The organism is Aeromonas media (assembly GCF_020423125.1).
Lineage (GTDB): Bacteria > Pseudomonadota > Gammaproteobacteria > Enterobacterales > Aeromonadaceae > Aeromonas > Aeromonas media.
This window is the reverse complement of sequence record NZ_CP075564.1, coordinates 3,734,844-3,962,102: the sequence shown is the minus strand read 5'-3', so window position 1 is coordinate 3,962,102 and position 227,259 is coordinate 3,734,844. Positions and strand designations below refer to the sequence as shown.

Below are 227,259 nucleotides of genomic sequence, written 5' to 3'. Positions count from 1 at the left end.
GGTCTCGGCCGCAGAGTTGGTGTGCAGAGTTGACAGTACCAGGTGTCCGGTCTGGGCCGCCTTGATGGCAATCTCGGCGGTTTCCAGATCCCGGATCTCCCCCACCATGACGATGTCGGGATCCTGGCGCAGGAAGGAGCGCAGGGCGCTGGCGAAGGTGAGCCCCGCCTTGGGATTGATCTGCACCTGGTTGACGCCGGGCAGGTTGATCTCCACCGGATCCTCTGCGGTGGAGATGTTGACCTCGCTGGTATTGAGGATGTTGAGACCGGTATAGAGTGACACCGTCTTGCCCGATCCCGTGGGGCCCGTGACCAGTATCATGCCCTGTGGTTTGGAGAGCGCATGCAGGTATTGCGCCTTCTGGCGTTCGTCGAAGCCGAGTTGATCGAGGTTGAGGCGAGATACTGACGAGTCCAGCAGGCGAATGACGACCTTTTCTCCCCACATGGTGGGCAGGGTGTTGACCCGCATATCCATGGACCGGTTGCGGGAGATCTTCAGCTTGATCCGCCCATCCTGGGGCAGGCGCCGCTCGGCGATATCGAGCCGCGCCATTACCTTTAAGCGAGCCGCGAAACGGTTCGCCAGATTGACCGGCGGGGTGGCGATTTCGTGCAGTATGCCGTCGATCCGGAAGCGGATCCGGTACTTGATCTCATAGGGTTCGAAATGCAGGTCGGATGCGCCACGCTTGATGGCGTCCATCATGATCTTGTGAATGTATTTGACGATGGGGGCATCGTCGTCGGCAGTGTTGACGCTGTCGTCGAGCCGCGAGCTCTCATCGGAGACCTCGAGTTCCGAGATTTCGGCCTCGTCGATGTGATCCATGCCCAGGGTGTCCTGCTCGCTTTCCATCAGCTTGCCGATGGCGGCGGTCAGCTTGCCCTCTTCGACCAGCAAGGCTTCGGTATGCAGGCCGAAGCTGAATCCGAAATCCTCCAGGGCCGACACATTGGTCGGGTCCGACATGGCGATATAGAGGGTGTGGCCCTGGGTATAGATGGGCAGCACATGGTGTTTCTCGATAAGCTTCTGATTGAGGTACTTCTGCGGGATCTCGGAGAGATCGAAGGCGGCAAGATCCAGCAGAGGTACCCCATACTCCAGCTCGCAGAAATCCGCGAGGGCCTTGCTGTCGAGGATGTCATTTTCGATCAGGAAGGTGACAAAGGGCTTGCGCTGCGCCCTGGCCTGGCTCAGATAGCGCTGTGAGTCCGGCTCACTGAGGAGGGAGGAAGCGGCCAGGCTGGTGGCCAGGCCGCTATTGAGGCTAGAGGTCATGCGTTAGCAGATGCCAGAAGTCAAACATAAGCTGCCACTGGCTGCGTTTGTCCAAACAACTTGGCCATTAGTAAACACGCCACCCAAAATGTAAGTATTTTCAGTAGTCTCGAAGGGGGGGGTTGTGCCTGTGGCTGTTATCTCAACGGCGCCACTGGCCGCACCTGCTGCAATGTCTACTGAGGAAACAAAGCTACCACTAGAACCACTAACGGCTTGCGGGATACCATTGCTGCCTGCGGTTGTACAGTTGGTCATATCACCATCTCTCTGAGCGCAAACTTCAACAGCTGTTTTAAATGCGCCAGTGGCAGAGACAACTTCTGAAAACTTCGCTTTCTTGGTATAGGTTTGATACGCCGGCAAGGCGATGGCGGCCAGGATGGCGACGATCGCAACCACTATCATCAATTCGATTAGCGTAAACCCTGACTGTTTTTTCATGTTGCTTTTCATGTCAAATTTCCTTTTTTCCATGGTTCCTGAACAGTGCCGGTGGAATTCTATCCACACTCCAGCATCTTATCCGAGCGCTTCGGGTTGGCAACAGAGGCAGTACCCTTGTTAGCCACTTTTCTGTCATTTAGTGAAAAACATAGTAAAATCAAAGATTAAATGATTTCCAATGAGGCTGTTCAAGATTGGGGAGGGCCCATCTTCACACTCCTTATGTCGTGGGATCCTGCATAAAGAAAAGGCGCCTATGGCGCCTTTTGCAAGTTTCGAGCCCCGCAATATTTTTGGGCCAGACGGACTCGTTCTACTCGCTCAGCTTTCGATAAAGCGCATCGAGAGGTCCAGCGCCCGTACGTGCTTGGTCAGGGCTCCCACCGAGATAAAGTCGACGCCGGTGGCCGCATAGTCGGCCAGCGTCTCCAATGTGACGTTGCCGGAGACCTCCAGTCTGGCGCGGCCCTGATTGAGGCGAACGGCCTCTTGCATCATGGGCACGTTGAAGTTGTCCAGCATCACGATGTCAGCCCGGGCGGTCAGTGCTTGCTCCAGCTCGGCCAGGGACTCCACCTCCACTTCCACCGGTTTGCCCGGATTGAGACGGCGCGCCTCGTCAATCGCTTCGGCAATGCCGCCACAGGCAAGGATATGGTTCTCTTTGATGAGATAGGCGTCATAGAGGCCGATGCGGTGATTCTTGCCGCCACCGCAGGTGACGGCGTATTTCTGGGCGCTGCGAAGGCCGGGCAGGGTCTTGCGGGTATCGAGCAGTCGACACTCAGTCCCTTCCAGCTCGGCCACGTAACGGGCGGTCAGGGTGGCGACCCCGGAGAGGGTCTGCACGAAGTTCAGGGCATTGCGCTCGCCGGTCAGCAGCACCCGGGCCGGGCCATGGAGGCGGAACAGCTCCTGATTGGGGGAGAGGTGCTCGCCATCCTGCACCTTCCACTCCACCTTGACCTCGCCACCGAGCTGGGCAAACACCTCATCGACCCAGGGTTGACCGCAGAATACGCCGGCCTCGCGGGTGATGACCCGGGCCGTCGAGATGCGATCGACCGGGATCAACTGGGCGGTGATATCGGCGCTGGCATCCGGTTGATCCAGGGCGGTGAGGGCATCGCCCAAGTCTTCGAGTAGTGCGGCGCGCACGGCGCGGCTGATGTCCTGTTGTAACATGCCTTATTCCTGCAAGGGTCTGAGAAGCAACTGCCGCTCTTTTTGAACCAGCTCCAGCCGACCGAGGGCGTTCATGCCAACCAGCACTTCGTCACCGTCTGCCGCCGGGTTAATAAAGATGGCCAGATCGTACAAGGTCAATGGCCCCATCGCCAGCGTTTCGATAGTACCGTTGCCGACCCGGATCTGACCCGCAGCGGTATTGACCTGGCTGCTGCCATGGGCGATCAGACCAAGCCGATCGGCAACCTGTTGCGGGATGGTGACGCGGGTGGCCCCCGTGTCCAGCAGCAGTTGCACCGGCTGGTCGTTGATGGCACCCTCCAGACGATAATGACCGCTGGCATCGGCCTTGAGCAGCAGCTCGCCGCTGGCGGTCACGCTGGGTTTGGCGCTGGAGTAGAAGTAGAGGGTCAGCAGACCCAGCAGTGAAAGCCAGGCCAGCAGCCAGAGACGGCGTGCCATCGGGTGCATATGGGATCCAGTGCCTTGCAAGTGATGGCTCAGCCTAACACAGCTTTACCCATGGATTCAGAGGCTTGGTTCCGGTTTTTTGCGGTGGCAGGCACTGTCCATGGCGTCCCTCTCCCCATTGTGAGTCGAGTAGATGATGACTGAACCCACAACCATTTTTTCCATCGATCGCGCAGGGTGGTGTGAGCAGGCCCGCAAGGTGCCTTCTCCCCATCACAATGAGAGGAGCAGTCCGGACGACATCTCTCTGCTGGTGATACATGGCATCAGTCTGCCACCTGGCGAGTTTGGCGGCCCCTGGATCGACGATCTGTTTCTCGGTCGCCTCGATCCCGACGCCCATCCTTACTTTGCCGGCATTCATCAACTGCGGGTCTCTGCCCACTGCCTGATCCGCCGCGATGGTGAACTGGTGCAGTATGTGCCGTTCACTGCGCGAGCCTGGCATGCGGGGGTATCGAGCTGGGAGGGGCGGGAGGCGTGCAACGACTTCTCCATCGGCATCGAGCTGGAAGGAACCGACGAGCTGCCGTACAGCGATGTACAGTATGAGGTGCTGGCAGGCCTCAGTCGGGCCATTTCCAGCCAGTATCCCGAGGTGACGGCAGCACGCATCGTCGGCCATTGCGACATAGCGCCGGGTCGCAAGACGGATCCCGGTACCAGTTTCGAATGGCAGCGTTATCGCGGAATGCTCAACTTTGAGTAAAAAATCCAAACATTAGTTTGTATATTTAGAATCAATGGCTTGCCTTTTTTGGCTGGCCGTTTTTCATGCTGTTGGCCAAATGTTATCTGTGAACAAGCTCAATAATATTGGTCAGACCATTTTCTATGAGCTATATCATGATTCCGCTCTTTTACCCCTAAAGTGGCAAGCTTCCTTCTTGATGCAGATCATATTTTGGGTGGACTTTTTCCAAGCCCTCTGCTAATTTTCGCCCCAACCATAGAATTGGTAATACCAATTTAACAAAGTAGCCTCATGCCCTATATCAAGATAACTCAGCCCAAGCTGGCCGACGCCATCGTCGCCGAGCTGGAAAGCATGATTCTGGAAGGCAGCTTGCAGCCGGGGCAGAAGCTGCCCCCCGAGCGGGAACTCGCCATCCAGTTTCAGGTGTCGCGGCCGTCTCTGCGCGAAGCCATCCAGCGCCTGGAAGCGAGGGGACTCTTGTATCGCCGTCAGGGCGGCGGCACCTATGTGCAGAATGCCTTGAGCAAGGGGATCGCCGATCCCCTGTTCGAACTGCTCAGTACCCACCCGGAAGCCCAGTATGATCTGCTGGAGTTTCGTCACGCGCTGGAAGGCATCTGTGCCTACTATGCCGCGCTGCGGGGGACTGAGGCTGACTTCGAGCGGATCCGCCTGGCGCAGTCCGCCATCGAAGAGGCGGGTCAGCAGGGGTCGCTGGTGGTCGAGTCGACCGCCGTCACCCAGTTCTATCTGGCGGTGGCGGAGGCGTCCCACAACGTGGTGCTGCTGCACCTGCTGCGGGCCATGGGCCCCATGCTTGAACAGAACATTTTACGAAATAACGAGATTTTGAATCGCCGTCCGGGAGTGGTAGCCAAGATCCGTCGCCATCGTGCGAGCCTGATCGAGGCTATCCTGTCGGGGGCTCCGGAGCGGGCCAGGGCTGCTTGTCATGAGCACCTGGCCTTTATCGAGGACACCTTGTTGGATATGCAGAGGGAAGACAGCCGGATCCAGCGATCCATGCGTCGGATCCGTCAGCAGGAAAACTAATCCCACAAGGCTTTATTGTCGAATTCTTGCGCATCTTAACCGCCGTGCAATAACAATAGGAACCAGCCATGTCTGATATCCTGAAGAACGATGTGGACCCGATAGAAACGCTGGAGTGGCTTGCCTCTCTGGAATCCCTGCTGCGTGAAGAGGGTCCGCAACGCGCTCAGTTCATCCTTGAACAACTGGCCGAGAAAGCCCGCATCAGCGGTGTGGACGTGGCTGAAAAGGCGAATCGCGACTACATCAATACCATTCCTGCCAGCGACGAACCGGCTTACCCGGGCGACCTGGAGATGGAACGTCGCATCCGCGCCATCATCCGCTGGAATGCCATGATGATAGTGCTGCGCGCCTCCAAGAAAGACCTGGACCTCGGCGGTCACATGTCTTCCTTCGCCTCTTCCGCGACCATCTATGAAGTCTGCTACAACCACTTCTTCCGCGCTCGCAGCGAGAAGGACGGTGGCGATCTGGTCTACTTCCAGGGTCACATCTCCCCGGGCATCTACGCCCGTGCCTTCGCCGAAGGTCGTCTGACCGAAGAGCAGCTGGACAACTTCCGTCAGGAAGTGGACGGCAAGGGCATTCCTTCCTACCCGCACCCGAAACTGATGCCGGACTTCTGGCAGTTCCCGACCGTTTCCATGGGTCTGGGCCCCATCGCCGCCATCTATCAGGCTCGCTTCCTGAAGTACCTGACCGACCGTGGCATCAAGGATTGTTCCGAGCAGACCGTTTACGCCTTCCTGGGTGACGGCGAGATGGACGAGCCGGAAGCCAAGGGTGCCCTGACCGTTGCCGTGCGTGAAAAGCTCGACAACCTGGTGTTCGTGGTCAACTGCAACCTGCAGCGTCTGGACGGCCCTGTTGTCGGCAACGGCAAGGTCATCAACGAGCTGGAAGGTCTGTTTGCAGGCGCCGGCTGGGATGTCACCAAGGTCATCTGGGGTCGCAAGTGGGATGAGCTGCTGAAGAAAGACACTTCCGGCAAGCTGATCCAGCTGATGAACGAAACCGTGGATGGTGACTATCAGACCATGAAGTCCCGTGACGGCGGCTACGTGCGTGAGCACTTCTTCAACCGTTACCCGGAAACCGCCGCCCTGGTCAAAGACATGACCGACGAGGAGATCTTCGCCCTGAACCGCGGTGGTCACGATCCTCGCAAACTGTTCGCCGCCTTCTCCAAGGCTGCAGCGACCAAGGGCAAGCCGACCGTCATCCTGGCCAAGACCATCAAGGGTTATGGCATGGGCGAAGCGGCCGAAGGCAAGAACATCGCTCACCAGGTCAAGAAGATGGATCTGGGCTCGGTGCGTCACCTGCGCGATCGTTTCAGCCTGCCGGTCACCGACGAGCAGCTGGAAAACCTGCCGTACCTGAAGATCGAAGAGGGTACCGAAGAGCACAAGTACCTGCACGCCCGTCGTGCCGCGCTGAAGGGCTATGTACCGACCCGTCTGCGCGAGAGCACTACCAAGCTGGAAATCCCGGCGCTGGATGCCTTCGGCCCGCTGCTGGGTGAGCAGGCGCGCGAGATCTCCACCACCATGGCGTTCGTGCGTTCCCTGAACGTGCTGCTGAAAGACAAGTCCATCGGCAAGCGCATCGTGCCGATCCTGGCCGACGAAGCCCGTACCTTCGGTATGGAAGGTCTGTTCCGTCAGATCGGCATCTACAGCCCGCACGGTCAGCAGTACACCCCGCAAGACCGTGACATCGTCTCCTACTACAAGGAAGACAAGCAGGGTCAGGTTCTGCAAGACGGCATCAACGAGCTGGGCGCCATGTCCTCTTGGCTGGCTGCTGCGACCTCTTACAGCACCAACGACTGCCCGATGATCCCGTTCTACATCTACTACTCCATGTTCGGCTTCCAGCGGATCGGCGACATGGCGTGGGCAGCCGGTGACCAGCAAGCCCGTGGCTTCCTGCTGGGCGCGACCTCCGGTCGTACCACCCTCAACGGTGAAGGTCTGCAGCACGAAGATGGTCACAGCCACATCCTGGCTGGCACCATCCCGAACTGCATCTCCTATGACCCATCCTACGCCTATGAAGTGGCGGTGATCGTACAGGACGGCCTGCGCCGCATGTACGGTGAGAAGCCGGAGAACGTCTTCTACTACATCACCACCCTCAACGAGAACTATGCCATGCCGGCCATGCCGGAAGGCGCCGAGGAAGGCATCCGCAAGGGTATCTACAAGCTGGAATCCGTGGCCGGCAACAAGGCCAAGGTACAGCTGCTGGGTTGTGGCTCCATCCTGGGTCACGTCCGTACCGCCGCCCAGATCCTGGCGAGCGAATACGGCGTGGGTTCCGACGTGTTCAGCGTCACCTCCTTCAACGAGCTGGCTCGTGATGGTCAGGACGCCGATCGCTGGAACATGCTGCACCCGACTGCGGCCGCCCGTGTGCCCTACATCACCTCCGTACTGGGTTCCGAAGCCACTATCGCCGCGACCGACTACATGAAGTCCTTCGCCGAGCAGGTGCGTGCCTTCGTGCCGACCGAGAACTACCGTGTACTGGGTACCGACGGTTATGGCCGTTCCGACAGCCGTGCCAACCTGCGTCGTCACTTCGAAGTGAACGAGTTCTACGTCGTCGTTGCTGCCCTGACCGAACTGGCCAAGCGCGGCGAGATCGACAAGCAGGTTGTGGCCGATGCCATCGCCAAGTACGGCATCGATGCCGACAAGGTTAACCCGCTGTACGCGTAAGAGGATTGAGCGCCCTGTCCGGACTTGCGTGCCGGACAGGGCCTTGCCCAGGTGAATGCGACATAAGAGTAAGAGGACACACAGGGTCCGGACGGCAACAACGAGCCGGAACCTGCTCTTGCCAAGGTTAACGCGATAAACGTACGCGTAAGAGGATAAAGCACAATGTCCAAACAGATTATGGTGCCGGATATCGGTGCCGATGAAGTGGAAGTGACCGAGATCATGGTCGCTGTGGGTGACAAGGTCGAACTGGACCAGTCCCTGATCGCCGTGGAAGGTGACAAGGCCTCCATGGAAGTCCCGGCTCCGGCCGCGGGTATCGTCAAAGAGATCCTGATCAAGGTGGGTGACAAGGTTGCCACCGGTTCCCAGATCATGATCTTCGAAGCGGAAGGCGCTGCCGCCGCTCCGGCTCAGGCTGCCGCTCCGGCTCAGGCTGCCGCTCCGGTTGCCGCCGCACCGGCTGCCCCTGTTGCTGCCGCTGCCAAAGACGTGCACGTACCTGACATCGGTGACGACGAAGTCGAAGTGACCGAGATCATGGTTGCCGTGGGCGACATGGTTGAAGCCGACCAGTCCATCATTGCCGTGGAAGGTGACAAGGCCTCCATGGAAGTCCCGGCGCCGTTCGCGGGCCGCGTGGTCGAGATCAAGGTTGCCGCTGGTGCCAAGGTATCCACCGGTTCCCTGGTGATGGTATTCGAAGTGGCTGGCGCCGCGCCTGCTGCCGTTGCCGCGCCGGTTCAGGCTGCCGCTCCCGTGGCCGCTGCCCCGGTTGCCGCCGCTGCCAAAGAGGTCAACGTACCTGACATCGGCGGCGATGAAGTGGAAGTCACCGAGATCATGGTGGCCGTGGGTGACAAGGTCGAAGCCGACCAGTCCCTGATCGCCGTGGAAGGTGACAAGGCCTCCATGGAAGTGCCTGCGCCGTTCGCCGGTGTGGTCAGAGAGATCAAGGTGAAGGCGGGTGACAAGGTCTCCACCGGTTCCCTGATCATGGTATTCGAAGTGGCTGGTGCTGCTCCGGCCGCCGCAGCTGCCCCGGTTGCTCAGGCTGCCGCCCCGGTCGCTGCAGCCCCCGTGGCCGCCGCTCCTGCCGCCGCCCCGGTTGCTCAGGCTGCTGCTGCTTCCGATTTCGTGGCCAACGATGCCTATGTTCACGCCTCCCCGGCGGTTCGCCGTCTGGCTCGTGAATTCGGCGTCAACCTGGCCAAGGTGAAGGCTTCCGGTCGCAAGGGCCGCATTGTCAAAGAAGACGTGCAGGCCTACGTGAAGGATGCGGTCAAGCGTGCCGAGTCCGCCCCGGCTGCGGGTCAAGGCACTGGCAACGGCATGAGTGTCGTGGCCTGGCCCAAGGTTGATTTCAGCAAGTTCGGCCCGGTCGAAGAGCTGGAACTGACCCGGATCCAGAAGATCTCCGGTCCTGCCCTGCACCGCAACTGGGCCATGATCCCTCATGTCACCCAGTTCGACGAAGCGGATACCACGGATCTGGAAGCGTTCCGCAAAGAGCAGAACATCCTGGCCGAGAAGCAGAAGCTGGACGTGAAGATCACCCCGCTGGTGTTCATCCTGAAGGCGGCCGCCAAGGCCCTGGAAGCGCACCCGCGCTTCTGCAGCGCCCTGTCCGAAGACGGCAGCAAGCTGATCATGAAGAAGTACATCCACATCGGTGTGGCGGTAGACACCCCGGGTGGCCTGGTTGTGCCGGTCGTTCGCGACGTCAACAAGAAGGGCATCCATGAGCTGTCCCGCGACCTGGCCGAGATCTCCAAGAAGGCTCGTGCCGGCAAGCTGACCGCTGCCGACATGCAGGGCGGTTGCTTCACCATCTCCAGCCTGGGTGGCATCGGCGGTACCAGCTTTACCCCGATCGTCAACGCGCCGGAAGTGGCCATCCTGGGCGTCTCCAAGTCCGAGATGAAGCCGAAGTGGAACGGCAAGGAGTTCGTGCCTCGCCTGATGCTGCCGCTGGCCCTGAGCTATGACCACCGCGTCATCGACGGCGCCGACGGGGCTCGCTTCATCACCACCCTGAGTGGCGTGCTGTCCGACATTCGTCGACTGGTTCTGTAAATGTAAATGAGAGGGCGAGCACAGAGCTCGCCCTTTTCACTTCTCATTTCATTAACAAAATTATAAACTTGCCCCGTTTTTTTCACGGCTGCAGCCGCCTTCTTTGGCATAAGACTGTGCTGTCCGGGGATATAGAACGACAAAGAGGTCATGATGAGTAAAGAGATCAAAACCCAGGTCGTAGTACTGGGTGCTGGCCCTGCCGGTTATTCCGCTGCTTTCCGCGCTGCCGATTTGGGTCTGGATACCGTTATCGTCGAGCGTTACTCCACCCTGGGTGGCGTCTGCCTGAACGTGGGCTGCATCCCCTCCAAGGCGCTGCTGCACGTTGCCAAAGTGATCGAAGAAGCCAAGGCGCTGGCCGAGCACGGCATCGTCTTCGGTGCCCCGCAGACCGACATCGACAAGGTGCGTCTGTGGAAAGAGAAGGTCATCAACCAGCTGACCGGCGGTCTGGCAGGCATGGCCAAGATGCGTAAAGTCCAGGTTGTGAACGGCTTCGGCAAGTTCACCGGCCCGAACACCCTCGAAGTGGAAGGTGCTGACGGCAAGACCACAGTGACCTTCGACAACGCCATCATCGCGGCCGGTTCCCGTCCGGTGAAGCTGCCCTTCATCCCCCACGATGACCCCCGCGTATGGGATTCAACCGATGCGCTGGAACTGACCACAGTACCGGGCAAGCTGCTGGTTATCGGTGGCGGCATCATAGGTCTGGAGATGGGTACCGTTTACTCCTCCCTGGGCTCCGAGATCGACGTGGTGGAATTTGCCGATCAGCTGGTACCTGCTGCCGACAAAGACATCGTCAAGATCTACACCAAGCGCGTTGCCAAGAAATTCAACATCATGCTGGAGACCAAGGTCACCGCAGTTGAAGCCCGTGAAGACGGCCTGTACGTCTCTTACGAAGGCAAGCACGCCCCGGCCGAGCCGGTTCGCTACGACAACGTGCTGGTCGCGGTCGGTCGTGTGCCGAACGGCAAGCTGATGGACGCCGAGAAAGCCGGTGTTGCCGTCAACGAGCGCGGTTTCATCGAAGTGGACAAGCAGCTGCGTACCAACGTTCCGCACATCCACGCCATCGGTGACATCGTCGGTCAGCCGATGCTGGCTCACAAGGGTGTGCACGAAGGCCACGTGGCGGCCGAAGTCATCGCCGGCAAGAAGCACTACTTCGACCCGAAAGTGATCCCGTCCATCGCCTACACAGAGCCAGAGATGGCCTGGGTCGGTCTGACCGAGAAGGAAGCCAAGCAACAGGGCCTGAACTTCGAAGTTGCTACCTTCCCCTGGGCTGCTTCCGGCCGTGCAATCGCCTCCGATTGCGCCGACGGCATGACCAAGCTGATCTTCGACAAGGACAGCAACCGCGTTATCGGTGGTGCCATCGTCGGTACCAACGGTGGTGAGCTGCTGGGCGAGATCGGTCTGGCCATCGAAATGGGTGCCGACGCCGAAGACCTGGCGCTGACCATCCACGCTCACCCGACTCTGCACGAGTCCGTGGGTCTGGCTGCCGAAGTGTTCGAAGGCTCCATCACCGACCTGCCGAACGCCAAGGCCAAGAAGAAGAAGTAAGTCTCTTCTCCCCGCCAAGATGAAAAAGCCGTTCTCAGGAGCGGCTTTTTTGTTGCCCGACGATGGATGAGATTTGCTCGAGGCCATTTGCTATGCTGAGGCTTCTGTCATCAACCGCCGGCTCTTCCCATGCAAGCACCTGCCATACCCGAACACGAACGACAGCGACTCGATGGCCTGCGCCGTCTCGCCATTCTGGATAGCACGGCGGAGGAGCGTTTCGATCGCATTACCCGGATGGCGCGCAACATGTTCGAGGTGCCCATCTCGCTCATCTCCCTGGTGGATGAGGAGCGGCAGTGGTTCAAGTCCCGCTGCGGTCTGGATGCGCAGGAGACTCCACGCGACGTCTCCTTCTGTGGCCATGCCATCCTCGGCGAAGAGATCTTCGTGGTGGAGGATGCGATCCGGGATCCACGCTTCGCCGACAATCCCCTGGTGCTGGGGGACCCCCACATCCGTTTCTATGCCGGAACGCCTTTGCATATCGCCGGTGGCTACAAGGTGGGCACCCTCTGCCTTATCGATCGCAGGCCGCGTCAGCTGGATGAGCGTCAGCGGGCCTTGTTGATGGATCTGGCGGGCATGGTGGAGCATGAGCTGGCCGCCATTCAACTGGCTATCCTGGACGAGCTGACCGGCATCACCAACCGTCGTGGCTTCATCATGCTGGGGCAGAAGTGCCTGCAGCTCTCCCATCGGCAGGGGCGGGAGGCGAGTCTGCTGTTCCTCGACCTCGACCGTTTCAAGGAGATTAACGACACCCTGGGACACGAGGTGGGGGATGATGCCCTGCGCCAGGTGGCATTGCTGCTCTCCCGGGTGTTTCGCAATGCAGATATCTTCGCCCGGCTTGGCGGGGACGAGTTCGTGGTGCTGCTGCCGGGCATAGGATCGGAGCTGGCGTCCCGGGTGCTGGCCCGTTTCGAGAAGGCGCTGGCGACCTTCAACCGGGAGCAGGGCAAGCCCTACCAACTGTTTTGCTCCACCGGCATCGCCCACTATGATCCGCTGCTGCCGCCCGATCTGGAACTGCTGTTGCAACAGGCGGACAAGCAGATGTACGACCGCAAAAAAAGGTACTAACAGCGCCCTTTTTTCGCCTGCCCTGGCGGGCAGAAGGTGCGATAGCCGCCCTGGCGATGGTGGTGATCATCATAGCGGTAGTAATAGCGACCAGGGTAGCGGTCATCGTAATAGCGGCGGTAATAGCCATCGTGGTGGTGATGGTCATCGTAATAGCGATAGTAATGGCCCCCATGATAGCGGTAGTAGCCGTCAGTGACCCGGATATGGGCATCGTCCACGCTGAAATCTGCGCCGTGTACCCGTACCGGGCCACTGGTGCAGGCGGTGAGCAAGGCGCCAAGCAGTACCATCAGAATCCGCTTGTCCATAACAACCTCCTAGGGTTTCCCCTGATTATGCTGCCGTTCCCCCTGGGCATCGGGGGAAGTTGGTGGCGCTGCGTCATGACTTGCCGCTGGCATAACCGGGAACATGCGGTGTTCCCTCAAGTATGGGGTAGAACGCGTGCTGCGAGGACCGTCCTCTGCAGCGATGTGCCCTTGCTGGCGCTGTCGTTTCATTGCCGCGCCACACGTTGGCATCACCGCATGATGAAATGGCTTATATGCCGGGCCTGAGCGGGCCTGGCATCAAAGGCGCAGTCCATGGCGGTGCTCAAGGCACAGGAGGAGAGGCGTATTCTGGCTGAGGTGGTGGTCGATACCGGCATGGGAGCCTGCGTGACTCGGGCTGTCCCTCGCAGTAGACCCGGTTGCGGCGGGCAGATGGCGACCATAAAAAAAGGCGCTAGCAGCGCCCTTTCTTGGCCTGTCCCGGGGGACAGAAACGACCCCGCTGGCCGCCATGATAGTCATCATCGTAATAGCCATCATGATGGCCATCGTAGACCCGGATCCGGGTGTCATCCACACTGACATCGGCGCCGTGCACTCGCACCGGACCGCTGCTGCAGGCCGACAACAGCACCCCCAGTACCATTACCATCATCAGTTTGCCCATTTCCGTTCTCCTTGGTTCTCCTCTGATTATGCGGCATTTCGGCCGAGATCCTGAGTCGAGTTGGCGCCGCTGCGTCATGGCTTGCCGTTGTCGAAGAACAGGGAGCGCGGCTGCGCTCCCTGAGTGAGGGGGAGGGCTAAAAGGCTCAGAGCCGGAAGTTGCCGACCAGCTTGTCGAGCTCGCCGGAGAGCTGCTGCAGACTGCGGCTGGACTCGGTCAGCTGGTGGGCGATGTCGGCGGTCTCCATGGTGAGCTGGTTGATGTCCTCTACGTTGCGGTTGATCTCCCCCACCACGCTGGACTGCTCCTCGGTGGCGGTGGCGACCTGGATATTCATGTCGCTGATCTGGGTGATGTGGGCGGTGATCTGGCCGAGCGCCCCGTTGGCGGCGTCCGCCTGGGTGACTACCTCCAGACTCTGGTTGCGCCCCTGGGCCATGGCACTGACGGCGCGGGTGCTCTGCTCCTGGAGCCGGTTGATCATGCCCTGGATCTCGGCGGTGGAGGCGGCGGAGCGGCTGGCGAGGTTGCGCACCTCGTCGGCCACCACGGCGAAGCCACGGCCCTGTTCACCGGCGCGGGCGGCCTCGATGGCGGCGTTGAGGGCCAGCAGGTTGGTCTGCTCCGAGATACTGCGGATGGTGTCGAGTATGCTGCCGATGGAGTCGGTCTGGCTGGCCAGGGATTCGATGACCCCGGCCACCTGCTCGATCTCCCCGGAGAGGCCGACGATGCCGTGGCGGGCCTGAGCCACCACGACCGCACCCGCATCGGCCTGATCGTTGGCCTGCCTGGCCACGTCGGCGGCGAGAGACGCATTGCCGGCGATCTCGCTGACGGTGGCGCCCATCTCGTGGATGGCGGTGGCGACCTGGACGGTGCGATCCCGCTGTGCGGTACAGTTGTGCTGGGTCAGCTGGGCCTTGGCGGCCACCTCGTTGGCGGTGGCGGCGAGCTGGCGGGAGTTGCTCGCCACCTGCTCAATGGAGCCGTGGATCTTGGCGACGAAGTTGTTGAAGCCGGTGGCGACCTGGCTCAGTTCGTCCCGTCCTTCCACCTTGAGGCGCCGGGTCAGATCCCCGTCACCACTGCCCAGTTCCCGGAACAGGCGGGCCAGTTCGTTGAGGGGGCGACTGACGGAGCCGGCCAGCAGGACGCCGAGCAGCCCCATGCCGACGGCGATGAGCAGGCTCACCAGCACTATGTGCAGTCGCGCCTTGTCCAGCTCGGCATAGATCTCGGCTTCCGGCACCTGGGCCACCAGATACCAGTCGAGCAGGGGGATATAACTGGTGGCGAGCACCACGGGCTGGCCATCGATTTCGGCGTGGGTGACGGCGAACGCTTGCTTGGTCATCAGCGCGCCTGCGCCCGGGCCAGCCAACTGACCCAGGCTGTCTCTGTCGATGCGAGCGGCGTCCGGGTGTAGCTTCACTTTGCCGCTGCCATCGGTCATGAAGACGAAGCCGCTGTCGCCGATGCGAAAGTTGGCGAGCATGCTGACCATGCTGTCGAGGGACTTGGCGAGGCCGGCCAGGCCGCGCCCGTCGAGCTGCTGGAAGTTGACGAACAGCTTCACCTCGCCATTGCTCTCGCGAAAGATGCTGAGCATCAGATCCTGGCCGCTCTTGGTGTAGTCGTAGAACCAGTTGTCCTGTTCATGGTTCAGGATGCGCAGGAAGCCGTCCTGGTTGTAGTAGGCGGCACTCTGGCGATCGGCGAAGGAGGCGGTGACCAGGCCATACTGGCTGGTCATGTCCTTGAGCTGATCGATGAGGATGGATTCCTGTTCCTTGGGCATGCCGCGGGCCACCCAGTCCAGCACGAAGCGGTCATTGGCCAGTTGCCTGGCGGCGCTTGCGACCGAGGTGAGATCCTTCTCGATCTCCTTGCCGATGCGCTGGGTGAGGTTGGGTAGCTCCTGTTCGAACATGCGGGTCTCGATCAGCTGTTGGGCCGAGCGCTGGCTGAAATAGCCCACCAGCAGACAGGAGAGAGCCACGGCGAGGATGACGGTGGCCAGAATTTTCTGTTTGAGTGTCAGGCTTGCGAACATAAGGGTGACTCGGGAGTGTGGGCCTAAGGTTGAGTACATATTAACGGCTGACCGAGCGGGCTCTTGAGGTGGTGGTGGCGTTTATTGCAGATTAACGTTTGCGCTCACATCAGGCCGGGACTGGATTGACACTATTTATCCCTGGCTCTGCAGTGCAACCACGGGACGATGACATCTCGCCAGCGCGGCCGGTTGCAGTTAAAGTTCTTCAACTCATAGTTGGCGGCACTCACGTCGGCGGACAGCTCACTCGACTCGCACGGATCAATGGACACTCATATGCGCATCTTTCATTGGGGATGGACCCAACTGCTAATGCTTCTGATGGCGACCCTGCCATGGACGGGGGCGGCCCAGGCCAGCGATGCCGCTCAGGTGCAAGGCGGTGGCACCAAGGCGGATCGGCCCAGGATAGCCCTGGTGTTGAGCGGCGGCGGCGCCAAGGGGGCGGCCCACATCGGGGTGCTCAAGGTGCTGGAAGAGAAGCGCATCCCGGTCGACATCGTGGTGGGCACCAGCATGGGTTCCTACGTGGCGGGCATGTACGCCATGGGGCTCAGTGCCGAGGAGGTGGAGCGGATGACCCTCGCCATCGACTGGAACAAGGGTTATCAGGACAAGGTCGGTCGTGACGAGCTCTCCCTGCGCAAGAAGCAGCAGAGCGAGAAGTACCAGCTGCGCACCGACATCGGGGTCAACGGTGACCAGACCCAGCTGCCGGACGGCTTCTTCCAGGGCCAATCCATGGCCAGCCTGTTGCGCCATGCCACCTCCAACCTGCCGGCGCAGAAGAGCTTCGACGATCTGCCCATTCCCTACCGCGCCATGGCCACCGACATGGAGACGGTGACCCCCTTCGTGCTCGACCATGGCAGCCTGGCCAAGGCGATGCAGGCCTCCATGTCCATCCCCGGCGCCCTCAAGCCCGTGGAGTGGGAGGGGCACATCCTGGCCGACGGCGGCACCGTCAACAACATGCCGGTGGACGTGGCCAAGGCCATGGGGGCCGATGTGGTGATCGTGGTGGACATCGGCGCCAAGCTGCGCACCCGGGAGTCGCTCAAATCCGGGCTGGCCATGATCGACCAGCTCACCACCTACATGACCCAGGTCGGCACCGAGAAGCAGAAGGCGCTGCTGGGGCCCAAGGATGTGCTGCTCAGCCCTGAGTTCGGAGACATGGGGATCGCCGATTTTGCCCGGATGCCGGAGGGGATCAAGCAGGGGGAGGCGGTGGCCAATCGCGCCGCTGCCCAGCTCGATGCCCTGTCACTCTCCCCCGACGCTTACGCGAATTACCGCAACAAGAAGCTGAGTCGCCGCGCCGAGCGTAGCGGTCAACCGGCCTACTACATCGACAAGGTGGAGATCCTCAACAAGTCGCGCCTCTCCGACGAGACGGTGCGGGCCATGCTCAAGGTGCGCCCGGACAAGGTGCAGACCTATGAGAGCCTGGAGGCCGGCATTCGCCGCCTCTACGCCCTGGAGTCGTTCGACCGCATCACCTACGAGGTGGTGGAGCGGGACGGCGAGAACGTGCTGGTGGTGGATGCCAGCGAGAAGAACTGGGGACCTGGCTATCTCAACTTCCAGCTCGGCTTCTCCGATGACTTCGAGAGCAGCTCCAACTACAACGTCGGCATGTCCTATACCCTGACCAACGTCAACGACTGGGGCGCCGAGTGGCTGACCGAGGCGTCGCTCGGCACGGCCAAGCACCTCAAGACCGACTTCTATACGCCACTCGAGCCCTCCCAGACCTTCTATGGCGAGGCGAGCCTGGCTTATGACAAGACCGAGCGCCGGGTCTTCTTCCCGGAGGAAGATGTGCAGCTGTCCGGAGTCCGTTACCTGGACTCGGAGTACAGCTTCACCAGCGTGGATCTCGCCGTCGGTTGGAATCGGCAGCCCTGGAGCAGGGTGTCCCTGGGGCTGGAAGGCCAGGTGGGCAGCGTCGATGTCCAGAACCTGTCCGACGCGAGTGCGGATGCCACCGCCTGGGGGCCCTACATTCGCTTCGAGCACGACACCCTCGACAGCCGCTACTTCCCCTACGAGGGAATCTACTGGGACATCAAGGGGGGCTACTCCCACATCAAGATTGAGCCGACCGGCGAGCCGACGGAGAACACCGAGGGGCTCAACTACCACCTGGCGATGATCAAGCCCTGGTCATGGGGACGGCACAGCCTCAACCTGATGCTGGAAGGGGGCGGCTCCTCCTCGGAGGAAGAGGTGCCGCTGTTCGTGCAGGATCTCGGCGGCCTGTTCCGGCTATCCGGCTTCCAGCACTACCAGTTGAGCGGCCGCTACAGTCTGTTCAGCGGTCTGCGCTACATCTACCGGGTGGCGGACAACGACTTCGGGGCCATCAAGGCACCCCTGTTCCTCGGGGGATCTCTCGAGCAGGGCGGAGTCTGGGACAAGGGAGCCGACATCAGCCTGGAGTCCTCCTACACCGCCGGCTCCGTCTATGTGGGGGTGGAGAGCTTCCTCGGCCCCATCTTCCTCGGCTATGGCATGGCGGAGGGGGGGCATGACATGTTCTATCTGCAATTGGGCACTACGTTCCAATAAGGGTGAAATGCTGACTTTTTGTTAACTCGTCTGTGTTGTGTGTCTTGTCAGTTTAAAAAAATCTAACTGGCTTATATGGTTATGCTGGTTTGATGAATAACTGCACAGGGTTTGGATTTTAATTAGTCGTTAAAACTTATATAGTGGGGGGCACCCTACGGGTGTCCCGCAAGGACGATCGCCGCGAGCTTGGGCGAACCCCAAAAAAAGACCAAAGAGGAATTAGTCGTGCTTGAAACATACCGTAAACACGTCGCAGAACGTGCCGCCGAGGGCGTGGTTGCCAAACCTCTGGATGCAGAGCAGGTCGCCGCCCTGGTTGAACTGCTCAAGAACCCCCCCGCCGGTGAACATGATTTTCTGAAAGAACTGTTGTCCTCCCGCGTTCCCCCGGGTGTTGATGAAGCGGCCTATGTCAAAGCCGGCTTCCTCACCGCCGTCGCCAAGGGCGAGGCTCACTCTCCTATCCTGACTGCGGCCGAAGCGGTCGAGCTGCTCGGCACCATGCAGGGTGGTTACAACATCCAGCCGCTGATCGATCTGCTGGATGACGCCGAACTGGCTCCTCTTGCTGCCAAGGGCCTCTCCCACACCCTGCTGATGTTTGACTCCTTCCACGACGTGGAAGAGAAGGCGAAGGCGGGCAATGCCCACGCCCAGCAGGTGCTGCAATCCTGGGCCGATGCCGAGTGGTTCCTGAACCGCCCCGCCCTGGCCGAGAAGATCACCGTCACCGTGTTCAAGGTGACCGGCGAGACCAACACCGATGATCTGTCCCCTGCACCGGATGCCTGGTCCCGTCCCGATATCCCGCTCCATGCCCTGGCGATGTTGAAGAACGCCCGTCCCGGCATCACCCCGGACAAGGACGGCGTCATCGGCCCCGTCAAGGCCATCGAAGAGCTCAAGCAGACCGGTTTCCCGCTGGCGTACGTCGGTGACGTGGTCGGTACAGGCTCTTCACGCAAATCTGCCACCAACTCGGTGCTCTGGTTCATGGGCGACGACATTCCGTTCGTGCCGAACAAGCGCGCCGGCGGCGTCTGCCTCGGCGGCAAGATTGCCCCCATCTTCTTCAACACCATGGAAGATGCTGGCGCCCTGCCCATCGAAGTGGACGTCTCCAAACTGGAGATGGGCGATGTCATCGACATCTTCCCCTATGAGGGCAAGATCACCCGTCACGGCACCGACGAGGTGCTGGCCCGCTTTGAACTGAAAACCGAGGTGCTGATCGACGAAGTGCGCGCCGGTGGCCGTATTCCGCTGATCATCGGCCGCGGCCTGACCGACAAGGCCCGCGAGGCCCTGGGCCTGCCGTTCTCTACCGTGTTCCGTCGCCCGCAACCGGTGGCCGACACCGGCAAGGGTTACACCCTGGCCCAGAAGATGGTGGGCAAGGCGTGCGGCGTGCAGGGCATTCGCCCCGGCACCTACTGCGAGCCCCGCATGACCACGGTCGGCTCCCAGGACACCACTGGCCCCATGACCCGCGACGAGCTCAAAGATCTGGCTTGCCTCGGTTTCTCCGCCGATCTGACCATGCAGTCCTTCTGCCACACCGCGGCCTATCCCAAGCCCATCGACGTGCAGACCCACCACACCCTGCCGGACTTCATCATGAACCGCGGCGGTGTGAGCCTGCGTCCGGGTGACGGCGTCATCCACTCCTGGCTGAACCGCATGCTGTTGCCGGATACCGTGGGTACCGGTGGTGACTCCCACACCCGCTTCCCCATCGGGATCTCCTTCCCGGCGGGCTCCGGTCTGGTGGCCTTCGCCGCCGCCACCGGCGTGATGCCGCTGGACATGCCGGAATCCGTGCTGGTGCGCTTCAAGGGCGAGCTGCAGCCGGGCATCACCCTGCGTGACCTGGTCCATGCCATCCCCTACGCTGCCATCCAGAAGGGGCTGCTGACCGTCGAGAAGGCAGGCAAGAAGAACATCTTCTCCGGCCGCATCCTCGAGATCGAAGGTCTGCCGACCCTGAAGGTTGAGCAGGCGTTCGAGTTGGCTGATGCCAGCGCCGAGCGCTCCGCCGCCGGTTGCACCATCAAGCTGGATCAGGCGCCGATCATCGAGTACCTGAAGTCCAACATCGTGATGCTGAAATGGATGCTGTCCGAAGGCTACGGCGACGTGCGCACCATCACCCGTCGTATCAAGGGGATGGAAGAGTGGCTGGCCAACCCGGTGCTGATGGAAGCGGACAAGGATGCCGAGTACGCCGAAATCATCGAGATCGATCTGGCCACCATCAAGGAGCCCATCCTCTGTGCGCCGAACGATCCTGACGATGCCCGCCTGCTGAGCGACGTGGCTGGCAGCCAGATCGATGAGGTATTCATCGGTTCTTGCATGACCAACATCGGCCACTTCCGCGCCGCCGGCAAGCTGCTCGAGAAGTATCAGGGTGAGCTGCCGACCCGTATGTGGATCGCCCCGCCCACCAAGATGGACAAGGATCAGCTGACCGAAGAGGGCTACTACGGCATCTTCGGCCGGGTCGGTGCCCGCATCGAGATCCCGGGCTGCTCCCTGTGCATGGGCAACCAGGCGCGCGTGGCGGAAGGGGCCTCCGTGGTCTCCACCTCCACCCGCAACTTCCCGAACCGTCTGGGCAAGGGCGCCAACGTCTATCTGGCCTCTGCCGAGCTGGCTGCGGTTGCCGCCATCATCGGCAAGATCCCGACTGTGGCGGAGTACCTGCAGTACGCCAAGACCCTGGATGCCACGGCGGCAGATACTTACCGCTACCTCAACTTCAACGAGATCGCGTCTTACACCAAGAAGGCCGATGCGGTGATTTTGCAACAGGCGGTCTAAGGACTGACTGGTTGGACTCTCCACCCGATATAAACAATGCCGCGTCTCTACGCGGCATTTTCCATTTATGGCGGTTGCGCAATAATGGGCAGCCAATCTCTCGCCACTGCGTCGTCGATGGATTTACCAGTGCGCTGCGTTAGGTTGTCTGGCCTGGATGGTCCCATTGTCTTCTGTGTGAAGTGGGCGTTATTTCACTGTGGCGCTTGCCGGGGCAAGCCTGCGAATTGCGGCGTGGTTTCTATGTTTCTGTTCCGGATTGATCTGGCCCGTACGAGATGGCGTCTTGGCTGCACCCTGCTGGTATTGACTCTGCCATTGCTGGCGGGAGGCTGGATGGTACACGGCAGCTACGAGCAGGAGTTGAAGGCGGACGCCAGCGCCTCTGCCCACAAGGCCAAAACCTTGTTGGAGCGCATGTTGGATCAGGCCGAACAGGCCAATCTGGAGGCATTGTCGCTGGTGAACCGCTCCTGCGTCGACAATCTGCTGTTGCTGCGCAAGAGAGTGGCCCTCGAGCCTTTCCTGCGCTCAGTCAACCTGGCGCGCGGCGGCGTGATCCGTTGTTCTTCATTGTTTGGCCCCGTCCATGAAGTGGATGACGGCACTATCTACACCGGAAACAAGCTGCTGCTGATGAACGGCAACAAGGTGCGCCTGGATCATCCGCTGCTGGTGGTGCGCCATGAGCGCGGGCACGATGTGGCGCTGAGCGCCATCGACAGCACCCAGCTCAGCTTCATGCTCGCCATGAGCAGTGATACCAGCGAGCTGTTCCTGCAGGTGGGGTCGGACTGGATCGATGAATCCGGTCATCACCAGAACCAGCCCCCCAGGCTGTACAGCAAGATCAGCCTTGAACTCTCCTCCCACCGCTACCCCTTCGCCATCCATGCGGGCTATGCCATGCCGCTCTATTGGCACACCCTGTGGGAGGCTCGTCATCTGGCCCTGCTGTGGCTGGCAGGGACCTCGGTGTTGCTCGCACTGCTGGTATGGTGGGTGCTGGGTCGTCCGGGTTCCCAGACGGATGAGCTGAGGCGCGGGCTGCTGGCGGGGGAGTTTGTCCCCTACCTGCAACCCTTGATGGCCAGTGACGACGGCAGGATGGTCGGGGCGGAGGTGCTGATGCGCTGGCGTCACCCGAGATCTGGCTTGATCCGCCCCGATCTCTTCATCCCCCAGGCGGAAGAGTCTGGACTGATCGTGCCCATGACCACTCATCTCATGAAGGTCGTGGCCCAGCGTCTGAAGCAGGTGCAAACCCGGCTGCCCGGCGCTTTTCACATCAGCTTCAACATCAGCGCCGCCCACTGCCGGGATCTTTCCCTGCTGGCGGAGTGTCGCGCCTTCCTCGCGCACTTTGTGCCGGGGCGGGTGGTGCTGGTGCTGGAACTCACCGAGCGGGAGCTGCTGGTGACCAACCCGCAGACGCTCTCCTTGTTCCGCCAGCTCGACGAGATGGGCGTGCGGCTCTCCATCGATGACTTCGGCACCGGTCACTCCAGCCTTCACTACCTGCAACAGTTCCACGTGGACTATCTCAAGATCGATCGCTCCTTCATCGGTCGCATCGGGACCGAGTCGCTGTCCGAGCATATCGTCGACAACGTCATCGACCTCGGTCGGCGGCTGGGCCTCTCCCTGGTAGCCGAAGGAGTGGAGACGGAGCAACAGGCCGCCTACCTCAGGGGCAAGGGGGTTCAGTATCTGCAGGGGTTCCTGTTCGCCCGTCCCATGCCACTGCGCCAGTTCTGCCGGAAACTGACGACGGCGGAGAGATACACTCCCGCCGTCGAGCGCGCCACCCAGGCTTGATGCGGCTCAGCGCACCAGACCGTGCAACCAGTTCGCCAGGGTCTCGTGGGCGCTGCCGGGTTCGGGCGGCGCGGGGGCGAGCAGATGGTAGCCGGTACCGTCCTGAATGAAGCCGAGCGGGGCCGTCAGCAGGCCGTCCTCGAGGTCATCACACACCTGCCGGTAGGGGCCGATGGCGACGCCAAGGCCCGCCACGGCGGCCTGCAGGCTGAAGTAGAAGTGCTCGAAGGTCTGGGTCGGCGCCTCGTCGCTCGCACCCTGTCCGGCCTGCGCCTGCCAGCTTTGCCAGGCGGCGGGACGGGTCTTGGTGTGCAGGCGGGGGGCCGAGGCGCGCAGAGCCGGCAGCTCTCCTCCTAGCTCGAAAAACTGCGCCACCTTGCCCGGCTGGCAGACAGGCCCGGTCAGCTCCTCGAACAGCAGCTGGCTGTGCAGATCCTCGGGCCAGTCGAAGTCGTTGCGGCGGATGGCGAGATCGATGCCGCTGCCAAAGCTGAGGGCGCCGCCCCCCGCCATCAGATGGACGTCCAGCTCGGGGTGCAGGGCCTGAAATGCGGGCCAGCGCGGGATCAGCCAGCGCATCAGCAGGGTGGGCTCGCAGGAGAGCACCAGCGACTGAGGGCGGCTCTGCTGGCGCAGCGCCTGGGCCGTTTCCCGGATCTGGCCTAGCCCCTCTCTGACCGCCTGATAGAGCCGCTCACCCGCCTCGGTCAGGAAGACCCGGCGCTGGCGCCGATCGAACAGCCTGACGCCCAGGTCTTCCTCCAGCAGGCGCACCGCCCGGCTGATGGCGCCATGGGTGAGGTGCAGCTCGTCGGCGGCGCGGCCGAAGTGCTCGGTGCGGGCCGCCACCTCGAAGCAGCGCAGGGCCGTCAGGGAGGGAAGCGAGAGGGTTTTCTGTGAATTTTTATCACCATTCATGTGAGAAATCATCGTTCGTCATGGGGGTTATTGCCAAATAAAATAGCCGATATCCCATGTGATCAGGACTATTTTCATGACCGAACTGTTAGCCGTAGTAGCCATTACCTTCTTTGCCGTCATCAGCCCGGGCCCGGATTTTGCCATGGTGTCGCGCAACAGCCTGCTGCTCTCCCGTCGCACCGGCGTGCTGACGGCGCTCGGCATCGCGGCCGGGGTCTGTGTCCACGTGAGCTACACCCTGCTGGGGGTCGGCCTGCTGATCCAACAGTCCCTCTGGCTGTTCAACCTCATCAAGCTGGTGGGGGCGGCCTATCTCGTCTTCCTCGGCATCAAGATGCTGCGGGCCCAGCCCGAGACCGGGGAGGAGCTGGCCAGTCAGCCAGCCCTCTCCAGCCTGGGGGCGCTGCGCACCGGTTTTCTGACCAATGTGCTCAACCCCAAGACCACCATCTTCATCGTCAGCCTGTTCATGCAGGTGGTGCAGCCGCAGACGCCACTGGCGGTCCAGCTCGGCTACGGCGCCTTCATCGTGCTGGCCCACGCCCTCTGGTTCAGCGCGGTGGCGCTCTTCTTCTCCAGCGCGTCGGTACGGGCTCGTCTGCTGGCGGTGCGCCACTGGATCGATCGGATCTTTGGCGGTCTGCTGGTGGGTTTCGGCATGCTGCTGGCACTGACCCAGCCCTCGCGCTGAGGGGGAGGGGGTTGGCTCCCTTATCCACCCTCGACTGTAGGGGCTTGTTTTTCATGCCTTGGCGCTCGCTTTTCGGTAGAATTGCCGCTCATTTTGAAGTCAGATGAGGCGCGGTATGACGGTCAGGTTCCAGGCATTTCACAGCATCAAGGCGATTGGCAATCGGGAGGTGCTGTTCAACTGGTCCAGGACCAATCCCCTCGGCGCCCTGGATCAGGTGTGGCGCCCGAAGAGCCGTGACGAGCTGCAGCAACTGCTGCGGGAGTACCCGGATCGCAAGCTGCGGCTCATCGGCTCCGGTCTCTCCTTCGAACCCATCCACAGCGTCTATGCCGAGGGCAGCCAGGCGCTGCTGGTGGATTTGCATCATCTGCGCGGCCAGTTGGACAAAACCGCCGATACGGTGACCTATCAGGCGGGTACGCCCCTCGATACCATCTATGGGGATCTCATCGCCATGGATCGCATGCTGCCCGCGTCCCCCGGCGTCATCGGCATCCAGACCATGGGGGGCGCGCTCAGCACCGGTACCCACGGCCAGGGGCTGCACCAGTCCTCCCTGTGCGATGCGGTGGAGGCGATGACGGTGATGCTGGCCAACGGGGAGATCATTGGCGTGGATCGCACGGATCCGCGTTTCGGTGCCTTCGTGATGGGCATGGGCATGCTCGGCGTGTTGCTCGACGTCACCCTGCGCACAGTGCCGAACCGCATCATGCGCTGCACCAAGTTCACCACAGACTATCCCTTCCTGCTGGCACACAACGAGCGGCTGAACCGCGAGCACGGCTTCGTGAAGAGCTGGTGGTTCGCCTGGACCGGCGAGAGCCACATCTGGCTGGTGGATCCCGCCTCCGAGGAGGAGGTGGCCCGTTATCGGGCGGGTGGCAGCGAGCCGCTGCTGCTGGAGGGAGACGTTGACAGCGCCATGAGCGCCGCACTCAATGACACCATAGACGCCACCCTGCAGAAGATGGCGCGGGACACCAAGGACGAGGCGCGGGCGGGCGAGCACTTCGAGACGGTGCGCCGCTTCAAGGATGCCTCTGACTTGGTGGGCAACGTCTACCAGATCCTCTGCAAGGGGATACCGGCGCCCCAGATCAACTGCGAGGTGGCCGTGCCCCTCGAGCGCATGCAGGAGGCGCTGGCGATACTGCAGCACTGGCAGGAGTGTAACCCGGGGGCGCTGCACTATCCCTTTATCCTGCGCTGCACCGGCCCCTCCGAGGCCTGGCTCAGCGCCGCCCATGGCAAGTCGGTGTGCTGGATAGGGTTCCTGGTCTATCTGGCGGCGGACGGCACCTTCGTGGGGGGCTCCATGGAGCAGATGCGCGAGCTGCAACAACTGCTGGTGCCGCTCGGCGGTACGCCGCATTTTGGCAAGCACCTGGCGATGGATCTCTATGACTTCCCGGCCCTGCTGCCGCGCTGGCACGACTTCCTGGCCCTCAAGGCCGAGCTCGACCCCCTCGGCCGCTTCGAGAATCGCTGGCTCGGCGAGCTGTTTGCCAACCGGTAAGGATTGAACATGACCGACATGCAAGACACCCGCGTACTCATCACCCTGCCGCTCAGAAGGGAGTCATCGAGATGACAGATATGCAAGACACCCGAATCCCCGTGACCCTGCTGACCGGCTTTCTCGGCAGCGGCAAGACCACCTTGCTCAATTACTGGGTCAAGCAGCCGGAGCTCGGCGAGTGCGCGGTGCTGATCAACGAGTTCGGCTCGGTGGGGCTGGATCATCACCTGGTACAACAGGTGGATGAGCAGGTGGTGTTGCTCGATTCCGGCTGCATCTGCTGCTCGGTGCAGGGCTCCCTGGTGGAGGCGCTGCAGGGGCTGTTTATGAAGGCTATCCAACGGAAAATTAAGCCTTTCAAACGACTCATCATAGAGACCACCGGTCTGGCGGATCCGGCCCCCGTGCTCTTTACCCTGCGCGAAGAGGGCTTTATCGCCCAGCGCTACCGCTTCGATGGCACCGTCACAGTGGTGGATGCCGGTCATATCGAGCAGCAGCTCGGCCAGCAATACGAGGCGGTGAAGCAGGTGGCGCTGGCGGATCTGCTGGTGGTGAGCAAGGGGGATCTGGTGGACGGCGAGCAGCTGGCTCGGGTCGAAAGCCAGCTGGCGGCCCTCAACCCGGCGGCCCCCATCCAGCAGGTCACCAATGGCGAGCTGTCGCCAGCGGTGCTGGATAAGCTTGGCGCCTACAACGAGGCGGCGGGGCGTGACATGCGCCAGCTGCTGGCCTGGCTGCGCACAGAAGCCCCCAAGCAGGGGCTGGCCTCGCCGATGCAGCCAAAGATGAAGCCGTTCGCTGCCAAGGTGGGTACCGCTGCGCCGACCCATTTCGAGCATGGCAACATCGAGAGCTTCTCCCTGCGCATCGGCGAGCCGCTCAAGCCGTCCCACCTGCTGGCTGCCATCGACGCGGTGCAGGGGCGGTATGGCGACGCCCTGCTGCGGCTCAAGGGGATTTTGCAGCTGGAGGGAGAGAGCCAGCCGGTGGTGATCCACGGCGTCCACGGCCAGCTCTATCCGTTGCAGGCGCTGGGGGAGTGGCCGGAGGGCAAAGCCCAGTCCAGGCTGGTGTTCATCGTGAAGAGTCAGGACAAGGCGGGCATAGAGCGACTCTTCATGGAAACGCTCAAGGCCCCGGAGCCCAGCCTGGAAGAGCAACTCAGGGCCATGCTCGGCCAGCCGGATGCCTGATATGCTGATCTGACCCGCCCAGTCTGCAAACCTGAGTGCGGGTCTTTTTCTATCTGAAGAAGAGGTGACAGCTCATGCCTGAAAGCGCACAGATGGTGACCCCTGCCCAACGCAAATGGCTGCCCTGGTTGACTGCGGTCGGTTTCTTCATGCAGACGCTGGATGGCACCATCCTCAACACCGCCTTGCCCAACATGGCCGAGACCCTGGGGGAGAGCCCGCTGCAGATGCAGTCGGTGGTGATCGCCTACATGCTGACAGTGGCCCTGCTCATTCCCGCTTCCGGCTGGCTGGCGGACCGATTCGGCACTCGCCGCATCTATCTGGCCGCCATCCTGCTGTTTACCCTGGGGTCGCTCGCCTGTGCAGCCGCCAACACCCTGCCGATGCTGGTGGCTGCCCGGGTGCTGCAAGGGGTGGGCGGCGCCCTGCTGATGCCCATAGGACGCCTTGCCGTGCTGCGGGTCTACAGCAAGCACGAACTGCTGCGGGTGATGTCCTTCGTCACCATTCCCGGCCTGGTGGGGCCGCTGATCGGCCCGGCCCTGGGGGGCTGGCTGGTGGAAGTGGCGAGCTGGCACTGGGTGTTTCTCATCAATCTGCCGGTGGGAATACTCGGCTTTATCGCGAGCTGGTACTTCATGCCGGACTTGCGGCAAGGCACGGCCACGTTCGACTGGCAGGGATTTGTGATGTTCAGCGCCGGCATGGTGCTGGTGTCGGTGGGTTTGCAGGGGCTGGGGGAGCACAGCATCTCCACCGGCTGGGCGCTGTTTGCCCTGCTGTTTGGTCTGGCCGCCATGGCCAGCTACTGGCTCTATGCCGCCAATGCCGAGGAGCCGCTGTTCAGTCTGGCGCTGTTCAAGACCAGCACCTTCGCCATCGGCATCTGGGGCAACCTGTTTGCCCGCCTCGGCAGCGGTGCCATGCCTTTCCTCACCCCGCTGTTTCTGCAACTGGGGCTCGGCTTCTCGCCGAGCAAGGCGGGGATGACCATGATCCCCACCGTGTTGGGGGCCATGCTGACCAAGACGCTGGTGAACAGGTTGATCCCGCGCATCGGCTATCGCCGCATCCTGATCGGCAATACCCTGGCACTCGGGGCCATGATCGCCAGCTTCTCCCTCATCGACAACCAGGTGCCCTACGGGGTGTTGCTGGGTTGGCTGGCGGTGTTCGGCGCCATCAACTCGCTGCAGTTCTCCGCCATGAACACGCTCACACTGCAAGACTTGAGCGCCGAGCACGCCAGCAGTGGCAACGGCTTGCTGTCGGTTGTAATGCAGCTCTCCATGAGTCTTGGGGTGGCCATCGCCGCCAGCCTGCTCGGGCTCTTTTCCGCCGGACTGCCGGCCCAGGATAGCGAGCGCTGGCTCGGCGGCTTCCACCTCACTTATCTGTGCATCGGTCTGATGTCCATGCTGGCGGCGCTGATCTTTGCCCAACTGGCGAGGAAGGAGAGCAGGGAGTAAAAGCCAGGGGTAGATGTCAGGCCTGGGCGGGCAGGTAGCTGACCTGGCAGGGCAGACGCGCCAGCAGGCTGGCAAGATGTTCGGTAGCCAGCAGCAAGGTCAGCTCGGGGTGGCCCGGGGTCCAGGTGAAAGCGTGATGGGCCAACAGGGCCGGATCCACCAGCAGCGGGATATCGGCGTGGGGCAGGAAGGGGCAGACGGCCCCCGGCAGGCAGCCGATCTGCGCCTGCATCTCCTCGGCGCTGCAGATGGAGGGCTTGGCACCGAGGATAGCCTTGACCGCCTTGCTGTCGAGCCGCCCCTCCCTGTGGGTCAGCAACAGGGCGAAGCGGCCATCCTTGAACTTGAGAAACAGGGTCTTGCTGAACTCCGCCTGCCAGCCGAGGCGGGCCTTGACCCGCTCGTCGGTGGCGTAATCGAGGATGGGTTCGTGCTCATAGCGCTGGTGGGGCAGCTCGGCCAGCAGCCGGCAATTGAAGTCATGGATAGTGTCGAGTGGCATGGGGGTCTCCTGTGTCAGGGTCATGCTGCCAGCCGCACCGGCCCGGGCCCAATCATCCTTTCTGATGGCGGATAAGCGACAAGGGCACCGAGGTGCCCTTGTCGATCAGTGCGGCTGCAGGTCGACCGCATCCCAGTGGAAGGGAATGGGGCTGAGCCGCTGGGAGGCCTTGTCGTAGATATTCCACAGCTCGCCCAGGGGGCGGCCATCGACGGGATGGCGCAGGGCGGGGGCCAGCTCCGCCAGCGGCCAGAGCACGAAGGCGTTGGTGAGGATCTCGCCGCGGGGCAGTACCAGGGGCGCCTCACAGACCAGATCGCCATAGAGCAGCAGATCGAGATCCAGGGTGCGGGGGGCGAACTTCTTGGCATCCGGCTCGCGGCCGTGGGCGAACTCCATGGCACGCAGACGCTGGCACAGGGTCGCCAGCGGCAGGTCAGTGTCGGCGCCGACCACCAGGTTATAGAAGGGGCGGCCATTGAAGCCCACCGCCTCGCTCTCGAATACCCTGGAGACAGCAAGCTGCCCAAACTCAGCCTGCAGGGCGTCGAGTCCGGCTCGGATGTGGTGCTCCCGTTCTATGTTCGACCCCAGGCTGATATAGATGCGGGTCATCAGCTGGCGCTCGCGACCGGGGTGCGGTGACGCAGGATCTCGACCCCAACCCCGGCGGCATTGGGTACGGCGCCCGGCTTGGTCAGGGTGACCTTGACCCACTGCACCCGCTCGTCGGCCAGCACCAGGGCGGCCACTTGCTCGGCCATGGTTTCGACCAGCTCCACTACCTTGCTCTGGGCGTGATCACAGATCTTGCGGGAGAGGGTGGCGTAATCCAGCGCCAGATTGATATCGTCGGTTGCGGCGGCGGGTCGGTTGTCGAACCCCATCTCGAGATCGAAACAGAGCTTCTGGCGAATGCCCTTCTCCCACTCATATACCCCTATGGTGGTCAAAACCTCGAGTCCGCGAATAAACACCTTGTCCATGACAGTACTTCTTCTTTACTCTTGATGGGCTGTGAAAACAGCGCAGGGATGCAGGCCTGGCAAGCCGATTGCCGCTGGCGGCCGGTTTGGGCGACACGCTTTCGGGCAAGCCCAGACCAGAGAATGTGGCCCGCATCATACCCCATTCATATCGTGGTAAAAACGACCAAGATGACGGCCCTGACGATTTTGATGATTATTCTGGCCTATCTGGGCGGCTCGATGTCCAGTGCCGTGCTGGTTTCCCGCCTCACGGGTCTGCCGGATCCCCGCGACCATGGCTCCCACAACCCGGGGGCGACCAATGTGCTGCGCCTCGGTGGGCGCATGGCGGCACTCATCGTCCTGTTGCTCGACGTGCTCAAGGGCATGGCTCCCGTCTATCTCGCCTGGTATCTGCAGATCAAGCCCGTCTATCTCGGTTTCATCGGTGTCGCCGCCTGTCTGGGTCACATGTATCCCATCTTCTTCCACTTTCGGGGCGGCAAGGGGGTCGCCACGGCGCTCGGCACCATGCTGCCCATCGGCTTTGCCATGGGGGGCGCCGCGATCGCCACCTGGTTGCTGGTGCTGCTGGTGAGCGGCTACTCTTCACTGGCCTCCATCGTTACCGTGCTGCTGACGCCACTCTTTACCTACCTGCTCAAACCGGAATATACCCTGCCGGTCTCCCTGCTCTCCTGCCTCATTCTGGTTCGCCATCACGAGAACATCACCCGCCTGCTCAGGGGCGAGGAATCCCGGCTCTGGGGCCGCCGGGGAGCGGCTTCCCCCACAGAAGTGATAAAAATGAGTGATGCTGCGCAAAAAAGAGACGAACGAGACGAAAAGTGAAATTTCCCGTTGACCACCTGCCCTAAAATCCGTTTAATAGCGCCCACGCCCAGATAGCTCAGTCGGTAGAGCAGGGGATTGAAAATCCCCGTGTCGGCGGTTCGATTCCGTCTCTGGGCACCAATATTTTGGTGCCATGAAAGAAAATTTTGTTCATGCACAACGATTTAAGTGTGCCGGCTTAGCTCAGTAGGTAGAGCAACTGACTTGTAATCAGTAGGTCACCAGTTCGATTCCGGTAGCCGGCACCATTTGCCCAGATAGCTCAGTCGGTAGAGCAGGGGATTGAAAATCCCCGTGTCGGCGGTTCGATTCCGTCTCTGGGCACCACCATCAAGGCGATGAGATAGCGATATCTGGTCTCCGATAGTTAATTCCTCCTTAGTTCAGTCGGTAGAACGGCGGACTGTTAATCCGTATGTCACTGGTTCAAGTCCAGTAGGAGGAGCCAATTAAAAAGATCCCTGTCGCAAGACAGGGGTCTTTTTTTATGGTCTCGCATGCGTATATCCGCCGTCGGGATGCGCTCGCCAGGATGTTGGCCACAATGGCTTAACGGAAAGCTGAAAGTGCATTAAAAACAGGCAGTAAATGCATCATAAATGGTCTCGCTGCTTAAGCTCCTGTACAAGAACTGGTCGTTACAATGGTGCTCATATAGAACAAGGGCTGCAAGCCCGCAACTAGCATCGACGAGGCTGTGATGAACTTAAGACTGACACCTGTATGGATTGCATTGGCATTGGCTGGCACGGTTGCTCACGCAAGTGACGACATCTACTTCGGTGCCGGTGTCGGTGCCGCTCACTTCAATGGCCTGAACAAGGTAGAAGGCGTTGAGAGTGGAACCGAAGACGCCTTCACCGGCAACCTCTTCATGGGTTACAACTTCAACGAAACGTTCGGTGCCGAACTGGGTTACCAGTACGCTGGCCGGGGCAATACCAACGGTGGCATCAACAACAACGCCTACGAAAATCAGGGTGCTACCCTGTCCGGTATCGCCCGTCTGCCGCTGGGAGAGGATTTTTCCCTGTTTGGTGAAGCGGGTGCCTACTGGTCGCACACCCACGGCTTTGGCGTGACGGATTCCCGCGTGTCGCCGCTGGCTGGCGTCGGTCTGACCTACAAGTTGAACGATGCCCTGGATCTGCAGGCGCGCTATCGCTACATGTGGGACGTGGCTGATTTGACCACTTACACCGGTGAGCAGTACAAGTCCAACCAGAGCGTGGCGACGCTGGAAGCGGTATATCACCCGTTCCGCACCTCCTACGTTGAGCCTGTTGCTGCTCCGGTCGTTACAGAAGCGGCTCCCGTGGTTGTCGAGAAGAACTTTGCCCTGAACTCCGACGTGCTGTTTGCCTTTGGCAAAGCCGAGCTGAAGGCTGAAGGTGTCGAGGCTCTGGATAGTCTGTACAAGCAAATCGTTGAATTCCAGCCCAAAGACGGCAGCGCCATCGTCATTGGTTACAGCGATCGCATCGGTTCCGAGGCTTATAACCAGAAGCTGTCCGAAGCCCGTGCCCGCACCGTGGCCGACTTCCTGGTCAGCAAGGGTCTGGCCACCAGCAAGATCGCCATCGAAGGCCGTGGTGAAGCTGACCCGGTCACCGGCACCCAGTGTGACGGCGTCAAGGGCAAGAATGAGCTAATCACCTGCCTGGCACCGGACCGCCGTGTCGAAGTCCGCGTCTCTGGCGTGCAGGAAGTGCAGCAATAAGCCGACGCCGCTAGGTGGATGTGAAGAGGGGATGCCATGGCATCCCCTCTTGTTTGTCGGGCTTGCGCTTCGCAGACGGGTAAAACCATCTGTCACGACGTCTGGTGCCCGATCCTTCTGCAATCGCTCGAAAATGTGTCGAACCCTTCCTCTTATACCTTCCCTGTCAGTGAGTTACAGCCATCATCTTGCCTAGTATGATGGCGTGACGAGCCTGTGTCCCGTCATCCCGGTCCGGGCGTGCGGGCTTCTGATCCCCTCCCTCGACATCCCGAAGCGGGACAAATCCATGACAGAGGTAATCTATGAATGCGACAGAGCTGTGGCAGCTTTCTCCCGAGCAGTTCAACGAGTGGCGGCGGGAGAATGACTATCCATTGATTTGGACATTGCTGGTGGCCTCGCTACCTCATTTCGGCGACTGGATGACAGAGCAGAAAATAGAGAAAAGCGTCATCTTCCAGATCGGCATCGCCCGTTTCATCAGCTCGCGATCCGTGCTCAGCCTCTGCGTCTACATGAGCGATGACAAGATAAGGCTGTATGAGACTGCCTCGAGTGCTCTGGAGTCCCTGCGCAAGAGCGGCCTCATCCGCTCCGAATCCCGCTTCGAGCCTTACTGCATGTGGCTGGCCGGCAAGTACGGCAAGGATGAGGTGAAACGGGTGCAGAGCCTGCTCTCCGTTTCCGAGAACAACAAGGGGGAGGCCCAGGTGCTGGGCAAGCATCGCCTGCTCAACATCGGCGGCGTCGAGCTCAAGAGCCCCATCATCTCCGGCCGGCTGCTCGACTTCACCTGCCTGGACGAGCTCTCGCTGGACGGCGCCGTCAACAACTCCAAGGTCTATCTGTGGCACTGCTCGGCCAAGGGGGTGAGGGTCAACGGCGGGGTGATCGGGCTCGATCTGTTCGATTCCTTGCTGTGGGACCACAGGGCCTGGGCCAAGAAGCGGGAGCTGGCGCTGGAGGACGGGGTGTTTCAGGACTTCACCATAGAGTGCGAGGAGATCCGCTTTCACTCCTCCCGGGCCGTGCTGAAAAACTTCAACGTCAGTGCCAAGAACTTCGATGCCACCATGGAGCACACCAATCTGGACAAGGTGCAGGTGGTCTACAACGAGAATGGCCGGATCGATCACAACGAAGCCAGCAAACTTTACCGCAATGCCAAGCGACTCTTCTCCAGCGTGGGGGACACCGTGGATGCCGGTGAATGCTACTACAAGGAGAAGCTGCACGAGATGAAATCCCTGGCGCGTCCAAGGGAGCTGTTCAGGGAGCGCTGGTTGCGCAGCGGCTTGATGAAGAAGGGGTGGCTCTCTCTGCTGTGCTACCTCAAGTGTGCCGGCAAGTTTGTCAGCTTCATCACCTGGGGATTTGGCGAGCGGCCCATCAGAAGTCTGCTGATGTCGATGGGGGTCATCCTGTTGGCAACCCTGACCTACTTCCTGGCGCCGGAGTCCGTGACCCATGGCCATCTGGGGCGCTCCCTCTACTTCAGCATAGTAACCTTCGTGACCCTGGGTTACGGTGATATCTCCCAGACCTCCTCTCCCCTCCAGCTGTTGTCGGCCATAGAGGCGTTCTGCGGCATGTTTCTGACCGGTCTCTTCCTCGCCGGCTTTGCCTCGAAAACCAAGCAGTACTGACGACCAGGCTGGCGGTGGGGGGCAGCCAGCCCCGCCGCCAGAGGCTGAACGTCCATCGATCCCCCTTCTTCCTTGACGCAGCGGTAGTGGAGCGACTTTATTTAGAGTCATCGATCGCGATCGCGATGGATGGCGCGGCAAGCGTTGTACGAGAGAAACACACAGGGGAGCGAGAGCGGTATCGAACAGTCCACAATCGAAGCATAGAAGGAATAACGCTATGATATTGAATCACTTATGGGGATTGTATGCGCATCCTCACACCGAATGGCATACCATAGACGAGCGGCATGACAGTTTCCGAAACAGTCTGACCCATATCCTGATCGTGGCCCTTATCCCCCCCATCTGCGCCTATTATTCCGCCGTACACATCGGCTGGAGCATTGGTGTCGGGGATCCCATCACCCTGACCGCGAACAGCGCTCTCATGCTGTCGATAGCCATGTACGTGACGCTCATCATCGGCGTCCTCGCGCTCTCCTATCTGGTGCACTGGATGGGTCACACCTTTGGCTCGGATCCCAGCTACACGACGTCGCTCGAACTCGCGGCCTACACCTCCACACCGCTGTTCATGGTCGGCTTCTCCGCGTTCTTCCCGCACCTCTGGTTCGTGATGATCATCGGACTCATCGGACTCAGCTACTCGGTTTACCTGCTCTATGTGGGGGTGCCTATCCTGATGCACATTCCCAAGGAGCAGGGGTTCATCTATGCCAGCTCCGTGGTCACGGTCGGCCTGGTGTTGCTGGTCTGCGTGCTGGCAGCCACGGCCATTCTGTGGGGATCCGGTTTTGGTCCCGTGTTTACCCAGTAGTCAGCAAGCCGGCAGAAACGACAAGGGCGCCATCATGGCGCCCTTGTCGTAGTACTGGCTCACGCATCTCTGGTTGAGGCAATCCGACGGGGCTGCCTCAACCAGTATCAGCGCGGGTTGCCGCTGCCGATGCCGAACGGGATGCGGTAGTCACTGCTCTGATCCCCGAGGCTCAGGGTCAGCCTGCCCTGGGTGCGGCTCGGGATCTGCACCTGCTGGGTGCCCATCAGGTTGGCGTGGACGGAAGCCACCACATCACCAGACTCGTCGCGTACCTCCAGCATGGGGTTGGCATTGCCAGCGATAGCCGCACTGGTATGCCAGTTCACGAACAATACACCAGGAGCGGCATTGAAGTCGGCGGGGACGGCAGCCTGGGCAACACCGGCACTCATCAGGCCTGCGACGGCCAGCATCTTGATTACATTTTTCATGTTCATTCACTCTCTTGATTTTTATGTCATTGGCAAGGCCGGAGAGGCCCGCATCAACGCATCCTTGCAAGAGGTTATTCAAATAATATGCAGTTCTTTTTCTGACATCAGATACCCACTTTAGGGGGCACAGTCCGGAACGACCTGTTATTTGGCGGCTTGGCTATCCTGCCTAAGCGATGTATGAATGGTAATCAGGATATTGAGCGGTTGTTAGCGAGATAAACTGGCCTAGATGTTCAAAAAAAATGAACAAAATATAAGCGAGTGACCGCCCCAGACTCCAGGGGGTGAGCCGATACGGCCATAGAAAGCGGCGATTGACACCGGATTGTCATCTGAAGCGCTTAAGGTGCAACCTTATTTTCAATATGGTTCAAGGATGACTATGTTCCGTCTCTCTTCCCTCACCCTCGCGCTCTCTGCCGGTCTGGCCATGACACTGCTGACCGGTTGCAACTCGGATAACGACTCCTCTTCGGCCACCGGGTCCGACTACCAGTACAGTACCAAGGCTGTCTATGTCGCTCGCCAGGATGCGGACAGTTATGAAGTGGCGCCAGCCGGCTTCACCCCCGTCTTCACCGAACTGGTTGCCCGACATGGCTCCCGTTCCCTGTCCAGCCCCAAGTATGACGTGCTGACCAAGCAAATCTGGGATGCGGCTTCCCGGCAGGGGGCCCTGACCGATCTGGGTCAGAAGCTCGGCGCCAAGGTGGACGCGGTCACCGCAGCCAACCGGCAATTGGGCTATGGCCTGCTCTCTGCGGTCGGCAAGGAGGAACATGCCCTGCTGGCGACCCGCCTGGCCGAGCGGCTGCCGGCCCTGCTCGGCAAGGGAGGTGTGCCCGGCTGTATCCGGGTCGAGACCTCGGGCAAGGACAGAGCCAACGAGAGCGCCTACTACTTCATGGAGAGCCTGGCCAAACGGGTCGATTTCATCACTGACAGCAAGGCTTGTTACGTGAGCCAGCAGAACCCCTCCGAGATCGACAAGGGGCTGCGCAACAAGTTCGAGCTCTACTTCCACAAGACGGAGCCGGAAGGGGATTACCTCCAGTACCTGCCCGCCTTCCAGGCCTATATGGCGTTCGTCGGGGATGAGGAGGAAGGCGTGTCCCCGGCGCCCGAGCTGAGCGAGGCGCTCGGTGGCCTCAAGACCCTGCCCCAGACCCGGGTGATGGCGCGCGAGATGCTTGAACGCCTCTACAGCACGGCGTTCGTCGACGAGCTGGCTGCCGGTGTCGAATATGTGGCGGTGAACCCGGAAGATGGTGACAAGACCTATGTGCGTGACGAGGTGGATGCCGCCCTCATGCTCTACAACCTCTTCATCATTGGCCCGGGGATGATCCGCGAGGCGCAGGCGCAAGGGGCGCCCTGGGAGCTGGAGCAGTTCATCACCCCGGAGGAGTCGGCCTGGTTCTCCTACCTCTCCGATGCCGAGGACTTCTACGAGAAGGGGCCGAGCCTTGCCAGCCAGCGCGCTACCTACGCCGTGGCACAGCCCCTGCTCGACGGCCTGTTCGACGAGGTGCAGACCCAGGTGGTCGAAGGGGCTGGCGAGCACGTCGCCAAGCTGCGCTTTGCCCATGCCGAGACCGTGATCCCGCTGGCGGCACTGATGCAGCTGGAAGGCAGCCGTCAGAGCGCCCAGCCTGGCGTGCTGATGAGTCAGGCCAACAACGAATGGCGCGGCGGCTGGGTCTCTCCTTATGCGGCCAACATCCAGTGGGACGTTTATCGCAACGACGCAGGCCGGGTGCTGGTGAAGATGCTCTACAACGAGAAGGAGCTTGCCTTCAAGGCCGGTTGCTCTCCCATCGCGGTTGGCAGCTTCTTCTATGACTTTGGCGAACTCAAGCGTTGCTACGGTTATCCGTCCTGACACCCGCCCCTTGCCTTTGATAGAGCGGGCCTGTCATCACAGGCCCGCTCTGTTTGGTGGCGTCACACTGGGTCGACGCCTCGTCGTCCCCCATGCCAGGTGGTGCCCATGGATGCGGCTATGATGGCGGCTATCCCGAGCCACTGGGTCGGAGGCAGTTGCTCCCCCAGCCACAACAATCCCATCAGGGCGCCCATGGCGGGCTCGCCGCTGGTCAGAATGCCGTAACTCTTGAGCGGCAACCGACGCAGGGCAAACATCTCGAGGGAGTAGGGAATGGCACTGGAGAGCAGCCCCACCCCGGCGATGGTCAGCACCACGGGGAGGGTGAAAGTGACCTCGCTCGCACCACCGAGGCCGAAGGGCAGCACCAGCAGGGTGCCCACCCACATGCCCAGCGCCGGCGCCTGCGCCCCCAGCAGGGCTCCTGCCCGCTTGCCGGTCAGCATGTAGAGCCCCCAGAACACCCCGGCCCCGAGCGCCAACGCCGCCCCCAGGGGATCGAGGGTCTGTTCGGCCGCCCGCAGCGGCAGCAACAACAGCAGGCCGACGATGGCCAGCGCCAGCCAGAGGAAGTCTACCCGATGGCGGGAGCCGAGCAGCGCCACCGTCAAGGGGCCGATGAACTCGATGGCCAGCGCCACGCCGAGGGGGATCCGCTCGATCGCCAGATAGAAGAGCAGGTTCATGGCCCCGAGCGACAGCCCATAGGGGATGGCTCCCAGCAGGGTGCGCCGATCGAGGGGCATTCGCCAGAGATGAAACACCAGCGAGAGGAGCAGTGCGGCGCATCCCAGTCGGAACAAGGTGGTACCGGCAGCCCCGATCAGGGGGAACAAGGACTTGGCCAGCGAGGCGCCGAGGGTGATCGACAGCATGGCGAGGATGACCGCCAACAGGGAGGAGAGGGTGGTGTCGTTTGGCGGCATCTCGTTCAAACCTGAGCAGGAAAAGGGAAGTAAAATATATCTGGCGATAGCCGTAATCTCGGTCTAAAACTGGACCTATTCGATAATTTTTATCTCTCTATCCCCATGACCGATAAATTTGACCTGCTCATCCTCGCCGAGCTGCAACAGGATGCCCGTCTGCCCACGCCGGAGCTGGCCCACAGGGTCGGTCTTTCCGCCCCTGCCTGCTATCGCCGCGTTCGCGCCTTGCGGGAGTCGGGTCTCATCGAGCGGGAGGTGGCGTTGGTGGCCCCGGCCACCATGGGCTGGCCCATCACCATGCTGGTGCTTGTCACCCTGGAGCGGGATCACGGCCGTATCGTCGATGAGATGATTGGTGTTCTGAAAGGGGAGCCTGAGGTGATGGACCTCTGGTATGTGACGGGGGAGCAGGACTTCGTGCTGCAGGTCGCCGCCAGGGACATGGCGAGCTACGAGCAGTTCACCCGGCGGGTGCTGCATGCCAGGGAGCAGGTGCGCAGCTTCAAGACCCTGGTGGTCATGGGGCAGCACAAGCGTTACGGCGCCTTGCTGCCAGGGTGAGGAAAGAGGAGGGTGCAGCCACCTTTCCCGGAATCAAAGGAGCGCGAAGGGGCCGTCAGAAAAACTAAAAGGGACAGGTACTACCTGCCCCTCTGTGTCAGTCGGGCTCCCCAGCAGCCAGCTCCTCTGCCGTCATGGGCCGCAGCACCCGGCAGGGGTTGCCGGCCGCGACCACCCCCGCCGGTACATCCTTGGTCACCACGGATCCCGCCCCGATGACGCTGTTGTCCCCTATGGTGACGCCGGGGCAGATGACGACGCTGCCCCCAATCCAGACGTTGTGGCCGATGCGCACCGGCTTGCCAAACTCCACACCCTTGATGCGTGGCGCCACCGCCACCGGGTGGGTTGCGGTGTAGATCTGCACCCCGGGGGCCAGCAGCACGTTGTCGCCGATGTGCACCTCGCAGACGTCGAGGATGGTGCAGTTAACGTTGGCGTAGAAGTTCTCTCCCACGAAGATGTTGGCGCCATAGTCGCAGAAGAACGGCGGATTGATGGCGCACGCTTTGCCACGGCCGCCCAGCAGTTCATGGAGCAGGGCATCGCGCGCCGGCTTCTCCTGCCAGCTGGTGTTGAAGCTGTGATAGAGCCTGCGGCAGCGCTCCCGCGCCGCCCTGAGTTCGGGGTCACCCGCATCATAGGGCTCCCCCGCCACCATCTTCTGCCACTCGGGGCAACGCTCGGCTGCCTGCTGCGCTGTGATTGTCTCAGCCATCATTGATCCATCAACCAGATCAGGGATTCGTAAGGGCGCAGCTCGCAGGATTGCGGGTGGGCAGGACTGTCGGGGTAATTGCCAAGCAGCAAGCGGCCTTCACCGGTTTGTAGCTCGGCGGGTAGCGTAAACTCCACCGGCTCGCCGTAGAAGTTGCTCACCACCAGCAGTGTCTGGCCGTTGGCACTGCGGGTATAGGCCCAGATTTGCTCATTTCCCGCCAGCAGCTCCTGATAATCCCCCTGCGTGAAGATGGGGTGCGCCTTGCGAAGGGCGATGAGATCCCGGTAGTGCCAGAACACCGAGTCCGGGTCGGCCAGCGCCGCCTCGGCGTTGATCTCGGGGTAGTTGGCGGCGGGTTTGAGCCAGGGCGAACCTTGGGTGAAGCCTGCGTTGGGGGCCGCGCTCCACTGCATGGGCGTGCGGGAGTTGTCTCTGGACTTGGCCGCCAGAATGGCGAGGATCTCGGCCTCGCTCATCCCCTCCGCCTGCTTGATGGCGAAGATGTTGCGGCTCTCCACATCCTGATAGTCGTCGATGCACTGATAGCCGGGGTTGGTCATGCCGATCTCCTCCCCCTGATAGATGTAGGGGGTGCCCTGCAGCCCGTGCAAGGTGCTAGCCAGCATCTTGGCGGCCACCACCCGATGTTCACCCTCATCACCGAAGCGAGAGACGATGCGCGGCTGATCGTGGTTGCACCAGAACAGCGCCGACCAGCCCTTGCCGTGCATACCGCTCTGCCAGTGGTTGAAGATGCGCTTGAGCTCGAGGAAATCGAACGGCGCCTTGGTCCACTTGTCGCCGTTGGGGTAATCCACCTTCAGATGGTGGAAGTTGAACACCATGGAGAGCTCGGAGCCGTCCAGCGCGCCGTAGCGCTGGCAGTGCTCCAGCGACGTGGAGGACATCTCCCCTACCGTCATGGCGCCCACGGGGGCGAAGACGTCGCGGCTTATGTCCTGCAGGAATTCGTGGATGCGCGGCCCGTCGGTGTAGAAGCGGCGGCCATCCCCCACCTCGTCGTTCGGGAACGCCTGATCCTTGGAGATGAGGTTGATGACGTCGAGACGGAAACCGTCGACCCCCTTCTTGGCCCAGAAGTGGATGATGTTTTTGACCTCGGCGCGCACGGCCGGGTTTTCCCAGTTGAGATCCGCCTGCTCGCGGGCAAAGAGGTGCAGGTAGTACTGACCGGTGGCCGGGTCCAGCTCCCAGGCGCTGCCGCCAAACTTGGATTGCCAGTTGTTCGGTACGCCGCCTTCTACCGGGTCTTTCCAGATGTAGTAGTCGCGATAGGGGCTGTTCTTGTCACCCAGCGCCGACTTGAACCAGGTGTGCTCGGTGGAGGTGTGGTTGACCACTATATCCATCACGATGCGGATGCCGCGCCCGTGGGCGGCGGCCAGCAGCGCCTCGAAATCTTCCATGGTGCCGTAGGCCGGGTCTATGGCCAGGTAGTCGGCGATGTCGTAGCCGTTGTCCACTTGGGGGGAGATGTAGACAGGGGTCAGCCAGAGGGCGTCGATGCCGAGGGTCTTGAGGTAGTCGAGGCGGGCCATGATCCCCTTGAGATCGCCGGTGCCACGGGCGCCGGAGTCCTGAAAGCTCTTGGGGTAGATCTGGTAAATCACGGCGCTTTGCCACCAGGGTGTCTGTGTCATGGTTGGTTCGCTCATTGGTTGAAACTGATTGGAACAGGGCAAAGAAAAAGGGCGGAGCCAGGGCTCCGCCGATGTTGTGTGGATCAGGCCGTGGCCAGATCCAGCTTGCCGGCAGCCTGCTGGCGCTTGTAGACCAGCAGGGTCAGCACCACGGGCACCACTATGGCCACCAGCATGGCGACGGCGTAGATGCCCCAGTATTGCGGCTGGATGGAGAGGATGCCCGGCAGGCCCCCTACCCCGATGCCGTTGGCCATCACCCCGGCGAAACCGCAGATGAGGGCCGCAAGGCTGGAGCCCACCATGGCGCACAGCATGGGGAACTTGTACTTGAGATTGATGCCGTACATGGCCGGCTCTGTCACCCCGAGGTAGGCAGAGATGGCGGCCGGGACCGAGATCTCCCGTTCGTTCTCCTTGCGGCTGATCAGGATGATGCCGACGACCGCCGAGGCCTGAGCTATGTTGGAGAGCGCGATCAGTGGCCAGATGGGGGTGCCTCCCATGCTCTGCATCAGCTGCAAGTCCACCGCGTTGGTGGTGTGGTGGATGCCGGTGATGACCAGGGGCGCATAGAGGAAGCCGAATAGGGCCGCGCCGATGGGGGCGAAGGAACCTGTCATGGCGGCCTTGGCAGCGAAACCGACACCCTCACCAATCCAGCGACCGAACGGGCCGATAAAGGCGTGGGCCACGATCACCGCCAGCAGCAGGGAGATGAAGGGCACTATTACCAGGTAGAGGTAAGCCGGAATGATGCGCTTGAGGTTGGTTTCCACCCAGGCGAGGAAGACACCCGCCAGCAGGGCCGGAATAACCTGGGCCTGATAGCCCACCTTCTGGATGACGAAGAGGCCGAAGTCCCACACTTCCGGGGTCTGCTGACCGATACCGTAGGCGTTCATCAGCTGCGGCGAGACCAGGGTGATGCCCAGCACTATGCCGAGAATCTCGGAGCCCCCCATCTTCTTCACCGCAGACCAGCAGACACCCACCGGCAGGAAGTGGAAGATGGCCTCACCCAGCAACCAGAGGAAGGCGTGGACCTGGGCCCAGAACTGGCTGATCTCCACCAGAGTATGGGTCCCGTCATCGAACATCTTGATGTCGCCGATGACGTTGCGAAAGCCCAGGATCAGGCCGCCAGTGATGATGGCGGGCAGCAGGGGCACGAAGATCTCCGCCAGGTGGGAGATGCCGCGCTCCAGCGGATTCATGTTGTGGCGGGCCGCCTGCTTGGCGGCGTCCTTGCTGGCGCCGCTCACCCCTATTTCCTGGGTCAGCGCCTTGTACCACTGATCCACCTCGTTGCCGATCACCACCTGGAACTGGCCGCCCTGGGTGAAGCTCCCCTTCACCGAGGGTATGGTCTCGATGGCCTTGGGGTCGGCCTTGGCTGGGTCGGCCAGCACGAACCTGAGTCGGGTCAGGCAGTGGCTGACGGTGGTGATGTTGTCCTTGCCGCCGATCCGTTCGATCAGCTGTGCCAGATGTTGTGTGTTGACTTTTGACATGAGCCTTCCCTCTGTGACTCCATGAATAATGGTCGTGTCTTTGCCGGCTGGCCAATGACCGCCCGCTTATTGGTATCGTTCCCAATCAGCATGAGGCCAGTGGTCGACATCAGCAATGGGAACGTTCCCAATTCGTGGCGCTGGTCACAAAAAGCGCAAAACACCGAGAATGGAGGTAAAGATAGACTACAGGGGCTGACAGGGAGCTATGGTGGCTCTGGGGGGCTGCCCCTCTTCAATCTGATCGAGCAGCTGTCTGGCGGCCAGGATACCGGCGTCCTTGTAGCCGAAATCCAGGCTGAGGGTGTTGGCAAACAGGAAGGTGAGCATGGGATTGCTGCCGAGGCCGCTCACCAGGATGTCGGTGCGACCCTGCTCCTGCAGGTATTTGGCGGCGCCTATGGCCAGGGTATCGCTGGCGCAGACCATGGCCTGGATGGTGGGGGTGACCAGCTCGGCCGCCAGCCGATAGCCGCTTTGCAGACCGAGATCCCCGAGGGCGCTGCGGGGCGTGCGCCCCTGCTCCCGACAGTAGTCGAGATAGGCCTGGTGCCGGCGCAGCCCCGTGGTGAGATCGTTGCGTTCGACCCCCAGATAGGCCACCTCGTCGATGCCTCGTCCCCTGAGATGATCGAGCACGGCCCGCACCGCCCCCTCGTCATCGTAACAAACGGACGAAAACCCGGGGTGCTCGCGCACCATCAACACCAGCTTCTCCTTGAGCGCCGCCATGGCGGCGTAGTCCAAATCGTTGAAGGCAAACAGGATGATGCCGTCCACCCCGCGCCGCTCCAGCACCGCCAAGTGCTCGCTCACCTTGGTGGGGGAGAACTTGCTCTCCATCAGCACGGCGTCGTAGCCGCGGGCGTAGAGGGTCTCCAGCATGCCGCGCACCGCCTGGTTCTCCGAGCTGGAGTCGAGGCGTGACACCACTATGCCGACCACCTGCTGGCTCTGGCTGCGCATGGCCCGGGCCGACTTGCTCGGCACGAAGTCGTGCTCTGCGATCACCGCCTCGACCCTGGCTCTGGTCTGGGCGTTGACCCTGGGATCCTGATTGAGCACCCGGGAGACGGTCGACTTGCCGACCCCGCTGAGGCGAGCGATATCGAGGATGGTCAGTTTCTTTTCCATGGGGGATCCGTGACAGGGGAGGGCGACAACCGGGATGCAGACATTGTTGTGATTAAGTCCTGTGAATACAAGCCCATGGCGTTAGAATGCCATTTTTGCCCAGGCGACTCCCCTCGCCATTGCACAGGACGCGCATCATGGATCTGTTGGCAAGTCTGCACTTCTCCCTCTCCATCACGGGCCCCATCTGTCTGGTGCTGGTGCTCGGCATCTGGCTCAAGCGGCTGGGCCTCTTGCCTGACAGCTTCGTCGAGTCCGCTTCCCGCCTGGTGTTTCAGGTCACCCTGCCCGCCCTCTTGTTTCTCAGCATGGTGCGCACCGACTTTTCCACCATGCCTAGCCCCTGGCTGATCCTCTACGGCCTGCTCGGCACCCTGGCCGGTTTTCTGGTACTGGAGCTGCTGGCGGCCCGCTTCATCAGCGAGCAGAAATTGCGGGGCATCTTCGTGCAGGGCAGCTTTCGCGGCAACATGGGGATCATGGGGCTGGCCTACGTGCAAAACGCCTACGGCCCGGAGGGGATAGGCGCCGCCGCCCTGCTGGTGGGCTCCATCACAGTGCTCTACAACATCCTCGCGGTGATCACCCTGACCCGCAGCCTGGGGGGCGGAAAAGGGATCAGACCCATCCTCAAGGGGATTGTCAGAAATCCCCTCATCATCGCCATACTGGCGGCGCTGCCGTTCGGCCTGCTCGGCATAGAGTTGCCCCAGCTGGTGATCACCACGGGCAACTACTTCGCCAACATGACACTACCGTTGGCGCTGCTCTGCACCGGTGCCAGCCTCAACCTCAAGGCCCTGCGCGGCGGCGCCATGCTGACCGGCTGGGCCACCGCCAACCGTCTGTTCTGCATTCCCGTGCTGCTGGTGCTGGGAGCCTGGGCGCTCGGTTTCAACACCCAGGCCCTCGGCATCCTGTTTCTCATCAGCTCCACCCCCACCGCAGCCGCCAGCTATGTGATGACCCGTGCCATGGGGGGCGACAGCGCCCTGGCGGCGAACATCATCGCCACCACCACGCTCGGTTCGCTGGTGACCACCAGCCTGGGGGCGGCGCTGATGAACTATCTGGGGCTGATGGGATAGCCCTTCAGCCCAGCCGCTCGCGTTCCTGCTCCAGCACCATCTTCTCGTGGGCCAGGAAGAAGGGGCGGTAGAGCACATAGCTGTTGAGGATGCAGACCAGGCTCATCAGGCCATTGCTCCAACTGCCGTTGGCCGCCCAGGCGGCGCCCAGCGGGGAGGGCATGGACCAGGGCAGCAGGGCGATGAACTTGTCGAGGAAACCCCACTGGGTCAGCTGCCAGGCGATCACCGCATTGATCAGGGGAACGCCGATAAAGGGCAGGAAAAACAACGGATTCATGATGATGGGAAAACCGAACAGCAGCGGCTCGTTGATGTTGAACATGGAGGGGATGAACCCCAGCTTGCCCACCGACTGGATGGAGTGGCTGCGGCTGCGCATGGCCATGAACACCAGAGGCAAGGTAGTCCCAATCCCCCCGATCAGCAGGTAATAGTCCCAGAACCCTTGCAGGAAGATGTGGGGCAGGGGCTCACCCGCCATCAGCGCGGCCTGGTTGGCGCTCACCCCGGCCATCCAGAAGGGTGACAGCAAACCGGTCACTATAAGGGCGCCGTGGATCCCCATAAACCAGAGCAGATGGGCAATCAGCAGGGTGATCAGCAGGGCTGGCAGGGTGTCGGCACCCACGATCAGGGGTCGGAACAGGGCGGCCATGAAGTCCGGCAGGCTGATCCCGAACTGCTGCTGCAACCAGAGCCGCAGCAGGCTCAGCGAAAGCATGATGAACAGCAGCGGCACGATCAGCTGAAAGCCTCGCCGCGTCATCACCGGCACCTCATCCGGCATCTGGATGTACCAGCCTCGGCGATAGAAGAACCGGGTCACCTCCACCGAGTAGAACGCCATCAGCAGGGCCGTGAAGATTCCGGCGCCCCCCAGATAACCAAAGACACCGGGCTGCAGCGAGCGAAAGTCGATCAGCATCAGGAACGCCATGCAGCCCCCTAGACCGCACAGACGCTCGGGCATCTCGTATGCCTTGGCGAGGCTGGACGCCGCGCCGAAGGCGATGATCAGTGCCACCAGCCCCAGGGTGTGGGAGTAGACGGGAAACAGGAAGGGATGCAGCTCCCGCGCCAGCCAGTGCAACCACTGCCCGAAGGCGTGCGGCGTGTCGGGGGCGATGGGAGGATAGAGAATGGGGACCAGCAGGCTGCCGACGATGACGAAGGGCATGGCCAGCTGAAAACCATCGCGCAACGAGAGCACATGGCGACTGCGGGTCAGCCAGTTGGCAAACGGTACCATGCGCTGCTCTATCATGCCGACCAGCATTGCCATCCATTGCAGATTCATCACGTTATTCGGTTCCTTGTCATCCTGATACCCCTTGTCATTACGGGGCTTGGACGCCATTTTGACGGCTTTGCGGTTTTGTTTCCGTAATATCCGCGACCATTTTGCCATTTCATTACCTCGCTCACACTTCCCGACCCTTTGAATCGGAAAATGCCGATCCCGCTCACACATCAATGGATTTAATTTGGAAACCGGTTTCCAAATTAAATCCATCCGATCCAGAATGCGCCATCCGTTACGAACGTCTGGAGAATCGGGAAATGAAAAAAATCATGTTGTGCTGCTCTTCCGGCATGTCCACCAGCCTGCTGGTCAAGAAGATGAAAGAGGAGGCGGACAAGCGGGGATTGGACGCCGAGATACAGGCCTTCGGGGCGGCAGAGTTCGATCTGCAGATGCCTAACTACCAGGTCGTGCTGCTCGGGCCCCAGGTCAAATACATGCAGGCCGAGCTGCAACAGCGGGCCGCGGCCCACGGCGTACCGGTCGACACCATCAACATGATGGATTACGGCATGCAACGGGGTGACAAGGTCCTCGACCACGCCCTCACCCTGATCGGCTGATGCGCAGACCCCAACCAGTGAAAGTCACAAGGAAACCTTCATGAACACCCTTTACGAGCGTTTTGTCAGTACCATAGAGAACCGGGTCAGCCCCCTGGCCGGGCGGATTGGCCAGCAAAAATATGTGCAGGCAATCCGTGATGGCTTCATCGCCGCCTTGCCCTTCATGATCGTCGGCAGCTTCATGCTGGTGTTCATCTTCCCCCCCTTCTCACCCGAGACCCAGTGGGGCTTCGCCCGCGCCTGGCTCGACTTTTCAGCTACCTATCAACCGCAGCTGCTGCTGCCGTTCCAGCTGAGCATGGGGCTGATGACCCTGTTCATCTCGGTGGGGATAGGGGCCAGCCTGGCCCGCCAGAACGGGCTGGATCCGGTCACCACGGGTCTGCTCTGCCTGATGTCCTTCATGCTGGTGGCCGCGCCGGTCAAGGATGGCGCCATCTCCATGCAGTACTTCTCCGGCCAGGGGATCTTCACGGCCCTGATCACCGCCATCTATGCGGCCGAGGTCTATGCCTTCCTCAAGCGCAACAACATCACCATCAAGCTGCCGCCCCAGGTGCCGACCGGCGTCGCCCGCTCCTTCGAGGTGTTGATCCCGGTGCTGGTGATCATCCTGACCCTGCATCCCCTCAACCTGCTGCTGGAAAACAGCACCGGCATGATCCTGCCGGAAGCCATCATGTCGCTGGTCAAGCCGCTGGTGGCCGCCTCCGACTCCCTGCCTGCCATGCTGCTGGCGGTGCTGGTGTGTCAGATCCTCTGGTTCGTCGGGATCCACGGTGCCCTCATCGTCACCGGCATCATGAACCCGTTCTGGATGGCCAACCTGGCCAGCAACCAGGCCGCCATGGCGGCGGGTGAGGCGCTGCCCCACATCTTCCTGCAGGGCTTCTGGGATCACTATCTGCTGATCGGCGGCGTCGGCTCCACTCTGCCGCTGGCCTTCCTGCTACTGCGCAGCAAGGCGGCGCATCTGAGATCCATCGGTAAGATGGGCGTGGTGCCGGGCCTGTTCAACATCAACGAGCCTATCCTGTTCGGTGCCCCCATCGTCATGAACCCTGTCTTCTTCCTGCCCTTCATCCTGGTGCCGATGATCAACGCCACCCTGGCCTGGTTTGCCCTGGATCTTGGTCTGGTGGAGCGGGTGGTGTCGCTCACCCCCTGGACCACCCCTGGCCCCATCGGTGCCTCCTGGGCCGCCAACTGGGCCATCAGTCCCATGGTGCTGAGCCTGCTGTGCATGTGCTCCGCCGCGGCCATGTATTACCCCTTCCTGAAGGCCTATGAGCGCACTTTGCTCAAGCAGGAAGAACGGACTGACTCGAAAGAACCGACACTGGCGGCCGTTGCCAGCCGTTGATTGCCTGCGGGGCCGCCAGGCGGCCTCTTTTTTCAAGCTTGGAGTAACACGAGATGCAATACCGTTTTCCTGAACAGTTCTGGTGGGGCAGCGCCTCGTCTGCCGCCCAGGCGGAAGGTGCCAGCCAGCAAGGGGGCAAGGCGCCCACCATCTGGGATCACTGGTTCGAGCAGTCCCCCCATCGCTTCCATCAGCAGATTGGGCCGGCGCAGACCTCCGGTTTTTATGAGCATTTTCGCGATGATATCCGCCTGCTGAAGCAGCTGGGTCACAACAGTTTCCGCACCTCCATCGCCTGGTCGCGGTTGATCCCGGCGGGACGGGGAGAACCCAACCCACAGGCCGTCGCCTTCTACGACGCCATGCTCGACGAGCTCAAAGCCGAGGGGATAGAGCCCTTCATCTGCCTGTTCCACTTCGACATGCCGATGAGCATGCAGGCGCTGGGTGGCTGGGAGAGTCGGGAGGTGGTCGCCGCCTACGCCGAGTTTGCCGACACCTGCTTCAGGCTGTTCGGTCACAAGGTCAAGCACTGGTTCACCTTCAACGAGCCGATCGTGCCGGTGGAGGGGGGCTACCTCTACGACTTCCACTATCCGAACGTGGTGGATTTTCGCCGCGCCGCCACTGTGGCCTATCACACCATGCTGGCTCATGCCACGGCGGTGCAGCGTTACCGGGCCCTCGGTCAGGATGGCCAGATCGGCATCATCCTGAACCTGACCCCCTCCTATCCGCGCTCACAACACCCGGCAGATCTGAAGGCGGCCAACATCGCCGACCTGATGTTCAACCGCAGCTTCCTGGATCCGGCGGTCAAGGGGGAATACCCCGCCGAACTGGTCGAACTGCTGCGCGAATACGATCAGCTGCCGGTCTGCGAGCAGGGGGACAAGGCCCTGCTGGCGGCGGGCAAGATCGACCTGCTGGGGGTCAACTACTACCAGCCGCGCCGGATCAAGGCGCGCAGCCACGCGGTCAACCCTGCCAGCCCCTTCATGCCGGAGTGGTTCTTCGATTACTACGAGATGCCGGGCCGCAAGATGAACCCGCACCGGGGCTGGGAGATCTACGAGCAGGGGATCTACGACATCCTGGTCAACCTGCGCGACCACTACGGCAACATCCCGAGCTACATCTCGGAGAACGGCATGGGGGTCGAGGGGGAGGCCAAGTTCAAGGGCGAGGATGGCCAGATCCAGGATGACTACCGCATCGGCTTCATCCGGGATCACCTCATCTGGCTGCACAAGGCGCTGGAAGAAGGCTGCCAATGCCGGGGTTATCACCTCTGGACCTTCATCGACAACTGGTCCTGGAGCAACGCCTACAAGAACCGCTACGGCTTCATCGAGCTGGAGCTGGAGAGCCAGACCCGGCGCATCAAGAAGAGCGGCCAGTGGTTTGCCACCGCCGCCCGCGAGCATGGCTTCGACTGATTATTCCGCCAGCCGACCCGTATAAAGAAAGCGCGCCAGCCCAAGGGCCGGCGCCCATCACCAAGGAGTGTGTATGTTCGATCTGGAAGAGACAGTCATGGGTCTCATCATCAACGCCGGCATGAGCCGCAGCCTCTGCTTCGAGGCGCTGCGCCAGGCCAGGGCCGGCCAGTTTGCCGAAGCAGATGATCTGTTGCGCCAGGCCGCCGAGGCCGCCAACGCCGCCCACGCGGTGCAGACCCGGCTGATCGAGGCGGATGAGGGGGAGGGCAAGATCCCGGTCACGCTGATCCTGGTGCATGCCCAGGATCACCTGATGACCGCCATGCTGGCCCGGGAGCTGGTCACCGAGCTCATCGAGCTGCACCGCAAGCTGGCCGCCTGAGGAAGACGATCATGTTGCGACTCGGACTCGACATCGGCGGCACCAAGATCGAGGCTCAACTGCTCGATGGCCTGGGCGTCAGCCTGCTGTGCAAGCGTATCGCGACCCCGACCACGGGGTATGGCGATTTCCTGGTGGCCATCACCGACCTGGTGAACGAGATACGCCAGGAACTGGATGGCCCCTTCACCATAGGCATAGGGCTGCCCGGGGCCATCGACCCGCAGACGGGGCGGATCAAGAATGCCAACTGCCTGTTTCTCAACGGACAAGACCTTAAAGGAGACTTGACCAAGGCGCTGGGCCAGCCGGTGTGGCTCGTCAATGATGCCGACTGTTTCGCCCTCTCGGAGGCCGTCGACGGGGCGGGAGAGGCGGGCAGGGTAGTATTCGGCATCATCCTCGGCACCGGCTGTGGTGGCGGGCTGGTGGTCAATCGCCAACTCATCGTCGGCCCCAACGCCATCACCGGAGAGTGGGGGCACAATCCGCTGCCGGGTTACGATCCGGCCCGTGACGGTCCGGCTCAGCCCTGCTACTGCGGGCGCGACAACTGCATCGAGCGGTTCGTCTCCGGCACTGGGTTTGCCGGCCGGTTCGTGGAGCGCCACGGCCGAGGACTGTCGCCGATCGGTATCATCACGGCCGCCGCCGAGGGGGATGTGGAGGCCGAGGCCCACTATGACCACTTCATCCAGGCTCTGGCCCGCAGCGTCGCCAGCCTGATCAACGTGCTGGACCCGGATGTCATCGTGCTGGGAGGAGGTCTTTCCAACATAGATCGCCTCTATCTGGATTTGCCCCAGGCACTGACGCCCTACCTGTTTTCGGATCGCTGCATCACCCCCATGGTGCCTGCCCGTTACGGGGACAGCAGCGGAGTTCGCGGCGCCGCCTGGCTGCCGAGCTGCGTCGAAGGAGCCACCACATGGGCCATCTGAACCATGGCCGCAGGGAGAGCGCCGACTCGCCTCCCCCGGCAGGCGACGCCTGTCAGGGGCTGAGACACTGCCTCGGGCCCTAGCCCCACCCGATTTGATCCATGCCCTTTGCCCCACATTGCGTCGCGATGGGGGAAAGGCATGCCCGAATTTGTCCTCCTCTCGGGGAGGCAGATAAATAAGTGCTTGTATATCAAAAACATAAAACTCAAGGAATGATAATAATGAAACTGACAAACCTGTCCGCCCGGCTCTTTGCCATCCTGGCCCTGAGCACCCCTTTCATGGCCAGCGCCGTGGTGGAAACCAACACGGACTTCGGGCGCCTGAGCCTGGGGGGCGATGCGGAGATCAACCTGAACGCGTCCAATACCACCCGTGGCAACGTGCTGGGGCAGACCAGCGAGACTCGCACCGATCGCTGGGACGAGGACGGTCGCCTGCTGCTGAACTTCCTCGGAGTGCGAGAATTGGAAGACGGTCGCTACGGCCAGATCCAGATCCAGCCCACCATAGGCACCAACGGTGGAGCCGGTGCCGATGACGCCTATCTGGGATTCGGCCAGCGCAGCAACTGGGGGATGAAGGTCGGCCGTTTCGAGGCCTATGACATGTTCCCGCTGGGTCAGGACATCTTCGTCGAGCACTCCGGTGACAGCGCCAACGACCTCTACTCCGATGGCAATGGTTATGTCTACATGCTGAAGGAGGGTCGTGGCCGGGCAGGAAAGGGCGGCCAGCTGCTGCTGAACAAGGAGACAGGCAACTGGTACCTGGAGCTCTCCAGCCTGATCGGGGACCGCACCAATCTGTTTGCCGGCCAGCAGTACCACGGCTATGCGCTGACCAAGGCCAAGGACTCCATCATCGTGCGTCCCGTCATCGCCTGGAAGGGGGAGAACCTCAAGGTCGCTCTGGGGGCCGAGGGCAACGTGATCAGCGACGCCATCGTCACCAGCGATGACGTCTCGGTGTCCGATCGCATGGGTTACGGCCTCACCACCAGCTGGACCCAGGACGCCCTGATCATCAACGCCAACGCGGCCCGCATGGACGCCGAGGATGAAACCGATACCACCCTGGGCGCCAACCTGCTCTGGCACAATGCCGGCCTGGGTTACATCTATGCCATCAACGACATCAGCAGCGCCAATCTGAACAACCCCAACGCCGACTTCGGCAAGATGGTGGGCAAGCACACCATCAACACCGTCTATGCCTCCTACAAGATCCCGAGCGTGCTGGATCTGGATAACTTCGACATCTATCTGGGGGCCTACTGGTCCCAGCTGAATGTTGACAGCGCCGAGGTGGACAACATCGACCGTTATGGTGGCCGCGTGCGCTTCAAATACTTCTTCTGACCGCCGGGGTCAGAGCTGGCAGGGGGTGGCGATGGCCACCCTTTTCCATTTGTCTCAGCAGGCAAACCTTACCGGCGGGTGCTGGCCTATGTTAGGATGAACTTCTGTTAACCGGTTACCGTTGATGAAGCCATGGCCAATATTACCGATGTATCGCGCCTTGCGAATGTATCCAAAGCCACCGTCTCCCGCGTCCTGAGTGGCTCGCGCGGCGTGCGTGAAGAGAGCCGGTTGGCCGTGCTGCAAGCCGCCGAGCAGCTGAATTTCCGACCCAATGCCACGGCCCGCTCCCTGGCGACCCAGGCGACGGATTGCGTGGGCATCATCCTCTCCCCCCAGCTTGGCAATCGTCTGGCCAGCATGCTGCCGCTGCTGGAAGGGGCCTTGGCCAGGGCGGGAAAGAACATGCTGGTGCGCTTCGCCGATGGGGCGCAGCAACAGCAGCAGGCGGTCGATGAACTGCTGGGAGGGCGTTGTGACGGCGTGCTGGTACTCGGTACCAAACAGCCTCTGAACCCGGACTCGCGCCTCATTCAGCTGGATGGGGTGAGTGAGAGCGACAACCTCAATCTCTGCTACGACCTGACCTTCGCCACCGAGAGCGCCTGTCGCTTCCTGCTCGGCAAGGGCCATCGCCAGCTGGTGCTGATGCTGGATGACAAGAGCTCCCCTGCGGGAAAGAGCGCCATTCAAGGCTATCAACAGGCCCTGCAGCAGCAATCTCTGCCCTATAACAGCCAGTTGGTGATCGATGGCACCGACAACCAGCAGGCGCTGCTCGGCCTGCTCAACCGCTACCTGCCCTTTACCGCACTGGTGGTGCAGCAAGATGCCCAGGCTGCCGACGCCATGCGGCTGTTGCGCGAGTTCAACCTCCATATCCCCCAGGATGTCTCCGTCATCAGCCTGGAAGGCTCCGCCCTGGCGAGCCAGTTGACCCCACCGCTGACCTGCATCGAGTATCCGAGTGAACGGTTGGCCCAGGAGAGCGTGCGGGTGTTGCAAGCGCAACTGGCACAGAGTCTGCGACCGGCCGATGAACAGCAGAAATTCCAGGGGCGTCTGGTGGTGCGTGAATCCGTGGTGGCCCGCTAGGGCTTGACCTTGCCGCGAGCGCCAGCTTTAGGCTGAGGGCACATCAACAGAGGAGATATCCCATGACCATAGAACTCACCATTTCCGGCATGTCCTGCGGTGGCTGTGCCGCCAGCCTGCAAAAAGCCCTGCTGGCCCAGAGTGCCGTCAGCCAGGCTCAGGTGGATTTTGCCAGCAGCAAGGCCATCATCGAGAGCGAGCTGAGCAGAGCCGAGTTGATCGCGCTGATCGAAGCCAAGGGCTTCAGTGCAAAGTGATTTATCCCTATATGGGTAAAAATCAGACCAATATTCTGCTTACTTCTTTTTATTGGTGAGAGTGATCACTTAAATTTGGTTTAAAAAGGATAAAAATGCTGCAGTTTCCCCATTCAAAAGGACTGCAGCATGACCCTCCCTATCCGCAAGACCCTGATCGCCACCGTACTCGGCCTGACCCTCTCTCCCCTGGCCATGGCCCTGCCCAGCGTCCATATCCTGGCCACTGGCGGCACCATCGCCGGTGCGGGACAGTCCGCCACCCAATCCAACTATGAAGCAGGCAAGGTGGCCATCGAAACCCTGATCGCCGCCGTGCCCGAGATGAAGAACGTGGCCGAGGTGCAGGGTGAGCAGGTGGTCAAGATAGGCTCCCAGGACATGAACGACGAGGTGTGGCTCACGCTCGCCAAGCGGGTCAACGAGCTGCTGGCCAAGGACGACGTGGACGGCATCGTCATCACCCACGGCACCGACACCATGGAAGAGACCGCCTACTTCCTCAACCTGACCGTCAAGAGCGACAAGCCGGTGGTGCTGGTCGGCGCCATGCGTCCCTCCACCGCCATGAGTGCCGATGGCCCGCTCAATCTGTATAACGCCGTGGTCACCGCCTCCGACCCCGGCTCCAAGGGCCGTGGCGTCATGGTCGCCATGAACGATACCGTGCTGGATGCTCGCGATGTCACCAAGACCAACACCACAGGGGTGCAGACCTTCGCCGCCCCCAACTTCGGCCCGCTCGGCTACATCCACAACGGCAAGATCGACTACCAGCGCAGCCCTGCCCGTCTGCACACCAGCAAGACCCCGTTTGACGTGAGCAAGCTCGACAAGCTGCCGCAAGTGGGCATCGTCTACAGCTACGCCAACGCCACCGACCTGCCGGCCAAGGCCATGGTGGATGCCAAGTTCGACGGCATCGTCAGCGCCGGGGTGGGCAACGGCAACCTCTACCACAGCCTGTTCGACACCCTGGCCAAGGCGAGCAAGGATGGCATCCGGGTGGTGCGCTCCGCCCGCGTGCCGACCGGTGCCACCACCCTGGATGCCGAGATCGATGATGCCAAGTACGGCTTCGTGGCCGCCGGCACCCTGAACCCGCAGAAGGCACGTATTCTGCTGATGCTCTCCCTGACTCAGAGCAAGGATCCTGCCCAGATCCAGCGCTGGTTCCAGCAGTTCTGATCCCGGGGCTTAACCCACTAACATACACCCATGAAAAAAGGGCAGGATCGGATCCTGCCCTTGCTCATGGCGTCATCTTCACATAGAGCGCGCCGTCAGCTCACCATCAGCCAGCCGCAGAACCCCAGGTACACCAGCCCCACGCAGGCCAGCCTGCCCGCCGTCATCCGCCCACGACTGAAGCCCCACCACAGCAGTGCCACCGCCAGTAGAGTCACCAGCGAGGAGACCATCATGGTGCTGTCGAGCAACCAGGGGGTGAACAGCAGGCAGAACGCCTTGGGAATGGTGCCCTGGATCATCATGGCCCCCGAGATATTGGCCAGCGCCAGCCGGTGTTTGCCCTGCCGCACCCAGATCAGCACGTTCATCAGCTCCGGCATCTCGGTTGCCACCGGGCTCAGCAGCAGGGCCGCCAGCACGGGAGAGAGGCCGAACAGCTCGCCCATACTCTCCAGCTGATGAACGAACAGCTGGGCCGCCAGCGCCACCACCACCAGCGCTACCAGGGTCTGCAACAGCACCTTGCGAAGGGCCGGGATCTTGGCCTCGGGATCCAGCTTGAGAGGCTCTGGCAACTCGACCTCGTGGCTGTCGGTCTGTTTCAGCTCGCGCCGCACATAGACCAGATAAACCAGCACGAACAGCGGGGCCAGCCAGGTTTTGCCGGTGAAGGCCACCATACCGAGGGCCACCGCCATCAGGAAGATGCCGGCGAACCAGGCCTGATCCCGGCCAATCTCGCGCTGTACCTCGCCATCTATGACCCTGTGTTCACGGCTCATGCACAGCAGCAGGGTCACGCCGACGGCGGCATAGCCTATGGTGGAGAGCACCAGGGGGCCACCGAGGGCGGCGCCTATCCCAATCTGCTGCTGGGCGGGGGCATCCCCCATCAACAGCGCGGTCAGGGTGACGATGCATTCGGGCAAGGCAGTGCCGAGGGCCGCCAGCAGGGAGCCGGTGGCGCTTTGGGATAACTTGAAGTGATGGCCGGTCCATTCGATACCGTTGACGAAATATTCGCAGGCCAGGTAGATGGTGACTGCAGAGAACAGGAATAACAGCAGGGTGATCAACATAATAGGCAACCGCCAGGCGAGCAGAACAACCGATGGACCCGATACGGCTCGCCCGGCTGGCTTGCGTATCGAGGCCAAAGGTCTTGCAGAGCGATAGATGTTATCGCCGCTCATGCCATGGACCGGCAGATCCAAGAATGTTGACATGAGCCCTGCCCGGATCTCGGGCGGGTTGCTACTCCCCAATGACAGTGCGGGATTTTTACCAAGAGATGGGGCGCCCCACAAGGAAAATGGCGGCTCATCCCCCCGGCAAGTTGTAAGGGGATGTAACCAGCCCACCCAGCAAATCCCTCGGATCTGCCCATAGAGATCCTGAACCCGTCCCAAAACCCTCGCCTTGGCACAGGCCTTGCTATGAGTTGACTACTGTCCACATTGACTTGGGAAGGGTGAACGATGAAACGGTGGATCCAACATTTTTACCAGCTGAATCGCCTCAACTGGCTAATGGTCTGGCTGCTGCTCTGCTGCAGCATCATACTGCTGTTCCCGGCCGGGCTGATGAAAGGCGCCGTGAGCCAGTGGGCCACGGTCCACGCCGCCTGGCTGGGGGTCGGCATGCTGATCGCCATCTCCTATTTCTGCAGCCAGGGTTTCCTGATTGCCTGGGAATGGGCCTGCGAAGAGTGGCAATCCCGCCGTCAGCAGGATCAGCTGGCCCAGATGATAGGTTTCCTCGACTTCAACGAGAAGGCTGTGTTGCGGGAGTTCGTGCTGCAACGGAAAAGCGTCATAAACCTGCCGATCACCGAGCCCGCCGTCAAAAACCTGATGGATGCCGGGGTGCTGACCTATGCCTATGGCAAGCCGGTGCGAGAGAAGGAGGACGAAAACCAGATCCGCGCCCTGATGATTGCACTGCCGGCACGGCCGCTGCTGACCTACAAGGTGCTGGGGTTGTCGCGCGGCAAGATGAGCGACGAGCAGGTGGAGCAGATCATGAACGCCAGACCCAAGTTCGCCCAGAAGAGCTTCCAGCGCTGAGCAATCACCATCCTTCATACAAAAGAGCCGGACACTGTCCGGCTCTTTGCTATCTGGCTGGGGCTACTCGGTTCTTGCCTTGAGATAACCGGCGTAGTCGGGCACCTGTACGCTGAATGCCTGCTGCATGTGCGGGCTGTCCATGATGAAGTCCGCCGTCGCTTCGTTGGTGGCGACCGGGATGTTCCAGACCGCCGCGAGACGCAGCAGCGCCTTCACGTCCGGATCGTGTGCCGCGGCATTGAGAGGATCCCAGAAGAAGATCATCACGTCGATCCTGCCCTCGGCGATCAGGGCGCCGAGCTGCTGATCGCCGCCCATGGGGCCGGAGAAGAGGCAGGTGATGGGGAGTTGTGCCTGCTTGCCGAGCAGGGTGCCCGTGGTGCCGGTCGCATAGAGGTGGTGGAGCTTGAGCTCCTCCTTGCGGCGTAGCACCCAGTTCAGCAATGGGGCTTTCATGTTGTCGTGAGCCACCAGGGCCACCCGCTTGTGGTGGGCCATCTCACGTGCAATCAATTCCATGGAGATCATCCGTAGCAAAGTGATGGAAATAGGGCCGTATCTTAATCGAAAGCGGCGCGTGCTGCTTTGCCCTGGATCGTAACTGTGATCACTGCAATGGTTCAATCCGGCTTGGGGCAGCGCCTCGTTCGCCGGATCCGGCGGTGCGTCCCGTTCCGTGAAGGGGGTTGGCTGACTTGGGGAAACAACCCGGTTGGCCACCTGCCTGGCAGGCAGTAACGTCCGTATATTTCAAATTCATGCATGCGCTTGAAGCTGGCGGCCCAGAAAAAACCCGCCTTGGCGGGTTGGAGGCAGATCATGATGACATCCGCACTCAGGATGATTCTGAATGAAGCTGGGATTGCTGGTAATTTTCCAGACCGATACGGGCGATCAGGTCGAGCTGGGTTTCCAGCCAGTCAACATGCTCCTCCTCGTCTTCCAGGATATCCTGGAACAGATCGCGGCTGACGTAATCCTGCACGGACTCGGCATAGGTGATGGCCACTTTCAGGTCGGGAATGGCATCCATTTCCAGTGACAGATCACAACGCAACATCTCCTCGACGGTCTCACCGATGCGCAGCTTGCCCAGATCCTGCAAGTTGGGCAGCCCTTCCAGAAACAGCACTCGCTTGACCAACTCGTCGGCATGTTTCATCTCATCGATGGACTCATGATATTCCTTGTGCCCGAGCCCCTTGAGGCCCCAGTCATCGTAGATGCGGGCATGCAGAAAATATTGGTTGATGGCAACCAGCTCATTGGCCAGCACCTTGTTGAGGTGGGCAATGATTTTGGGATCTCCTTTCATCGACATTACTCCTCATGTTCGAGCCTAGGGCACCGATCACTAGAGCTTAGTCGAGAAAAATGCCCATAAAAAGATAGCGAATAGGCCCCCCAGAAAGGGAGAGCCTTCGCTTGATGAGGTGAGGTGTCTGGAAGAGACGCTTCAGGCCACTTCGTAATAAAGGGGCGCCTGCTCCGACTCCATCTTGTCGACTTCGGCGGCAATGATCTCCATCGCCATGCGCACGCACTTGCCACATTGGGTACCGACTTCCAGCGACTGTTTCAACTGTTTGAACTCGGTCTTGCCTGCCTGTACCGCCTTGCGGATCTGGTTATCTGTGATGCCGCGGCACAAACACACGTACATATTAATGGACCTCATGCTGGAATGAGATGAAATCTAAATGAGAATGGTTCGTAATGCAAAGAACGAATGGTAATAAGATCCCCTGCTTGCCAGTGATTCCCCCCTTGAGGAGAATACAACCATCAGAGAGGAGACCAAGATGCTCAAGAAACTATTCAATGCCCTGTTCAAAGAGCAACCTGCCCAGATAGTCGATGTCACGCCCACCGAATACGCCGGTTATCTCATTTATCCCGAACCCATGGCGGAAGGGGGGCAGTTCCGGCTTGCAGGACGCATCACCAAGGATGTGGATGGCGCCCTGCAAACTCACCGCTTCATCCGCTCCGATCTGTTCACCAACCCAGCCGACGCCGAGCGTTTCATGGTGCAAAAAGCCCATACCTTCATCGATCAGATGGGAGAGCGCATGTTTGAGCCACGGGTGAAGCCGGGCGACAGATCAGCCTCATGATCCCAGCCGAGGTGGATCTGTTGCGCCAGCGTCTCGCTCACGCCGGTGAGCGTCGACTGATCTGGCTGGAAGGGATCGAAGCCGATTGCATCACCCGCGCCGAACCTTTGCTGGGGGAGATGGTCTTCTGGCTGGGAGATGGCCCCGAGCACCATGGACCATTGCCCGCTGCCAAGGCGCTACAACGGCTCGGTCAGGAGTGCGATACCCTGGTGTTCAACGCCTTCAGCGGCTTTCATCCCGATGCCTTCGGCGCCTTGGCGGGCACGCTGCGCGCCGGTGGCCTGCTGCTGCTGCTGACGCCTCCCAGAGCGGCGTGGCCAGCCTATCCGGATCCCGACAGGTTGCGGCTGGTCGCCCAGCCCGAGGATGCCAAGCGGGCGGGTCATGGTTTTATCGCCCGCCTGGTGCGGCTGCTGACAGGGGACCCGGCCCTCTCCTTGAGCCCTCCCGTCGGCGTCGAGCCCTGGCGTCCTCTTGACGCAAGCCGGCCACTCAGTGCCGATCAAGCCCGTGCGCTGCCGGCCATCCACAAAGTATTGCATGGTCATCGCCGTCGTCCGCTGGTGCTGAGCGCTGATCGTGGCCGTGGCAAGAGTGCGCTGCTGGGTCTGGCCAGCGCCGATCTGCTGCGCCAGGATCCCGGCCTGCAGATAGTGGTGACGGCTCCCGCCCAAGCGACGGTCGCCACGCTCTTTGCCCATGCCTCGGCGGCGCTGGCAGACACGCCTGAGCGGCTGGCGGGGCTGACCTATGTGTCGCCAGACCGAGTCGCTCAAGGGGATGTGCAAGCGGATCTGCTGCTGGTAGATGAGGCCGCCGCCATTCCAACTCCACTGCTGGAGGCCATCCTGGCCCATCACAGCCGCATAGTGTTCGCTACCACCGAGCACGGCTATGAGGGGACGGGGCGTGGCTTTCATCTGCGTTTCAAGCGGGTGCTCGATAGGCAGACCCCGGATTGGCAGGAGCTGCATCTGGCTGAACCCATCCGCTGGAGCCAACATGATCCGCTGGAGCCGCTGATCTTCCGGTTGCTTGGCCTCAATGCCGACATGGTGGCACCTCAACCTCCGAAGACACCGAGCTGGCGACGGCTGGCGCAGGAGGCGCTGGCCGGGGATGAGGCCCTGCTCAATCGGGTGTTCGGCCTGCTCGTCCTGGCCCATTATCAGACCAGTCCCAGCGATCTGCGGTATTTGCTGGAGAGCCCGGACCTAGACATTCACCTGCTGGAGCAGGAGAGGGAGTTGCTCGGTGTTGCCCTGGTGGCTCGGGAAGGCAACATAGCGCCAGCGCTGGCTCATGATATCTGGGCTGGGCGACGACGTCCCCGCGGCCATCTGCTGCCCCAGTCGCTGCTGGCACACGCCGGTTTCATCACGGCAGGGGAGCGCACCTATGCCAGGGTGATGCGCATTGCCATCCATCCCTCCTTGCATCGTCTGGGACTGGGTTCTTTGTTGCTGGCTCAGCTGGAAACACACTACCGCACGCAGGGATACGACTATCTGGGGTCAGCCTTCTCTGCCAGTCCTGATTTGCTGCCATTCTGGCTCAATGCGGGGTTGACGGCATTGCGCATCGGCCTGCAGCGAGATGCGGCCAGTGGCAGCCATGCGGCCTTGTTGCTCAAACCACTTAAAGCGGAACTCGATTCGGAACTGGCCCAATGGCGACGGCGCTTCGTGAGCCAGTTGCCCACCCTGCTGGCAGGAGAACTCAAGAAGCTGGATCCCGAGCTGGTCTGGTTATGTCTGAGAGGGGGCGTGGTAGCAAAGGGGCCCGCTCTGGATGAGTTCGAGTATCAGGAGCTCGATTGCTTTGCCCATCATCACAAGCCGTTCGAGCTGTGCCAAGCCAGCCTGCAACGCTGGCTGGCCAGTCGGTTGACTGTGCTGGATGAACTGCTTCCCGACGAGCGTCGGCTGCTGATTGCCCCCATCTGGCAGTATGTGGACTGGAATGAGTTGGCAAAGACGTTGGGGGTTGCCGGCAAACCTGCACTTATCAAGATGCTGCGCAGCCTGCTGGCCCGGCTATTGGACAAACCGGCACCCATGACCTGACGACGGACGACATGGCCGCGGCGGTGCGAGATGACACCTGCGGTCGCTATTAGAACAAGGGGCCTGTGTGGCCTCTTCTCTTTTGTCGAGCGGCCCTGGCCGCTCGCTACCGGACATGTCCTGTGATTGCGCCGTTCAGGACGATGCCATGGGGCAATGGCCGCCGCCAGCATCCCCTCCTTCTACCCTGGATAGGGCGCCAACTGCTCTGACGAGTCCCTCATCGGCTGGCATAACTTTGGTTTTTTCAGAATATGGACTAATACTTGAGTGTGACTGAACGTTTAATAAATGCATTATTTTCAGATGGTTAGCTTTTAAGTTGTCAATGCCTGCCATCTTTTCTAACGTGCACAGGGAGTGCAATGTGGGAAAAAATGCAATCAACCATGGCGCATGGATGGTGTGGCTCGCCAGCAGCAGTGTTTCCGCCAACGACATCACATTCAACATGACACGCGGGGCGACCGCCATCAGCCAGCAGGTGTATGACCTGCATATGACGATCTTCTATATCTGCTGTGCCATTGGACTTATCGTCTTCGGGGCCATGCTCTGGTCCATCGTCCACCACAGAAAGTCTCGCGGCGCCAAGGCCGCCCAATTCCACGAGAGCACCCGCATCGAGCTGCTATGGACGGCCATCCCGGTGCTGATCCTGGTCGCGATGGCGGCACCGGCGACCTCGACACTGCTGAAAATGGAGGATACCTCCAAAGCCGATCTCACCGTGATTATCACGGGTTCGCAATGGAAATGGCATTACAAATACCTCGAGCATCCGGTGGCGTTTTACTCCTTGTTGGCGACCAGCAAGAAGCAGATCTCGGGCGACGAACCCAAGAGCGGCACCTATCTGCTGGAAGTGGATCAGCCTCTGGTGTTGCCCGTTGGCAAGAAGATCCGATTCCTGATGACCTCGGACGATGTAATTCATTCCTGGTGGGTGCCCGCCTTCGCGGTGAAGAAAGATGCCAATCCCGGTTACATCAACGAATCCTGGACCCGCATCGACAAGGCTGGCACCTACCGGGGGCAGTGTGCCGAGCTGTGCGGCAAAGACCACGGCTTCATGCCCATAGTGGTGGTGGCCAAGCCGGCCGGGGAGTTCGATGGGTGGATCGCAAAGACAGCGGCAGACCAGGCAGCTGCCAAGGCCCGGCAGCAAGACCTGGCCAGCCAGACCATGACGCTGTCGCAGGCCATGGAGCTGGGTGAGAAGGTGTTCCTGGGGCATTGCGCCGCCTGCCATCAGCCCGCGGGTACGGGCTTGCCCGGCATCTTCCCGGCCCTCAAGGGCAGCAAGGTGGCGACGCTGCCAGAACACAGGGCCCAGCACCTGGACATAGTCCTGCATGGCAAGAGCGGGACGGCGATGCAGCCCTTCGGCAAGCAGCTGACGGCGCAGGAGCTCGCCGCCGTCGTGACATACGAGCGCAATGCCTGGGACAACAAGACCGGTGATGTCATTCAGGCTGCAGAGGTGCAGTCCCTTCTGAACCCAGTCGAACCAAACAAGGACAAGTGAGGCGCCAGCATGAGTGATGGAATCACGGATACCCTGCACAGCGAGCACGCCCACCAACCTGCATCGGGCCTGAAACGCTGGTTATACACCACGAATCACAAAGATATCGGCACTCTCTATCTGTTATTCGCCCTGACCATGTTCTTCACCGGTGGCGCCATGGCCATGGTCATTCGGGCCGAGCTGTTCCAGCCCGGTCTGCAACTGGTCGAGCCCCTGTTCTTCAACCAGATGACCACGGTACATGGCCTCATCATGGTCTTTGGCGCCGTGATGCCCGCCTTCACCGGTCTCGCCAACTGGCTGATCCCCATCATGATCGGGGCCCCGGACATGGCATTGCCCCGGATGAACAACTGGAGCTTCTGGATCCTGCCGTTTGCGTTTCTGATCCTGCTGTCGAGCCTGTTCATGGAGGGTGGTGGCCCCAGCTCGGGCTGGACCTTCTATGCCCCCCTGTCCACCAAATACAGCGGCAACAGCACGGCGCTGTTCGTCTTCGCCATCCACATCATGGGTATCTCCTCCATCATGGGAGCCATCAACGTCATCGTTACCATCTTCAACCTGCGGGCGCCGGGCATGGGCTGGATGAAGATGCCGCTGTTTGTCTGGACCTGGCTAATCACGGCTTTCCTGCTCATTGCTGTCATGCCGGTTCTGGCTGCGGCGGTGACCATGGTGCTGACGGACAAGTATTTCGGGACCAGCTTCTTCGACGCGGCCGGGGGAGGGGATCCTGTGATGTTCCAACACATCTTCTGGTTCTTTGGCCACCCTGAGGTGTACATCATGATACTGCCGGCCTTTGGCATCGTTTCCAGCATCATTCCCACCTTCTCTCGCAAGAAACTGTTTGGTTATCGCTCCATGGTCTATGCCACCAGCAGCATCGCCTTGCTCTCCTTCATGGTCTGGGCTCACCACATGTTTACCACTGGGCTGCCCGTGGTCGCCGAGCTGTTCTTCATGTACGCCACCATGCTGATAGCGGTGCCGACCGGGGTGAAGGTATTCAACTGGGTTGCCACCATGTGGCGGGGATCACTGACGTTCGAGACCCCCATGCTGTTTGCCATTGCCTTCATCACCCTGTTCACCATAGGCGGCTTCTCGGGGTTGATGCTGGCAATGATCCCGGCCGATTTCCAATATCACGATACCTATTTTGTCGTGGCCCATTTCCATTATGTGCTGGTCACCGGCGCCGTCTTCTCGATCCTGGCCGCCGCTTATTACTGGTTGCCCAAATGGACGGGACACATGTATGACGAGCGACTCGGGCAGTGGCATTTCTGGTGCTCGCTCATTTCGGTCAATGTGCTCTTCTTCCCCATGCATTTCGTCGGTCTGGCAGGCATGCCCCGCCGCATTCCGGATTACGCACTGCAGTTTGCCGACTTCAATATGCTGATCAGTCTCGGCGGTTTCGCCTTCGGGCTGTCGCAGTTGCTGTTCGTCTGGGGGGTGATCAAGTGCATCAGAGGAGGCAGGCAGGCTAGCAATCAGGTGTGGGAAGGGGCGGAGGGGTTGGAGTGGACGCTCTCATCCCCCCCTCCCTACCACAGCTTCAAGACCCCGCCAGAGGTGCGGTAAGGAGGCCATATGGCTCAGGTCAATCACGGTCCCCTGCTCAGAAAGCTGGCCCTGGTGGTGCTTGTCATGTTTGGGTTCGCTTTTGCACTGGTGCCGCTGTATGACGTCTTCTGCAGGATCACCGGCCTCAACGGCAAGACTGCAGTACAGCCTGCCACGGCTGAGCGGGCGGTGATCGACAGCAAACGGACCATCCAGATCGAGTTTCTTGCCCATGCTGACACCCAGATGCCGTGGCAGTTCAGCGGCGAAACGGCGCGGTTGTCGGTGCGGCCGGGTGAGATGAAGCTGGTCAATTATCGGGTGTTCAATCCCACCGATCGCACCATGATTGGTCAGGCGGTGCCGTCGGTCTCGCCCGGTCCCGCCGCCGCCTATTTGAAGAAAGTGGAGTGTTTTTGCTTCAACCGTCAGGAGTTGCAGGCGGGGGAGAGCAAGCTGATGCCGCTCAAGTTTTATGTCGACCCCGATTTGCCCGACAACATAAACACCATCACGCTCTCCTATTCACTCTATGACATCACTCAGTCCACCCCAGCCCCGACGCTGGCGCAGAGGAAATAATCATGGCCAAAGTGAACCAGACGTATTATGTCCCGGACCAGAGCCGCTGGCCCATCATAGGGGCGGTGGCCTTGTTTTTCCTGGCTTTCGGAGCAGGGCATCTGGTCAATGAAGTGGCGAGCAAGCAGGATGGGGTCGGCCGGTATTTGATGATGGCTGGCGTTGCCTTGCTGGTTTTCATGCTGTTTGGCTGGTTTCGTCACATCATCCAGGAGTCCATGACCGGGCTCTACAGCGCCCAGATGGATCGCTCCTTCCGGCAGGGTATGGTCTGGTTCATCTTCTCCGAAGTGATGTTCTTCCTGGCCTTCTTCGGGGTGCTGTTTTATGCCCGCCAGCTTGCGATGCCCTGGTTGGACGGCGCGGGCAACAAGGCGATGACGGCACAGTTGCTGTGGCCGGATTTCTCGGCGCACTGGCCCATGGTCAAGACTCCGGGAGGGACCACGACCCAGGCCATGCCCTGGCACGGTATCCCCCTCATCAATACCCTGATCCTGCTCGGATCCTCCGTCACCCTGCTGTTTGCACATACCGGCCTGGAAAATGGCAAACGCAGTCGTCTCAAGGGAATGCTGCTTGTGACCGTACTGCTCGGGTTGGCGTTCCTCTGGCTGCAAGGCTATGAATACCTGCATGCGTACCGGGATCTGGGGCTGCGACTGGACTCCGGCATTTACGGCAATACCTTCTTCATCCTGACCGGATTCCATGGCTTGCATGTCACCCTGGGGACTGTATTCCTGCTGATCATATGGCTGCGGATAGTGCTGAAGGATCACTTCACCGCCGAGCGCCACTTCGCCTTCCAGGCCGCGGCCTGGTACTGGCACTTCGTCGATGTGGTCTGGCTCTGCCTCTTCGTGTTCGTCTACCTCCTCTGAGGCCGGGATCAGTAAGGGCGCGGGTTGGGCTCCAGCCAGCCCATCATCAGGGAGAGCAGCAGGATGACGACCACCAGCAGGGAAAAGAACACCCGGCGCCCCAGCGGGGCCGACATCTTCTGGGGGTGACCCGTGGTCATCATCAACCAGAGGGCATGAAACAGTTGTCCTATGATGAGCAGCAGCATCAGTACCAGCACTATCTTGATCAACATGTTGGAGCCCTCCGTTATATGCATGACATGGCAACATGGGATAAGCAGCGACCATGGCATCACAGGCGCTGGATCGTACTGATGTTCACTCTGGTTGTGACGGCCGGTTTGTGCAAGCTGTCGCTCTGGCAGTGGCAGCGTGGGATGGAGAAAGAGGCCTGGCTGGGGCGGATGGCGGTGGCACAGCAGGTGGCGCCACTGACGCTTGCCCGGATCGACTGGCGCAATCTTCAATCACTGGATGGCTTGTCACTGGGAGGGGCGGTCGAATGGGTGTCCCCTCATGTCTGGCTGCTGGACAACCAGGCGGTGGCGGGCGAGATCGGCTATGACATCATCATACCGGTACGCGCCGGTGATGCCCGTCCCTTGTTGCTGGTCAATCTGGGCTGGGTGCCTGCACCCGCCAGCAGGCAGCAACTGCCAAGGCCCGTCATCCCGGCAACTCTGGAGCTCGATGGTCTGCTGCGCACGACCCCCGGTGGCGTCTTGCTGGGTCAGAACATCGAATCCGGCCCCTATCCTAACCGGCTGCAGTCCATCAGGGTGGATGCCCTGAGCGAGATCCTCGGTTCACCCCTCGCCGATGCCGTGTTTTATCAAAGGCACACACCCTTCCTCTATCACTACCAGCCGAATGTCATGCCGCCCGAGAAGCACAGGGCATATGCAGTGCAATGGCTTGGGCTGGCCCTGGTGATGCTGGTGGGGGGCCTGGTGCTGACAAGGAGGTTGTCCTCATGAGCTCATGGCCAAGATGTAAGGTACCTGTCCTCTTTGCGCTGGTGATACTGCTGCCTGTGGTGCTGGCTGCGCTGACCCTGAGGCAGGGCTGGTATGAACCCGGCACCCGCAACAAGGGGGCCTGGCTGGATCAGGAGGTCTATCTGTTGCAACCACTCCCGCCCCATCAGAGCAAATGGCGGCTGGTCTATCTGGCCGCCCGGCGCTGTGAGGCGCAATGTCAGCAGGTGCCCGAGTTGATGTCGCGGATCCAAAGCGCCCTAGGCCGCAACCTGGACAAGCTGGATCTGGTGCAACTGACCGATACGCCACCGCGCGGGGTGAACGGAGCTGTGCGGGCGGGCGATATGATGCTGGTGGACTCGCAAGGGCTGGCCATCCTGCGCTACGAGGTCCCGGCCAGCACGGCGGCGTGGCCGCAGCTTGGCAAGGCAGTGCTGTCGGATCTGCAGCAACTGCTCAAGTATCAGCGAGGCGTGCAATGAAAGCGCACCTGAGGACTGTATTGTGTGTCATGTCGCCATCATCCGGATGCAGGCGTCAGCGAGGTGCCGTATGAAGATACAGAAGCGGCTGGCATCGATCGCTATCGCACTGGCGGTACTGGTCATCGTGCTTGGGGCCTATACCCGACTGACGGATGCCGGGCTGGCCTGCCCCGATTGGCCCGGCTGTTACGGCTCCCTGGCCGTCCCCCAATCCGTGCATATGGAGCGGGCGGCCCAGCTCTACCCGGACACGCCGCTGGAGCCCCACAAGGCGCGCAGCGAGATGGTGCACCGCTACTTCGCCGGTGTGCTGGGTGGCGTGATTGCGCTGCTGTTCGTGCTGAGCTGGCGTGCTGGCGGTCGTCTGCGTCGGCTCTCTGGGGCCTTGCTGGTGCTGGTGGTTGGGCAGGCTGCGCTGGGCATGTGGACGGTGACGCTGGCGCTGCACCCTCTGGTGGTGACCAGCCACCTGCTGGGTGGGTTCGCCATCCTGACTCTGCTCTGGCTCTACCGGGCCGAGCTTGCGCGCTTCCCCGCGAACGCGCCCGTCTGCCGCGGTCAGGGCTTGCCCTGGCTCGGCAATGCGGCCTGCGGCGTGCTGCTGCTGCAGATAGCGCTGGGTGGCTGGACGTCGGCGAACTATGCGGCCATGGCCTGTGTCGAGTTGCCTCTCTGCCAGGGGAGCTGGCAGGCGCAATTGAACTGGGAGGAGGCCTTTCATCTGCCGCTCGGCCACGCCAGCTATGAGTTCGGGGTGCTGAGCAAGGAGGCGCGCCAGACCATCCATATCGCCCATCGTCTGGGAGCCCTTGCCACCGCCCTGCTGGTGGGGGGCTTTGCCCTCGATCTGATCCGCCAGGGAGCCCCGTTGCGCTTCCTGGGGGGGCTTTTGCTGGTCCTGTTGCTCGTGCAAATTGCCTTGGGGCTGGCGAACGTCCACCTGGCCCTGCCGCTGGCAAACGCCCTCACGCACAACCTGGTGGCGGCGCACCTGCTGGTGTGTTGTGTGCTGGCCCGTGGGCGGCTCTCTCGTCCCCGGCTTTCCCCCTTGCTGTCGCCCGAGGCGATCAGGAGTCAGACATGAACAGCAAGCCCTTGACACGCCTCATCGACCTCCGGCTGCTGCGGGATTATTACCAGCTGACCAAACCCAAGGTGGTGGCCTTGCTGTTGCTGACCGCCTGGGTCGGCATGCTGCTGGCCGAGCCGACCCAGGCCTCCCTGGACGAGATGGTGCTGGGGCTGGCGGGGATTGGGCTGCTGGCGGCCGGGGCGGCGGCCATGAACCACTCTCTGGATCACGGCATCGATGCCCAGATGCGCAGAACGCGCTGGCGACCGGTCGCCATGGGGCGGATCGGGCCCAAGTCTGCGATGGCGTTTGCACTCTGGCTGGCGTTGATGGGCTTCGTCCTGCTCTATTGGGGCGTGAATCCCCTGACCGCCTGGCTGACCCTGGCCAGCCTGTTTGGCTATGCGGTCGTCTATACCCTGCTGCTTAAACGGGCCACGCCACAGAACATCGTGATCGGCGGGCTGGCGGGCGCCATGCCACCGTTGCTGGGCTGGACCAGCATCACAGGAGGACTCTCGGCCGAACCCTGGCTGCTGGTGATGATCATATTTACCTGGACACCGCCCCACTTCTGGTCCCTGGCCATTCACAGACGTGATGAGTATGCCGGTGCGAACATTCCCATGCTGCCCGTCACCCACGGCATAGCATTCACCAAGACGGCCATACTGCTCTATCTGCTGATCCTGACCCTGGTCTGCCTGCTGCCCTACCTGATCGGCATGTCCGGGCTGCTTTATCTGATCGGCAGTCTGGCGCTGAACCTCGGGTTCTGCTGGCATGGCTGGTTGCTGAAGTATTCGGATCGCCCCGGTCAGGCGATGCGCACCTTCCGCTTCTCCATCTATCACCTGATGTTGCTGTTCGGTCTGCTTATTCTGGATCACCACTGGCTGTGGCGGCTGTCGTAGGGGGAGGTATTTGGCAGGGGATTTGGGTCGTTGTTTACGCATTCAGGCTGGCCCCGGGGCCAGCCTGAATCATTTCTAGAGCTTGACCATGATGTGGCGCGGTACAGTGTAATCCTCCAGCGCGTAGAGGGAGAGATCCTTGCCGTAACCGGACATCTTCATGCCGCCGTGGGGCATCTCCGAGGTGAGCATGAAGTGGGTGTTGATCCAGGTGCAGCCATATTGCAGGTGGCTGGCCACTTTGCTCGCCAGACTCAGATCCCGGGTCCAGACCGAGGAGGCGAGGCCGTAGTCCGAATCGTTGGCCCACTGCACCACCTGTTCGGCGTCGCCAAAGCGGGTCACCGACACCACGGGGCCGAATACCTCCCGGCGCACGATTTCATCCTCCTGACGGGCATGGGCTATTAGGGTCGGCTCGAAGAAGAAGCCGTTGCCGGGGCGGATCTTGCCGCCAGTGGTCACCTCCACGTGGCCGCTGCTCTGGGCCCGCTCCACGAAGCTGGCGACCCGGTTGCGCTGGCGGTCGGAGATGAGCGGCCCCATCTCCACCCCCTCTTCACGCTGGCTCCCCACCTTGATGGAGGCCACGGCCTCCGTCATGGCGGCGACGAACTTGTCGTAGATCTTGCCCTGGGCATAGATGCGGCAGGCGGCGGTGCAGTCTTGCCCGGCGTTGTAGAAGCCGAAGGTGCGAATGCCCGCCACCACGGCTTCCAGATCCGCATCGTCGAAGATGATGACGGGCGCCTTGCCACCCAGCTCAAGGTGGGTGCGCTTCATGGTGCGGGCGGCGCTCTGCAGTATCTTCTGGCCGGTGGCGATGTCACCGGTGAGCGACACCATGCGCACCAGCGGATGTTCCACCAGCGGCGCCCCCACGCTCTCGCCCCGGCCGCAGACGATGTTGATGACGCCGCGCGGGAAGAGCTCGCTGGCGAGCTCGGCGAGGCGCAGGGCGGTGAGCGGGGTCTGCTCTGAGGGTTTGAGCACCACCGTATTGCCGGCCGCCAGCACGGGGGCTATCTTCCAGGCCGCCATCATCAGCGGGTAGTTCCAGGGGGCTATACTGCCCACCACCCCGATGGGATCGCGGCGGATCATGCTGGTGTGCCCCTCGATATACTCCCCCGCCAGCGGTCCCTGCAGGCAGCGGGCCGCTCCGGCGAAGAAGCGGAAACAGTCCACCACCGCAGGCAGCTCGTCATTGAGCACCGCCAGATAGGGCTTGCCGCAGTTGAGGGACTCGAGCGCCGCGAACTCCTCGGCATGGCGCTCTATGGCATCGGCCAGGCGCAGCAGCAGGGTGCTGCGCTGGGCCGGGGTGGTGCGGCTCCACTGGGTGAAGGCGCGCTGGGCACCGTTGACCGCCCGGTTCACCTGCTCGAACGAGGCTTCTGGAACCGAGGCGAGAAGCTCCCCGGTGGCCGGGTTGAGAATGGGCTCGGCCTGGCCGTCACCAGTCACGAACTGGCCGTCGATCAAGAGTTGGGTAGAGAATTTCATGGTTGCATCCTTGCGCAGGCGTTGAGTCGTTATTTGCCACTGCCGGCGACGTCCTGGCCGTCGCGGGTGAGGTAGTAGGCAAGCAGAATGGGAATGGTGGTCACGGCCACTATGATGAGGGCCACCACGTTGGTGACGGGCCTATCCCGTGGACGGATCAGCTCCTGATACATCCAGATGGGCAGCGTGGTCTGCTGGCCCGCGGTGAAGGTGGTGACTATCACCTCGTCAAAGCTCAGGGCAAAGGCCAGCATGCCCCCCGCCAGCAGCGCCGTGGCGAGGTTGGGCAGGATCACGTAGCGCAGGGTCTGGAAGCCGTCGGCCCCGAGATCCATCGACGCCTCGATCAACGACTGGTTGGTGCGGCGAAAACGGGCCAGGGCGTTGTTGTAGACCACCACCACACAAAAGGTGGCGTGGCCGATAACGATGGTCCAGAAGCTGAACGGGATCTCCATCAGGCCGTAGGCAGAGCGCAGCGCTATACCGGTGACTATGCCGGGCAGTGCGATGGGCAGCACCAGCAAGAGCGACACCACCTCCTGACCGAAGAAGCGGCTGCGGGCAATGGCCCCTGCCGCCAGAGTGCCGAGGATCATGGCCGCCAGGGTGGCGAGCCCGGCTACCTCCAGCGACAGCTGGATGGCGCGCCACACGTCGGGGCGGTTCAGGGTCACCTCGAACCACCTGAGGGTTAGCCCGGGGGGCGGGAACTGGTAGCTCTTACTCTCGCTGGTGAAGGCGTAGAGGAAGATGAAGAGGATCGGGAAGTGCAGGAACAAGAGGCCGCCGATGGCCGCGTACCTGAGCAGGCCGGAGGGCTGGCTGCCATGATCCTGTTTTATTGAGGTATTAGAGAGCATCGAAGGCTCCCAAGCGTTTCGCAATGGTCAGGTAGATGGCGATGATGAGGATGGGCACCAGCGAATAGGCGGCGGCGAAGGGCAGGTTGCCCGCCGTGCCCTGCTGCATGTAGACCACCTGGCCTATATACATGGTCGAGTTGCCTATGATGCCGGGGATGATGTAGTCCCCGAGCGTCAGGGAGAAGGTAAAGATGGATCCCGCCACCACGCCGGGCAGCGCCAGCGGCAGTATCAGGGTGCGAAAGGTCTGGGCGGGTGTCGCCCCCAGATCGCTGCTCGCCTCCAAGAGGGATCGCGGAATACGCTCCACCGCCGCCTGAATGGGCAGGATCATGAAGGGCAGCCAGACGTAGACGAAGACGATGAAGGTGCCGAGCCGCGAAAACGACAGCGAAGGGCCGCCAATCACCGGCAGGGAGAGGATGGCGTCCAGCAGCCAATCCAGCCCCAGGGTGTCTGCCAGCCAGCTGATGACCCCCTCCTTGGCCAGGATCAGCTTCCAGGCGTAGACCCGCACCAGATAGCTGGACCAGAGTGGCAGCATGATGCCGACGTAGAACAGAGCTCGGGTCTTGCCGCTGGTGTAGCGCGCCATGTAGTAGGCGATCGGAAAGCCGAGCAGGGCGCAGGCCAGGGTTACCAGCAGCGACATGCCGACGGTGCGCAGGATCACGTCCAGGTTCTCTGCCCGCAGCAGGGCGACGAAGTTCTGCAGTCCCAGTTCGTGGCGGATCTGGCCGCTGAATTCGTCCAGCCCGAAGAAGGCGTTGGAGAGCAGCATCAGCAGGGAGCCGACATAGATGATGCCGAGCCAGAGCAGGGGTGGCCCGAGCAGGATGGCCAGCAACAGACCCGGCCGCCCGTAGAGCAGGGTGGAGAGGCGCCGCAGCGGCCGATAGGAGAGGGGGGCAGTGGGTTGGCTCATGGCAAGGCTCGCACTGTGGGGGGCGCTCATGGTTGAGCTCCCTGAGGGGCGGTGTGCAGGCGATGGATCGCCTGCTCCGGCCAGCTGAGGCTGACCCGGGCGCCACGGGGCAGGCGGGCCTGGCCCTCGTTGGGGTGGTTGACGATGAGCTCGAGCTGCTCGCCGAGATCGACCCGGTAGCGCACGAAGGGGCCGAGGTACTCCACCTCGCGCACCTCACCAGACCAGCCCGGTGTGCCGGCCTCGGCAAGCCGGATCCGCTCCGGGCGCACCATCATCTGCCGCGCATCGCCGCACAGACGGCGGGCCTGCTCCCCCTCGAACAGGTTGACGGTGCCGACGAAGCGGGCGACGAAAGGGGTGGCGGGGGCGTCGTAGATGGTATCCGGCGCGGCTATCTGCTCGATCTTGCCCTGATTGAAGATGCAGATGCGGTCGCTCATGGAGAGCGCCTCCTGCTGGTCGTGGGTGACGAAGATGAAGGTGATGCCGAGCTGGCGCTGCAAGGCTTTCAGTTCGAGCTGCATCTGCTCGCGCAGCTTGAGGTCGAGCGCCCCGAGCGGTTCGTCCAGCAGCAGGATGCGCGGCTGGTTGATCAGTGCCCGGGCGATGGCGATGCGCTGGCGCTGGCCGCCGGAGAGCTGGCCGGGCTTGCGGTTGCCGACGCCGGGCAGGCGCACCAGCTCCAGCATCTCGTCCACCTTGCGGTAACGCTCCGCCTTGGCGACGCCCTTGAGCATCAGGCCATAGCCGATGTTGTCGCGCACATCCATGTTGGGGAAGAGTGCATAGTCCTGAAACACGGTATTGAGGTTGCGATCGTAGGGGGGCACGGTGGAGCAGGGCTCGCCGAACAGCCGGATCTCTCCCTCGCTTGGGTATTCGAAGCCTGCGATCATCCGCAGGCAGGTGGTCTTGCCGGAACCGCTCGGCCCCAGCAGGGTGAAAAACTCGCCGGCCGGGATCTGGAAGGAGATGTCATCGACCGCCTTCACCTCGCCATAGTGGCGGCTGACCCGGTCAAATTGTACGGCGTTCATGGGACGTCCTTGTCTGTGTGGGAAAAGGCCGGACTCCTGTCCGGCCCGCCGGGTAGTGCGTTGTCAGCTCAGGCTCAGCGACCACCCAGGATGGCGATATAGTCCGAGACCCAGCGATAGTAGGGCACACAGATTCCCTGGCTCTTGCACTGGGAGACGGGGGTACGCCAGAAGTGAACCCGATCGAAGTTGTCGATGCCGTTGGTCTTGCAGCCCTCTTTCCCGAGCAGGGCGTTGCCCTCGCAGGCGGCGGGCACCACGGGCACGGAGCCGAACCAGGAGGCGAGATCCCCCTGCAACTTGTTGTTCAGGGAGTGCTCCAGCCACTTATAGGCACAGGTGAGGTTCTTGGCCTCGTTGTGCACCATGCTGGTGTCGGCCCAGCCGGTGACGCCCTCTTTGGGCACAGTCGTGGCGATGGGCTGCTTGTCGGCGATCAGGGTATTGGCCTGGAACGGCCAGGAGCCGGAGGCCACCACCCCCTCGTTCTTGAAATCATCTATCTGGACAAAGGCGTCGTGCCAGTAGCGCCCCACCAGCTGGCGCTGCTTGCGCAGCAGATCGAGGGAGGCCTTGTATTGCTCCTCGTTCAGTTCGTAAGGATCCTTGATGCCGAGCGCGGGCTGATGGGTCATCAGATAGAGGGCTGCATCGGCAATGTGGATGGGGCCATCGAATGCTTGTACCCGCCCCTTGTTGGATTTGCCGTCCGGCAGGGTCTGCTCCTCGAACACCACACTCCAGGAGTCGGGCGCCTTGGGGAACACCTTGGTGTTGTACATCAATATGTTGCCGCCCCACTGGTAGGGCACGCCATAGTGCTTGCCATCTACCGTGTGCCAGGGAGCATTCTGCAGGCGGGGGTCTATCTTGCTGTAGCTCGGGATGAGCGCCAGGTTGAGTGCCTGCACCTTGCCCCCCGCGATGAGGCGCAGGCTGGCGTCGCCGGAGGCAGTCACCAGATCGAAGCCCCCTTCGTTCATCAGGGCCACCATTTCGTCCGAGGTGGCGGCCGTCTTGACGCTGACCTTGCAGCCGGTCTCCTTCTCGAAGCCGGTTACCCAGTCATAGTTCTTGTCGGTCTCGCCGCGCTCCACGTAGCCGGCCCAGGCCACGATATTGAGCTGGCCTTCACCCTTGCCGAGTTCGGTCGGGGCGGCCTGGATCTGGCCTGCCAGCAGGGCAGGGATCAGGGCCAGGGTCAGGGGGGTCAGTTTCATCTTGCTCTCCTTGCATGAACTGGAGCCATGCGATACCGCAATGGCACTTAACATCCTGTTAACCAGTCATGAGCGTAGGAGAAGGCAGTGGGAATGAGAATTTCAATTTTTGACGCCAGAGGTATCTGCCAAATCTATATCGAGTGCAGATGAATCTTTTTTTGATGGCGGCGCGGTGATCACCCTGAGGGCGCTGGCTAGCGGGAGACCGGCTGGCGGGCCCGCAGCCGGCTCTGATCCCGCGCTATGTCGATGAACTCGCGGGCGGTCCAGTCGAGCCGCGAGCCGCGCCGCCACACCAGGCCGATGTCGATGGCGGGGATGGGCTCCTTGATGGCGCGGGCCTCGACCCGCTCCTGCTCCAGCGACCAGGGGCGGTAGGCAAAGTCCGGCAGCAGGGCGAGCCCGAGTTGGCTCGCCACCAGGCTGCGCACCGCTTCCACCGAAGCGGTACGCAGCACGATGCGCGGTGCTATGCCATAGCGACGCAGGCCGCCGCCGATGATCTGATCCAGCTGATCGGCGGTCAGCGAGATCATGGGCTCGTCACCCAATGCTTTGAGGGAGAGGGTCGATTCGGCGCAGAGGGGGTGGTTGGCGGCGAGCCAGAGCCGCAGTGGCGAGCGGGTCAGTAGCTCGGTATCGAACGCCTCCTGGCGTATGGTGCGGTTGGTCATCAGGATCCCCACGTCCACCTCGCCGTTGACGATCTGATGCTCCAGAAACGGCTGCTCGTCTTCCTTCACCTCGATGCGCACCGCCGGAAAGGCGCGGCGAAAGCGGCCTATGGCCTCCGACAGGTAGTAACCGGCCACCAGCGTCGTCACCCCTATGGTGAGCTGCCCCTGATCCTGCTGGGCCACCGCCTTGAGGGACTGGCCGGCTTCGGTCATGGCGCCGAGAATGCGCCTGGCATGGAGCAGAAACTGGTGGCCCTGGGCCGTCAGGGTGACGCCACGCGGGTTGCGCTCGAACAGGGCCGCGCCGAGTTCGGTCTCCAGCTCGCGGATGGCGCTGGTGACTGCCGACTGGGATATGTGCAGCTCGGCGGCGGCGCGGCTGACCGAGAAGCTGTCGGCCACGGCCACGAAGTAACGGATCTGGCGAAAGGTAAAATTCATCTGGGCATCCTGCCACGGGCGACGAGGTTGGTTGCCAGCTTAACCCCGAACTTCCCCCAAGCAAAAGGCGCCGTGATGGCGCCTTTGTCATTATTTTTCCTGCTGTTAGCGGGAGCTGGCCGCCTCTATCACCGGCACCCGGTTCACCGCCTTGCCCAGATAGGCGAGGGTGATGGTCACTATGATGCAGGTGAAACTGAGCCACATGTAGGGCAGGTAGTCGAGGGTGGCCACCCCCAGCACCGCGGCCATGAAGATGCCGTTGTCGCTCCAGGGCACCATGCCGCAGGTGAGGGTGCCGCCGAACTCGGCGTTGCGGGAGAGGTTCTTGCGTGCCAGTCCCAGCCGGTCGTAGTTCTTGGCCATGATCTTGGGGGTCAGGATCAGGGACACATACATGGCAGAGCCGAACACGTTGGCCAGGAAGGCGGTGCCTATGGTGTGGCTGGTCAGGCTGCCGACGCTGTTGATGCGCTTTTCGAAGGCACTGGCGATCACCGCCAGTATGCCGACCTTCTCCAGCAGGCCGCCAAAGCCCAAGCCGAAGATGATGACGGCCACCGAGCCCAGCATGGACTCCATGCCGCCGCGACCCAGGATGTTGTCGATGAAGTCGACGCCTGAGGTGATGGCGAACGGGCTGTAGGCGGAGTGCATCGCCTTGACCGGGTCCATGTCCTGGAAGGCGATGGCCCAGACAAGGCCGAGCAGGGCGCCGAAGCTGATCACCGGGAAGGCGGGTTTGCGGTTCGCCAGCAGGCCCAGCACCAGCACCACCGGCACAATGGCCAGCGGGGTGATGTTGAACTGCTTGTCGAGCGCCTCCATCACCAGGTTGACCTGCTCTAGGCTGACGTTGCCGGAGTACTGCATGCCGACCACGGTGAACAGGGCGGCGGTGATGACGTAGGAGAACAGACTGATGGGCAGCATCCCCTTGATGTGTTCCACCACATCGACGTTGGACATGGTCGAGGCCAGTACTACGGAGTCGGAGAGCGGGGAGAGCTTGTCACCGAAGTAGACGCCGGAGAGCACGGCACCGGCCACCAGGGGCGCGGGCACCCCAAGACTGTGGCCGATCCCCATCATGGCGATCCCCGCCGTGGCGGCAGAGCCCCAGGAAGTGCCGGTAGCCAGCGAGGTGAGGGAGCAGATGATCAGGGTCGCCAGCAGGAAGATGGAGGGGTGTATCACCTTGAGGCCGAAGTAGATGATGCTGGGGACTATGCCGCCGGCGATCCAGGTGCCCACCAGGGCACCGACGGAGACCAGTATCAATATGGCCCCCATCCCCTTGGCGACGCCGTCGACGGCCGCCTGCTCCAGAGACTTGTAATCATGGCCTAGCCGGATGCCGAGCCCCATGATGACGAACCAGGCGATGAACAGTGCCAGCTGGATCGGCAGATCGAGCACGCTGGTGAACGAAAAGGCCAGGGCCAGGAAAATGGCCAGGCAGGCAAACACCTGCACCATGCCAGGCAATCGGATGTGGTTTTGTTGGTTTTGCATAGATACTTCCTAAACTCTTGCTCGCCAAGGTCGGTCCCTCTCGTCCTGTGGATACACGTATCCCGAGGGGCCGGCCCAAAAAGAGGCCGCAATCTACCACAAACCCGGGGCGCAAAATCCCAACTTATTTAGCAAAAATGCATTAATGTTTGATAAATCTACTCATTAGTTGATCTCATCGGCGCTTTTTTTGAATATCAGGCCGATGCAGGGCAAATAGCCAAAACCCATAGAGAAGTCCGATTGCACTCCCCATAATCACAAACGATAATCGTTATCGTTTAATTCTGTGGGTAGTATCATCATGATCTGGATAGTGCGGTGTCTCTTGCTGGCAGCCTTGCTGGCGGTGTTGGGCTGGGGTCAGGACAAGGCATACGGCCTGTGGAGTCTGGGCTTCTTGCTGGCCGCCTGGGTCATGCTGGAACCCAGGCTGAGGCCGGCGCTGATCCTGCTGCCGGTCGCGGGCATGACGGGGGTCGTCACCCTGCTCTGGCAGCAAAGCTGGCTATAGGAGCCGTTCAGCGGGAAGGGACGGCCTGGATCTTGTCGTAGGCCTGGCGGAGGGAGGCGATGACCTTCTGCTCCATCTCGGTGCGTTCGGCATCCGGGGTGAAGTAGATCATGTCGACGTTGTGGCGTATGTAGTGAGAGGGGAGTTGATTGAGGGTCAGGCAACAGAGATCGGCCAGTTGGTAGGGGGTCAGTGTCTGGTTAAGTCCCTGTTTTTCTATCTCTTTGAGCACCAGATGCTCATAGAAGTTGTGAATGTCGGTATCCAGGATCATGGGAAAACCCCTGTGGTGGCATGGCATCTTCAACAGCATAGCCATGGCAGGGACAAAAACAAAAGGCCCGTCACTTTCGTGATGGGCCTTTTTGCATGATGAATGGTGCGAAGAGAGGGACTCGAACCCTCACATCCGTGGGACACTAACACCTGAAGCTAGCGCGTCTACCAATTCCGCCACCTTCGCACACTGATTTTCTCCAGCTGGTTTTTAAATGCGGTTGGAGCGCATTGCTCTGTGTTTACATGTCAGAATCATGGTGCGAAGAGAGGGACTCGAACCCTCACACCCGGGGGGCACTAACACCTGAAGCTAGCGCGTCTACCAATTCCGCCACCTTCGCACATTCGGGTTATCAGTCTGGATTTACATGCTGTCTGACAAAGCATGGTGCGAAGAGAGGGACTCGAACCCTCACACCCGGGGGGCACTAACACCTGAAGCTAGCGCGTCTACCAATTCCGCCACCTTCGCACATTCGGGTTATCAGTCTGGATTTACATGCTGTCTGATAAAAGCATGGTGCGAAGAGAGGGACTCGAACCCTCACATCCGTGGGACACTAACACCTGAAGCTAGCGCGTCTACCAATTCCGCCACCTTCGCACATTGTCATCAATCTTGTTTTACATGCCATCGATGAAGCATGTTGCAGTATGGTGCGAAGAGAGGGACTCGAACCCTCACATCCGTGGGACACTAACACCTGAAGCTAGCGCGTCTACCAATTCCGCCACCTTCGCATCACTGCGGTGGGGGATTCTATAGAGTTTTGGGGGGGCGTCAACAGCCAAAGGGGACTTTTTTCGCTGTTGACGGATAAAGCCGTGTCAAGGGCACAAAACTTCAGCAATCTGGGTCACGCCGGGGCCAGTGCGTCCTGATACATCTGTTCGTACAGAGGGACGGAGTCGGCCCAGTCGAAGCGGGTGTGCATGGCATTTTGCTGCACGCGGGCAAACCGTTCGGGTTCTTGCAGGTAGTGGAGCAGGCTGCGGCGCATGGCATCGAGCAGGGTGCTGGCGGTGGGATCGTTGAAGCAGAAACCGGTCGCCCTGGCGGGATCGGCATCCCAGTCCACCACGGTATCTTTCAGTCCGCCGACGGCCCGTACCAACGGCAGGGTGCCATAGGCCAGGCTGTACATCTGGTTGAGGCCGCAGGGCTCGAACAGCGAAGGCATCAGGAAGAAATCGGCGCCCGCTTCCACCAGGTGGGCCAAACGGTCGTCATAGGCATTGATGAAGGCGAACCGGTCGGGATGTTGCTGGGCTATGGTCTGCAACTGGGCGGCGAGGGAAGGGTCGCCCGAGCCCACGATCACCACCTGGACCTGGTGTTGCAGGAACTTGTCCAGCGCCGGGATAAGCAAATGCACCCCTTTCTGCTCGGTCAGACGACACACCATGCCATAGATGGGCAAGTTGCCGACGGGCAGCCCCGTCTCCTGCTGCAGTGCCCGTTTGCAGGTGTGTTTGCCGGCCAGGTGGTCGGCGTCATAGGTGGCGGGCAGCAGGGGATCGAAGGCAGGATCCCAATCTTGATAGTCACAACCGTTGAGGATGCCGCGCAAGTCGCTCGCCCGCTGCTGGAACACGCTGGCCATGCCGTGAGCGCCCAGGTGCGTCAGCAGCTCGCTGGCATAGTTGGGACTGACCGCATTGATCTTGTCTGCGTAGAGCACACCGCACTTGAGCAGGTTGATGTGACCGTAGTCGTAGTTGATGCGCTGCTCGTAGTCCTGGATCTCCGGCACTGCCCAGAACTGCTGGCGATCGAACACCCCCTGGAAGGCCGCATTGTGGATGCTGATGACAGACCGGGTGCGCTGGAAGAAGGGATTGTGAGCGTGGCGCGTCTTGAGCAGCAGCGGCAGCAGGCCGGTGTGCCAGTCGTTGCAGTGGACTATGTCAGGGGCGAAGTTCAGCTGCTCGCAGGCGTGCAGGGCTGCCGCCGCGAGGAAGGCGAAACGCTCGCCGTTGTCGGGATAGGCCTGATTGTTCTCGGCATAGAGCTGGGGCCGCTCGAAATAGGCTGGGCAATCGAGCAGATAGACGCAGATCCCGTCCAGTTCCAGCTGGTAGATTCGATAGCTGATGTCGTCCCGCCCCTGGGGGGTGGGCAACCAGCGCGAGGCGAGCAGTCTGGCTTCATCCCGGCGCTTTAGCGTCTGGTAGAAGGGCAGGATGATGCGAACGTCGTGACCCTCCCGGGCGAGATGCTGCGGCAGGGCCTTGGCCACATCTGCCAGGCCCCCGGTCTTCACAAGCCCCTCAACCTCCGAGGCGACAAACAGGACTTTCAGTGGGTTAATAGCCAACTCTTGCTCCCTTAGGTACCACGACGATACCGCCTTCGGATACGGTAAACCGCTCTCTGTCATGGTCCAGATTCTCACCGATCACGGTGCCGGGTGCAATTTCAACGTTTTTGTCGATGATGGCGCGTCGAATTGAGCAGCCTTCACCTATCTTCACATCCCCGAGCAGCACGGACTCGCTGATGTGGCTGCAGGGGCCTATGTTGCAGCGAAAACCCAGGATGGAGCGCTGGATCTGGCTGCCCTGAATGAAGCAACCGCCGGAGATCAGCGAGTTGGCAATCTTGACCTTGCAGTCATCGGTGTCGATGAAGGTGGCGGGGGGCAGCGGCGGGTAGTGGGTGTGCAGCGGCCACTTGCGATTGTAGAGGGAGAAGGGGGCGTCGTCGGCCACCAGGTCCATGTGGGCCTGCCAATAGGAGTCGAGAGTCCCCACATCACGCCAGTAGACGTTGGGCTTCTCACCCGGGATCACGTTGGTGCTGTAGTCATAGACATAGACGGGAGCGCGCGGGAACAGGCTGGGGATGATGTCCTTGCCGAAATCGTGGCTGGAATTCTCCTCGGCGGCATCGCGCTTGAGCTCACGGTAGAGCGCCTCGGTCTCGAAGATGTAGTTGCCCATGGAGACCAGAGCCTGAGTGGGATCTCCAGGGATGGGCTTCGGATGCCTGGGTTTCTCTTCAAACCCTATCATGCGGCCTTCCTGATCCACCTCGATCACCCCGAAGGCACTCGCCTCCTCGATGGGCATGCGCAGGGCTGCCACGGTGAGGGCCGCGGCCTTCTGCTTGTGGAAGCTAACCATCTGGCTCACATCCATCTTGTAGATGTGGTCGGAACCGAAGATGCAGACGTGCTCGGGGTCGGAGATCTCGATGAAGCGCAGGTTCTGATAGATGGCGTCGGCCGTGCCGTCATACCAGCGTTTACCCATCCGCATCTGAGCCGGAATGGGATCGATGAAACGATCCGTGATGCCGACTATGTTCCAGCCTTTCTTCATGTGCAGGTAGAGGGACTGGGACTTGAACTGGGTGAGCACGTAGATGCGCAGGAAGTCGGCGTTGACGAAGTTGTTGAGGACGAAGTCGATCAAGCGGTAGCTGCCACCGAATGGGACAGAGGGCTTGCTGCGGGTGGTGGTCAGTGGCTGCAGTCGGGTTCCTTCGCCGCCAGCCAGTATCATGGTGAGTATGCCTGCCATCGTATTTCTCTCCCTGAGTTCATACCTTGAAAAGGTTTTCATATTGCTGCGAAAAAACACCCCTAAAGGGGTGGTAAACGTTTTCTTGGTACCTTAACAGATCCCTTCTGGCACTCTCTACTTGTTTTATTACAACCGTTGCACTTATTTAGGCTTTGCTCAGATACACCTTGAATTTGCCATCGCCGGCGATCACCTCGGTCCGTTTGAAGTGCGTCTCCAGTATAGGTTGGTAACGCAGGAAGGCATTGGCGACTATGGTCAGGGCGCCATCGGCGGTGAGAAATTCGGGTGCCCTTGCCAGGAAGGTTTCGGTCGCTGCATAGAAGGTCTTGAGCCCGGCATGGAAGGGGGGATTCGAGACGATATGTTGGAATATTTCGGCAATATCGGAGTAGACATCAGAGGCATAGACTCGCCCCTGCAGACCGTTGACCGCCAGGGTGCGGCGGCTGGATTCGAGCGCAAGGGCGCTGATATCCACCATGTTCACCGTCAGTGCCGGGTTGCGTTTGGCCAATATCGAGCCGATGACGCCGGCGCCACAGCCAAAGTCGAGCAGCTTGCCCTGCATGGGTGGGAGGCTCGCCAACAGCATCTGGCTGCCGAGATCCAGCCCGTCGGCGCTGAAGACTCCTGGCAGTGCCATGACGGTCAGCTTGGTATCGCCGGCCTTGCACTCATAACGGCTGAACCAGGCATCCAGCTCGAACGGGGCGACGGGCTTGCCGAGCTCGCCATGATAGAGGGAGCAGCGGCGGGCCGAGTCGCGTTTGACCGGTTTCTCACCATAGGGAGCCAGCAGCTTGTCGGCCCCGTTGATGCCGCCGCGGTTCTCGCCAGCGAGGAACAGCTCGGCGCCAGGCTCCAGCAGCGGGGCCATCATGGCCAGCAGATATTGCGCCTCGGCCTTGGCCTTGGGCATCAGCAGCAGCAGGGCATCGAAGCGAGGGCTCCCGCCGAGCTGGTGATCGAACAGGATGCGCTCACCCAGGGCCGCCTGCTGGCTGCGGTAATAGCAGTAATCCGTGGTGAAGACCGTCAGGGAGTCGGTCAGCTCGGCCAGTTGACGAGGGTAATCATCCTCCAGGGCACCACACACCAATAGCCGTTTGCCGACAAAGAGGGCTTGATTACGTTCCAGCATCTGGCTGACGGCACTGACAGGACGGCTCATTGGGACTCTCCACACTTTTTTGGGCGGCCATTATACATGGCCGCTTTCGCCTTGACATTTATGCCGTGTTCCCGAAATATGCCCAGACACCTTATTTATCCAGAGATGATGCAATGCGGTCATGCGTATCGAAACGAAAGCATAAACACAGCCTGACATTCGGGCCTGCTGGCGTGCGCGCGTAACCTCTCATCCCTGAGACGATTCAAGCCCCGGTAGCGACCCACGTACCGGGGCTTTTTATTGACCAATCCATCTGTTTAGGAGAAGGAAATCCCATGTTTCAAGGTTCGATAGTTGCCCTGATTACCCCATTTCGACAGGGCCAGCTGGACGAGGCCGCGCTGGCTCGTCTGGTGGAGTGGCACATAGAGCAGGGGACCCATGGCATAGTGCCGGTCGGCACCACGGGTGAGAGTCCGACCCTGACCCACGACGAGCACTGCCGGGTGGTGGAGCTGGTGGTCAAGCAGGTGGCGGGACGGATCCCTGTCATCGCCGGCGCGGGGTCCAACAATCCGGTCGAAGCCATCGAATACACCCGTTTCGCCGAGCAGATGGGGGCGGATGCCACCCTGCATGTGGCCGGTTATTACAACCGCCCGAATCAGGAAGGCTTGTTCCACCACTTCAAGGCGGTCCATGACGCCACCACAAAACCCATCATCGTCTACAACATTCCGCCCCGCGCCATCGTCGATGTGCAGCCGGCGACCCTGGCCCGCCTCGCCGAGTTGCCGCGCATCGCCGGCGTGAAGGATGCCACCGGCGATCTGGCCCGCCCCTGGGTTGAACGTCAGCTGATCAAGAAGCCCTTTGCCTGGCTCTCCGGGGAAGATGCCACCGCCGTTGCCTACAACATCGGCGGTGGCCAGGGCTGCATCTCGGTGACGGCCAACGTGGCCCCCAAGCTGGTGGCCGAGGTCCAGAACCTGACCCTGGCAGGCGAGTGGCAGGCCGCCCGCGAGCTGCAGGACAAGCTGATCCCGCTGCATCAGGCCATGTTCGCCGAGCCGAGCCCGGCGGGCGCCAAGTATGCAGTCTCCCTGCTTGGTCTGTGCAGTGAGGAGTGCCGTCTGCCGGTGATGCCGCTGTCTGACGCTACCCGCGAGCGGATCCGCCAAGCCATGCAGGCCTTGAATCTGTTGTAAAAACTGGGCTCTGGATCTCGCTTTTGATTGCCAGGTCAATTAATGGCCAGGCTTTGCCGATATACTCGCTTGGATACAACCAAGGATGATTTGGCATGCAAGAATGGGATCTGGAGCACTTCACCAGTTTTGAACATCTCTGTGAAGTGACGTTGGCGGCGGTCAGAGAAAAGACCGAGGCCGAGCAGATCTATCTGTGGCTGCGGGCGCCAACGCCCCAGCTCTACCACTACAGGCCTGAGCAGGGCTTGCTCTGTCTGAGCGCCGACATGCTCACCTCCCTCGACCTGCCTCTCCTCTTCATTGAACGTTCCCTCGATCTCGGCCAGTTGCTGGTGGAGCCGATCGCGCCGACCCGTGCCATCTGGGAGAGCGTCGAGCCGGAGAGCCCACGCCTGCGTGCAAGCTTCCCGCTCAAGCGCCACAAGGGGTTGGAGGCCGTGGTCTATCTGGAAACCCGGCGCCGCCTCGATCGCTTGCCAAGGCGTCAGCAACAGAGCATCCAGTTGCTGATGCACTACCTCGCCGCCGAGCTGGAGAGCCGGCGGCTCGCCGGTCAGGTCGATCTGGAGCGGGATCAACGGATCAATACCCAGGCCGATCTCGTCCGCAGCCAGGCCCTGCAGGACTCCTTCCTCAGCATGCTGCAGGCATTGCACCAGGTAGGAGTCAAGCTGTCGCGCTGTGACGGTGAGGATCGCCTGCTGCACGATGCGGTGGTGCTGGCGCGTCAGGAGTTGCAGTTCGATCGCATCGCCATCTTCCTGACGGACAGTCAACTCAAGACCATGCACGGTACCTGGGGTACCAACGAGGCGGGTGAGCTCATCGACGAGCGCCATTTCATCAGTCCCATTCCTGATCATCCCACGGTGCAGGAGGCGCTGCGACGCAAGGATTATGTGCTGGTGCTGGAAGATACCCCGCTCTATTACGAGAAGCAGGTGGTGGGGCGCGGCTGGAATGCCATGGTGTCGCTCTGGGACGGGGGTACCCCCATCGGCTGGATCGCCGCCGACAACCTGCTCTGGCGTCGTCCGCTCAAGGCGTATCAGAGCGAGATCTTCAAGCAATATGCCGCCGTGCTCTCCCAGTTGCTGATCCGCCAGCGCACCCAGGCGGCGCTCGAGCGTTTCAACCGTGACCTGGAGCTGCGGGTGCAGGAGCGGACCCGGCAGCTGGCCGACACCAACCGGGCGCTGGAGGAGGCCAACCGGCGTCTCTCCCTGCTGTCGCTGGAGGATCCCCTGACCGGGATCGCCAACCGCCGTCAGTGGGACATCACCATGGAGCGGGAGTGGGAGCGGGCGCGCCGTCATCAGGGGGTATTGGCAGTACTGATGATAGACGTGGACGAGTTCAAGTCCTACAACGATCACTTCGGCCACGGCAAGGGGGATCAGTGTCTGCAACGGGTCGCGGCCCTGCTGCAGGACACCGAGCGGCGGCGTACCAATCTGGTGGCCCGTTATGGCGGTGAGGAGTTCGTGATCCTGCTGTGCGCCCCGCAACCCGGGGAGGCAGAGCGACTGGCGGAGCAGATCCACTACGGGCTGGAAGCCCTGCAGATCCCCCATCCGGCCTCCCGTGTGGCGGCGATGCTCACCGTCAGCATCGGCTTCAGTTACCTCATCCCCTCCTCGGACAAAGGGTGGCAGACCCTGACCGAGCAGGCGGATCAGGCGCTTTATCACGCCAAGTCACAGGGCCGGGCCTGTACCCTGGCCTATCGCTGACGTCGGACTCACCCTCTCTCCTTCCTCACCGCGCCAGGGGGCCAACGCTCTGGTGCATCTCTTTTCCTCGGCATAAATGTGGTGGCAAGCGTTTCTCGCCCTCTGACGCATGGCGATGGGGCCGGGGTCTGGCTAGAATGGGGGCCCATTTTTCACAGACAGATCCTGCACCATGACCCTATCCGGATTTCAAGGCCTGGTTTTCGACCTCGACGGCACCCTGGTGGACTCCATGCCTTTGCACCTGGCCGCCTGGGAACATACCGCCCGCGAGTTTGGCTTTCAGTTCGATGCCGACTGGTTTTATGAACTGGGTGGCATGCCCAGCCGCAAGATAGCCTTGCTGGTGGCCGAGGTGCAGCAGATCGCGCTGGACCCGCTGGTGGTGACGCGCTGCAAGACGGAGCACTATGTGGCCAACCTGGACAAGGCGACCCCCTTCCCGGCCATGCTGGATCTGGTCAGGCGCTATCACGGTCTCATTCCCATGGGGATAGGCACGGGCTCACCCCGCATCAATGCCGAAGCCGTGCTGCGCAATACCGGACTGGATAGCTACTTCCCCGTGGTGGTGACCGCCGACGATGTCGAACTGCACAAACCCCACCCGGATACTTTCCTGCTGGTGGCACAGCGACTCGGGGTTGCGCCTGACGGCTGTCTGGTGTTCGAGGACACGGGCATAGGGGCGCAGGCCGGTGAGGCCGCGGGCATGCAGGTGTGCATGGTCAAGGAAGGGAAGCCGGTCGGATTGACCTACTGAGCAAACGGGCTGGCCGTCGAGGCCGCCTGGGGGGAGAAGACCCACTCTCATACGGGACAGGCATGACATGAGAGTGGGGATGCGCGTCGTCACTAATTGACGCAGCGGCAAGCTCAGAGTCAGGAGGAGGCGAGCATCACTGCTCGCTGCTACCGCCCTGGTTGTCGTCATAACGGCTAGGGCCGCCGTGGGGACGCGGAGCCATGGAGACCCGTGGCTTGCGGGCGCGCTGGATGCTGACCTGGGGGCGGCCGGAGTGCATGGCGATAGTGGAGATCTTGGCCTTGTAGACCAGCTGCTGATTGCCATGGGCATCGGTCAACAGCACGCTGTACTGGTCGAAGCCGCTGATGGTCCCCTCCAGCTTGATGCCGCTCACCAGGAAGATGGCGACCTGACTGCGGTTCTTGCGCAACCAGTTGAGGGCAGAATCCTGCCCGTTCCCAAGGGAGAATGCCTGCTCGATGGTGGAGTAGCTTGGGGATTCAGTTGTCATAAATTATTGTCCCGCGGAAAAAAAGTGGCGTTTGATTGTGCTAAATGGTCACAGGCTTGTCAAAGTCATTCTCACCCTGCCGCCAAAGCATCGATGAACAGGGGCTGATGTGCGGGAGCTTGCGCAAATTTGCAGATAAATATGCCCCTTATCCCTGGGGCCAGGGTCGAGCTATGCCAAAAAACCCCTTTCCAGGCCGCGCCCCATGCCCATGTATCTCCCGTCTCTTAAGGCCCTGTACATGAACAGGGCTGGTGGTTAGCGGCAGTGGCTGCAATAATTGGCGCCTCTGGCCGTTCGCGGCCTCATGCTGGGGTCCTATCTTGCATCCGGTTTCACACCAACACCCGATTACCTATACCCATGACGCGACCGCGTGCGAAGAGTGTGACTTGCTGGTGCCGGCCACCGCGCTGGCCGTGGGGGAGACGAGCAGTTGTCCCCGTTGCGGTCACACCCTGAGTGCGCACCTGCCGCAGCAGGAGCGCAGGCCCATCGCCTACGGCTTTGCGGCGCTCATCATGTTCGTGCTCTCCAACGCCTTCACCTTCATGTCGTTCTCGGCCAAGGGGGTGGGGCAGGAGATGACCTTCCTGCAGTGCATCACCACCCTGGTGGATCAGGGCTATCTGTTTCTGGGCGCCGTGCTGAGCCTGACCCTGATCGGTCTGCCACTGGTCTATATCGGCTCCATCATGCTGGTGCTGTGGCGGCTCGACAAGGATCTGCACAGCAACGCCCTGCGCTCCCTCGGCCGATTGCTGTGCCGGATCAAGCCCTGGCTGATGGTGGATGTCTTCCTCATCGGGGTGCTCATCTCTCTGGTCAAGCTGATGGGCATGGCCGACATCAAAATGGGGCTGTCGTTCTGGGCCTTCGTGGGCTACACGGTGCTGCTGATCAAGATGATCTCGTCCCTGGACCGGATGTGGCTGTGGCAACGTTTGTTCGGCCCGACCGAGGCGAGAGAGCTGGATCCCGAGGCCAGCGCCCTGGAGTACGGGCTGGTGGGCTGCCACATCTGCGGCGCGCTCAATGACGGCGATGCCCACAGCTGCTCCCGCTGCGGCGATCGCCTGCACCAGCGCAAGCCGGGCGGCCTGAACCGTACCTGGGCACTGCTCATCACCTCGGTGATCCTCTATATTCCTGCCAACCTCTATCCCATCATGGACACCGTTTTTCTGGGGGACGACAGCCCCTCGACCATCATGGGGGGGGTGGTGTTGCTCTGGGCCATGGGCTCCTACCCCATCGCCGCCGTCATCTTCTTTGCCAGCGTGGTGGTGCCCCTGGTGAAGATCCTGGCGCTGCTGTGGCTCTGCTACATGGTGCAGCGTGGCCGGGTCGGCTCTCCCCTTGGCAAGCTCAAGCTCTATCGCATGACCGAATTTGTGGGACGCTGGTCGATGATCGACGTCTTCGTGGTGGCCATCTTGGCCGGCCTCATCCGTCTCGATAATCTGATGACCATCTACCCGGGCCCCGCGGCCGTTGCTTTTGCCGGGGTCGTTTTGATCACCATGGTGGCCGCCATGAGTTTCGATTCCCGCCTGATCTGGGATTTACAACAAGGAGAGCGCGAACGTGAGTGAGCGTAAGACAAGGTGGAAACCGGGCTCTGACTTTATGAGCTCGGCCGCCGCTATCTGGATGGTGCCGCTGCTGGCGCTGTTCATCGGAGCCTGGATGCTGTTTCAGCACTGGTATTCACAAGGCCCCAGTTTCACCCTGACGGTTGCCACCGCGGAGGGCATAGTGGCGGGCAAGACGGTGATCCGCTCCCGTGAGGTGGAAGTGGGTCGCATCGAGGCGGTGGAGCTCAGCGATGACTACAGCCATGCGGTGCTCAAGGCCCGTCTGACCAATGCCGCCGCCGGCATGCTCAAGAAGGACAGCCAGTTCTGGGTAGTCAAACCCAGGGTCGGGCGGGAAGGGGTGTCGGGTCTGGGCACCCTGCTCTCCGGTGCCTACATCGAACTCGCCCCTGGCAAGAAGGGCAAGGCGCGCGACGAATACGCCATGCTGGACAAGCCGCCGCTCGCTTCGGTGGACGCCAAGGGGCTGCGGCTCTCCCTCAGCAGCCGCGATGCGCGTGCCCTGGGGATCGGCTCCCCCATCAGCTATCAGGGCTTCACCATAGGCCAGATAGAGGAGGCCAAGTTCCTGCCCGAGAAGAGCGAGATGCAGTACCAGCTCTTCATCAATGCCCCCTACGACATCCTGGTGAGCAGCAACTCCCGCTTCTGGCTGACGCCGGGCTTCGAGGTCTCCATGAGCAGCGAGGGGATGAAGGTGAAAATGGATTCGCTCGAGAGCCTGCTGGATGGCGGCATCACCATGGGGCTGCCACCGGGCTGGACACCTGGTGAGCCGGTCAAGCAGATGGACAGCTTCACCCTGTTCCAGGACGAGGCGAGCGTGCTGGCCGGTAGCCTGGATCAGTTCATCGACTACGTCTTCCTGTTCGAGGACAACGTGGGTGGCCTGCACCCCGGGGCGGCGGTGCAGTATCGCGGCATCCGAGTCGGCACCGTCATCTCTGCCCCCTACCTCATCGACGACAAGGGGGTGCAGATCTTCAAGAGCCGGCAGATCCCCGTGCTGGCCCGCATCGAGGTACAGCGCCTCTCCCATCGCTACGCCAATGCGGAGCGGGAGCAGTGGCGGGCCCTGTTCAGCAAGCAGTTCAAGGAGGGATTGAGGGCCAGCCTCAAGACGTCCAGTCTGCTGACCGGCGGCAAGGTGGTGGATCTCAACTTCTATCCGGATGCCCCCGCCTATGAGCCCATCAAGCTGGCAGGCTATCAGGTGTTCCCGACCGTGCAGGCCGGGCTGGATCAGATAGAGCGTAAGGTGAACCTCATCCTCGACAAGTTCGTCGATATGGACATGGCCACCACGCTGACGCAGGTCAATAGCACCCTGGCGACCCTGGACAAGACGCTCAAGCACATCAAGGCCGTGAGTGCCAATCTGGAACAGTTCACCGGTCAGCGCTCGACCCAGCAGTTGCCCGAGTCCCTCAATCAGAGTCTCAAGCAGTTGCAGGAGACGTTGCAGGCTTATGATGCTGGTTCCCAGACCAACCAGGAGTTGCGCCAGTCGGTGCAGTCTCTCAATCAGCTGATGGGGGAGCTGCAACCCTTGGTCCATTCACTGAACGAGCAGCCCAGTTCGCTGATCTTCGACCGCTCCCGTCCCCAGGATCCTGAGCCCAAGCGAGGAAAATGATGAAAAAACGGATGATGACCCTGGCCTTGCTGGGTTTGCTGACGGGGTGCAGTTCCGCCCCGACGGCACTGCACTACTACTCGCTGGATGCGGAGATCCCGCAGTCGAACAGCGTTACGACACAGCCCCGGCATCAGCTGGTGCTGCGTCCCGTCGCCCTGTCTGGCCAGCTGGATCGGATGAGCCTGGTCTATCAGCTGGAAGGCAAGGAACTGCACTTTGCCGAGTATCATCGCTGGGCGGGCTCGCTGGATGCGCAGTTGAACCAGCTCACCCTGAATGGCCTCTCCAGCAGGTTGCCGGGTTGGGTGGTGCGCCAGGACGGGGCCCGCAAGGGGCCAGTGCTGACCATCTCGGTCGAGCGCTTCCAGGGACGGCACGATGGCCGCGCCCTGCTCAGCGGCCGCTGGCGCTTGCTGACGGAGGAAGGGGTGGTGCTGCGGGACGTGCCTTTCCAGCAGGAGCGGGTCTTGCCGGCCGATGGCTATGGCGCCCTGGTGGACGAGCTGGGGCAGGGGTGGCAGCTACTGCTCGATCAGATTGCGGCGGATGTGCGCACGCGCAGCTGAACGGAACAATGAAAAACGGGAGGCCAATGCCTCCCGTTTTGTTATCTGACGCAGGGATTATTGCTGAACTTCCGAGACCCCCTGCACCTTGACCTCTACCCGGCGATCCGGGGCCAGGCAGACGATCAGCTCGCGCTTGGACTTGCTGGTGCAGCTGTCGCCGGTGACGGGAGAATTCTTGCCCTGACCCTCCACGTTTACCTTGCCGGCAGGCAAGCCCTTGCCGATCAGGTAGTCGGCCACGGTCTGGGCCCGCTGCTCGGAGAGCTTCTGGTTATAGGCGTCGGAGCCGATGCGATCGGTGTAGCCGATGACGGTGGCCGAGCCATCCTTGGGTCTGGCTTCTTCAATCTGGCTATAGAGGGTATCCAGTGCCTGGCCGGCTTCCGGCTTGAGGGTGGCCTTGTTGAAGTCAAACAGCACATCCGAGCTCAGAGTGAACTGCTTGTCGACCATCACTGGCTCGGGGGCCGGTGCCGGGGCGGCGACCGGCATGGCCGGTGGAACCTGGCCGAAGCGATAGACGGCGGCCAGGGAGAGCAGGCCGTTGTCCATGCGCAAACCCGTGTCTTCACGGCTGCCGTACGGGGTGCTGTACTGGTACTCGAGGCGGGCGGCCCAATCCAGATTGAAGGCGTACTCGGCCCCCAACGCACCGACGAAGACGGCGCGGCTGTCGCTGTCCAGCTCATCGCTGCTGGTCCAGCCGTAGCCGCCACCGAGGCGACCGTAGAGATCCAGATTGTCCGCTACCGGGAAGCCGAGCTTCAGGGTCAGCTGGGCCAGTTGGGCTTCGACAGAGTCATTGAAGGCAGCGGCATTGCGGGTGCCGTTGTACTTGAGCTTGCCAAGGTAGTCGTAACCGAGCTCGATCCCCAGATTCTGGTTGATCTGGTAACCGGCGAAGGCTCCGGCTCCGACCTCGTCGTCATCTTTGTCCGTGGTAGTGATGGCGTTGCTTTCGTCGACGCCATAGAAGTTGGACCAACCCAGTTTGGCACCGCCATACCAGGTGTTGTCTTGTCCGGCTGCCTGAGCGTTGGCTGCAAGCAAGCCTGAAACCAGCAAGGTAATCAGTGTTTTGTTCATAGAAGCCTCTGCAATCTTGTGTGTGGGGAGCGCGAATCCATGTCGCCTCACCTCATGGGTTGGGCCTGCATTCAGCCACAACATGTTTAAACGTAGCCCGTTTTTTTTGAACCACAAGCAACTGATATAAAACATATTGTGATAACAATGCCCATCATAGGGGAGTTATCCGAGCGAGAGGCCAGTATGACTCCAATTTGTGACGGGGGTCATATGAGTTGGCTGTTTACTGTCCAGCCAGGCAAGCACAAAAAAGGCCGACATAGTGTCGGCCTCTGCATCCTCACTGAGGTATGAACTCGTACTCCCGTTCGATGAAGGTGGCGGCGCGTTCGCTCAGAGCGGCGTGTACGGCCGTGGTCGGGTGGACCTGATCCCAGAACATCTTGCCTTCACAGTCGAGCTCGCTGGCGCCGCGGCTAGCCAGCGGGCTGGCAACGGCCTGGGCCAGCAAGGGGTTGCCTGCGATGGCGAGGCGTTCCTGCGCATTGAAGGAGGCAAACTGATTGTCGGCGGTGGCGCTGCGGGAGGAGAAGGGCTTCCACACATAGCCCCCGCCGTAGCAGGCGTTCTCTGTATCGCTCAGGCCGAAGTTCTGCGGCTCCCGCAGCATCTCGGCGAACTGCTTGTCGATCTCGAACAGTTTCACCATGCCGGTGGGGGCCAGCTCGCGGGCCAGGTTCAGCAACAGCTCATTGTGATAGCGGGAGACATGGCTTGCCGCCTCCACCACCTTCTGGCTGCGGGCCGACGGGTTCTGGCCCAGATCCGGCAGGTTGAACAGCAGGATCTGTTTTGCCCCATGGAGCACCATGCGGTTGGCAGAGTCACTGATGACGTCGCGCACCCGTTTGGCGTCCAGCTCGGTATTCCAGCCATAGGCCAGATAGTCGTTGGCACCGACCCAGAGGATCACCAGATCGTCCGCCTTGAAGCCGTCCTTCTCAAGGAACTGGGTGATCTCGTAGTCCAGGTTGTTGATGACCTGGTACTTGGGGTTCCAGGAGATCTTGTTGTAGGCCACCGCGGTGGCGCCCCCTTCCGCTTCGTTGACTATTTTCAGCCCCGGGAACGGTTGGGTTAGCTGTTCCAGCCAGACGGGGCCGTTGGAGAAGCGGCCCTGGTAGTAGGGCGGGCTGGAGGGGAGATAACCGCGCATCTTGTCGTACATTTTGCCGGTGTCGGAGAGGCTGTCGCCAAACATCACGATGCGGGAGAAGGCGGGACGACTCTCGGCTGCCTGAACGGTCAGCGTCAAGAGTCCCAGTAAACACGGAAGCCATTTGTTCATCTTGCTGTTCTCATGGAGTGGATGCAGGCGCTGCCTGCGGGCTGTTCCTCGAAGGCAAGGGGCTGGGGACCCGGCTTGCCAGGCCGCACGGTATCCATTCGAATACAATCTTGCAGCAAGCCATGGGCATTAAATCGATTGCGGTCACACTGCTCTCCCCTGGATGGGGGAGGCTTCACGTTTGTTTCACGCCTGCCCGGGCAAGATGCCTGCATACCCAATGACAGGAGCGTGAAATGAACAAAGCAAAGGTAATCGGCCTGGTGGCCATGATGTCCGTCTCTTCTTTCGCCATGGCGGCCTACACCGGCCCCCAGGAGCAGAACAAGGTCTCGGTCGCGCAGTTGAAAGATGTGGCAGATGATCAGTGGGTGACCCTGGAAGGCAAGCTGGTCAAGCACCTTGGCGGCGAGAACTACAGTTTCCGCGATGACAGCGGCGAAGTGGAAGTGGAAGTGGACGGGGACGTGTGGCGTGGTGTCGAAGTGGGCCCGAACGATCTGATCCGCATCCGCGGCGAGGTTGACCACAGCTGGAACAAGACAGAGGTAGAGGTTGAGCATCTGGAGAAGGTCGGTGCCGCTCCCCAGAGCAAGGGCGGCTTCATCGCCAAGTAAGTTCGCAGAGCATGCTAACAGGAAGGGCGCTACATAAGCGCCCTTCCTGTTTTTGTGGGTGCCGTCAGCCGGCCCGTACGGCGACGGTGCGCTTGAACCCTTTCTCGGCCTGATTGACCTTGTAGAGGTAGCGACGGGCCTCCGCCTTGGGGTGCTGCTCGGTCAGCACCTGATAAACCGCCTCGGGGGAGAGCCGATTGATCATGTCAGGGGCCGCCTTGCGGTTGCTGGAGAAGGTGTTGAGCACCCCGCCCGCACCACCGTTGTAGGCGGAGATCACCGCATAGCGACGGGATTGGGGATCCTGGATATCCGCCAGGTAGACGGTCTGCAGCAGGTGCAGATAGGCCGTTCCCACGTCTATGTTGTAGGCCGGATTGAACAGATCCTCCCGGGTTGGCTGTCCGCTCTTGCCCTTGACCCGTACATAGACATCCCGTCCGGCTGTGGCCGGGATCACCTGCATCAGGCCATAGGCGTTGGCATGGCTGACCGCATAGGGGTTGAAGCTGCTCTCGGTCTTGATGACCGCATAGATCAGGCTCTCGGCGACGCCGTACTTGCGGGAGGCATCGCGGATGATGCTGGCGTACTTGTAGCCGCGCTTGTCCTCGTGGTTGGCCACCATGGGGATGTCGACGAAGAAGATGGTGCGAATGCCGAGGGTACGCTTCTTCATCGCGCTGCCGAGCAGGTAGTCGGCATAGCGCTCTGCGCGCCAGCTGGAGCGGATGGCCTGCCCCTGGTTGTCCAGCACCTGGCCGTAGAGGAAGGGCTCGCCACCGGGCATGATCTCCCTGTCCGAATAGAGATCCACTTCCGCCGGATCGTCCGGAGTCAGAAGCGTCTCTATGATGGCACGGCGCAGGTGGGCACGGGGATCGAGCCCGGAGACCGTCTCCACCATGATGTGGCCGCTGGAGAAGTCGATGTGGGCCCGGCTCTTGTATTGATCCGTGTATTTGACGTAGTCAAACTTGCCCGCAAACAGTGCCTCGCGCCCCCATATCTCGTTCACGTTATGGGAGAGTGCACTGATCATGTGTTCGAAGCCGCGTATGTCCTTGCCGTTGACCAGATCTTCGTCTTCTGCCCCGGGTTTGGGAGAAGAGGAGCAGGCAGAGAGAAACAGCAGGGCGCACAGCAGCCAAAAAATTCGACCCATAAGATCCTCAAACTGGGCGGTGGGGTCGCCCGTCACGCACGTGCCGTGAACCAGAAGAGTGCCGGCCGTTGATGGGCACTCTAGCTGGATCACGGTGACAACTCATTGGCACCGGGCCGGGAGAAGCATGGCCGCAGATAGCCGGGTTCCGGCGCTCTGTGCTCCCTGCTCATCGGCTCGACTCACTGGCTGGGAGGGGTATAGCCGTCGATGGCCACTTCACCGGCTTCAAACAGGTAGTTCACCATCTCTTTTTCCAGCAACTGGCGGTGCTCGAGATTCATCATGTTCAGCTTCTTCTCGTTGATCAACATCACCTGCTTCTTCTGCCATTCGGTCCAGGCTTCCTTGCTGATGTTGTCGAAGATCCGCTTGCCGAGTTCACCGGGGTAGAGTTGGAAATCGAGACCCGGCGCCTCTTTTTTCAGACGCTGGCAAAATACGGTACGGCTCATGTTGACCTCTGTGGTTGTAAGTCCGGGTAGGCGAGCAGGCGGGCCGTGGCGGCCGCCAATCCCACCTCGGCAGGATGGCGTAAGTTATACCAGAGTCGGGAATCTGCTTCCATGAGCAAGGGCGGCGGCGGGGCAGCCATTTCGATCAGCAAGGGGCGAATATCGAGGTGGAAGTGACTGAAAGTGTGGCGAAATCCAGCGAGCTCCCGGTAGTCGGTCTCATCGAGTCCCAGCCCCTGCAAGCGGCCCGTCACCTCCGTGAGCGACTCCACCTGCGGGAAGCAGTATAGCCCGCCCCAGATCCCCTGGGGCGGGCGCTTCTCCAGCAACAGCTGGTCGCCGTGACGGATGATCAGCATGATGCCGTTGCGGGCAGGAATGCTTTTCTTCGGTTTGCTGTTGGGGTAGGTGGTGGGGTTGCCCTGCGACAGCCCCTGGCAATCGACCTGTACCGGGCAGCGCGCGCAGGCGGGCTTGCTGCGGGTGCAGACGGTGGCGCCCATGTCCATCATGGCCTGGTTGTACTGGGCCACGCCGAGCCTTGGGGTGAGGCGGGTCGCCAGCTCCCAGAGATCGTTCTCCACCTGCTTCTGGCCTGGCCAGCCCGGCAGCGCCAACCAGCGGGTGAGCACCCGCTTCACGTTGCCGTCCAGGATGGCATGGGGCTGACCGAGAGAGAGGGAGAGCACGGCACCGGCGGTGGAGCGCCCTATCCCGGGCAGGGCCATCACCTCGTCCAGTCGCTCCGGAAACAGGCCGCCGTGCAGATCTCGGATCTGCTGCGCGGCCTTGTGCAGGTTGCGGGCACGGGCGTAGTAACCGAGCCCGGTCCAGTGGTGCAGCACCTCGTCGATGGGGGCGTCGGCCAGCGCCAGCACATCGGGGAAGCGGGCCATGAAGCGCTGATAGTAGGGGATGACGGTGGCTACCTGGGTCTGCTGCAGCATGATCTCGGAGATCCAGACCCGGTAGGGGGTCTTGTCCTCCTGCCAGGGCAGGGTCTTGCGGCCGTGGATCTGGTACCAGTCCAGGATCCGGGTGGCGAAAGTGCTGTTATCTGAATTGCTCACGGGGTTCTCATGTTTTGATTAAAAAGGGGAGCTCTCGGGCTCCCTCTTGAGATGGCAGCCGGGCCAGCAGGTCCGGCTTGTGACTGTGGCCCGGTCAGCCGCGCCAGTCCTGCAACGCCTTGAGGCTGACATGCTGACCGCCGACCTGCAGGATGATGTAGTCCTGGGCGATGGCAACCAGCAGCACGCCGGGGGCGACCTCGCTGCCCTCGCGCAGCTCCCGCCCGTTGATCACCACGGCCCGTTTGGCCGGGTCGGAGGAGAAGTTGTGGGCACCATAGGTCAGGGGAGGAACCTGTTGTTTCAGCGCGGGATCCAGAGAGCTGAGAGGCATGGCTCCGGACTGGGGCTGGGTTTGCGCTGCCCCCTCTTCCACCAGCGGGGTGTTGTTGAGGGCCATCATGATGCGCTCGGCCAGGCTCTGGGGGGCATTGCCGGCGGTCGCCGCTGCGGGAGCGGCGGCAACGGGTCTGGGTTGTACCACGGGCTCCGGCAGGGGCGGGGGCAGCGGGCGGGTGACCATGGATCTGGGTTCGACTCGCACGAAGGGCGGCGTCACCACCTCCTTCACCTCGATCTGCTGTTCGAGTGGCTTGAGGTGGTAGAGGTGCCAGCCGTAGTTGGCGGCGGCCCCCATGAGCAGGGCCAGGGGAGCCAGGAGCCACCAGATCCAGCGGCGGCCTGGCTCTTCTTCCTGGCTCACGGGCAGGCCCATGAGCGGCATGTGGGGAGTGAACTGGGATTGGTCGGCGCGGCGCAGGGCCTTGAGCAGGGTAGACATCAGGAGGCATCCTCCATCAGGGGATCCATGGTGTCATCCGCCACGGCATCCAGATCGACAGGCGTGCTGGCACGCAGGGATTCATCTTCCAGCCTCGGCATGGGTTCACCGGCCACGGCATTCAAGCGCAACAGGGTATTGCTGCCGGCGATGCCGTCCGGGGTCAACCCCTGCTCACGCTGGAACTGTTGCAGCTTGCTCTTGAGGGCTGCATCAAAGCGGCTCACCTTGCGGTCTGGCTGCTGCATGGCGCGGTTCAGTGCATTGTCCAGCCACTGGGCCTGGGCCGCACTGGCGTTACTGCCTATCAGGGGCACGCCGCCCTTGGGCATACGCCATAGCAGGGTATAACTGCCCCCCCAGGCGTCGGACAGCCACTGCCTGTCCACCTGCCAGCTCTGATTGCCGATGAGCAAGGACGCCTTGTCCGGCCCCAGGCTTACCAGGGTGGCGTAATAGAGTCCTCCTGTTTCATCGGTCAGGCTGATGAGGGCGGGATATTGCAGCGCCTGCAGCTCGGCCAGCGAGGCTTCCCCTTCCTGGCAACGCAGGCCGGCACGGGGGGCGTCATTGCAGGTCGCCTCCTCCAGCTCGGTCTGATAGCCCCATACCCTGAAGAGATTCTGCATGGCGACGTCCGGCTCCAGCGCCTGATTGATGGCGCGGGTCAGCTGTTCCAACTGTTCCGGTGTCTCATCCACCTTGACCGGCACTTCTACCTTGACCAGGGGGCGGGCAGGGAAGACGCCGAAGAACTGCCAGCCCCACCAGCCAGCGGCGACCAGCAGGGCGCCTGCCAGGGTCACGGTGAGGCCGGACTGCCAGCTTCCCTCGTCACGAATGCCGCTCACTTCATAGGCCGCCAGGCTGATGTCGCCGTGGGCTATCTTGTGGCTGCCGCGGGCGAAGGCGGCGATCAGGGCGCGGTCGCAGATGAGGTTGATGAGGCGCGGGATGCCACCGGAGAGGCGGTGCAAGGTCTGGATTGCCTTGGGGGTGAAGATGGGCTGGACACAGCCAGCCACCTGCAGCCGGAAGCGCACATAGGCGTCTACATCCTGACAGGAGAGCGGCAGCAGATGGTAGCGGGCCGTGATGCGCTGGGCCAGCTGGCGCAGCAGGGGCTGACGCAGCATCTGCTGCAGCTCGGGCTGGCCGATGAGCACTACCTGCAGCAGCTTCTTCTCGTCGGTCTCCAGGTTGGTGAGCAGTCGCAACTGCTCCAGCACGCCGGGCAGCAGATGCTGGGCTTCATCCACCAGCACCACGCTGCGCTTGCCCGCCGCCAGATTGGCCAGCAGGTGATCGCGAATGAGATCGAACAACTGCTTGAGGCTGGCTTCCTGGGCGTAGGGCAACTGGAACTCGTCACAGATGGCCGCCAGCAGATCCCGTTCGGTCAGGGAAGGATTGAGGATGTAGGCGATCTCGGTCTCGGCGGGCAACTGCTGGAGTAGGCAACGGGAGACAGTGGTCTTGCCCGTGCCCACTTCCCCCGTCAGCAGCACGAAGCCGCCGCCGTCCTGCAACCCGTAGTTGAGGTGGGCGAGGGCCTCCCCGTGGCGTTCGCTCATGTAGAGATATTTGGGGTTGGGCGAGATGGAGAACGGGGGCTCCGACAGACCGAAGAACTGTGTGTACATAAGGATCCATTCCATTGTTATGGCGGCAGGTTAAAGCCTCCCCAGAGGGATGTCAAAGACCCGGATACCATAAGAGGGGCATCCCGGTCACCGGCTCAAACGGCAATGAGGCGCGGGGTCGAATGATCAGAGGGTAGTCGCACTTCCCGAGCCGGGATCCGTCGTGTCTGTCGGCCAAAAGCGGTATCATCGAGGCAGGTTTATCGAGGGAGAGTGCGCGTGCAGATTTATCTGGTTGGGGGAGCGGTCCGTGATCGCCTGTTGGGATTGCCGCAGGGGGACAGAGACCACCTGGTGGTCGGTGCTACCGTGCAACAGATGCTGAGCCTCGGGTTCACCCAGGTTGGTCGCGACTTTCCGGTGTTTCTCCACCCCAGCACCCAGCAGGAGTATGCCCTGGCCCGCACCGAGCGCAAACAGGGCCTGGGTTATACAGGCTTCGTCTGTCATGCCTCTCCCGAGGTGACGCTGGAGCAGGATCTGCTGCGCCGGGATCTCACCATCAACGCCATCGCCGAAGATGAGGGCGGGCAACTGCACGATCCCTATGGCGGTCTCAGGGATCTGGAGGCGCGGCTGTTGCGCCACGTCTCTCCGGCGTTTGCCGAAGATCCCCTGCGCATCCTGCGGGTGGCGCGCTTCGCCGCCCGTTTCCATGAGCAGGGCTTCGTGGTGGCCCCCGAGACGCTGGCGCTGATGCGGGAGATGACCGACGCCGGCGAGCTTGCCCACCTGACCCCGGAGCGGGTCTGGAAGGAGTTGGAGAAGGTACTGCTGGGGCAGACTCCCCGGGTCTTCTTCGAGGTATTGCGCGAATGTGGTGCCCTCAACGCGCTCTTCCCCGAGCTGGACGCCCTGTTCGGGGTGCCGGCACCCGCCAAGTGGCACCCGGAGATCGATACTGGCATCCACACCATGATGGTGCTGGATCAGGCCTGTCAGCGCTCTTCGGATCTGCCGGTTCGCTTCGCCGCCCTCTGCCACGATTTTGGCAAGGGTGTGACACCCCCTGCGTTTTGGCCCAGCCATCACGGTCATGGTCAGAAAGGGCTGCCGCTCATCCGGGATTTCTGCGAGCGGTTCAGAGTGCCGAACGACTGCCGTGATCTGGCGCTGCTGGTGAGCGACCTGCACACCCATATCCACATCGCCTTCGATCTCAAGCCACCGACCCTGCTGAAGGTATTCGACAAGGCGGACGCCTGGCGCAGGCCGGATCGCTTCGCCCAGTTGCTGGATGCCTGCCGCGCCGACTTCCACGGCCGTACCGGTTTCGAAGAGAAGGTCTATAGCCAGCCGGATTATGTGGCCCAGGCCCTGGCTGCGGCCCAGGCGGTACCGGTCAAGGAGATAGTGGCGGCGGGTTTCAAGGGGGAGGGGATCCGCGAGCAACTCGCCAAGCGGCGGCTCGATGCCATCAGCCGGGTGCGAGACGAGTGGACCTTTATCGAGGAGTGATGTCGGCCCTGAATGCCAACCATGAAAAAGCCCGAGTCACTGACTCGGGCTTTTTGCTGTGAGGTGCTTAAGAGAAGCAGGCCTGCAGCACGTAGAAGATGGCGATGGCCAGGATGGCACCGGCGGGCAGTGTGATGACCCAGGAGACCACTATGTTGCGCAGCACGCCCAGGTTCAGGGCGGCTATGCCACGGGCCAGGCCCACCCCCATCACGGCACCCACCAGGGTCTGGGTGGTAGAGATGGGCAGGCCGGTACCCGAGGCGATCACCACGGTGGCGGCGGTTGCCAGCTGGGCGGCGAAGCCACGGCTCGGGGTCAGGTGGGTGATGCCGGTGCCGACGGTGGCCATCACCTTCTCACCCATGGTGGCCAGACCGATGACGATACCTATGCCGCCAAGGGGCAGTATCCACCAGGCGATGTGAGAATTGCCGGTGATCTGGCCGGCACTCTCGACGGTGGATACCACGGCGGAGAGCGGGCCTATGGCGTTTGCCACGTCGTTTGAGCCGTGGGCGAAAGCCATGGCACAGGCGGTGATCACCATCAGGATGCCGAACACCTTCTCCACGTTGGCGAAGTGCATCTTGTTGTCATCCTGCGGGTTGTACTGCTGACCGCGAATGTAGAACCAGCCACCGATGGAGAGGGTCACCGAGATGGCGATGGAGAGCAAGATACCCTCGCCGTCGCTCAGGTGCAGACCGACGTGGGTCAGCCCCTTCTTGATGGTCACCAGGCAGATGACCAGCGCGGTCAGGAACATGTAGAACGGGACATAGCGCTTGGCGTTGGCCAGCGGGTTGTCCGTGTTGAAGATAAGCTTCTGCACGCTGATGAACATGAAGTAGGCGATGATGCCGGAGATGGCCGGTGTGACCACCCAGGAGCCGACGATGCCGCCAAACTTGCTCCATTGCACCGCTTCCGGGCCGACGCTCACCACGGCGAAGCCGACGATGGCCCCGATGATGGAGTGCGTGGTCGAGACCGGCCAGCCGAAGTAGGAGGCCAGGATCAGCCAGAGGCCCGCGGCCAGCAGAGAGGCTATCATGCCGAGCACCAGCACATCCGGGGTATCGGTGAAGGCATTGGTATCTATGATGCCGTTGCGGATGGTCGCCGTGACTTCGCCGCCGGCCAGATAGGCACCGGCGAACTCGAAGATCATGGCGATGATGATCGCCTGACGGATGGTCAGAGACTTGGTGCCGACCGATGTGCCCATGGCGTTGGCGACGTCGTTCGCCCCTATGCCCCAGGCCATCAAAAAGCCGAACAAGGCCGCCACGAGCACCAGGGTGGTGCCGTAATTTGCGATAATGTCCATTAGTAGTGTTTACCCAGTCAGTCGATTACGAACGAGCCAGCATCAGTTCCAGACGGGCGCCAACGCGCTCGGCCTGATCAGCCAGGTCACCTACCCATTCGAGGATCTTGTAGAGGAACATAACGTCGATCGGATTGTATTTGTGCTCAACGGCTTGCAGCTGTTGGCGCAGCCCGATCTGCATGGTGTCAGTATCGTCCTCGATGAGATCCAGCTGGTGGATCATCTCGGCAACCATTTCAACTTCACGTCCTTTAAAGCCGGTTTCGAGCAGCTCATCGAGTTCTCCGATGGCTTTTTCGGCTTGGGCGGTCGCATCGATACAACGTTTGAGATAGGCCATGAAATCGGCACGCATCTCGGTGGGGAATTCCATCTTGCGGCCAAGCATGCGGCCGGAAATATCCTTGGCACGATTGGCGATCTTGTCCTGCTGGGTCAGCAGTTCCAGCAGATCGGTACGAGCGACCGGCAGAAACAGGCCGCGAGGCAGTTTAAGGCGAATTTCGCGTTTGAGAATATCCGCTTCTTTTTCCAGCTGGGCTATCTGTTGCCGGATTTTTTCGGCATCTTCCCAACGGTCTTCGGCAACGGCATCAAAGAAGGGAACCAGCTGCTGGGAGCACTGGTGAACCTTGACGATATGCTTCTGCAGCGGCTTGATGGGGGACTTGGCAAAAAGACCCAAAATAGTATTTACTGGCATGGCCAAACCTGTGTCGGTGAAAAAACACTCGATACGATTTTATGAGGGGCGCAGGATAACCGAACTGTGCCATCAATAAAACCGTGAATTAATCCTTATCTATCGCTGGCATTATATCCTCGCGACCCGGATCATGCCCCCCAAAGTTGCCTGCCTGCCCGGAATGACTATGCAAACTGAGATCGAGATAAAGTTTTTCGTCACCAGCAACATTCAAGACTTTATCTCCAACTTTCTGAATTCACTTGAAATTATCTCTTCTGAGCAGGTCCGCCTCGGCAATGTCTATTTCGATACGCCCGCTCTGGATTTACGCCGGCTCGACATGGGATTGCGCATCCGTCGCAGCGACCATTTTTCCGAGCAGACCATCAAATGCCGTGGCCAGGTGGTCGGGGGGCTGCACGCCAGACCCGAATACAACGCCCCGGTGAGCGGCGATCTGCCGACCCTGTCCGCGTTCCCTGACCACATCTGGCCAAGTCTGGCCGTGCGCGACGAGATCCAGTCCCGCCTGGTGGCCCAGTTCAGCACCGACTTCCTGCGACGTCACTGGCTGATCGCCTTCGACGGTGCACAGATTGAACTGGCTTGGGATCGGGGGGAGATTGTCGGTGTCCTGGGCCGTGCCGAGATCGACGAGCTGGAGCTGGAGCTCAAGTCAGGTGAGGCGAGCGCCCTGTTCGGGTTGGCCGCGCACCTAGCGGATCTGGGAGGGGTCAGGCTGGGATCCCAATCCAAGGCGCAGCGGGGCTATCGGCTGGCGGGGCTCGGCAAGCCGCTGGCGGTGCAACCCCTGCCGGATATCGGCGGGCTCGATGGCAAGGCCTGCATCACGCTCGGCCTGCAGCTCTGGCAGCATCACGAGCAGCTCTGGCTGGAGTGCGGGAAGGAAGAGCGGCAGCAGGCGCTGCAAGGGATGCTGCAGGGTTGCGACCTGGTGGCCGAGGCCGCCGATAACCTGGCGCAGGCCCCTGCCTGGTTGCCCGCTCTTCGGGTGCAGCAGCGTTTGCTGGCGGAGGCGGGGGAAGAGCAGCTGTCGGCCCTGCTGCACGGCGCCGATCTCGTGGGCCTGCAACTGGCCATTGCGGCCTGGCTGCACCTGGATTCTTGAGGGTTCAGGTTTTCACTGAATGCAAAAAAGGTGAGCCATGGCTCACCTTTTTTGCTTGTGGAAGATGGTCTGAGGGGGAGCTCAGTTCACCACGGCCACGTTGATGGTGCCGTTGCCCTGGGTCATGCGGACTCGGGCGCCGGGCACGAAGGTGGGGTTGGCTTTTTGCACCACCACGATGGATTCGCCGTTCTCTTTCTTGATCTCGAGCTCGACGCCATCCACCTGATTGAGCTTGTCACCGGCGGCCTTGCCAGCAGCTGCGCCCGCGATGGCACCGCCCGCGGCGGCGATGTCGCTGCCGCGCCCCCCCCCTATGGTGCTGCCGAGCAGGCCACCGACCACGGCACCGCCTATGGTGCCGATCAGGGAGTTTTCATCGGCCTGGATCTTCACCGGGCGAGTCGAGAGGATGGTGCCGTAGCTGACGGTCTGAACCTGCTTGGCGCGATCCTTGGTATAGACATCGCCGGAGTAGACATCGCTGTTGGCACAGCCCGTGATGGCGGTAGTGGCGGCCAGCAGGGTGATGAGAGCGATACGTTTCAACATGATGGGCCTCCTGGGCGATCATCGGATTAATCGGCTTGATGTATTCCACTCTACGCCAACCGGGTTGCGCATTAAACCCGCAAAGTGTAACCAATTATGTGGCGTGAACGGTGGCCCGGCCCCAACGCGGGTCAGGTCAGGGCCTTCTCCAGCAGCAGGCGATCCTCCCCCGGGCCGAAATAGCCGGGCTCTTCGGCCAACAGTGCATAACCTAGGCGGAAATAGAGGCGCTGGGCCGGATTGGCCGGATCCACGGTCAGCCTGACTCGCGCCACCTGCACTTCTGCCAGTGCCTGTTCCACCCGCAGCATCATGCGCTCAGCCAGGCCAAAGCCGCGGGCTTCGGGCCGTACCGCCAGAGAGAGCAGCCAGCCCTGCGACCGATCCTGACCCAGGCCTCCCAGGGCATAACCCAGCAGCCTGTCCTCCAGCTCCGCCACGACCAGCAAGGCGGGCCACAGATCCATGGCCTGACGGAAGAAGAAGGCGGGGTAGACATCCTCCCCGAAGACGTCGGCGTCTATCTGCCAGATGGCGTGCATGTCGGCGTGGGTGGCAAGGCGTAATAGGGGGGATGGCTGCATCCGGGCTCCTGTGGTACTTGCTGCCGGGGGGGCAGTCAAAAAGAGCGCACAGGGTAGTGGGCTCACCAGGCTGATGCAAGCGGGTCTGGTTCTGAGGCCAGACAGGGGAGGCAGAGCCGGGGGAATCGATCTCAGCTCAGGTGGTGCTCAAGGGGTAAAGAAACAGGGCCCGCAGGCCCTGTTTCACCGGACAACTTCGATTGCTGCGATCAGATGAGGCGGGTCGCCTGCTCCAGCCAGGCGAGATCCTCGCCCTCCAGCAGCGGGCTCAGACGGCGGTAAACCTCGGCGTGGTAGTCGTTGATCCAGCGGAATTCGGCCTGGCTCAGCAGGCTGCGATCGATGAGGCGGGTATCGAACGGCACATAGGTCAGCCGTTCGAAGCCCAGCATCGGCAGTTCGCCGATCTGCTCCAGTTCGGTGACCACCACCAGGTTCTCGCAGCGGATGCCAAAGGCATCTTCCCGGTAGTAACCCGGTTCGTTGGAGAGCACCATACCCGGCTGCAGGGCCACCAGGCTGCCCTTGGGGGCGATGCGCTGCGGGCCTTCGTGCACGCTGAGGAAGTGGCCGACCCCGTGACCGGTGCCATGGTCGTAGTTGTAACCGGCTTGCCACAGGGGCATGCGGGCCAGCACGTCGAGCTGGATGCCGGCGGTGCCGCGGGGGAAGCGTGCCTGATCCAGTGCGATATGGCCCTGCAGCACCCGGGTGAACATCGCCTTGTGCTCGTCGGTCACCTCACCCACCTTGACGGTACGGGTGATGTCGGTGGTGCCATCCAGATACTGGGCGCCGGAATCCACCAGATAGATGCTGTCCTGACCGAAGGGGCGAGGCACACCGTTGGTGTGGCGGTAGTGGCACATGGCGGCGTTGGGGCCCAGTGCCGAGATGGTGTCAAAGCTCGGCTCGACGTAGTGATCCTGCTCGTGACGGAAGGCTTCCAGGCGATCGGCCAGGGTGCCCTCATCCATATCCTGATAGTCGCCGGAGGCGATCAGCCGATCCAGCCAGGCGAGGAAGCGGGTGACTGCGACGCCGTCGCGCAGATGGGCGCGCTGCATGCCGGCCAGCTCAACGGCGTTCTTGCAGGCCTTGGGCAGCATGGTGGGATCCTGCCCCGCCACCAGGATGGCGCCTGCCTCCTCCATGGTGAGCTGGGTCCAGGCGTTGGCGGTGTTGGGGTCGGCCAGCACTTTTTGCTGATCCTCGCCGATGCGCTGCAGCACGTCACCCAGCTTGTCGATGGGATAGACGGAGACATCCTGCCCCACGTGGCGGCTGAAGGCGATGCAGTCGATCTTGTCGGTGTCGACGAAGAAATCCATGCTGGTGTTGGCGTAAAGCACCGCGAAGCCCAGCACCACCGGCAGTCGCTCCACGTCGCGGCCACGCAGGTTGAGCAGCCAGTTGATGGGCTCGGCCTGGGTCAGCAGCACCGCATCCAGGCCGCGCTTGCGCAGATCCGCCGCCAGCAGCTCGCGCTTGGCCTGGCTGGACTGGCCCGCCAGCTCCTCGCTGTAGAGGATGACAGGGGTCTTGGTCGGGGCGGGGCGATCGCTCCAGTGCAGATCGATGGGGTTCTCATTGACCCGTACCAGCGTTATACCGCGCTCGGCCAAGATCGGCCTGGCACTCTGATACCAGGCCAGGCTGTGCAGGCGGGCGTCGAAGCCGACCCGGGCGCCGGACGGCAGTTGATCTGCCAGCCACTGGACGTGGGGATCTTCGTTCAGGTGAAGAAACTCAAACAGCTCGGCCGGTGCCTGCATGCGGGCCTGCACCGTATAACGACCGTCGACGAACAGGGCCGCCCGCTGCGCCATGATGATGGCGAGGCCGGCGGAGCCGTTGAAACCCGTGATCCAGTCCAGCCGTTCGGCATAGGCAGGAATGTACTCCCCCAGGTGCTCGTCGTCGTGGGGAACGATGAAGGCGTCCAGTTCCAACGTGGCCAGAGTGGCCCTGACCTGGGCGACGCGGGTTTCAATAATTTCGAAATGATTCATGTCGTTATTGCCAGATTGTGATGATGTGAGTGTTCACTGATTGTGGCCGCTTGCCAGGATCTGTCGGATCGACTGGCCTGCCGCCTCGATATGTTGCTTGAGCAGGACCACTGCCTCGTGCTTGCGGCGGGCGCGACACAGCTCCAGCAGGCGGGCGTGTTCGCGCTCGGCCTTGTCCACGCCACCCTGGGCGAACAGCAGTTCGAAGCGCACGTAGCGATCGCAGCTCAGATTGATCTGGGCGATGAGATCCAGTGCCTGGGGACGATTGGCGGCCTGATAGAGGGTGGCGTGAAAACTGTGGTTCAACTCGGCCCAGTGTTCGATCTGGGTGCCGGACTCCAGCGCCAGATCAAACTGGGCCAGGATGGCTTGCGCCTTGGCGAAGGTCTCCTCCGTCATCAGGTCGACGGCGTGGAACAGGGTATCGGCTTCCAGCAGCGCCCGCAAATAAAAGAGCTCCTCGATGGCCGAGGCGTCCAGCATGGTGACCACGGCGCCGCGATGGGCCTCGAACTTCACCAGCCCCTGGGCCTCCAGCTGCATCAGCGCTTCGCGCACTGGAATGCGGCTCACCGCCAGCTCCTTGGCGATGGCGTCCTGGCGCAGGGGGGCGCCGGCGGGAAACTCCCCACGCAATATCCGGCCGCGGAGGTTCTCCATCACCATCTGGGTTCGGGTCTTGTAGGGTGGGGTCATGCTTGAGTCACGGGCAGGTTGCAAAATTGTATATTGTATAAAGTTTGGCTGAATCTAACGCGCAACCGCGTGCAAGGCAAGGCTTGGCGGGAGCCATATGCTGTGCATCGACCAAAAAAATACCGGCCAGCTAGGCTGACCGGTATGGGATTGTCACCTTGACGGGACGCAGCTTATAGCTGCGGGCCCGCAGCAACCAGGCGTTTGCCTTCGTCGTTGTCGGTGAAGCGCTCGAAGTTCTTGATGAAGCGCTGGGCCAGATCCTGTGCCTTGGCATCCCACTCGGCCTGGTCGGCATAAGTGTCGCGCGGGTCGAGGATAGCCGGGTTCACGCCCGGCAGTTCGGTCGGCACTTCCAGGTTGAAGATCGGCAGCACCTTGGTCGGCGCCTGCTCGATGGAACCATCCAGGATGGCATCGATGATGGCGCGGGTGTCCTTGATGGAGATGCGCTTGCCGGTGCCGTTCCAACCGGTGTTGACCAGATAGGCTTCCGCCCCTGCGGCTTCCATCCGTTTCACCAGCTCCTGACCGTACTTGGTCGGGTGCAGGCTGAGGAAGGCGGCGCCAAAGCAGGAGGAGAAGGTCGGAGTCGGCTCCGTGATGCCACGCTCGGTACCGGCCAGCTTGGCGGTGAAGCCCGACAGGAAGTGGTACTTGGTTTGCTCCTTGGTCAGCTTGGCGACCGGGGGCAGCACGCCGAAAGCATCGGCGGTCAGGAAGATCACCTTGTTGGCATGACCCGCCTTGGAGACCGGCTTGACGATGTTCTCGATGTGATAGATGGGGTAGGAGACCCGGGTGTTCTCGGTCTTGGAGCCATCATCGAAGTCGATGGTGCCATCGGCCGCGACCGTCACGTTCTCCAGCAGCGCATCGCGGCGGATGGCGTTGTAGATATCCGGCTCGGCTTCCTTGGAGAGCTTGATGGTCTTGGCGTAGCAGCCCCCTTCGAAGTTGAACACGCCGTGGTCGTCCCAGCCGTGCTCGTCGTCACCGATGAGCTGACGCTTGGGATCGGTGGAGAGGGTAGTCTTGCCGGTACCGGAGAGGCCGAAGAAGATGGCCACGTCCCCATCCTTGCCCACATTGGCGGAGCAGTGCATGGAGGCGATGCCGCGCAGGGGCAGGAAGTAGTTCATCATGGAGAACATGCCCTTCTTCATCTCGCCACCGTACCAGGTGCCACCGATGAGCTGCATCTTCTCCGTCATGTTGAAGGCGACGAAGTTCTCGGAGTTGAGACCCTGCTCCTTCCAGTTCGGGTTGGTGCACTTGGCGCCGTTCATCACCACGAAGTCGGGCTTGAAGGTTTTCAGCTCTTCATCGCTCGGGCGGATGAACATGTTCTTGACGAAGTGTGCCTGCCAGGCCACCTCGGTGATGATGCGCACCGCCAGGCGGGTATCCGGGTTGGCACCGCAGAAACCATCGACCACAAACAGGCGCTTGCCGGAGAGCTGTTTGGTCACCAGAGATTTCAGATGTGACCACACTTCGGGGGTGATGGCCTTGTTATCGTTCTTGCCCTGGTCAGACCACCATACGGTATCCTGAGTAGTGGCGTCTTTGACGATATATTTATCTTTTGGGGAACGGCCGGTGAAGATGCCGGTATTGACGTTGACGGCGCCGAGTTCGGTGACGACGCCACGTTCGAATCCTTCCAGGTCTGGGCGGGTCTCTTCTGCGAAAAGCTGCTCATAGGAAGGGTTGCGAACGATTTCCTGGCTGTTTTTGATACCGTATTGGTCCAGTTTCAGTTGTTGTGCCAGGGCGGGTTCTACCACGATAGTCATTATGTTCTCCTGGGTTCAGAGGTGTGTAGGGTTCTATCTGGCGTCCATACTACTACCTAGGTGGTAGTTTTTAGCGATCGCCATCAAACTTTATAAAATAGGGTATTTTTTTGTTATTTAAGTTAAAGGCGGGTTTTGCCCGCCTTTATTTAGTGTAACTTGTTTGCATCATTACCGGGAGCCCCGCTGAACAGGGTTTCGATGTCTATCCCATCAAATTGGTAGTGGGTGCCGCAGTAATCGCAGTGCATGTCGATCTTGCCGAGCTCCTGCACCATGGCCACCGCTTCCTCCTTTTCTATCTGCAGCAGCGCCCCTTCGCAGCGAGCGCGGGAGCAGGTGCAGCGGAACTCGATCGCCTGGGGATCGAACACTCGCACCTTGTCCTGATGGTAGAGGCGGTAGAGGATCTCTTCGGCCTCCAGGCCGAACAGCTCTTCATCCTTGATGGTGCTGGTGAGCTGGATCAGGTGATCGAAGTCGGCGCCGTGATCCTCGCTCCGGGCCGGCAACTCCTGCAACAGGATGCCGGCGGCGCGGGGAGTGCCCTCGTGGTGGCCGGTACGGATCCAGAGCCGGGTAGCGAGTTGCTCGGACTGGGCGAAGTACTGCTCGAGGCAGGCCGCCAGGGTATCGGCCTCAAGGGCGATGATGCCTTGATAGCGTTCGCCCTCTTCAGGGGTGATGGTGATCACCAGCTGGCCATTGCCAATCAGGCTCTGCAGCTTGTCGTCAGTCGGCAGATCGCCTTCATGGCGGGCGACACCGCGCAATTGCTGGTTGTGATCGCCGTTGATCACCGCCAGACGCACGGGCCCGTCCCCTTGCAGTTGCACCGTGATGGAGCCTTCAAACTTGAGGGTGGCGGTCAGCAGGCTGGTGGCGACCAGCAGTTCACCCAGCAGTTTCTGCACCTGTACCGGGTAGTTCTGGGCATCGACGATGTGGCGATAGGTACTATCCAGCTGGACCAGCTCCCCCCGCACTTCGTACTCTTCGAACAGATAGCGATACAGGAGATCTTGGTTACTCATCATGCTTTCCTAGGATTTTCTGGGAGAAAAGATAAATACATTGTTAAACAGTTGGTTAGGAACTAATTCCTGTGCCTGTCGTCATAAAAGAGCCACGGAGGCGAGTCAGTATTGCTTGACCTTGATCAACTGGCGCCGCTCCTGCTTGTCGGGGCGGCGCTCGGGACTCGGGGCAAACTGGCTGTTGAAGCGTCTCGCCTCGCTGTTCTGGGCCCGTTTTTTCAGGCTCTCTTCGGTCTCTTCATAGAGCAACTGGGCCAGGGGCGCGGCCTTGCGCTGCTCGCTGACCTGCAGCACCCGCACTTCCCGTTCATCCTGGCCCTGCCAGAAGCGGACGAGAGCGCCGACCTCGACGGTTTTGCCCGGTTTGCTACGCTGGCCGTTATAATGCACCTTGCCACCGTCGATCTGATCCCTCGCCAGACTGCGGGTCTTGTAGAAGCGTGCCGCCCACAGCCACTTGTCGAGGCGGACCAGGGGGCTGATTTGTGCTGGATTCGACATGGATCGGCTCCGGGATGGCTGAAAGGGGAGCCTGATTATACCAGAGGCAGGCCCCGGGATAGAAACAGGGGGAACCGGGGTGTGACGGAATCTGAATTTTCACAGCATCATCCCATCCGGTCGGTTGTCTCTGGGTCCATTGCCGTACACAATAGCTAACCGATTTGGATGCCAGAATATTTTGATAAACATGACGCTACCGTTCAGGGATGACTTGTTGGGCTCCCTTCTGGCTCGCTGCAAGACAGTGCCACTCTCCCGTTTCAGCCAGCCTCTGTTCTGGCTGCTGTTGCTGTTGCTGGCCCAGCAGTGCGCCGTGCTCACCTGGCGTCTGTTCGAGCTGGCCCAGCCTTCCCGCGCCGTGCCTTGGCAGCCAGCTGTCACCTCGGGCCAGGGCGCGGGACCGTCCCGCCTCGATCTCGGCAACGTCAGCCGTCTCTCCCTGTTTGGCAAGGCGCAGCAACTGCAAGCCGACAAGGCTGCCCAAGCGGCACTGATCGATGCCCCCAAGACCCAGCTCAACGCCCAGCTCAACGGGGTGCTGGCCAGTTCCGATCCGGCAAAATCCATCGCCATCATCGCCCACAACGGGCTGCAGAACTCCTATGGTATAGGGGATTACATCGACGGCACTCAGGCTAGGATCCGTCAGGTGTTTGCCGACAGGGTCATCATTGCCCGCGATGGTCGTGACGAGACCCTGATGCTGGATGGGGAAGAGTATGGCAAGCCGTTGCCCAAGGCGACTCGACAGGGGGCAGCGCTCTCTTCCGTTCGCAGCGAGTTGATGAGCAATCCTGGCAAGATCACCGATTATCTCAATATTTCTCCGGTCCGGGTGGATGGTCGCATGGTCGGCTATCGTCTCAACCCGGGCAGCAATCCCGAAATGTTCAATCAACTCGGGCTGGTCGCCAACGATCTGGCGGTCAGCATCAATGGCCTGGATCTGCGTGACAACGCACAGGCCATGCAGGCGATGCAGCAAGTGGCGGGCGCCACGGAAATGACCGTCACCGTCGAGCGGCAAGGACAGCTCTACGACGTTTATGTCGGCTTGTCAGAATAATGAATTGGAGTAGCACCAAGAATGACAAATAAAGGGAAGGGCTGGCGTCTGGCCACGGTGGCAGCTGCCTTGATGATGACGGGTTCTGCCTGGGCCACCGAGTATGCCGCCAGTTTCAAGAATGCCGACATTGAAGAGTTCATCAACACGGTCGGCAAGAACCTGAACAAGACCATCATCATCGAGCCCTCGGTGCGCGGCAAGATCAACGTCCGCAGCTACGACCTGCTCAATGAGGATCAGTACTACCAATTCTTCCTGAGCGTGCTCGACGTCTACGGCTTCGCCGTGGTGCCCATGAACAATGGCGTACTCAAGGTGGTGCGCTCCAAGGATGCCAAGACTTCGGCCATTCCCGTGGTGGACGATACTAACCCCGGTGTGGGGGACGAGATGGTGACCCGGGTGGTACCGGTGCGCAACGTCTCGGTACGGGAGCTTGCGCCCCTGCTGCGCCAGCTCAACGACAACGCTGGCGGTGGCAACGTGGTGCATTACGAGCCGTCCAACGTGCTGCTCATCACCGGCCGGGCGGCCGTGGTCAACCGTCTGGTGGAAGTGGTACGCCGGGTCGACAAGGCGGGCGACCAGGATATGGACGTCATCAAGCTGAAATATGCCTCGGCGGGCGAGATGGTGCGGCTGGTGACCAACCTCAACAAGGATGGCAACAACCAGGGTGCCAATGCCTCCCTGCTGCTCTCCCCCAAGGTGGTCGCCGACGAGCGCACCAACTCCGTGGTGATCAGCGGTGAGCCCAAGGCGCGGGCCCGCATCATCCAGATGGTGCGCCAGCTCGACCGGGATCTGCAGAGTCAGGGCAACACCCGGGTCTTCTACCTGAAATATGGCAAGGCCAAGGATCTGGTGGATGTGCTCAAGGGCGTCAGCTCCAGCATCGAGGCGGACAAGAAGGGGGGGGCGGCCACCGGTGGTGGTGCCAGCATCGGCGGCGGTCAGCTCGCCATCTCCGCCGACGAGACCACCAATGCCCTGGTGATCACCGCTCAGCCTGATGTCATGGCCGAGCTGGAGCAGGTCATCGCCAAGCTCGACATCCGCCGCGCCCAGGTGCTGGTGGAGGCGATCATCGTCGAGATCCAGGACGGTGACGGCCTCAACCTTGGGGTGCAGTGGGCCAACGCCAATGGCGGCGGCACCCAGTTCACCAATACCGGTCTGCCCATCGGACCCGCCATCATCGCGGGCAAGGATTACGACGACAACGGCAACACCGACGGGCTCGAAAACCTGCTCGGTGATTTCAGCGGCATGGCGGCCGGCTTCTACAAGGGGGACTGGGCCATGCTGGTGACGGCGCTCTCCACCAACACCAAGAACGACATCCTCTCGACCCCGAGCATCGTCACCATGGACAACAAGGAAGCCTCCTTCAACGTCGGCCAGGAAGTGCCGGTACAGAGCGGCTCTCAGAGTTCCACCACCAGCGATCAGGTATTCAACACCATAGAGCGCAAGACGGTGGGTACCAAGCTGGTGGTGACGCCCCAGATCAACGAAGGGGACTCGGTGCTGCTCAACATCGAGCAGGAGGTCTCCAGTGTGGCTCAGACCCAGGCGACCGGCACCGCCAACCTCGGTCCCACCTTCGATACCCGTACCGTCAAGAATGCGGTGCTGGTGAAGAGTGGCGAAACCGTGGTGCTGGGCGGCCTGATGGACGAGCAGACCAAGGAGCAGATCTCCAAGGTGCCGCTGCTGGGGGACATCCCTGTGCTGGGCTACCTGTTCCGCTCGACCTCCAATACCACCTCCAAACGCAATCTGATGGTGTTTATCCGGCCGACCATCTTGCGCGACGCCAACGTCTATTCCGGGGTTTCCAGCAACAAATACACCCTGTTCCGTGCCGAACAGTTGAACCTGGCGGCCGAGGAGGGGTACGCCACTTCGCCAGCCCGTCAGGTGCTGCCCGCCTATGGTCAGGATGTGATGATGTCCCCCGAGGTGCAGCAGCAGATCGAGCGGATGAAGGCCCAGCAGCAGTCCACTGCCACCGGGGCCAAAACCCAGGTGCAGGGACAGCCCTTCGTGCAGAGCAAGCCCTGATGGCCGCCTACCAGCTCGATGGCAGCGAGCTGCCTGCCCCCTTGCCGGAACTGCCGTTTGCCTTCGCCCGTAACTTCGGAGTGATCCTGACCGAGCGCCAGGGTGCCCCGGTGCTGCTCTGTCGCCAGGGGGTGACGCCGCAGACCCTGCTGGAGGTGCGTCGGGTGGTGGGGTGCACCTTCGTGGTGGAGCAGCTTGGCCATGATGAGTTTGAGACGCTGCTGACGGCCCATTACCAGCGCGACTCCTCCGAGGCGCGCCAGCTGATGGAGGATCTCGGCAACGAGATGGACTTCTTCGCCCTGGCCGAAGAGTTGCCCCAGAGCGAAGATCTGCTGGACGCCGATGACGATGCCCCCATCATCCGTCTCATCAACGCCATGCTGAGCGAGGCGATCAAGGAGGAGGCGTCCGACATCCATATCGAGACCTTCGAACGGGCCCTGGTCATTCGCTTCCGCATTGATGGGGTGCTGCGGGAGATACTGCGCCCCCATCGCAAGCTCGCCTCGCTGCTGGTGTCGCGCATCAAGGTCATGTCCCGCATGGACATTGCCGAGAAGCGGGTACCCCAGGATGGTCGCATTTCATTGCGCATCGGCGGCCGCGCCGTGGACGTGCGGGTCTCCACCATGCCGTCCAGTTACGGTGAGCGGGTGGTGCTGCGACTGCTCGACAAGAACAACGTGCGGCTCGAGCTCAAGCAGCTCGGCATGACGCTGGCCAACCGCAACATCATCAGCGAGCTCATCCGCAAGCCCCACGGCATCATCCTGGTGACGGGCCCGACCGGCTCGGGCAAGTCCACCACCCTCTATGCAGCGCTCTCCGAGATCAACTCGCGGGATCGCAACATCCTGACCGTCGAAGACCCCATCGAATATGACCTGGAAGGGGTGGGTCAGACCCAGGTCAACACCAAGGTGGACATGACCTTCGCCCGGGGGCTGCGCGCCATCCTGCGTCAGGATCCTGATGTGGTGATGGTGGGGGAAATTCGCGACCTCGAAACCGCCCAGATCGCGGTGCAGGCGTCGCTGACCGGTCACCTGGTGATGTCGACCCTGCATACCAACACCGCCATCGGTGCCATCACCCGGATGCGGGACATGGGGATCGAGTCCTTCCTGCTCTCATCCTCCTTGCTGGCGGTGCTGGCCCAACGACTGGTGCGCACCCTCTGCCCGGATTGCCGCGCCCCGCACCCCATCACCGAGCAGGAGCGGATCGCCATGGGCATCGAACTGGCGCCGGATCAGCAGATGTGGCGCTCGGTGGGCTGTGAGCAGTGCAACCACACTGGCTACCGTGGCCGGACCGGCATCCACGAGCTGGTGGTGATCGACGAGGCGGTGCGCGAGGCGATCCACAGTGCCAGCGGCGAACTCGCCATCGAGCGCCTGATCCGGGGCCATACCCCCAGCATCCGTCGTGACGGCATCGACAAGGTGCTCCAGGGGCAGACCAGCCTCGAAGAGGTGCTGCGTGTGACCCGGGAAGACTAAGATGGCTGCGTTCGAATACAAGGCGCTCGACGGCAAGGGGCGCAACAAGAGCGGCGTGCTGGAGGGGGATTCTGCCCGTCAGGTGCGTCAGCTGCTGCGCGAGCAGGGGTTGACCCCCCTCGAGGTGAACGAGACCACCGAGAAGGCGAAGCGCGAGGCCAATCGCTTCGTGCTGTTTCGCCGTGGCGCTTCCACCTCGGAACTGGCCCTTATCACCCGCCAGCTGGCGACCCTGGTGGGCGCTGGGTTGACTATCGAAGAGGCTCTCAAGGCGGTGGCCGAACAGTGCGAGAAGGCCCACCTGCGCAGCCTGGTGGCCACGGTCCGCAGCAAGGTGGTGGAGGGCTATTCCCTCGCCGATTCACTCGGCGCCTTCCCCCATGTGTTTGATCAGCTGTTTCGCTCCATGGTGGCGGCCGGTGAGAAGTCCGGTCACCTGGAGAAGGTGCTCAACCGCCTCGCCGATTACACCGAGCAGCGCCAGCACATGCGTACCAAGCTGCTGCAGGCGATGATCTATCCCATCGTCCTCACCCTGGTGGCCGTGGGCGTAATTTCGATACTGCTCACCGCCGTGGTGCCCAAGGTGGTGGCCCAGTTCGAGCACATGGGCCAGCAACTGCCGGCCACTACCCGTTTCCTCATCGGCACCAGTGAACTGATGCAGCACTATGGCCTCTGGTTCCTGCTGTTGTTGTTCATTGGCGGCTTTGTCTGGCGCTGGTGGCTGACGGACGCCGGGCGTCGACGTCACTGGCATCAGGTGGTGCTGCGCCTGCCGGTCATCGGCCGGGTCAGCCGGGGACTCAACACTGCCCGCTTCGCCCGTACCCTCAGCATCCTCAACGCCAGCGCCGTGCCGCTGCTGGAGGGGATGAAGATCTCGGGGGAGGTACTCTCCAACGACTTTGCCCGCCACCGCATCGGCGAGGCGACCGAGCGGGTGCGCGAGGGGACCAGCCTGCGCAAGGCGCTGGATGAGACCAAAATTTTTCCGCCCATGATGCTGCACATGATCGCCTCCGGCGAGCAGAGCGGCGAGCTCGACAGCATGCTGGAGCGGGCGGCGGACAACCAGGACAGGGAGTTTGAAACCCAGGTGAACATCGCCCTCGGGGTGTTCGAGCCCATGCTGGTGGTTTCCATGGCAGGGGTGGTGCTCTTTATCGTGATGTCGATCCTGCAGCCGATCCTGGAGCTCAACAACATGGTCAATCTATGATGCAGGCATCCAGCCGCCCTGATCCGATCGATCCTGCGGTCCACTCACTCAAACTCAATCACATGGTGAATTTGTGAGATCAGGCGTTCGAATAGGCTTCGTTATTTGATCCCACAAATCCAATCGAACTCGTGGGTTCTATTGGCCGACAGGCATAATCGAACGGTCGTGGTTCAACAATATGATCATTTTCTGATGACACACGTCATCTCATTCGTTAGGGAGTCATAGCAATGCACAAGCGTCGTCAAGCCGGTTTTACTCTGCTGGAAGTCATGGTGGTCATCGTGATCCTGGGGATCCTGGCCAGCCTGGTGGTGCCCAATCTGATGGGCAACAAGGAGAAGGCAGATCAGCAGAAAGCGGTCTCCGACATAGTGGCGCTGGAAAATGCCCTCGACATGTACAAGCTGGACAACAACCGCTATCCGACCACGGAGCAGGGGCTGGATGCCCTGGTCAACAAGCCGACCGCGTCCCCCGAGCCACGCAGCTACCGGGAAGGGGGCTACATCAAGCGCCTGCCGCAGGATCCCTGGGGCAACCCGTACCAGCTGCTCAGCCCGGGCCAGTTCGGCAAGCTCGACATCTTCAGCATGGGGCTGGACGGGGAAGCCGGGACCGATGACGACATTGGCAACTGGAACCTGAAGGATTTCCAATAAGTGATGGGTTGCGCCGCCATGCTGATGGGGCTGGTCTTGTGAAACCTTATCGTCAGGCGGGTTTCACCCTGCTGGAGGTGTTGCTGGTCGCCATGTTGATGGGGCTGGTGGCTACCGCCGTCACCCTCAGCATGGGGGGCGCCCGGGGGGATCGGGAGCTGGACAAGCAGGCGCGCCGCTTCATGGCAACCCTGCAGCAGGCGCAGGAGTATTCGGTGATGGATGGCCGGCTGCTGGGCCTGCGAGTCGAGGAGAGCGGCTGGCAGTTTATGTCCCGCAACCCCAAGGATCGCAAGTGGCAGGCGCTGACCGGCGACAAGATCCTGGGGCAGGTGCAGCTGCCGGAGGAGATGACCCTGACCGTCGAACTGGAGGGCTTCAGCTGGCGTACCGACTCGGACGAGAAGAACGAACAGGGCCGTGACGAGAAGGAGCGCACGCCCCAGATCTTCGTCTTCCCGGGGGGGGAACTCACCCCCTTCATGCTGACCCTGAGTCAGCAGGTGGATGACGAGAAGTACCTGCGCACCGTCAAGGGGGATGAGTTTGGTCGCCTCTCCCTGCTAGAAGACGAAGAGGAAGAAGAGTGAGAGCCCCCTCTATCAAGGCGCGCGGCATGACGCTGCTGGAGGTCATGGTGGCGCTGGCGGTGTTTGCCATCGCCGGCCTGGCCGTGATGAAGACCGCCAGCGAACACCTCTCCGGCCTCAACTACCTGGAAGAGAAGACGCTGGCGACCTGGGTGGTGGAAAACCAGCTGGTGCAGCAGAAGCTCGAGGCCAAGTGGCCGGGTGACAGCTGGGTGGAAGGGAACGAGGAGCTGGCCGGCCAGACCTGGTACTGGCGCTATCGCGGCGTCGCCACCAGCGACAACAACTTCAAGGCTCTGGACATGGAAGTGCGTACCGCGCCCAAGGCCGAGAGCCCGGTGGCCATGATCCGGACCTATATCAGCCGATGAACAAGCGCCGTGTTATCCCCATGATCCGGAGCCGGTGCCAGCGGATGAGTGCCTGCCCGATGCCGCAGCGCCGTCAGAGCGGCTTTACCCTGCTGGAGATGCTGGTGGCCATTGCCATCTTCGCCAGCCTCAGCATGGGGGCCTATCAGGTGCTGCAGGGGGTGCTTACCAGCGACGAGGTGGCCAAGCGCAAGGAGGTCCGTCTCTCCGAACTGCAGCTCGCCTTCAGCCTGCTGGAGCGAGACGTCACCCAGATGGTGCCGCGCAGCGGCCGCATCGATGGTGAGAACAACAAGGTGCTGCTGGCGGCCTCCCGCTTCGGCCAGCAGAGTGATGACTGGGGCATGGCCTTCATCCGCGGTGGCTGGCTAAATCCGGACGGCATGCTGCCGCGCTCCGGCTTGCAGCGGGTGGGTTGGCGACTCAAGGAGCAGACTCTGGAACGGCTCAGCTACCTCTATCCGGATCCCGCGATCGGCACCGAGCCGCGCATTCAGCCGGTGTTGACCGGGGTGACGGCCCTGCGACTCTATTTCTACGACAAGGGGATGTGGAAGGAGGAGTGGACCCAGCGCGACCTGTTGCCTCATGGGCTGGCGGTGGAGCTGGATCTGGAGGATTACGGCACCATACGTCGTCAGTTCCTCATCGGGGCCGGCGGCCAGAGGGCTGAAAATGGTAATTGATCGTCATTTTTCCCCGACCGTCATGGAGGATTACGGCACCCTTCGTCGTCGTCAGTTCCTCATCGGGGCTGGCGGCCAGAGGGCTGAAAATGGTAATTGATCGTCGTTTTTTCCCGACCGTTATGGAGGATTACGGCACCTTTCATCGTCGTCAGTTCCTCATCGGGGCCGGCGGCCAGCGAGCGGACAATGGCAGTTAAGCGCAGCCGGGGCCCATCCCGTACCACACCGGGCCGGCAAGGGGGCATGGCCCTGCTGGTGGTACTGCTCATCCTGTCGGTGATGGTGATCATCGCCAGCAACATGAGCGGCCGGTTGCAACTGGAGTTGCGCCGGACCAGCAACCTCACCGCCGGCAAGCAGGCCTGGTGGTATGCCATGTCGGCGGAGGCGCTGGTGATCAAGGTGCTCAACCAGGATTTCAAGGATGACCCCGATGTGGTCAATCTGGGTCAGAACTGGGCGCGCCAGGATGCTGTCTTCCCGGTGGATGACGGTACTCTGTCCGGACGGGTGCGGGATCTGCAATCCTGTTTCAACCTCAACAGCCTGAGCCTGGCCCTGAAAGAGGGGGAGAGTGGCGATGATCTCGAGGCGCAGCCCTATCAGTTCAAGGCGTTCCGGGCCTTGCTCGAGGCGCTGGAGGTGGATGAGTACGAGGCGGTGCAGCTCACCGACGCGATCCGCGACTGGACCGACAAGGATACTCAGCTGGTGTCGAGCAACGGGGCCGAGGATGCCTATTACGAGGGGCTCAATCCCCCCTATCTGGTGGCGAACCAGTGGCTGCTGGGAACGGACGAATTGCGGGCCGTGCGCGGGGTGAGCAGCGAGCTCTACGCCCGGCTCGCCCCCTATGTGTGCACCCTGCCCAGCGACAAGCTGGTGGTGAACATCAACACCATTAAGCCGGAGCAGGCGGCCCTGCTGGTGGGGCTCTACCAGGGCAAGATCGGGCTGGACGACGCCAAGCAGGTGCTGACCAGTCGCCCCAAGAAGGGGTGGAAGGAGAAGAAGGAGATGACGGACGAGCTGCCGGTGCAGCCGGGCTCCATCACGGGGCTGGATGCTGCACTGGACATCAAGAGCAACTTCTTCGAGGCCCGTCTGCTGGCCGAGGTGGGTGATGTGCGGGCCCGGCTGGAGACTGTTTTCCAGCGTGGCAAGGACAACAAGCTGGTGATGCTGCGTCGTCTGAACGATGGCGCAGAATAACAGGGAGATGGCTGGCCTCTGGCCTGTCTGTCCCGTCCCTTATCTGGACTGCAGCCGATGGCTGCGGCTCGCCCATCGACAAGGATGCTGGCGGGCATGGCAGGAGAATCATTTGTGAGCGAGAGTCTGGTCATCCGTCTGGGGACCAATGCGCAGCAGCCGGTGCATTGGCTGGTGTGGTCGACGCAGGAGCAGGAGATCATCGCCTCCGGAATCCTGGCCTCGGCCAATGCCCTGGGTGAGCTGCAGGAGCGTGCCGGCGGCCGCCCCGTGGTGACCCTGGTGCCTGGCAGCGATCTCATCTTCCGGCGGGTCAGCCTGCCGGGCAAGTACAGTCGTCAGGCCGCGGCGGCGCTGCCCTATCTGCTCGAGGAGCAGATCGCTTCCGATGTGGATGAACTGCATCTAGTGGTGCTGGCTCATCAGGGGAACGACGTGGATCTGATGGCGGTGGACAAGGCGAAGATGCAGGCGTGGCTGGCGTGGCTGCAGCAGGCGGGTCTCAAGACCCTGCAACTGCTGCCGGATGTGCTGGCCCTGCCACCCGCCACCGAGGGATGGTCTGCCCTGCAGCTTGGCGCAGAGTGGTTGATCCGTCAGGGCCCCGTTCAGGGGATAGTCGCCGACGAGCCGCTGCTGGCCATGTTGCTGGCGGCCCAGCCCGAGCCGGTGACCCTGTATAGCCACACCCCCATTCCAGCCATGGCGGCCGGCAACTGGCGGGGGGCTGATCCCGAGTTGCCCATGCTGCTGCTGGCGAAAGGGGCGCTCGCTTGCCAGGCCAACCTGTTGCAGGGGCCCTATCGACCGCAGACCGAATACGGCCGTTATTGGCTGCAGTGGCGCAAGGTGGCGGTGGTAGCGGGGATCCTGCTGCTGGTGGCGCTGACCCAGCGCGGGGTGCATCTTCATCAGCTGGCGGAGCAGGACAAGGCCCTCAAGGCGGAGATCCGGCAGGTCTATACCCGGATCTTTCCGGGGGAGACCCGGATCGTCAACGTCCGCAGCCAGATGGCCCAGCACCTCAAGTCCCTGGGGCAGACCCCGCAGGATGGGGTCCTGCTGCTGCTGACCGAGTTGGCGCCGGTGTTTGCCGAGGTACCCGGCCTCAAACCCGAGGTGCTGCGTTTCGATGCGGGCAGGGGTGAGCTCAGGTTGCAGGTCACGGCCCCGGGTTTCACCGAGATCGAGCGCTTCCGTGAGCTGGCGGGCAAGCGCTTTGAGGTGCAGCAGGGTGAGGTGCGAAGCACCGAGGGCAAGGTGGAAGGCGCGCTGGTGCTGAAGGGGAAATCATCATGATGGACAAACTGCAAATCTGGTGGCATGGCATCAGCCCCCGCGAACAGCGGCTGGTGGCGGTGGGCGGCGGCATACTGCTGCTCGGGCTTTGCTACTGGGTCATCTGGCAACCTGTCGCCAATCGTATCGACGAGCGGGAGAGGCAGGTGGCCAATCAGCAGCAGACGCTTGCCTGGTTGAAAGAGAAAGGGCAGGAGGTGTTGGCGATGCAGGGTGGCCAAGGCCGGCAAATCGACACCAGCGGCACCCTGGACGGGGTGGTGAACCGTACCGCCTTCAACCAGAAGATCAAGATTGCCCGGCTGCAACCCCAGGGGCAGGAGCTGCAAGTGTGGATAGACACGGTACCGTTCGATGATCTGCTGCTCTGGCTCGCGACCCTCTCCGATCAATACGGGGTCCAGGTGCAGATCATCGAGGTGGCCCGTGAGGGGTTGGCACCTGGCCTGGTCAAGGTCAGACGTTTGCAGTTGAGCCGCCCCCAATGACACCAAGCGTTCAATTCGCCGTCCGGTTTCCGGCATCGCATTCCGTTATGGCATCGGGCCTCGCCTGGGCCGGATCCTTGCAGTCGAGTCGTGTTCTATGAAGCAAAAAGTACTGATTGCCGTCCTGTTTCTGACGGTCTATCTGATGTTCCTGCTGGCCAGGTTGCCCGCCACTCTGGTGGTGCGCCATCTGCCTCTGCCCCCCAACCTGGTGCAGCTGGAAGGGGTGAGCGGTACTCTCTGGAGCGGCCAGATTGCCCGGCTGCAATATGCCAGCGAGTCCCTGACCCAACTGCGCTGGGAGCTCGATGGCTGGTCGCTGTTGCGCCTGGCTCCCGAGGTGTCGCTGCGTTTCGGCGAGCGCGCCGGCCTCAATGGCCAGGGGGTGATCGGCTGGAATGGCGCGGCCTTCGGCCGTGACATCATCCTCAACGCACCTGCCCCCTGGGTGTTGGCACGGGTGCCCATGGGCCTCCCCTTCCCCCTGACGGCGGCGGGTCAGCTGCAACTCAAGGTCGATCAGTTCGCCCAGGGCAATCCCTGGTGTGAGGAGCTCTACGGCAATCTCAACTGGTATGACGCACAGGCCGACACCCCGGCGGGCAAGCTGCCACTGGGGGATCCCGAGGTCAAGCTGACCTGCCTCGACTCCCGCCTGGTGGCCGAGATCAAGCAGGGTTCGGAGGCGGTGCAAGTACTCGGCAAGCTGGAGTTGCAGGCCAATCGCCAGTACCTGTTCCAGGGCACCCTCAAGCCGGGCCCGGCACTGCCGGAACAGATGAAGCAGGGGTTGCCCTTCCTCGGTCAACCCGATGGTCAGGGGCGCTTCCCGCTGCGCTATCAGGGCCGCATCTGACGACATGGCCCTTGACAGACAACACCCCGCTCCGGCGGGGTGTTGTCGTTATGGGGCGGGCTCCTCTGGTGGGAGGGGGCTCAAGGGCGTGGTGATGAGGTGGTTGAGAAAGAGGTTGAACAGCTCGGCGCGCGAGCCGAGCCGCAGCTTGCCGTAGAGGTGCTTGCGGTGATTCTTCACAGTGCCGCTGCCGATGCCGAGTTCGGCGGCGATTGCCTCCGTGTCCAGCCCCTGCAGCAACAGGCCCGCCACCTGCCGCTCCCGGCGGGTTAGCCTGTCTCCGCCCACGCTGGCGATGGCCTGCTCCACCGTCGCCTTCAGATCTGCACCATCTGGCCGGGCCGGGTTCTGGGCCAGCAGTGGTACCGCCTCCCGCCACTGCTGACGGCACAGGGAATGCACCAGCGGAAACAGCGCCTCTAGCCTGGCCCGTTCGTCCGGGCGCAGGGCCTGGCGCTTGTCGAGACGACCCAGAAACAGCATTAGCGTGAACCCGTCACGCACCGGCAGGATCAGCCCCACCTCCTCCTGCCAGCCGGTGGCCTGATAGAAGTGGTGGCGATATTCGGGATCGAGCCGCCCCTTAGACACCTGCGCCAGGGTCCAGACCCCGGCGGGGAGGCCGTCCTGAAGCGCCTGCATAAAGGGATCCTGGCTGAAGTGGCTGGTGAGATAGCGATCAAACAGCAGGGCCCGCTGGTGGCTCAGGTTGTCATGGAGGTAGACCGGGCGCTGCCCCACTCCGAGCAGCAGGGCGCAGTCGAACGCCACCTGCTGCTGGATGAGGCGCACCAGGGCCGCCGCAAAGGCCGGGCTGTGCAGGGCATCGACGACGGCGGTCAGGCTCTGGGTCAGCGAGTCTGTGGCGGGGGGCTGGCTCATGGCGACGGGCTCCGGATGGCGGGGACAGGCTCCCCGATATGGGCGGGATGCTAGCACGAGAGTGGTAAAACTGTCCCCTGGGGGACATATCCGCCCCGAGCCATAGGGGCGAGTATGGCGACTTTCCCCTGCTGTTGGAGACCCCATGATCGACCCCCATTTGCTCACCGATCTTACCGAGCGCGGCCTGGTGGCCCAGATGTCCGACCCGGCGGCTCTGGCCGCCCACCTCGCCCAGGCGCGCACCCTCTACTGTGGCTTCGATCCCACCGCCAGCAGCCTGCATATCGGTCATCTGGTGCCGCTCTTGATGCTGCGCCGCTTCCAGCTGGCGGGTCACACCCCAGTGGCCCTGGTGGGGGGCGCCACCGGTCTCATCGGCGATCCCAGCTTCAAGGCGACCGAGCGCAGCCTCAACAGCGCGGACAGGGTGCAGGGCTGGGTGGTCAGCCTGTCCGCCCAGATCCGGGCGCTGCTGCCCGCGAGCGAGGGGCTGGCGGCCCCTGTGCTGGTCAACAACGCCGACTGGATGGGGCAGATGTCCGCCCTCGATTTTCTGCGGGACATCGGCAAGCACTTCTCGGTCAACGCCATGCTGGCGCGGGAATCGGTGCGCCAGCGGCTGGCTCGACCGGATCAGGGGATCTCCTTTACCGAGTTCTCCTACGCCCTGCTGCAATCCCAGGATTTCGCCGTGCTCAACCAGCGTCTCGGCTGCACCCTGCAGATCGGCGGCAACGATCAATGGGGCAACATCACCAGCGGCATGGATCTCACCCGCCGGCTGCATCAGGCCCAGGTTTATGGCATGACGCTGCCCCTCATCACCAAGGCGGATGGCACCAAGTTCGGCAAGACGGAAGGGGGCGCCATCTGGCTGGATCCGGCACTCACCTCGCCCTACGCCTTCCATCAGTTCTGGCTCGGCACGGCGGACGAGGATGTCTACCGCTTCCTGCGCTACTACAGCTTTATGTCGCTGGCGGCCATCAGGGAGCTGGAAGTCGAAGATGCAGGTCGGCAGGGGCGCAAGCAGGCCCAGCAGGTGCTGGCGGACGAGCTGACCGAGCTGGTACACGGCAAGGGGGCGCTGGCGGCGGCGCGGCGCATCGGCGAGCTGCTGTTTAGCGGCGATGTGGCCCACCTCGGCGAAAGCGATCTCGCCCAGCTGGCGCAGGATGGCATGCCGAGCTGCCGTATCGAGGGGGAAACGGATCTGGTGACCCTGCTGGTGGAGAGCGGTCTGGCGAGTTCGAAGCGGGTTGCCCGGGAGTTGCTGGCGGCGGGCGCCATCAGCCTCAACGGCGCCATAAGACAGGATGAACGGCTAAGTGCAGTGGATCGGCTGTTTGGCCGCTACCTGCTGCTGCGCCGGGGCAAGAAGCAGTACCGGCTGGTGGAGTGGGCGGGCTAGCGCGCCCGACACCAATGAGAAAGGACTGCCCGGGTAGTCCTTTTGTCTATCCGCTTGCTCATGGGGTCTGTGGCTTCCCCATTGATGCGTAAAATGCCGATTTACACGGCCAGCGGCAATAACTCGGCGTAGTCGCGGATCGCCGGGAAGGCGGTAATGTGTTGCTCGGGCTGGCGACTGTCCGGGTTCTGGATGGCGAGCTGATAACCGATGCCGTAGTCGGCGGCGGCGCGCAGGATCCGCTCGCTGTCATCGACGAACAGGGTGCGGGCCGGATCGAATGCCAGCCGTTCTGCCAGCGCCTGCCAGCAGTGCTGGCTCTCCTTCGACCAGCCGAGCTCATGGGTGCTCACCATGAGATCCAGGTGGCTGGCGAGACCGAGGCGAGCATCCTTGACCGACAGGCTGGCGGGGTGGGCATTGGTGAAGAGCACCAGCTGCTTGCCCGCCGCCCGCAGGGCGGCCAGGAAGGGGATGACGTGGGGCCGCCACTGGATCTTGTCCAGTATCTCCTGCTTGAGGGCGCGGATGTCGAGCCCGAGGGTCCGGCTCCAGTAATCGACGCAGTACCAGTCGAGGGTGCCGCTGACGGCCTGATAGTGGGCATCGATCTGCGCCTTGGCGTCGGCCAGCGGCAGGCCGAGGCGCGCGGCGTAGCGTTCGGGCACCAGCTGCTGCCAGAGGTGGCTGTCAAAATGAAGGTCGATCAGGGTGCCATCCATGTCGAGCAGAACTGTGTCTATCTGGTGCCAGGGCAGTGGGGTGGGCATGGGGCCTCTTTGTGTCGGACGGGGTGGGGAAAACGGGGCGCATTATAACGGATTTTTCAGGCACCTTTCCGGCCCTTGCCCCGTGGTGTTCCCTCGGGGAGTCGTTTACTCTTGAAGCACTCTTTTTTAACGAGCAGTCAGCCCAGATGAGTGACCCCCACAAGTGCAAACCCGAACACGTCCGCGTCGAGGCCATGGCCCATGACAAGCGCAAGCCGGAGATCATCAAGGCCGAGCTGGTGGCCGAGAGTCGGCTGTTCAAGGTGGAATCCCTGCACCTGAAATTCAGCAACGGGGAAGAGCGGGTCTACGAGCGGATGCGCGGTGGCAACCGGGGGGCCGTCATGGTGGTGCCCCTGTTCGATGCCCACACCCTGCTGCTGGTGCGCGAATACGCGGCGGGCACTCACTCCTACGAGCTGGGCTTCCCCAAGGGGCTGATCGATCCGGGCGAAGATGCCTTCGAGGCGGGCAACCGGGAGTTGATGGAGGAGGCGGGCTTCGGGGCCCGTGACCTGATCCCCCTCAAGCAGGTCTCCCTGGCCCCCGGCTATTTTTCCAGCCGGATGGACATACTGCTGGCGCGGGATCTCTACCCCGAGCAGCGGGTGGGCGACGAGCCCGAGCCCCTCGAGGTGATCCCCTGGCCCCTCAATCGCATCGACGAATTGCTGGTGCGACCGGACTTCACCGAGTCGCGCAGCATCAGTGCCCTGCTGCTGGCCAGCAAATGGCTGGCGGAGCAGGAAAGCTAGCCCAAGCGTGGGTAAAGGTAATAAAAACAGAGGATAACAAGATGCAGGAGTTGTTGGCCTGGATACCTGGGGTCAAGGAGATAGCCCGCGAAGCGGGACGTATCCTTCACGAAATCTATCACGGCGGTCAGTTCGAGCGTCAGCTGAAGGAGGATGCGACCCCGGTCACCAGTGCCGATCTTGCTGCCGATGCCTACCTCAAGCAGGCGCTGTCGGCGCTCACCCCCCATGTGCCCGTGCTGACCGAAGAGGCGGCTGATGTGCCCTTCAGCCAGCGTGCCAACTGGCGGCAATACTGGCTGGTGGACCCCCTCGACGGCACCGGCGAGTTCATCGCCGGCAGCGGTGATTTCGCCACCCTGATCGCCCTGGTGCGGGACAATGTCCCCGTGCTCGGGGTCATCTATGCCCCCGAGGCCGATGTGCTCTATTGGGCGGTACGCGGCCACGGCGCCTTCAAGGAGGTAAATGGCGAGGTGCATCCCATCAGTGCCATGCACCACGAGCACGACCAGCCGGACTCCCTGGTGGTGGCCATCAGCCGCCGCCAGAAGCTGGAGAACCTGACCCGCCGCCTCAACCCGGCCATCAACTACGAGCTGATCCCGCTTGGCTCCAGCTCCCTCAAGTCCTGCCTGGTGGCGGAAGGGGCGGCAGACTGCTATGTGCGGCTCGGCCCCACCGGCGAGTGGGACACCGCCGCCGCCCAGTGCATCGTCGAGGCGGCGGGGGGGCGCATCCTCAGCCTGGCGTTGCAGCCGCTCAGCTACAACGAAACCGAGTCGCTGGAGAACCCTGACTTCATCGTGATGGGGGACCCGGATCTCGCCTGGGGCAAGATCCTGACTCACTGAGTCGGTTGAAATGTAGCCAGTTCATCCAATCAGGCGGCCTAGTGGCCGCCTGATTGTTTGGTGTGATCCGCTGGCTTGGCGCGGCATATTCAGGTGTATTCGCTACTTAAATGGATTGCTGTAGTGGATCATAACAATCAAATCCAAAGTGTTGGCATCTATTTTCAGGTAATTCTGAAAACTGCGCATTGGTCGAAATAAAAAATCGACCAGTGGTTATATTTTGGTTTTATATTTCGCCTAATTCGCTGTTTAAAGGTTTAACCGAACAGGGCGGACTGGAAATTCCGCCCAATCTCACTGGCTGAACCTGGCTTTGCCAGTGAGATCTGCCAATGCCGTTTTTTGAGAATTAAATGCTAAAGGAGCACAATATTTTTAGATTTTAATACTATATATAAGTGGTTTATCAATGAGTTCATCTGCAGAGGTCACCCGGGAGCTATCTGGTTCCCCATCCATCACCCGCACTGGCTGGCGCCGCCATGACACCCACTGGGTGATCAGCCTGTTTGGCACCGCCGTTGGCGCCGGCATCCTGTTCCTGCCCATCAACCTGGGTCTGGGGGGCATCTGGCCCCTCGTCATCGTCGCCGTGCTGGCCGGCCCCATGACCTTCCTGGCCCATCGCGGGCTGGCGCGCTTCGTGCTCTCCTCTTCGCGCCCCCACGCCGACTTCACCGAGGTGGCCGAGGAACACTTCGGCAAGATGGCCGGTCGCCTCATCTCGGCGCTCTACTTCCTCTCCATCTTCCCGATCCTGCTCATCTACGGCGTCGGGCTCACCAACACGGTGGAGAGCTTCATGATCAACCAGCTCGGCATGGATGCCCCGAACCGGGTAATGCTCTCCGGCCTGCTGGTGTTCGCCATGATCGCCGTGATGATGGCGGGGGAGAAGGCGATGCTGCGGGCCTTCGCCTTCATGGTCTACCCGTTGGCGGCCATTCTGGCAGCGCTCTCCTGCTACCTCATTCCCCAGTGGCACTGGCCGGAAGTGACCGCGTTCGAGGGGGCCAGCTTCCTCAACACCGTCTGGCTGGCGCTGCCGGTCACAGTGTTTGCCTTCAGCCACGCCGCCGCCATCTCGGGCTTTGCCAACGTGCAGCGCCGGGAATACGGTGAGCAGGCCGAAGCCAAGAGCGGCCTGGTCCTGCGCAACACCACCGTCATGCTGGTGGGCTTCGTGCTCTTCTTCGTCTTCTCCTGCGTGTTGAGCCTCTCTCCGGCCCAGTTGGCCGAGGCCAAGGCCCAGAACGTCTCCGTGCTCTCCTACCTCGCCAACATCACAGACAACCCTGTGATCGTGACCCTGGGGCCGCTCATCGCCTTCATCGCCATCAGCTCCTCCTTCCTCGGCCACTTCCTCGGCGCCCGGGAGAGCCTGAAAAGCCTGATTGCCAAGCCCACAGGGCTATCGCTGGCCAAAGCGGACCGGCTCGGCATCACCTTGATGTTCTTCGCCATCTGGGGGGCGGCTGTCATCAACCCCGGCATCCTCGGCCTGATGGAGACCCTCTCCGGCCCCGTCATCGCCATGATCCTCTTCATCATGCCGGTGGTGGCCATCTACAAGGTGGAAGCGCTGGCCCGCTTCCGTCACGGCTGGACCAACGGCTTCATCCTGCTGACCGGTTCGCTCTCGGTGTCGGCCCTGCTCTTCAGCCTGCTGAAGTAACAGCGGCGCGTTGGCTAAAAATAGAGAAGAGGCGACCCCAGGGTCGCCTCTTCTCATTCATGGGGCACAGTGTCTCAGCCCAGCTTGGCGCCGTTCTCCACCGCCTGCTCCGGGATGGCCATCACCACGGCGCCATCGGCCCGGTAGAAGCCGGTCAGCAGAAACTCCGACTGGATGGGACCTATCTGCTTGGCCGGGAAGTTCACCACGGCGACTATCTGGCGCCCCACCAGATCCTCCGGCTGATAGAGATCCGTTATCTGGGCGCTGCTCTTGCGCACCCCGAGCTCGGGGCCGAAATCCGCCCACACCTTGTAGGCGGGCTTGCGCGCCTCTGGGAAGGGCTCGACCCGCACCAGGGTGCCCACTCTCAGCTCCACCATCTCGAACTGCTGCCAGCTTATGGTCTGCATCTTGGCTCCTCCTTTCACACACCTTGCATTGGCCCCAGCATGCCTCGAAATGGCAGCCCCTGTCTTCGGCAAGGGGCCGGACTGTTATGGCTGCGGGCCGTTTTGCTGGCGCCAGCGGGAGGGGGTGAGGCCCGTCTCGGCCAGGAAACGCTCGGCGAAGGCACCCTGATCCTGATAGCCGCAGCGGCTGGCCACCTCGCCTATAGGCAGGGCGGTCTGGGCGAGCAGGGTGCGTGCCAGCGCCATGCGCCGCCCGCGGATGTAGTGGGAGGCGCTTATGCCGAACTGCTGGCGAAAGGCGTGCTTGAACTGGCTCTGGCCGAGGCAGGCGATGGCGGCCAGCTGCTGATTGGTCAGTGCAGCCGCAAGGTTGGCCTCGATGTGGCGCTGCACTCTTGTCATGCGGGGGGCCAGGGTGGGGCTCATGCCCTGACCCTGGGCCAGGAGGCCCAGCCAGACCTGCTCCATGCCGGCCACATGACGACCCTGGCGCACCATCTGATGCAGGAAGGCGAGGTAGTGGCGCTGGGGCTCGTCCAGGGGGATGAAGGGGCGCTCGCCAAGGGCCTCGGGCAGCCAGTGGCTCTCCTGCACCAGGAAGGAGAGCGCCGGATCGGCGGCGTAGTCGTGGCGAAGGCCGGGGGCGATGACGCAGGCAAAGCCAGGCGCGAGGCGGCGACCCTGACCCTGCACCTCGATCTCGAGGGGGCCGTCCAGGGGGATCACCAGCTGGGCGAAGTCGTGGCTGTGGCTGCTGGTGTCGCTCTGGTAGCGGCGCAGGCTGAACGGGCAGGGGGCGGATAAGGATGACGCGGCACCGGGCCGCGTCATCGAAGAGGGGGGATTATGTGCCATGGGCCACCGGATTACTCGGCGTCGAAATCTTCGATCTCTTTGCCGAGCGCCTCCATGATGGCGCGGGCCTCGGCGGGGACGCTGTCCGGATGGTCCTTGCGCAGATCGTCGTCACAGGGCAGCGGCTGACCGGTGAATGCGTGCAGGAAGGCCTCACAGAGCAGCTCGCTGTTGGTCGCATGACGCAGGTTGTTCACCTGGCGACGGGTGCGCTCATCGGTCAACACCTTCAGCACCTTGAGCGGGATCGAGACAGTAATCTTCTTGACCTGTTCGCTCTTCTTGCCGTGCTCCGCATAGGGGCTGACGTAGTCGCCGTTCCACTCTGTACCCATGTTCCACCTGTTCTCGTTTGGCCGTGAGCGCGGATTTTAACCCTTAAGGAATTCAATGGCAATCCAACAGCAAAGCCATTTAGACGTCTAGAAGTGTTGACGGCTTTTTTAAGGTGGCGTAGTGTGATGCACCATGGGCCGGCACTCCGGCCAGCGCAAATGAGAGCGGGGCAGGACGACCCACGAGGCGGACCGGCTCCGGCAACACATCAAGGAGAGTGACATGACCCACAAGGCCACCCTGGCGGTACGCACCGGGATTGAGACAGACACACAGCACGGTGCCGTGGTGCCCCCCATCTATCTCTCCAGCAACTACACCTTTGCCGACTTTGGCGAGCCCCGTCAATACGATTATGCCCGCTCAGGCAACCCGACCCGCACCAATCTGGCGGACGCCTTGGCGGCCCTGGAAGGGGGCGCTGGCGCCGTGGTGACCGGTACCGGCATGGGAGCCGTGCACCTGGTGACCACGGCCCTGCTCAAGGCGGGGGATCTGCTGATCGCCCCCCACGACTGCTACGGCGGCACCTGGCGCCTGTTCGAGTATCTGGCGGCCAAGGGCCATTACAGGGTGCAGTTCGTCGATCAGGGGGACGAGTCGGCGCTCGCCGATGCCCTGGCGCAGCAGCCGGCCCTGGTGTGGGTAGAGACCCCCTCCAACCCGCTGCTGCGGGTGGTGGACGTGGCCGCCATCGCCGCCGCCTCCCATGAGGTGGGTGCCAGGGTGGTGGTGGACAACACCTTCCTCTCCCCGCTGCTGCAACAGCCGCTCTCGCTGGGGGCCGACGTGGTGGTGCATTCGACCACCAAGTACATCAACGGCCACTCCGACGTGGTGGGCGGGGTGGCGATCGCCAAGGAGGCCGAGCTGGCCGACTCCCTGGTGTGGTGGGCCAACTGTCTGGGGCTCACCTCGGGGGCCTTCGACTCCTACCTCACCCTGCGTGGGTTGCGCACCCTGGCGCCGCGCCTGCGTGCCCATCAGGAGAACACGGACAGAATCCTGGCCTTCCTGCAGCAGCAGCCGCTGGTCAAAAAAATCTATCACCCCAGCTTGCCGAGCCATCCGGGCCACGAGATTGCGCGCCGTCAACAGTCCGGTTTCGGCGCCATGCTAAGTTTTGAACTCGATTGCAACGAGACGGGGCTGCGCGCCTTCCTCGCGGCGCTGCGTCTCTTCTCTGTGGCGGAATCCCTCGGCGGGGTGGAGAGTCTGGTGGCCCATCCGGCCAGCATGACCCACAGGGCCATGACCCCGGCGGCGCAGCAGGCGGCGGGCATCAGCGCACAGTTGCTGCGTCTCTCGGTGGGCATAGAGCATGGTGAAGACCTGGTGGCCGATCTGGCTCAAGGCTTTGAACAGGCGCAGTTGGCACAACAGGCAGAACAGGTGAAGTAATGGAACAGCAACAACAAGGAGAGAGTGCGGTGGCGGCAGAGAGAGCCTTGAAGCGGCGTCATGTGCACAAGTTTGGCGGCAGCAGCCTGGCGGATCCTGTCTGCTATCGCCGGGTCGCCAGCATTCTCGAACAACAGGCCGAGCAGCAGGGCGGGGGCAGGGAACTGGTGGTGGTCTCCGCCGCCGGCAAGACCACCAACCGGTTGATCCAGCTGGTGGAGCTGGCCGAGGCGGGTGATGAGGCCGCGGGGGAAGCCATCACGGCCCTGCACGCCTATCAGCAGAGCCTGATCGACGGTCTGCTGGGGGGAGAGTTGCAGCTCGACTTGAGCCAGCAGCTGACCGACGACATGCAACTGATCGCCAAGACCCTGGAGGGGCAGTTCGATCGCTTCGCGCGCAACGGTCTGCTGGCCTTTGGCGAGGTGTGGTCGGCGCGCCTGCTGGCCGCCCTGCTCACCAGTCGCGGCGACAAGGCCATCTGGCTCGACGCCCGCAGCTTCCTGCGCGCCGAGGATGGCGCTCTGGTCAAGGTCAACACCGCCATCTCCAGCGAGTTGCTCAAGGCCCGCCTGGTCGAGCACCCCGGCCGCATCGTCGTGACCGGCTTCATCGCCGCCGACATGGAGGGGCGCTCATTGCTGCTCGGTCGCAACGGCTCCGACTACAGCGCCAGCCTGCTTGCCGCCCTGGCGGACGGGGAGTCCACCACCATCTGGAGCGACGTAGCCGGGGTCTACAGCGCCGACCCGCGTCGGGTCAAAGAAGCCCGTCTGCTGGAGCGCCTGAGTCTGGCGGAAGCCAACGAGCTGGCCCGTCTCGGCTCCTCCGTGCTCCATTCCCGTACCCTGCAACCGGTGGCCGACAGCCGCCAGCGCCTCACCCTGCGCTGCAGCTACAACCCGGACGAGGGCTGCACCCATATTCTGCGCCGCGCCCCCCGCTCCGGCGGCGCCCGCATCGTCTCCTCGGTGGATCAGATTGCCCTCATCGAGCTCAAGGTGCTGCCCCAGACCGGCTATGAGCAGACGGTGGCCGCCATCGAGGCCCATCTGGCCCGCCATCGCCTCCACCCGCTCACCCTGCAGCGCCAGCCGGATAGGCGGATCCTGCGTCTGGCCTATACCCTGGAGGTGGCACAAGGGGCCTTCGAGGTGCTGCGGGACTTCCAGCTGCAGGGAAGCTTCACAGGCCTGATCCAGAAGGAAGGGTTCAGCCTGGTGGCCCTGGTGGGCGCAGGGGTGACCGACAACGCCGAGCAGTGTCACCGCTTCTATCAACTGCTGGCGGATCAGCCGCTGGAGTTCGTCCAGGTGGCCAGAGACGGCCTGAGCCTGGTGGCCGTGCTGCGCCAGGTAGTGCTGGAGCCGCTGCTTATCGCCCTGCACAGCGCCCTGTTCAGCCGTCCGACCCGGGTCGGTCTGGTGGTGTTCGGCAAGGGCAACATAGGGGGTCAGTGGCTCAGCCTCTACGCCCGGGAGAAGGCGCGGCTCGAGCACGAGCTCAATCTGGCGCTCACCCTCTACGGTGTGTTCGACTCCAAGGGGGGCGTGTTGGATGAGGAAGGGCTGGATCCCCTCAAGGTGCGTGACAACTTCAATCCCAAGCCGCTGATCTGGCCGGAGCTGCTCTCCCAGCTGGAGCAGCACGGTTTTGACTCCCTGATCGCGCTCGACATGACCGCCAGCGAGACGGTGAGCCGCTACTACCCGGACTTCGCCCAGCTCGGCTGCCACATCATCGCGGCCAACAAGTTTGCTGGCGCCGCCGACAGCGAGTTCTACCAGCGCATCAAGCAGACCTGCCGCGATCATCAGGTGCAGTGGCGCTACAACGCCACCGTGGGTGCCGGGTTGCCCATCCAGTCCAGCATCCAGATGCTGCGCCAGAGCGGGGATCGCATCCAGGGAGTTTCCGGCATCTTCTCCGGCACCCTCTCCTGGCTGTTCCAGCAGTATGACGGCAGCCGCCCCTTCTCCGAGCTGGTGGACGAGGCCTGGCAGCACGGCCTGACCGAGCCGGATCCCCGGGAGGATCTCTCCGGTCAGGACGTGCGCCGCAAGCTGCTCATCCTGGCGCGGGAGGCGGGCTTCGAGCTCGACTCCGCCGACATCGAGCTGGAGAACCTGGTGCCCGTCTCCCTGCGCAAGGTGAGCACGGATCAGTTCATGGACAGGCTCAAGGAGCTGGATGATCCCATCCAGACCGCGTTCGAGGGGGCACGCCGGGTCGGCAAGGTGCTGCGCTACGTCGCCCGCTTCGAGCACGACGGCAAGGCGCGGGTCGGGCTGGAGACCCTGGAGCCCCACCATCCGTTCGCCAACCTCCTGCCCTGCGACAACGTGTTTGCCATCGAGAGCGACAGCTATCGCACCAATCCGCTGGTCATTCAGGGGCCTGGGGCGGGGCGCGAGGTGACGGCCGCCGCCATTCAGTACGATCTGTGGCAGATCTGCGCCAGCCTGTAAGGGACTGGTGGATGATACAAAGAAGAGGCGCCCAAGGGCGCCTCTTCTCGTTGGGGGTCGCAATGCCTTACCAGAACAACTTGCCCAGCAGGGGGGCTAGCAGCACAGTTGCCATGCCGGCTATCATCATCACCATGCTGGAGACCACCCCCTCCTCGTTGCCCATCTGGTACGCCCTGGCGGTACCCGCGCCGTGGGCGGAGGCGCCGAAACCCGCCCCCTTGCCGAGGCGGCTGCGGATGGCGAGCACCGTCAGCACGCTCTCACCCACCGCCATGCCGATCACCCCGGTCAGCACCACGAACAGGGCGGTGAGATCGGCATTGCCACCCACCGATCGGGTCGCCTCCACCGCGAAGGGGGTGGTGATGGATCGCATGGCCATGCTGCGCTGCAGCAGCTCGGAGAGGTTCAGCCAGCGTGCCAGCAGCACTGTGCTGCCCACCGCCATCACCACAGAGGCGATCACCCCCATCGACAGGGAGAGCCAGTGGCGGCGCATCAGCTCGCGGTTCTCGTAGACGGGCACCGCGAAGGCGACGGTGGCCGGGCCCAGCAGCCAGAGCAGCCAGTGGGATTCGGCCATGTAATCCTGATAGGGGATGTGGAACAGCACCACCACGGCCACCAGCAGGGCGGGGGCCAGCAGCAGCGGCATCAGGGGCAGGATGCGCTTCTTGCCATAGAGCCACTTGCTGGCGTAGTAGAACAGCAGGGTGAGGGCGAAGCAGAGCAGGCCGAGCAGGGTGTCAGACATGGCGGCGACTCCGGCGGGCCAGCTTCAGCTCCAGGCGATAGACCCTGTCCACCACCAGGGCCGTGGTGCCGAGCACCAGCACAGTGCTTGTCACCAGCACCACCATGATGCGCCACCCCTCCTGCAGCAGCAGATCCTGATAGTTGACCACGGCTACCACGGCGGGGACGAAGAACAGCAGCATCTCTGCCAACAGCCAGCGGGCCCCTGCGCTGAACCACTGGGCCTTGACCACCCCGAGCAGGATGCAGACCAGCAGCAACAGCATGCCGGTGAGGTTGGCGGGCAGGGGCAGGTGGAAGGTGCGTACCGCGGTGTCGGCCAGCAGCCAGATGGCCGCCAGCAGGGCGATTTGGAAGGGGGTTTGCAACCAGCGAAGGCAGAAGGCTTTCATGATGGGCGTCTTTCTGTGAACCTGGTCACAGTATAAGTGGGGGCCAAACCTGCAAAAAATGAATTTAAATTATGAAAAATATGCCAAATTGGCATTATTTGGCAATCACCCCAGACGAGCGTCCCATGGATATCCGAGCCCTGCGTTACTTTGTCGAACTGGTGCGGGAGAAGAGCTTCACCCGCGCCTCCGAGAAGCTGTTCGTCACCCAGCCCACCATCAGCAAGATGATCCGCAACATGGAGGAGGAGCTGGGCCAGCCCCTGCTCAATCGGGAGGGACACAGCTTCACCCTGACCGACAGCGGCCAGGTGCTGTTTGCCCGTGGCCAGCTGATCCTGGCCCAGATGCAGCAGCTGGAGGCGGAGCTTGCGGATCTGCAGAGCCTGCAGCACGGGCGCCTGGCGCTCGGCATACCCCCCATGGTGGGCCACGTCTATGCGGATCTCATCCGCGCCTACCGCAGCCGCTACCCCAGGGTGGAGCTCTCCATCGTCGAGTACGGCGGGCGCCGCATCGAGCAGGCGGTGCTGGAGGGGGAGCTGGATCTCGCCATCACCATGTTGCCGACCAGGGAAGAGGGGGTGCTGAGCGCCCTGGATCTGGACTGCTATCCCATTCAGGTGGTGCTGCCGGACCTGCCCCGCTGGCGCGGGGACAGCGAGATCCGGCTGGCGGATCTGCAGGAGGAGCCCTTCCTGCTCTACACCCAGGCCTTCACCCTGAGCGAGCGACTGGAGCAGGCCTGTCAGCAGGCGGGCTTCGTGCCCCAGGTGGCGGCGCGAAGCAGCCAGTGGGATTTTCTCACCGCCATGGTGCGCAGCGGCATGGGGGTCGCCTTTTTGCCCGAGCCCATCTGTCGGCGACTGACGCCGGACGGCCTGGTGTTGCGTCCCCTGTTGCCGGAGCTGAGTTGGCGACTCGGGGTGATCTGGCCCGCGAAACGCTACCTCTCCCGCACTGCCGAGGCCTGGCTCGCCCTGTGTCGAGAGCAGGGGGCGCGGGGCTAGGCGCTACTTGCCGACCTTGCCTGTCTTGTCGTGGGGGGGAATACCGAACGCATCCCGGGCCGGATCATAGAGATAGGATCGGTAGTCGCTCCCCTCGGCGGGCAACTGGGGGTTGCTCAGCCTGAACACCTGGCGCGAAGCCAGCTGGGTGAACGCCAGGGAGGGTTGGAAGTGCTGGCGCCATAGCCGTTTGAGAGAACCGTCCTGCCAGGCCAGCCGCAGGCCGAGCTGGATGCGCTCGCGCTCCTTGTGGTAGGTGACATGGCTGTAGAAGGCGTGGATCAAGGGATAGAAGAGGATCACATGGCGATCGACGGTGAGTGTCGGCAGCCTGGGGTGGTGGGCCTCCCACTCCGCCAGTATCTCGTTGGCACCGCGACAGAAGAGATCGACCCTGCCCCGGGCCACCATGCGAAACAGAGACTCGTAGTTGTCCACCTCCTGCACCTGGAAGCCGTTGTGGCGCAAGATATCGGCATCCTGCCACCCCTTGCCACTTCCCTGACTGAACGCCTGCAGTTGTGCCAGGGTGCGGACCCCGGCCAGCGCCTTGGCGCGGTCGGCGCCGACGAAGCAGACCCGGTAACCGAGAATGCCGAGATCGATGGGGAAGGGGATCCGGCTGACCTCGGGGTGAGGCGTCTTCTGGGGCCAGTTGTCGATGATGAAGAGGGCATTTCTGCCCGGCTTTTGCACCTCGAGCCGCATCCGCGCCTTGTTCATCTTGAGGGAGTCGTGCAGCTCGTAGTCGCCATATTGCTGGCGGGTCTTCTCCAGCACCAGTCGCATCGCCTCCCGGTAGTAGTCCATGCGGGCATCCTGTTCATTCTCCGGGCTGAGCAGGGTAAATCGCGTGGCCGCCATCGGGGAGGAGGAGAGGGAGAGCATGAGGAGCAGGAGTCGATGCATCTTGGCCGGGTTCTACAACGGGAGTGTGCCCATTATAGTTCGGGGCCCCCCTGCCGACACAGCGCTATTGGCCCCCGGCTCCTCTGACCTCTGGGCCTGGCTTCAGACGGTTTTTACCTGCGAACCCGACTGGGGACACAGTGCGATTGTGGGGCCCGGACGCCTCTGACTTCTGGGCCTGGCCTCAGACGGCATTTATCTGCGACCTCAACAGGCAGCAGAGTGTGATGATGGGACCCGGGCTCTTCTGGCCTAACCTCAGACCGATTCCATCAGGGCGCCCAGCTGGCGGCACAGCTGGCGCAGGGTCTGGTTGTCGAGGCAGCCGAAGCCGAGCAACCAGCCCTCCCGGGTGGGCGGGGCGAGGTGATACTGACGCAGGGGGCGCAGCCCCAACCCCCGGGCGTTGGCCGCCTCAGTCCAGCGGGCCTCTCCCCCGACGGGCAGCAGCACGGCGCACTGCAACCCGGCGCCGCTGTGGACGGGGGTGAGCCTTGGGCAGTGCTCGGCCAGCTCGGCCAGCAGCAGATCCCGTCGACTCTGGTAAACGAGACGGCTCTGGCGCAGGTGAGTGGCGAAGTGGCCGGCGCGGATGAAGTCCGCGGTGACCGCCTGCTGCAACTGGTTGCTGTGGCCGTCGACGGCGGCGCGAGCCCGGCTGAAGGCCTCCATCAGGGGGCGCGGCAAGACCAGGTAGGCGAGGCGCAAGGAACCAAACAGCACCTTGCTGAAGGTGCCCACATAGAGGACGCGCCCCTGGCCATCCAGCCCCTGCAGGGCGGGGAGCGGCCGCTGATCGTACTGGTACTCCCCGTCGTAGTCGTCCTCCAGGATCCAGGCGCCGCGCCGCTCGGCCTCCGCCAGCAGTGCCATGCGGCGGCTCAGGCTCATGGGGACCCCGAGGGGGTACTGGTGGGCCGGGGTGCAGTAGATGAGCCTGGGGCTGGGGTGTTCTCCGGCGGGGTTGAGCCCCTCCTCGTCCACCGGCACCGGGTGGATGCGGGCGCCGGCGCTCTCCATGGCGGTGCGGGCACCGGGATAACCGGGATCCTCCACCCAGACGGTGTCACCGGCATCGATGAGCAGCTGGGTCGCCAGCAATATGCCCTGCTGGGAGCTGGTGAGGATCAGGATCTGCTCCGGCTCGCACACCACGCCCCGCGACTGTACCAGGTAGCTGCTGATGGCGGCGCGCAGCGTGGCCAGCCCTTGCGGATCCCCGTAATTCATCCAGTCGCTGGCCCCCTGGCGCCACTGCTGCTGCATCAGGCGACCCCAGAGTGCCTGGGGAAAGAGGCGGGGATCCGGCTGGCTGGAGGCAAAGGAGTTGCCAACCTCGGGCACCTCGTGGCAGGCCCCCCCTTGCGCCATCTCCTGACCACGGCGTGAGAGCCCCGCCGCCGACTGGGGCGGGCGCGGAGCGGGGCGCACCGCCGCCAGGGCGACGAAGCTGCCGGCCCCCACCTTGCGCACCAGATACCCTTCCGCCTCCAGCCGGCCATAGGCCAGCTCCACCGTGCTGCGGGAGATGCCGAGATCCCGGGCCAGCATGCGGCTGGCCGGCAGCCTGCCATGCAGCGGCAGATGACCCGCCAATATTGCCTCCCGCAGGGTGCGCACCAGCTGTTCGTGCAGGGGAAGATCGTTTTGCTGCTGGTCGGCAAAGAGGGTTGGCAGGACTGTCATGATTGGCCTCCGCGGGGGTGGGGCAGATGGCCCCTCCATCCGGATATCGCCTCCCGCAGGGTGCGCACCAGCTGTTCGTGCAGAGGAAGATCGTTTTGCTGCTGATTGGCAAAGAGGGTTGGCGGGACTGTCATGATTGGCCTCCGCGGGGGCGGGGCAGATGGCCCCCCCATCCGGATATAGCTTCCCGCAGGGTGCGCACCAACTGTTCGTGCAGGGGAAGATCGTTTTGCTGCTGGTCGGCAAAGAGGGTTGGCAGGACTGTCATGACACTTCCCGTTGCGGATAAATTGGTCTGCCCATATTGGCAAAATTGGTCGGCGTGGCAAGGCCATTTTGTCGCTACATTGGTGGGCAAGGAAGTGAAGCAATCCCATTGGCTACAGAAGGAGTCTGCATGTCGGAATACAGCGCCACCATCAGTTGGCAGCGAGGGGCCAGCGAGCCCTTTGTCGATCAGCGTTACAGCCGTGCCCATGAGTGGGCGTTTGATGGCGGAGTCAGGGTGCCTGCCTCCTCCTCCCCCCATGTGGTGCCCTTGCCTTACTCGGTGGCCGAGCACGTGGATCCCGAAGAGGCCTTCGTCGCATCCCTCTCCAGCTGTCACATGCTGACCTTCCTCTGGCTGGTCGCCAGGGCGGGTTATCTGGTGGAGAGCTATCTGGATGAGGCCGTCGGCGTCATGGAGCAGAACGAGCAAGGTCGCCACTCCATCACCCGGGTCACCCTGCGCCCCAGGGTGCGGTTTGGCGGCGAACGCCGGCCCGATCTCGCCGCGCTGGAGCGGTTGCACCACCAGGCCCACGAGGAGTGCTTTATCGCCAACTCGGTCAACACGGTCGTCACCACAGAGATAGCGCTCTAATCACAAGGAGGTTCAGCATGAGTCATGTATTGAGTACCGGGGTCGCGAGCCCGCTGGAGGCCAGCGCCTTCTTCGAGGCCCAATTGAAGTTTCGCACCGATCCGGCGGATCTCGCCGCCGATCTGCTGGCCGGGGAGGCGGACGAGGGGGGCAGCATAGTGGTCATCGACACCCGCTCCCCCGCGCACTACGCCGAGGGCCATATCCCGGGGGCCGTCTCCTTACCCCATCGCACCATGAGCCCGGCGACCACTCAGGAGCTGTCGCGGGACAAGGTCTATGTCTGCTACTGCGATGGCATCGGTTGCAACGGCTCGACCCAGGGGGCGTACAAGCTGGCGGCGCTGGGCTTTCGGGTCAAGGAGCTGATCGGCGGTCTGCACTGGTGGCGCCAGGACGGCTTCGCCGTCGCCACCGGCAGCGAGGCCGGCGTCTTGCTGGAAGGGGGGATCGCCTGTGCCTGCTGAACCCCTCTTCAACGGCCATGGCCAACCCCTGGGCGAGTCTCTGCCCGACTGGCGGGGCGCCGAGTTTCCTCCTCACCGCGTGCTGAGCGGCTGGGGCTGTCGCCTGGAACCGCTCGATCCCGAGCGCCACGGCGGCAGCCTGTGGCAAGCCTTCAGTGCCGACAGCGGGGCCATGTGGACCTATCTCACCAGCGGCCCCTTCGAGGATGAGGCGGCCATGCTGGCCTGGCTGCGAGGAGTCGCCGCCAAAGTCGATCCCCAGTTCTATGCCATTGTCGATGAGAGGAGCGGCCGGGCGCTGGGGCTCGCCAGCTACCTGCGCATCGACCCCGCCGCGGGTAGCGTGGAGGTGGGCTGGCTGCACTTCTCGCCGGCCCTGCAGCAGTCGCGGCTGGCGACGGCGGCCATGGCGCTGATGATGGCCAATGCCTTCGCCCTGGGGTATCGCCGCTACGAGTGGAAGTGCAATGCCCTGAACCGACCCTCCTGGCAGGCGGCGCTGCGGCTCGGTTTTTGCTATGAGGGGACCTTCCGCCAGGCGCGGGTGGACAAGGGGCACAGCCGGGATACCGCCTGGTTCTCGGTGATAGACGGCGAGTGGCCCGCTTTGAAGGGCTGTTTCGAGCCCTGGCTGGCGGATGCCAACTTCGACGAGCAGGGGCGCCAGCGGCTGCGCCTCTCCGAGCTCACCGCCGCCTGCCGGGTGACGCCATAAGCCTGTGGTCCCTTGGGCCTGAAGGGCAAAACGCAAGAGGCCCCGATTGCGGGGCCTCTCTCATGCTGGATGTTGCTTGATGAGTGAACTCATTCATGGTGCTCGCCGATGGGGGCGGCTATCCACTTCATCAGGCGCACCATGTCCTCGGGCGCCACCCCGACCGAGAGGCCGCGCTTGCCGCCACTCACCAGGATCTCGTCAAACGCCATGGCGGAGTCGTCCAGCACGGTCGGCAACAACTTCTTCTGGGCCAGCGGGCTGATGCCGCCCACCTTGTAGCCGGTCAGCTTCTCGGCATCGGCCGGCTTCATCATCTCCACCTTCTTGAGGCCGGTGGCCTTGGCGAGCTGTTTGAGGCTGCACATGCCGGAGGAGGGGACTATGGCGACCACCGCCTGCTTGTCGTGGTGAGCCAGCAAGGTCTTGAACACCTGAGCCTGGGGCAGGCCGAGCTGGGTCGCGGCATGCTTGCCGAAATCGTCGTGGGCTTCGCACTCGTAGGGATAGAGCTTGTGGGGGATTTTCAGCTTCTTCAGCAGGTTGATGGCGGGTGTCATGGGGTCTCCTCGGGCCGGAACAAGGCCAGACAGTCTGCGCCCGAGGGCCAGATGTGGCAAGTGTCAGCCTTCACCCCCCATGGGGGCCTCTGTTCGCGCAACCGGATCCCGGATCCTATGATCTGAGCTCTTGTTCCCGCATTCCACCGCGATGCGATGGCGATCGAAAGGAATCGTAGCCATGAATACCCCAGCAATCCGCTCTCGCGATATCGACACGTTCGATCGTTATGAGGCCCTGGCCCGGCTGACCGCCCTCGACCGGACCTACGGCATGGTCGAGTTCGATCTGGATGGCCGCATGGTGTCGGTCAACCTGCTGTTCTGCCGCATGTTCGGCTATGCCCCCGATGCGCTGGTCGGCCAGTCCCATCTGCTGCTGTTGCCGCCGGAGCTGCACGCCGAGTACGGACGCTTCTGGCAGGGCGTGTTGAAGGGCGAGATCCACTCGGGGGAGTTTCGCCGCGTCATGCACGATGGCGGTACCCTCTGGATCCATGCCACCTACATGCCCATCACCGACGAAGCGGGGGCCCTGATCGGGGTGATCAAGCTGGCCCACGACATCACCTCCGAGGTGCTGGCCAAGCAACGGGTCGAGCAGCAGAGCCAGCTGTTCGACATCGTCGTGGCCGCCCATCAGAGCTTTCTGCTCGACCGCAACCTGGCATCCGCCTGCGACACCGTGTTCGAGCGGCTGCTGAGCGTCAGCCAGAGCACCTATGGCTTCATCGGCATCGTCCAGTACGAGGAGGGGCTGCCCAGCCTCTACATCCCCTCCATCTCGAACGTCTCCTGGGATGAGGCGACCCACGCCTGGTACGAGCAGCAACGCCAGAACCGGGGCGGCCTCATCTTCAGCAAGCTCGACAACCTGTTCGGCCACGTGGTGACCCACAACACCCTGGTGTGCTGCAACGATCTGCCGAGTCATCCGGCGAGTCGCGGCGTCTCCCCCCGGGGGCACCCCCGTCTGGACAGTTTTCTCGGCATCCCCATCCGCCACAAGGGGGAGGCCATCGGGATGATCGCCCTGGCGAACCGTCCCTGTGGCTTCGACGAAACCCTGGTGACTCAGCTCGAACCGCTCACCACGGCGCTTGGCACCCTGATCCACGCTCGCAATCTGGAGGATGAGCGCAGCCGGATGGAGCGGGTGCTGCGCTTCAACGCCGAGCACGACTTTCTCACCAAGCTGCCCAACCGCAGCAGCTTCTTCACCCAGGCGAATGTCCTGCTCGATCATATCCAGCGCCATCCGGCCGAGGGAGAAGCCTGCTGCCTGGTCCTCATCGATATCGACTTTTTCAAGCAGATCAACGATGAGCATGGTCACCTTGCCGGGGATGCTGTGCTCGAGGAGCTGGCGCGTCTGCTGATGCAGGCGGTGCGCAGCCAGGATCTGGTGGCGAGGTTTGGCGGGGAGGAGTTCATCATGCTGCTGCGCGGCACCACCCTGGAGGAGGCTCGCGCCATCATGGAGCGCATCCGGCAACTGGTCGAGCAGCACAGCTTCCTGTATCAACACCAGACGATCACCGTCACCATCAGCCTGGGCCTCACCCCCTATCAGATGAGCTACCGCTGCATGGATGACTGGTTGTTGTGCGTGGATCAGCGCCTCTACGAGGCCAAGCGCCTCGGACGCAACCGGATTGCCTAGGCTGGCTGGACAGCAGAAACAGAAAGGGCGCCATATAGGCGCCCTTTTATATCAGGAAGAGGTGCTTGATGGCCTGGCCATCAACCCGTGTTGCGCATGCCGGCGGCGATACCGGCGATGGTGACCATCAGCGCCTGATCCAGCTCGGGGTGCAGAGTTTCAGGGTTTTTGCGCGAGCGACCCAGCAGCTCGACCTGCAGCACGTTGAGCGGGTCGGTGTAGGGGTTGCGCAGCTTGATGGACTCCTTGATCCAGGGCTGGTCGTCCAGCAGGTCTCCCTGCGGGCGCAGCTCCAGCACCACCTGGATGGAGTCGGAGAGCTCCTGACGCAGTTGCTTGCCGAGGGCCCACAGCTCTTTGGGCACCAGACGGGTGTCGTAGTACTCCGCCAGCCAGAGGTCGGCCTTGAGGAACACCATCTCCAGCATCTCGAGGCGGGTGCGGAAGAAGGGCCACTGGCGGCTCATCTCGTCCAGCACGCTCTTCTGACCGTCATCTATGGCCTGCTGCAGACCCTTGTGGGCACCGAGCCAGGCCGGCAGCATCAGCCGGTTCTGGGTCCAGGCGAAGATCCAGGGGATGGCGCGCAGGCTCTCGACGCCGCCGTTGGGCTTGCGCTTGGCGGGACGGGAACCGAGCGGCAGCTTGCCGAGCTCCATCTCCGGGGTGGCGGCGCGGAAGTAGGGCACAAAGTCCGGGTGGCCACGCACTATGCTGCGGTAGTGATCGCAGGAGACGGTGGCCAGCTGCTCCATCACGGCGCGCCAGCACTCCTTGGGCTTGGGTGGCGGCAGCAGGTTCCCCTCCAGCACGGCGCTGGTGTAGAGGTTCAGGCTGTGGATGGCGACCTTGGGCAGGCCGAACTTGAAGCGGATCATCTCGCCCTGTTCGGTGACCCGCAGACCACCGCGCAGGGATCCCGGCGGTTGGGACAGGATCGCCTGATGGGCGGGGGCGCCGCCGCGACCGACGGTACCGCCACGGCCATGGAACAGGGTCAGGCGGATGTTGTTGGCTTCAGCCAGCCCCACCAGGGATTCCATGGCGGCGTACTGGGCCCAGCCGGCGGCCATCATGCCCGCGTCCTTGGCGGAATCCGAGTAACCGATCATCACGTACTGACGACCCTGGATGTAGCCGCGATACCAGTCCACCGACAGCAGGCGATCCATCACGGCGGTACCTGCCATCAGATCTTCCTGGGTCTCGAACAGCGGGGCGACCGGCATGCGGAACTTGCAACCCGCCTCCTTCAGCAGCAGCTGCACCGCCAGGACGTCGGACGGTGCACCGGCCATGGAGATGATGTAGATGCCGAACGCATCGGGGTCGTGACCGGCGATCACCCGGCAGGTGTCTATGGTCTCGCGGGTCTCGTCGCTCGGTGCCCAGTCGGTGGGGATCAGCGGGCGGCGGGAGTTCAGTTCGTTGAGCAGGAAGGCCTGCTTGTCGTCCTCGCTCCACTCGGCGTAGTCACCCATGCCGAGGTAGCGGGTCAGCTCGGAGAAGACCTGACCATGACGCTCACCGTCCTGGCGGATGTCCAGCTTGACCAGATGGATGCCGAAGCAGGCCAGCTTGCGCAGCACGTCCAGCAGCATGCCGTCGGCGATGTTGCCCATGCCGCAGGCGTGCAGGGAGTGATAGCAGAGCTCCAGCGGCTCGCGCAGCTGGGCCGTGGTCTTGATGAGATCGCGGCTCTCGCTCGCCTGACCCTGCACCTTGGCGGTGAGGAACTCCTGGGTCTCGCGCAGCTGCTCGCGTAGCTCGCGCACCAGGGCGCGGTAGGGCTCGGGGTTGTCACCGACCCGGGCGCGCACGGCCTCGGTACAGTCGGCCATGGAGAGCTCGGAGGTGAGCTCCTTGATGTCGCGGTAGAAGAGGTTGACCGCCATCCAGCGACCCAGCTCCAGCACCTCGGCGGTCACCTTGGCGGTGACGAAGGGGTTGCCGTCGCGGTCACCGCCCATCCAGGAGGTGAACTTGACCGGCGCGGCATCCAGCGGCAGGCGCACACCCAGGTGGTGTTGCAGGCGCTCGTCCAGATTGCGCATGAATTCGGGAATGGCCGGCCACAGGCTGTTTTCCACCACGGCGAAGCCCCACTTAGCCTCGTCCACCGGGGTCGGGCGCTGCTCGCGGATCTCGTTGGTGTGCCAGGCCTGATTGACCAGCTGTTCGATGCGATTGAGGATCTTGTCCCGCTCGCGGGGCAGCAGATCGGAGAGCTCCAGCGCTTCCAAGCAGTCGTTGAGCTGCACGTGCTTGTGGATCAGGGTGCGACGGGTCACCTCGGTGGGGTGGGCGGTCAGCACCAGGTCGATGTCCAGCTCGCGTACCGCCTGAATGATGGCCTCCTGGGAGAGGTTGGAGGCTTTCAGCTTGGCAAACATCTGCTCAAGCGGGTCCGGCGTGCACTCCTGCTCTTCGCAGCGGCGGGAGATGGTGTGGAACTGCTCCGCCACGTTGGCCAGATTGAGGAACTGGCTGAAGGCGCGGGCCACGGGCAGCAGCTCGTCATCGGAGAGAGTACGCAGGGTCTCTAGCAGGCGTTCCCGGTCTGACTCGTTGCCCTTGCGGGAGGACTTGGCCAGTTGACGAATGGTCTCAATCTTGTCGAGGAAGGCTTGACCCTGATGATCCTTGATGGATTTCCCCAGCAGTTGGCCCAACATGCCTACGTTGGCCCGTAGGGCGGCGTACTTTTCGTTCATTCCACATCCTTATTTGGTTGGTGCCCCTTGACCTTCCGAGGGGAGAGGCAGCCTCACTTATTGTTGTGCGATTACAACATATGCTCCGTCATCTTAGGGGGACAATCTACCCAGATTGTCTGCGCAAGGTCAAATAACAGGCCGATTCAGAACATGTATTTCCCTCACCTGTCCCGAGGCGGCATGTCATGTAACTTACTTACATTCCCCTCGACCTAGGCGCAGAAACGCCGGATCAGGTGCTGCAGCACCGCCGTGGTCGGTTTGACGAACGAGAGATCCAGGTATTCATCGGGCTGATGGGCCTGAGTGATATGGCCCGGGCCCATCACTATGGTCTGGCATCCCAACTGCTGGATAAAGGGGGCCTCGGTACAATAGTTCACGGATTCGGCGGCCCGACCGCTCGCCCGCTCGGCCTCGCGTACCAGATCGGAGCCGTCCTCGCAGGCATAGGCCGGAATGGGTTCGTGCAGGTGTTGCAGGTGCAGGCAGCCCGGCTGGTGAACTTCGATGGGGGAGAGCGCCTCTTTGAGCAGGCCCATCAGTTCATCCGGCCCCACCTGAGGGGTGGGCCTCATGTCGATGTGCAGCTCGCAGCAGCCGCAGATGCGGTTCGGGCTGTCGCCCCCCTGGATGTAGCCCAGATTCAACGTGGGCTGGGGCACCGCGAATCTGTGGTCGGCGTACTTCTCTTTCAGGCTGTGTTGCAGCTTGAGCACTTGCCCCATGGCCTGGTGCATGATCTCCAGAGCGTTGACCCCGTTGGCGGGATCCGAGCTGTGACCGCTTCGGCCTGTGATGCGAATGGCCTCCGACATGTGACCCTTGTGAGCCACTACTGGCACCAGGCCGGTCGGTTCACCGATCACCGCATAGTCGGGTTTGATCTCGGCCGCCGCGGCGATGGCGCGGGCCCCCGCCATGGTGGTCTCCTCGTCGGCGGTGGCCAGAATGCGCAGTGGCTTGCTGAGGGTGGTCAGATCGATATCTTTCAGCGCCTCCACGATGAAGGCGAAGAAGCCCTTCATGTCGATGGTGCCGAGCCCGTACAGGCGGTTGCCCTCCTCGGTTACCTTGAAGGGATCCTTGCTCCAGCCTCCCTCGTCGAACGGCACAGTATCGGTGTGACCTGCCAGCAGCAGCCCCCCTTCCCCCTGGCCATAGGTCGCCACCAGGTTGAATTTGCCCGGCAGGTCGGGCAATGCCGTCACCTCGCACTGGAAGCCGAGCTGGCCGAACCAGTCGGCCAGCAGCCGGATCACCGCCTCGTTGCTCTGATCCCAGCGAGGATCCGTGCTGCTGATAGAAGGAATCGCAATAATATTCTTATAAAGTGAAAAAAAATCCAGATTGGCCATCAGCTCCTCCTTGCGTCCCCGGAGTGTTTCTGTTAGAAAATACAAATGCAAAGTGAGTGCATGAATATTCTTTTCAAGTGCTCATCAACAAGGCTTCTAGTTGTAAGGGAAAGTTAATGTTCTGTCACCTGATCTGTAACCGACGACGCATATCCGCCTGAATTGCCCCTCCGCACTCGTTGCATCCAGGGGGCGATAGCCGACCCCTTGCACCGCAGCACCACGCTGTGAATTTCGAACCCAGACTTGGAATACTCAAACATGCTCAATACCGTTATCGTCGGTGCCAGTGGCTACGCGGGGGCCGAACTGGCCGCACTGGTCCAGAACCATCCAGAACTCAAGCTGTTCGGCCTCTATGTCTCCGCCGGCAGCCAGGACGCCCACAAGCGTTTCTCTTCCCTGCATCCCCAGTGGGTCGGTGAGCTGGATCAGCCGCTGCTGCCGCTGGACGAGGACGGCATGACCCGGATCCTGACCCAGGCCGATCTGGTGCTGCTGGCCACCGCCCACGAGGTGAGCGCCGAGCTTGCCCCCAAGTTCCTGGCCAAGGGGCTGCCGGTGTTCGATCTCTCCGGCGCCTTCCGGGTCAAGGATCAGGGGTTCTACGCCTCCTTCTACGGCTTCACCCACGACAGCGAGCAGTGGCTGGAACAGGCCGTCTACGGTCTGGCGGAGTGGAATGCCGATGCCATTGCCGCTGCCCAGCTGATTGCGGTGCCCGGTTGCTATCCGACCGCCTCCCTCTGCGCCCTCAAGCCGCTGCAGCAGGCCGGTCTGATTGCCGAGGTATGGCAGCCCATCATCAACGCGGTTTCCGGTGTCTCCGGAGCCGGTCGCAAGGCTGCCATCAACACCAGCTTCTGCGAGGTGAGCTTGAGCCCCTACGGCACCTTCAATCACAGACACCAGCCGGAGATCAGTCACCACCTCGGCAAGGGGGTGCTGTTCCAGCCCCACCTTGGCAACTATGTGCGGGGCATACTGGCCACCATCTATGTGCAACTGGCGGATGGGGTGACGCAGACCCAGGTGGATCAAGCCTATCTCAAGGCCTATGAGGGCAAGCCCCTGGTGCGCCTCACCGGCCAGATGCCCTCCATCCGTGGCGTGGCCAATACCCCTTACTGCGACCTCGCCTGGCAGCAGCAGGGCAACATGCTGGTGGTGGTCTGTGCCATCGACAACCTGCTCAAGGGCGCCGCCTCCCAGGCGATGCAGTGCATAAATATCAAGTTTGGTTTTGAACCGGCCACCGGCCTGATTTAACGCTTTAAGGAAGGATCGAGAAGATGGACAAGCAGACGCTGGTAATCAAGTTGGGCGGCGCCCTGATCGAGAACGACGAGGCCCTGACCGCCCTGTTCGCCACCCTGAAAACCTTCCTGGACGATCAGCACCGTCCCCTGGTGCTGGTGCACGGTGGTGGCTGCCTGGTGGATGACCTGCTCAAGGGGCTGGGGATGACCTCCACCAAGAAGAACGGCCTGCGGGTCACCCCGTTCGAGCAGATCCCCTTCATCGCCGGGGCCCTGGCGGGCACCGCGAACAAGATGATGATGGCCAAGGCCATCGCCACCGGTATCCCTGCCGTGGGGCTCTGCCTCGCCGACGGCGGCCTCTGCCAGGTGACCCAGCTCGACCCGGATCTCGGCGCCGTGGGTGACTGCCAGCCGGGCAACCCGGCGCTGGTGGCCGGCATCCTGGGGCAGGGCTTCCTGCCGGTGGTGAGCTCCATCGGCATCACCGCCGACGGCCAGCTGATGAACGTCAATGCGGATCAGGCGGCCACGGCGATTGCCGAGGCGCTGGGTGCCGATCTGGTGATGCTGTCGGATGTGAGCGGCATCCTGGATGGCAAGGGCAAGCTGGTGCCGCAACTGGACAAACAGAGCGCGCTGGACCTGATGGAGAAGGGCGTTATTCGCGATGGCATGGCGGTCAAGGTGAAGGCCGCGCTGCATGCCGCAGAGACGCTTGGCAAACCTGTCTGTGTCGCCAGCTGGCGCTACCCGGACCAACTGCTCAAGCTGCTGGCGGGCGGCGCCGTCGGCACCCAAGTCACCCTCTAACCCTGACCGGAAAAAGGAACATCCGATGCAACATCTTCTGAAAGACAGTGACTTGAGCAAGGCCCAGATAGAGGCGCTGATTGCCCTGGGCAAATCGGTCAAGGCGGACCCCAAGAAGTACAGTCAGGCGCTGGCGGGCAAGAGCGTGGTCACCCTGTTCGAGAAGCCCTCCCTGCGCACCCGGGTCACCTTCGACATCGGCATCGCCCGGCTCGGCGGTCACAGCGTCTACCTGGATCAGCAGAACGGCGCGCTCGGCAAGCGGGAATCGGTGAAGGATTTCGCCGCCAACCTGTCGCGCTGGTGTGACGCCATCGTCGCGCGGGTGTTCGATCACCAGACCCTGGTCGAGCTGGCGGAGCATGGTTCTGTGCCGGTGGTGAACAGCCTGTGCAACCTCTACCACCCCTGCCAGGGGCTGGCGGACTTCATGACCATCAGCGAGCACTACAGCGATCTCTCCAAGGTGAAGCTGGCGTATCTGGGCGATGGCAACAACGTCAGCCACTCCCTGCTGCTGTTGGGGGCGACACTCGGCACCGATGTGACTCTGGTCTGCCCGAAAGGCCACGGCCCGGATACCCAGATCTTCCTGCAGGCCCAGGCGCTGGCGGCACAATCTGGCGCGCACATCAACATCAGCGATGACGTGGGTGCCATCGAAGGCTTCGACGTGGTTTATACCGACACCTGGGTTTCCATGGGTGACAACACACCAATGGAGCAGGTAAAAGATATCTTCATGCCTTATCAGATCAACCAGGCTCTGCTCGATCGCACCGGCATCCAGCATGTGCTGCATTGCCAGCCGGCGCACCGGGAGCTGGAGATCACCTCGGAGGTCATGGACGGACCAGTCTCCCTCATCATGGATGAGGCAGAAAACCGGATGCATATCCAGAATGCCGTGCTACTGACGCTTTTGGGTCATAAATAAGCCGGCGACCGACCCTGAATCACAACCTTATCGAATCATCACGGAGAGAAGTAAATGAGCGGAATCAACAAGATCGTACTGGCTTACTCGGGCGGACTGGATACCTCGGCCATCATTCCCTGGCTCAAAGAGAACTACGATGCGGAGATCATCGCCTTCGTCGCCGACGTCGGTCAGGAGCGTGACGATCTGGAAGGGATCGAGCAAAAAGCCATCGCCTCCGGCGCCACCAAGTGCATCGTCAAGGATCTGCGCGAAGAGTTCGTCAAGGAGTACGTCTATCCGACTCTGAAGACCGGCGCCGTCTACGAAGGCACCTACCTGCTGGGCACCTCCATGGCCCGTCCCATCATCGCCAAGGCGATGGTGGAAGCGGCCCTGGCGGAAGGGGCCGACGCCATCTCCCACGGCTGTACCGGCAAGGGCAACGATCAGGTGCGTTTCGAAGGTGCCGTGGCCGCCCTGGCTCCCCAGTTGAAGGTCATCGCCCCCTGGCGTCTGTGGGACATGCGTTCCCGGGAAGATCTGCTGGCCTATCTGGAAGCCCGCAACATCCCCTGCAAGGCGACCCTGAAGAAGATCTACAGCCGCGATGCGAACGCCTGGCACATCTCCACCGAGGGTGGCGAGCTGGAGAGCACCTGGAACGAGCCGTCCGAAGCGGTCTGGCAGTGGACTGTCTCTGCCGAGCAGGCACCGAACGAGCCGGAATACGTCAAGCTGACCGTGGCTCAGGGCGAAGTGGTGGCTGTTGACGATCAACCGCTGACTCCGCTCCAGATCCTGATGACCCTGAACGAGCGTGCCGGCAAGCACGGCGTGGGCCGTATCGACATCACCGAAAACCGCATGGTGGGCATGAAGTCCCGTGGCTGCTACGAGACCCCGGGTGGTACCGTCATGGTCGCCGCACTGCGCGCCGTGGAAGAGCTGGTCTTGGATCGCCCGACCCGTGCCTGGCGGGAGAAGCTGGGTGCCGAGTTCTCCCACCTGGTCTATGACGGCCGCTGGTTCACTCCGCTGTGCAAGGCCATTGTCGCCTCTGCCAACGCCATCGCCGAGGATCTCGACGGTGAAGTAGTGCTGAAGATGTACAAGGGTCAGGTCACCGCGGTACAGAAGAAGTCGCCGAACAGCCTCTACTCCGAAGACTTCGCCACCTTCGGTGCCGACGAAGTGTATGACCAGAGCCACGCCGAAGGCTTCATCCGTCTCTACACCCTGGCCAGCCGGATCCGCGCCATGAAGGAGCAGCATCAGGCCATCGGCGGCGATCATACCCACGGCTAAGCCGCAGGATTAAATCCGCTGGTACCGGAGAGGGGGCATTGCCCCCTCTTGTATCAGTGGGGTGTGAGCAGAGCGGCAGCGTCCTGGCCGCTTCTGTGAGATAACAGGCTCGCAGAACAACAGGGCACGATTTCAAGTTCGACGGCGCAAGGCGCCGCCGACAACGCATTCAAGGAGAGCAGTATGGCACTTTGGGGTGGACGCTTCAGTCAGGGAGCCGATAGCCGGTTCAAGCAGTTCAACGATTCGCTGCGGTTCGATTACCGCCTGGCGGAGCAGGATATCCAGGGCTCCATGGCCTGGGCCCGTGCGCTGGTCAAGGTGGGTGTATTGACCGCCGATGAGCAGGGCAAACTGCAACAGGCGATGGAGGTGCTGCTCGCCTCGGTGCAGCAGGATCCCCAGCAGATCCTGAGTTCCGATGCCGAAGACATTCACTCCTGGGTCGAGGGCAAGCTCATCGATGCCGTCGGCACCCTGGGCAAGAAGCTGCACACCGGCCGCTCGCGCAACGATCAGGTCGCCACCGACCTCAAACTCTGGTGCAAGGCACAGGGCGAGCTGCTGCTCGGCTCCATCACTGCGTTGCAACAGGGGCTGGTCGCCTCGGCGCGCGCCAACCAGGCTGCCGTGCTGCCCGGTTACACCCATTTGCAGCGGGCCCAGCCGGTCACCTTCGCCCACTGGGCGCTTGCCTATGTGGAGATGCTGGAGCGGGACTATTCCCGTCTGCAGGATGCCCTGAAACGGCTCGACACCAGTCCGCTCGGCTGCGGCGCCCTGGCGGGCACCGCCTATGCCATCGACCGTGAGGCGCTGGCGCTGGACATGGGCTTTAGCGGTGCGACCCGCAACAGCCTGGACTCGGTCTCCGACAGGGATCACGTGGTGGAGCTGATGCACGTGGCGTCCCTCTCCATGGCGCACCTGTCGCGCTTCGCCGAGGATCTTATCTTCTACAACACCGGCGAGGCAGGTTTCGTGGAGCTCTCCGATGCGGTGACCTCGGGCTCCTCCCTGATGCCCCAGAAGAAGAACCCGGACGCGCTGGAGCTTATTCGTGGCAAGACCGGCCGGGTGGTCGGCGCCCAGATGGGCATGCTGATGAGCCTGAAGGCGCTGCCGCTGGCCTACAACAAGGACATGCAGGAAGACAAAGAAGGGCTGTTCGATGCCCTCGACACCTGGCACGACTGCCTCGACATGGCGGCCCTGGTGCTGATCGACTTGAAGGTCAATGGCGAGCGCACCAAGGCGGCAGCCCAGGGCGGCTACGCCAACGCCACCGAGCTGGCAGACTATCTGGTGGCCAAGGGGATTCCGTTCCGTGAAGCGCACCATATCGTCGGCGAAACTGTGGTCTACGCGATCCAGGTGAAGAAGCCGCTGGAAGAGCTCTCTTTGGCGGAGTTCCAGCGCTTCAGCCCGGTGGTGGGGGAGGATGTCTACCCGAACCTGGAGCTGGAAGCCACCCTGGCCAAGCGGGTCGCCAAGGGTGGCGTTGCCCGCGAGCTGGTGGATGCGGCCCTCACCGCCGCCGAAGCCTGGCTGGCCAAGCGCGGCTGATCGCCGAACCGGATGAAACGAAGAGGGCTCAGGCCCTCTTTTTTTATGTCTGTGCCATCGCCTGCCGACCCCGATTGCGCAAGAATGGGCCTCTGCATGGAAGCCAAGTTATCGCCCAAGGAGCCGTTATGTATCTGCCACCCCACTTCGCCACCCCCGATCCCGCTGCGCTGCACCAGCTGATCCTGGCCCATCCCCTGGGGGCCCTGGTCACCTGTGGCGAGCAGGGGCTGGATGCCAACCACCTGCCGTTCGAGTTCGATGCCGATGAGGGGGATCATGGGATCTTGCGGGCCCATGTGGCGCGTAACAACCCGCTCTGGCAGGAGGTGAAGGAAGGGCAGGAAGTGCTGGTGATCTTCAGGGCCGCCGAGGGCTATATCTCCCCCAACTGGTATCCGAGCAAGCAGGCGCACCACCAGCAGGTGCCTACCTGGAACTATGCCGTAGTACACGCCCATGGCCGCATCCGGGTGCGGGACGATGCCCGCTTCGTGCGCCGCCTGCTGGCGAGCCTGACTCGAACCCATGAGGCTGCGGAGCCCGCGCCCTGGAAGATGGCGGATGCACCGCGCGACTATCTCGAGGCCAGGGTGCAGGCCGTGGTGGGCATAGAGATCGAGATCGATCAGCTGGTCGGCAAGTTCAAGCTGAGCCAGAGCAAGGAGGCTGCGGATCGGCAGGGAACCATCGATGCCTTGCAGGCCAAGGGCCAGACTGCGCTGGCGGAGGCGATGCTGAGTCCACCGCCGTCACTCCCCTAGCGTGACATCATGGGGTCCGGCCCGACAAAAACGGCAACCCTGAGGTTGCCGTTTTTTATTGGTCGAAGCCCTTCACGCGCTGGCATTGAGCAGTTTGCCAACCCCTTCACCCTTGCGATTGGGCAGGGTCTGCTTGAAGGCGCCGAGCAGCTGATCCAGGTTCAGTTCGCTGCTGCCAAGGGAGCCCTTGAGGGTGTCGAGCTCGCTCTGCAGGGAGTCGAGGCGGGTGCTCTGGGTGCCGTTGGCGAGCTGGCTGCGGGCCGCGTCTATGGCCTCGGGCAGGGACTGGCCATTGTTCTCCTGACCCAGGGTCTGCAGCAATTCGCTCATGAAGTGGTTGATGGCGGGACGGTTCTGCTCGCTATTGGCGTCATTGACGCCCAGCCGCTGGAACAGGCTCTGGACTGTGGGGGCCAGGCGCTCTTCCTGCGCCGGCTGCTGCGCCTGTTGGGTTTTGGTACTGCCGCTCAGCAGCTGGCTGCCCAGTTTGAGAGCGATCGAGGCGATGGGAAGCAGGGTGCTGATCATGATGTCACTCTCCGGTACGGCTGATGACAGTGACAGAGCAGGGATTGGGCCAGTTTGGTGAAGAATGCGGCCGTGGTGGACAGGCCACTGATCCTGTTGTGAATTTAGTGTTGAAGACCGTAGGGGGGAGGGGCAAGTGTGGAGGAAAGCGGCAATCCCTTGCAGCTCTGGCGCTGGTCGGTTTGCCGCCGTCGCTGCCGGTTCACAGATGTTTGAACGGGCGGCGCTTCTCCTCTTCGATGACGATGGCCTCCAGATTGGCGACCCGCTCCTGCAACTCTCTGATGATGAGATCCTGCTTGCCGAGGCGATCCGTGATGCGGGCGTCCCCCAGCTGATAGCGGGCGCGTTTGCCGAGATAGCCGAACAGCACGCTGATGAAGACGATCAGGACTATGCCTGTCCACATGGTCATAACTGACTCCTTGTCGATGTAGAAACGAGACGATCCGCCCCAAGGATCTTGTTGTCTCACAACGATCCATTGGCGGCAATGCCTGCACGGGCATTGCCTGGGGCTTGCCAGTTCAGCCCCCCTGCCAGAGCGGCCGGCCGACCCAAAGTCCCCACAGGGTGAGGTGCAGCAGCACGATAAACCAGAACACCCGCCGGTAGCTCCCCTTCTGGGTCTTGTGGCGTAGCCAGTGGCGAGCCACCAGGGCGCCGGGCCAGCCGCCGAGCAACTCCAGCAGGTGCAGGCGGGATTCCGGAATGCGCCAGCCGCCGCGTATGGCCTGGCGCTTGTCGTGGGCATAGGCGAGCACGGTGAGCAGGCTCATGGTGGTGATCAGAGCCAGCGGCCACCAGTTGGCCTCCTGAATGCCAAGCCAGGCGGTCCAGATGAGGGGCAGCAGTGCCAGGGCCATCATGACAGCAGCGCCGGATCCCGGGGCTCGTCCGGGCAGAGGGTGCGAATGACCCTGGCCGGGTTGCCTACCGCCACCGAGTCTGCCGGTATGTCCCGGGTCACCACGGCGCCGGCACCTATGATCGCGCGCGGCCCTATGGTGACGCCGGGGCAGATGATGGCGCCGCCGCCAATCCAGCAGTCATCGCCGATGCGCACCGGCTTGTTGTAGGCGGTCCAGCTGCGCCGCTCCAGATAATCCATGCTGTGGGTGGCGGTGTAGATCTGCACGTTGGGGGCCAGCAGCACATGGCTGCCGATGTGCACCTCGCCCACGTCGAGAATGGTGATGTTGAAATTGAAGAAGGTCTTCTCGCCGATGTGGATGTTGCGGCCGAATTCGCAGGTGAAGGGGGTGCTGATCCAGCAGGAGTCCGGGCAGTGGCCGAACAGCTCGGCGCACAGACGCTGACGCGCCTCGTGATCCCCCGCCGGTGTGGCGTTGAGTTGCGCCAGCAGGGCCTGGCCGCGGATCCGGTCGTTCGCTATCTCCTCGCTCTGGCTGTTCAGAGCGCCCCCCGCCAGTACCTTGTCCCAGTCGCTTGCCATGCTCACCTCCTCTCATGTGCCAAGAGGCGCCAGTATACGCCAGCGACGCCGGCGGCGTCAGGCGCGTCCTGGTGGTCGGGTCAGTTGCTTGGCCAGATGAGGGGCAGGATCAGCAGGATGGAGAGGAGGTAGGGCAGCATGACCCTCAGCCCCAGACGGCGGCCGCCGATCACCAGCGCCAGCAGTCCCTTCACCAGGGAGTTGACCAGGCCGGCGAGCAGAATGGCCCGGGCCGCCACTTCCAGGGCCAACTCCTTGTGGGAGAGCTGGGAGAGGGAAAGGGTGATGGCGTCCACGTCTGTGATGCCGGAGACCAGCGCCAGCAGATAGACCCCGGAGTTGCCCACCTTGCTCTGCAGCAGGGTGGCCATGAAGCCGATGAGCGCCAGCAGCAGGCCGAACTTGATGGCGGTGGCGAGATCCAGCGGGTTGCGGGTTTCGGGTTGCACCGGGTTGTCGCTCATCTCCTCGCGCTGGCGCCAGAACCAGAAGGCGAAACCGTAGACGGTGGCCGCCAGCAGCAGCAGGGGGGGGGCCAGGCGCATGGCCAGCTCGTTGTGAATGAGCAGCACCAGCACCAGCAGTCGCAGCCACATTGTGGCCCCCGCCAGCAGGATGCCGGTGGCCAACAGCCGTTCCAGCCCGGGCTGCTCCTTGTTGAGGCGGGCAAATTGCAGGGTGAGGGCGGTGGAGGAGGCGAGCCCCGCCAGCATGCTGGTGAGCACCAGACCTGCGCGGGTGCCGAGCAGGCGCACCGCGAAGTGGCCCGAGAACGAGATGCCGGCGATCACCACCACCATCAGCCAGATCTTGAAGGGGTTGAAGGCGTTGAGGGGGCCCATCTCGACGTCGGGCAGCACCGGCAGCAGCACCAGGGAGATGAGCAGGAAGCGCAGGGTGGCGTGAAATTCCGTCTCGCTCAAGAACAGCATGCCCTGCTGGATCTTGCCCTTGAGCCCCATCAAGAGCGCCGCCAGCACGGCACAGGCCACCGCCTCGCTCGGGCTCTGCAACACGGACATCAGCCCCAGCAGATAGGTGAGCACCATGGCCACCGAGCTGGTGAGGCCAAACTCCCCCTGCCAGCGCTGGGCCAGCCAGACCGAGAGACCGCAGCCTGCCACCACCGCCAGCAGGCCGAGCAGGGCCAGCCAGGCGCCCAAGGTGGGCAGCAGCAGGGCGCAGACCCCGCCGAGCAGACCGATGAGACCATAGGTGCGCATCCCGGCGATGCGCTGGTTGTCTCCCAGCTGGCGCACCTGCCAGCCCCGTTCCAGTCCGATGATGAGCCCGATGGCCAGTGACACCAGGGCGCCATAGACGGGCTCCGCCTCGATCCACATGCTGCTCTCCTCTCATTGTTCTCCATGTCAGGATGGCACAGACCGCTCACGGGCAGGGGGAGCTGGCTCACAGAGCAGGCGCAGGCTTTGGTTGGTGAGGGCGGACCCGTTGGGGGGTTGGGCCGTCCGGCACTCTTTGCTAACCTGCCCGCTTCACCGAAATTGCAGGGAGCCGCATTGATGCGAGCCATTGTCAGCCTGCTGGCCCTGTCACTGCTGTGTGCGTGCAGCGGCCAGTCAACCGAAGAGGATGCCATGTCAGGGAAAACGCGCCTTCACTACCCCGTTACCCGCCAGGGGGATCAGGTGGATCACTACTTCGGCCAGGCCGTGGCCGACCCCTATCGCTGGCTGGAGGATGACCGCAGCCCCGAGACCGAGGCCTGGGTCAAGGCCCAGAACCGGGTAACTCAGGATTACCTTTCGCAGATCCCGTATCGCGCCGCCATCAAGGAGAGACTCGCCTCGTCCTGGAACTACGCCAAGGAGGGGGCGCCGTTTCGCGAGGGGCGCTACCACTACTTCTTCAAGAACGACGGCCTGCAGAACCAGAACGTGCTGTGGCGCCAGCTGCCGGGCAAGTCGGCCGAGGTGTTCCTCGATCCCAATACCCTCAGCTCCGACGGCACCACGGCGCTGGATCAGCTGAGCTTCTCCCGCGATGGCCGCATCCTGGCCTACTCCTTGTCGCTGGCCGGCAGTGACTGGCGCGAGATCCACCTGATGGACGTGGAGAGCAAGCAGCCGCTGGAGGCGCCCCTCAAGGACGTGAAGTTCAGCGACATCAGCTGGCTCGGCAACGAGGGCTTTTTCTACTCGAGCTACGACAAGCCCGACGGCAGCGAGCTGTCGGCCAAGACAGATCAGCACAAGGTCTATTTCCACCGGCTCGGCACGGCGCAGGAGGATGACCGGCTGGTGTTTGGCGCCATCCCGGCCCAGCACCACCGCTATGTGGGGGCGACCGTCACCGAGGATGACCGCTTCCTGCTCATCTCGGCGGCGAACTCCACCTCCGGCAACCGCCTCTATGTGAAGGATCTGAGCCAGGAGAACGCGCCGCTGCTGACGGTGCAGGGGGATCTGGAGGCGGACGTGAGCCTAGTGGACAACAAGGGCAGCACCCTCTACCTGCAGACCAACCGGGACGCCCCCAATGGCCGGCTGGTGACGGTGGACGCCGCCAACCCGGGCCCCGAACAGTGGCGCGATCTCATCCCCGAGCGCCAACAGGTGCTGACGGTGCACAGCGGCAGCGGCTACCTGTTCGCCGAGTACATGGTGGATGCCACCGCCCGGGTCGAGCAGTTCGACTATGAGGGCAAGCGGGTGCGCGAGGTGGCGCTGCCCGGTCTTGGCAGTGTCAGCGGCTTCAACGGCAAGCACGATGATCCCGGCCTCTACTTCGGCTTCGAGAACTACGCCCAGCCGCCCACCCTCTACCGGTTCGAGCCCAAGAGCGGCGCCATCAGCCTCTATCGCGCCTCGGCGGCCCCCTTCAAGCCCGAGGAGTACGTCTCCGAGCAGCGTTTCTACCAGAGCAAGGACGGCACCCGGGTGCCGCTCATCATCAGCTACCGCAAGGGGCTGAAACTCGATGGCAGCAACCCGACCATCCTCTACGGCTATGGCGGCTTCGACGTGAGCCTGACCCCGAGCTTCAGCGTGTCGGTGGCCAACTGGCTGGATCTGGGGGGCGTCTATGCGGTGGCCAACCTGCGCGGGGGCGGCGAGTACGGCCAGGCCTGGCACCTGGCGGGCACCAGGATGAACAAGCAGAACGTGTTCGACGACTTCATCGCGGCGGCCGAGTATCTCAAGGCCGAGGGCTACACCCGCACCGATCGGCTGGCGATCCGCGGTGGCTCCAACGGCGGTCTGCTGGTGGGGGCTGTCATGACCCAGCTGCCGGATCTGATGCGGGTCGCGCTGCCGGCGGTGGGGGTGCTCGACATGTTGCGCTATCACACCTTCACCGCCGGGGCGGGCTGGGCCTATGACTACGGCACCAGCGCCGACGATGAGGCGATGTTCGCGTACCTGAAGGGCTACTCGCCGCTGCACCAGGTGCGGTCCGGGGTCAGCTACCCCTCGACCCTGGTGACCACGGCGGATCACGACGACCGGGTGGTGCCAGCTCACTCCTTCAAGTTCGCCGCCACCTTGCAGGCGGACGACGCTGGCCCCCATCCCCAGCTCATCCGCATCGAGACCAATGCCGGGCACGGGGCGGGCACGCCGGTGGCGAAGCTTATCGAGCAGAGCGCGGACATCTATGCCTTCACCCTCTACGAGATGGGCTACCGGCAACTGCCGACCATCCAGTGAGACCAGGGCCCTGCGGGGCCCTTTTTTGTGCTGGGACAGGCGGGAGCGACCATCCCTGTCTCGCCATTTGCCCGTTTTGGGGTCGGTACAGCCTGCGCCGCGCCCCCGGTGGTATAGTCAGCCACAGGATCTGCATTGAGGAGTTCGTCGTGAAGAAGATCATCTACATCCTGCTGGGGTTGGCGCTGGCCGCCGTGGTGGCCATCGCCGCCCTGGTGTCCCTGATTGACCCCAATCAATTCAAGCCCCAACTGGCGGAGCAGGTGCGCAAGAGCACGGGCCGCGAGCTGGTGATGGAAGGGGATATCGGCTGGCGCTTCTGGCCAAGCCTTGGTCTCTCTCTCGAGAAGGTGCAGCTTCGCAACCCCGCCGGGTTTGCCGAGCCTGACCTGCTCCGCTTCGCGCAGGGTGACGCCTCTGTCGCCCTGCTGCCGCTGCTCTCCCACCGGCTGGAGATCGGCAAGGTGACGCTCAGTGGCGCTCATCTCTTTATCCAGACTCGGGCCGATGGCAGTTCCAACCTGAATGGCCTGGTCAAGGCCTCTGCTGCCGACAAACAACCCTCAGCCGGCGAGAGCCAGCCTGCCGCTGCTGTCGCCAGCGACGAGAAGCCCTGGCAGATCAGCCTGCAAGGGGTGGCATTGGTGGAGGCCAGCGCCCTGGTGCGGGACGATCGCAGCGGCGCCGTCTCCCGTCTCGACCGGCTCGACCTCGATCTGGGTCAGCTGACCCCGGGGGAGTGGGTACCGGTGACCCTGGCCGCCAAGGGCGCGTGCGGGGAGCTGAACTTTGATCTCAAGGGGCAGACCCAGCTCAAGCTGGCCCGGGAGGCCAAGGCCAGCGAGCTGAAGGATCTCAGCCTCAGCGGCAGCCTGAGCCAGCCATCGCAGCGGCTCGATGCCTTCTCCCTCAAGGCCGATCGGCTGGCGCTGGGGCAGTGGAGCAGCCTGACCCTTAACCTGAGCGGCGCCCAGGGGGCGGCGGACAAGCCGACCCTGGCAGGTACCCTGGAGGGCACCCTCAAGGCGCGGCTCGATCAGGGGCTGCAACTGGTGGAGATGTCGGATGCGGTGCTGGCCGCCAAGCTCAGTGGCGATGGCCTGCCACGCCCGCAGATGCAACTGAAGCTGGCAGGCTTTGCCCGCGCGGAGCTCGACAAGCAGAGCGTCACCCTGAGCAACCTGGTGCTGGGGGCGGACGAGGCCCTGCTCAGCGGCAACGGCACCGTGCGGCTGGGGAGCGTGCCCAGAGGGGAGTTCGATCTCAAGGGGGAAAAACTCGATCTCGATGCCTGGCTCGGTCAGCCAGCCAAGGCGGCGCCCGCTGCGGCCACCTCGGGGGCTGCTGCTCCGGCAGGGGCGAAGGCGCAGGCTGCCGCTGCCAAGGCGCTCTCCACCATGGAGCCCGATCTCTCCACTCTCAAGACGGTGGATCTGGCCGGTCGGCTGCAACTGGGTAGCCTGCGGCTGAAGGGGCTGGATCTCAACGCCGTGGATCTGCAGCTCGCCCTGGCCGGTGGCCAGCTCAACCTCAAGCAGTTCGGCGCCGGGGTGGCCGGTGGTCGGGTGACGGCGAATGGCATGCTCGATGCCCGCCAGCAACCCGCCCGCTATCAGGTACACAAGCGGATACAGGGGGTGGATATTCGCCCGCTGCTGCAGACCCTGGCCCAGAACGATCGACTGGAAGGCAAGGGGGATCTCGAGGTGCAGGTGCAGGGCATCGGTCTCTCCGAGCAGGCGCTGCGCAGCCAGATGCAGGGCAAGGTGAGCCTCAGGCTGAGCGACGGTGCCCTGCACGGCATCAACCTGGCGGAGATGATCCGCGAGGCGCGGGCCACCCTGACCGGCAAGGGGGCGGATCAGGTGAAGGAGGTGCGCAAGACCGACTTCAGCGCCCTGACCGCCAGCTTCCAGATCGCCAATGGCGTGGCGCGCAGCGACGACATCCAGCTGCTCGCCCCCGCCCTGCGGGTGAAGGGCCAGGGCCAGACCGCCCTGGTTCCCGAGACCCTCGACTTCCTGTTCCTCACCTCAGTGGTGGAGAGCAGCAAGGGCCAGGGGGGCAAGAGCGTGGATGAGCTCAAGGACGTCACCATTCCGGTGCGTATCGGCGGCCACTGGCAGGCACCGAGCTACCGGCTCGACGTGAAGGAACTGCTCAGCAACAACAAGGTGCTGGAGGAGAAGGCCCGCAAGGAGGCCGAGCGCGGCCTCAAGAAATTGCTGGGCGACAAGGCCGACGACGAAGGGGTGAAGGGGGTAGCCGACCAGCTGCTCAAGGGCCTGTTCAAATAGCCCACCTCCCGCTGATGCCATCCAGAGCCCGCCCCGTGCGGGCTCTTTGTTGTGACGCAGGTCGCCATGGGGTGAGGCCTGATCAGGAACATGGGGTAATATCCGTGGCAGTCATCAAAACCGGGAACCAGGAGGGTTCATGAACAAACGGGTGCTGATCACCGGCGGCGGCAGAGGCATAGGGGCCGCGACGGCCCGTTATCTGGCGGGGCAGGGGTATCACCTCTGCCTCAACTATCGCCATGACAGGGCCAGTGCCGAGGCGCTGTTGGCCGAGATCCGGGCGCAGCACCCGGTCTCCTGCATAGCGGTGCAGGCGGATGTCAGCGTGGAGGCCGAGGTGGTGCGCCTGTTCGAGGAGATGGACGCGCGGCTCGGCACCATCACTCATCTGGTCAATAATGCTGGCATCTTGCTGCCCCAGATGAGAGTGCTGGAGATGAGCGCAGAGCGGATCAACAAGACCCTGACCACCAATGTCACCAGCTGTTTTCTCTGTTGCCGCGAGGCGGTGCGCCGCATGGCACCGGGCGGCGCCATCGTCAATGTCTCCTCCGCCGCCGCGCGCCTGGGCTCCCCCGGGGAGTATGTGGACTATGCCGCCGCCAAGGGGGCCATAGACGTGCTGACTAGAGGGCTGTCTCTGGAGGTGGCAGCCCAGGGGATCCGGGTCAACGGCGTGCGTCCGGGTTTCATCTACACCGACATGCATGCGGACGGCGGCGAGCCCGGCCGGGTAGACAGGGTCAAGAGCCATATTCCGCTGCAACGGGGCGGCGAACCCCGCGAGGTGGCCGCCGCCATCGCCTGGCTGCTGTCGGACGAGGCCTCCTACGCCACAGGTACCTTTATCGACGTGGCTGGCGGGCGATAGGCGTCTTGCTGGAGGAAAAAGGGGGAGGCGTCGCTCCCCCTGGATCAGGATTATTCGTATACGGCTGTGGCTGTCAGCAACTGATCGGCAAAGGTAAATATCTCATCAACGGAGCCAATAGGATGTCGGGTTTCTTTCTTGTCAGCATCAAATAAACCAAGATATTTCTGCTTCGAATTGAAATGTAAGCGGCACAGAGGCTTGCGGTTATTGTCGTCGAGCAGGATACCAAAATAACTCTGGGTGTCCCTTGCCGCGATTCTTGTTACATCAAACCGCTGCCTCAGGATGGCTTTGACGACGTTGAATCCTTCAACCTCCTCAATGCTGGTATCTATCTTCGATTTTTCTTCATTATTATTCTCAGCCTCATTGCCATCGTTTGAACCACTGCTGTCAAAGGCGGGCTGAATTGTCGAGGCATTGACGCTGCTACCAATCGCTGACTTCAATCTGGCATTGATGCTGTCATTGAGGAACTGGCTGAGGGCTTTCTTGGTGATGTCGGTGAAAGACTGTTTCACTCGTGCAGTAAGAACGCCGTCATAAATACGGGATGCAAAGAATTTCACAAAGTCTTCTTCTGGCGAGGAAAATTGCTCGGCGAGCAATTTCTTGATTTGACTGAGGTATTTCAGCTCTCCCGCCGCATCGACTACGGATTCAACATCGAAGGAGGTCTTGGTCAGCTTCAGCACCTCGGGTACTACGTGCTCATCGATATCTTCCAGATCCAGCGTTAGAAATGGTTTCTCGTCCATCTTGTTCGGGGCATCAAGGTCGGTATAGAACTCGTATTGAGCACCATTGGTCAGTATCCCGATCCGGGCATTGGTGACGGCAAAGTACCTGAATAGCTGTCCTGAATGTTTGGCAGAGAGCTTCTCACTGTATTTCTTACACTCCACCAATATTTGTACCTGACCATCTTTGAGAATGGCGTAGTCAACTTTTTCGCCTTTCTTGATGCCCGTGTCTGCAGTGAACTCAGGGATTACTTCGGTGGGGTCGAACACATCATAACCGAGTACGCGGTTGAGAAATGGCATGACAAAGGCGTTCTTCGTTGCCTCTTCAGTTGCGATCATGGATGACTGCTGAGTGATTTTTTTGGCTAGGCTCTGTAGCTGTTCTGAAAAATCCATTATTTCCTCTCTGCATCGACGCGTTGTGTTGGTACTGTTCAGTTGGGGTTAGATGCTCCTCTCTGGATTAACGATATGCCTGTGACCCAGATACCCACGTTTCTGCCCATATTCAGCAAAGCGCCATACGATGCCAAGATATGAATACCTGAAACAGGATCCAGCTCACCGCTATTGAGCTGTATATGAAATAAATCGAGGGATCTTGTTCGAGCGGGCCTTAATACAACAAGGGGCGCCATGGCGCCCCTTGTTGCTGATACGGTGGGATCCTTACTCCCCCAGCAGCTGTTGCCAGACCGCCAGCACATGGCCCCGCTCGGTCAGCAGCTGATCGTCCCCCACCTTGCGGGAGATTTCCGAGAGGTTGAGGCGATGGCCCTGGTTGCGGATCTCCAGATAGGCGTGCTTGAGCCCCTCCGCCTGCTCCAGGGTCAATACCCCCGCCATCACGCACTCGTCGAAGATGCGCACGTTGTCCGACCAGCGGGTCAGGGCCTCCGGCTCGCCGCAGGCGTGGGCCAGCACCAGATACTGAGCGATGAATTCTATGTCCACCATGCCGCCCGGGGACTGTTTGAGGTCGAACTCTCCCTCGCCAGCTTTCAACAGGTGATCCCGCATCTTGTGGCGCATCTCGCGCACCTCGCGGGCCAGGGTCGGCAGGTCGCGATCCTTGGCCAGCACGGCGCGGCGGATGCGGGCAAACTCGGCGATCACCGCCTCATCACCATAGATGGGACGCGCCCGCACCAGCGCCTGATGCTCCCAGGTCCAGGCCTCGTGCTGCTGATACTGCTCATAGGCGGCGAGGGAGGAGACCAGCAGGCCAGCGTCGCCGGAGGGGCGCAGCCGCATGTCGATCTCGTAGAGGATCCCTGACGGGGTGCGGGTGCTGAACAGGTGCAGGATCCGCTGGGCCAGGCGCAGGTAGAACTGGCGGCTGTCGATGGGCTTGCGCCCGTCGGTGTAACTGTTGGGGTCGCCGCCGTGCAGGAACACCAGATCGAGATCCGAGCCGTAGCCGAGCTCGATGCCGCCGAGCTTGCCGTAGGCCACCACGGCGAAGCCGCGTTGGCCGCTCAGCGCCACCTCGGGGGGCACCCCGTAGCGCTCGCTCATCTGGGCCCAGGCCTGATTGACCACCTCTTCGGTGATCGCCTCCGCCAGCCAGGTGAGGTGGTCGCTCACCTTCATCAGCGGCAGGGCGCCGGCGATGTCGGCCGCGACGATGCGCAGCAGCTGCACCTGCTTGAACTGGCGCAGCGCCTCCATCTGCTGCTCCACGTCCTCCTCGGGGATGCGCAGCAGGAACTGGCGCAACTGGGGCTTGTACTGATCCAGTGGGGTGGGGTGGTAGAGGTGCTGGGGATCCAGCAGCTCGTCCAGCAGTATGGGGTAGCGGGCGAGCTGTTCGCTCACCAGGTTGCTCTCGTCGCACAGACGCACCAGCTGGCGCAGGGCGGCGGGGTTCTCCGCCAGCAGCTGCAGGTAGGCGCTGCGGGTGAAGATGCGGGTCAGCAGGGTACAGACCCGCTCGAACAGGCGGGCGGGCTCTCGGCTCGCCACCACCAGTCGCAGCAGCTCGGGCATCAGCCAGTCCAGGGCGATGCGCCCCTGGGGGCCGACCTGGCGGCGCTTGTACTCCTCCTTGAAGCGCAACAGAGCGGCGCAAAGCGGCGCAGGCTCGGTCACCCCCTGGGCGGTGAGCAGCCTCTCCAGCTCGGCGGCATCGAGCTCGGTGCGCCACAAGTCGAGCCAGAGCTGCTCCAGGTGGGCGGGGGCCTCCTTCTCTTCCCCCACCACGGCGACGAACTCCTGATGGACTATGGCCATCTCCTCGTCGAGGTGCGTCATGAAGCGCTCCCAGTCGGCGAAGCCGGTGGCGGCGATCAGTCGCTGGCGATCCCGCTCCTCGGTGGGCAGGGTCTGGGTCTGCTGATCGCCGATCTCCTGCAATATGTTCTCGACCCGGCGCAGGAAGCGATAAGCCTGGAGCAGGCGCGCGCAGCGCTCGTCATCGAGGGCGCCACAGGCGGCGATGGCGGCCAGGGCCTCGGGCAGGTGGCGCACCCGCAGCGCCGGCTCACGACCGCCACGGATGAGCTGCAACGCCTGGGCGATGAACTCCACCTCGCGGATGCCGCCGGCTCCCAGCTTGATGTTGCCCTCCAGCCCCTTGCGGCGCACCTCGGCGGCTATCATCGCCTTCATCTGGCGCAGGCCGTCGATGACGCCGAAGTCGATGTAGCGGCGGAACACGAAGGGGCGCAGCAGCTCGGTCAGGGCCTGGGCATGTTCGCACTGGGGCCCCAACACCCGCGCCTTGACCATGGCGTAGCGCTCCCAGTTGCGGCCATGGTGCTGGTAGTAGTCCTCCATGGCGGCAAAGGAGATGGCGAGCGGCCCCGCCTCGCCAAAGGGGCGCAGCCGCATGTCGACCCGAAACACCTGACCATCCTGGGTGGGCTGGTGCAGGGCGTTGATGAGGCGCTGCCCCAGCTTGATGAAGAACTGCTGGTTCGCGAGCTCCCGTCGCCCGCCGACCGTGTAGCCGTTGTCGGGGAAGGTGAAGATGAGGTCGATGTCCGAGGAGAAATTCAGCTCGCCGCCACCCAGCTTGCCCATGCCGAGGATGAGCAGGGGCTGGGGGTCGCCGTTGCCGTCCATTGGCGTGCCGAGCTCGGCGCACTGTTTGGCGTAGAGCCAGTCCCGGGCGCCGCAGATCAGCGCGTCCGCGAGCCTGGTGAGATGGATAAAGCTCTCTTCGACCTCTGACTCCCCGAGCAGCTCGCGCCAGGCGATCACCAGCATGCGGCTGCGTCTGAACTGGCGCAGCACGCGCTTGAGCGCCTCCTCGTCATGGACTTCGGCGAGCAGGGCAGCCAGATCGCCCTCGTAGGCGGGCCAGCGCTCGGACAGCGCCAGATCCCCGGAGGCCAGGGTCTGCGCCAGCAGCTCGGGTTGCTTGATGAGGGAGTCGGCGACAAAATCGGAGAGGCCAAACAGGGTCAGCAGGGTCTGGCGAATCGCATCGGACAGGGCATCATAGTCTGGCGATAACGCGACCAGCCGTTGCCACTGGCGCCCGGCCTGATCCTGCAGCAGGGGTGACAGCGCGGGGAGGAATGCCGGAGATGGGGGAAGAGAAGAGGAATGCTGGGCCACGGTTGCCGTCCTTGTGATTAACGGGTCTGCAGAGGGAATGAAAACACCGGCAGCCAATCTAGCATTGTCGAGTGCTCGCGTCACAGCCTGGGAGAGAGAAGCATGAGCCGGCGGGGAAAATGGGCCGCCGGCGCGGGCTCAGGGGCGCCGATAGATCTCGGGGTCGTACTTTTCCATCAGGCTGCCGGGGGCGCGAGGTGGCGCGAAGCCAAAACCGGCATAGAGGCCCTGAGCATCCGAGGTGGCCAGCATGAGGCGGCGCAGCCCCTGCAAGGCGGGATGGTCGACAATGGCCGTCATCAACGCCTTGCTATAGCCGCGTCCGCGATGGGCGGGCAGCACGAAGACATCGGAGAGATAGCCGAAGGTGGCCCGATCTGTGATGACCCGGGCGAAGGCCACCTGCTGGCCGTCGACATAGCCGCCGAAGCACAGGGAATGATTGATGGCCCGTTGCACAGTGGAGAGGGGAATGCCGAGGCTCCAGTAGGCCTCCTCGGACAGGAAACGGTGAATGAGCGGGACATCGAGGCGTCCCTTGTCGTCGCTGATCTCCAGTGGGGATTGGGTGTGCTGCATCCTGGCTCCTTGCCGTGACATGAGATGAAATGAAAAAGGCCCCTCGCGGGGCCTTCCAGTTTACTCAAATCACGGCCTCAGGCCAGCTTGAAGGCCTGGATATGATTGTCCAGCGTCTGGCTGTGGTGCTCCACCAGTTCGGAGGCATCTTTCAGCTCCCGCAGCACCACCACGGAGCCTTCCACCACTTGTTTGACCTGCTCCAGGTTGGCGTTCATCTCTTCGGCCACCGAGCTCTGCTGCTCGGAGGCGGCGGCGATCTGGCGGTTCATGTCGGCCACCCCCTGCACCCGCTGCACTATGGTGGCGAGCTGATCGCCGGCCTGGGTCACCTGCGCCACCCCCTTGTCCGCCTGCTGAACGCTCTCGGCCATCAGGCCGACAGCCTGGCGGGCATTGCCCTGCAACAGCTCGATCATCTTCTGGATCTCGACGGTGGCGGCCTGGGCCCGGTTCGCGAGTTCGCGCACCTCGGAGGCGACCACGGCGAAGCCACGCCCCGCCTCGCCGGCGCGGGCGGCCTCGATGGCTGCGTTCAGGGCCAACAGGTTGGTCTGCTCGGAGATGCTGCGGATGGTGTCCACCACTGAGCCGATGCGATCGACCCCGTGCTCCACCTCGTTGACCACGGCAGAGGAGCGCTGGATGTTGCCGGAGAGGGTGTCTATGGTGCTGACGGTGGCGGCCACACAGCGGCTGCCCTCCTCGGCCAGGGCGCTGGCATCAAAGGTGGCGTGGGAGGCCTGTTCCGCATGGTTGGCCACCTCGCGAATGGCGCCCACCATCTGGCTCATGGCGCTGGCGAGCTGCTCTATCTGGGTGAACTCCTCGTTGATCGCCTCGTTCGCCTCCTCCATGCAAAGCGTCACCTGGGAGGCGATGTCATTGAGCTCCTTGCAGGCGGCGCGCTGGGTGCCGAACACCTCCTTGAGGTTATCCTGGGAATGGGCGACCGCCTTGGCGATATCCCCGAACTCGTCCCGGGACTTGAGCAGCACGCTGTGGCTGAGATCCTTGCGGGCGAAGCGCTCCAGCAGACCCACCAGATAGTGCACCTGCTTGACCATGAGCCGGGAGCCGGTCAGCAGCAGCACCACGAAGACGACCCCCATCAGCGCCGTCTCCATCAGACCGGTCCAGAGCAGACGATCGGCAATGGCATTCGCCTTGGTGGCGTCTATGCCCTCGCCGAGCAGGGTGGCTTCCAGGTTGCTGGCATCGAACCAGAGCTTGGCCAGCAAGAGCAGCGTACTGAACACCATGAGCAGCACCACCTTGGGCACCAACCGGATGTTGCTCATTCGCCTCTCCAGCGAGTTTAACTGCATAATCTTTCTCCTTCTTAATGGCCGGTTTTCCTTTGTCCTCAGGAATATCGGCATTATCTTCCTTTTTATTAATTCGCACCGTGCCTAAAGTAGGAAATTGTATGCGACATCACTTAACTCACCTGCGCGCCATGGATCTGCTGATGGCGTTTCTGTCGGTGATCTCCGTTTCTCTGGTCTGCGCCCGCTGGTGGGGCCACAGTGAGTGGAGTCCACAGACCCTGCAACTCTTCTATGACGTCGATAGCCTGATCTGCTATTTCTTCCTCGCCCACTTCGCCTACGGCTGGGTGCGGGCCCCCAATCGGATGGCCTTCTTCAAGGCCAACTGGTTCTATCTACCTGGCAGCCTGCCCATGGTGGAACAGCTGCGCTGGGCGCGGCTGATCCAGCTGTGGCGGGTCTATCAGCTGCTGCGAGACAGGCCGGATCTGCTGGGCATGTTTCGCCGGGAGCGCAACGAGACGACCCTCTCCGGCATTCTGTTCCTCTTCTTCCTGCTGCTGGGGGTGGGCTCCGGCGTCATGTACTGGCTGGAGACGGGCCAGCCAGGCAGCCTGATCCAGACCCCCTATGACGCCTTCTGGTGGACGCTGGTGACCCTCTCGACCGTGGGTTACGGGGATCTGGTACCCAAGACCGAGGAGGGGCGCTTCGTCGCCAGCTTGCTCATCCTGTTTGGTGTGGGTCTGTTTGGCGCCCTTAGCGGTTTCATGGCCAGCCTGTTCGTGCATCCCGGCAAGACCAATGACGACACCACCCTGTGGCGACGCCAGCAGAGCGAGCAGCAGGCGCAACTGTTGCAGGAGCTGAAGGCCCTGCGTGCCGAGGTGAGGGCATTGCAACAGAAGTAGCCTGCGGCGTCTGGAATGGTCGCGTGGCAAACGGGAGAGACGGTGAGACGCCTCTCAGTCAGGGGGGCGCCGCTTTTCTTTGCTTGTCCTTTGACCCGCTGGCGGCTTAACATTCGGCCTGCAACCTAATTCAACGAAGAGAATCGATCGACCATGCGCGCCCTTCTCGGGATCTTGATCTGCTTGTGTGCCCAACAGGTACTGGCCGATACCCGTTATGTCTCAGACAACATCTTTACCTATATCCACAACGGTCCTGGCACCCAGTACCGGATCCTCGGCAGCGTCAAGGCTGGTGAGCCGCTGGAGGTCAAGGCGGTGAACAACGACGCCGGTTTCACCCAGGTGGTGGACGGCCGTGGTCGTGAAGGCTGGATCAAGAACAGCGAGCTGCAGGCGGAGATCAGCCTGCGCGAGCGCCTGCCCCAGGTTCAGAAAGAGCTGGATGAGGCCAAGGCCCGTCTGCTGAACCTCAATGGCGACAACGAGCGACGTTTCGCCGAGAAGGATGGCCAGATCACCGAGCAAAGCAAGGAGATCGCCAGCCTGAAGGCCCAGCTCGCCAGCCAGAGCACCGAGATGAGCAGCCTCAAGGAGCAGAACGACGCCCTGACTCAGAGCTATGACAACCAGGAGCACGACATGCAGATGGACTGGTTCATCCGCGGTGGTGCCATGGTGCTCGGCGGTATACTGCTCGGCATTCTCCTCCCCATGCTGCCCCGTCGTCGCAAGAGCAGCGAGCGCTGGATGAACTGATCGCCCGGGCGATCGCCAAGAGAAAGGTCGCCACGGCGGCCTTTTTTCATGGGCGCGCATAGACCATGTCAGGGGTCGCCAGGGGGCCTCTGCGGCCGTAAGATGAGCCCAAGACCCGTGCCCTGTGCACCCTTCTCAACAAGAGCCTTCACATATGTCATCAACCGAACAGGCCCGCTGGTTCGTGCTGGGGGGCGATCACCTCGTCCTGCTGGATGCCCAGGGGCAGATCCCAGGAGGCCCGCGCGCCTGCTTGCCCCCCCCGCTACAAGAGGCCCCGTTCGAGCGCTTCGACGACTGGGATGGCGAGCCTTGCTATCTGCTGGATCTGGGGACAACTGCCGATATCCAGGCCATGACGGGCCTGCGCCAGCTGATGGTGGCCGGCGATGAAGAGGGTTTTCGCCTCGCCGGACGCGCCTGGCAGCTGGCCACCTTCCGCCGCAGCCATCGCTTCTGCGGCGAGTGTGGCGCCCCCATGGCCCCCAAGAGCGGGGAGTGGGCACAGGTGTGCCATCATGGTCATGTCGTCTATCCGCGCATCTCCCCCTGCATCATAGTGGCGGTGCGCAAGGGCCCGGCGATCCTGCTGGCGGCCCATCGCCGTCACTATCAGGCGGAGGATCCCATGTATACGGTGCTGGCGGGTTTCGTGGAGGCGGGGGAGAACCTGGAGCAGTGCGTGGCGCGGGAGGTGTTCGAGGAGAGCGGCATCCGGGTATGCAACGTGCGCTACGTGGCGAGCCAGCCCTGGCCCTTCCCCCACAGCCTGATGATGGGCTTCACCGCCGACTACCAGAGCGGCGAGATCAAGGTGCAGGACGACGAGCTGGTGGCCGCCGGTTTCTTCGAGGCGGACCAACTGCCACGGCTGCCCCCCCACGGCACCATAGCGCGGCGGCTGATCGAGCAGAGCCTCGCAGAGAAGCGGTGAGGGCGAGGCCCTGAAAAGCGGGGCCCTGATTTGCGCCCCCTCACATCTTTGCACTCCGGCGACCCTGCGGCGCGTTTGTGCCGCCCTCAGCCTCGCACAAAGTGGTATCATATCCGCCATTTTATGCTGGATATGAACTCAGGAACTGGGATGAAAGAGCTGAAGAACGATCGATACCTGCGTGCCCTGCTGCGCCAGGATGTGGACATGACCCCGGTGTGGATGATGCGTCAGGCTGGCCGCTACCTGCCGGAATACAAGGCGACCCGCGCCGTCGCGGGGGACTTCATGTCCCTGTGCCGCAACGCCGAGTTGGCCTGTGAAGTCACCCTGCAGCCCCTGCGCCGCTATCCCCTCGATGCCGCCATCCTCTTCTCCGACATCCTGACCGTACCCGACGCCATGGGGCTGGGCCTCTACTTCGAGCACGGGGAAGGCCCGCGCTTCGAGCGCCCCATCAAGTCCATGGCCGACGTGCAGGCGCTGCCAATCCCGGATCCGGAAGACGAGCTGGGCTACGTGATGAACGCGGTGCGCACCATTCGCCGCGAGCTCAAGGGCGAGGTGCCGCTGATCGGCTTCTCCGGCAGCCCCTGGACCCTGGCCACCTACATGGTGGAGGGGGGCAGCTCCAAGGCGTTCACCAAGATCAAGCAGATGATGTACGCAGAGCCGCAGACCCTGCACCTGCTGCTGGACAAGCTGGCGGACAGCGTGATTGCCTATCTCAACGCCCAGATCAAGGCCGGTGCCCAGTCCGTCATGGTGTTCGACACCTGGGGCGGCGTGCTGACCCCGCGGGATTACCGCGACTTCTCCCTGCAGTACATGCACAAGATCGTCGATGGCCTGATCCGTGAGAATGAGGGGCGCCGCGTGCCTGTCACCCTGTTCACCAAGAACGGCGGCCAGTGGCTGGAGCAGATCGCCGCCACCGGTTGCGACGCCCTGGGACTGGACTGGACCATAGACATAGCGGATGCCAAGCGCCGGGTCGGCGACAAGGTGGCGCTGCAGGGCAATATGGATCCTTCCATGCTCTACGCCGCCCCTGAGCGCATCCGCGAAGAGGTCGCCACCATCTTGGCGGGCTTTGGCAGCGGCAACGGCCACGTCTTCAACCTGGGTCACGGCATCCATCAGGATGTTGATCCTGAGCACGCCGGGGTGTTTGTGAACGCGGTGCACGAGCTGTCGGCTCAGTACCACGGTCGCTGAGTGCGGCAGACAGCACAATGAGAACGGGGCCTGGGGGCCCCGTTTTGCTGCCCGGCCTCGCGGGGGCTGCATCCTGGTCACTGCTCGGGTTACACTGCACCACCACTGAACACAGTCGCGGACAGGATGGGCGAGTGCGCCTCCTGACGACCGGGTGAGGGCGTCGTTGAACATGGCAGGAGGCAGGATGAGCAAGGGTTCTTGGGATTGGGGTATCGATCTTGGCGGGACCAAGTGCGAGTGCGTGGTGCTCGAGGGTGACGAGGTGCTGCTGCGCCATCGCATCCCCACCGAGCGCCGTGGCGGTTACGAGCACATGATAGGCCAGATCGCCAAGCTGGTGGACGAGTGCGCCGAGCGGCTCGGCCAGCGTCCCGCCATCCTCGGCATGGGCACCCCGGGGGCGCGGGATCCCCAGACCGGGCTGATGAAGAACTGCAACACCACTGAACTCAACGGCAAGCCGTTCAAGGAAGATCTGGAACGCAGGCTCGGCGTTCCCGTGCTGATCGCCAACGACGCCAACTGCTTCGCCCTGGCGGAAACCCATCTGGGGGCGGTGCGCCAGCACCATCCCGAAGCGAAAGTGGTGTTCGGCATCATCATGGGCACAGGGGTCGGGTCCGGCATCGTCATCAACGGCCAGATCCTCAACGGTCATCACGGCATCGCCGGGGAGTGGGGCCACAACGTGCTCTCCCCCGACGGTCCCGAGTGCTACTGCGGCAAGCGCGGCTGCGTCGAAACCTTCATCAGCGGCCCGGCGCTGGAGGCCTGGTATGAAGCCAAGGCCAGGCGTCATCTGTCCCTGGCCCAGATAGCGGCGGCGACGGCTCACGATCATGTGGCCAAACTCACCATGGACCGGCTGCACCTGCTGTTCGGCCAGGCCCTGGCCAACGTGGTCAACATCCTGGATCCGGACGTCATCGTCATCGGCGGCGGGGTGGGCAACGTGCAGAGCCTCTACAGCGTCGGTCGGCAGACGGTGCTGCCATTCCTCTTCAATCCCCGCTTCGCCACCCCCATCATAGCGCCGGCCCTGGGAGACAGTGCCGGGGTGTTCGGGGCCGCGCTGCTGGCCAGAGGCGTCTTCCAGGAGGCCCTGCTGTCGTGAGCCAGTCAGGGACCCGTCACTTTGTCGCAGGTAAGGACACAGATTTTTCATGATCAAGATTGCCATCAACGGATACGGGCGCATCGGCCGCAACGTGTTGCGCGCCCTCTACGAGAGCGGCCGCGATAACCAGCTTAAGATAGTCGCCATCAACGAACTGGCGGCCCCGGAGGCCATGGTGCATCTGACCCGCTTCGACACCAGCCACGGCCGGTTCCGCTACCCGGTGCAGCTGGCCGGCAGCAGCATGCTGGTGGGGGAGGATCTCATCTCCCTGTTCGCCGAGCGGGATCCGTCGCGGCTACCCTGGCGGGCGCTGGGGGTGGATGTGGTGCTGGACTGCACCGGGGTGTTCGGCTCCCGGGCCGATGCCGAACTGCATCTGGGGGCGGGAGCGGGCAAGGTGTTGTTCTCCCATCCAGCGGATGCAGATGTGGATGCCACCATAGTCTACGGGGTGAACCATCAGGTGCTGACGGGGCGGGAGCGGATCGTCTCCAACGCCTCCTGTACCACCAACTGCGTGGTGCCCGTCATCGAAACATTGCATCGAGAATTCGAGATAAATTGTGGTACTATTACGACAATTCATTCGGCCATGCACGATCAGCAAGTCATCGATGCCTATCACAGCGACTTGCGTCGAACCCGGGCCGCCAGCCAGTCCATCATCCCGGTGGATACCAAGCTGGCAAAGGGGTTGGAGCGAATCCTTCCTCACTTCGCCGGCAAGTTCGAGGCGATCGCGGTACGGGTGCCGACCATCAACGTCACCGCCATGGATCTGAGCATTACTGTTCGTAAAAAAGTGACAGTTAGTGACGTAAATCAAGCCCTGCAACGGGCATCCAGAGGTACATTACAGGGTATCCTGGACTACACGGAAGAGCCGCTGGTCTCCGTAGACTTTAATCATGATGCACACTCCTGCATCATTGATGGTACCCAGACCCGGGTGAGCGATGCCAACCTCGTCAAGATGTTGATGTGGTGTGATAACGAATGGGGCTTCGCCAACCGCATGCTGGATACCACCCGGGCCATGATGGCCGCAGGCTGAGAGTCTGCACCGGGCGCAAGGTTACTGTTTTTTTAACATTACCTGAAAATATATAGAGGACTGAATATGTCTGTTATCAAGATGACCGACCTGGATCTGGCGGGTAAACGCGTTCTGATCCGTGCTGACCTGAACGTGCCGGTAAAAGACGGCAAGGTCACTTCCGATGCACGTATCGTGGCGACGCTGCCGACCATCAAGCTGGCTCTGGAAAAGGGCGCCAAGCTGATGATCACCTCCCACCTGGGTCGTCCGACCGAGGGTGAATACAACGAAGAATTCTCCCTGGCCCCGGTAGTCAACTATCTGAAAGACGCTCTGTCCTGCCCGGTCCGCCTGGCCAAGGATTACCTGGATGGCGTAGACGTCGCCGCCGGTGAGCTGGTTGTGCTGGAAAACTGCCGTTTCAACAAAGGCGAGAAGAAGAACACCGAAGAGCTGGCCAAAAAATACGCCGCCCTGTGTGACGTCTTTGTAATGGATGCGTTCGGTACTGCTCACCGTGCCGAAGGTTCCACCTACGGTGTGGCCCAGTTCGCGCCGGTCGCTTGTGCCGGTCCGCTGCTGGCGGGTGAACTGGACGCCCTGGGCAAGGCCATGCTGAAGCCCGAGCGCCCCATGGTTGCCATCGTTGGCGGCTCCAAGGTCTCCACCAAGCTGACCGTGCTGGAATCCCTCTCCAAGATCGCTGACCAGCTGGTGGTCGGTGGTGGCATCGCCAACACCTTCATCGCTGCTGCCGGTCACAACGTCGGCAAGTCCCTGTGCGAGCACGACCTGATCGACACCGCCAAGAAGCTGGCTGCCGAGACCAACATTCCTGTGACCACAGACGTCGTCGTGGGCACCGAATTCTCCGAGTCCACCCCGGCCACCATCAAGTCTGTTAGCGATGTGACCGACGGCGACATGATCTTCGACATCGGCCCTGACTCTGCCAAGGCCCTGGCCGACATCATCATGAACGCCAAGACCATCCTGTGGAACGGCCCGGTCGGTGTGTTCGAGTTCGACCAGTTCGCCGAAGGCACCAAGGTGATCGCCGAAGCTATCGCCGCTTCCCCGGCCTTCTCCATCGCCGGCGGTGGTGACACCCTGGCCGCCATCGACAAGTTCGGCATCGCCGACAAGGTCTCCTACATCTCCACCGGCGGCGGCGCCTTCCTGGAGTTCGTAGAAGGCAAGGTACTGCCGGCTGTTGCGATTCTCGAAGAGCGCGCCAAAGCCTAATTGACCCGGGACGGGGGGCAAAAGCCTCCCGTTTCGTTTATCATGTGGCCGCTGTGCCGGTTCATGATGAACCCCCCATTTTTTATTAACGGCATACGAGAACAGGACGATTAAACATGTCTAAGAAAATTTTCGACTTCGTAAAACCCGGCGTGATCACTGGTGATGACGTTCAGAAAGTGTTCGCCATCGCTAAAGAGAACGGCTTCGCTCTGCCTGCAGTGAACTGCGTGGGTACCGACTCCGTCAACGCCGTGCTGGAAGCTGCCGCCAAGGTCAAAGCCCCGGTCATCGTTCAGTTCTCCAACGGTGGTGCCGTGTTCACCGCCGGCAAGGGTCTGAAGCTGGAAGGCCAGCAGGCTGCCATCATCGGTGCCATCTCCGGTGCCAAGCACGTGCACGCCGTCGCCGAAGCCTACGGTGTACCTGTGATCCTGCACACCGACCACGCCGCCAAGAAGCTGCTGCCGTGGATCGACGGTCTGCTGGAAGCGGGCGAGAAGCACTTTGCCGAGACCGGCAAGCCGCTGTTCTCCTCCCACATGCTGGATCTGTCCGAAGAGTCTCTGGAAGAGAACATCGACATCTGCTGCGAGTACCTGACCCGCATGGCCAAGATGAACATGACTCTGGAGCTGGAACTGGGTTGCACCGGTGGCGAAGAAGACGGTGTGGACAACAGCCACATGGATCAATCCGCCCTGTACACCCAGCCGGAAGACGTGGCTTACGCCTACGAGCGTCTGTCCAAGATCAGCCCGCGTTTCACCATCGCTGCCTCCTTCGGCAACGTGCACGGTGTTTACAAGCCGGGTAACGTCAAGCTGACCCCGTCCATCCTGGACGCTTCCCAGAAATACGTTTCCGAGAAGTTCGGTCTGCCGGCCAAGTCCCTGGACTTCGTGTTCCACGGTGGCTCAGGTTCCACCCTGGAAGAGATCCGCGAATCCATCTCCTACGGCGTCGTGAAGATGAACATCGACACCGACACCCAGTGGGCTACCTGGGAAGGTCTGTTGAACTTCTACAAGACCAACGAAGCCTACCTGCAAGGCCAGCTGGGCAACCCGGAAGGTGCTGACAAGCCGAACAAGAAGTTCTACGATCCGCGCGTATGGCTGCGTGCCGGTCAGACTTCCATGATCGCCCGTCTGGAGAAAGCCTTCTCCGACCTGAACGCCATCAACGTACTGTAATTCGTTACCGTATCTTGATTGCTGAAGAGGCGCCCTGCGGGGCGCCTCTTTCATTTTGGGCCCCTCGGCTGGCCCCTCAAAAGGTGTCCTTCGGGACACCTTTTACATTTCTGTGATCCACGGAGGCTGGAATGGTGACCCTGGGCTGGGTATTATCGATGACACTGCGTTTAATTTAGTAAACAAATGCAACCAAGGCAGGATGCTGAGCATGCAGACAGGAAGACACAACGGACACCAGGAGCACGTGGCCTCCTATTACGCGGCCACCCGCAACGACCATAGGCAGTGGCCCGAGCTCAGCGGTGAGCTGAATGCCGACGTCTGCATCATAGGCGGCGGTTTCACCGGCCTCAACACCGCCATCAACCTGGCCGAGGTCGGTTACAAGGTGGTGCTACTGGAGGCCAACCGCATCGGCTGGGGCGCCTCTGGGCGCAACGGCGGCCAGCTCATTCGCGGCATAGGCCACGACACCAGCCAGTTTGCCCGCTGGATAGGCGAGCAAGGGGTGCGCGAGCTGGACCTGATGGGGCTGGAGGCGGTGCAGCTGGTGCGCGAGCGGGTCGCGCGGTTCAACATCGACTGCGATCTGACCTGGGGCTACTGCGATCTGGCCACCAAGTCACGCCACCTCAAGGGATTTGAGGAGGATGCCGAGCACTTGGCCAGCCTGGGCTACCAGCATGAGGTCAGGCTGGTCCCCAAGGGTGAGATAAGGTCAGTGGTGGGGTCGGATCGCTATATCGGCGGCATGATCGACATGGGCTCAGGCCACCTGCACCCCCTCAACCTGGCGCTCGGCGAGGCCCGTGCGGCAGCCAGCCTGGGCGTCGCCCTGTTCGAGCACTCCAGGGTGACCCACATCGACTATGGCGAGCGGGTCGAGGTGACCACGGCCCACGGCCGTTGCCGCGCCAACTATCTGGTGATCGGCTGCAACGCCTACCTCAATGAGCTCAATCCCGAACTGGGGGGCAAGGTGCTGCCGGCGGGCTCCTACATACTCGCCACCCAGGTACTGGAGAAACGGCTGCGTCAGCGGCTGCTGCCGCAAAACATGGCGGTGTGCGATCAGAACGTGGCGCTCGACTACTACCGGTTGTCGGCCGATGGTCGCCTGCTGTTTGGCGGGGCCTGCAACTACTCGGGGCGTGATCCCAGGGACATCAAGGCGTTTATGCTGCCCAAGCTGCTGCGGGTCTTCCCTGAGCTGGCGGGCACCGCCATCGAGTTTCAGTGGGGGGGCATGATAGGCATAGGCGCCAACCGGCTGCCTCAGATCGGGCGCCTCAAGGAGCACCCCAATGTGCTCTATGCCCAGGCTTACTCGGGGCACGGCCTCAATGCCACTCACATGGCCGCCAAGCTGGTGGCCGAGGCGATCAGGGGGGAGAGCCGGGGCTTCGATCTCTTCAGTAGCGTGCCCCACATGACCTTCCCCGGCGGACCTGCCCTGCGCTCCCCCTTGCTGGCGCTCGGGATGCTGTGGCACCGGATGAAGGATCTGCTGTAAGTCTAAGGGGGAGGGCTGGCGGCAGGGAGGAGGGCGCTTATCCCTGCTGCGCCGGTTCTGCCAATTGCCAGCCCTGCTCTGTCTTCATCATCCAGACCTGGCTCTCCTGCGCCAGGGCCTGGCCTGCCTCGAATTCGCCGTATTTGCGCTCCAGCTCCATCAGCGCCATCTCCTGCTGGAAGGGGCCGACCCTGTCATAGACCAGATCCTCGTCGTGCAGTACCTGCAGCTGATCCAGCCCCTGCTTGAAGTGGAGCCGGTAGCTCACCCTGACGAGATAGACCCCCTCCATCCGCTCCTCCTTGTCGAGCACGGCGAAGTCGCTGATCTCGAACAGGTTAGCGTCTGTCTCGGCCTGCAGCCTGGCGGTGACCTGGCTCTGGATCGCCTCTTCACCTGGACCTGAGTTGCAGCCATAGAGCCAGCAGGCCAGCAGGGGGATGAACCACTTTTTCATCAAAACTCCGGATGATGCGAGACGGGAAAGGGAAAATTTTGCCATGGCGCCAGTCATATACAAGGGATGGTCAGAAAAATCAACGCGCAGTGGAGAGGGCGGCCCGCGAGCTAAAGCAGACCGCCATGATTCAGCGCAGCTTGTCCAGCTGGCCAAGGAACTCGGCGGGCCCCATAAAGCCGGTCACCCGCTGACCGCTTACCTCGTTGCCATCGCGATCGAAGAAGATCAGGGTCGGCAGCCCCAGCACGTTCAGGCCGTTGAGCAGATCCACATCGGCATCGTCGTTGGCGGTGACGTCAGCCTGCAGCAGCACCATGTCGGCGAAGCGTGCTCGCACCTCGGGATCGCTGAAGGTCTTGTGCTCGAACTCCTTGCAGGCGACACACCAGTCGGCGTAGAGATCCAGTAGCACCGGCTTGCCGCGGGCGGCCTCGAGTCGGGTCTTGAGGTCATCCAGGGTCTTGATGCGGATGAATTTAGGAGCCTGGATCCCGGTGCTGGCCTTGACGCCAGGCTCGGGCAGCAGCAGATCCTTGCCGACCACCACCAGAGTCATCATCGCCAGCAACAGCACGAAGCCACCGAGGCTCTTGCCGAGCGAGTGGGCGCGATGCTGGTTGTGGTGATAGAGATAGGCACACAGCACCAGTGCCCAGCCGAGCCAGAGCAGGGTGGCAATCTGGTCGCTCAAGAGCCGTGACAGCAGCAGTATGGGCACCGCCAGCAGTGCAAAACCAAAGAGTTGCTTGATCACATCCATCCAGGCGCCCGCCCTGGGCAGCAACTTGCCCCCCGAGGTGCCGAGCAGCAGCAGTGGCAGACCCATCCCCAGCGACAGGGCATAGAGCGCCGCGCCGCCAAGCCAGAGATCGCCGCTCTGGGCCACGTAGATAAGCGCCCCCGAGAGCGGCGCCGTGGTGCAGGGGGAGCAGACCAGGCCGGAGATCATCCCCATGATGGTGACCCCGACCACGGCTCCACCCTGTTGGCGGTTGGAGAGGCCTGACAGGCGGGTCTGCAGGCTGCTCGGCAGTTGCAGGGTATAGAGCCCGAACATGGAGAGCGCCAGCAGCACGAACATGACGGAGAGGCCGATCAGCACATAGGGGTGCTGCAGCGCGGCCTGGAACTTCAAACCGGCCGAGGCGACGACCAGCCCGAGCAGGGTGTAGGTGACCGCCATCCCCTGCACATAGACGAAGGAGAGCAGGAAGGCGCGGCGGGTAGAGAGGTGCTGACCGGCACCGGCGATGATGCCGGTCAAAATGGGGTACATGGGGAAGACGCAGGGGGTGAAGGCAAGTCCCAGCCCCAGCGCAAAGAAGGCGGCGATGCTGAGCCAGAAGCCCTGGCTGTCGAGGGCGGCCGCCAGTAGATCCTGCTGGCTGCTGGCTGGCGCCTCGATGGCGTCAGCGGGGCCGGCCTGCCCGGCGGCGTCACTGGTGGCAGTGAGAGGCTGCACCGGGATCCGCTTGTCGGTGGGCGGATAGCAGAGACCCTCGGTGCAACCCTGATAGCTTATCTTGAGGCTGGCGGCGTCCCCCACCTGGGTCAGGGTGACGGGGATCTGCAGCTCCTGATAAAAGACCCGGGTCTTGCCGAAGAAGTCATCCTCATGTTCGGTGCCGGCAGGCAGCACGGGCGCCTCGAAGGCGAGGTTGTCCCCCTTGACGCCGATGCTGTGGCGATAGAGGTAGTAGCCGTCGGCGAGGCGCAGGGTCAGCAGCAGCTTGTTTCCCTGCTGCTCGCTCTCGAGGGCGAAGGCCTCGTCGACTTTCAGAAATTTGGGCTGGGTATTGGTCTCGATGCCGAGACTGTTGAGCAGATCCTGGCTGCTGGCCTGGACGGGGGCCGCGAGCAGGCTCAGCAGGAGCAGCAGGGGGCAAAGCAGGCGAAACAGTGTCATGAGGTCTCCTGTGTCAACCAGTCGAGATAGGGTTGATGACCCTGGCTTGCGGGGAGCGCCAGGATCTCCGGCACCTGGTAAGGGTGGTGAGCCAGAATGCACTGACGCAAGGGCTCGAACAGCGAGGCCCTGGATTTGATGATGAGCTGGATTTCACGTGCGCGCTCAATTTTCCCCTGCCAGCGATAGACGGAGTTTACTCCCGGTAACTGGTTGATGCAGGCGGCGAGGCGCTGGGTGAGGAGGTGCTCGCAGAGGAGGTCTGCACTGGCTTCATCAGGGCAGGTGCAGAGCACCAGAATGGCGTCGGTCATGGGGTTGGCAGTCTCATCAACGGGGGCGCTCTGGCCCTCTGGAACAGCGGTTACTATACCGGGCAAAGGGGCAAATAGCACCCGGTCCGCGCCCGGCTGGCGGGACGCTCAATTAGTGATGCGCCCGAGATAGACGCTGTGAAAAGGACAGGGCAGAATGAGCGGGCTTGTTCCCACTCTACGTAAGGAAATGTATGACCCAACAGAATGAGCAGCAGAGAAACCGCATGTTGAGCCTGTTGCGTGAAGGCGAGCGTCGCATGTTGGTGCAACTGGCCGGTCTGCTGCGTACCAGTGTCGATGAAATCAATGCTGAACTGGAGAAAGAGGAGCTGCTGTCCGCCCTGGAGCAACCCATCACGGTGGAGTATCTCAACGGCGTGGTGCAGCACCATCTGTTCGAGCGTCTGCACAAGGGGGACATGGTCGCGGCACAGCGCATGCTGAACCAATATCAGAGCGACCTTGAGGCCATGCTGAACCAGGAATCGGCCCAGATCGAGACGCCCGCCGACGAGGTAAAGGCGCAAGCCTGAATGCCTGTCTTCTGAGGCTCCAGATCAGCACCATCATGCCAGCCACATGATGGTGCCTCGTTTTATTCCCTTCCTCTGTTAACCCGTGACCCGTTGCGCGCCCTGGCCCGGGATGGGGAACACCTTGTCATAACTCCAGTTGTAAATGAAGGCATAGACCAGGTAGAACAGCACGAAGCCCAGATCCAGCAGCAACGCCTCCAGCAGGCCGATGTCGAGCCACCAGGACATTACCGGCAGAGCGACGACCAGTAGGCCCCCTTCGAAACCCAAGGTATGCAGCACCCGCTGCCACAGGCTCTTGTGGGTATGGCCCTGCAGGCGCAGCAGCAACCTGTCCACCCCGATGTTGTAGACATAGTTCCAGACGGTGGCGACTACCGAGAAGAACAGGGCAAGTGGGCCCATGTGGTTGAGACCGACGCCGGTGACCCAGCTTGCCAGGGGGGCGGCGATCAGCAGGCCAATCAATTCAAAGCCGATGGCGTGGCGCAGGCGGTCACGGGTATTACGCATCATCTGTCTCTCTATCTATCTCTTTCTGTGGATGGCGGCCAATGTATCGCTATTATTCGATAGGTTCACGTTGGTATCTATCGTTAAAATAGATAGAGCTAGGTCCAAGAGCAGAGCAGGAGCAGACGGATGACCCCTTCACTGGAACAATTCAAGGCGTTGCTGGCGGCGGCTGAGACGGGATCTTTCTCGGCGGCGGCGCGCCGGCTGGGCAAGGCGCAATCGGTGGTGAGCACCGCCATTGCCAACCTGGAGATCGACCTCGGCCTCGAGTTGTTCGATCGCAGCGGCCGCTACCCGGTGCTGACCGAGGCGGGGGCCCGCATCAGCCAGGAGGCGGGGGTGCTGCTGGCCCAGAGCGAGCGGCTGCAGGCCATTGCCGGGGAGCTGGCCAGCGGCATAGAGTCGCGCCTGACGCTCGCCATCGACGATGACTCCCACCTGCCCTGGCTGGGGGCCCTGCTGGAGGAGTTCGCCGGCCGCTACCCGGCGGTGGAGCTGGAGCTGCTGTTCCCGCTGATGGAGGATGTGACCGAGCTGCTCAAGAGCGGGCGGGCCCAGCTCGGCATCAGCTACCAGAAGGCGCACCCCGAGCGGGAGCTGGTTTCCCGCTCCCTGGGGAGCGTCGCCATGCCCCTGGTGGTCTCCCCGGATCACCCCCTGGCCCACAAGACGCCGCTGCACGAGAGCGACCTGCAAGGGGCCCGCCAGCTGATGGTGACGGGACGGCGGGAGGGCACGGAGCGCCATCGTTTTCGCCTCTCGTCCCAGGTGTGGTGGATTGAGGGGGATCTCGGGATCCTGGAGCTGGTCAAGCTGGGGCTGGGCTGGTCTGCGGTGCCCGAGTTTCTGCTGCACCGGCCGCTGGCGCGAGGGGAGCTGGTGGTACTCAAGCCGGATTTCATGCCCCAGGCCGAGCTGGAGCTGGAGTTGCAGTGGTATCGCGCCCGCCCGCTCGGGCAGGCGGGGCGCTGGCTGAAGGAGGCCCTGCTGGCGCGGGTGCCTCGTTAGCCGACCTTACTCGGTCAGGGAGTAGGGCAGGGGTTGCAGGGCGAGGCGGGAGCCTTCCTCCTGCTTGAGGCGGAAACTGGCATCGGCCTCGGTGTCTTTTGGCAGCACGGCGGTGAGCCACAGCTGGCCATCCTGCTGCCAGGCGTTCAGCACCATGCCGCTGCGCCGCCAGTTGTCACCGAGCTGGATCTCCAGGGTATCGCCGCTGGCAACGGGGCCACTGGCCTGCCCGGCCAGCACGAAGAGGGCGCGGTTGTTGGCACCGCGGTACTTCGCGCGCGCCACTATCTCTTGCCCCATGTAGCAGCCCTTGGTGAAGCTGATGCCGTCCAGGGCCTGCAGGTTCAGCATCTGGGGAATGTACTCACCCTGATGAACCGCCTCCAGGTGCGGGATGCCGGCCTTGATATCCAGACCCCACCAGAGTGATTCCTGTCCGACGGGCAAGCCGATATCGAGCGGTTGTTCGCTCACCAGCAACCATCGTTCGGCTTCCACCCTGACCGCCATGCCCCCCTCGACAAGGCCGGTTTCCTGAAGGCCGTATTGCGCCGCGATCCAGGCATCCGTGCCCTGACCGGCCAGACCGATCGCCTGGCCCTGGAACTCGCCGATCTCGACCTTGGCGAACACCGCAAACTTCTTGAGTTCGGGCAACTGGCGCGCCAGCACCGACGGCTTGGTCAGCAGCAGCAGGCTCTCATCGAGGCAGAGCAGGCGAAAATCGCTCCACAGCTTGCCCTTGGGGTCGCAATGGCCGCCGAGGGTGCTTTGGCCCGGTTGCAGGGTATTGACGTCGCAGGTGACCTGGCCTTGCAGATATTTCACGCGATCATTGCCGGTGAGGCGGGTGATGGCCAGATCGGTCAGGGGAAACAGGGTTGGCTCGGCAGGAAGAACAGGGGTCGGCAGGCTCACGATGGTATTCCAGAGACAGAAAGTATGTGACCTGCATGGTAAAGACGTAAGGAATGTTTGTCAGCCGGAAAATCCAGCTGCTACCATCCCCGGGTCTTTGTAAGGAGAGTTCCATGTTGAGCCCAATTGAAAAGTCCCGCCTGAAGTGGGCCTGCCGTCGCGGCATGCTCGAGCTGGATGTGATATTTATGCCCTTTTTCGAGCACGAGTTCGACTCCCTGAGCGAAGCACAGCAGCAGACCTTCATCCGCCTGCTGGAGTGCGAGGATCCTGAACTGTTCCGCTGGAGCATGGGCCACGGTGTGCCGAGCGATCCCGATTTCGCCGCCATGATCCCCCTGATCCTGGAGCGCAATCAGGCCCGTCATGATCGCCTGAGTTGATTCCCGATGCGGGTCCTGATGCCCGTCATCCCCTCCCGGCGGCAGCGCATGCTGCTGCTTGCCCTGTTTCTGCTGTTGCTCTGGCCGGTTGCCGCTCTGATCCATGGCTGGCAATGGGGGCTGTTTCTCCCCTGCTGGTTGCTGGGGCTCTGGCTGGCCTTGCGCCCCGTCATGCAGAGGGGCGATGCGCTCTGCTGGGACGGAGAGTGGCTGGAGTGGCAAGGCCGACGTCATCGGCTGGATGACCGCAGCCGTATCCTGCCCGGTGTGCTCTGGCTGAGGTTGCAGACAGAAGAGGGCGCCGAGCGCCGCCTCTGGCTCTTCTCCGATGCTCTGGCACCCACGCATTACCGCGCCCTGGCCCGCGCCATCCACCTCGCCCTGCCCAAACCGCCAGATTCACCCCATATCAGATGACCCCGCCGGGGCGGGGTCATCTGATTGACGGTGGTGGGAGTCATTCACTCCCGATCCGGCGTCAGCACTGTCGGCTTGGGGTTTGCTTGCATGTCCGGGTAGTCGAGGTTGTAGTGCAACCCGCGGGACTCCTTGCGCTCCAGGGCACAGTTGACGATAAGCTCGGCCACCTGCAACAGGTTGCGCAGCTCCAGCAGGTTGTTGGATACGCGGAAGTTGGCGTAGTACTCCTGCACCTCCTGCTTGAGCAGGTCGATACGGCGCTTGGCGCGCGCCAGCCGTTTGTTGGTGCGCACTATCCCCACGTAATCCCACATCATCAGCCGCAACTCGTGCCAGTTGTGCTGGATCACCACTTGTTCGTCCGAGTCATCCACCTGACTCTCGTCCCAGGCGGGTAGATGGGGTGGTTCCACGCTGGTCGGGAGCTTGGCCAGGATGTCGGCCCCCGCCTGATGGGCGTAGACCACGCATTCCAGCAGGGAGTTGGAGGCCATGCGGTTGGCGCCGTGCAGCCCGGTGTAGGTCACCTCGCCGATGGCGTAGAGGCCGGGGATGTCGGTCTGGCCGTTGTTGTCGATCATCACGCCGCCACAGGTGTAGTGGGCTGCCGGTACTATGGGCATCGCCTCCTTGGTGATGTCGATGCCCACCGCGAGACAGCGCTCATAAATGGTCGGGAAGTGCTTGATGATGAAGTCGGCCGGTTTGTGGCTGATGTCCAGATACATGCAGTCGGCCCCGAGTCGCTTCATCTCGTGGTCGATGGCGCGGGCGACGATATCACGGGGTGCCAGCTCGGCCCGCTCGTCAAACTCAGGCATGAAGCGGCTGCCATCGGGGCGGCGCAGATAGGCCCCTTCCCCGCGCAACGCTTCGGTCAGCAGGAAGTTGGGGTCATCGGGATGGAACAGGCTGGTGGGATGGAACTGGTTGAACTCCAGGTTCGCCACCCGGCAGCCAGCGCGCCACGCCATGGCGATGCCGTCCCCCGAGCTCACGTCCGGGTTTGAGGTGTACTGATACACCTTGGAGGCGCCGCCGGTGGCCAGTGCCACGAAGCGGGCGCGGATCACCTCGACCTGCTCGACGTTGCGATTCCAGACGTAGGCGCCGAGTACCCGGTTGCCTGGCAGGTCCAGCTTGCGGGTGGTAATGAGATCGACCGCGTTGAAGCGCTCCATCAACTGGATGTTGGGGTGGGCGCGTACCTGATCGATCAGGGTGAGCTGCACCGCTTTGCCGGTGGCGTCCGCCGCGTGGAAGATGCGGCGATGGCTGTGACCCCCTTCCCGGGTCAGGTGATAGTGGGATTCCCCCTCGGCATCCTCCTCCTGATCGAAGGGGACACCTTGCTGGATCAGCCACTGGATGGAGTCGCGGGCGTTGCGGGCGGTGAACTCCACCACGGCCGGGTCACACAACCCGGCGCCAGCGTTGAGCGTGTCGCTCACATGGGATTCGATGCTGTCGGTCTCGTCGAACACGGCAGCGATGCCTCCTTGCGCATAGAGAGTGGCCCCTTCACTGATGGGCCCCTTGCTCAGAACCAGGACTTTGGCCTGGTCTGCCAATCGCAACGCGAGGGACAGACCGGCGGCACCGCTGCCAATGATCAGTACGTCGCAAAGGTATTCAACACTTGCTTTCATAAGTATCATTGGCCTGGATTAAGAACTGGCCCCATGGTAGCCCAAGGGGGGTTGTGATGCAGCCTGCATCACATTTTTTTCAATGCAAGCGAACTTTCTCTGATTCCTCCTGTCTGAACTTGTGCGCTTAGAAGGGGCCGGAAAAGAAGAACGATAACCTGATGGGGGTTTTACGGCTCTGATGAGCGACCAGAATCTACTGGACGAACAGCTGGTTGAACGGGTCCAGCGTGGCGATAAAAATGCATTCAACCTGTTGGTAAGAAAATACCAGCATAAGGTGGTCAACCTGGTGGCCAGGTATGTCAACAATCCGGGTGATGTGCCGGATGTGGCGCAGGAGGCCTTTATCAAGGCTTACCGGGCGTTGCCGACATTCCGTGGCGAGAGTGCGTTTTACACTTGGTTGTATCGGATCGCCGTCAACACGGCCAAAAATTACCTGACCTCACAGGGGCGCAGACCGCCCAGCAGTGATGTCGAAGCGGACGAGGCTGAATATTATGGTGGTGGTGAAGCCCTGCAAGAAGTGGCCACCCCGGAAAATCTGGCGCTGACCGACGAGATCAAGCGTACCGTGTTTGCCGCCATAGAAGCCTTGCCAGAAGACTTGAGAACAGCGATCACCCTTCGTGAAATGGAAGGGCTGAGCTACGAAGAGATTGCGGAGATCATGGATTGCCCTGTGGGTACGGTGAGATCCCGTATCTTTCGGGCGAGGGAAGCAATCGATAAAAAGCTGCAACCTCTGATCGAGAATTAAACTGGGGAAAGACAGGCAAACTTATGGCAAATAAAGAGCAACTTTCAGCCCTGATGGATGGTGACCTCAGCGACATGGAGGTTCTGAACGAGCTGGGAACGGATCCCGCTCTGCAAGATACCTGGGCTCGTTACCATCTGATCGGTGATGCCATGCGGGGAGACCTGCCGGTCAATCTGCAACTGGATCTCAGTGACAGCATCATGCTGGCACTGGAAGACGAACCCGTCATACTGGCGCCCAAGCCGGTGCAACCTGTTATGCCTCAGGTGAAGCCTGCTGGCAAGGTGGTGCCTCTGGTCCGTCGCTTTGGCCAGCAAATGGGACAGTATGCCATTGCTGCCTCTGTGGCTGCCGCCGTCATCTTCGGGGTGCAGCAGTATCAGGGCAACGACGGTATGCCGGCCAACCCTGTGCTCAACACCATACCGGTCGGTGGCAGTGCGACGCCAGTGAGCGTGCACTACCCCCAGGAGGGCAACCGCGCCACTCCTCGCCAGCAAGGCTTGAACGAGCAAGAGATGCAGGAGCAGCGCGAGCGTATCAACGCCTTCCTGCGAGACCATCAATTGCAACAGCGTCTGCTGCAAGACAAGCAGATTCAGGAATAACGCATCTTTAGGGATCAGACCGTGCGCCAGTCCAGCCTCATTCTGCTGGCCTCTCTTCTGCTGATTTGTGCCAAGGCCTCGGCCGACGATCTGTCGGCCGAGGCCTTGTTGCAGCAGATGCAGAGTGCCGTTTCGCAACAAAATTTTGAGTTGTCCATGGTCAAGGCCCGTCAGGGACGCCTCGAGCCCATTCGCTTCAGCCATGGGGTGATCGATGGCAAGGAGGTTGCTCATTTGAGCTACCTCGACGGCAAGGCGGTGGAGTACCTGCAACGCCAGAATGAATACACCTTCTTCGAGAACACCCACGAACCCTACACACTGAAGGGGGCGCGTTTTCCTGGCGTCTGGTCGAGTCTGGTGAGGATGCCGCTGCCCCGGGTGCTGGAAAGCTATGATCCCGTGCTGGCCGGTCGTAGCCGGGTGGCTGGTCTGGTGGCGCAAGTCGTGAGACTGGTGCCCAAGGAGGCGGACAAGTACGGCTTTGTACTCTGGGTCGATGAGCAGAGTCATCTGCTGCTGCGGGTGGACATGGTGGACAAGGAGGGCAACCTGGTGGAGCAGGTGCTGGGGGTGGATCTGGACAGGCAGCCGGCGCCCGCGCCCTGGCTTGTCACCCTGGCCCGCAGCAAGCTGCCCGATGCGCTGGCATTGGAAGACGCCTATCCCGCTCCCCAGCAGACCCTGAACTGGCACCTGACCTGGCTGCCGGGTGGATTCAAGGTACTCTCTCAGGACAGGCACCAGCTGGTCAGCACCAGCCTGCCGGTGGATTACATGATGCTGTCGGACGGTGTGGTGGATCTCTCCGTCTATGTCTCCCGGGTCGATCCCAAGCAGGCGGTACGTCAGCAATTGATCCGCCAGGGGGCCACTTCGCTGGTGAGCTTCGTCAACGAGGTTGGGGTGGAGATCACCGTGGTCGGGGAAGTCCCCACCGAGACCGCCAAGCGCATCGCCGAGTCGGTGCAGCCGCTGGCCCGCAACGAGGCGGTTCAGTGAGGGGGCATCCGGCCACTTGCCGAACCGGGATGACCGTGCTGAGATCGGGTAAATCCATAGCCGTTCGTCTGGAGTCATCCTGTGAGTAACATGAGCGAAGAGCTGGCAACCGTGGTGGCCGTCGAGGGGGCTTTTGCCTGGGTGGAGTGCGAACGGCGCTCCGCCTGCAGCGGCTGCCATCAGCAGTCAAACTGCGGTACCGGCACCGTCGCCAAGGCCTTTCCCCTGAAGTCGCAGCGACTGCGGGTGGCGCTGACCGCCGAGGTTCTGGTTGGTCAGCAAATCAGGCTTGGCATTCCCCAGGCGAGTATCCTGCGCGGCGCGGCCCTGGTTTATGTGCTGCCGCTGTTCTGCCTGCTACTCGGTGCCCTGCTCGGCCAGCTCTGGTTGGCGCCGCTGCTGTCGGCGGGGGAGGGCGTCACCATCCTCAGTTGCTTGCTCGGTGGCACCATCGGATTTTTACTGGTTCGTTACTTTTCTGCCCGGCTCGAGCAAGGGGAATATGGTCCCCGCATGCTCGGCGTGGTACTCAATACCCGTCACCTCTCCTGAGCGGCGTTACCCTTTTCTGGCTCCGTCGCCGCCGTTTTGGTGCCGAGGGCCCGCCAGACAAGGCGCTATTTCTGGTGCCCGCCGACTAAAGATTGGCCGTCGACCTGGTTATCCAGTAAAATCCTGCCCTCATATCCGACCCTAACTTAATTTTGAGTGATTCTTGCTCGATGAAACACATTCGTAACTTTTCGATTATTGCGCACATCGACCACGGTAAATCGACCCTGTCGGACCGTCTGATCCAGACTTGTGGCGGCCTGTCCGACCGCGAGATGCAGGCTCAGGTGCTTGACTCCATGGATCTGGAGCGCGAGCGCGGCATTACCATCAAAGCACAGAGTGTGACCCTGAACTACCAGGCACAAGACGGTAACACCTATCAACTGAACTTTATCGACACCCCGGGCCACGTGGATTTCTCCTACGAGGTTTCTCGCTCCCTGGCGGCCTGTGAAGGGGCTCTGCTGGTGGTGGATGCCGGTCAGGGGGTTGAGGCACAGACTCTGGCCAACTGCTACACCGCCATGGAGATGGAGCTGGAAGTGGTGCCGATCCTGAACAAGATCGATCTGCCTGCCGCAGAACCCGAGCGGGTTGCGGAAGAGATCGAGGACATCGTCGGCATCGACGCAGTGGATGCGGTGCGCTGCTCCGCCAAGACCGGCCTGGGTGTCGATCTGGTACTGGAAGAGATAGTGGCCCGTATCCCGGCACCGGAAGGTGATCCCGATGCCCCGCTGCAGGCGCTGATTATCGACTCCTGGTTTGACTCTTACCTGGGCGTCGTCTCCCTGGTGCGGATCAAGAACGGTTCGCTCAAGAAGAACGACAAGATCAAGGTGATGAGCACCGGTCAGGTGTGGGGCGTGGATCGCATCGGTATCTTCACCCCCAAGCAGGTGGACACCATGGGGCTGGGTTGTGGCGAGGTAGGTTGGGTCGTCTGCGGCATCAAGGACATCCACGGCGCCCCTGTGGGCGATACCCTGACGCAAGCCAAGAACGGTGCCGACAAGGCGCTGGCTGGCTTCAAGAAGGTGAAGCCGCAGGTCTATGCCGGTCTGTTCCCCATCTCCAGCGATGACTACGAGTCGTTCCGTGACGCCCTCGACAAGCTCTCCCTGAACGATGCCTCCCTGTTCTTCGAGCCGGAAAGCTCCACTGCACTGGGCTTCGGCTTCCGTTGTGGCTTCCTCGGCATGCTGCACATGGAGATCATCCAGGAGCGTCTGGAGCGGGAATACGACCTGGACCTCATCACCACGGCACCGACCGTCGTGTATGAAATCGAGCTGAACAACGGCGAGACCATCCACATCGACAGCCCGGCTGCAATGCCTCCGGTCAACAACATCAAAGAGATGCGCGAGCCCATCGCCGAGTGCAACATCCTGCTGCCGCAAGAGTACATGGGCAACGTGATCACCCTCTGTATCGAGAAGCGTGGCGTGCAGACCAACATGGTCTATCACGGCAAGCAGGTGGCGCTGACCTATGAGATCCCGATGGCGGAAGTGGTGCTCGATTTCTTCGACCGCCTGAAATCCACCAGTCGCGGCTACGCCTCCCTGGATTACGGCTTCAAGCGCTTCGAGACCTCCGAGATGGTGCGCCTCGACATCATGATCAACGGTGAGCGCGTCGATGCCCTGGCCATCATCACCCACAAGGAGAACGCCCAGTATCGCGGTCGCCAGGTGGTGGAGAAGATGCGTGAGCTGATCCCGCGCCAGATGTTCGACATCGCGATTCAGGCCTCCATCGGTAACCAGATCATTGCCCGCAGCACGGTCAAGGCCCTGCGCAAGGACGTGACCGCCAAGTGCTACGGCGGTGATGTGAGCCGGAAGAAAAAGCTGCTGAACAAGCAGAAAGAAGGCAAGAAGCGGATGAAGTCCCTGGGCCGTGTCGACGTGCCGCAAGAGGCCTTCCTCGCCATTCTCCACGTCGGAAAGGATTAATCGATGGCAAGCACCTTTTCCCTGATCCTGGCCATTGTCACCCTGCTGACCGGCATCATCTGGACAGTCGACAAGCTGGTCTGGTCCAAGCAGCGGGCGGCCAAGATTGCGGCCGCACGTGCCAGCGCCGGCTCGAACATTGACGAGAAGACCCTGGCCAAGGTGGCCCCCATGCCGGTCTGGATCGAGCAGACCGGCGGTGTCTTCCCGGTCATCGCGCTGGTGCTGATCCTGCGTTCCTTCATCTTCGAGCCGTTCCAGATCCCGTCTGGTTCCATGATGCCCACCCTGTTGGTGGGCGACTTCATCCTGGTGGAGAAGTTCGCCTACGGCTTGCGTGATCCCGTGACCAACACCAAGTTCCTCGAGACGGGTTCTCCGGAGCGTGGCGACGTGGTGGTGTTCAAGTATCCGCTGGATACCCGGGTGGACTACATCAAGCGGGTGGTCGGCATGCCGGGCGATCGGGTGATCTATCGCAACAAGGAGCTGATGATCCGGCCCAAGTGCGAGGAGCAGGAAGGGAAAACGTGCCCGGGCTTCAAGAAGCTCGACGTCAAGTTCGAGCAACGGGGGGAGTTCAGCCAGATGGGGATCCCGCTGGATCGCTACACCGAACAGCTGGGAACCGTCTCTCACGAGACCCTGCGCAACCCTCTAATGCCGGACCTGGTGGATCGCTACTATCGCCAGCCCGGTACCTACCCGGATGAGTGGGTGGTGCCGGAAGGCCACTATTTCGTGATGGGTGACAACCGCGACAACAGTACCGACAGTCGTTTCTGGGGCTTCGTGCCCGAGCAGAACCTGGTAGGCAAGGCGGTCGCCATCTGGATCAGTTTCGAATTTGAGCGCGAGGAAGGATCCAGCTTGCCAGGCTGGGTGCCGACCGGTGTGCGCTTCAACCGCATTGGCGGAATCAAGTAAATGAATATCAAGATGAACAGACTGCAGTCCCGTCTCGGGCATGTCTTTCAGGATCAAGAGCTGCTGACCCGGGCGCTGACCCACCGCAGCGCCGGTTCCCGTCACAATGAGCGACTGGAATTTCTGGGGGACTCCATCCTGAGTCTGGTGATTGCCGATGATCTCTTCCACCGCTTCCCGCAAGCGGCGGAAGGGGATCTCAGCCGGATGCGCGCCACCCTGGTGCGGGAGAAGACCCTGGCCGAGCTCGGTCGGGAGTTTGACCTCGGGGATCACCTGATCCTGGGGCCCGGCGAGCTGAAAAGCGGCGGGTTCCGCCGCGAGTCGATCCTGGCCGACACGGTCGAGGCGGTGATCGGCGCCGTCTATCTGGATACCGATCTGGAGCGGGTGCGGGCCCTGTTGCTCGGCTGGTACGCCAGCCGCCTGGACGAGATACGCCCGGGCATAGAGCAGAAGGATCCCAAGACCCGGCTGCAGGAAATTTTGCAGGGAAGCCGCAAATCCCTGCCGACCTACACAGTGACCAACGTCAAGGGCGAAGCCCACAACCAGGAGTTCACCGTCCAGTGTGACGTGGATGGCCTGGATGGTCCGCTGGTCGGGGTCGGCACCAGCCGCCGCAAGGCCGAACAGGCCGCGGCGCAGCAAGCATTGGAAAAACTGTCATGACAGATACTACCTACTGCGGCTTTGTCGCCATCGTGGGCCGCCCCAACGTGGGCAAGTCCACCCTGCTCAACAAGCTGCTTGGCCAGAAGGTCAGCATCACCTCGAAGAAGCCCCAGACCACCCGTCACCGGATCCTGGGGATCGACACAGAGGATAACTACCAGACCATCTATGTGGATACCCCGGGTCTGCACATCGAAGAGAAGCGGGCCATCAACCGCCTGATGAACCGCGCCGCCACCAGTTCCCTGGGGGACGTGGCCATGGTGGTGTTCATGGTCGACGGTACCCACTGGACCAAGGACGACGAGATGGTGCTCGGCAAGTTGCGCCACCTCAAGTGCCCTGTGGTGCTGGCGGTCAACAAGATCGACAACGTCAAAGAGAAAGAAGATCTGCTGCCCCACCTGGAGTGGCTGGGCCAGCAGATGAACTTTGCCCACATCCTGCCCATCAGTGCCGAGAAGGGCACCAATGTGGAGAAGATCCGCGAGTGGGCCAAGCCGTTGCTGCCGGAGAACGTTCACTTCTTCCCGGAAGACTACGTGACCGACCGTTCGTCCCGCTTCATGGCCTCCGAGATTATCCGCGAGAAGCTGATGCGCTTCACTGGCGAGGAGCTGCCCTACTCGGTGACGGTGGAGATCGAGCGCTTCAAGGTGGAAGAGAATGGCCTCTACCACATCCATGGCCTGATCCTGGTGGAGCGCGATGGCCAGAAGAAGATGGTCATCGGCAACAAGGGCGAGAAGATCAAGACCATAGGTACGGAAGCGCGCCTCGACATGGAACGCCTGTTCCAGAACAAGGTGCACCTGGAGCTGTGGGTCAAGGTCAAGTCCGGCTGGGCCGATGACGAGCGTGCCCTGCGCAGTCTCGGTTACGGCGATGACTAAGAACCTGTGCACGCGCTTACTGCGAGGCCATGATCAAGGCTCATGCGCTGCTCGGAATCCTCATGTGTGTTTACACACTCCGGTTCCTGCGCTGCTCTTTACCTTGCTGACGGCCTCTCGTGACAGAGCGTGGACAGGTTTTGATAGGTAATGGCGGATTGCTGAACCCGGCTTTCGTCATCCACAGTCGGCCCTATCGGGAGACCAGCCAGCTGGTCGAGGTCTTCACCCAGGATAGTGGCCGATTTACCCTGGTGGCTCGCGGTTCCCGCGGGCCACGCTCCCCTCTGAAGGGGCTGCTGCAACCCTTCACCTTGCTCACCATGAGCTGGCGTGGCAAGGGAGATCTCAAGAACCTCGCCCAGGTCGAATGCCCGGATCACTCCCTGCGACTCGGCGGCGATCGCCTCTTCTACGGCCTCTATCTCAACGAGCTGGTCTACTACCTGCTCGAAGCCCATACCCCCTTCCCCGAGGTGTTCGATGCCTATGCCCGTGCCCTGATGGCGCTGGCGGACGGCGAGACGCCGGAGCTGCCCCTGCGCCGCTTCGAGTTCCTGCTGCTGCAGGCGCTCGGTTATGCGGTGGATTTCGAATATGCCGCCGACGACGACACCCCGATCCAGCCCGATCTGCTCTACGGCTTCGAGCGGGAGCTCGGCTTTGTCGCTTGCGAGCGGGCGCCGGATCCCCGTACCCTGTTCCTCGGCGCCCACCTGCTGGCCTTCGCCGAGGGGCGATTCGATACCCCTCCCTTGCTGCAGGCGGCCAAGCGTTTCAGCCGGCTGGCGCTGCAGCCCTATCTTGGCAAACGCCAGCTCAAGAGCCGGGAGCTGTTTTTAAAGCGTAAAGCCAGCATGCAAGGCTGACACAGATTACAGACATATGGATATTGGCGCGGAGTGATTCACTGACCGCGCAGTCAACAGATGAAGAGTTTCAAGGAGTCCTCAATGAGTGAAATCTACCTGGGTGTGAACATCGACCATATCGCCACCCTGCGCAATGCCCGCGGCACCCAGTATCCGGATCCTGTCCAGGCCGCCTTCGTGGCCGAGCAGGCCGGTGCCGATGGCATTACGGTTCACCTGCGTGAAGATCGCCGCCACATCACCGACCGCGACGTGGAGATACTGCGCCAGACCATCCAGACCAGGATGAACCTGGAGATGGCGGTGACCGAGGAGATGATCGGCATCGCTTGCCGCATCAAGCCCCAGTTCGTCTGCCTGGTACCGGAGAAGCGCACCGAGGTGACCACTGAGGGCGGCCTGGACGTCGCCGGTCAACTGGACAAGGTGACCGATGCGGTGACCCGCCTCGCCGCCGTCGGTGCCCAGGTGTCGCTCTTCATCGACGCCGACCCCATCCAGATCGATGCGGCCGCCGAGAGTGGTGCCCCCTTTATCGAGATCCACACCGGCCGCTATGCTGATGCCACCACGGATGCGGAGCGCAACGCCGAGTTCAAGCGCATCGCCGCCGGCGCCTCCTATGCCGCCGGCAAGGGCTTGAAGGTCAATGCCGGCCATGGCCTGCATTACCACAACGTCAAGGCCATCGCCGCCATTCCCGAGCTTTATGAGCTCAACATCGGTCACGCCATCATAGGCCGCGCCGCCTTCGACGGTCTGGCCAAGGCCGTGAGCGACATGCGCCTGCTGATGCAGGAAGCTCGTCAGGGGATCTGATAGCCCCTGGGGATGAGACAGAAAGAGGGACGCCGCGGCGTCCCTCTTTCGTTGTCAGGAGATGTATTCAGTCCGCCTCGGGAAAGTAGCGCTCGAGCAACGCCATAAGTATGGCCTGACACTCGGCGTCCGGTTCACCGGTGATCAGGGCTGGACGGAAATGGAGTTGGAAGGCACGCATTGCGGTGCGGCTCTGCTCATCCCAGGCGCTACTCGGCAGGATACCGTAGCCGTAGCGGGCGAGCTGCTGCTGCCAGGCGAGGGCATTCCAGACGGGGGGCGGCTGCTGGCGCAGGGCTGCGACTCTGGCCTCGTCGGGCCAGGCGCCAACGCCATAGCGCAGGGCCAGCTCGCGCCAGGGGAAGTGAGGGCCGGGATCCTGCTTGCGTTCGGGGGCGATGTCACTGTGGGCCAGCACCTGGGTGGGGGGAATGTGGTAGCGCTGAACCAGCTCCTGGCTGAGGGCGCCAAGGGCGGCGATCTGGGCCCGGGTGTAGGGTTGCCAGTGCCTCAGGTGAGCGGGGAGGGCCGCTTCTTTCTCGTCATAGCCCAGATTGACTATCTCGATGCCCAGCGAGCTGGCATTGAGCCCGGCATACTGATGCCAGCGGCTGCGACCGGCGTGCCAGGCGCGCTGGCTGTCGGGCACCAGTTGGTAGACGGGAAGCGGCCGTTCGTCGGTGTCGCGGGGGATCAGGTAGTGGGCACTCACCTTGTGTTCGGGTTCAGTCAGCAGGCGCAGGGAGCGGGCGTCATCCTCGTCGGTGTAGTGGAGGATCAGAAAGGCGATACGTTCATTCTGGTTGGCACTGGTATGGCGGGTGGATAGCTCATAAGGTGCCGGTTGGCAGGCGCCAAGCCCCAGCAACAGGCTGAGTGACAGCAAGCTGGTGCGGCATTTACCTAGCCAGGGGGAACAGGAAAACAGGGATGGCCAGCGCGGCCTGCCGCCCAGGCGGAATGACGGGGGGCAGGCGTGCTGGCCCATGGCTCAGGCGCGCCGTCTGGCGGTGACGCGCGCGCGCGGGCTCATGGTTCGGACCTGTACTTGGCGGTGAGGCCGATGAGGAAGTTGCGCAGGATCTGATCCCCGCAATCCTGATAGTGCTTGTGATCCTTGGCGCGGAACAGGGCGCTCAGCTCGGACTTGGAGAGGTTGAAGTTGGCGAGCTTGAGGGTGCCCAGCATGTCTTCTTCCTTGTAGTTGAGGCCGATGCGCAGCTTGCGCAGGATCAGGTTGTTGTTGATCCGGTTCGGGATCACCTGGGGCGGGGCATCTTCCCGCACACCGCGGCGCACGACGATGAAACCGTCGAGGAACTGGCTAAGTGCCGCGTCCGGGCAAGGGACAAAGCCCGGGTCCTGCTCTTCCCCTTCCGCGGCCTCTTTCAGCAACCAGCTGTGGAGCTGGGCGTGAGTGACGGTCAGGTTGCCCTTGGCAAACATCTCGACCATCTGATCGTTGCTGATGGTAAGGGCGTAGCGCAGGCGGCGCAGAATATCGTTGTTGGTCATGTTGACTCCTGTGGAAACGGCGCGATTTTACCATCTGCGGGCCTCGCAGTCAGAAAAAGCGCCTCATTCGATCAGGGCCAGGTAGCGAGGGGCCTCCCGCTTCACCTGCTCCAGGGCATCTTGCAGCTCCAGCAGCTCGGGTTCGAGCTCGCTGACGGCCACGCCGTCGCGCAGCTGCTGCTCGAGCTGGGAGAGCAGGCGTTGCAGGCCGGGCACCCCCGAGTAGGCACAGCCGCCGTTGAGGCGATGGAGCTGGGCCAGCACTTCGTCATCCTCCACTCCGCCCGTCAACGCGGCTTCCAGCATGGGCTCCACCTCGTCGAAGCTGGCCAGCAACATGGTCAGCATCTCTTTGGCTAGTGCCTCTTTGCCCGCCGCCTGGCGCACCGCCAAGGCCCAGTCTATCTGTTGATCCCCCTGGTTCTGATGGCGCCTGTGGGCGAAGTCGGTGATGAGCTGCGCCAGCATGCCCTCGTCGATGGGCTTGGACAGGTAGTCGTCCATGCCTTGGCGGATCAGCCGCTCCCGTTCACCCGGGATGGCATGGGCGGTGACCGCGACGATCGGGGTCTCGGTGTTGAGGGAGTGATGCCGAATAGCCTGGGTGGCGCTGATGCCATCCATGACGGGCATCTGGATATCCATGAAGATGATGTCGAACGGCTGGCTCTGGGCCAGGTTGACCGCCTCCTTGCCGTTCTTGCACACCACCACCTCGGTCACCATCTCCTTGAGCATGGCGGCGATAAGCTTGAGGTTGGCCGCATTGTCATCCACCGCCAGCACCTTGACGGCTTGCACCCGGCGAGGCGTCGGCGCGGGCAGCGGCGTTCGCCTGGCCGCTTCGGGGGAGAGCAGGGCGTGCAGCAGTTTGCGATGGTTGATGGGCTTGGAAAGGCAGTGGGCGGCGCCATGGGCCAGCATGGCGTCATAGAGCGCCGGCTCGTGGCTGCTGAGCAGCACTATGGTGTTCTGTTGCCCGCTGAGGCCATCGAGACGGGCTATCACCTGTTGCGGAGTATGCAAGGTACTGCCGCCGATGATCACCATGTCCTGGCTGCCCATCTCCGGCCAGCCGTCTGCCATGGTCAGCGACTGCACGTCCAGTTGCCATTCGGCCAGCAGGGAGAGCAGGGAGGCGTGGGTGAAGGGGTCCGGCTCCAGCAGCCAGACCCGCTTGCCCAGGATGCGATCCAGCGGCAGCCGCTCGGTCTGGGGCAGGGGAGAGACCTCCAGCTCCAGATTGAACGAGAAGACGGAGCCCTTGCCAAGCTCGGACTCGAACCGGATCTGACCACCCATCTGCTGCACCAGCTTCTGGGTGATGACGAGCCCGAGCCCGGTGCCGCCATAGCGGCGGGAGATGGAGGAGTCGGCCTGGTTGAAGGCCTGGAACAGCTGGCGCTGCTGTTCTTCCGAGATGCCGATGCCGGTATCGCGGATGAGGACCCGTAGGCGCACCTTGTTGCCGTTGGGGGCCCCGGTCTGCTCGACACGCACATCGACGTTGCCGCGCTCGGTGAACTTGATGGCGTTGCCGGTGAGGTTGGTCAGCACCTGTTGCAGGCGCATGGGGTCGCCGGTGAGATAATCTGGCACGGCGGCATCCACCTGCAAGGAGAGCTCGAGTTGCTTGTCATGGGCACTCGGCCCCAGCAGGTGCATGGTCTCGTTGAGGGTGTCGCGCAGGCTGAACGGTATATGCTCGAGCTGCAGCTTGCCCGCCTCCAGTTTGGAGAAGTCGAGGATGTCGTTGATGATGCCGAGCAGGTTGCGCGCCGACTTCTCTATGGTCTGCATGTAGTCGGTCTGACTCGGTGTCAGGCTGGTTTTGAGCAACTGGCGGGTGAAGCCGATGACGCCGTTGAGCGGGGTGCGCAGCTCGTGGGACATGTTGGCCAGGAACTCGGATTTGACCCGCGCCGCCTCCTGAGCCCGCTTCTTCGCCATGTCGAGCTCGACGTTCTGGATCTCTATCTGCTCGAGCGTCTCTCGCAGATCCGAGGTCGCCTGATCGATGTTCTGCTGCATCTCTTCATGGTATTCGGAGAGCGCCTTGGCCATGGCGTTGATGCCGTTCTTCAGCATGTCCAGCTCGCCGGTGAGCTGACCGCTGACCCGGGTATCGAGGCGCCCCTCCCTGATCCGGTGCACCGCCTGCACCATGTCGGTGATGGGCTGGGTCACACTCTTGACCAGGCGGAAGCCGAACAGGGTGCTGATGGCGAGGCCGATGAGCACGATGATCACCGCGAAGAAGGCGTCGCGATACTGCAGGACGATGGCCCTGTCGGTGGCGAGCTGCATGGAGATGTAGCCGATGACAGGCGGCTCCAGATCGCTCGGCAGGGGGAAGCCGTCCAGGCTGGTCTCGGCCTGGATGGGGGTGCGCAAGATGATGTCATCGCCGTTGAAAGAGACGCTGGTCAGCGCCGGGATGGCGCTGCCATCGGGCAGGCGCAGCTGGCTGAAGTCCCTGTGGTAGTTGGACGTCACGAACAGCTGGTTGTCCTGGGTGAAGACGGCGATGGACTTGATGAAGGGGGAGTTCTTGCGATGGGTCAGCCCGATCAGCCGCTTGAGCGACTCACGGCTGTGCTGGGTCATGCCGTATTCACTGGCGATGGCCAGGGGCTCTATGATGTTGATGCCCTGATCGATCAGGTTGTTTTCCAGCTGATGGTAGCGGTGGAAGGTAAAGTAACCGGCGATCAGGCCGCCGATGATCAGGGTTGGCAATATGGTAAATGCCAGTACACGGGCTCTGAGGCCGTACTTGGTCATGCTGATAAACCGCCGGCAAACATGATGCAGACCATAGCCCCGGGGACGTGTGGGCGCAGGGGGAGGGCTGGCAATACAGTCGATGTCACCGTACGGGCGCTCAGGCCGTATCCTGTCATATCAATGGGCCACTTATGGTCAGATTGGGCAATGGGGCAGAGGCTGCAGCTCGGGCCCTCAGGCCGCATTTGGTCATACTATTATTCTTGTGGGACAATGGCCTGCTGCAGATTCCACAATCATGACATAGCCACCTATAGGCACCAAGTTTTATGGCCCAGTTTTTCAAGCCCCAAAAGAAATCAACCCAGCCCCAACGTATTGAATTTACGATAGACAGTCTGGACCACCACTGTGTCGGTGTCGGCCGTCATCAGGGCAAGGCCATCTTTGTCGAAGGGGCACTCCCTGGTGAGCTGATCAAGGCTCGCATCGTTGATGACAAGAAGCACTATGCCCACGCCGCCCTGCAACAGATAGTGACCCCGGCGGCCAATCGCATCGATCCCTTCTGCCCCCATTATCGCGAGTGCGGCGGTTGCAGTGCCCAGCATCTCGGCGAAGCGGATCAGCAGGCGGTCAAGGAGGCCGGGCTGGTCAGCCTGTTCGAGCGCCTTGGTAACATCAAGGCGCCGGCGCTCGAGCCCGTGCTCAAGGGAGAGTCCCGCAGCTATCGCCGGGTCTGCCGTCTCGCCATCAAGTTTGACAAGAACGGTCGCTGCACTCGTGTGGGGTTCCGTCGCCGTCAATCCAATGACCTGGTGGAGGTGGCGGGCTGCCCCGTGCTGGCCGACCCCCTCTCTGCCCTCATCACCCCGCTGCGCGAGTGCCTCAATCGTTTGAAGAGCCAGCGCGAACTGGGGCATGCGGAGCTCATCCAGGCCGAACAGGGCATCATGATGCTGCTGCGCCACACTGGTCGTCCTAACGAGGCGGATCGCGCCCTGCTGGTGGCATTTGCCGAGGCCCAGGGGATAGACCTCTATCTGCAGGCGGCGGATGAGCGCATCGAACCCCTGCGTCAACAATTTCAGCCGAGCTACACCCTCGATGGCTTGTCTCTTGCATTCGCCCCTGGCGACTTCATTCAGGTCAACGGCCCCATCAATCAGAGCATGGTGACCCAGGCGCTGGCGTGGCTGGGGGCGACCAAGGACGACAAGGTGCTGGATCTCTTCTGCGGCATCGGCAACTTCACCCTGCCGCTGGCCCGTCAGGCCCGTGAAGTGGTGGGGGTCGAGGGGGAGCTCGCCATGGTGGCCCGTGCCGAGGAGAACGCTCGTCGCAACGGCATCGACAACGCCCGTTTCTACAAGGCGGATTTGAGCGGCGACATCGTCGGCATGTCCTGGGCGCGGGAAGGCTTCGATCTGGTGCTGCTGGATCCGGCCCGGCCCGGGGCACTGGAAGTCATGAGCCACGTGGCGGCACTTTCGCCCAAGCGGGTGGTCTATGTTTCCTGTAACCCTGTCACCCTGGCCCGGGACAGCCAGGTGCTGGTGAAGGGGGGTTATCGACTGGCTCGCCTGGGGATGCTGGACATGTTCCCCCACACCGGTCATCTGGAGTCCATGGCGCTGTTTGAACGGGATTGAGCAGGCTGTTTTCAGATTGTCGGTGCTGCGTTTTGTCAGTCTTCCGATGCCGGTAGCGCTGTTTGCGCAGGGGTGATTAGGGTAATCTAGATCTGCAAAAATGGGCCTGATGTGCGAGAGAAACCTGTTGCCGGGATCGGCTACATGCCTTGAAAACTCTCCCGCGCATCCCCATTTGAGGCAGTCATCAGCTGATGAGGGGATGGCAGAAAGCATCGGCTTTCGGCCCCACAATTTTAAGGATTGATACCATGGTTGCGGTGCGCGAAATTCATTTGAAAGACAATTTCACTCTGGAGGAGTGGGTCAGTTCCCTTACCCTGAGTGAAAGCGACAAGAATCAACTGCGAACCGTCTACCAGTACTGTCTGACGCTTGGCGACGAGGCGCTCACCAACCGCCTGCTGGTGCGTGGCGTCGAGATGGTGGGCATACTGCTGATGCTCAGCATGGATCTCGCCACCCTCAAGTCGGCCATTCTCTATCCCTTCGTCGAAGCCGCCCTCATCAAGCAGGAGAAGGTGAACGAGGACTTCGGTCCCAAGATCGCCAAGCTGGTGGAAGGGGTGCTGGAGATGGAGGCCATCCGCTCTCTGCAGACCCTGCACCGTAGCGAGACCTCCCCGGAGCAGGTGGACAACGTGCGCCGCATGTTGCTCGCCATGGTGGAGGATGTGCGCGCTGTCGTCATCAAGCTGGCGGAGCGGATCGCCTGCCTGCGGGAAGCCAAGCTGGCGGATGAGGAGACCCGGGTGCTGATGGCCCAGGAGATCACCAACATCTATGCGCCCCTTGCCAACCGCCTCGGCATAGGTCAGCTCAAGTGGGAGCTCGAAGATCTCGCCTTCCGTTACCTGCACCCGGATACCTACAAGCAGATCGCCAAGCAGCTCGACGAGAAACGACTCGATCGGGAGCGCTACATCCGCGAGTTCGTGCAGTCCCTGCGTGATGCGCTTGCCGAAGCCGGGGTCGAGGCCGAGGTCTATGGCCGACCGAAACACATCTACAGCATCTGGCGCAAGATGCAGAAGAAGCACCTCGAATTCAACGAGCTGTTCGACGTGCGTGCGGTGCGGGTGATCACCAAGCGGCTGCAGGATTGTTATGCGGCGCTCGGCATCGTCCACACCCATTTCCATCATATTCCCCGCGAATTTGACGACTATGTCGCCAACCCCAAGCCCAACGGCTACCAGTCCATCCACACAGTGGTAGTGGGGGAGGAGGGGAAGACGGTGGAGATCCAGATCCGCACCGAGCAGATGCATCAGGATGCCGAACTCGGCGTGGCGGCTCACTGGCGCTACAAGGAAGGGGCCCAGGCTGCAGCCAAGACCAGTACCTTCGAAGACAAGATCGAGTGGCTGCGCAAGCTCCTCGCCTGGCAGGAGGATCTATCCGAGAGCGGCTCCCTGCTGGACGATCTGCGCAGTCAGGTGTTCGAGGACAGGGTCTACGTGTTCACCCCCAAGGGGGATGTCATCGACCTGCCGGCGGGGGCTACCCCGCTCGATTTTGCCTATCACGTTCACAGCATGATCGGCCACCGCTGCATCGGGACCAAGGTGGATGGCCGCATAGTGCCCTTTACCTACACGCTGCAGACCGGTGATCAGGTGGAGGTGATCACCCAGAAGGAGCCGAACCCGAGCCGCGACTGGATGAACCCCAATGCAGGCTTCCTGCGCTCCAGCCGGGCGCGGGCCAAGGTGGCGACCTGGTTCAGAAAGCTGGATCGGGACAAGAACATCGCCGCCGGCAAGGAGCTGCTGGAGAAGGAGCTGGACAGGCACAACCTGACGCTCTCCAAGGTGGACAAGGTGGTGCTGGAGCGCTTCCATGCGGAGGAGCTGGAAGATCTGCTGGCCGGGATCGGCAGCGGCGACATCCGCATCAACCAACTTCTCAACTACCTCGACACTCGTTACAACAAGCCGACGGCGGAGGAAGAAGACCGCCGCCTGCTGGAGAAGCTGGAGCAGAAGGCCAATGCGCCCTTCCGCCCCAAGGCCAAGGATCACATCGTAGTGGAAGGGGTCGGCAATCTGATGACCCACATTGCCCGCTGCTGCCAGCCCATCCCGGGGGACTCCATCCAGGGTTTCATCACCATGGGTCGTGGCGTCTCCATCCACCGGGAGGATTGCGAGCAGCTGAAAGAGCTGTCGCGCCGCAACCCGGAGCGACTGATCGATGCGGTCTGGGGGGAGAACTACTCCGGCGGCTATGGTCTCACCATCCGCATCCTCTCCAACGACAGATCCGGCCTGCTGCGTGACATCACCACAGTACTGGCCAACGAGAAGATCAACGTCATGGGGGTGCGCTCGCGCTCCAACGTGCGTGAGCAGACCGCCGAGATCGACATGGAGCTGGAGATCTACAACATCAACGCCTTCAACCGGGCCTTGGCCAAGCTCAGCCAGCTCAACGACGTGATCAGCGCCAAGCGCCTCTGATGCCCGATAAATAGTGACCGGCCCCGGTGGCCGGTTGTGCTTTATGACCCTTCTTGAACGAATTGAAAGCGAAGATCCCATGTCCCAACGTTACGACCTCCCTCAATTGCTCGACATCATGGCTCAACTGCGCTCCCCGGACGGGGGCTGCCCCTGGGATCTCAAACAGAGCTTCCAGACCATAGTGCCCCACACCCTAGAGGAGGCCTACGAGGTGGCCGATGCCATCGAGACTCAGGATTGGGATGGATTGAAGGGGGAACTCGGGGATCTGTTGTTCCAGGTGGTCTTCTACGCCCAGCTCGGCAAGGAGCAGGGACTGTTCGATTTTGCCGACATAGTCGATGCGGTGAGCGAGAAACTCATTCGCCGCCACCCCCATGTGTTCTCCGATGCGGACCTCGGTGACGAACAGGCGGTCAAGGTGAACTGGGAGGCGGAGAAGGCCAAGGAGCGGGCGGCGCTGGATAAAGAGAGCGTGCTCGATGACATCCCCCTCTCGCTGCCAGCCCTGACCCGGGCAGCCAAGATCCAGAAGCGTTGCGCCACCGTCGGTTTCGACTGGAAGACCTTGGGTCCCGTGGTGGACAAGGTCCACGAAGAGATCGAGGAGGTGATGGAAGAAGCGCTGATGGTCGATGTGGACGAAGAGAGGGTGAGCGACGAGCTCGGCGATCTGCTGTTTGCCACCGTCAACCTGGTGCGCCATCTGGGCAAGGATCCCGAGCAGGTGCTGCGGGGCGCGAATGCCAAGTTCGAACGCCGTTTTCGTCAGGTTGAGCAGTTTATTGCCGCGGAAGGGCTGAAAATAACTGATTGCTCCCTGGAGAAGCTGGACGAGGCCTGGAACAAGGCCAAGGAAACCGAGCAAAGTTGATTTGGCGCAAGACGGGGCGGCGGGGAGCCTGATAGATTTTTGTTCATTGTTTGGGAGAGGGGGTTTTGGTATACTGTTTCCCCGTCCTGCTTCATCCCCGAAGCACCCCTTAAAATTCCCTAAACTTCTTTCAGGTTCAGCATGACGACAAAATATATTTTTGTAACTGGTGGCGTTGTTTCATCCCTCGGCAAAGGCATTGCCGCAGCTTCTCTGGCAGCCATTCTGGAAGCCCGTGGTCTGGATGTGACCATCATGAAACTGGACCCCTATATCAACGTGGATCCGGGCACCATGAGCCCGACCCAGCACGGTGAAGTGTTCGTAACCGAGGACGGGGCTGAGACCGATCTGGATCTGGGCCATTACGAGCGTTTCATCCGCACCAAGATGACCCGTCGCAACAACTTCACCACCGGCCGCATCTATGCGGACGTGCTGCGCAAAGAGCGTCGTGGTGACTATCTGGGCGCCACCATCCAGGTCATCCCGCACATCACCAACGCCATCAAGGAGCGGGTGATTGCCGGCGCCGAAGGCCATCAGGTGGCCATCGTCGAAGTGGGCGGCACAGTGGGCGACATCGAGTCCCTGCCGTTCCTCGAAGCCATTCGTCAGCTGGCTGCCGAAGTGAGCCGCGACAATGCCATGTTCATGCACCTGACGCTGGTGCCTTACCTGGCCGCCGCCGGCGAGGTGAAGACCAAGCCGACCCAGCACTCCGTCAAAGAATTGCTCTCCATCGGGATCCAGCCGGATGTGCTTATCTGCCGCTCCGATCGCGCCATCCCGGCCAACGAGCGTGCCAAGATTGCCCTGTTCTGCAACGTGCCGGAGCGCGCCGTCATCTCCATGAAGGACGTCGACTCCATCTACAAGATCCCGGCCCTGCTCAAGTCCCAAAATCTGGATGACTACTTCATCGCCCGTTTCGGCCTGGAGTGCAAGGAAGCCGACTTGTCCGAGTGGGAACAGGTGGTCTACGAAGAGGCCAACCCGACTGCAGAAGTGACCATCGGCATGGTCGGCAAGTATGTATCCCTGCCGGATGCCTACAAGTCCGTCAACGAAGCACTCAAGCACGGCGGCCTGAAGACGCGTCTTTCCGTCAACATCAAGTACATCGACTCCCAGGACATCGAGACCCGTGGCTCCGAGCTGCTGGAAGGTCTGGACGCGATCCTGGTGCCGGGTGGCTTCGGTGAGCGTGGCGTGGAAGGCAAGATCCTGGCCGCCCAGTATGCCCGTGAGAACAAGATCCCTTACTTGGGTATCTGTCTCGGCATGCAGGTTGCCATGATCGAATTCGCTCGCAACGTAGCGGGCATGACCGGTGCTCACTCCTCCGAATTCAAGAAAGATTGCGCCTATCCGGTTGTCGGCCTCATCACCGAGTGGGTGGATGAAGAGGGCAACGTCGAGACCCGTACCGAGAAGTCTGATCTGGGCGGCACCATGCGTCTGGGTTCCCAGCTCTGCCACCTGGTGGAAGGCTCCAAGGTGCGCCAGATGTACGGCAGCCCGACCATTTACGAGCGTCACCGTCACCGTTACGAGGTGAACAACAAGCTGCTGCCGCAGATCGAAGCGGCCGGTTTGAAGGTGACCGGTCTCTCCGCCGACAAGAAGCTGGTGGAAATTATCGAGATTCCGGATCACCCTTGGTTCGTGGCTGCGCAGTTCCACCCGGAGTTCACCTCGACTCCCCGTGATGGCCACGCCCTGTTCGCCGGTTTTGTGAAGGCGGCAGGTGAGTATCAGAAGCGTAATTTGAAGTAATTGAAAATAAATGCGGTTGGGGCTCTGTGCCGCAGCCGCTTTTTTTGGCATATTTTTGTTGTTTTTTTACGAAACCTGAGGAAATACACATGTCCAAGATCGTTAAAGTGATCGGTCGTGAAATCATCGACTCCCGTGGTAACCCGACCGTTGAGGCCGAAGTTCACCTGGAAGGTGGTTTTGTTGGTATGGCAGCCGCTCCGTCTGGCGCGTCCACCGGTTCCCGCGAAGCGCTGGAACTGCGTGACGGCGACAAGAGCCGTTTCCTGGGTAAAGGCGTGCTGAAAGCCCTCGAAGCCGTAAACGGCCCGATCGCTCAGGCTCTGCTGGGTAAAGATGCCAAGGACCAGGCCGCAATTGACCAAATCATGATCGACCTCGACGGTACCGAGAACAAATCCAAGTTCGGCGCCAACGCCATCCTGGCCGTTTCCCTGGCTAACGCCAAAGCCGCTGCTGCTGCCAAGGGCCTGCCGCTGTACGCCCACATCGCCGAGTTGAACGGCACCCCGGGTGTCTACTCCATGCCGCTGCCCATGATGAACATCATCAACGGTGGTGAGCACGCCGACAACAACGTCGATATCCAGGAGTTCATGATCCAGCCGGTTGGCGCCAAGACCCTGAAAGAAGCCATCCGCATGGGTGCCGAAGTCTTCCACAACCTGGCCAAGGTGCTGAAGTCCAAGGGCTACAACACTGCAGTCGGTGACGAAGGTGGTTTCGCTCCTAACCTGAAATCCAACGCCGAAGCGCTGGAAGTGATCGCTGAAGCCGTTGCTGCTGCCGGTTACAAGCTGGGCACCGACGTGACCCTGGCCATGGACTGTGCTGCTTCCGAGTTCTACGACGCCGAGAAGAAAGAGTACAACCTGAAGGGCGAAGGTCGTATCTTCACCTCCAACGAGTTCTCTGACTACCTGGCTGACCTGACCACCAAGTTCCCGATCGTCTCCATCGAAGATGGCCTGGACGAATCTGACTGGGAAGGCTTCGCCTACCAGACTGCTGAACTGGGCAAGAAAATCCAGATCGTGGGTGACGACTTGTTCGTAACCAACACCAAGATCCTGAAGCGCGGTATCGACAACGGCATCGCCAACTCCATCCTGATCAAGTTCAACCAGATCGGTTCCCTGACCGAAACTCTGGCTGCCATCAAGATGGCCAAGGACGCTGGCTACACCGCCGTCATCTCCCACCGCTCCGGTGAGACCGAAGACGCGACCATCGCCGACCTGGCCGTGGGTACCGCTGCTGGCCAGATCAAGACCGGTTCCATGAGCCGTTCTGACCGTGTTGCCAAGTACAACCAGCTGATCCGTATCGAAGAAGCCCTGGGTGCCAAGGCTCCGTTCCGCGGTCTGAAAGAAGTCAAAGGCCAGTAATTACTGCCTGCAATTCTTAAGCTGTTGAAAAGCCCCGCCACTCTGGCGGGGCTTTTTTGTATCTGTCGCCACCCCATTGTCAGGCCAGCCGCTGATCTGCGGCGGTTTTCGTATGGTTGCCGCCAATCTGGCGCCAAGGCCGCCCGTCCTGGGAACTGCGCGGTTTTTTGGCCCTCGTCTGCTCGGCCCGTCATCTTTTTTAGTCCCCCGCCCCGTCTGGCACACCGGCTTTCTTTTGTCTTGCCTGCGAATATGGGAAACTAGGCCGCTTGAAGGAGACTCAGTGCATGCGGCTACTCACTCTTATCCTGCTCCTCCTGTTGGGAGGGCTGCAATATGACTTCTGGCTGGGGAAAAACGGCCTATCCGATTATCGGGAGCTCTCCAATGCCATCGAGCGGCAACAGCAGGACAATCTGGTTCTCAAGGACCGCAACAACCTGATTTACCGGGAGATCGACGATCTGACCTCGGGCCTTGAGGCCATCGAGGAGCTGTCGCGCAACGATCTTGGCTACATCAAGCAGGGCGAGACCTTCTACCGGATCATTCCCAAAGACAAAGACCAAGCAACGGAGCCGGACGGCGTCCCCTACGATGATTGATTGCCACAGCGGGCTGACCGCCATAGTTCCGGCCGCCGGTATCGGCAGCCGCATGGGAGCAGACTGCCCCAAGCAGTACCTGACACTGGCAGGGAAGACCATCCTGGAGCATACGCTCGGCTGTTTACTGTCCCATCCGGGCATAGCCCGGGTGATAGTGGCGCTGGCGCCGCACGATGAGTGGTTCGAGCAACTGGCCGTGGCGGCCGACCCGCGGGTGCTGCGAGTGGAAGGGGGGAGCGAGCGTGCCTATTCGGTGCTCAACGCCCTGCATGTGGTAGAGGGGAAGTGGGTACTGGTGCATGACGCCGCCCGCCCCTGTCTGACCCAGGGGGATCTCGATGCCCTGATAGCCAGTGCCATGGCGTGCGATGGCGCCATCCTCGGTAGCCGGGTGCGCGACACCATGAAACGCACAGACGGGGCTGGCAACATAGTGGCTACCGTCGAGCGCGAACAGCTTTGGCATGCCCTGACGCCGCAGATGTTTCCCACCGGCACCCTGAAGCGGGCGCTGGAGGAGGGGCTGGCCTTGGGGGCCCTCATCACAGACGAAGCCTCCGCCATGGAGCGCGCCGGTTTTACCGTGAAGATGGTGGAGGGGCGTGCCGACAACATCAAGGTGACCCGCCCGGAAGATCTCTCCCTGGCCGAGCTCTTTTTACAACAACAGAGTGCGCGCCAGCAGGTGCGACCCGATTGACCCGCAGAGGGGCCCGCATGATCCGCATTGGACATGGTTTTGATGAGACAGATTTCTGTGTATTGAGGGGGGATCAGGCATGATGCGAATTGGACATGGTTTTGACGTGCACAAGTTTGGCGGGGTTGGCCCCTGCATGCTGGGTGGCGTCCCGGTACCCTATGAGCAGGGCCTGCTGGCCCACTCCGACGGTGACGTCGTGCTGCATGCGGTGAGCGATGCCCTGCTGGGGGCCATAGGCGCCGGTGACATCGGCCGTCACTTCCCCGATACCGCCGCCGAGTTCAAGGGGATCGACAGCCGCATCCTGCTGCGGGACGTCTTTGCCCGGGTACAGCAGGCGGGCTATGCCATCGGCAACCTGGATGTGACCATCATCGCCCAGGCTCCCAAGATGGCGCCACATATCGGGGCTATGTGCGCCGTGCTGGCGGCCGATCTGCAATGTGATTTGAACCGGGTGAATGTCAAGGCGACCACCACAGAACAACTCGGGTTTACGGGGCGCAAGGAAGGGATCGCCACCGAAGCCGTCGTCTTACTGGTGAAACAATGATGCTGGAACAGCTGAGCTATCTGCACGGGGCGCCGGTCGCCCGCGGTATCCTCAAGGCCGAGGCCGCCGACTTCGTGGTGAATGAAGATCTCGGCTTCGAACCCTGCGGGGAAGGGGAGCACATCTTCGTGCGGGTGCGCAAAACCGGCGAGAACACCGCCTGGGTCGCGGGCCTGCTGGCCGATGCGGCCGGTGTCAACCGCAATGCGGTGACCTGGGCGGGTCTCAAGGATCGCCACGCGGTGACCGAGCAGTGGTTCGGCATTCATCTGCCGGGCAAGGGCGAACCGGATCTCTCTGTCATCCAGAGCGACAGCATCCAGATCCTGCAGGCCAAGCGCCACAACAAGAAGTTGCGAGTTGGCTACCTCAAGGGCAACCACTTCACCCTGCGCCTCACCGGTCTGGAACAGGCAGGCGATCTGGAAGCCCGGCTGCAGGCCATCGCCACTCAGGGCGTGCCCAATTACTACGGCGAGCAGCGCTTTGGCCGGGATGGCAACAACCTGGACGCGGCCAAGGCGATGTTTGCCGGCAAGCGGATCAAGGATCGCAACAAGCGCTCCCTCTATCTCTCCGCCGCCCGCAGCATGCTGTTCAACGCCATTGTCAGCGCCCGCATCGAACAGGGGCTGGCACACCAGCTGCTGGCCGGTGACTGTGTGATGCTGAGGGGCAGCCACTCCATCTTCAGTGAAGAGGTGCTGACTCCCGAGCTGGAGGCGCGCCTCGCCTCCGGCGACGTGCAGCTCACCGCCCCCCAGTGGGGCCGTGGCCGACTGGCGAGCCAGGGTGCCGCCGCCGAGTTTGAACAGGCAGTGCTGGCCCCTTACGCCGAATGGTGTGACGGACTGGAGAAGGCCGGACTGGATCAGGACAGGCGTCCACTGCTGCTCAAGCCGGAGCAGATGAGCTGGCAGCAGGATGGCGAGGTGCTGACCCTCTCCTTCTTCCTGCCGGCCGGTGCCTTTGCCACCAGCGTGGTGCGCGAGTTAATGCAGGCCGAAGAGGCCGATCACGGTTTCAGGAACCCAACCGATGCGAATTCTGGTCAGTAATGACGATGGAGTACATGCCGAGGGCATTCGTGCCCTCAGCGAGGCGCTGACTGCCTGCGGCGAAGTCATTGTGGTGGCGCCGGATCGCAACCGCAGCGGCGCGAGTCACTCCCTGACGCTGGAAGTGCCGCTGCGGGTTACGCGCCTTGGCGAAACCGGCTTTAATGGCCGCGAGAGTTATGCGGTGAAGGGCACCCCGACCGACTGCGTGCACCTGGCGGTCAACGAGCTGGTGCGCCCGGAGCCGGACATGGTGGTGGCTGGAATAAACCACGGCGCCAACCTGGGGGATGATGTCATCTACTCGGGCACGGTCGCTGCGGCCACCGAGGGGCGTCACCTTGGCTTCCCCTCCATCGCCATCTCTCTGGTGGGCAAGACCCACTTCGCCACGGCGGCCCACTACGCGGCCCTGCTGGTGAAGGGTCTGATGAAACACCCCCTGCCTGCCGACCAGATCCTCAACGTCAACGTGCCGGACCTGCCCCTCGAGCAGATCAAGGGGATCAGGGTGACCCGCCTTGGCAACCGCCATCCCGCCGAGTCGGTGATCCGCACCGAGGATCCCCGTGGCCAGCCCATCTACTGGATAGGCCCTCCCGGCAGCCAGCAGGATGCCGGTGACGGCACGGATTTCGCCGCCATCGAGCAGGGTTATGTCTCCATCACCCCGTTGACCATCGACATGACTGCCTATGACAGTCTGGCGAGTCTGGGTGCCTGGCTGGATCTGCAGGGATGACGTTGTGATAGTACAGCGCCTGTTGAATCAACTGATTGCCCAGGACATTCGTGATTTCCGTGTGCTCGCGGCGATTGCGAAAGTGCCGCGCCAGCTGTTTGTGGATGAAGCCATGGCTCACAAGGCCTGGGACAATACGGCCCTGCCCATCGGCCATGGCCAGACCATCTCCCAGCCCTACATAGTGGCGCGGATGACAGAGTTGCTGATCCAGAACGATCCGGCCCATGTGCTGGAGATCGGCACTGGCTCCGGCTATCAGACCGCAGTGTTGGCCCACCTGGTGGAGCATGTCTACACGGTGGAGCGGATCAAGTCGTTGCAGTTCCAGGCCCGGCGCCGGCTGCGCCAGCTCGACCTGCACAATGTCTCGGCCAAGCACGGCAACGGCTGGCTGGGCTGGCCCAACAAGGGACCGTTCGATGCCATCCTGGTGACGGCCGCGGCGAGCGAGGTGCCCAAGGCCCTGACCGATCAGCTGGCCGAAGGCGGGCGTCTGGTACTGCCGGTGGGGGATAGCCAGCAGACTCTGCAGCTGATCGAGCGATCCGGCTCCCAGCTGACCAGCCGGATCCTGGAGCCGGTGCGTTTTGTTCCCCTGATTGACGGAGATGTGGAGTGAAGTTGTTTTCCCGTTTGTACGTACTGGTGATGCAGTGGGCCCGCCACAAGCACGCCCCCTGGTATCTCTCCATCACCGCCTTTATCGAGTCGGTGTTCTGGCCTATTCCGGTGGACGTGATGCTGGCCCCCATGGCGCTCGCCAAGCCACACAAGGCGTGGCACTACGCCGGGTTGGCAACCCTCTTCTCTGTGCTGGGGGCGCTGTTTGGTTATGCCCTTGGCTATGCCCTGTGGGAACCCGTGGTCCAGCCGCTGGTGATCTCGGTTGGCTATGAAGACAAGATTGCGCTGGCTGAGCAGTGGTTTGCGCAGTGGGGGATCTGGGTGATTTTTATTGCCAGTTTCACGCCGATCCCCTACAAGGTGTTTACCGTTACGGCGGGCTTGCTCCACATGGCACTGCTGCCCTTTATCCTGACCTCGCTGATCGGCCGAGGCATGCGATTTTTCCTGGTAGCGGGTCTGATGCGGTGGGGTGGTGAGAAGATGGAGCGCAAGCTGATGCACTATGTGGATGTGCTCGGTTGGCTCTGTATTGGTTTGGCCATTGCGGCCTATTTCTGGTTTAGTCGTTAAGGATCCACTATGCGTTCGCGTGTTTGGCAAGGAAGCAGTGTCATCGTATTGTCATGGCTACTGCTTGCCTGCTCTTCCAGCAAGACTGCTGCCCCGGTACAGAGTCTGGGCAATGACCCCATTGCCTCGACCATCCCGACTCGTCAAAACATGGCCAATTCGGGCATGCAGGGTGGCAGTTACACAGTGGTGAAGGGGGATACCCTGTACTCCATCGCATTCCGTTCGGGCATGGATGTCGCATCCTTGGTCAGCCTCAACGGGATCAGCCCCCCCTACAACATCTATCCGGGCCAGCAGCTCAGGCTGGATGGCTCTTCCGGCGCTGTGGTCAGCACCGGCATAGCGATGAGCCGCCCTGTCACTAGCGGCAACGGTACCTATGAGGTGCGTCGTGGCGATACCCTGAGCAGCATAGGCCGCCAGTTCAATGTGTCCAATCAGACTCTGGCACAGCGCAACAACCTGCAGGCACCCTATTCACTCCATGTTGGCCAGGTGCTCAACGTGGGGGGCGCGGGGTCCTCGACTGGTCAGATGGTGGCGGCAACCACGCCTGTCGTGACCAGCACAGGTCCCAAACCTCTGGCGACGGCGCCGGCAGGTACGACCACACCGTTTATTGCTCAGAAAACGATTGCTCCTGCACCGTCAACAGCATACGCTCAGGCGAAAGAACAAAAAAACATCAGTTCCCAGTCAACTCTCTCCTGGCATTGGCCAGCGAAAGGACGGGTCGTTGAAGGCTTCTCCGTTGCAGAACAGGGCAACAAGGGCATCGACATCTCCGGCCAGAAGGGTCAACCCGTTTACGCCGCCAGCGGCGGCAAAGTGGTCTACGCGGGTAGTGCACTCAGGGGTTACGGCAAGCTGATTATTCTCAAGCACAACGATGACTACCTCTCTGCTTACGCCCACAACGACGAGCTGAGGGTCAGGGAGGGAGACTCCGTCAAAGGCGGAGCCGTCATCGCCAACATGGGTAGCACGGATGCGCCGGATGTGCGCTTGCACTTTGAAATCCGGTACAAAGGCAAGTCAATCAACCCGATGGGCTATTTGCCAAAGCGTTAACCCAGAGAGCTAGGTCTTACTCTGGTTCAGGTCAGGGAGACATATCATGAGCCAAGAACAACTGGTAATGCAGGATGCAGAGTTAGAGTTCGACGAAGAGCTGGAGGCCCAGGAGGAAGAAGAGGTTCAGGAGGTTGCCGCCGAGGCTGAGGAGACCATTTCCGATGAGCTCATGGTGCCGGAACTGAACAAGGTGATGGACGCCACCCAGCTCTATCTGGGGGAGATCGGCTTCTCCCCCCTGCTCACCGCCGAAGAGGAAGTCTATTACGCCCGTCGTGCCTTGCGCGGTGACAAAGCCGCGCGCAAGCGCATGATCGAATCCAACCTGCGCCTGGTGGTCAAGATTGCCCGGCGCTACAACAACCGCGGCCTGGTGCTGCTGGATCTCATCGAAGAGGGCAACCTCGGTCTCATCCGCGCGGTCGAGAAGTTCGACCCGGAGCGCGGCTTCCGTTTCTCCACCTATGCCACCTGGTGGATCCGCCAGACCATAGAGCGGGCCATCATGAACCAGACCCGCACCATCCGGCTGCCGATCCATGTGGTGAAGGAGCTGAACGTCTACCTGCGCACCGCGCGCGAACTCTCCCACCGCCTAGACCATGAACCCACCGCCGAAGACATCGCCTTCGCGCTGGATCGCTCGGTCGACGATGTGAACCGCATGCTCAAGCTCAACGAAAAGATCACCTCGGTGGATACTCCCATCGGCGGCGATCGCGACAAGGCCCTGCTCGATGTCCTGTCCGATGAGCGAGGCATGGGGCCAGAGCTGGAGTCCCAGGAAGATGACATGCGCAGCAGCATAGTCCACTGGCTGGAAGAGCTGAATCCCAAGCAGCGTGAGGTACTGGCTCGCCGCTTCGGTCTGCTCGGTTATGAGCCAGCGACGCTCGAAGACGTGGGGGCTGAGATTGGCCTGACCCGGGAGCGGGTGCGCCAGATCCAGGTCGAGGGGTTGCGCCGCCTGCGGGAGATCCTGCTGGGACAGGGGCTCTCCATCGAGGCCCTGTTTAGAACCAATTGATCCGAACTAGCTGACGGCTGTTATGCCGAGGACAGTCACAACAAAGGGGCCAGAGGCCCCTTTTTCATTGCGAGAGGATCCTTGGGATCACACGGGGTCCAGGGTATCCAGCGGCCAGCGCGGCACCGCCTTGACGACCAGCGGCTCGAACACGCCCGCCTTGAGGCGTTGCATGCCGGCATAGGCGATCATGGCGCCGTTGTCGGTGCAATACTCGGTGCGCGGATAGAACACCTCGCCCTTGAGGCTCTCCATCAGCTCGGCCAGCTGGGCGCGCAGATGACGGTTGGCGCTGACGCCCCCGGCCACTACCAGGCGCTTGAGCCCGGTCTCTTTCAAGGCGCGGCGGCACTTGATGGCCAGGGTATCGACCACAGCATCCTCAAACGCCCGGGCGATGTCGGCACGGGTCTGCTCATCGTCACCATTGGCGGCTATGGTGTTGGCGGCAAAGGTCTTGAGGCCGGAGAAGCTCATGTCGAGCCCGGGTCTGTCTGTCATGGGGCGGGGGAAGGTGAAGCGTCCCGTGGTGCCCTTCTCGGCCAGACGGGAGAGCAGAGGGCCGCCCGGGTAGTCCAGTCCCATCAACTTGGCTGTCTTGTCGAAGGCCTCGCCGGCGGCATCGTCGATGGATTCTCCCAGTAGTTGATAACTACCTATGCCGTCGACCCGCACCAGCATGGAGTGACCGCCGGAGACCAGCAGCGCCACGAAGGGGAACTCGGGGGCCCGCTCCTCCAGCATGGGAGCCAGCAGGTGGCCCTCCATATGGTGCACCGCCACGGCGGGTTTACCCCAAGCCATGGCGAGGGAGCGGCCTATGGTCGCCCCCACCAGGATGGCGCCAACCAGACCCGGCCCCGCAGTGTAGGCGATGCCGTCGATGTCATCTTTACCCAGTCCCGCCTCTTGCAATGCGGCCTGGATCAAGGGGATCGTCTTGCGGACGTGATCCCGGCTGGCGAGCTCGGGGACGACGCCACCGTAGTCCGCATGCAGCTTGACCTGGCTGTACAACTGGTGGGAAAGGATCCCTTTTTGATCGTCGAAGATCGCGATCCCGGTTTCGTCACAGGATGTCTCTATGCCCAATACACGCATTGCTAAAAAATTTCACTGCTAAAATGAGACGGCTATGGTAACCTTCGCGGGTTTTTTAAACCAGAGCGATCTCTGCGGGTTTACTTTCATTCCCTGTCCAGAGTATAATTTCGCACCATTTTAAGACATGCTGATCGATTGAAGATCAGCTAACCATATATCACTGAGGTGAAAGGCACATGCCAGTAATCAAAGTCCGTGAAAATGAGCCGTTTGACGTTGCTCTGCGTCGCTTCAAGCGTTCTTGCGAAAAGGCCGGTATCCTGTCTGAAGTTCGTAGCCGTGAGTTCTACGAGAAGCCGACTACCATTCGCAAGCGTGCCAAAGCGTCTGCCGTCAAGCGTCACGCCAAGAAGCTGTCCCGCGAAAACGCACGTCGTATCCGCCTGTACTAATCGGGGGATCATGCCGTGTCTCTGAAGGATCAACTCAAGGATCAACAAAAACTCGCCATGCTGGCCAAAGACAAGGCTCGCTTGGGAGCGATCCGTTTGTTGATGGCAGAAATCAAGCAGCGTGAAGTCGATACCCGTGTCGAGCTCAATGATGAGGATATCCTCGCTGTCGTGACCAAGATGGTCAAACAGCGCCGCGATTCCATCAGCCAATTTGAAGCTGCCGGTCGTCAGGATCTTGCCGACAAAGAGTCCGCCGAGATTCTGGTGCTGCAGGAATTCCTGCCGCAACAGCTGACCGCAGAGGAAATTGCCGTGTTGATCGAGCAAGCCATCACCGAAAGTGGGGCTGCCGTCATGGCGGACATGGGTAAAGTCATGGCTGTCTTGAAGCCGAAAATTCAGGGGCGTGCCGATGTCGGCGCCGTCAGTGCTCAGGTGAAAACCCGCTTGGCGTAACAGGCATTTCTCTTGTTAGTCGAAAGAAGCCGTGCTTCCCTGTGAATGCGCGGCTTTTTTATTTTCTCTGCAGTGAAACAGGACGGTTATGGCAGGCAGGATCCCACAATCCTTTATCGATGATCTGCTCGTACGCACAGACATAGTCGAGCTGATCGACTCGCGAGTGCGGCTGAAGAAGACTGGCAAGAACTATCAGGCTTGTTGTCCTTTTCATAACGAAAAAAGCCCCTCTTTCACCGTCAGTCAGGAGAAGCAGTTCTACCACTGCTTCGGTTGCGGTGCTCACGGCAATGCCATCGGCTTTGTCATGGAGTACGACGGACTCGAATTCCCGGACGCCATCGAAGAGCTCGCCAGCATGCAGGGCATGCAGGTACCCCGCGAGCAGAGTCTAGGCGGCTCTGCAAGCTCTCAGCCTGCCGTCAGCAAGGATCTGTTCGAGCTGATGAATCAGATTGCCCGCTTCTATGAGAGCAATCTCAAGAACGCGCCGCAGGCGGTGGAATACCTTAAGGGGCGCGGTCTGACCGGTGAAGTGGTCAAGCGCTTCAACATAGGCTATGCCCCGGGAGACTGGGATCAGGTGAGGCGCCGTTTCGGGTCCAGCCGGGATCACGAGCAGTTGCTTATCTCCGGCGGCATGTTGATCCCCCGCGACAGCGGCCCAGGCAGCTATGATCGCTTCCGCGATCGCATCATGTTTCCCATCCGTGACAAGCGGGGCCGGGTCATCGGCTTCGGTGGCCGGGTGCTGGGGGACGGCACTCCCAAGTACCTCAACTCCCCGGAAACCCCCATCTTCCACAAGGGGCGTGAACTGTTCGGCCTCTACGAGGTGAAGCAGGCACACAAGGATCCTCGCCGGATCCTGGTGGTGGAGGGCTACATGGATGTGGTGGCGCTCGGTCAGTACGACATCGACTATGCGGTGGCCGCGCTGGGCACCGCCACCACCAGCGACCATATCCACACCCTGTTTCGCACCACGGCCGAGGTGGTCTGCTGTTACGACGGTGACAACGCCGGCCGTGAGGCGGCCTGGCGGGCGCTGGACAACGCACTCTCCCATCTGCAGGACGGGCGCGAACTCAAGTTCGTGTTCCTGCCCGATGGAGAAGATCCGGATTCGCTGGTGCGCCAGATTGGCAAGGAGGGGTTTGAGGCCTTGCTGGACGAGGCCCAGCCCTTCGCCGATTTCATGTTCGAGCGTCTCGGGCGTGATGCCGCCCTCTCTGGTGAGGCGGGCAAGTTTGAAGTGGCCAACAAGGCTGCCGAACTGATCCGTCGCGTGCCGGAGGGCTTTACCCGGGAAGGATTGATCACCCGGCTCTCCAGCATGATGCGTTGGGGGGAGAACAAGCAGCGGATCGCCGAGCTGTTTGCCCGCAATAGCCAGCCCAAGGGCGAAGTCAACAAGCCCAAGGCCGCCAAGCTGACCCCCATTCGCCGGGCACTGGCTCTGATGGTGCAATATCCGGCGGTGACGGCCGAGCTTCCCCCCATGCCGGAGCTGGCTGGACTGCGGGTGCAGGGCATCAAGTTCCTGTTGCAGCTGCATCAGCAGATCCTGACTCAGCCAGGGATCACTACCGGCATCTTGTTGGAGCACTGGCGTGGCACCAAGGAGGGGGAGATCCTGGCTCAATTGGCCATGCACGACCTGTTTGAAGAGATCAAGCTCGACCAGGGGCCGGATATTCTGGGAGAATTGCAGGATACCTTCGTCGGTTTCATCAACCAGTTTCTGAAGCAACGAATCGAAGAATTGCAGGCCAAGGTGGCTCAGGAAGGGCTAAGCTCTGAGGAAACACAGGAGCTGATGATGCTGATCAGAGAGGTACAGATTGAGAAAAGAAATGAGAGCGGGGCTTGATATTTGAGTGATTAGTCCCAATATGAATACCGTTGCCCGAATCGACGGGATTAAAAGCAAACATTTTATAACCGCCTGGCCCCGACAATACTGCGGGCAGGGGTTTCTCATGACCGACGCCGCAACCAGACATAGCATGTCTGGCGGTTTTCTATTAGAATTGGCTATTTGCGCAGCAGCGCACTGTACGCGCAACCTAGCAACACCAACCGGATGAGTTCTATGGAGCAAACCCCGCAGTCTCAGCTTAAACTCCTCGTTGCCAAAGGTAAAGAACAGGGCTACCTGACCTATGCCGAGGTGAACGATCACCTCCCGCAAGACATTGTCGACTCTGACCAGATCGAAGACATCATCCAGATGATCAACGATATGGGTATCCAGGTAGTGGAAAACGCCCCGGACGCCGATGATCTGATCATGGCCGAAGGTGGTACCGCCGATGAGGACGCTGCCGAAGCAGCGGCCCAGGCTCTGGCATCTGTTGAATCTGAGATTGGTCGCACGACCGATCCCGTCCGCATGTACATGCGGGAAATGGGTACCGTCGAACTGCTGACCCGTGAAGGCGAAATCGACATCGCCAAACGGATCGAGGACGGTATTAATCAGGTACAAAGCTCCGTTGCCGAGTACCCTGAAGCCATTACTTACCTGCTCGAACAGTACGACAAGTACGAAGCCGAGCAACTGCGTCTGTCCGACATCATCTCCGGCTTTATCGATCCGAACGAAGCGGACGACGTGGCGCCGACCGCCACCCACATCGGCTCCGAACTCAGTGAAGACGATCTCGCTGACGAAGACGAAGATGAAGACGAGGATGAAGACGAAGACGGCGACAGCTCCGACGACGACGGGGACGGTGGTCCGGATCCGGAAGTCGCCCGCGAGAAGTTCGGTGAACTGCGTGCCCAGTACGAAGTCACCCGTCTCTCCATCCAGAAGAATGGTCGTGCCCACGACGACACCCAGGCCGCTATCGCCCAGCTGGCCGATGTGTTCCGTCAATTCCGCCTGATGCCCAAGCAGTTCGATCGCTTGGTCAACAACATGCGCGAGATGATGGAACGGGTCCGCGTGCAGGAACGCATCATCATGAAGCTCTGCGTTGAGCAGGCCAAGATGCCGAAGAAGACCTTCGTCGCGGCCTTCACCAACAACGAGTGCGAAACTGCCTGGTTTGAATACCAGAAACAGGCTGGCAAGGCCTGGTCTCCGCGTCTGGTCGAGATGGACGAAGAAGTGCTGCGTTCCATCGGCAAGCTGCAGCAGATCGAAGAAGAGACAGGTCTGTCGATCGCCCAGATCAAGGACATCAACCGTCGCATGAGCATTGGTGAGGCCAAGGCCCGCCGTGCGAAGAAAGAGATGGTCGAGGCCAACTTGCGTCTGGTTATCTCCATCGCCAAGAAGTACACCAACCGCGGTCTGCAGTTCCTGGATCTGATCCAGGAGGGCAACATAGGTTTGATGAAGGCGGTGGACAAGTTTGAATACCGTCGTGGCTACAAGTTCTCGACTTACGCTACCTGGTGGATCCGTCAGGCCATTACCCGCTCCATCGCGGATCAGGCCCGTACCATCCGTATCCCGGTACACATGATCGAGACCATCAACAAGCTCAACCGTATCTCCCGTCAGATGCTGCAGGAGATGGGTCGTGAACCGAACCCGGAAGAGCTGGCCATGCGCATGGGCATGCCGGAAGACAAGATCCGCAAGGTATTGAAGATCGCCAAAGAGCCCATCTCCATGGAGACGCCCATCGGTGATGATGAAGATTCCCACTTGGGCGACTTCATCGAAGATACCACCCTGGCGCTGCCAGCGGATGCTGCCACCAGCGAGAGCCTGCGCAACGCCACCCGCGAAGTGTTGGCTGGCCTGACCGCTCGTGAGGCCAAGGTACTGCGTATGCGCTTCGGTATCGACATGAACACTGACCACACCCTCGAGGAAGTGGGCAAGCAGTTTGACGTTACCCGTGAGCGTATTCGTCAGATCGAAGCCAAGGCGCTGCGCAAGCTGCGCCACCCGAGCCGCTCGGAAGTGCTGCGCAGCTTCCTGGACGAATAGTCCAGAGGCTTTTCCCTGAGCCGTCTCAAAAGCCCCGCCATGCGGGGCTTTGTTTTATCCGGTTTGGCGCTATGGTTGCTCCGGAGCACAGATTGGGTGATAGATGGACAAAAACTCGCCAAGTGGTTGATCTGCCTATGGACGGCTTATCCTGCATCCCCTATAATCCACGCCGCAAAACCAACATCATGGCCCCTTAGCTCAGTTGGTTAGAGCAGTCGACTCATAATCGATTGGTCGCCCGTTCAAGTCGGGCAGGGGCCACCACATTCAGACAAAGCCGCTCTTCGTGAGCGGCTTTGTCGTTTCTGGCGCTCACCAGCGCCGGTCCAGATCCTAGCCATAGGGCGCCATGCGCGCCGATAGGGGAGGCGCGTCTCGGGGGATGAAGACGCAGTATGCCTGCCCGTCGGCAAGTGGGGGCCCGCCATACGAAAAAGCCTCCCGCCGATATGGCAGGAGGCCTGTTTCAGTGCCCGAGAGTGTGAAAGCCTGGGGCTAGTGTTCAGGCTTACTGGGCGCTCAGGCTGTAGGTCAGAGTCTGGTCGTTGAAGCGCACCACATAGGCACCGATTACTGCCGTGGTGATGTCTGTCCCGGCCAGCTCGGCCACGCCGTCCTTGTTGGTGTCGCCGTAGTTCTGGGTCCAGTCACCCTTGACGTCGAACTTGAAGCGCTGGCCGCCGCTGGCATCACCGGTCCCGGTGAAATTGACGTTGGCCTGCCAGAGGTGATCGCTCACCAGCGTCATGGGGGTGGTGCCCCAGCCATTGGTGGTGCCACGGATATTCAGGCTGACGACATTCCTGGCATAGCCGACGCTGACCGGGGTCAGGCTGTATTGCAGGGTCTGGTCGTTGAAGCGCACCCGATACTGGCCAGTGACCTGGGTCAGTATGTCGGCGCCCCCCTGTTCGGCTACGCCATCCTTGTTGGTGTCACCGTAGTTCTGGGTCCAGTCTCCCTTGACGTCGAACTTGAAGCGCTGGTTGGCCTGGCCGTCGAAGGTGAGTATTGCCTCCCACTGATTGTCGGCAACCAGCGTCATGGCAAGGGATCCCCAGGCATTGGGGGTGCCGCGCAGGTGCAGGGTGGGTAGCACGCTGTTGTAGGCACCGTTGCTGTCGGTGACTGTCACCGTGGCGTTGGCACTGGCGGTCAGCCCTTCGGCATCGGTGACCGTCAGGGTGACGGTATGGGTGCCCGGGGTATCGAACTGGACGGTTTCAGTAGGGGCGCTGCCGCCGGTGGACCAGCTGTAGCTCGCCACACCTTCATCATCGGTGGAGGCGGAGCCATCGAACACCACGCTTTCCCCCGTCTTGATGCTGAGGTTCTTGGGCGAGAGGGCGGCGACCGGTGCCTGGTTGCTGGTGAGGGGAGTGATCGTATAGCGCAGGTCGCCTTCGCTCAGGGTGATGCGGTAGGTGCCCGCCCCGCTGACCTGGATATCCTTGCTGCTGCCCTTGTCGGCGATGCCGTCCCCTTCGTTGTCGCCGTAGTTCTCGGCCCAGTTGCCGAAGACGTCGAACTTGAAGCGTTGGGCACCGGTTGCGTCACCGTTGCCGGTCAGGGTGAGGGTGGCGGACCAGACACGGTTGGCATCGACTGTCATGGGGGTGTTGCCCCAGGCGTTGGGGGTGCCGCGCAGGTTCATGCTGCTGAACTTGTTGCCCGGCAGTGCAGAACCACCGCAGGGGCTGGCCTTGGTGCAACCGGCAATGATGGCGGCCGCCTTCATGCCGGGCACGTTCAGGCTGGCCTTGCCGCTGCCGTCGACGGTGACATAGCCGCCGCTGCAGTAGTCATTGCCGCCGAGGAGGTTGCAGTACTCGCCCGCTGGCAGGCCGGTCTGCACCGAGGCTATCAGGCTGCCGCTCTCGTTGTTGATGGCGACAAAGCCCTTGTCTCCCCGACTGAAGGCTATCTGGTTGTTGCCGTTATCCCACCAGTTGCTGACTGGCTGGCCTTCGGTCCTGTTGTGGAACAGGGCCATGTTCATGATGGTCGGGCGACGTTGTTCGCAGTTCCATTGGCCATCGGTGCAGGGCGTGCTGCCCGGTGCCCCCTTGTCGGTTTCATAGGTGCCCATGTTTTCGAAGCGGTAGCCCGACATCACCTGCTTCCAGCCATAGGGCCAGGCCATCATGAAGGTGTTGGCCAGATCGTAGCGGGCGCCGCTCATGAAGGTGAGCATGCCGCCGCCACCGTGGCCACGTTCGCGGTCGTGGTTGACCACGAAGACGAAGGCCTTGTTGGAGGGGAGCAGACCCCAGCTCTCGCCGAGCGTCTTGAGATTCTTGATCTGGCTGTTGAAGTTGGCGGCCAGATCCGTGCCGTATTTGAAGTCGGTGACGGTGTCGATGTAGGTGTAGCGGCCCGGTTGGATGTCGGGGGACTCTCCGCCTGCGCCGATCACCTCCAGGTAGGCCTTGGGGCTGCCTGCCTTGTCGAGGATGGCCTTCACCTCGCTCGGGGCCATGTGTTTGGCCGCATCGATACGAAAGCCCGCCACGCCCCAGCCAAGCAGGGTCTTCATGTAGGTGGCGATCTGATCCTGCACGTAGGGCGAGCCGGTGTTGAGATCCGGCATGCCGTAGAGGGCGCCGTTCCAGACGTTGTTGCTGTCGCCGTAGTTGGTGATGTCGCCGCTGTGGTGGAAGTCGTTGTAGCCGAACTGGGGATACTGATATTGCCCCGAGTTGTAGCTGCCGCCGCCGGTGGCGGTCCCGGTGCCCGAGGCAAGCTGGTTGAAGACGGCATCGGCGTAGACCTTGACCCCGACGGCGTTGCAGCGGGCGATCATGCTCCTGAGTTCCGCCTCACTGCCGCCGAAGCTGTTGAAGTTCTTGAAGCTGACGGGCTGATAGACGGTCCACCAGACTTGGCTCCCCTGCTTGTGTTCGGCGGGGGGGGTGATCTGGACACCGCCGAACCCCTTGGGACCGAGCACGGTCTCGCACTCGGTGGCGATGTCGTTGAACTTCCATTGGAACAGATGGACCATGACCCCTTCGGCGGCGGCTGTGTGGCTGAAAGAGCCCAGCACCGCGGCGAGCATGGCGGTTCGAAACACTGTGTTGTGCATGACGATTTTCCCTTCGATCTTGTAATTGACGTGTCACTGTCTTTATTTCGAACGGACCACAAACAACCTCGTTCGGCTCTGTAGCATTCATGAAATCGAGGCGATTGAAAATCGAACAGCGGAGATTAGTTAAGAATTGTGAATGAAAATGCTTTCATGACAGCGGGGGGCAAGAGGGGAAGCGTCGTGGCCGATGAGGGGCTAGAGCAACTGTGGCCACCGGAAAGGGGCGGTCTGCAGACGGATGAGCGGGTAAGGAAAGACGGGCACAATGATGCCCGTCTGGTTCAGAAATGGGGCTCCTGCTGGTGCTGCGATACCTGGCGCCGACGGCGGGGCAGCATGCGGGTCACCAGGTTGCTGCGCTGGCGCCAGGAGGTGTAGACGATGGCGCACAGGTGTAGGGCTATCATGGCCTGCAGGGCCCAGGTGCACCACTCGTGCCAGTCGTCCGCCCCCAGCTCGAAGCCGGTCTCGGTGTTCTGGAACCAGCCGCTACCGGCGGTGGCCAGGACGAGCAGCCAGAGTACCCAGACCGCCAGCTTGCCGCTGCCGTGATGGCCGGGCGCCGCAGGGGCGCGCTCGCGTAGCGCCACGGCCTGCTGGCGGAAATCGTCCCGGCTCGGGATGAGGGCGCGCAGGCGGGCATGGCCTCGAGCCAGGGTAAGCCCCCACAGCAGGCGCAACCCGATCAGGGCCATGGCGCCATAGCCCAGCCATTCATGCCACTCCTCACCCGCCTCGTTGAGCCAGAGGTTGCCGATGCAGACTGCCGCCACCCCCCAATGGGTGAGGCGGACCAGACCATCCCAGTGGAAGGGGTCAGCCTTTCTGCTTGGCATATTGGTGGTACTCCTTCTTCAGGTCATTGACCTTGGCCAGGTGGGCCTGGGCCTTCTCCTGATCACCGGCCTGCAGGGCCGCCAGGCTGGCATCCAGCTCGCTCTGCACCTTGTTCATGCCCTCGAGGAACTTCTCCTTCTTGGCGGTCGGCATGTTTCTCTCCTTGGCCACATCGAGCTGAGCCTTCATCTCCTTGATGTGCTTCTCCATGGTGGCCGCATCATCTGCCTTGACGGCCTGCTTGTAGTTGAAGCCGATCTTCTTCATCGGCTGCTCCAGATCGCCAGCCATGGCGGGCAGGGTCATCAGACCAAACATCAGGGGCAGCAGCAGGGGACGTACAGTTTTCAACATGGGATTTCCTTATGAGACGACGAGATTGCAGGTTCTTATGGCACTCATTTGAGTGCGGTATCATACAGCATGATGCCATGAAAGCGGGGCAATTGTATGGGGAAAGTGCGACCAATTGTGACGAAATGTGTGCATTGTGCTGTACATATGTAGTCAGAAGGAGATGAGCCGGGGGCGGAAACAGGGCGGCAACCCGGGGCCGTGGGCCCGAGGCGGCGAGAGGTGCGAAGGGGATGGATGCCACCTGCCACTACCATGCCGGGCTTGGGGGTAAGTCTGGTGCCGGCAGGGCGGTTCCCGGTGGCCCGGGCAGCAAAAAGGGCCCGCAGGCCCTTGTGTTCGGTGTGGAGAGGCAGCCTTTACTTGGCTTGCTCGCGTTCGATGGCGCGCCAGCCGATGTCCTTGCGGTAGAAGACACCGTCCCACTGAATGCGACCCGCCAGCTGGTAGGCGCGTTGCTGCGCCTCGGCGACGGTGTGGCCCAGCGCGGTGGCGCACAGCACGCGACCACCGGCGGTGACTATGGTGTCTCCTGCCAGCTGGGAGCCGGCATGGAATACTTTCTCGCCGCTCGCCTCTTCCACCGGCAGGCCGCTGATGGGCTTGCCCTGCTGGTAGTCACCGGGGTAACCACCCGCCGCCAGCACCACGCCGATGGCGACGCGGGGATCATAGATGGCTTCGACCTGATCCAGCTTGCCGGCACAGGCGGCCAGGCACAGCTCCACCAGATCGGAGCGCATGCGCAGCATGATGGGCTGGGTCTCGGGGTCGCCGAAGCGGCAGTTGAACTCGATCACCTTGGGGTTGCCCTGGGTATCGATCATCAGGCCGGCGTAGAGGAAGCCGGTGTAGACGTTGCCCTCGGCCGCCATGCCGCGCACTGTCGGCATGATCACCTGCTCCATCACTTTTTGATGCACCGCATCTGTCACTACGGGCGCCGGGGAGTAGGCCCCCATGCCGCCGGTGTTGAGGCCGGTGTCGCCGTCGCCGACCCGCTTGTGATCCTGGCTGGTGGCCATGGGCAGCACGTGCTCGCCGTCCACCATGACGATGAAACTCGCCTCTTCCCCGTCCAGGAACTCCTCGATCACCACACGGGCACCTGCGTCACCGAAGGCATTGCCGGAGAGCATGTCGCGCACTGCCGCTTCCGCCTCTTCGAGCTCCATGGCGACGAT

General features: G+C 61.9%; 209 protein-coding genes, 10 tRNA genes, 1 pseudogene and 1 riboswitch (2 of these 221 running past the window's edge). Of the genes and pseudogenes, 129 read left to right on the top strand and 91 right to left on the bottom strand.

Annotated elements, in window-relative coordinates:
- From tapB to KI797_RS18280, 4 genes are all read right to left on the bottom strand, one after another.
- Positions 1-1,287, bottom strand: partial view of a PilB family type IVa pilus assembly ATPase TapB gene (tapB, locus tag KI797_RS18295; RefSeq protein WP_226170492.1) — the 5' portion only. 420 nt of this gene lie to the left of the window's left edge; 1,287 of the gene's 1,707 nt are visible here — the first part of the coding sequence; its start codon is at positions 1,285-1,287; its stop codon lies beyond the left edge, outside the window.
- Between the two features lie 3 nt (positions 1,288-1,290).
- The gene (locus tag KI797_RS18290; protein WP_371316620.1) at positions 1,291-1,743 is read right to left on the bottom strand and encodes a pilin; all 453 of its coding nucleotides are present in this window, start codon (positions 1,741-1,743) and stop codon (positions 1,291-1,293) included.
- 312 nt (positions 1,744-2,055) lie between these two features.
- Entirely contained in the window at positions 2,056-2,919 is an 864-nt protein-coding gene (nadC, locus tag KI797_RS18285; RefSeq protein ID WP_226170489.1) for a carboxylating nicotinate-nucleotide diphosphorylase, read from the bottom strand.
- 3 nt (positions 2,920-2,922) lie between these two features.
- The gene (locus KI797_RS18280; protein WP_371316622.1) at positions 2,923-3,384 is read right to left on the bottom strand and encodes a retropepsin-like aspartic protease family protein; all 462 of its coding nucleotides are present in this window, start codon (positions 3,382-3,384) and stop codon (positions 2,923-2,925) included.
- A gap of 145 nt (positions 3,385-3,529) precedes the next feature.
- Between KI797_RS18280 and ampD the strand changes: the two genes are divergently transcribed.
- From ampD to KI797_RS18250, 6 genes are all read left to right on the top strand, one after another.
- Complete coding sequence (ampD, locus tag KI797_RS18275) at positions 3,530-4,102, top strand: 1,6-anhydro-N-acetylmuramyl-L-alanine amidase AmpD (protein ID WP_182787467.1); 573 nt, start codon at positions 3,530-3,532, stop codon at positions 4,100-4,102.
- A 276-nt stretch (positions 4,103-4,378) separates the two neighbouring features.
- Positions 4,379-5,143 (top strand): pyruvate dehydrogenase complex transcriptional repressor PdhR, encoded by a 765-nt coding sequence (gene pdhR / locus KI797_RS18270; protein ID WP_005329211.1) that lies wholly within the window; start codon positions 4,379-4,381, stop codon positions 5,141-5,143.
- Positions 5,144-5,211: 68 nt separating this feature from the next.
- Complete coding sequence (gene aceE, locus KI797_RS18265; RefSeq protein WP_005329209.1) at positions 5,212-7,872, top strand: pyruvate dehydrogenase (acetyl-transferring), homodimeric type; 2,661 nt, start codon at positions 5,212-5,214, stop codon at positions 7,870-7,872.
- Between the two features lie 165 nt (positions 7,873-8,037).
- Positions 8,038-9,951 (top strand): pyruvate dehydrogenase complex dihydrolipoyllysine-residue acetyltransferase, encoded by a 1,914-nt coding sequence (gene aceF / locus KI797_RS18260; protein WP_226170486.1) that lies wholly within the window; start codon positions 8,038-8,040, stop codon positions 9,949-9,951.
- A 153-nt stretch (positions 9,952-10,104) separates the two neighbouring features.
- Positions 10,105-11,532, top strand: a complete 1,428-nt coding sequence (lpdA, locus tag KI797_RS18255; protein WP_025328438.1) for a dihydrolipoyl dehydrogenase — start codon at positions 10,105-10,107, stop codon at positions 11,530-11,532.
- Positions 11,533-11,661: 129 nt separating this feature from the next.
- Positions 11,662-12,618, top strand: coding sequence for a GGDEF domain-containing protein (locus tag KI797_RS18250; protein ID WP_226170483.1), 957 nt, complete (start codon positions 11,662-11,664; stop codon positions 12,616-12,618).
- Here KI797_RS18250 and KI797_RS18245 read toward each other — a convergent pair.
- The 3 genes from KI797_RS18245 to KI797_RS18235 all read right to left on the bottom strand — a co-directional run bounded on the left by KI797_RS18245 (position 12,615) and on the right by KI797_RS18235 (position 15,616).
- Positions 12,615-12,929 (bottom strand): hypothetical protein, encoded by a 315-nt coding sequence (locus KI797_RS18245; protein ID WP_005329198.1) that lies wholly within the window; start codon positions 12,927-12,929, stop codon positions 12,615-12,617. The two genes, KI797_RS18250 and KI797_RS18245, sit on opposite strands and share 4 nt — an antisense overlap.
- A 418-nt stretch (positions 12,930-13,347) precedes the next feature.
- The gene (locus KI797_RS18240; RefSeq protein ID WP_043128611.1) at positions 13,348-13,560 is read right to left on the bottom strand and encodes a hypothetical protein; all 213 of its coding nucleotides are present in this window, start codon (positions 13,558-13,560) and stop codon (positions 13,348-13,350) included.
- Between the two features lie 145 nt (positions 13,561-13,705).
- Positions 13,706-15,616, bottom strand: a complete 1,911-nt coding sequence (locus tag KI797_RS18235; protein WP_226170481.1) for a methyl-accepting chemotaxis protein — start codon at positions 15,614-15,616, stop codon at positions 13,706-13,708.
- A gap of 279 nt (positions 15,617-15,895) precedes the next feature.
- On the opposite strand from KI797_RS18235, the gene KI797_RS18230 reads away from it, so the two are divergent.
- From KI797_RS18230 to KI797_RS18220, 3 genes are all read left to right on the top strand, one after another.
- Positions 15,896-18,193: a patatin-like phospholipase family protein gene (locus KI797_RS18230; RefSeq protein ID WP_226170479.1), complete on the top strand. Its 2,298-nt coding sequence runs from the start codon at positions 15,896-15,898 to the stop codon at positions 18,191-18,193.
- 228 nt (positions 18,194-18,421) lie between these two features.
- On the top strand, positions 18,422-21,019 hold the full coding sequence (acnB, locus tag KI797_RS18225; protein ID WP_041206798.1) for a bifunctional aconitate hydratase 2/2-methylisocitrate dehydratase: 2,598 nt from the start codon (positions 18,422-18,424) through the stop codon (positions 21,017-21,019).
- A gap of 243 nt (positions 21,020-21,262) precedes the next feature.
- Positions 21,263-22,837 (top strand): EAL domain-containing protein, encoded by a 1,575-nt coding sequence (locus KI797_RS18220; RefSeq protein ID WP_226170477.1) that lies wholly within the window; start codon positions 21,263-21,265, stop codon positions 22,835-22,837.
- A gap of 6 nt (positions 22,838-22,843) precedes the next feature.
- Here the strand turns inward: KI797_RS18220 and KI797_RS18215 are convergent, their stop codons facing one another.
- Positions 22,844-23,755: a LysR family transcriptional regulator gene (locus tag KI797_RS18215; RefSeq protein ID WP_226170475.1), complete on the bottom strand. Its 912-nt coding sequence runs from the start codon at positions 23,753-23,755 to the stop codon at positions 22,844-22,846.
- A gap of 76 nt (positions 23,756-23,831) precedes the next feature.
- Between KI797_RS18215 and KI797_RS18210 the strand changes: the two genes are divergently transcribed.
- The 4 genes from KI797_RS18210 to mdtD all read left to right on the top strand — a co-directional run bounded on the left by KI797_RS18210 (position 23,832) and on the right by mdtD (position 28,642).
- Positions 23,832-24,449 carry a LysE family transporter gene (locus tag KI797_RS18210; protein ID WP_171273136.1) on the top strand — a complete coding sequence of 206 codons (618 nt, stop codon included), beginning with the start codon at positions 23,832-23,834 and terminating at the stop codon, positions 24,447-24,449.
- Between the two features lie 115 nt (positions 24,450-24,564).
- A complete protein-coding gene (locus KI797_RS18205) occupies positions 24,565-25,971 on the top strand; it encodes a D-arabinono-1,4-lactone oxidase (protein WP_226170473.1) in 1,407 nt (468 codons plus the stop codon).
- A gap of 71 nt (positions 25,972-26,042) precedes the next feature.
- On the top strand, positions 26,043-27,170 hold the full coding sequence (locus tag KI797_RS18200) for a CobW family GTP-binding protein (protein WP_226170471.1): 1,128 nt from the start codon (positions 26,043-26,045) through the stop codon (positions 27,168-27,170).
- Between the two features lie 74 nt (positions 27,171-27,244).
- Positions 27,245-28,642, top strand: a complete 1,398-nt coding sequence (gene mdtD / locus KI797_RS18195; protein ID WP_226170469.1) for a multidrug transporter subunit MdtD — start codon at positions 27,245-27,247, stop codon at positions 28,640-28,642.
- A gap of 16 nt (positions 28,643-28,658) precedes the next feature.
- Here mdtD and KI797_RS18190 read toward each other — a convergent pair whose 3' ends face one another.
- The 3 genes from KI797_RS18190 to folB all read right to left on the bottom strand — a co-directional run bounded on the left by KI797_RS18190 (position 28,659) and on the right by folB (position 30,130).
- Entirely contained in the window at positions 28,659-29,144 is a 486-nt protein-coding gene (locus tag KI797_RS18190; RefSeq protein ID WP_041206799.1) for a YbaK/EbsC family protein, read from the bottom strand.
- A 105-nt stretch (positions 29,145-29,249) separates the two neighbouring features.
- Positions 29,250-29,759, bottom strand: a complete 510-nt coding sequence (gene folK, locus KI797_RS18185; protein ID WP_226170466.1) for a 2-amino-4-hydroxy-6-hydroxymethyldihydropteridine diphosphokinase — start codon at positions 29,757-29,759, stop codon at positions 29,250-29,252.
- Positions 29,759-30,130 (bottom strand): dihydroneopterin aldolase, encoded by a 372-nt coding sequence (gene folB / locus KI797_RS18180; protein WP_161507549.1) that lies wholly within the window; start codon positions 30,128-30,130, stop codon positions 29,759-29,761. The genes folK and folB overlap by 1 nt, the downstream gene beginning before the upstream one ends.
- A 171-nt stretch (positions 30,131-30,301) precedes the next feature.
- Here folB and plsY point away from each other — a divergent pair, with 171 nt between their 5' ends.
- The 8 genes from plsY to KI797_RS18140 all read left to right on the top strand — a co-directional run bounded on the left by plsY (position 30,302) and on the right by KI797_RS18140 (position 35,156).
- The gene (plsY, locus tag KI797_RS18175) at positions 30,302-30,964 is read left to right on the top strand and encodes a glycerol-3-phosphate 1-O-acyltransferase PlsY (protein WP_182788815.1); all 663 of its coding nucleotides are present in this window, start codon (positions 30,302-30,304) and stop codon (positions 30,962-30,964) included.
- Between the two features lie 47 nt (positions 30,965-31,011).
- Positions 31,012-31,087: transfer RNA gene (locus KI797_RS18170), tRNA-Phe, on the top strand.
- Between the two features lie 52 nt (positions 31,088-31,139).
- A tRNA-Thr gene (locus KI797_RS18165) sits at positions 31,140-31,215 on the top strand.
- 3 nt (positions 31,216-31,218) lie between these two features.
- Positions 31,219-31,294 (top strand) — tRNA-Phe (locus KI797_RS18160).
- 45 nt (positions 31,295-31,339) lie between these two features.
- Positions 31,340-31,415: transfer RNA gene (locus KI797_RS18155), tRNA-Asn, on the top strand.
- A 252-nt stretch (positions 31,416-31,667) separates the two neighbouring features.
- Positions 31,668-32,687, top strand: a complete 1,020-nt coding sequence (locus tag KI797_RS18150; protein WP_226170463.1) for an OmpA family protein — start codon at positions 31,668-31,670, stop codon at positions 32,685-32,687.
- A 305-nt stretch (positions 32,688-32,992) separates the two neighbouring features.
- Complete coding sequence (locus KI797_RS18145; RefSeq protein WP_182787485.1) at positions 32,993-34,336, top strand: potassium channel family protein; 1,344 nt, start codon at positions 32,993-32,995, stop codon at positions 34,334-34,336.
- Positions 34,337-34,556: 220 nt separating this feature from the next.
- Positions 34,557-35,156, top strand: coding sequence for a Yip1 family protein (locus KI797_RS18140; protein ID WP_025328417.1), 600 nt, complete (start codon positions 34,557-34,559; stop codon positions 35,154-35,156).
- 107 nt (positions 35,157-35,263) lie between these two features.
- On the opposite strand, the gene KI797_RS18135 is transcribed toward KI797_RS18140, so the two are convergent.
- Entirely contained in the window at positions 35,264-35,596 is a 333-nt protein-coding gene (locus KI797_RS18135; protein ID WP_226170461.1) for a hypothetical protein, read from the bottom strand.
- A gap of 376 nt (positions 35,597-35,972) precedes the next feature.
- Here KI797_RS18135 and KI797_RS18130 point away from each other — a divergent pair, with 376 nt between their 5' ends.
- Complete coding sequence (locus KI797_RS18130; RefSeq protein WP_317841564.1) at positions 35,973-37,478, top strand: histidine-type phosphatase; 1,506 nt, start codon at positions 35,973-35,975, stop codon at positions 37,476-37,478.
- Between the two features lie 62 nt (positions 37,479-37,540).
- Here KI797_RS18130 and KI797_RS18125 read toward each other — a convergent pair whose 3' ends face one another.
- The gene (locus KI797_RS18125) at positions 37,541-38,407 is read right to left on the bottom strand and encodes an EamA family transporter (RefSeq protein ID WP_226170457.1); all 867 of its coding nucleotides are present in this window, start codon (positions 38,405-38,407) and stop codon (positions 37,541-37,543) included.
- Positions 38,408-38,512: 105 nt separating this feature from the next.
- Between KI797_RS18125 and KI797_RS18120 the strand changes: the two genes are divergently transcribed.
- The gene (locus tag KI797_RS18120; protein ID WP_226170455.1) at positions 38,513-38,971 is read left to right on the top strand and encodes an Lrp/AsnC family transcriptional regulator; all 459 of its coding nucleotides are present in this window, start codon (positions 38,513-38,515) and stop codon (positions 38,969-38,971) included.
- 97 nt (positions 38,972-39,068) lie between these two features.
- Here KI797_RS18120 and KI797_RS18115 read toward each other — a convergent pair whose 3' ends face one another.
- The 4 genes from KI797_RS18115 to treR form a co-directional block, all read right to left on the bottom strand.
- On the bottom strand, positions 39,069-39,689 hold the full coding sequence (locus tag KI797_RS18115; protein WP_182787494.1) for a sugar O-acetyltransferase: 621 nt from the start codon (positions 39,687-39,689) through the stop codon (positions 39,069-39,071).
- Entirely contained in the window at positions 39,689-41,353 is a 1,665-nt protein-coding gene (gene treC, locus KI797_RS18110) for an alpha,alpha-phosphotrehalase (RefSeq protein ID WP_226170453.1), read from the bottom strand. Before treC ends, KI797_RS18115 begins: the two co-directional genes overlap by 1 nt.
- Positions 41,354-41,436: 83 nt before the next feature.
- Complete coding sequence (gene treB / locus KI797_RS18105; protein ID WP_182787498.1) at positions 41,437-42,867, bottom strand: PTS trehalose transporter subunit IIBC; 1,431 nt, start codon at positions 42,865-42,867, stop codon at positions 41,437-41,439.
- Between the two features lie 186 nt (positions 42,868-43,053).
- Positions 43,054-44,001 carry a trehalose operon repressor TreR gene (treR, locus tag KI797_RS18100; RefSeq protein WP_182787500.1) on the bottom strand — a complete coding sequence of 316 codons (948 nt, stop codon included), beginning with the start codon at positions 43,999-44,001 and terminating at the stop codon, positions 43,054-43,056.
- A 137-nt stretch (positions 44,002-44,138) separates the two neighbouring features.
- On the opposite strand from treR, the gene KI797_RS18095 reads away from it, so the two are divergent.
- Positions 44,139-45,089: an AEC family transporter gene (locus KI797_RS18095; protein ID WP_005323502.1), complete on the top strand. Its 951-nt coding sequence runs from the start codon at positions 44,139-44,141 to the stop codon at positions 45,087-45,089.
- Between the two features lie 4 nt (positions 45,090-45,093).
- Here the strand turns inward: KI797_RS18095 and KI797_RS18090 are convergent, their stop codons facing one another.
- Positions 45,094-46,389, bottom strand: coding sequence for a PTS sugar transporter subunit IIC (locus tag KI797_RS18090; protein WP_161507869.1), 1,296 nt, complete (start codon positions 46,387-46,389; stop codon positions 45,094-45,096).
- Positions 46,390-46,652: 263 nt separating this feature from the next.
- On the opposite strand from KI797_RS18090, the gene KI797_RS18085 reads away from it, so the two are divergent.
- The 9 genes from KI797_RS18085 to ansB all read left to right on the top strand — a co-directional run bounded on the left by KI797_RS18085 (position 46,653) and on the right by ansB (position 54,993).
- Entirely contained in the window at positions 46,653-46,958 is a 306-nt protein-coding gene (locus tag KI797_RS18085; RefSeq protein WP_161507538.1) for a PTS sugar transporter subunit IIB, read from the top strand.
- 40 nt (positions 46,959-46,998) lie between these two features.
- Positions 46,999-48,324: a PTS sugar transporter subunit IIC gene (locus KI797_RS18080; protein WP_226170451.1), complete on the top strand. Its 1,326-nt coding sequence runs from the start codon at positions 46,999-47,001 to the stop codon at positions 48,322-48,324.
- 53 nt (positions 48,325-48,377) lie between these two features.
- The gene (locus KI797_RS18075) at positions 48,378-49,763 is read left to right on the top strand and encodes a glycoside hydrolase family 1 protein (protein WP_226170449.1); all 1,386 of its coding nucleotides are present in this window, start codon (positions 48,378-48,380) and stop codon (positions 49,761-49,763) included.
- A 73-nt stretch (positions 49,764-49,836) separates the two neighbouring features.
- Positions 49,837-50,148: a PTS N,N'-diacetylchitobiose transporter subunit IIA gene (gene chbA, locus KI797_RS18070; protein ID WP_025328403.1), complete on the top strand. Its 312-nt coding sequence runs from the start codon at positions 49,837-49,839 to the stop codon at positions 50,146-50,148.
- A gap of 11 nt (positions 50,149-50,159) precedes the next feature.
- Positions 50,160-51,089 (top strand): ROK family protein, encoded by a 930-nt coding sequence (locus KI797_RS18065; RefSeq protein WP_226170446.1) that lies wholly within the window; start codon positions 50,160-50,162, stop codon positions 51,087-51,089.
- A 224-nt stretch (positions 51,090-51,313) separates the two neighbouring features.
- On the top strand, positions 51,314-52,453 hold the full coding sequence (locus KI797_RS18060; RefSeq protein ID WP_226170444.1) for a carbohydrate porin: 1,140 nt from the start codon (positions 51,314-51,316) through the stop codon (positions 52,451-52,453).
- A gap of 132 nt (positions 52,454-52,585) precedes the next feature.
- A complete protein-coding gene (locus tag KI797_RS18055; RefSeq protein WP_161507533.1) occupies positions 52,586-53,548 on the top strand; it encodes a LacI family DNA-binding transcriptional regulator in 963 nt (320 codons plus the stop codon).
- Between the two features lie 62 nt (positions 53,549-53,610).
- Positions 53,611-53,805 (top strand): heavy-metal-associated domain-containing protein, encoded by a 195-nt coding sequence (locus KI797_RS18050; protein ID WP_042648170.1) that lies wholly within the window; start codon positions 53,611-53,613, stop codon positions 53,803-53,805.
- A gap of 129 nt (positions 53,806-53,934) precedes the next feature.
- A complete protein-coding gene (ansB, locus tag KI797_RS18045) occupies positions 53,935-54,993 on the top strand; it encodes an L-asparaginase 2 (RefSeq protein WP_161507532.1) in 1,059 nt (352 codons plus the stop codon).
- Positions 54,994-55,088: 95 nt separating this feature from the next.
- Here the strand turns inward: ansB and KI797_RS18040 are convergent, their stop codons facing one another.
- Positions 55,089-56,075 (bottom strand): sodium:calcium antiporter, encoded by a 987-nt coding sequence (locus tag KI797_RS18040; RefSeq protein ID WP_161507531.1) that lies wholly within the window; start codon positions 56,073-56,075, stop codon positions 55,089-55,091.
- Positions 56,076-56,163: 88 nt separating this feature from the next.
- A riboswitch (yybP-ykoY riboswitch) is annotated at positions 56,164-56,271 on the bottom strand.
- A 203-nt stretch (positions 56,272-56,474) separates the two neighbouring features.
- On the opposite strand from KI797_RS18040, the gene KI797_RS18035 reads away from it, so the two are divergent.
- Positions 56,475-57,062, top strand: coding sequence for a superinfection exclusion B family protein (locus tag KI797_RS18035; RefSeq protein ID WP_005330454.1), 588 nt, complete (start codon positions 56,475-56,477; stop codon positions 57,060-57,062).
- Positions 57,063-57,125: 63 nt separating this feature from the next.
- Here KI797_RS18035 and KI797_RS18030 read toward each other — a convergent pair whose 3' ends face one another.
- From KI797_RS18030 to KI797_RS18020, 3 genes are all read right to left on the bottom strand, one after another.
- On the bottom strand, positions 57,126-57,584 hold the full coding sequence (locus KI797_RS18030; protein WP_226170441.1) for a methylglyoxal synthase: 459 nt from the start codon (positions 57,582-57,584) through the stop codon (positions 57,126-57,128).
- Between the two features lie 316 nt (positions 57,585-57,900).
- Positions 57,901-58,380 (bottom strand): bacterioferritin, encoded by a 480-nt coding sequence (bfr, locus tag KI797_RS18025; protein WP_041204945.1) that lies wholly within the window; start codon positions 58,378-58,380, stop codon positions 57,901-57,903.
- Positions 58,381-58,521: 141 nt separating this feature from the next.
- A complete protein-coding gene (locus KI797_RS18020; RefSeq protein WP_041204947.1) occupies positions 58,522-58,728 on the bottom strand; it encodes a bacterioferritin-associated ferredoxin in 207 nt (68 codons plus the stop codon).
- 139 nt (positions 58,729-58,867) lie between these two features.
- Between KI797_RS18020 and KI797_RS18015 the strand changes: the two genes are divergently transcribed.
- The 6 genes from KI797_RS18015 to KI797_RS17990 all read left to right on the top strand — a co-directional run bounded on the left by KI797_RS18015 (position 58,868) and on the right by KI797_RS17990 (position 65,823).
- Positions 58,868-59,182: an HlyU family transcriptional regulator gene (locus KI797_RS18015; RefSeq protein WP_226170439.1), complete on the top strand. Its 315-nt coding sequence runs from the start codon at positions 58,868-58,870 to the stop codon at positions 59,180-59,182.
- Entirely contained in the window at positions 59,179-61,251 is a 2,073-nt protein-coding gene (locus tag KI797_RS18010) for a tRNA(Met) cytidine acetyltransferase TmcA (protein WP_226170436.1), read from the top strand. Before KI797_RS18015 ends, KI797_RS18010 begins: the two co-directional genes overlap by 4 nt.
- A gap of 367 nt (positions 61,252-61,618) precedes the next feature.
- Entirely contained in the window at positions 61,619-62,779 is a 1,161-nt protein-coding gene (gene coxB / locus KI797_RS18005; RefSeq protein ID WP_319003230.1) for a cytochrome c oxidase subunit II, read from the top strand.
- 9 nt (positions 62,780-62,788) lie between these two features.
- Complete coding sequence (ctaD, locus tag KI797_RS18000) at positions 62,789-64,375, top strand: cytochrome c oxidase subunit I (protein ID WP_161507527.1); 1,587 nt, start codon at positions 62,789-62,791, stop codon at positions 64,373-64,375.
- 9 nt (positions 64,376-64,384) lie between these two features.
- A complete protein-coding gene (locus tag KI797_RS17995; RefSeq protein WP_025328389.1) occupies positions 64,385-64,939 on the top strand; it encodes a cytochrome c oxidase assembly protein in 555 nt (184 codons plus the stop codon).
- Positions 64,940-64,941: 2 nt separating this feature from the next.
- Positions 64,942-65,823, top strand: coding sequence for a cytochrome c oxidase subunit 3 (locus KI797_RS17990; RefSeq protein ID WP_226170433.1), 882 nt, complete (start codon positions 64,942-64,944; stop codon positions 65,821-65,823).
- Between the two features lie 8 nt (positions 65,824-65,831).
- Here the strand turns inward: KI797_RS17990 and KI797_RS17985 are convergent, their stop codons facing one another.
- Positions 65,832-66,038: a DUF2909 family protein gene (locus KI797_RS17985; RefSeq protein WP_005330432.1), complete on the bottom strand. Its 207-nt coding sequence runs from the start codon at positions 66,036-66,038 to the stop codon at positions 65,832-65,834.
- Positions 66,039-66,119: 81 nt separating this feature from the next.
- Here KI797_RS17985 and KI797_RS17980 point away from each other — a divergent pair, with 81 nt between their 5' ends.
- The 4 genes from KI797_RS17980 to cyoE all read left to right on the top strand — a co-directional run bounded on the left by KI797_RS17980 (position 66,120) and on the right by cyoE (position 69,256).
- Positions 66,120-66,782 (top strand): SURF1 family protein, encoded by a 663-nt coding sequence (locus KI797_RS17980; RefSeq protein ID WP_226170431.1) that lies wholly within the window; start codon positions 66,120-66,122, stop codon positions 66,780-66,782.
- Positions 66,779-67,267, top strand: coding sequence for a hypothetical protein (locus tag KI797_RS17975; RefSeq protein WP_226170429.1), 489 nt, complete (start codon positions 66,779-66,781; stop codon positions 67,265-67,267). The genes KI797_RS17980 and KI797_RS17975 overlap by 4 nt, the downstream gene beginning before the upstream one ends.
- A 70-nt stretch (positions 67,268-67,337) precedes the next feature.
- On the top strand, positions 67,338-68,354 hold the full coding sequence (locus KI797_RS17970) for a COX15/CtaA family protein (RefSeq protein ID WP_226170427.1): 1,017 nt from the start codon (positions 67,338-67,340) through the stop codon (positions 68,352-68,354).
- Positions 68,351-69,256 (top strand): heme o synthase, encoded by a 906-nt coding sequence (gene cyoE / locus KI797_RS17965; RefSeq protein ID WP_226170425.1) that lies wholly within the window; start codon positions 68,351-68,353, stop codon positions 69,254-69,256. The genes KI797_RS17970 and cyoE overlap by 4 nt, the downstream gene beginning before the upstream one ends.
- Positions 69,257-69,331: 75 nt before the next feature.
- Here the strand turns inward: cyoE and KI797_RS17960 are convergent, their stop codons facing one another.
- From KI797_RS17960 to nhaC, 7 genes are all read right to left on the bottom strand, one after another.
- On the bottom strand, positions 69,332-70,762 hold the full coding sequence (locus tag KI797_RS17960; protein ID WP_226170424.1) for a gamma-aminobutyraldehyde dehydrogenase: 1,431 nt from the start codon (positions 70,760-70,762) through the stop codon (positions 69,332-69,334).
- Between the two features lie 29 nt (positions 70,763-70,791).
- Positions 70,792-71,607, bottom strand: coding sequence for an ABC transporter permease (locus tag KI797_RS17955; protein ID WP_319003265.1), 816 nt, complete (start codon positions 71,605-71,607; stop codon positions 70,792-70,794).
- Between the two features lie 7 nt (positions 71,608-71,614).
- Positions 71,615-72,583 carry an ABC transporter permease gene (locus KI797_RS17950; RefSeq protein ID WP_226170420.1) on the bottom strand — a complete coding sequence of 323 codons (969 nt, stop codon included), beginning with the start codon at positions 72,581-72,583 and terminating at the stop codon, positions 71,615-71,617.
- Positions 72,580-73,593, bottom strand: coding sequence for an ABC transporter ATP-binding protein (locus KI797_RS17945; RefSeq protein ID WP_029302107.1), 1,014 nt, complete (start codon positions 73,591-73,593; stop codon positions 72,580-72,582). The genes KI797_RS17950 and KI797_RS17945 overlap by 4 nt, the downstream gene beginning before the upstream one ends.
- A 74-nt stretch (positions 73,594-73,667) precedes the next feature.
- Positions 73,668-74,813: an ABC transporter substrate-binding protein gene (locus tag KI797_RS17940; protein ID WP_226170418.1), complete on the bottom strand. Its 1,146-nt coding sequence runs from the start codon at positions 74,811-74,813 to the stop codon at positions 73,668-73,670.
- Positions 74,814-75,010: 197 nt separating this feature from the next.
- Complete coding sequence (locus KI797_RS17935) at positions 75,011-75,934, bottom strand: LysR family transcriptional regulator (RefSeq protein WP_226170416.1); 924 nt, start codon at positions 75,932-75,934, stop codon at positions 75,011-75,013.
- A gap of 105 nt (positions 75,935-76,039) precedes the next feature.
- Positions 76,040-77,449: a Na+/H+ antiporter NhaC gene (nhaC, locus tag KI797_RS17930; protein ID WP_226170413.1), complete on the bottom strand. Its 1,410-nt coding sequence runs from the start codon at positions 77,447-77,449 to the stop codon at positions 76,040-76,042.
- Between the two features lie 304 nt (positions 77,450-77,753).
- On the opposite strand from nhaC, the gene KI797_RS17925 reads away from it, so the two are divergent.
- Positions 77,754-77,963: a hypothetical protein gene (locus KI797_RS17925; RefSeq protein WP_041206801.1), complete on the top strand. Its 210-nt coding sequence runs from the start codon at positions 77,754-77,756 to the stop codon at positions 77,961-77,963.
- 7 nt (positions 77,964-77,970) lie between these two features.
- Here KI797_RS17925 and KI797_RS17920 read toward each other — a convergent pair whose 3' ends face one another.
- The 9 genes from KI797_RS17920 to rsmC form a co-directional block, all read right to left on the bottom strand.
- Positions 77,971-78,237, bottom strand: a complete 267-nt coding sequence (locus tag KI797_RS17920; RefSeq protein ID WP_161507516.1) for a late competence development ComFB family protein — start codon at positions 78,235-78,237, stop codon at positions 77,971-77,973.
- A gap of 103 nt (positions 78,238-78,340) precedes the next feature.
- Positions 78,341-78,426, bottom strand: a tRNA-Leu gene (locus KI797_RS17915).
- A 71-nt stretch (positions 78,427-78,497) separates the two neighbouring features.
- Positions 78,498-78,583: transfer RNA gene (locus tag KI797_RS17910), tRNA-Leu, on the bottom strand.
- 45 nt (positions 78,584-78,628) lie between these two features.
- Positions 78,629-78,714 (bottom strand) — tRNA-Leu (locus KI797_RS17905).
- 46 nt (positions 78,715-78,760) lie between these two features.
- Positions 78,761-78,846 (bottom strand) — tRNA-Leu (locus tag KI797_RS17900).
- A 51-nt stretch (positions 78,847-78,897) separates the two neighbouring features.
- Positions 78,898-78,983 (bottom strand) — tRNA-Leu (locus tag KI797_RS17895).
- Positions 78,984-79,099: 116 nt separating this feature from the next.
- Positions 79,100-80,560: a glycogen synthase GlgA gene (gene glgA, locus KI797_RS17890; RefSeq protein ID WP_226170411.1), complete on the bottom strand. Its 1,461-nt coding sequence runs from the start codon at positions 80,558-80,560 to the stop codon at positions 79,100-79,102.
- Positions 80,550-81,767: a glucose-1-phosphate adenylyltransferase gene (glgC, locus tag KI797_RS17885; protein ID WP_005327542.1), complete on the bottom strand. Its 1,218-nt coding sequence runs from the start codon at positions 81,765-81,767 to the stop codon at positions 80,550-80,552. Before glgC ends, glgA begins: the two co-directional genes overlap by 11 nt.
- Before the next feature lie 148 nt (positions 81,768-81,915).
- Positions 81,916-82,944 (bottom strand): 16S rRNA (guanine(1207)-N(2))-methyltransferase RsmC, encoded by a 1,029-nt coding sequence (rsmC, locus tag KI797_RS17880; RefSeq protein WP_226170409.1) that lies wholly within the window; start codon positions 82,942-82,944, stop codon positions 81,916-81,918.
- A gap of 278 nt (positions 82,945-83,222) precedes the next feature.
- Between rsmC and dapA the strand changes: the two genes are divergently transcribed.
- From dapA to KI797_RS17865, 3 genes are all read left to right on the top strand, one after another.
- The gene (gene dapA / locus KI797_RS17875) at positions 83,223-84,095 is read left to right on the top strand and encodes a 4-hydroxy-tetrahydrodipicolinate synthase (protein WP_005327540.1); all 873 of its coding nucleotides are present in this window, start codon (positions 83,223-83,225) and stop codon (positions 84,093-84,095) included.
- Between the two features lie 95 nt (positions 84,096-84,190).
- A complete protein-coding gene (locus KI797_RS17870) occupies positions 84,191-85,831 on the top strand; it encodes a sensor domain-containing diguanylate cyclase (protein WP_226170407.1) in 1,641 nt (546 codons plus the stop codon).
- 172 nt (positions 85,832-86,003) lie between these two features.
- Complete coding sequence (locus KI797_RS17865; RefSeq protein ID WP_226170405.1) at positions 86,004-86,594, top strand: HAD family hydrolase; 591 nt, start codon at positions 86,004-86,006, stop codon at positions 86,592-86,594.
- A 136-nt stretch (positions 86,595-86,730) separates the two neighbouring features.
- On the opposite strand, the gene hfq is transcribed toward KI797_RS17865, so the two are convergent.
- Complete coding sequence (gene hfq / locus KI797_RS17860) at positions 86,731-87,090, bottom strand: RNA chaperone Hfq (RefSeq protein ID WP_005327536.1); 360 nt, start codon at positions 87,088-87,090, stop codon at positions 86,731-86,733.
- 323 nt (positions 87,091-87,413) lie between these two features.
- Between hfq and KI797_RS17855 the strand changes: the two genes are divergently transcribed.
- Genes KI797_RS17855 through KI797_RS17845 form a run of 3 tightly spaced genes read left to right on the top strand, consistent with a single transcriptional unit; the run spans position 87,414 to position 90,893 of the window.
- Positions 87,414-88,685 carry a paraquat-inducible protein A gene (locus tag KI797_RS17855; protein ID WP_043128552.1) on the top strand — a complete coding sequence of 424 codons (1,272 nt, stop codon included), beginning with the start codon at positions 87,414-87,416 and terminating at the stop codon, positions 88,683-88,685.
- A complete protein-coding gene (gene pqiB / locus KI797_RS17850; RefSeq protein ID WP_043128551.1) occupies positions 88,678-90,324 on the top strand; it encodes an intermembrane transport protein PqiB in 1,647 nt (548 codons plus the stop codon). Before KI797_RS17855 ends, pqiB begins: the two co-directional genes overlap by 8 nt.
- Positions 90,324-90,893, top strand: a complete 570-nt coding sequence (locus tag KI797_RS17845) for a PqiC family protein (RefSeq protein ID WP_182786565.1) — start codon at positions 90,324-90,326, stop codon at positions 90,891-90,893. The genes pqiB and KI797_RS17845 overlap by 1 nt, the downstream gene beginning before the upstream one ends.
- 57 nt (positions 90,894-90,950) lie before the next feature.
- On the opposite strand, the gene ompA is transcribed toward KI797_RS17845, so the two are convergent.
- Both ompA and KI797_RS17835 read right to left on the bottom strand, forming a co-directional pair.
- Positions 90,951-91,982 carry a porin OmpA gene (gene ompA, locus KI797_RS17840; protein ID WP_005327530.1) on the bottom strand — a complete coding sequence of 344 codons (1,032 nt, stop codon included), beginning with the start codon at positions 91,980-91,982 and terminating at the stop codon, positions 90,951-90,953.
- A 283-nt stretch (positions 91,983-92,265) separates the two neighbouring features.
- A complete protein-coding gene (locus tag KI797_RS17835; protein ID WP_226170403.1) occupies positions 92,266-93,273 on the bottom strand; it encodes an SGNH/GDSL hydrolase family protein in 1,008 nt (335 codons plus the stop codon).
- Positions 93,274-93,509: 236 nt separating this feature from the next.
- Between KI797_RS17835 and KI797_RS17830 the strand changes: the two genes are divergently transcribed.
- Complete coding sequence (locus tag KI797_RS17830) at positions 93,510-93,890, top strand: YgiW/YdeI family stress tolerance OB fold protein (protein ID WP_226170401.1); 381 nt, start codon at positions 93,510-93,512, stop codon at positions 93,888-93,890.
- A gap of 64 nt (positions 93,891-93,954) precedes the next feature.
- Here KI797_RS17830 and mltC read toward each other — a convergent pair whose 3' ends face one another.
- The 5 genes from mltC to KI797_RS17805 all read right to left on the bottom strand — a co-directional run bounded on the left by mltC (position 93,955) and on the right by KI797_RS17805 (position 99,004).
- On the bottom strand, positions 93,955-95,055 hold the full coding sequence (gene mltC, locus KI797_RS17825; protein ID WP_005327524.1) for a membrane-bound lytic murein transglycosylase MltC: 1,101 nt from the start codon (positions 95,053-95,055) through the stop codon (positions 93,955-93,957).
- 182 nt (positions 95,056-95,237) lie between these two features.
- Entirely contained in the window at positions 95,238-95,510 is a 273-nt protein-coding gene (locus tag KI797_RS17820) for an oxidative damage protection protein (protein WP_041204967.1), read from the bottom strand.
- Positions 95,507-96,580 (bottom strand): A/G-specific adenine glycosylase, encoded by a 1,074-nt coding sequence (mutY, locus tag KI797_RS17815; RefSeq protein ID WP_041204969.1) that lies wholly within the window; start codon positions 96,578-96,580, stop codon positions 95,507-95,509. Before mutY ends, KI797_RS17820 begins: the two co-directional genes overlap by 4 nt.
- 94 nt (positions 96,581-96,674) lie before the next feature.
- Positions 96,675-97,361, bottom strand: coding sequence for a GspB family T2SS assembly factor variant ExeB (gene exeB / locus KI797_RS17810; protein WP_182786553.1), 687 nt, complete (start codon positions 97,359-97,361; stop codon positions 96,675-96,677).
- Positions 97,361-99,004 carry an ExeA family protein gene (locus KI797_RS17805; protein WP_043128542.1) on the bottom strand — a complete coding sequence of 548 codons (1,644 nt, stop codon included), beginning with the start codon at positions 99,002-99,004 and terminating at the stop codon, positions 97,361-97,363. The genes exeB and KI797_RS17805 overlap by 1 nt, the downstream gene beginning before the upstream one ends.
- Before the next feature lie 219 nt (positions 99,005-99,223).
- Here KI797_RS17805 and KI797_RS17800 point away from each other — a divergent pair, with 219 nt between their 5' ends.
- Positions 99,224-100,462, top strand: a complete 1,239-nt coding sequence (locus tag KI797_RS17800; protein WP_182786551.1) for a multifunctional CCA addition/repair protein — start codon at positions 99,224-99,226, stop codon at positions 100,460-100,462.
- A 67-nt stretch (positions 100,463-100,529) separates the two neighbouring features.
- Here KI797_RS17800 and KI797_RS17795 read toward each other — a convergent pair whose 3' ends face one another.
- Positions 100,530-101,795 (bottom strand): inorganic phosphate transporter, encoded by a 1,266-nt coding sequence (locus KI797_RS17795; RefSeq protein ID WP_005327500.1) that lies wholly within the window; start codon positions 101,793-101,795, stop codon positions 100,530-100,532.
- A 25-nt stretch (positions 101,796-101,820) separates the two neighbouring features.
- Positions 101,821-102,501 (bottom strand): TIGR00153 family protein, encoded by a 681-nt coding sequence (locus tag KI797_RS17790; protein WP_025328355.1) that lies wholly within the window; start codon positions 102,499-102,501, stop codon positions 101,821-101,823.
- Between the two features lie 169 nt (positions 102,502-102,670).
- On the opposite strand from KI797_RS17790, the gene KI797_RS17785 reads away from it, so the two are divergent.
- Positions 102,671-103,615, top strand: a complete 945-nt coding sequence (locus KI797_RS17785; RefSeq protein WP_218410075.1) for a CYTH domain-containing protein — start codon at positions 102,671-102,673, stop codon at positions 103,613-103,615.
- A gap of 81 nt (positions 103,616-103,696) precedes the next feature.
- On the opposite strand, the gene KI797_RS17780 is transcribed toward KI797_RS17785, so the two are convergent.
- The 7 genes from KI797_RS17780 to hslR all read right to left on the bottom strand — a co-directional run bounded on the left by KI797_RS17780 (position 103,697) and on the right by hslR (position 110,799).
- On the bottom strand, positions 103,697-104,167 hold the full coding sequence (locus tag KI797_RS17780) for an outer membrane lipoprotein (protein ID WP_005327494.1): 471 nt from the start codon (positions 104,165-104,167) through the stop codon (positions 103,697-103,699).
- 131 nt (positions 104,168-104,298) lie between these two features.
- Positions 104,299-104,751 (bottom strand): GNAT family N-acetyltransferase, encoded by a 453-nt coding sequence (locus KI797_RS17775; RefSeq protein ID WP_218410076.1) that lies wholly within the window; start codon positions 104,749-104,751, stop codon positions 104,299-104,301.
- Positions 104,752-104,960: 209 nt separating this feature from the next.
- On the bottom strand, positions 104,961-106,763 hold the full coding sequence (locus tag KI797_RS17770; protein WP_226170399.1) for an aminopeptidase P family protein: 1,803 nt from the start codon (positions 106,761-106,763) through the stop codon (positions 104,961-104,963).
- Positions 106,764-106,796: 33 nt separating this feature from the next.
- Positions 106,797-107,462, bottom strand: coding sequence for a GntR family transcriptional regulator (locus KI797_RS17765; RefSeq protein WP_226170397.1), 666 nt, complete (start codon positions 107,460-107,462; stop codon positions 106,797-106,799).
- A 173-nt stretch (positions 107,463-107,635) separates the two neighbouring features.
- Positions 107,636-109,261 (bottom strand): phosphoenolpyruvate carboxykinase (ATP), encoded by a 1,626-nt coding sequence (pckA, locus tag KI797_RS17760; protein WP_226170395.1) that lies wholly within the window; start codon positions 109,259-109,261, stop codon positions 107,636-107,638.
- A gap of 149 nt (positions 109,262-109,410) precedes the next feature.
- Positions 109,411-110,295 carry an Hsp33 family molecular chaperone HslO gene (gene hslO, locus KI797_RS17755; protein ID WP_041204975.1) on the bottom strand — a complete coding sequence of 295 codons (885 nt, stop codon included), beginning with the start codon at positions 110,293-110,295 and terminating at the stop codon, positions 109,411-109,413.
- A 105-nt stretch (positions 110,296-110,400) separates the two neighbouring features.
- The gene (hslR, locus tag KI797_RS17750; RefSeq protein ID WP_043128526.1) at positions 110,401-110,799 is read right to left on the bottom strand and encodes a ribosome-associated heat shock protein Hsp15; all 399 of its coding nucleotides are present in this window, start codon (positions 110,797-110,799) and stop codon (positions 110,401-110,403) included.
- A 217-nt stretch (positions 110,800-111,016) separates the two neighbouring features.
- On the opposite strand from hslR, the gene exeC reads away from it, so the two are divergent.
- The 13 genes and pseudogenes from exeC (at position 111,017) to exeN (ending at position 122,835) form a co-directional block, all read left to right on the top strand.
- Positions 111,017-111,868, top strand: a complete 852-nt coding sequence (gene exeC / locus KI797_RS17745; RefSeq protein WP_041204977.1) for a GspC family type II secretion system variant ExeC — start codon at positions 111,017-111,019, stop codon at positions 111,866-111,868.
- A gap of 21 nt (positions 111,869-111,889) precedes the next feature.
- The gene (gene exeD / locus KI797_RS17740; protein ID WP_041204980.1) at positions 111,890-113,938 is read left to right on the top strand and encodes a GspD family T2SS secretin variant ExeD; all 2,049 of its coding nucleotides are present in this window, start codon (positions 111,890-111,892) and stop codon (positions 113,936-113,938) included.
- Complete coding sequence (gene exeE / locus KI797_RS17735) at positions 113,938-115,443, top strand: GspE family T2SS ATPase variant ExeE (protein WP_005327470.1); 1,506 nt, start codon at positions 113,938-113,940, stop codon at positions 115,441-115,443. The genes exeD and exeE overlap by 1 nt, the downstream gene beginning before the upstream one ends.
- Position 115,444: 1 nt before the next feature.
- The gene (gene exeF / locus KI797_RS17730) at positions 115,445-116,665 is read left to right on the top strand and encodes a GspF family T2SS innner membrane protein variant ExeF (protein WP_005327468.1); all 1,221 of its coding nucleotides are present in this window, start codon (positions 115,445-115,447) and stop codon (positions 116,663-116,665) included.
- A 233-nt stretch (positions 116,666-116,898) separates the two neighbouring features.
- Complete coding sequence (exeG, locus tag KI797_RS17725; RefSeq protein ID WP_005327466.1) at positions 116,899-117,330, top strand: GspG family T2SS major pseudopilin variant ExeG; 432 nt, start codon at positions 116,899-116,901, stop codon at positions 117,328-117,330.
- A gap of 38 nt (positions 117,331-117,368) precedes the next feature.
- Positions 117,369-117,920 (top strand): GspH family T2SS minor pseudopilin variant ExeH, encoded by a 552-nt coding sequence (gene exeH / locus KI797_RS17720; protein ID WP_005327465.1) that lies wholly within the window; start codon positions 117,369-117,371, stop codon positions 117,918-117,920.
- A gap of 11 nt (positions 117,921-117,931) precedes the next feature.
- Positions 117,932-118,291: a GspI family T2SS minor pseudopilin variant ExeI gene (gene exeI / locus KI797_RS17715; RefSeq protein ID WP_043128621.1), complete on the top strand. Its 360-nt coding sequence runs from the start codon at positions 117,932-117,934 to the stop codon at positions 118,289-118,291.
- Positions 118,292-118,350: 59 nt separating this feature from the next.
- Positions 118,351-118,977: a GspJ family T2SS minor pseudopilin variant ExeJ gene (gene exeJ, locus KI797_RS17710; RefSeq protein WP_226173162.1), complete on the top strand. Its 627-nt coding sequence runs from the start codon at positions 118,351-118,353 to the stop codon at positions 118,975-118,977.
- Positions 118,978-119,099: 122 nt separating this feature from the next.
- Positions 119,100-119,177: pseudogene (locus KI797_RS17700) on the top strand (type II secretion system protein GspJ); the annotation flags it as partial.
- Complete coding sequence (exeK, locus tag KI797_RS17695) at positions 119,167-120,192, top strand: GspK family T2SS minor pseudopilin variant ExeK (RefSeq protein ID WP_042648206.1); 1,026 nt, start codon at positions 119,167-119,169, stop codon at positions 120,190-120,192. The pseudogene KI797_RS17700 and the gene exeK, both read left to right, overlap by 11 nt.
- 114 nt (positions 120,193-120,306) lie before the next feature.
- A complete protein-coding gene (exeL, locus tag KI797_RS17690) occupies positions 120,307-121,491 on the top strand; it encodes a GspL family type II secretion system protein ExeL (RefSeq protein ID WP_226170392.1) in 1,185 nt (394 codons plus the stop codon).
- Positions 121,488-121,979, top strand: coding sequence for a GspM family type II secretion system protein ExeM (exeM, locus tag KI797_RS17685; protein WP_005327455.1), 492 nt, complete (start codon positions 121,488-121,490; stop codon positions 121,977-121,979). Before exeL ends, exeM begins: the two co-directional genes overlap by 4 nt.
- Before the next feature lie 97 nt (positions 121,980-122,076).
- Complete coding sequence (gene exeN, locus KI797_RS17680) at positions 122,077-122,835, top strand: GspN family type II secretion system protein ExeN (RefSeq protein ID WP_042648208.1); 759 nt, start codon at positions 122,077-122,079, stop codon at positions 122,833-122,835.
- A 48-nt stretch (positions 122,836-122,883) separates the two neighbouring features.
- On the opposite strand, the gene KI797_RS17675 is transcribed toward exeN, so the two are convergent.
- Positions 122,884-123,717, bottom strand: coding sequence for a helix-turn-helix transcriptional regulator (locus KI797_RS17675; protein ID WP_226170389.1), 834 nt, complete (start codon positions 123,715-123,717; stop codon positions 122,884-122,886).
- Positions 123,718-123,862: 145 nt separating this feature from the next.
- Here KI797_RS17675 and tyrS point away from each other — a divergent pair, with 145 nt between their 5' ends.
- Positions 123,863-125,131, top strand: a complete 1,269-nt coding sequence (gene tyrS, locus KI797_RS17670; protein WP_226170387.1) for a tyrosine--tRNA ligase — start codon at positions 123,863-123,865, stop codon at positions 125,129-125,131.
- A gap of 101 nt (positions 125,132-125,232) precedes the next feature.
- Here the strand turns inward: tyrS and yrfG are convergent, their stop codons facing one another.
- Positions 125,233-125,901, bottom strand: a complete 669-nt coding sequence (yrfG, locus tag KI797_RS17665; RefSeq protein ID WP_218410086.1) for a GMP/IMP nucleotidase — start codon at positions 125,899-125,901, stop codon at positions 125,233-125,235.
- 146 nt (positions 125,902-126,047) lie between these two features.
- Between yrfG and nudE the strand changes: the two genes are divergently transcribed.
- The 3 genes from nudE (at position 126,048) to KI797_RS17650 (ending at position 129,188) form a co-directional block, all read left to right on the top strand.
- Positions 126,048-126,656 carry an ADP compounds hydrolase NudE gene (nudE, locus tag KI797_RS17660; protein ID WP_226170385.1) on the top strand — a complete coding sequence of 203 codons (609 nt, stop codon included), beginning with the start codon at positions 126,048-126,050 and terminating at the stop codon, positions 126,654-126,656.
- 41 nt (positions 126,657-126,697) lie between these two features.
- A complete protein-coding gene (gene cysQ / locus KI797_RS17655; RefSeq protein ID WP_106885762.1) occupies positions 126,698-127,510 on the top strand; it encodes a 3'(2'),5'-bisphosphate nucleotidase CysQ in 813 nt (270 codons plus the stop codon).
- Between the two features lie 412 nt (positions 127,511-127,922).
- On the top strand, positions 127,923-129,188 hold the full coding sequence (locus tag KI797_RS17650) for an aromatic amino acid transport family protein (RefSeq protein WP_226170383.1): 1,266 nt from the start codon (positions 127,923-127,925) through the stop codon (positions 129,186-129,188).
- Positions 129,189-129,262: 74 nt separating this feature from the next.
- Here the strand turns inward: KI797_RS17650 and KI797_RS17645 are convergent, their stop codons facing one another.
- The 3 genes from KI797_RS17645 to metJ form a co-directional block, all read right to left on the bottom strand.
- Positions 129,263-129,601, bottom strand: a complete 339-nt coding sequence (locus KI797_RS17645) for a tRNA-binding protein (protein ID WP_005327160.1) — start codon at positions 129,599-129,601, stop codon at positions 129,263-129,265.
- Between the two features lie 84 nt (positions 129,602-129,685).
- Positions 129,686-130,432 (bottom strand): AraC family transcriptional regulator, encoded by a 747-nt coding sequence (locus KI797_RS17640; protein ID WP_171274322.1) that lies wholly within the window; start codon positions 130,430-130,432, stop codon positions 129,686-129,688.
- A 35-nt stretch (positions 130,433-130,467) separates the two neighbouring features.
- A complete protein-coding gene (gene metJ, locus KI797_RS17635) occupies positions 130,468-130,791 on the bottom strand; it encodes a met regulon transcriptional regulator MetJ (protein WP_005327165.1) in 324 nt (107 codons plus the stop codon).
- A gap of 223 nt (positions 130,792-131,014) precedes the next feature.
- Here metJ and metB point away from each other — a divergent pair, with 223 nt between their 5' ends.
- A complete protein-coding gene (gene metB / locus KI797_RS17630; protein WP_226170381.1) occupies positions 131,015-132,193 on the top strand; it encodes a cystathionine gamma-synthase in 1,179 nt (392 codons plus the stop codon).
- Entirely contained in the window at positions 132,193-134,661 is a 2,469-nt protein-coding gene (locus KI797_RS17625) for a bifunctional aspartate kinase/homoserine dehydrogenase II (RefSeq protein WP_226170379.1), read from the top strand. The genes metB and KI797_RS17625 overlap by 1 nt, the downstream gene beginning before the upstream one ends.
- A 67-nt stretch (positions 134,662-134,728) precedes the next feature.
- Here the strand turns inward: KI797_RS17625 and KI797_RS17620 are convergent, their stop codons facing one another.
- Entirely contained in the window at positions 134,729-135,418 is a 690-nt protein-coding gene (locus KI797_RS17620) for an LrgB family protein (RefSeq protein ID WP_226170377.1), read from the bottom strand.
- A complete protein-coding gene (locus tag KI797_RS17615; RefSeq protein ID WP_042648380.1) occupies positions 135,411-135,812 on the bottom strand; it encodes a CidA/LrgA family protein in 402 nt (133 codons plus the stop codon). The genes KI797_RS17620 and KI797_RS17615 overlap by 8 nt, the downstream gene beginning before the upstream one ends.
- 125 nt (positions 135,813-135,937) lie before the next feature.
- On the opposite strand from KI797_RS17615, the gene KI797_RS17610 reads away from it, so the two are divergent.
- Positions 135,938-136,822 carry a LysR family transcriptional regulator gene (locus tag KI797_RS17610; RefSeq protein WP_226170375.1) on the top strand — a complete coding sequence of 295 codons (885 nt, stop codon included), beginning with the start codon at positions 135,938-135,940 and terminating at the stop codon, positions 136,820-136,822.
- A gap of 3 nt (positions 136,823-136,825) precedes the next feature.
- On the opposite strand, the gene KI797_RS17605 is transcribed toward KI797_RS17610, so the two are convergent.
- Both KI797_RS17605 and pdxR read right to left on the bottom strand, forming a co-directional pair.
- Positions 136,826-137,731, bottom strand: coding sequence for a type 2 periplasmic-binding domain-containing protein (locus KI797_RS17605; RefSeq protein ID WP_226170373.1), 906 nt, complete (start codon positions 137,729-137,731; stop codon positions 136,826-136,828).
- Positions 137,732-137,989: 258 nt separating this feature from the next.
- Complete coding sequence (pdxR, locus tag KI797_RS17600; protein WP_226170370.1) at positions 137,990-139,417, bottom strand: MocR-like pyridoxine biosynthesis transcription factor PdxR; 1,428 nt, start codon at positions 139,415-139,417, stop codon at positions 137,990-137,992.
- Positions 139,418-139,814: 397 nt separating this feature from the next.
- Between pdxR and KI797_RS17595 the strand changes: the two genes are divergently transcribed.
- From KI797_RS17595 to KI797_RS17585, 3 genes are read left to right on the top strand one after another with little or no spacing between them, the layout of a single operon-like run.
- On the top strand, positions 139,815-140,282 hold the full coding sequence (locus KI797_RS17595) for an OsmC family protein (protein WP_226170368.1): 468 nt from the start codon (positions 139,815-139,817) through the stop codon (positions 140,280-140,282).
- 17 nt (positions 140,283-140,299) lie between these two features.
- A complete protein-coding gene (locus KI797_RS17590) occupies positions 140,300-140,749 on the top strand; it encodes a rhodanese-like domain-containing protein (protein ID WP_171273206.1) in 450 nt (149 codons plus the stop codon).
- Entirely contained in the window at positions 140,739-141,464 is a 726-nt protein-coding gene (locus tag KI797_RS17585; RefSeq protein WP_226170365.1) for a GNAT family N-acetyltransferase, read from the top strand. Before KI797_RS17590 ends, KI797_RS17585 begins: the two co-directional genes overlap by 11 nt.
- Positions 141,465-141,553: 89 nt before the next feature.
- Here KI797_RS17585 and ybaK read toward each other — a convergent pair whose 3' ends face one another.
- On the bottom strand, positions 141,554-142,024 hold the full coding sequence (ybaK, locus tag KI797_RS17580) for a Cys-tRNA(Pro) deacylase (RefSeq protein WP_005324867.1): 471 nt from the start codon (positions 142,022-142,024) through the stop codon (positions 141,554-141,556).
- Positions 142,025-142,205: 181 nt separating this feature from the next.
- Here ybaK and KI797_RS17575 point away from each other — a divergent pair, with 181 nt between their 5' ends.
- Positions 142,206-143,687 carry a sensor domain-containing diguanylate cyclase gene (locus KI797_RS17575; protein ID WP_226170364.1) on the top strand — a complete coding sequence of 494 codons (1,482 nt, stop codon included), beginning with the start codon at positions 142,206-142,208 and terminating at the stop codon, positions 143,685-143,687.
- Between the two features lie 80 nt (positions 143,688-143,767).
- Here KI797_RS17575 and ppc read toward each other — a convergent pair whose 3' ends face one another.
- Together ppc and argE are read right to left on the bottom strand one after the other, a co-directional pair.
- Positions 143,768-146,401: a phosphoenolpyruvate carboxylase gene (gene ppc / locus KI797_RS17570; RefSeq protein WP_005324863.1), complete on the bottom strand. Its 2,634-nt coding sequence runs from the start codon at positions 146,399-146,401 to the stop codon at positions 143,768-143,770.
- Between the two features lie 215 nt (positions 146,402-146,616).
- Positions 146,617-147,762 carry an acetylornithine deacetylase gene (argE, locus tag KI797_RS17565; protein ID WP_182786504.1) on the bottom strand — a complete coding sequence of 382 codons (1,146 nt, stop codon included), beginning with the start codon at positions 147,760-147,762 and terminating at the stop codon, positions 146,617-146,619.
- A 261-nt stretch (positions 147,763-148,023) separates the two neighbouring features.
- On the opposite strand from argE, the gene argC reads away from it, so the two are divergent.
- From argC to KI797_RS17535, 6 genes are all read left to right on the top strand, one after another.
- Complete coding sequence (gene argC, locus KI797_RS17560; RefSeq protein ID WP_226170362.1) at positions 148,024-149,031, top strand: N-acetyl-gamma-glutamyl-phosphate reductase; 1,008 nt, start codon at positions 148,024-148,026, stop codon at positions 149,029-149,031.
- 23 nt (positions 149,032-149,054) lie between these two features.
- Complete coding sequence (argB, locus tag KI797_RS17555; RefSeq protein WP_005324857.1) at positions 149,055-149,834, top strand: acetylglutamate kinase; 780 nt, start codon at positions 149,055-149,057, stop codon at positions 149,832-149,834.
- 25 nt (positions 149,835-149,859) lie between these two features.
- Positions 149,860-150,771: an ornithine carbamoyltransferase gene (locus KI797_RS17550; protein WP_226170360.1), complete on the top strand. Its 912-nt coding sequence runs from the start codon at positions 149,860-149,862 to the stop codon at positions 150,769-150,771.
- Between the two features lie 54 nt (positions 150,772-150,825).
- On the top strand, positions 150,826-152,061 hold the full coding sequence (locus KI797_RS17545; RefSeq protein ID WP_042648372.1) for an argininosuccinate synthase: 1,236 nt from the start codon (positions 150,826-150,828) through the stop codon (positions 152,059-152,061).
- 183 nt (positions 152,062-152,244) lie between these two features.
- Positions 152,245-153,627, top strand: coding sequence for an argininosuccinate lyase (gene argH, locus KI797_RS17540; RefSeq protein WP_226170358.1), 1,383 nt, complete (start codon positions 152,245-152,247; stop codon positions 153,625-153,627).
- A 128-nt stretch (positions 153,628-153,755) separates the two neighbouring features.
- Positions 153,756-154,391 (top strand): FMN-binding negative transcriptional regulator, encoded by a 636-nt coding sequence (locus KI797_RS17535; RefSeq protein WP_226170356.1) that lies wholly within the window; start codon positions 153,756-153,758, stop codon positions 154,389-154,391.
- Positions 154,392-154,463: 72 nt separating this feature from the next.
- Here the strand turns inward: KI797_RS17535 and KI797_RS17530 are convergent, their stop codons facing one another.
- The 5 genes from KI797_RS17530 to KI797_RS17510 all read right to left on the bottom strand — a co-directional run bounded on the left by KI797_RS17530 (position 154,464) and on the right by KI797_RS17510 (position 157,718).
- Complete coding sequence (locus KI797_RS17530; RefSeq protein WP_226170354.1) at positions 154,464-154,919, bottom strand: hypothetical protein; 456 nt, start codon at positions 154,917-154,919, stop codon at positions 154,464-154,466.
- Between the two features lie 202 nt (positions 154,920-155,121).
- On the bottom strand, positions 155,122-155,334 hold the full coding sequence (locus tag KI797_RS17525) for a hypothetical protein (RefSeq protein ID WP_005332845.1): 213 nt from the start codon (positions 155,332-155,334) through the stop codon (positions 155,122-155,124).
- A 112-nt stretch (positions 155,335-155,446) separates the two neighbouring features.
- Positions 155,447-155,788, bottom strand: a complete 342-nt coding sequence (locus tag KI797_RS17520) for a DUF1294 domain-containing protein (protein ID WP_226170351.1) — start codon at positions 155,786-155,788, stop codon at positions 155,447-155,449.
- Positions 155,785-156,375 (bottom strand): sugar O-acetyltransferase, encoded by a 591-nt coding sequence (locus tag KI797_RS17515; RefSeq protein WP_171273217.1) that lies wholly within the window; start codon positions 156,373-156,375, stop codon positions 155,785-155,787. The genes KI797_RS17520 and KI797_RS17515 overlap by 4 nt, the downstream gene beginning before the upstream one ends.
- 80 nt (positions 156,376-156,455) lie before the next feature.
- Complete coding sequence (locus KI797_RS17510) at positions 156,456-157,718, bottom strand: MgtC/SapB family protein (RefSeq protein WP_226170348.1); 1,263 nt, start codon at positions 157,716-157,718, stop codon at positions 156,456-156,458.
- A gap of 180 nt (positions 157,719-157,898) precedes the next feature.
- Here KI797_RS17510 and KI797_RS17505 point away from each other — a divergent pair, with 180 nt between their 5' ends.
- The 3 genes from KI797_RS17505 to KI797_RS17495 all read left to right on the top strand — a co-directional run bounded on the left by KI797_RS17505 (position 157,899) and on the right by KI797_RS17495 (position 163,217).
- Positions 157,899-160,046: a prolyl oligopeptidase family serine peptidase gene (locus tag KI797_RS17505; protein ID WP_226170345.1), complete on the top strand. Its 2,148-nt coding sequence runs from the start codon at positions 157,899-157,901 to the stop codon at positions 160,044-160,046.
- 149 nt (positions 160,047-160,195) lie between these two features.
- The gene (locus KI797_RS17500; protein ID WP_226170342.1) at positions 160,196-162,343 is read left to right on the top strand and encodes an AsmA family protein; all 2,148 of its coding nucleotides are present in this window, start codon (positions 160,196-160,198) and stop codon (positions 162,341-162,343) included.
- A gap of 139 nt (positions 162,344-162,482) precedes the next feature.
- The gene (locus KI797_RS17495; protein ID WP_226170339.1) at positions 162,483-163,217 is read left to right on the top strand and encodes an SDR family oxidoreductase; all 735 of its coding nucleotides are present in this window, start codon (positions 162,483-162,485) and stop codon (positions 163,215-163,217) included.
- A gap of 50 nt (positions 163,218-163,267) precedes the next feature.
- On the opposite strand, the gene KI797_RS17490 is transcribed toward KI797_RS17495, so the two are convergent.
- The 4 genes from KI797_RS17490 to KI797_RS17475 all read right to left on the bottom strand — a co-directional run bounded on the left by KI797_RS17490 (position 163,268) and on the right by KI797_RS17475 (position 169,437).
- Entirely contained in the window at positions 163,268-164,362 is a 1,095-nt protein-coding gene (locus KI797_RS17490) for a type I restriction endonuclease (RefSeq protein WP_182786483.1), read from the bottom strand.
- A gap of 273 nt (positions 164,363-164,635) precedes the next feature.
- Positions 164,636-167,530 (bottom strand): bifunctional [glutamate--ammonia ligase]-adenylyl-L-tyrosine phosphorylase/[glutamate--ammonia-ligase] adenylyltransferase, encoded by a 2,895-nt coding sequence (gene glnE, locus KI797_RS17485; protein ID WP_226170337.1) that lies wholly within the window; start codon positions 167,528-167,530, stop codon positions 164,636-164,638.
- 138 nt (positions 167,531-167,668) lie between these two features.
- Entirely contained in the window at positions 167,669-168,109 is a 441-nt protein-coding gene (locus KI797_RS17480) for a GNAT family N-acetyltransferase (protein WP_182310229.1), read from the bottom strand.
- Between the two features lie 77 nt (positions 168,110-168,186).
- Positions 168,187-169,437 (bottom strand): methyl-accepting chemotaxis protein, encoded by a 1,251-nt coding sequence (locus KI797_RS17475; RefSeq protein WP_041205015.1) that lies wholly within the window; start codon positions 169,435-169,437, stop codon positions 168,187-168,189.
- A gap of 32 nt (positions 169,438-169,469) precedes the next feature.
- Here KI797_RS17475 and KI797_RS17470 point away from each other — a divergent pair, with 32 nt between their 5' ends.
- The 9 genes from KI797_RS17470 to KI797_RS17430 all read left to right on the top strand — a co-directional run bounded on the left by KI797_RS17470 (position 169,470) and on the right by KI797_RS17430 (position 179,321).
- Complete coding sequence (locus tag KI797_RS17470) at positions 169,470-170,291, top strand: potassium channel family protein (protein WP_042648717.1); 822 nt, start codon at positions 169,470-169,472, stop codon at positions 170,289-170,291.
- A gap of 153 nt (positions 170,292-170,444) precedes the next feature.
- Complete coding sequence (locus tag KI797_RS17465; RefSeq protein ID WP_025328281.1) at positions 170,445-171,050, top strand: TIGR04211 family SH3 domain-containing protein; 606 nt, start codon at positions 170,445-170,447, stop codon at positions 171,048-171,050.
- Positions 171,051-171,204: 154 nt separating this feature from the next.
- The gene (gene nudC / locus KI797_RS17460; RefSeq protein ID WP_226170335.1) at positions 171,205-171,984 is read left to right on the top strand and encodes an NAD(+) diphosphatase; all 780 of its coding nucleotides are present in this window, start codon (positions 171,205-171,207) and stop codon (positions 171,982-171,984) included.
- Positions 171,985-172,134: 150 nt separating this feature from the next.
- Positions 172,135-173,202, top strand: a complete 1,068-nt coding sequence (gene hemE / locus KI797_RS17455) for a uroporphyrinogen decarboxylase (protein ID WP_226170333.1) — start codon at positions 172,135-172,137, stop codon at positions 173,200-173,202.
- Between the two features lie 187 nt (positions 173,203-173,389).
- Positions 173,390-174,319, top strand: a complete 930-nt coding sequence (locus tag KI797_RS17450) for an ROK family protein (protein WP_226170331.1) — start codon at positions 173,390-173,392, stop codon at positions 174,317-174,319.
- A gap of 49 nt (positions 174,320-174,368) precedes the next feature.
- Positions 174,369-175,379 carry an erythrose-4-phosphate dehydrogenase gene (gene epd, locus KI797_RS17445; RefSeq protein ID WP_005332817.1) on the top strand — a complete coding sequence of 337 codons (1,011 nt, stop codon included), beginning with the start codon at positions 174,369-174,371 and terminating at the stop codon, positions 175,377-175,379.
- Between the two features lie 66 nt (positions 175,380-175,445).
- Positions 175,446-176,609 carry a phosphoglycerate kinase gene (locus KI797_RS17440; protein ID WP_005332815.1) on the top strand — a complete coding sequence of 388 codons (1,164 nt, stop codon included), beginning with the start codon at positions 175,446-175,448 and terminating at the stop codon, positions 176,607-176,609.
- A 116-nt stretch (positions 176,610-176,725) separates the two neighbouring features.
- The gene (gene fbaA / locus KI797_RS17435; RefSeq protein WP_005332814.1) at positions 176,726-177,805 is read left to right on the top strand and encodes a class II fructose-bisphosphate aldolase; all 1,080 of its coding nucleotides are present in this window, start codon (positions 176,726-176,728) and stop codon (positions 177,803-177,805) included.
- 211 nt (positions 177,806-178,016) lie between these two features.
- On the top strand, positions 178,017-179,321 hold the full coding sequence (locus KI797_RS17430) for an NAD(P)/FAD-dependent oxidoreductase (protein WP_226170329.1): 1,305 nt from the start codon (positions 178,017-178,019) through the stop codon (positions 179,319-179,321).
- Positions 179,322-179,358: 37 nt separating this feature from the next.
- Here KI797_RS17430 and KI797_RS17425 read toward each other — a convergent pair whose 3' ends face one another.
- The 3 genes from KI797_RS17425 to cutA form a co-directional block, all read right to left on the bottom strand.
- Positions 179,359-179,778 (bottom strand): hypothetical protein, encoded by a 420-nt coding sequence (locus KI797_RS17425; protein ID WP_041205025.1) that lies wholly within the window; start codon positions 179,776-179,778, stop codon positions 179,359-179,361.
- 130 nt (positions 179,779-179,908) lie between these two features.
- Positions 179,909-181,687: a protein-disulfide reductase DsbD gene (locus tag KI797_RS17420; RefSeq protein ID WP_226170326.1), complete on the bottom strand. Its 1,779-nt coding sequence runs from the start codon at positions 181,685-181,687 to the stop codon at positions 179,909-179,911.
- Complete coding sequence (cutA, locus tag KI797_RS17415) at positions 181,684-182,001, bottom strand: divalent-cation tolerance protein CutA (RefSeq protein ID WP_005332803.1); 318 nt, start codon at positions 181,999-182,001, stop codon at positions 181,684-181,686. The genes KI797_RS17420 and cutA overlap by 4 nt, the downstream gene beginning before the upstream one ends.
- A 194-nt stretch (positions 182,002-182,195) precedes the next feature.
- On the opposite strand from cutA, the gene KI797_RS17410 reads away from it, so the two are divergent.
- The gene (locus tag KI797_RS17410) at positions 182,196-182,537 is read left to right on the top strand and encodes a hypothetical protein (RefSeq protein WP_041205027.1); all 342 of its coding nucleotides are present in this window, start codon (positions 182,196-182,198) and stop codon (positions 182,535-182,537) included.
- Between the two features lie 78 nt (positions 182,538-182,615).
- Here KI797_RS17410 and KI797_RS17405 read toward each other — a convergent pair whose 3' ends face one another.
- Positions 182,616-183,053 (bottom strand): PACE efflux transporter, encoded by a 438-nt coding sequence (locus KI797_RS17405; protein ID WP_042648741.1) that lies wholly within the window; start codon positions 183,051-183,053, stop codon positions 182,616-182,618.
- 129 nt (positions 183,054-183,182) lie between these two features.
- On the opposite strand from KI797_RS17405, the gene KI797_RS17400 reads away from it, so the two are divergent.
- Positions 183,183-184,064 carry a LysR family transcriptional regulator gene (locus KI797_RS17400; protein ID WP_005332797.1) on the top strand — a complete coding sequence of 294 codons (882 nt, stop codon included), beginning with the start codon at positions 183,183-183,185 and terminating at the stop codon, positions 184,062-184,064.
- Between the two features lie 6 nt (positions 184,065-184,070).
- Here KI797_RS17400 and ygfZ read toward each other — a convergent pair whose 3' ends face one another.
- On the bottom strand, positions 184,071-184,976 hold the full coding sequence (ygfZ, locus tag KI797_RS17395; protein WP_139750833.1) for a tRNA-modifying protein YgfZ: 906 nt from the start codon (positions 184,974-184,976) through the stop codon (positions 184,071-184,073).
- A gap of 119 nt (positions 184,977-185,095) precedes the next feature.
- Here ygfZ and KI797_RS17390 point away from each other — a divergent pair, with 119 nt between their 5' ends.
- Positions 185,096-185,365: an FAD assembly factor SdhE gene (locus KI797_RS17390; protein WP_041205030.1), complete on the top strand. Its 270-nt coding sequence runs from the start codon at positions 185,096-185,098 to the stop codon at positions 185,363-185,365.
- Between the two features lie 18 nt (positions 185,366-185,383).
- On the top strand, positions 185,384-185,782 hold the full coding sequence (locus KI797_RS17385) for a protein YgfX (protein ID WP_226173160.1): 399 nt from the start codon (positions 185,384-185,386) through the stop codon (positions 185,780-185,782).
- A gap of 44 nt (positions 185,783-185,826) precedes the next feature.
- Here KI797_RS17385 and nadB read toward each other — a convergent pair whose 3' ends face one another.
- Positions 185,827-187,434 carry an L-aspartate oxidase gene (gene nadB, locus KI797_RS17380; protein WP_005332793.1) on the bottom strand — a complete coding sequence of 536 codons (1,608 nt, stop codon included), beginning with the start codon at positions 187,432-187,434 and terminating at the stop codon, positions 185,827-185,829.
- 181 nt (positions 187,435-187,615) lie between these two features.
- Here nadB and rpoE point away from each other — a divergent pair, with 181 nt between their 5' ends.
- From rpoE to pdxJ, 10 genes are all read left to right on the top strand, one after another.
- Positions 187,616-188,197: an RNA polymerase sigma factor RpoE gene (rpoE, locus tag KI797_RS17375; RefSeq protein ID WP_005332791.1), complete on the top strand. Its 582-nt coding sequence runs from the start codon at positions 187,616-187,618 to the stop codon at positions 188,195-188,197.
- Positions 188,198-188,220: 23 nt separating this feature from the next.
- The gene (locus KI797_RS17370) at positions 188,221-188,808 is read left to right on the top strand and encodes an RseA family anti-sigma factor (protein ID WP_043128422.1); all 588 of its coding nucleotides are present in this window, start codon (positions 188,221-188,223) and stop codon (positions 188,806-188,808) included.
- A gap of 21 nt (positions 188,809-188,829) precedes the next feature.
- Complete coding sequence (locus KI797_RS17365) at positions 188,830-189,810, top strand: MucB/RseB C-terminal domain-containing protein (RefSeq protein ID WP_043128421.1); 981 nt, start codon at positions 188,830-188,832, stop codon at positions 189,808-189,810.
- 90 nt (positions 189,811-189,900) lie between these two features.
- Entirely contained in the window at positions 189,901-190,362 is a 462-nt protein-coding gene (locus KI797_RS17360; protein WP_005332785.1) for a SoxR reducing system RseC family protein, read from the top strand.
- Between the two features lie 170 nt (positions 190,363-190,532).
- Positions 190,533-192,326 (top strand): translation elongation factor 4, encoded by a 1,794-nt coding sequence (lepA, locus tag KI797_RS17355; protein WP_025328260.1) that lies wholly within the window; start codon positions 190,533-190,535, stop codon positions 192,324-192,326.
- 3 nt (positions 192,327-192,329) lie between these two features.
- Positions 192,330-193,253 carry a signal peptidase I gene (lepB, locus tag KI797_RS17350; RefSeq protein WP_005332782.1) on the top strand — a complete coding sequence of 308 codons (924 nt, stop codon included), beginning with the start codon at positions 192,330-192,332 and terminating at the stop codon, positions 193,251-193,253.
- Entirely contained in the window at positions 193,254-193,925 is a 672-nt protein-coding gene (gene rnc / locus KI797_RS17345) for a ribonuclease III (RefSeq protein WP_043128419.1), read from the top strand. It abuts the gene before it with no gap.
- Positions 193,922-194,821, top strand: a complete 900-nt coding sequence (gene era, locus KI797_RS17340; protein ID WP_043128418.1) for a GTPase Era — start codon at positions 193,922-193,924, stop codon at positions 194,819-194,821. The genes rnc and era overlap by 4 nt, the downstream gene beginning before the upstream one ends.
- Before the next feature lie 158 nt (positions 194,822-194,979).
- Positions 194,980-195,690 carry a DNA repair protein RecO gene (recO, locus tag KI797_RS17335; protein ID WP_005332779.1) on the top strand — a complete coding sequence of 237 codons (711 nt, stop codon included), beginning with the start codon at positions 194,980-194,982 and terminating at the stop codon, positions 195,688-195,690.
- 84 nt (positions 195,691-195,774) lie between these two features.
- The gene (gene pdxJ / locus KI797_RS17330) at positions 195,775-196,512 is read left to right on the top strand and encodes a pyridoxine 5'-phosphate synthase (RefSeq protein WP_041205039.1); all 738 of its coding nucleotides are present in this window, start codon (positions 195,775-195,777) and stop codon (positions 196,510-196,512) included.
- Positions 196,513-196,579: 67 nt separating this feature from the next.
- Here pdxJ and KI797_RS17325 read toward each other — a convergent pair whose 3' ends face one another.
- The 3 genes from KI797_RS17325 to barA all read right to left on the bottom strand — a co-directional run bounded on the left by KI797_RS17325 (position 196,580) and on the right by barA (position 200,811).
- Positions 196,580-197,500 (bottom strand): N-acetylmuramoyl-L-alanine amidase, encoded by a 921-nt coding sequence (locus KI797_RS17325; protein ID WP_226170323.1) that lies wholly within the window; start codon positions 197,498-197,500, stop codon positions 196,580-196,582.
- Positions 197,501-197,541: 41 nt separating this feature from the next.
- Complete coding sequence (locus KI797_RS17320; RefSeq protein WP_005332775.1) at positions 197,542-198,027, bottom strand: YehS family protein; 486 nt, start codon at positions 198,025-198,027, stop codon at positions 197,542-197,544.
- A gap of 63 nt (positions 198,028-198,090) precedes the next feature.
- A complete protein-coding gene (barA, locus tag KI797_RS17315) occupies positions 198,091-200,811 on the bottom strand; it encodes a two-component sensor histidine kinase BarA (RefSeq protein ID WP_043132011.1) in 2,721 nt (906 codons plus the stop codon).
- Positions 200,812-201,083: 272 nt separating this feature from the next.
- On the opposite strand from barA, the gene rlmD reads away from it, so the two are divergent.
- From rlmD to rpoS, 14 genes are all read left to right on the top strand, one after another.
- On the top strand, positions 201,084-202,406 hold the full coding sequence (gene rlmD / locus KI797_RS17310; protein WP_171273233.1) for a 23S rRNA (uracil(1939)-C(5))-methyltransferase RlmD: 1,323 nt from the start codon (positions 201,084-201,086) through the stop codon (positions 202,404-202,406).
- 251 nt (positions 202,407-202,657) lie between these two features.
- Entirely contained in the window at positions 202,658-204,868 is a 2,211-nt protein-coding gene (gene relA, locus KI797_RS17305; RefSeq protein WP_226170320.1) for a GTP diphosphokinase, read from the top strand.
- A gap of 79 nt (positions 204,869-204,947) precedes the next feature.
- Positions 204,948-205,745, top strand: coding sequence for a nucleoside triphosphate pyrophosphohydrolase (gene mazG / locus KI797_RS17300; protein WP_226170316.1), 798 nt, complete (start codon positions 204,948-204,950; stop codon positions 205,743-205,745).
- A gap of 141 nt (positions 205,746-205,886) precedes the next feature.
- Positions 205,887-207,524 (top strand): glutamine hydrolyzing CTP synthase, encoded by a 1,638-nt coding sequence (gene pyrG / locus KI797_RS17295; protein ID WP_005332766.1) that lies wholly within the window; start codon positions 205,887-205,889, stop codon positions 207,522-207,524.
- Between the two features lie 89 nt (positions 207,525-207,613).
- Positions 207,614-208,912 carry a phosphopyruvate hydratase gene (eno, locus tag KI797_RS17290; protein WP_226170311.1) on the top strand — a complete coding sequence of 433 codons (1,299 nt, stop codon included), beginning with the start codon at positions 207,614-207,616 and terminating at the stop codon, positions 208,910-208,912.
- 287 nt (positions 208,913-209,199) lie between these two features.
- Positions 209,200-209,517: a cell division protein FtsB gene (gene ftsB, locus KI797_RS17285; RefSeq protein ID WP_025328246.1), complete on the top strand. Its 318-nt coding sequence runs from the start codon at positions 209,200-209,202 to the stop codon at positions 209,515-209,517.
- Entirely contained in the window at positions 209,510-210,220 is a 711-nt protein-coding gene (ispD, locus tag KI797_RS17280) for a 2-C-methyl-D-erythritol 4-phosphate cytidylyltransferase (protein ID WP_042648738.1), read from the top strand. The genes ftsB and ispD overlap by 8 nt, the downstream gene beginning before the upstream one ends.
- Before the next feature lie 79 nt (positions 210,221-210,299).
- On the top strand, positions 210,300-210,776 hold the full coding sequence (ispF, locus tag KI797_RS17275; protein ID WP_042648739.1) for a 2-C-methyl-D-erythritol 2,4-cyclodiphosphate synthase: 477 nt from the start codon (positions 210,300-210,302) through the stop codon (positions 210,774-210,776).
- Positions 210,776-211,834, top strand: a complete 1,059-nt coding sequence (gene truD / locus KI797_RS17270; protein ID WP_042648742.1) for a tRNA pseudouridine(13) synthase TruD — start codon at positions 210,776-210,778, stop codon at positions 211,832-211,834. Before ispF ends, truD begins: the two co-directional genes overlap by 1 nt.
- Entirely contained in the window at positions 211,815-212,576 is a 762-nt protein-coding gene (gene surE / locus KI797_RS17265) for a 5'/3'-nucleotidase SurE (RefSeq protein WP_043132000.1), read from the top strand. Before truD ends, surE begins: the two co-directional genes overlap by 20 nt.
- 4 nt (positions 212,577-212,580) lie before the next feature.
- Positions 212,581-213,198 carry a protein-L-isoaspartate(D-aspartate) O-methyltransferase gene (locus KI797_RS17260; protein ID WP_005332743.1) on the top strand — a complete coding sequence of 206 codons (618 nt, stop codon included), beginning with the start codon at positions 212,581-212,583 and terminating at the stop codon, positions 213,196-213,198.
- Positions 213,195-213,776 carry a YqaA family protein gene (locus KI797_RS17255; protein WP_226170309.1) on the top strand — a complete coding sequence of 194 codons (582 nt, stop codon included), beginning with the start codon at positions 213,195-213,197 and terminating at the stop codon, positions 213,774-213,776. The genes KI797_RS17260 and KI797_RS17255 overlap by 4 nt, the downstream gene beginning before the upstream one ends.
- A gap of 9 nt (positions 213,777-213,785) precedes the next feature.
- On the top strand, positions 213,786-214,850 hold the full coding sequence (locus KI797_RS17250) for a LysM peptidoglycan-binding domain-containing protein (protein WP_043131997.1): 1,065 nt from the start codon (positions 213,786-213,788) through the stop codon (positions 214,848-214,850).
- A 46-nt stretch (positions 214,851-214,896) separates the two neighbouring features.
- On the top strand, positions 214,897-215,880 hold the full coding sequence (gene rpoS / locus KI797_RS17245) for an RNA polymerase sigma factor RpoS (RefSeq protein ID WP_043131996.1): 984 nt from the start codon (positions 214,897-214,899) through the stop codon (positions 215,878-215,880).
- Between the two features lie 87 nt (positions 215,881-215,967).
- Here the strand turns inward: rpoS and tsaD are convergent, their stop codons facing one another.
- The gene (tsaD, locus tag KI797_RS17240) at positions 215,968-216,981 is read right to left on the bottom strand and encodes a tRNA (adenosine(37)-N6)-threonylcarbamoyltransferase complex transferase subunit TsaD (protein ID WP_043131995.1); all 1,014 of its coding nucleotides are present in this window, start codon (positions 216,979-216,981) and stop codon (positions 215,968-215,970) included.
- Between the two features lie 179 nt (positions 216,982-217,160).
- Between tsaD and rpsU the strand changes: the two genes are divergently transcribed.
- The 5 genes from rpsU to KI797_RS17215 all read left to right on the top strand — a co-directional run bounded on the left by rpsU (position 217,161) and on the right by KI797_RS17215 (position 222,057).
- Positions 217,161-217,376, top strand: coding sequence for a 30S ribosomal protein S21 (gene rpsU / locus KI797_RS17235; RefSeq protein ID WP_005309452.1), 216 nt, complete (start codon positions 217,161-217,163; stop codon positions 217,374-217,376).
- A gap of 15 nt (positions 217,377-217,391) precedes the next feature.
- Positions 217,392-217,835: a GatB/YqeY domain-containing protein gene (locus KI797_RS17230; protein ID WP_005331908.1), complete on the top strand. Its 444-nt coding sequence runs from the start codon at positions 217,392-217,394 to the stop codon at positions 217,833-217,835.
- Positions 217,836-217,923: 88 nt separating this feature from the next.
- Positions 217,924-219,711: a DNA primase gene (gene dnaG, locus KI797_RS17225; RefSeq protein WP_226170307.1), complete on the top strand. Its 1,788-nt coding sequence runs from the start codon at positions 217,924-217,926 to the stop codon at positions 219,709-219,711.
- A 183-nt stretch (positions 219,712-219,894) separates the two neighbouring features.
- Complete coding sequence (gene rpoD / locus KI797_RS17220; protein ID WP_263685420.1) at positions 219,895-221,790, top strand: RNA polymerase sigma factor RpoD; 1,896 nt, start codon at positions 219,895-219,897, stop codon at positions 221,788-221,790.
- A gap of 190 nt (positions 221,791-221,980) precedes the next feature.
- Positions 221,981-222,057, top strand: a tRNA-Ile gene (locus KI797_RS17215).
- Positions 222,058-222,301: 244 nt separating this feature from the next.
- Here the strand turns inward: KI797_RS17215 and KI797_RS17210 are convergent.
- The 4 genes from KI797_RS17210 to purD form a co-directional block, all read right to left on the bottom strand.
- The gene (locus KI797_RS17210) at positions 222,302-224,878 is read right to left on the bottom strand and encodes an alpha amylase C-terminal domain-containing protein (RefSeq protein ID WP_226170304.1); all 2,577 of its coding nucleotides are present in this window, start codon (positions 224,876-224,878) and stop codon (positions 222,302-222,304) included.
- 287 nt (positions 224,879-225,165) lie between these two features.
- Entirely contained in the window at positions 225,166-225,720 is a 555-nt protein-coding gene (locus KI797_RS17205) for a cytochrome b/b6 domain-containing protein (protein WP_041205048.1), read from the bottom strand.
- Positions 225,701-226,075 (bottom strand): cytochrome b562, encoded by a 375-nt coding sequence (locus tag KI797_RS17200; protein ID WP_041205049.1) that lies wholly within the window; start codon positions 226,073-226,075, stop codon positions 225,701-225,703. The genes KI797_RS17205 and KI797_RS17200 overlap by 20 nt, the downstream gene beginning before the upstream one ends.
- A 359-nt stretch (positions 226,076-226,434) precedes the next feature.
- Positions 226,435-227,259, bottom strand: the 3' portion of a protein-coding gene (gene purD, locus KI797_RS17195) for a phosphoribosylamine--glycine ligase (protein ID WP_042650095.1). It continues 465 nt past the right edge of the window; only the last 825 of its 1,290 coding nucleotides appear in the window; its start codon lies off the right edge, out of view; the stop codon is at positions 226,435-226,437.

Coding starts and splice junctions, on each gene's coding strand:
- ompA (WP_005327530.1), bottom strand. CDS start 91,982: ATGAACAAAACACTGATTACCTTGCTGGTTTCAGGCTTGCTTGCAGCC.
- KI797_RS18290 (WP_371316620.1), bottom strand. CDS start 1,743: ATGAAAAGCAACATGAAAAAACAGTCAGGGTTTACGCTAATCGAATTG.
- KI797_RS17820 (WP_041204967.1), bottom strand. CDS start 95,510: ATGAGCCGTACCGTATTTTGCCAGCGTCTGAAAAAAGAGGCGCCGGGT.
- pyrG (WP_005332766.1), top strand. CDS start 205,887: ATGACGACAAAATATATTTTTGTAACTGGTGGCGTTGTTTCATCCCTC.
- KI797_RS17510 (WP_226170348.1), bottom strand. CDS start 157,718: ATGTGGATCGAGGCGGAGCCCGTCTATGGCGCCCTGGTGTCACTGGCC.
- cutA (WP_005332803.1), bottom strand. CDS start 182,001: ATGACCGACGCCATTCTGGTGCTCTGCACCTGCCCTGATGAAGCCAGT.
- KI797_RS18140 (WP_025328417.1), top strand. CDS start 34,557: ATGATATTGAATCACTTATGGGGATTGTATGCGCATCCTCACACCGAA.
- era (WP_043128418.1), top strand. CDS start 193,922: ATGACAGATACTACCTACTGCGGCTTTGTCGCCATCGTGGGCCGCCCC.
- KI797_RS17480 (WP_182310229.1), bottom strand. CDS start 168,109: ATGCAGCACACCCAATCCCCACTGGAGATCAGCGACGACAAGGGACGC.
- ispD (WP_042648738.1), top strand. CDS start 209,510: ATGATTGATTGCCACAGCGGGCTGACCGCCATAGTTCCGGCCGCCGGT.
- ctaD (WP_161507527.1), top strand. CDS start 62,789: ATGAGTGATGGAATCACGGATACCCTGCACAGCGAGCACGCCCACCAA.
- KI797_RS17325 (WP_226170323.1), bottom strand. CDS start 197,500: ATGGGCCAGCACGCCTGCCCCCCGTCATTCCGCCTGGGCGGCAGGCCG.
- KI797_RS17830 (WP_226170401.1), top strand. CDS start 93,510: ATGAACAAAGCAAAGGTAATCGGCCTGGTGGCCATGATGTCCGTCTCT.
- KI797_RS18020 (WP_041204947.1), bottom strand. CDS start 58,728: ATGTACGTGTGTTTGTGCCGCGGCATCACAGATAACCAGATCCGCAAG.
- KI797_RS17490 (WP_182786483.1), bottom strand. CDS start 164,362: ATGGATTTTTCAGAACAGCTACAGAGCCTAGCCAAAAAAATCACTCAG.
- KI797_RS18090 (WP_161507869.1), bottom strand. CDS start 46,389: ATGAATCTGCAATGGATGGCAATGCTGGTCGGCATGATAGAGCAGCGC.
- KI797_RS18065 (WP_226170446.1), top strand. CDS start 50,160: ATGTTGCGACTCGGACTCGACATCGGCGGCACCAAGATCGAGGCTCAA.
- rnc (WP_043128419.1), top strand. CDS start 193,254: ATGAATATCAAGATGAACAGACTGCAGTCCCGTCTCGGGCATGTCTTT.
- truD (WP_042648742.1), top strand. CDS start 210,776: ATGCTGGAACAGCTGAGCTATCTGCACGGGGCGCCGGTCGCCCGCGGT.
- nhaC (WP_226170413.1), bottom strand. CDS start 77,449: ATGCAAAACCAACAAAACCACATCCGATTGCCTGGCATGGTGCAGGTG.
- KI797_RS17535 (WP_226170356.1), top strand. CDS start 153,756: ATGTATCTGCCACCCCACTTCGCCACCCCCGATCCCGCTGCGCTGCAC.
- KI797_RS17625 (WP_226170379.1), top strand. CDS start 132,193: ATGGAACAGCAACAACAAGGAGAGAGTGCGGTGGCGGCAGAGAGAGCC.
- KI797_RS18030 (WP_226170441.1), bottom strand. CDS start 57,584: ATGGAATTGATTGCACGTGAGATGGCCCACCACAAGCGGGTGGCCCTG.
- exeG (WP_005327466.1), top strand. CDS start 116,899: ATGCACAAGCGTCGTCAAGCCGGTTTTACTCTGCTGGAAGTCATGGTG.
- aceF (WP_226170486.1), top strand. CDS start 8,038: ATGTCCAAACAGATTATGGTGCCGGATATCGGTGCCGATGAAGTGGAA.
- KI797_RS17595 (WP_226170368.1), top strand. CDS start 139,815: ATGTCGGAATACAGCGCCACCATCAGTTGGCAGCGAGGGGCCAGCGAG.
- exeE (WP_005327470.1), top strand. CDS start 113,938: ATGGCCGCCTACCAGCTCGATGGCAGCGAGCTGCCTGCCCCCTTGCCG.
- KI797_RS17925 (WP_041206801.1), top strand. CDS start 77,754: ATGATCTGGATAGTGCGGTGTCTCTTGCTGGCAGCCTTGCTGGCGGTG.
- KI797_RS17210 (WP_226170304.1), bottom strand. CDS start 224,878: ATGCACAACACAGTGTTTCGAACCGCCATGCTCGCCGCGGTGCTGGGC.
- mdtD (WP_226170469.1), top strand. CDS start 27,245: ATGCCTGAAAGCGCACAGATGGTGACCCCTGCCCAACGCAAATGGCTG.
- metJ (WP_005327165.1), bottom strand. CDS start 130,791: ATGGGTACAGAGTGGAACGGCGACTACGTCAGCCCCTATGCGGAGCAC.
- ansB (WP_161507532.1), top strand. CDS start 53,935: ATGACCCTCCCTATCCGCAAGACCCTGATCGCCACCGTACTCGGCCTG.
- KI797_RS18190 (WP_041206799.1), bottom strand. CDS start 29,144: ATGCCACTCGACACTATCCATGACTTCAATTGCCGGCTGCTGGCCGAG.
- KI797_RS17505 (WP_226170345.1), top strand. CDS start 157,899: ATGCGAGCCATTGTCAGCCTGCTGGCCCTGTCACTGCTGTGTGCGTGC.
- barA (WP_043132011.1), bottom strand. CDS start 200,811: ATGACCAAGTACGGCCTCAGAGCCCGTGTACTGGCATTTACCATATTG.
- lepA (WP_025328260.1), top strand. CDS start 190,533: ATGAAACACATTCGTAACTTTTCGATTATTGCGCACATCGACCACGGT.
- tyrS (WP_226170387.1), top strand. CDS start 123,863: ATGATCGACCCCCATTTGCTCACCGATCTTACCGAGCGCGGCCTGGTG.
- ftsB (WP_025328246.1), top strand. CDS start 209,200: ATGCGGCTACTCACTCTTATCCTGCTCCTCCTGTTGGGAGGGCTGCAA.
- KI797_RS17550 (WP_226170360.1), top strand. CDS start 149,860: ATGCAACATCTTCTGAAAGACAGTGACTTGAGCAAGGCCCAGATAGAG.
- KI797_RS17430 (WP_226170329.1), top strand. CDS start 178,017: ATGCAGACAGGAAGACACAACGGACACCAGGAGCACGTGGCCTCCTAT.
- rpoS (WP_043131996.1), top strand. CDS start 214,897: ATGAGCCAAGAACAACTGGTAATGCAGGATGCAGAGTTAGAGTTCGAC.
- KI797_RS18200 (WP_226170471.1), top strand. CDS start 26,043: ATGACAGATATGCAAGACACCCGAATCCCCGTGACCCTGCTGACCGGC.
- KI797_RS18120 (WP_226170455.1), top strand. CDS start 38,513: ATGACCGATAAATTTGACCTGCTCATCCTCGCCGAGCTGCAACAGGAT.
- mazG (WP_226170316.1), top strand. CDS start 204,948: ATGTCCCAACGTTACGACCTCCCTCAATTGCTCGACATCATGGCTCAA.
- KI797_RS17990 (WP_226170433.1), top strand. CDS start 64,942: ATGGCCAAAGTGAACCAGACGTATTATGTCCCGGACCAGAGCCGCTGG.
- hslR (WP_043128526.1), bottom strand. CDS start 110,799: ATGTCGAATCCAGCACAAATCAGCCCCCTGGTCCGCCTCGACAAGTGG.
- KI797_RS18145 (WP_182787485.1), top strand. CDS start 32,993: ATGAATGCGACAGAGCTGTGGCAGCTTTCTCCCGAGCAGTTCAACGAG.
- KI797_RS17520 (WP_226170351.1), bottom strand. CDS start 155,788: ATGATGGCCCTGGCACTGCTGCCCCTCATCTGGACCGCCTGGCTTGGC.
- KI797_RS17960 (WP_226170424.1), bottom strand. CDS start 70,762: ATGAAATTCTCTACCCAACTCTTGATCGACGGCCAGTTCGTGACTGGT.
- lpdA (WP_025328438.1), top strand. CDS start 10,105: ATGAGTAAAGAGATCAAAACCCAGGTCGTAGTACTGGGTGCTGGCCCT.
- KI797_RS17785 (WP_218410075.1), top strand. CDS start 102,671: ATGCAAACTGAGATCGAGATAAAGTTTTTCGTCACCAGCAACATTCAA.
- KI797_RS17640 (WP_171274322.1), bottom strand. CDS start 130,432: ATGACGCGGCCCGGTGCCGCGTCATCCTTATCCGCCCCCTGCCCGTTC.
- KI797_RS17495 (WP_226170339.1), top strand. CDS start 162,483: ATGAACAAACGGGTGCTGATCACCGGCGGCGGCAGAGGCATAGGGGCC.
- KI797_RS17620 (WP_226170377.1), bottom strand. CDS start 135,418: ATGTCTGACACCCTGCTCGGCCTGCTCTGCTTCGCCCTCACCCTGCTG.
- KI797_RS17995 (WP_025328389.1), top strand. CDS start 64,385: ATGGCTCAGGTCAATCACGGTCCCCTGCTCAGAAAGCTGGCCCTGGTG.
- KI797_RS18280 (WP_371316622.1), bottom strand. CDS start 3,384: ATGGCACGCCGTCTCTGGCTGCTGGCCTGGCTTTCACTGCTGGGTCTG.
- KI797_RS17610 (WP_226170375.1), top strand. CDS start 135,938: ATGGATATCCGAGCCCTGCGTTACTTTGTCGAACTGGTGCGGGAGAAG.
- dapA (WP_005327540.1), top strand. CDS start 83,223: ATGTTTCAAGGTTCGATAGTTGCCCTGATTACCCCATTTCGACAGGGC.
- KI797_RS17935 (WP_226170416.1), bottom strand. CDS start 75,934: ATGAATTTTACCTTTCGCCAGATCCGTTACTTCGTGGCCGTGGCCGAC.
- KI797_RS18130 (WP_317841564.1), top strand. CDS start 35,973: ATGACTATGTTCCGTCTCTCTTCCCTCACCCTCGCGCTCTCTGCCGGT.
- hemE (WP_226170333.1), top strand. CDS start 172,135: ATGAAAGAGCTGAAGAACGATCGATACCTGCGTGCCCTGCTGCGCCAG.
- aceE (WP_005329209.1), top strand. CDS start 5,212: ATGTCTGATATCCTGAAGAACGATGTGGACCCGATAGAAACGCTGGAG.
- KI797_RS17865 (WP_226170405.1), top strand. CDS start 86,004: ATGACCCTATCCGGATTTCAAGGCCTGGTTTTCGACCTCGACGGCACC.
- argH (WP_226170358.1), top strand. CDS start 152,245: ATGGCACTTTGGGGTGGACGCTTCAGTCAGGGAGCCGATAGCCGGTTC.
- KI797_RS17370 (WP_043128422.1), top strand. CDS start 188,221: ATGGCAAATAAAGAGCAACTTTCAGCCCTGATGGATGGTGACCTCAGC.
- KI797_RS18205 (WP_226170473.1), top strand. CDS start 24,565: ATGACGGTCAGGTTCCAGGCATTTCACAGCATCAAGGCGATTGGCAAT.
- KI797_RS18085 (WP_161507538.1), top strand. CDS start 46,653: ATGAAAAAAATCATGTTGTGCTGCTCTTCCGGCATGTCCACCAGCCTG.
- KI797_RS17440 (WP_005332815.1), top strand. CDS start 175,446: ATGTCTGTTATCAAGATGACCGACCTGGATCTGGCGGGTAAACGCGTT.
- argC (WP_226170362.1), top strand. CDS start 148,024: ATGCTCAATACCGTTATCGTCGGTGCCAGTGGCTACGCGGGGGCCGAA.
- KI797_RS17795 (WP_005327500.1), bottom strand. CDS start 101,795: ATGGACATTATCGCAAATTACGGCACCACCCTGGTGCTCGTGGCGGCC.
- KI797_RS17805 (WP_043128542.1), bottom strand. CDS start 99,004: ATGTACACACAGTTCTTCGGTCTGTCGGAGCCCCCGTTCTCCATCTCG.
- rsmC (WP_226170409.1), bottom strand. CDS start 82,944: ATGAGCCGTCCTGTCAGTGCCGTCAGCCAGATGCTGGAACGTAATCAA.
- KI797_RS17525 (WP_005332845.1), bottom strand. CDS start 155,334: ATGACCATGTGGACAGGCATAGTCCTGATCGTCTTCATCAGCGTGCTG.
- KI797_RS18245 (WP_005329198.1), bottom strand. CDS start 12,929: ATGGACAAGCGGATTCTGATGGTACTGCTTGGCGCCTTGCTCACCGCC.
- KI797_RS17780 (WP_005327494.1), bottom strand. CDS start 104,167: ATGTTGAAACGTATCGCTCTCATCACCCTGCTGGCCGCCACTACCGCC.
- ppc (WP_005324863.1), bottom strand. CDS start 146,401: ATGAACGAAAAGTACGCCGCCCTACGGGCCAACGTAGGCATGTTGGGC.
- ybaK (WP_005324867.1), bottom strand. CDS start 142,024: ATGACACCCGCCATCAACCTGCTGAAGAAGCTGAAAATCCCCCACAAG.
- glgC (WP_005327542.1), bottom strand. CDS start 81,767: ATGGCAGGCATACTCACCATGATACTGGCTGGCGGCGAAGGAACCCGA.
- KI797_RS18230 (WP_226170479.1), top strand. CDS start 15,896: ATGCGCATCTTTCATTGGGGATGGACCCAACTGCTAATGCTTCTGATG.
- KI797_RS18010 (WP_226170436.1), top strand. CDS start 59,179: ATGATCCCAGCCGAGGTGGATCTGTTGCGCCAGCGTCTCGCTCACGCC.
- KI797_RS17400 (WP_005332797.1), top strand. CDS start 183,183: ATGACCCCTTCACTGGAACAATTCAAGGCGTTGCTGGCGGCGGCTGAG.
- argB (WP_005324857.1), top strand. CDS start 149,055: ATGGACAAGCAGACGCTGGTAATCAAGTTGGGCGGCGCCCTGATCGAG.
- KI797_RS17420 (WP_226170326.1), bottom strand. CDS start 181,687: ATGACACTGTTTCGCCTGCTTTGCCCCCTGCTGCTCCTGCTGAGCCTG.
- KI797_RS17545 (WP_042648372.1), top strand. CDS start 150,826: ATGAGCGGAATCAACAAGATCGTACTGGCTTACTCGGGCGGACTGGAT.
- fbaA (WP_005332814.1), top strand. CDS start 176,726: ATGTCTAAGAAAATTTTCGACTTCGTAAAACCCGGCGTGATCACTGGT.
- KI797_RS17980 (WP_226170431.1), top strand. CDS start 66,120: ATGTTCACTCTGGTTGTGACGGCCGGTTTGTGCAAGCTGTCGCTCTGG.
- KI797_RS17770 (WP_226170399.1), bottom strand. CDS start 106,763: ATGAATCATTTCGAAATTATTGAAACCCGCGTCGCCCAGGTCAGGGCC.
- KI797_RS17940 (WP_226170418.1), bottom strand. CDS start 74,813: ATGAAACTGACCCCCCTGACCCTGGCCCTGATCCCTGCCCTGCTGGCA.
- bfr (WP_041204945.1), bottom strand. CDS start 58,380: ATGAAAGGAGATCCCAAAATCATTGCCCACCTCAACAAGGTGCTGGCC.
- KI797_RS17360 (WP_005332785.1), top strand. CDS start 189,901: ATGAGCGAAGAGCTGGCAACCGTGGTGGCCGTCGAGGGGGCTTTTGCC.
- exeD (WP_041204980.1), top strand. CDS start 111,890: ATGACAAATAAAGGGAAGGGCTGGCGTCTGGCCACGGTGGCAGCTGCC.
- cyoE (WP_226170425.1), top strand. CDS start 68,351: ATGAACAGCAAGCCCTTGACACGCCTCATCGACCTCCGGCTGCTGCGG.
- KI797_RS17970 (WP_226170427.1), top strand. CDS start 67,338: ATGAAGATACAGAAGCGGCTGGCATCGATCGCTATCGCACTGGCGGTA.
- KI797_RS17775 (WP_218410076.1), bottom strand. CDS start 104,751: ATGCAGCCATCCCCCCTATTACGCCTTGCCACCCACGCCGACATGCAC.
- KI797_RS18080 (WP_226170451.1), top strand. CDS start 46,999: ATGAACACCCTTTACGAGCGTTTTGTCAGTACCATAGAGAACCGGGTC.
- cysQ (WP_106885762.1), top strand. CDS start 126,698: ATGCAGGAGTTGTTGGCCTGGATACCTGGGGTCAAGGAGATAGCCCGC.
- pdhR (WP_005329211.1), top strand. CDS start 4,379: ATGCCCTATATCAAGATAACTCAGCCCAAGCTGGCCGACGCCATCGTC.
- pdxJ (WP_041205039.1), top strand. CDS start 195,775: ATGAGTGAAATCTACCTGGGTGTGAACATCGACCATATCGCCACCCTG.
- exeB (WP_182786553.1), bottom strand. CDS start 97,361: ATGTCTACCCTGCTCAAGGCCCTGCGCCGCGCCGACCAATCCCAGTTC.
- KI797_RS18115 (WP_182787494.1), bottom strand. CDS start 39,689: ATGGCTGAGACAATCACAGCGCAGCAGGCAGCCGAGCGTTGCCCCGAG.
- ampD (WP_182787467.1), top strand. CDS start 3,530: ATGACTGAACCCACAACCATTTTTTCCATCGATCGCGCAGGGTGGTGT.
- folK (WP_226170466.1), bottom strand. CDS start 29,759: ATGACCCGCATCTATATCAGCCTGGGGTCGAACATAGAACGGGAGCAC.
- KI797_RS18150 (WP_226170463.1), top strand. CDS start 31,668: ATGAACTTAAGACTGACACCTGTATGGATTGCATTGGCATTGGCTGGC.
- argE (WP_182786504.1), bottom strand. CDS start 147,762: ATGGCCAATCTGGATTTTTTTTCACTTTATAAGAATATTATTGCGATT.
- KI797_RS17945 (WP_029302107.1), bottom strand. CDS start 73,593: ATGAACGCCGTACAATTTGACCGGGTCAGCCGCCACTATGGCGAGGTG.
- hslO (WP_041204975.1), bottom strand. CDS start 110,295: ATGAGTAACCAAGATCTCCTGTATCGCTATCTGTTCGAAGAGTACGAA.
- KI797_RS17205 (WP_041205048.1), bottom strand. CDS start 225,720: ATGCCAAGCAGAAAGGCTGACCCCTTCCACTGGGATGGTCTGGTCCGC.
- yrfG (WP_218410086.1), bottom strand. CDS start 125,901: ATGCCCACCCCACTGCCCTGGCACCAGATAGACACAGTTCTGCTCGAC.
- KI797_RS17835 (WP_226170403.1), bottom strand. CDS start 93,273: ATGAACAAATGGCTTCCGTGTTTACTGGGACTCTTGACGCTGACCGTT.
- KI797_RS18075 (WP_226170449.1), top strand. CDS start 48,378: ATGCAATACCGTTTTCCTGAACAGTTCTGGTGGGGCAGCGCCTCGTCT.
- KI797_RS17870 (WP_226170407.1), top strand. CDS start 84,191: ATGCAAGAATGGGATCTGGAGCACTTCACCAGTTTTGAACATCTCTGT.
- KI797_RS17845 (WP_182786565.1), top strand. CDS start 90,324: ATGAAAAAACGGATGATGACCCTGGCCTTGCTGGGTTTGCTGACGGGG.
- lepB (WP_005332782.1), top strand. CDS start 192,330: ATGGCAAGCACCTTTTCCCTGATCCTGGCCATTGTCACCCTGCTGACC.
- KI797_RS18015 (WP_226170439.1), top strand. CDS start 58,868: ATGCTCAAGAAACTATTCAATGCCCTGTTCAAAGAGCAACCTGCCCAG.
- eno (WP_226170311.1), top strand. CDS start 207,614: ATGTCCAAGATCGTTAAAGTGATCGGTCGTGAAATCATCGACTCCCGT.
- KI797_RS17645 (WP_005327160.1), bottom strand. CDS start 129,601: ATGCAGACCATAAGCTGGCAGCAGTTCGAGATGGTGGAGCTGAGAGTG.
- KI797_RS18235 (WP_226170481.1), bottom strand. CDS start 15,616: ATGTTCGCAAGCCTGACACTCAAACAGAAAATTCTGGCCACCGTCATC.
- plsY (WP_182788815.1), top strand. CDS start 30,302: ATGACGGCCCTGACGATTTTGATGATTATTCTGGCCTATCTGGGCGGC.
- pckA (WP_226170395.1), bottom strand. CDS start 109,261: ATGACTATCGTGGTAGAACCCGCCCTGGCACAACAACTGAAACTGGAC.
- metB (WP_226170381.1), top strand. CDS start 131,015: ATGACCCACAAGGCCACCCTGGCGGTACGCACCGGGATTGAGACAGAC.
- chbA (WP_025328403.1), top strand. CDS start 49,837: ATGTTCGATCTGGAAGAGACAGTCATGGGTCTCATCATCAACGCCGGC.
- rpoE (WP_005332791.1), top strand. CDS start 187,616: ATGAGCGACCAGAATCTACTGGACGAACAGCTGGTTGAACGGGTCCAG.
- KI797_RS17405 (WP_042648741.1), bottom strand. CDS start 183,053: ATGCGTAATACCCGTGACCGCCTGCGCCACGCCATCGGCTTTGAATTG.
- KI797_RS17975 (WP_226170429.1), top strand. CDS start 66,779: ATGAGCTCATGGCCAAGATGTAAGGTACCTGTCCTCTTTGCGCTGGTG.
- treB (WP_182787498.1), bottom strand. CDS start 42,867: ATGTCAAAAGTCAACACACAACATCTGGCACAGCTGATCGAACGGATC.
- nadB (WP_005332793.1), bottom strand. CDS start 187,434: ATGAAAGCAAGTGTTGAATACCTTTGCGACGTACTGATCATTGGCAGC.
- nadC (WP_226170489.1), bottom strand. CDS start 2,919: ATGTTACAACAGGACATCAGCCGCGCCGTGCGCGCCGCACTACTCGAA.
- KI797_RS17765 (WP_226170397.1), bottom strand. CDS start 107,462: ATGACCCCACCCTACAAGACCCGAACCCAGATGGTGATGGAGAACCTC.
- exeF (WP_005327468.1), top strand. CDS start 115,445: ATGGCTGCGTTCGAATACAAGGCGCTCGACGGCAAGGGGCGCAACAAG.
- KI797_RS18210 (WP_171273136.1), top strand. CDS start 23,832: ATGACCGAACTGTTAGCCGTAGTAGCCATTACCTTCTTTGCCGTCATC.
- KI797_RS18220 (WP_226170477.1), top strand. CDS start 21,263: ATGTTTCTGTTCCGGATTGATCTGGCCCGTACGAGATGGCGTCTTGGC.
- KI797_RS17615 (WP_042648380.1), bottom strand. CDS start 135,812: ATGAAAGCCTTCTGCCTTCGCTGGTTGCAAACCCCCTTCCAAATCGCC.
- tsaD (WP_043131995.1), bottom strand. CDS start 216,981: ATGCGTGTATTGGGCATAGAGACATCCTGTGACGAAACCGGGATCGCG.
- exeN (WP_042648208.1), top strand. CDS start 122,077: ATGAAGCAAAAAGTACTGATTGCCGTCCTGTTTCTGACGGTCTATCTG.
- KI797_RS17465 (WP_025328281.1), top strand. CDS start 170,445: ATGCGCGCCCTTCTCGGGATCTTGATCTGCTTGTGTGCCCAACAGGTA.
- KI797_RS17450 (WP_226170331.1), top strand. CDS start 173,390: ATGAGCAAGGGTTCTTGGGATTGGGGTATCGATCTTGGCGGGACCAAG.
- KI797_RS18055 (WP_161507533.1), top strand. CDS start 52,586: ATGGCCAATATTACCGATGTATCGCGCCTTGCGAATGTATCCAAAGCC.
- KI797_RS18040 (WP_161507531.1), bottom strand. CDS start 56,075: ATGTTGATCACCCTGCTGTTATTCCTGTTCTCTGCAGTCACCATCTAC.
- KI797_RS17385 (WP_226173160.1), top strand. CDS start 185,384: ATGCCCGTCATCCCCTCCCGGCGGCAGCGCATGCTGCTGCTTGCCCTG.
- KI797_RS17475 (WP_041205015.1), bottom strand. CDS start 169,437: ATGCAGTTAAACTCGCTGGAGAGGCGAATGAGCAACATCCGGTTGGTG.
- relA (WP_226170320.1), top strand. CDS start 202,658: ATGGTTGCGGTGCGCGAAATTCATTTGAAAGACAATTTCACTCTGGAG.
- ispF (WP_042648739.1), top strand. CDS start 210,300: ATGATGCGAATTGGACATGGTTTTGACGTGCACAAGTTTGGCGGGGTT.
- KI797_RS18215 (WP_226170475.1), bottom strand. CDS start 23,755: ATGAATGGTGATAAAAATTCACAGAAAACCCTCTCGCTTCCCTCCCTG.
- KI797_RS17985 (WP_005330432.1), bottom strand. CDS start 66,038: ATGTTGATCAAGATAGTGCTGGTACTGATGCTGCTGCTCATCATAGGA.
- KI797_RS18060 (WP_226170444.1), top strand. CDS start 51,314: ATGAAACTGACAAACCTGTCCGCCCGGCTCTTTGCCATCCTGGCCCTG.
- exeM (WP_005327455.1), top strand. CDS start 121,488: ATGATGGACAAACTGCAAATCTGGTGGCATGGCATCAGCCCCCGCGAA.
- KI797_RS17675 (WP_226170389.1), bottom strand. CDS start 123,717: ATGAGCCAGCCCCCCGCCACAGACTCGCTGACCCAGAGCCTGACCGCC.
- rlmD (WP_171273233.1), top strand. CDS start 201,084: ATGGCCCAGTTTTTCAAGCCCCAAAAGAAATCAACCCAGCCCCAACGT.
- KI797_RS17920 (WP_161507516.1), bottom strand. CDS start 78,237: ATGATCCTGGATACCGACATTCACAACTTCTATGAGCATCTGGTGCTC.
- KI797_RS18125 (WP_226170457.1), bottom strand. CDS start 38,407: ATGCCGCCAAACGACACCACCCTCTCCTCCCTGTTGGCGGTCATCCTC.
- surE (WP_043132000.1), top strand. CDS start 211,815: ATGCGAATTCTGGTCAGTAATGACGATGGAGTACATGCCGAGGGCATT.
- treC (WP_226170453.1), bottom strand. CDS start 41,353: ATGACACAGACACCCTGGTGGCAAAGCGCCGTGATTTACCAGATCTAC.
- nudC (WP_226170335.1), top strand. CDS start 171,205: ATGTCATCAACCGAACAGGCCCGCTGGTTCGTGCTGGGGGGCGATCAC.
- exeK (WP_042648206.1), top strand. CDS start 119,167: ATGGCAGTTAAGCGCAGCCGGGGCCCATCCCGTACCACACCGGGCCGG.
- KI797_RS17320 (WP_005332775.1), bottom strand. CDS start 198,027: ATGACCAACAACGATATTCTGCGCCGCCTGCGCTACGCCCTTACCATC.
- KI797_RS17390 (WP_041205030.1), top strand. CDS start 185,096: ATGTTGAGCCCAATTGAAAAGTCCCGCCTGAAGTGGGCCTGCCGTCGC.
- KI797_RS17250 (WP_043131997.1), top strand. CDS start 213,786: ATGCGTTCGCGTGTTTGGCAAGGAAGCAGTGTCATCGTATTGTCATGG.
- KI797_RS17950 (WP_226170420.1), bottom strand. CDS start 72,583: ATGAGCGCCCCCCACAGTGCGAGCCTTGCCATGAGCCAACCCACTGCC.
- KI797_RS18035 (WP_005330454.1), top strand. CDS start 56,475: ATGAAACGGTGGATCCAACATTTTTACCAGCTGAATCGCCTCAACTGG.
- folB (WP_161507549.1), bottom strand. CDS start 30,130: ATGGACAAGGTGTTTATTCGCGGACTCGAGGTTTTGACCACCATAGGG.
- KI797_RS17575 (WP_226170364.1), top strand. CDS start 142,206: ATGAATACCCCAGCAATCCGCTCTCGCGATATCGACACGTTCGATCGT.
- pdxR (WP_226170370.1), bottom strand. CDS start 139,417: ATGACAGTCCTGCCAACCCTCTTTGCCGACCAGCAGCAAAACGATCTT.
- exeJ (WP_226173162.1), top strand. CDS start 118,351: ATGCCGCAGCGCCGTCAGAGCGGCTTTACCCTGCTGGAGATGCTGGTG.
- treR (WP_182787500.1), bottom strand. CDS start 44,001: ATGGAAAAGAAACTGACCATCCTCGATATCGCTCGCCTCAGCGGGGTC.
- KI797_RS17790 (WP_025328355.1), bottom strand. CDS start 102,501: ATGCCAGTAAATACTATTTTGGGTCTTTTTGCCAAGTCCCCCATCAAG.
- KI797_RS17200 (WP_041205049.1), bottom strand. CDS start 226,075: ATGTTGAAAACTGTACGTCCCCTGCTGCTGCCCCTGATGTTTGGTCTG.
- epd (WP_005332817.1), top strand. CDS start 174,369: ATGATCAAGATTGCCATCAACGGATACGGGCGCATCGGCCGCAACGTG.
- rpsU (WP_005309452.1), top strand. CDS start 217,161: ATGCCAGTAATCAAAGTCCGTGAAAATGAGCCGTTTGACGTTGCTCTG.
- KI797_RS18050 (WP_042648170.1), top strand. CDS start 53,611: ATGACCATAGAACTCACCATTTCCGGCATGTCCTGCGGTGGCTGTGCC.
- KI797_RS17410 (WP_041205027.1), top strand. CDS start 182,196: ATGACCCAACAGAATGAGCAGCAGAGAAACCGCATGTTGAGCCTGTTG.
- KI797_RS18135 (WP_226170461.1), bottom strand. CDS start 35,596: ATGAACATGAAAAATGTAATCAAGATGCTGGCCGTCGCAGGCCTGATG.
- KI797_RS17515 (WP_171273217.1), bottom strand. CDS start 156,375: ATGGCAAGCGACTGGGACAAGGTACTGGCGGGGGGCGCTCTGAACAGC.
- KI797_RS17425 (WP_041205025.1), bottom strand. CDS start 179,778: ATGAAAAAGTGGTTCATCCCCCTGCTGGCCTGCTGGCTCTATGGCTGC.
- KI797_RS17605 (WP_226170373.1), bottom strand. CDS start 137,731: ATGCATCGACTCCTGCTCCTCATGCTCTCCCTCTCCTCCTCCCCGATG.
- nudE (WP_226170385.1), top strand. CDS start 126,048: ATGAGTGACCCCCACAAGTGCAAACCCGAACACGTCCGCGTCGAGGCC.
- KI797_RS18240 (WP_043128611.1), bottom strand. CDS start 13,560: ATGGGCAAACTGATGATGGTAATGGTACTGGGGGTGCTGTTGTCGGCC.
- KI797_RS17650 (WP_226170383.1), top strand. CDS start 127,923: ATGAGTTCATCTGCAGAGGTCACCCGGGAGCTATCTGGTTCCCCATCC.
- mltC (WP_005327524.1), bottom strand. CDS start 95,055: ATGGGTCGAATTTTTTGGCTGCTGTGCGCCCTGCTGTTTCTCTCTGCC.
- KI797_RS18250 (WP_226170483.1), top strand. CDS start 11,662: ATGCAAGCACCTGCCATACCCGAACACGAACGACAGCGACTCGATGGC.
- KI797_RS18095 (WP_005323502.1), top strand. CDS start 44,139: ATGGATCTGTTGGCAAGTCTGCACTTCTCCCTCTCCATCACGGGCCCC.
- KI797_RS17590 (WP_171273206.1), top strand. CDS start 140,300: ATGAGTCATGTATTGAGTACCGGGGTCGCGAGCCCGCTGGAGGCCAGC.
- hfq (WP_005327536.1), bottom strand. CDS start 87,090: ATGACAACTGAATCCCCAAGCTACTCCACCATCGAGCAGGCATTCTCC.
- dnaG (WP_226170307.1), top strand. CDS start 217,924: ATGGCAGGCAGGATCCCACAATCCTTTATCGATGATCTGCTCGTACGC.
- KI797_RS17530 (WP_226170354.1), bottom strand. CDS start 154,919: ATGATCAGCACCCTGCTTCCCATCGCCTCGATCGCTCTCAAACTGGGC.